Here is a 228866-nt window from a genome sequence, read left to right as displayed (position 1 = left end):
GAATGCCGGCACACTGGTGCCAGAGGCAGATTTCTCATCGGGCGAGTTAGTCCCCGGCGCAGTCCCCGCACGATGCGACGAGCGCGGCTTGCTGCTCATTGGCGATCCGCCTGAGATGGGGAACTATGTTCTCCCGGGTAACAATTATCACGTCTATGATATTCCGCTGTTCTGGCAGAACGTCCAATATGATGTAGAGCGCCGGGTCGCAGCATGGAACACAGCGCCCTGATTACTGATAGCGCCGCTGATCTGCGCGAGGCCTTGCCCGATGGCGGAGCATTGCTGGCGCTCGACCTCGGCACCAAGACGATCGGTACCGCAACCTGTGATGCCGGATGGCAATTTGCAACTGCAGGCAAGACACTGGAACGCGGCAAGTTTGGCCGCGATAAGGAACGGCTGGCCGAGATCATCCGCGAACGCTCTGTCCGCGCTATCGTAATCGGCCTCCCGCGCAATATGGACGGCAGCGAGGGATCGCGTGCGCAGGCCAGCCGCGCCTATGCCCGCAATCTTTCTACCGCGTTTGAACTGCCGGTCCTGCTGTGGGATGAACGCTGGTCCACCACCTCGGCCGAGCGCGATATGATCGGGCAGGATATGAGCCGCCGCAAACGCTCCGAACGGATCGACAGCCACGCAGCCGCAGTGTTCCTGCAAGGCGCGATTGATGCGCTGGCAGGCGGTATACTCTAAAAGCTGCGCCTCACCACGCCGCCTGTTAAATTAAAAGATTGAAATGGGTTGGGAGACCTTACAGAGCAATTCCATGGCCAAAGAGCTTCCCCCGTTTGATCCGGCAAAGACCGCACAATTCCTGATGCGACATGGCCATTCGGCCAAGCTGGGCTTGATATTCCGCGATCACGGAACCGATTGGGTGGAGCTGGAATTGCCTTGGCGCGAGGATCTGGTCGGTGAAGTGGAGCGAAAGATACTCGCCTCAGGTCCGATCATAAGCATGCTCGATATGGCATCAGGTCTTTCGATCTGGACCAGACATGGCACGTTCGCTCCGGTTGCGACGCTCGACCTTCGCGTCGATTACCAGCGTCCGGCCCGTGAACGCAGTTCGGTTTTTGGTAGGGTAGAATGCTATAAGCTGTCCAAATCCGCAGCATTTGTGCGCGGCGTCGCCCATGACGGCGATCCGGATGATACGGTGGCAACCATGGCTGGTATCTTCATGACGATCGGTCAGGATTCGCGCAATGCCTGAGATTCCTCTGACACCCTATGCCCGTTCTCTGGGAATTTTCGTGCATGGTGAAGAGGACGGAGCGCCCGTTCTCGGCTTTGAATTCAGCAGCGATGTGGAGGGGCGCCCACAGCATCTTCATGGCGGCGCGACAAGCGGTTTGCTGGAAACCGCTGGCTATGCCCTGCTCCGCAAGGAACTGGAGCAGCTTGGCCGCGCGCATCGGCTCAAACCGATCAATATCACCGCACAGTTCCTATCGGCGGGCAAGCAAAAGACAACATACGCCAAAGCGCGGATCGTCAAGCTGGGGCGCCGCAACGCGAACATCTCGGTCGAGGCATGGCAAGATAATCGCGAGCGGCCGATTGCAACCGCGATTATGAATATTCTGATGGCAGAGCCGGACGCCTGACGCCTGCTAATCGGGCGTATCGATGTTCAGCCCGTCCTCGTCCAGCCGGATATCGATCGGCACTCCCTCAATCTCTGTTTCGAGCGTCACCCCCTCCCCGTCACGAATGCGCAGACGCGTGCCATTCTCACCGATCGGAATATCTTCCAGATCGGGTACATCCTGCGGTTGAACAGGACCCGAAGGATTGGCTTTGGGTGTTGGACGAGTGCGCTCGGGCGCGCCCAAAGCCTGCCGCATAAAGTCGCGCCAGATACGCGCAGGCAGCCCGCCACCGGTTACGCCATCTAATGGTGTATTGTCGTCATTTCCGACCCACACACCGACTACCAATTCATTCTCGCCTTCTCCGGCATATCCGACGAATAACGCATCTCGGTTGTTCTGAGTTGTCCCGGTTTTCCCGTAGTTTGGTCCGCTGAGCATCGCCGCACGTCCTGTACCATTATTCACTGCCGCACGAAGCATCTGCTCGAGATCGTCATGAACCGAACCCGGCAGGCTACCGGAGGAACTCCATAACCAATCGAACCAGCCTTCCTCCTCCGCTTCGAATGCACGCGGTTCGACCGGGAAACTGTTGGCTGCGATCCCGGCGTAGGCGGCAGTTAGTTCCAATAGCGTCACCGTCGAGGATCCCAATGCCACGCTTGGATCGCCAGCGGGCAACGCCGAATCCAGGCCCAGATCGCGCGCGGTATTTCTTACCGCCTCATCGCCCAGTTGGTTGAACAAGCGGACAGCGGCAACATTGCTGGATTGCGCAAATGCTTGCTCGAGAGTCAGCGTGTCGGAGTAGTTACCGCGATAGTTCTGCGGCCGATAACTTCCGGCCGTGATTTCTGTATTATCAACCGGATCATCAGGTTGCATCCCGGCTTCCAGCGCCGCCAGATAGACAAAGAGCTTGAATGTCGATCCCGGTTGACGCTTCGCCTGTGTTGCCCGGTTGAACGGCGATTTTGCATAATCCTTGCCGCCGATCATAGCGACAACTTCACCATCCGGGCGCATAGCAACCAAAGCAACCTGCGCATTACCCAACTTGGCGCTCCCGGTTACGCGCCGCGCAATACTCTGAAGGCGTGAATCCAGCGTCGTCGTGTATGTCTGACTCGCATAGCCGGAGTCCGATAATTTGCGCACTTCCGGCAGGGCCCAGTCAGCAAAGTATGTTCCTGTCGGGACATCATTCTTGGCCCGTGCATCGATCACAGGGTTGGGCATAGCGTCGGCTTCAGCCTGTGTCAGATATCCTGCCGCGACCATCGATTTGACGACCAACTGCATGCGCTTTTCAGCGCGATCATAATGCCGCGTCGGCGCATAGCGGGAGGGAGCCTGCACCAGGCCCGCCAACATGGCCGCTTGCTCGGGCTTGAGATTTTCTGGCTTGCGATAGAAATAATGCAGCGATGCAGCGCGCAGACCGTAGACGTTGTCTCCGAAATAGACGTTGGACAGATACCGTTCGAGGATCTCTTCCTTGGTCAACCAAGTCTCCAGCCAAAACGCGATCAGCATCTCTCGTGCTTTACGGCTCAGGCTGCGCTCGGGTGTAAGGAAGCTGTTCTTGGCGAGTTGCTGTGTAATCGTGCTGCCTCCGCCGACGCCGGTCCACATAGCCCGCGCAATTCCGCGCGGATCAACACCCCAATGGGTGAAGAACCGCCTGTCTTCGATGGCGATGAAGGATTCTACCACATGATCGGGTAATGCCTTCAGATCGATCGGTTCGTCGGTGATCGCGCCATTGCGTGCAATCGGTGTTCCGTCAGCCGCGAGCAGTGTGATTTGCGGCGCAGCAATCGGCTCTAGCGACTTTGACAGCGGCGCGGTTATCGCCAACCATGCAACAATCGCAATGAGCAGCGCGAAGATCGCCGCCAGGGTCCGCACTGCCCACCAACGCTTGCGGCGTTGCTTCCAGTAACGCGGCTGCCACCAGCTCTGCTTGCGGCGCTCTAAATCGGCGGCTTTGCGATCAACCTGATCGAGCCGTGAGTCCCAGGCATCATAGTCCGGAGTGGGTGTGCCCGAGCGATAGACGACATCATCATCGCCCTCATCGTCCCAATCGGCACCATAGGGTTCCTGCAACGCGAAATAGCGATTGTCCGATGGATCAACCTCTTCACGAGACTTTCCTCCAAAGGGCCAGAATCTGGAAAACCGCGAAGCCATCGGCGACTGTATTACATAAACAACACAGCCTTGGCGAGAGGATTCGTCACTGCAGCTTCGTGCGCAAAGTGAATGTCGTGATTTTACAAGGTTCCGAGCAGTTTGCTATCTATCCTCGACCTAGTCGAGATTTGCTGGAGGGCATCACATGGAATATCGTTCGCTCAAAGCCGCATCGCTGGCGATAGGGCTACTGGCTAGCTGCGGCGCTATCGGCCTTGCCCTGACAAGCGCTGCTACAGCGCAAGACGCAGCGACCGATCAACACCCGATAAACGAGATTACCGGCCATTACGCGGGCACTTTCATTTGCGGTTTCGGTGAAGTCGGGATGACATTAACAATCAACGATGCCGGGCCCGCTCCCGAAGACGCGCTGCCCGGGCAATGCCGCTCCGGTGCTGGCCCCTGCAATGATGCGCGTGCGTTTCGGCTAGCCAGCCTACGTTCGATTGACGGCGTATTGAACTTCTTTCCCACCGCGGCAAACCCGGACGCGAAGGCCGGTTCGTTCAAAGTTAGCGGGCTTGCCGAGATAGCGAATGCACCCGCGTACCAGATCGAACTCAAACCGGGCGAATGGATCGAAAAACCCGAACGCTTCGGAGCATCCGCGATGGAAGCAACCATTGTCGATGGGGAGATGGTGGGCAAACCCACCGCGCCGGGTTGCTATACCTTGCGGCTGCGCAAACTGAGCGGAGTTTGAAATGATGAAACACATTACGCAAACCATAATGGCAGGTATCGTTGCCGTTTCGCTGGGCTTAACGGCGCTTTCTGCTGCTCCAGCCCATGCGGAAACGGAAGCAGACGCGTTGGCCGAAGGTATCGAGGCCTACGATACATTCAAATATGACGAGGCTGCGGCCATCCTGAAACCGCTTGCCGATGCCGGTAATGCCGAAGCGCAATATCGGATCGCCTATCTTCATTTGCTGGGCAAAGGCGGAATGCCGGAATCACCGGAGCGTCTTTTCTCTTATGCTGAGAAAGCTGAAAAACAGGGTCACTTGGGCGCGCGTCTGATGGTAGCGGAAGCCTATCTCGAGGGAAGCGGGACTAAACAAAATATCGCCAAGGGTATCGAACTGACCCGGTCGGTGATCGCGGCGAAAACTGCCTCGAATGCCAACATCGCAGATGCTCACCTGACCATGGCATTCTTATATGAAGAAGGGATGGGCGTTGCCAAATCCCCCAAAAAGGCGGTCGAGCACTACAAGAAATCGCAGACAGCCAATTCTGACAAATTTACGCTGATTTATCTCGTCGATCTGCTCGATGACGGTCACGGCGGTAGCTTCGAGCAGGAAGTCGATTGGTATAGGCAACTCGCCGCATTCGGTAACGCGAGAGCCTTCGCAAAAATCAAAGCCCACGCAGATCAAGGCGATGCGCATTCACAATATATTGTCGGCAACGTTTATTACGGGGACCAGACTTTCGGCCTGCGCAACGCCACCAATATTGGCGATATTGAACGAAACGGTCAGCGCAATTGGGAATATTGGGAAAGAGCGGCCAAAGGCGGAATAGGCGAAGCGGCAGTTAAGTCCGTCGGTGCGTTTACCCGGGGAATGCCCGATAATGAACAACTGGCGAAAGCTGCCTATTGGCTCAAAAAAGCACCAACGATGAAGTTTCTGGACGAAAGCAATCGCGCCCAAGCCTTTATCGCTTTGGGGGACGCATATTTTTCCGGTCGACGAAGCGCAAGCATTCCCAAGGATCTAACGAAAGCTGAAGAACATTATCGTAAAGCCAAACACGGCGACGGTCTAAACGAAGTCGCCAAGGCGCACTTATATGCCAAGGACACAGCGAAAAATGTGCCAAAGGGTTTCGCACTGCTTCAGGAATGCGCAGCGCTGGATAACGCGAAATGCCAGTTTAACCTTGGCCTGAACTACGTTTTCGGATTGGGAACAGAGCGGTCATACGAGCAGGCTTTGAAATGGTTCGATTTGTCGGCCACCAATGGATATGCGCGTGGCAAGTCGTTCGCAGATGACCTGAGGCGCCGTGGGAAATTGCCCGACGTCAAACCCGACCAGTGAATTACATAATTGCGAGTTTTTCAACTTCTGCCTTCTCACGAGTCCATTATGACGTACTCTACCGCGGCCACAATAATCGCAGCGGCATTCGTGCTGACCCAACCCGTCAGCGCGCAGGAACTGCCGCCCTGCCCCTCTGGCAAAATCGGCGAGTGGGAATGGAACGCCACCGCAGAGCGCACCCGTATCTATTACAAGCAAGGCGAATGGAACCTTGGCCCGGATGTCGAGCTTACCGAGCTACCAGCGCAGAAAACTCCTGAGATCGAGCTCACGAAGATCGCGAAAACCGGTGAAGCGGCGGAACGCGCCTTCATCAATATCAGATACTTCCCTGCCGGTCTGACCGTGCGCGCACAGGGGCGCAATTTTCCGCTATTTGACAGCGAAGCCCACAAATACCGCGTGGGCATTGCGTCACAGGGAGGGAATGTAGACTTGGAGGTTACGACAGGATGGCGAGCACTTAGCCGTTACTCGTTCGGGGTTTTTGGCGGCTCAGCGACATTTGAAAGCCAAGACGCGCCGGCAAAGCTGGAAAAGCAGGTCAAAGGAAAAGGCATGCTGGGCTTGTTCCTCTTCCCGTCTTTCGAAAAGCTGAAAAACCCTGAGCCGGTCGCCATGCTGATTATGCCAGAAAACGGACGGATGGCAGCATGGCAGGCGGCTACCACCGCGCATCAAGCGCTTGCTGCGGCGCACGAGAAAGGGCCCGGCTGCTAGACTGTGCTACACAAGAATAACTGAGCCGGATCGATTGGGTTAAGCCGACCCGACAACGCTCTCAGGCAATTCCGTACCAAACACGCGCTGGTAATATTCAGCGACCAGCATCCGTTCTGCCTCGTCACATTTGTTGAGGAAGCTGAGGCGGAAGGCGAAACCGACATCGTTGAAAATCGCGGCGTTTTGCGCCCAGGTGATAACTGTACGCGGGCTCATCACGGTCGAGATATCGCCGTTCATAAAGCCTTGGCGCGTCAAATCCGCGACCTTGATCATGTCGGCAATCTGCTTCGGATCGCCCTTGGGATTTTTAGCCGTGACGATATCCTGCTCAACCTCTGCTGGCAGATAGTTCAGCGCGGTTACGATATTCCAACGGTCCATCTGGCCTTGGTTGATCGCTTGCGTACCATGATAGAGGCCGCTGGTGTCCCCCAGACCGACCGTGTTGGCTGTCGCGAACAGGCGGAAGCCCGCATCGGGACGGATTACGCGGTTTTGGTCAAGCAGGGTCAGCTTGCCTTCCGCTTCCAGAACGCGCTGGATCACGAACATCACATCAGGGCGGCCTGCGTCATATTCGTCGAATACAAGAGCAACGGGATGTTGGAGCGCCCAAGGCAGCAAGCCTTCGCGGAATTCGGTGACTTGCAAACCATCGCGCAGCACAATCGCGTCACGCCCGACCAGATCGATCCGGCTGATATGCGCGTCGAGGTTGATACGGATACATGGCCATTTCAGCCGCGCAGCGACTTGCTCGATATGCGTACTTTTACCCGTGCCGTGATAGCCCTGCACCATCACCCGGCGGTTATGCGCAAAGCCTGCCAGGATCGCCAATGTCGTGTCCGCATCGAAAACGTAGTTGGGATCGAGATCAGGCACGCGCTCATCCGCTTCGCTGAAAGCGGGCACTTGCCAATCGATGTCGACACCGAATGTGTCGCGCACATCGACGTTTGTGTCAGGCGCGGCGAGTGATGTCTTGGAGGTCGGGTCGAAGGTCTTGTCTGTCATATTGCGTGAACGCCTAGACGCGCATCGGGGTCCCTGCAAGCGCGGAAAGCGCAGTTGCACGCAGGAATTCTTGCAGGTGATTCAGCCGCAGAATTAGGGTGCCGTAACGTCAGTCAGGTGGCCGGTCTTGATCCACACCTTCGCACCATTTTTTCCGGCTTGGGCATCGAGCATATCGCCGGGCGGGATTCGCAGCCAACTATGCTTGCCCAGTTCCTCGCAATCGACGATCACTAGCCCGTCCAACACGAGCAATTCCGCACCGCCCGGAGCATCGAACGATCGCTGCGCATCAAACGCCCATTTCTCCACGAACACCGCCTCGCTCTCATCCTGATGGATAGTCGATGCCGATATACCTTTCTGCCCTTCGACTGGCGCAAGGTTCTCGGCGTCCAAATCGAGCGAAAACTGGTTCCGGCCATCGGGATCAAACTGCCATAGTTTCACGAAGATTGTGCAGCCCGGTTCCGATCTCGGCACATGATGTGTGCTCGGCGGATTGCGGACATAGGTTCCCACAGGATAGTCGCCATGCTCGTCCTGAAACACGCCTTCCAGCACGATGAATTCTTCACCGCCGTCATGTGTGTGTTCGGGAAAACTGCTGCCCGGCGTGTAACGGACGATGGAAGTGGCCCGCGCCACCTCCCCGCCGATCCGGTCGAGCATCCGGCGATCGACGCCCGCCATAGGGGACGGCACCCAATCGATCTGATCGCTGTGGACGACCACTCGTTTGTCGAAATCGGCATTGATCTTCATCAAATGGCTCCTTTGCCCTTCAACCCGAATTGGCGCCTGGGACTCATGAATTCAACTTGGTAGATTTTGGTTAGTACCCCATATTGGTCAGGTGTCCCGCCCGAGCCCATCCGAATTCCTCCGCAGCCGTTTGGTTGGCCGCGTCCGTGCGGTGTTCAACGACGTCGAGAAGGGGCAACAGCCAGTTCCGCCATCAGACGATGCTTTTTTCGTGAAGGACTCGCCAATCCGCTTGGTGCATGCGGATGCGGTATCGATGATGGTCGGCGGCATTCGCAGCCTGCTGTTGCAGATGCTGCACCCGCCTGCGCTGCAGGGCGTGCTCGATCATTCGAATTTTCGCGAAGATATGCATGGGCGTCTGCGGCGCACCGCCCGTTTTATTGCTATTACGACTTTCGGCCACCGGGATGAGGCTGACAAAATCATCGGGCGCGTAAATCGTATTCACGCCCAAGTCGGTGGCAAATTGCCAGGTGGCACTGCCTATTCGGCGCAGGATCCACGCACCCTTGCGTGGGTTCATGTGGCTGAAGCGCTTAGTTTTCTGGAAGCCTATCTGCACTATGTAAATCCGGCGATGCCTTCCGCCGATCAGGATGAGTATTTCCGGCAATTTGCAGTAATTGCACGGAAGTTGGGCGCCGATCCTGTGCCTGAAACCAAGGCTGACGCGGAAGCGCTGTTCAACGAATTTCGTGATCAACTCAAGAGCTCCGCTGAAGCACGTGCAGTGGCCGATCTTGTGCTCAACCAACGACCGAAAGGAACACCGCCCGGCGTTCAAACTATCCTCGGGACTGCTGCGGTCGACCTACTGCCATCTTTTGCGCGCCCGATGCTGGGGCTCAAACAGCCCGGCCTGTCCCTGCTCCCAACAAAAATCGCCACGCATACCGTCGGGCGAACGCTGAGGTGGGCCTTCAAACAATAGCCACATTCATGGAGCATCCTGCACCCTGGACCAGATGAGAGACGAACTATGGCAGATTACACATTTTTCACCAATCCGATGTCGCGCGGGCAGATCGTGCGTTGGGCACTGCATGAGGCAAATGCGGATTACGAGACCGAGCTGGTTGATTGGACGAATAAGCCGCAGGGGCTGCTCGATGCCAACCCGATGGGCAAAGTGCCGACGCTGGTGCACCACCATGGCGACCACACCCATGTGATTACCGAAGCCGCGGCGATTTGTGCCTATATCGCCGAGGTCAGTGCGCCGGATTTGCTCCCCAGCGACGAGGAGCGCGCATCCTATCTGCGCTGGATGTTCTTTGCTGCCGGACCGCTGGAGCAAGCGATCATCGCCAAATCGATGGGCTGGGATGTTCCAGATGGCAAAGAGGCTATGGCAGGTTTCGGCACCTATGAACGGACGGTCGAAACGCTCATCTCGGTGCTATCGGGTCGCGATTTTATCTGCGGAGACCGTTTCACGATGGCAGATGTCTATGTCGGTAGCCAAGTCGATTGGGGCTTGATGTTCCAGTCCCTGCCCGACGATCCTGTGTTCAAAGCCTACGCCGAACGCCTGCGCCAACGGCCGAAATACAAAGAAGCAAAAGGCATCGATATGGCTCTGATCGCAGAGGCTGAGAGCAATGGCTGACTAGCTAAACGCCACGCTTTTCCGCAAAAGCTGATACGCTTCGACTACCCTTCCTAGTCGTGCCTCGTGGCTTCGGTCGCCGCCATTGCGGTCGGGATGATATTGGCGAACAAGTTGCGAATAGCGGCGGCGCAGCCCCGCACGGTCGGTGTCGGTCTCTAGGCCCATTTCGGTGAGCGCTTCCTGCTCTCGCGGTGTGAAACGGCCATAGTCGGCCATACTACCAGCGGCACGTTTCTTGATACTGGCGGCGCGCCCGCTGATCGCTTCGAGCGGATCGTCAAAGTCAGCCCAGCGCGGCATGCCATCAACACCCGCATCGGCGCGGAATGCGCGGTTCTCGGTGCGCCAGTCGGCCAAGGGCGATTGCGCGGCGAAAATCTCGTCAGCATTCATCCCTTCGAACCAGTCATATCCGGCATTAAACTCGCGCACATGATCCAGGCAAAACCACAGATACTCGCCCGGCCCGTCAAATCCCGACCCGCGCGGTCCCGGAGCGCGAAACTCGCCAGGTTCGGTGCAACCATGTGCACGGCATTCTTGCCCCGCACTCTCAAACCGACCATGGAACCTGTCACCGCGCATAGCGTCCTAGAATGGGGACGCCCGCGAAAATTGCAAATCAGGAGAGACTGCCCGTGAGTGTTGCTGCAGAGATGGAAAGCCTTCTGACCGAGGCATTTGCGCCGACAAGGTTAGAGATCATCAACGATAGCGCGTCGCATTCCGGGCACTCGGGCGATGATGGTAGCGGGGAATCGCATTTTACTATTGTGATCGAAAGCGCAGCGTTTGACGGCGTATCACGCTTGCAGCGGCAGCGGATGATCAATGCTGCGCTCGGCGATATTCCGGGGCAGCGCGTTCATGCGTTGGCGCTCACAGTATCTGCGCCGGGAGACAAGGTTTGATCGAACAGACGCTCACTCCCACAACGCATGACCTCGGTGCTTTCGAAGTAAGGCGAGTATTGCCCGCAAAAACCAGAGCGATGGTCGGTCCGTTCATTTTCGTCGATGAGTTTGGTCCTGGCTCGCTCGATATCGGTAAGGGTATGGACGTGCGCCCTCATCCGCACATCAACCTTTCCACCGTCACCTGGCTATTCCAGGGCGCGATTGATCACCGCGACTCTCTTGGCAGCTTTTCAACAATCAAGCCAGGCCAAGTAAACTTGATGACTGCTGGCAAAGGGATCGTCCATTCGGAACGAAGCCCGCAAAGTGAACGAGACATCGAAGCAGCAATCTACGGAATGCAGACGTGGCTTGCTTTGCCTGACGGGAAAGAAGAAATCGCACCGGCATTCGAGGCGATCAGCGATTTGCCCGTGATCGAAGACAAAGCCGCGAAGTCCATTGTCATTATGGGAGAATTGTGGGGTCGGCGGGCGGGCACAACCACCCATGCGGACACGATCTACGCCGAAATAATTCTAGGACCATCGGGCTCTGTCCCGATCGATTGCCGCGCGGACGAGCGCGCCGTCATGCTGGTGGGCGGCGAAGCAATGCTTGACGGGGTCAAGCTGGGTTTGTTTGAACTCGCCGTACTCAAACCGGGTGTGGCGATGGCCCTGCGGTCGCACAAAGGCGGTCGAATAATGCTGCTTGGAGGCGAGGCGTTTTCGACAAAGCGGCACGTCTGGTGGAATTTCGTGAGTTCCAGCCGCGAACGGATTAATCAGGCAAAGGATGATTGGTCGGCGGGACGTTTCCCGTCCATTCCGGGCGACGACAAAGAATTGATCGAACTTCCCTCCCAACCAAAGACAGTGAGTTACCCATGAACGCTTCAGAAAACATAATATGGATCACTGGTGCATCATCGGGCATTGGTGCAGCGCTCTCAGCGGAATGGGCTGGACGCGGTGCGAAGATCATTCTTTCGGGACGTGACGAGAAGCGATTGGCAGAAGTTGCCGATAGCCTCGATACAGAAACTCTAATCCTGCCATTCGATGTCCGCGATGATGCGGCTCTTGCCGAAGCAACGAGCAAAGCGATTGCGTGGACTGGCAATGTCGATGTGTTCGTCGCCAATGCGGGCGTTTCGCAGCGCAGCCGTGCAGTCAAGACCGATATGCAGGTCTATCGCGACATTATCGATATCGATCTGACTGCTCAGATCGCCGCCACGCAAGCCTTGCTGCCGCATATGACCGAGCGCGGATCGGGCAAGCTGGTGTTTATCTCCTCCATTGCGGGAAAAGTCGGTGTGCCCATGCGCACCGCCTATTGCGCCGCGAAATTTGGCCTGATCGGATATGCCGACGCTTTGCGCGCAGAAATGTCAGTCAGCGGTATAGATGTGCATGTGATTGCACCCGGGTCAGTCGCAACGAATGTCTCGCGCAATGCACTTTCCGCCGACGGAACCAGACGGGGCAAAAGTGACGACGTCATCGACAATGGCATCCCGCCAGACGAAGCCGCCAAGACGATGGTCGATGCCATCGTAGCAGGTCAACGCGAGATCATCGTTGCGCGCGGCATGGAGGAAGCGATGGGCGAAATCCGCCGAACACCCGATCAATTGCTCGACCAAGTCGCCGCGATGGTCGCCGCCGGATATATGGACAAGATGGAAGCGGACGGCTGAGGCGATGGCGGAGCAAAAGCGTGTAACACTGGCCAATGGCATAGAACTGGATGTGGTCGATGAAGGGCCACGCGATGGTGAGGTGCTGCTATTCTTACATGGCTTCCCGGAATCGCATCGTACATGGCGGCACCAGATACCAGCGTTTTCGGATCGCTACCGTTGCATTGCGCCCGACCAGCGCGGGTATCGCGGATCCTCCAATCCGCAGGCTGTCGAAAGCTACACTCCAGACCAATTGATCGGTGACATCTTCTTGCTTGCCGATGCGCTGGGAGTGGGGAAATTCACTGTCGTCGGTCACGATTGGGGCGGCGCGATTGCTTGGGGTGTTGCCATCGGGGGACAAGTCCAGCGGGTTGAGCGCGCGATTATCGCAAATGCACCGCATCCGGGGATCTTTCAGCGGCTGCTCTACACCAACCGCGTGCAACGCGAGGCGAGCCAATATATCCGCGCATTCCGCGACACCGCGCATGACGACTTCATCCGCGATGCAGGACTGGCAGTATTCCTGAGCCGTGAAGCCGAGTGGGAAAGCGCCTCGGTGATGACAACGGAGGATCGGGCAGCCCAGCTTGAAGATTGGGCAGATCCCGACACGCGGATCGCAATGCTCAATTGGTACCGCGCTAGTCAAATGACCGTGCCGGATATGGATGCGCCGTTTGAATTGCCAGCCGGATTTGAAGGACCAACGCTTCCGAATTTGACTATCCCCACTCTCGTTATCTGGGCGATGGACGACATGGCTTTACCGCCGGAAAATCTCGACGGGATGGACGAGTTGGTCGAGGATTTAACACTGGTGCGCGTGCCCGATTGTGGTCACTTCGTGCCGTGGGAAGCGCCCAAGCAATTCAATGCCGCTATGGAAGAGTTCTTGACAGCCCATTGACCGCGTCATTGCGAGCGAAGCGCGGCAATCCAGAGTATTTCGCGCTTGCACTGGATTGCCGCGTCGGCTTTGCCTCCTCGCAATGACGAAAATACTAAACCCCAAACCACTCTGCCCAAGCGCCGTGGGGATGGCCGCAGCCTAGTAACACCTCATCCTCACCACCCGGCCAATAGCGAACTTTTAGCTCATGGCGGAATGTCGCACGATTGGTTTCAAGCGCAATCCATGCAAGCGGCTTTTCTTTGGTTGCCTGAGCACCAGCCTCTTCCATCGCTGCTTCAATGCCTGTGCGTGTTGCTTCCGGAATATATTGCCAGACAATCGAGTGGCTGAGTACACGGGTTACGCCCTGTTCTTGTGGGCGCTCCATCATCTCCGCAACGAAATCACCGGCGTCTTGCTTTACCAATTCTGGGGCCCGCTCGCTGGCCAATTGGATCGCTGCTTCGATCCGGCCCATCCGCGTGGTGGCTTCGGGCCAAACATATGATTTCAAGCGCAACGCCGCCTCGGGATCCGACAAATCGACCGGAGCCTGATCGCATCCGCGAATGGCCACAATCTCGACAGGAGCATCAGGTGGCGGCGATCCGCGCCATTCGGGCTTAATCTGCATCGGCGAGGTGGCCGGTCCCGCCACCACGCCTCCCAGATCGAAGTGATAGCGATCCATCATTGTATTGACGCCGGCGCTTGCGCCCAATTCGTTGATCTCGAATTTCGGCCCCAACCGCTCCGACAGCCACATCAGCGCGCTCATAAAGCCCCATGATCGCCCCGCTTCGTTGGTTTGCGGCGGACCATCGAGCCACGGCAGCAGCCGCGTATCGAAAGTCTCCACTAACTCCACCACAATCGCATCGATGGCAGCCTGATCGGTGGTTAGCCCAGCATAGACAGGTCCCAGCCGCCGATCCGCTCCGGTCAGCAATAAATTGTGCAAACCGCCATTGATCCGCAGCGGCATGGCGTCTTCAAGGCTTAGCCCTTCCCAAGAAGCCATCCGGCGGCCGACCGCAGTATCGGTCTCCAGAACCCTAAGCAACGCCCGAACAACACGGCCGGTATTCGGTGCCCCCGCTTCTTCCGCATGGGTCGCCTGCCATTCGATGGCTTCAGGCACATTGACGATATTCATAATTCCATTTGCTGCCATACGTTCTCTTTCTCTGCCTCCATTTCGATTGCCCTTTCGGACCCCAGTGCCTATTTGGCGCGCAAGATGCCAAACGCCATGACAAATCCGCTAACTTTCGCCGTGCCCAAAGGGCGCATTCTGGATGAGGCCCTGCCCGTTATGGCGCGCGCCGGAGTGGTTCCGGCGGATGCATTCCATGACAAGAAGGATCGCTCGCTCAGTTTCGCGACGACGCGTGAGGACATGCGGCTTATCCGTGTGCGTGCTTTCGATGTCGCGACCTTCGTAGCACATGGCGCGGCACAAGTGGGAATCGTAGGCAGCGATGTAATCGAAGAATTTGACTATTCGGACCTCTACGCCCCCGTCGATCTGGACATTGGCCACTGTCACTTGTCGGTTGCTGAACCGAAAGAAGGAGCGGAAAGCATCGATGGCGCGAGCCATATTCGCGTTGCGACCAAATACCCCAACATCACGCGCCGCCACTTCGAGGCGCAAGGCATTCAGGCCGAATGCGTTAAGCTGAACGGTGCAATGGAACTTGCACCCAGCCTTGGTCTTGCCGGCCGGATTGTCGACCTTGTTTCCACTGGCGCGACATTGAAACAGAACGGCTTGGTCGAGAAAGACAAGATCGTGGAGATTACTGCGCGGCTGATCGTAAACCGGGCTGCGCTGAAGACTGATGCACGTGTGGCCGCTTTGGTTGAAGCATTCCGCGCGAATGCCGCACGGGACGCCGTCTGATGCAACGCCTTTCGATCAACGATGCCGATTTCGATCTAAAGTTCCGTAGGATTGTCGAAGACCGTCGCGAGAGTGATGGCGATGTTGCTGGCCAAGTAAGCTCGATACTCCGCGATGTGCGTTCGCGCGGCGATGCTGCCTTGGTCGATATGACCCAGCGCTTCGACCAGCATTCACTGAGCGGCGATGATGATTGGTCAGTTTCTGCCGAGCAATGCAAAGCTGCATTTGACGATTTGGAAGCAAGCCTGCGCGACGCCCTGCAACTCGCCGCAGACCGCATCCGGACGTATCACGAGGCACAGCTACCCGAGGACCGCGATTACACCGACGAAGTGGGTGTCCGCTTGGGCGCACGCTGGCAGGCAGTTGATGCCGCAGGGCTATACGTTCCCGGTGGACGCGCCGCCTATCCGTCCTCGTTGCTAATGAATGCAATCCCGGCAAAGGTTGCAGGAGTTGAACGACTGGCGGTTGCGACTCCGACACCGAAAGGTACGGTCAATCCCTTGGTGCTCGCCGCAGCGCATCTCGCAGGTGTGGATGAGATATGGCGCGTCGGCGGAGCGCAGGCGGTGGGCGCGCTCGCCTACGGCACCGACCGCATCAAGCGCGTCGATGTCATCACCGGCCCGGGCAATGCCTACGTCGCCGAAGCGAAGCGTCAGCTATTCGGTGTTGTCGGCATCGATATGGTCGCCGGACCAAGCGAAATTCTGGTGATCGCCGACGGACAGAACAACCCCGATTGGATCGCGGCTGATCTGCTCAGCCAGGCCGAGCATGACCCCAATGCGCAGTCGATACTGATTACCGATGATGAAGGCTTTTCGCGCCAAGTCGCCGATCGGATCGATGTGCAAGCAGCCATGCTCTCGACCAGCGCTGTAGCCCAACAAAGCTGGCAGGATCACGGCGTCATCGTTGTGGTCGACACGCTTGAACAATCCATCGCCTTGGCAAATGAACTGGCCGCCGAACATGTCGAACTGGCCGTCGAAAATCCCACCCCTTTGTTCGACGGCATACGTCATGCAGGCAGCATTTTTATTGGCCGTTATGCGCCGGAAGCGATCGGAGACTACGTCGCAGGTCCAAACCATGTCCTCCCGACAGGCCGACGTGCTCGGTTCTCTAGCGGGTTGTCCGTGCTCGACTTTATGAAGCGGTCCAGCTTTATCGAGCTGGACGAGACCGCACTAAACGCTATTGGCCCCGCAGCGATGGCGCTTGCCGAGGCAGAAGGTCTGCCCGCGCACGCCAAATCAATCGAAAGCCGCCTGAAATGAGCCAAGACGCATGAGTAAGCATTCCTCTCAAGCACGTTCTGCAGCGCGCCTTGCCGCCGTGCAGGCGCTGTATCAGCAGCATATGGAACAGACTAAGCTGGCCAAACTGCTCAATGAATTCCACCAGCACCGCCTCGGCCGTGAAATCGAAGACGACCAGTATGCCGATGCCGATGTCGATTTCTTCGATGATGTGGTCAGCGGCGTCGATGCCCGGCGTGACGAAATCGATGGGAAACTGACAGAAAAGCTCAACGAAAGCTGGACCATCGCGCGTCTCGACAAGACGATGTTGCAGATATTGCGGGCTGGTTCTTACGAGCTGATGGCGCGCAAAGACGTGAAAGTTGGCGTTGTTATCAACGAATATGTCGATGTGGCCAAAGCCTTCTTTGACGACAGAGAGGCCAAGTTCGTGAACGGCGTCTTGGACGCGGTGGCGAAGGCTGTGCGGGCATAAAACCAAAACCGTTCGGGCTGAGCCAGTCGAAGCCCTGCCCTTTTCTTCAAGAAGTGCAACCCTTCGACAAGGCGAGGGCGGGCGGATAGTGAGGTTTGCGTGAACGAGTCAGACTTCATCGCCGCATTGCGCAAACTGCCGCTTCATGATGGTGCGCGCAATCTGGAGGATGACGCCGCCATCCTCGAAGTCGGCAGCGAAACGCTGGTTCTGACCCACGACACCATTGTCAGCGGCGTTCACTTTCTGCCGTTTCAGGATATGGCGGACGTCGCGTGGAAACTGGTCACAACCAACCTTTCCGATCTTGCCGCCAAAGGCGCAGAGCCGGTTGGAATACTCCTCAGCCATATGCTGTCCACTAACGATGACCGCTTTGTCCAAGGACTGACCGAAGTTTTGGAAACCTATGGCTGTCCGCTGCTCGGTGGCGACACAGTTTCAAGCGATGGGCCGCCTACTTACGGTGTTACTGCAGTGGGGCGTGCGACGCATTCGCCCGTACCGTCACGCGGCGGCGCGCAGGCCGGCGATTCAGTCTATATCACCGGTCCGGTCGGAGCCGCAATGTTAGGGTTCGAGGCACTGCGCGATGACACCAGTGCCGGCGGTTCGGCCTATACACGTCCCATCCCGCTTCTTGCCGAGGGTCAAGCGCTAGCGCCTGTCGTGACGGCAATCATGGACGTTTCAGATGGCGTGCTGCTGGATGCCAGCCGGATAGCCAAGGCGAGCAAAGTCACACTGGACATTGATCCCGCATCCGTTCCAATTGCAACGCCAGAAGCCCGCCGCGACGAAGCGCTCCGTTGGGGTGACGACTACCAGCTGCTTTTCACTTTGCCGGACACAGCCACACTACCCGTCAGCGCAACGCGCATCGGCAGAGTCCTTGAACCAACCGATTCGCCAATTCTGCTCGAAGGAACCGCGCCGGATCGCGACTCTCCGCTCGGATATAGCCACTAACCACATGGAATCCGGTTCGACTCGTTGATTTCTGCCGCTTTGGGCTTGCGCCACCGCGCGGCGTCCCTATAGCCACCCCACCTTTATTGGACCCGCAACAGCGGGCCTTTTTCTATGTCATCCGCAGGGGGATACTCGTGGAACTCGTATTTATCTCAATCGGACTGGGATTGCTGGCCATTATCTATGGCTTTGTCACCAGTCGCCAAGTGCTCGGCGCCAGCGCCGGGAATGAAAAAATGCAGGAAATTGCCGGCGCTATTCAGGAAGGCGCACAGGCCTATCTGAACCGTCAATACACTGCCATTGGTATCGTCGGCGTTGTCGTCGCTATCTTGGTCGGCGTATTCCTTGGCATGATCCCGGCAGTCGGTTTCGTCATCGGCGCGGTGCTTTCGGGCATCGCTGGCTACATCGGCATGAACATCTCCGTCCGTGCGAATGTACGGACTGCAGCTGCTTGCGAAACCGGCCTGCAGCAAGGTCTTACAATCGCGTTCCGCGCGGGTGCGATCACCGGTATGCTCGTTGCTGGCCTCGCTCTGCTGGCGATTGCTGTGTTCTTCTATGTGCTCGTCGGTCCGATGGCTCTCGAAGCGAACAGCCGCACCGTCATCGACGGTCTAGTCGGCCTCGCTTTCGGTGCGTCGTTGATTTCGATCTTCGCGCGTCTCGGCGGCGGTATCTTCACCAAAGCTGCTGACGTCGGCGCCGACCTTGTCGGTAAAGTCGAAGCAGGTATTCCTGAAGACGATCCACGTAACCCAGCAACCATCGCCGATAACGTTGGCGACAATGTCGGTGACTGTGCTGGCATGGCCGCTGACTTGTTCGAAACATATGTTGTTACCGTTGGTGCGACCATGGTTCTTACCGCGCTGCTGCTGACCCAGCTGGGCGATCTGCTGATGCCATTGATGGCATTGCCACTTCTAATCGGCGGTGCGTGTATCGTTACTTCGATCATCGGTACGTATTTCGTTCGCCTAGGCGGCGGAACCAACGTGATGGGCGCGATGTATAAGGGCTTTCTTGTCACCGCTGTTCTGTCCGTTCCGCTGATCTGGTTTGTGACGCAATATGCTCTGGGCAGTGTCGGAACCGACATGAACACCGTTCTCAATGCTGGGACCGGCATGGTCGAGTTCACCGGGCGCGACCTGTTTTATTGTTCGTTGATCGGCCTCATTCTAACTGGTGCGATCATTTGGATCACAGAGTATTACACAGGCACGAACTATCGTCCGGTCCGCTCGATTGCGAAGGCTTCGGAAACTGGCCACGGCACCAACGTGATCCAAGGTCTGGCTATCAGCCTTGAATCGACCGCGTTGCCAACCATCGTCATTATCGCAGCGATTATCGGTGCGTATGAGCTGGCTGGCCTGATCGGTCTCGCTTACGGTGCAACCGCAATGCTGGCGCTGGCCGGTATGGTTGTTGCTCTCGACGCCTACGGTCCTGTCACTGACAATGCCGGCGGCATCGCCGAAATGGCTGGTCTGGACGAGAGCGTTCGTGAGAAGACCGACCTGCTCGACGCAGTTGGCAACACCACAAAGGCTGTGACTAAGGGCTATGCAATCGGTTCGGCAGGTCTTGCTGCGCTGGTGCTGTTCTCTGCCTACACCGCTGACCTTAATGCCTTTGCCGAAAAGCTCGGCCTGGACGTGGTTGACGGACGTGCGGCTGTGAACTTCAGCCTCGAGAACCCGTATGTAATCGTTGGCTTGCTTCTCGGTGCTCTGCTCCCGTATCTGTTTGGTGCGATGGGCATGACCGCTGTGGGCCGCGCTGCCGGTGACGTTGTGAAAGACGTTCGCGCGCAGTTCAAAGAGAAGCCTGGCATCATGGATTACTCCGAGAAGCCTGATTATGCCCGCACAGTGGACCTCGTGACCAAAGCGGCGATCAAGGAAATGATTGTTCCTTCGCTGCTGCCGGTTCTTGCCCCAATCGTGGTGTTCTTCGTGATCCGCGCAATTGACGGACCAGCCAGTGCCTTTGCGGCTCTGGGTGCTCTGCTGCTCGGCGTGATCGTCGGCGGTCTCTTCGTCGCGCTTTCCATGACCGCAGGTGGCGGCGCATGGGATAATGCGAAGAAATACATCGAAGATGGAAATCACGGCGGTAAAGGTTCGGAAGCACACAAAGCTGCCGTAACCGGTGATACCGTTGGCGATCCTTACAAGGATACTGCGGGTCCAGCCGTGAACCCGATGATCAAGATCACCAACATTGTTGCTCTTCTGCTTCTCGCAGCTCTGGCACACTGATCTGGATTCAATGGCCTCGGCCCCAAAAGCCTAAGCAAACTGAGCCCCGCCGGAAGCAATTCCGGCGGGGCTTTTGTTTGCCTATACCTCACAAAAGAAGGCAGCATCGTTAAAAGCTTGTCAGCATTCACCTGCTATCCGCACTGTGCGGCGCACTTTGCCGCCTGATGTGAAGGTTAATGCGTGGAGAGCATCTCGCTCAGCAAAGGCGGTCTTGACGGTGCAGCTGCGGCAGCGCCCGAGGGCGTTTGTGCGGGGCAAATCCGGTCGGCAAGCTGGCGGCAGATCCTCGACGACAGTTTCGTCGAGGAGTGGAACGCCCTCACCCAAATCGCGGTTGAACCCAATCCTTTTTTCGAAAGCTGGAACCTTTGCCCGGCGTTGACGGCATTCGATCCCAAAGGTGCCGTCGAACTCGTCACATTTCGTCAGAACGGCGTATTGTGCGGATTGCTCCCTATTGAGCGCGCCAAGGTCTATTACGGCTACCTGATCCCGCATATTTCGGCATGGCTGCATGACAATGCATTCTGCGGTGTCCCCCTGGTCGCACGGGGCGCCGAGCGGGCCTTTTGGCAGGCACTCCTTCGCTGGGCATCTGATTCAACACGGTCTGCTCTGCTTCTGCACCTCATGCACTTGCCCGAGGACAGCCCGCTTGTCGAAGCCCTTTCGTCTTCCCTCGAAGCGAATCAACCCGCTGCCATCGTTCACCGCGAAGAGCGGGCTATGCTGCGTTCCGGTCAATCGTCAGAGGACTATTTCACTGCCTCTATGAGCGGCAAGAAGCGCAAGGAACTGCGCCGGCAATTTAACCGCCTTTCGGACTTGGGCACCGTAGCGATTGAACGCGAGAAAGGCTCAACCCAAATCACGCGTTGGATCGACACTTTCCTCGCTCTCGAAGCAGCCGGATGGAAGGGCAAAGAAGGCTCCGCCCTCGCCTCCAACACCGATACCGAGCAGCTCTTCCGCCAGTCGCTGGCCGGTGCGGCAAAGGCTGGACGGCTGGAACGCCTGTCTCTGACGCTGTCAGGCAGACCGATTGCGCTGCTGGCCAATTTTGTCAGCGCACCCGGCGTGTTCTCTTTCAAGACCACATTCGATGAAGACTATGCCCGCTTCTCTCCCGGCGTTCTTCTCCAACGCGAGAATCTGAAACTGCTCGACAACTCGGCAATCGAATGGGCGGATAGCTGCGCCGCTGCCGACCACCCGATGATAGAACGCATCTGGCGCGAAAAACGCTCGATTGTTCGGATTAACGTCGGACTTGGCGGTGCGCTGAGACAAACCGCTTTCAAGCACATGATCCGCGCAGAAAACGGTTCGGAAGACTTTGGACAATGATGATGGATGGCCCACACGACTTTCACGATCACGCATTTGATTTGGACGAGGTTAGCGATGGCACCGAACCGACCGTGTTCGGCCAAGCAGCCCGCATTCACTTCGCAGCGAACTATCCCGAAACCCCGCATATTCTCGACCATCAAATGTCAGACCATTCATCCCTGACGCTTGATGCACTGGCCAATCTGGCCGGCGAGCTTCCCGAAGGCTCAATCGAGTTCAACAGTGGCGATTTGCCAATTGGTGTGGATGGTAAGCCCGAAGCCACCGGCCTTTCCATCCGAGACACAATCCGCCACATCGCCACCAGCAATAGCTGGGCGGTGCTTAAGAACATCGAGCAATCACCAACCTACAAGACTTTGCTGCTGTCGTTGCTCGACGAAATCAAACCGGAGATCGAAGCCAAAACCGGCGCGATGCTGCGCCCGCAAGGGTTTATATTCATATCGTCACCGAATGCTGTCACGCCTTATCATTTCGATCCGGAGCATAACATTCTGCTTCAACTCAAGGGCTCGAAAGTAATGACCCAGTTTCCGGCAGGTGACGCCCGTTTTGCTCCGGATCAGGTCCACGAAGGCTATCACTCCGGCGGCGCACGTGAACTTACATGGCAGGACCAATTCGCCGAGTACGGAACCGAGCTCGCGATCAAAGCGGGGCAAGCTCTATTCGTCCCGGTGATGGCACCACATTTCGTTCGTAACGGCGCGACCAGCTCGATCTCTCTGTCTATCACATGGCGCAGCGATTGGAGTTTTGAAGAGGCCGATGCGCGCGGGTTCAATCGCGTTCTTCGCAAAGCTGGGCTGAACCCGAGAGCACCTTTGCGCTGGCCAGGATCGAACAAGCAGAAAGCCTATACCTATCGTGCTCTCAGAAAGCTTGGGCTAGTCGGCTAAGCATCGTTGACCTGCGCTGCAGTGCAACGCAGAACCGTTTCATGAGCGAACCTAAATCCCCGCAAGAGCTTGTCGATGGCCTCGTGCGCTTGCTGACAGTCACTAAGAACAGCGACGACAATTATACCGGCAACCCGCAACAAGGCGGGGTTGGGCGCGTGTTTGGCGGGCAAGTTATCGCGCAGGCGCTGATGGCCGCGCAAGATACCGTGCCTGAGGAAAAGGGCGCGCATTCGCTCCACGCCTATTTCCTGCGCGGCGGCAAAGAAGGCCCGCCGATCGACTATCAGATCGCGCGCGATTTTGACGGGCGCAGTTTCTCCAACCGCCGGGTTGTGGCCAGCCAGGCCGAGGAAGACGGACAACTCCGACCGATCCTGAACCTGACAGCCAGCTTCCAGAAGGCGGAAGACGGGCTGGAGCATGGCGACTACGTGATGCCCGACGTCGCACCGCCAGAGGATTTGAAGTCTGACATGGAAATGCGGCGTGAGATGATTGCCAAGCAGCCCAATATGCCCGAGGCCGCGAAAAAGATGATGCTGCGTCCGCGCCCTATCGAAATGCGTACTATCGACCGGCTGCACTGGATGAACAGCGAGAAGAAAGAACCCAGAGCGCATAGCTGGCTCAGAGCCGCCGCGCCTTTGCCCGAAGATCCGGCGCTGCACCGCGCGATCATCGCCTATGCCAGCGACTTCACTCTGCTTGGCACAAGTGCGCTGCCCCACGGCCTCAGCTGGATGCGCGGTGAACTTAACGGCGCAAGCCTCGACCACACGATCTGGTTCCATCGTCCGGCAAGGGCGGATGAGTGGTTGCTTTACGCAACCGATAGCCCGTGGAGCGGCAGTGGGCGCGGTTTCAACCGTGGCTGTATTTTTAACCGCGACGGCGAATTGATCGCCAGCGTCGCCCAGGAAGGCGTGATCCGCCGCCGCACGCCCAAAGCCTTAGATTAGTGGGCAAGCACTAAAGGTATTGGCGGGTCTTTCAGCATCCGCAGCGTGACGCCGCCAAATACCAGCTCGAACAATCGCGCATGGCCATAGGCACCTAGCACGATGTAACCGGCATCGCGGCTTTCCGCAGCTTCGAGCAGCACTTCCGCCGGATGCCGTCCCAGACATGGCAGTTCGACAATCTCGCACGAAATACCATGCCGCGATAGGTAGGCCGCGCCATCAACAGGTGGCAACGCGGACCGCTTTCGATCATTCTCACCGGTCACTGTCACCAAATAGACAGACTTTGAGTGCTTGAGCATGGGCAGTGCCTCTCGCAACGCATGTGAGGCCTCTCGCGAACCGTTCCACGCAACCAACGCAGGTTTCGTCGGGTCGAAGCCTTTCGCATCCTTTGGGGCTACCATCACCGGGCTTCGGCCTTCAATCGCCAAGGTCCCTGCCAGCCGCGATGGCTGCGTTTCCGACCCTTGCGGTGCAACGCAGCCCACCAGTACTAGATCATTGAGCGCTGCATGGCTCATCAGCATGTCATCGGCCATGCCAGCTTCCTGAACCCAGTCCCAGCGGACGTCTTCATCGGCCAATCGGGCTTCGATCACTTTGCGCAGCTCGTCTGCCTGTTCCTGGACAACCGGCATCATCTGTGCGGTGATTGTGCCAGTGTAATCTCCGGGTAGAACGATAGGTTGCTGCACCACCTGCAAAAAGGTCAAATGCGCATCGTAAGACCGCGCCATGTCCAGCGCGACTTGCAGCCGCGCCTCAATGCCGGGATCGTTATAAACATGAACTAAGATAGATCGCATAATCGTGACTCCTTCCAGTCAGAGGGAGCGTCATGAAATCGGGGGCTGCGCTCCCTTGCGAGTCTTTTGCGCCCCATCGCAATGCCGCGCATTGATCTGGATCAAGATACCGGCAAAATTACTCACGATGCCGGAGCCGCTTGCGTCGTGACTGCCATTCGCTACTCTCACCACCGAGAGGAACACGCGAATGCAGATTACCAAGCAACCGCCGGTCAAAACCACACTCGAGCCGAGCAATCATCCATATCTCAGCGGTCCTTGGGCTCCCCTGCATGAGGAGGTGGACGTTGCCGAACTGGAAGTGATCGAAGGCGAAGTTCCGGCCGATATTGATGGCATCTATCTGCGCAACACTGAAAACCCGGTGCACCAGCCGCTGGGCCGCCATCATCCGTTTGACGGCGATGCGATGGTCCATCAGGTCAGCATTTCTCGCGGCAAAGTCAGCTACCGCAACCGCTTCATTCGCACCCATTGTTTTACGCAGGAGCAGATTGCGGATGGCTCGCTGTGGGGCGGATTGATGGACCCGCCGGGCACATCCAAACGCCCTGGCTTCGGCGCGCATGGCGGGCTGAAAGACACCGGCAGCACCGACATAATCGTCCATGCAGGCGTGGCCTATGCCACTTTCTACCAATGCGGCGAAGCGTGGATGATGGATCCTGAAACGCTCGATAATCTGGGCAAGGCACCGTGGGGACCAATCGACGGCGTCTCAGCGCATCCGAAGGTCGATGAAGAGACCGGCGAGCTGATGTTCTTCAACTATTCAAAGCACGCGCCCTACATGCATTATGGCGTGGTCGACCGTGCAGGCAAGCTGGTGCACTATGTCCCAATCCCTCTGCCCGGACCGCGCCTTCCGCACGATATGGCGATCACCAAGAACTGGTCGATCCTCAACGATATGCCGCTGTTCTGGGACGCGGAATTGCTCAAGCGCGACCTCCACGCCGCGCGCATTCACGAAGGATTGCCAACCCGTTTCGCACTGATCCCGCGTCACGGCCAGCCCGAAGAAATCCGCTGGTTTGAGGCTGACCCGACCTACGTGCTCCACTGGACCAATGCGTATGAGGTCAAGGGGGAAGAAGGCGATGAAGTTGTCCTCGAAGGCTATCATCAGTCAAAGCCGATGCCCGATCCGCTGGAAGAAGCAGGGCAATACAGCCACATGATGGCTTATGTCGACGAGCACAGCTTCCAAAGCCGCCTTCACCGCTGGCGCTTCAATCTGACGACCGGCGAGACCACTGAAGAACGCTTGTCCGACCGCATTGTCGAATTCGGAATGATCAATCCGGACTATCTAATGAAACCCTCGCGCTACCTATGGTCCACCACCACGCGCCCCGGCTGGTTCCTGTTCAACGGCTACGTCAAGCACGACACCGAAACGGGCGAGGAGCAAGTCTTCGAGCTGCCCGAGGGCGTATATGCAAGCGAAAGCCCGATGGTGCCGCGCAAAGGCGCGGCTTCAGAGGATGACGGATATCTCGTAACATTCCTGATCGACGAGAACACCGGAACGAGCGAGCTGGCGATTTTAGATGCTGGCGATGTGACCAAGGGCCCGATTTGTCGGCTAAAGCTGCCGCACAAGATTAGCAGCGGCGTGCATTCATGCTGGGTTGAAAGGGGGATGTTGGGTTCAAAGTAGCTTGTTTGCCTTGAGAATTCGATAGGTAGTCTGTCCATCTATCGTACAGTACTTTTTGGCTCTCCCGGGCGTCACCGTAAGCTGCCGAAGCGTGCTCCGCACCGCCTCTCCAATCTGATGTGAGTGCTGGACTACAGATATATCTGCACCACTCTCAGTTAACCGAAGAACCTGATCGGCTCTCTTCCCGCACATATCGAGGGTCATTTCTCGGAAATTAGTCGGCCCCTTCAACAAAAATGCGGCAGTCCGGCGTCCGCCGAGAACATGCATCTGAGCTGTGAATAAATCATTCCTCTCCCCACCCCAGTCTTTCTTCGTTGGTTCGGCAAACAATGTTGCGATTTTCTGCTTAACGTCTTCTTCAGAGAGATCGCGCATGACGCTCATCCACTCGTCCGCCGACGTGACCTTGACGTCAGTTAGGTTAGAAAATTCATCTATATCTTCAGCAAGAATTTCACCAAAGTCGCGACCTAACCACATCAAATCTCCGCTGTGCTTCCCGTTACGCGGATGATCAAGCCACGGGGCTCCCATTACCAGTGGTTCGATTTCCCAACGACCATCTTTATCGTGAACAAGGCCAACAATTGACTCAAGATAATTGTCATCCGAACCCTGAGCGAGCATCATCTTGCCCGTCGAACTGACAATATGCTCGGTGTGATAGGAAAGTCTAAGCGGCTTATCGAGCTCGATATCTGTCAGGACCTGCTGTGTTACCCGCTCGGCAGTGTAGACCTCTGGGCAAGGAGCTAACGCATGAGTACTCCGAAACAGATACTTCGGTTTTCCCTTGCCAACTGCCTCGATGAGTGTGGGCGCTCCGACAGAATCGCAGCGGTCAAGTAACAATGTAACCAACAAATGGTCATTGGAAAGTCGAGTCAAATGATCATGTCCGACGCGAGCGTTTTGAGCGTAAAACGCCCGACCGTCTTGCATGAGCGCCGACATACAAAGTCGACGGTTCAGAAACCCCATGTCTATATGGTGAAAATAATCCGCTGCTCTTTGTTCAGCCGTAAGGTCTCTTGCTGTCATCCCTCACCCACCCGCATGATAATAGTCATACACCGTCTGCGCGACGCCGGCGCTGACACCCGGTGCGCGCTGCAGGTCTTCTAGGCTCGCGGCCCTCACCTTGCTTGCGGTACCAAAATGCAGCAGCAAAGCGCGCTTTCGTGCCGGGCCGACGCCCGGAATTTCATCTAGCGGACTCGCAGTGATGGCGCGGCTGCGTTTGGCGCGGTGGGCGCCGATGGCGTAGCGGTGGACTTCGTCGCGCCATAGCTGGAGTTGGAACAGAACCGGCGAATTGGTCGGCAGCATCTTCTCGCGGCCATCGGGGAAGTGGAACACTTCGCGGCCTTCGCGGCCATGGCCCGGTCCTTTGGCGATAGCGATCAACGGGACATCCTCGATGCCCAATTCCTCCAGCGTATCGCGCACAGAGCTCATCTGCCCCTTCCCGCCATCGATCAGAACAAGATCGGGCCACACGGCCTTATCTCCGCTGGTTTCGCGATCGGGATCATCCTTCATCGCGCGGGCAAAGCGGCGCTGCATAACTTCGCGCATCATCCCGAAATCATCATCGGTTTGCGCGCTCTTGATATTGAACTTGCGGTACTGGTTTTTGATGAAGCCCTCCGGCCCGGCAACAATCATCCCGCCGACCGCTTTCGATCCCTGAATGTGCGAGTTGTCATAGACTTCCACCCGCTGCGGGACTTCGGGCAGTTCGAGAAACTCGGCCAATTCGCGCAACGTCTTGGCCTTCGTGCCGCGTTCAGCCAGCCGCCGGTCGAGGGCTTCCTTGGCATTGCGCTGCGCCTGTTTCATCAGGCTGCGCCGGTCACCGCGCTGCGGGATCGAGATATCGACTTTATGCTCCGCAGCTGCCGCAAAGGCCTCTTCGATCAGCGCCTGCTCGGGCAGTTTGCGATCGACCAGAATGGTACGCGGCGGCGGCACTTCCTCGTAAAATTGTGCGAGAACGTTGGCGAGCACCTGATCCTCCTCCACGTCCTTGGTGTGGCTCGGGAAGAACGCGCGGTGCCCCCAATTCTGTCCACCGCGAATGAAGAAGGCTTGTACCGCAATCTGGCCGCCTTTGCTGGCGAGCGCGAACACGTCAGCATCGCCCACACCGCTGGCATTGATGGCTTGGCTGCCCTGAATGAAGGTCGCGGCGCGCAGCCGGTCGCGCAGAATGGCGGCGGTCTCAAAATCGAGATCCTCCGCCGCCTTAGCCATTTGCTTTTCCAGATCAGCCTGCACCGCGCCAGATTTTCCGCCAAGGAAATCCTTCGCCTGCCTGGTCAGCTCAGCATAATCATCCTTGCTGATCCGGTCGACACATGGGGCTGAACAGCGCTTGATTTGATACAACAGACACGGCCGGTCGCGGCGGCTGAAAAAGCTGTCGGTGCAGGACCGCAGCAGGAACAGCTTTTGCAGCGCGTTGATGGTTGTATTGACCGAGCCGGCACTAGCGAATGGTCCGTAATAATTGCCCTTCGCCCGCCTTGCGCCGCGATGTTTCATGATCCGCGGGAAGTCATGTTCTGTGCGCAGCAGGATAAACGGGAAGCTCTTGTCATCGCGCAGCAGCACATTGAATGGCGGCCGGAAGCGTTTGATTAGTTGCGCTTCCAGCAGCAGTGCCTCAGCCTCGCTATTGGTGGTAACGATTTCCATTCGACGCGTCTGGCTGATCATCCGGAGGAGGCGCTGCGGCTGCCCCTTCGGCTGGGTGTAGTTGGCGACACGGTTTTTCAGCACCCGCGCCTTGCCGACATACAGCACGTCACCGCGCGTATCGAGCATCCGGTACACGCCTGGAACTGGCTTCAAGGTTTTCACGGTGTCGCGGATCGCTTGTAGTCCCGTATCCAGATCGGGCGTGGCCGAAGCGACGGTGTATGTAGCGTTCTCCTCGTTGAACCTTTCAGCGCTTCCGGGCCCGTTTGGGGCGGCAAGCTTGCTACCAGCTTTGGAGGGTTCGCGCGGTTTGGACATGCTCTGGCAAATAAGCCTTTGCGCCGACAGGTCAAACACAGGCTGGGGGTGGAAAAGTCGCGGCGACAGGTTAGAGTCGCCTCATGGCTACGCCCCGCACGCTTCGACTCGCGAAAATCCGCTGGACCCACTCGCAGCTGTTCTTCGAATATACGCTGGACGGACTGACCTTCACGAATGCGATCTGGTACGAAGGCGTTGATTTCGACGGTCTGTCAGAACGGTTTGGTGCCGCGTTCATACGAGCTATGATATTCCACATCGCTGCGTTCGAAATGAACAAGATTGTCAGCCTGAAACCCGACACGCTCGATTGGGGCGACTATAGCGATCTGGTCACTGCCGAGTTCAAGGAGATATGGCTGACGATTTATCGCAATGTCTGGGCGCAATGGCGCTTTGAAAATGACGAGCCCGACTATCTCGGCCCGGACTTTGCCATTACCGCCACAGACGCGCCGCCAGCGATTGGTGAGCGCGATCTCTCGGGCGGATTCCTCTCATTCTGCGGTGGCGGTAAAGACAGTCTCGTCTCGCTCGATCTGCTGAAGTCTCTCGGGCAGGAGCACGGCACACTTGCCTATTCGGCGAGCTTTTATGGCCGGGCTGCGCCGCAACATGCACTGATCGGGAAATTGCTGGATAGCTACGGCGTGACAAACCAGCACCGCCAGTGGATCTATGACGATTTCCTCGACAGTCCGGTTCTGGAGCTGCGCAAGGATTTAAACGTCGACGCAGTAACTGCTGCGGAAACCCCCAGCTCCATCTTTGGCGCGCTGCCTTACGTGCTGCATCACAATTACCGCTATGTCTGTCTGGCGCATGAGCGCAGCGCCGACGCACCGCAGGTCGTATGGGAGAAGACCGGCGAGCCGGTAAATCACCAATGGGGCAAGTCTTACGAGGCCGAGAAGCTTCTCAACGACTATGTCCGGGCGCATTTGGTATCGGAGTTTGACTATTTCAGCATCTTGAAACCAATCTACGACGTCTCGATTTTCGGCGCACTGCGCGGCGTCACCGAGTCCATCCCTCACACGCACAGCTGTAACATTGAAAAACCATGGTGCCGTCGCTGCGCCAAATGCCTGTATGTGTGGCTAGGCTACACCGCGTTTCTTGATCGCGAAATTGTCGAGGCAACGTTCGGTCCGGAGAATCTGTACGACGTTCCGGAGAACACATTCCTATTCCGCCAGCTGGTCGGGCTCGAATCCCAATTGCCGTTCGAATGTATCGGCGAAGCGCAGGAAGCTGCATTGTTCATGCTGATGGCGCGTACCAAGGGCTATCGGGGTCAAGCATTGGATGCCTGCAGTGACGCTTTGGACAAGGTCGATGTCGCCAATACGCTGGATCGATATCTCGATGTCGTAACGGGCGATGCCAACATCCCGGAAACGATCAAAGACAGGCTTGAGCAAACTCTCCTGGCAAAAGCTGCCGATACGCGAAAATTTGTCGAGGAACTTCTGAGTTAATGAGTATAGTTGGGGGTTGAGTGATGGCGCAAAATAGTCGGCAGGTGGTGTTCAACGCACCGCTGCACACGGGTATTTATCTCGACTCCCGGCGCGCGGCGCTCGATAGTTTCGGTGCGGTCCAGCAGGCCGTCACCGATGCCAGTATGCCGGTCGGTGCATGGGATATTGCCCGATCCAAAGTGCGCCAAAGCGGTTTGCAAATTGATGTCGATGACCGGCGCGGGGTGACAATATTGCCGCGCTATATCGCCGAGCGCCGCCTGACCGGTGAAGATCTATCAGCGGCTCTGGTGGCGCTTTCGTTGCCGGCCACGCTGAAGGATGAGAGCGGAACTGCGGCATTTCATGTCGAGCAGATCATCATCCGCCAGCTGGAGTTCGGTTACGCAACAATGTTGGCCTATGGCCGGTTGGAATGTCCGAATTGCAGCGCGATCAAGGAGTTCCGCGGCCTTGTGGAAGGCATAAGTTCGCAAGTTCCCATCTGGACGCCTTTGGCACAGGAAACCGCTGATGCGCTGATCGACGCGATCCCAGCGGAATTTCTGCTACAGGCCGGGCCGCAATCCAACATCCCTGCCCCGATCATGCGCCAGCGCGAGAATGACGATATCCGGATGCTATGGGTGCACCGGATCTTTCGGTTCGAACGCAGCGACCCTCTTGTCGACGAGGCCAAGGAAGTCGAAGCGCTGGTTTTCCGGCATGAGCCCGACGATGTTCGCAATCTGGCCATTGATGACGATTACGATTTCTACGTTGGTGTCGGAAACTCGCTCGTGATAGCGGACAAGGAAGCTTTCGAAGCCGATCTCGATCTGGTCCCGCGCGTGGTGTCGATGCAAAATGCCTATTGGGCGCGGATCGAAAGCTTCGATGTCGAATTGTTCCACTACATCAACGCGCTCAGTAGCGAGGTCGACCAGCGCAACATTTCCGGTTTCGACAAGATTCAGGCTCTCGAAGAGAAGTCGCAGGAAATCGTTGACCTGCTTGAATATGCGGAGCTGTTCCGGTCAGCCTATAATGACTATTCCTACCATCTCGATCCACAGTCGCGCGTATTGTGGCAGGAAATCATTTCGTGCTGGGGCACCAATAACCGGTTCGAAGCCATCAATGACAAGCTCGCTACGCTTGAAAAAATGTATGATCGCGTGCGCGGATCGTTGCGCAGCCTGTATGACAGCCAGCTCAACACATTTGTGATCATCTTTACTCTGTTCGGCCTGCTGTCGGTGATGGTTGATGTGGTCGACTTTGTGCAGGAATCGAGCTTCCGCGGGATTGATATTCTGCGGCTCGGAATTCTTGGGACCATGGCGCTGATACTGGTCGTTTTCGGCTACACGGTGCTTCGCCGGAAAACACCACTTTAGAGCGGTAGCACAAGCCGCGAGCGGCTATTCTTATGGGTGAGAGCGGTTAGCAATAGAGCTACCCAACTGATTCAAAAGACTGAATCTTTGAAGATGCGCCATGTCTCAAAACGAGAATCGAATTTACTTGTGGATAAGCTGTGAATTAGCGACACTTACAGTCGAAACCCGAGTCGCGCGTGGATCAGCGTTGACCAAGAATAGATGCGGTTTTGGGGCTGTTGGGGAACACGCATGAGCTTAGAGAATGCCGGACGCGTTTGTGATGGCGAGCACCCTTCGGTGGTTCTCGCAGATATTCGCAATCGTCCGGAAATTTCAGCTCGCGTTATTGTGTTCGCCAATGAGAAGGGCGGCGTCGGCAAGTCCACTCTTGCGTTTCATACGTCGATTGCATTGGCCCGAGCCGGGCACAAAATTCTCGCTATCGACCTCGACAAACGCCAGCGCTCATTTGATCGCGCGCTGGAGAACCGTGAGGCGACGGCGCGCAGCCTCGGGATAACCCTACCCACGCCTAGGCATTTGGTCCTGTCGCATCAAAGCGGTGCGATGCTAATGCAGGAGATCGCGCGCAGCGGCCAAGGTTGTGACACGATCATCATTGACGTCGCTGGCCATGACTCGCCGATAGCGCGCCGTGCGATTGCTCTGGCCGATAAGCTGATCACGCCGGTGAATCCCAACTTTGTGGATCTGGATTCGGTCGCCAAATTCAATGTCGGCACCATGACAATGACTGGCCCCGGTAGCTTTGCCGATCTGGTGATGCAGCTTCGTGAGGAGCGGGTAGCAAGCGGATACCAGCCAACAGACTGGATGTTGATCAAGAATCGCGTTCGCCGCGCCGAGAAAGTTCAACTGGAGCGATTTAACGCCGCAATTGAACAACTGCCTGAGAAACTGGGTCTTCGCGTCACGAGCGGACTGGCAGAGCGGGTTGCCTACCGCGAACTCTTCCTGTTCGGTCTGACCCATGGCGATTGCCGTGATCTACCGGGAATGGCGGGTATGAGCGTGCGCGATTGCCACGAGATAGCTCGCTTGATCGAGGAAATGTACTTGATGGAACCGGTGGCAGAGAACGTCCCGCCATTGGTCCAGTCACGCAAGCCAGCCCGTTCCATGAAGCGATACCGCCAGTCGCTGCGAACCTATATCGGCGCAACCAAAAAAGTTCCAACACACGCATAGGAACGTGCATAGGCCTTGCGGCTTTCCTACATGGCTCTACCGGGGTGCGCATACATATGCATTGACGACGCGCCCGCGTGTGTTACGTCTATGTGACGCTTCGGACCTGACAAAGATCGGGCCGGGTAGAGAGGAAGTCAGAAATTGCGCCAACTCCAAGGTATGGATGCGTCCTTCGTCGCGCTGGAAACGCGCAATTCGCCGATGCATATCGGCTCGATACTGATTTATAATCCAGAAACAGCACCAGGCGGATTTGTCCGCTACAAAGATATTCTGGGCTTTTTTAAAAGCCGAATGCAGCTTTCGCGGACAATCCGGCAGCGACTGGTTAAAGTGCCGTTTGATCTCGACTATCCATACTGGGTAGAGGATCCGGACTTTGATCTGGAATATCATGTGCGCCATATCGCATTGCCAAAGCCCGGTGACTGGCGGCAGCTATGCATTCAGGCTGCGCGTATTTTCGCCCGCCCGCTCGACTTGAAACGGCCGCCATGGGAATTCACGATTGTCGAGGGGCTCGACAACGTCCCCGGCGTTGCACCCGGCAGCTTTGCAATGGTGACGAAAGTCCACCACGCAGCGATCGACGGCATGAGCGGTGTCGATTTGCTGGAGGCGATGCATACGATCACACCCGATGCGCCGCCGCCGGACACGCCTGACACTTGGAAGCCGGAGAAGATACCAAATCCCGCGGAACTGCTCGGCAAATCCTATATCAGTGCGCTGACCAATCCACTGAAGCAGTTGGAAGTAGCGGCCAAAGCTGCACCGGGTATTGCTAATGCAATCAAAGGTTTGGCAACAAAAGATTTCAAAGTCAGCGCCGATATGGTCGCGCCTAAATGCCGGTTCAACCGGACGATTTCACCGGCTCGTGTGGTTGAAGGCCGCAGCGTTCCGCTCGCCGATATCAAGGCGATCCGCGCATTGTCGCCGGGATGCAAGATCAATGATGTGTTTCTTGCGATCGTCGGAGGCGCATTGCGCCGGTATCTGCTGAGCAAGAACGATCTGCCGGGCCGCACGCTTACCGCAATGGCACCCATCTCAGTCCGGTCCAAAGACGAGAAAGGCGATATGGGCAACCAAGTCGCCGCCATGGTCGCGCCGCTCGGGACGCAGCTGGAAGACCCCGTCGAACGCCTCGATTTCGTCCACGACAAGACCGCCAATAGCAAGGCTATGACTGAAGCAATGGGCGCGCGCAATATGACTGAAATGAGCAAGGTCAGCCCTGCTCTATTTATGGCGCTTGGCGCACAGCTCTACACCCGCCTTGGCCTTGCCGACCGGGTGAGCGCACCGTTTTCTACCGTTGTAACCAACGTCCCCGGTCCGCCGGTGCCGATTTATTCCAGCGGCGCGCGGCTTGAAAGCCAGATGGGGCTGGTTTGCCTGACCGACGGTATGGGGCTGGGCCACGTTGTTCAGTCCTATGTCAACGAGGCGACCATATCCTTCACCGCCTGCCGCGATCTGCTGCCCGATCCGGAATATTATGCCGAGTGCATTCAGGAGAGCTTCGAAGAATATCGCGATCTCGCGGCAAAGGCTGACGCACCTCCGAAAACACCAACAGCCAAGCAAGCGGCACCTAAAAAAAGACCGGTCAAGAAGGCAGCAGCGAAGAAAAAGGCGCCAACCCAAAATGCGGCACCTAAAAAGACCACTGCCAAACGCGCCACTACAGGAAAGTCTACAACCAAAACAAAAGGCGGCAACAAGACAGCCGCAAAAGCAAAAACAACACGTCGCAGGGCGGGAGGGAAAGCCAACAAATGACTTCAACCACAATAGGAGCGGCACCCGCCGCCATAGCAGCTCGTCCGCCGCACCGGTTTCTGACACTCTCGGAGCCTGGCCGTGCAATGGCCGAATTCGCCAGCTTCCTCGCTCTGCGCCCCGCAATGGGCATGGGCGCTCTACCAAAAGGCGATGGGCACGGTGTACTGGTTTTGCCGGGCTTTATGGCCTCCGACAGCTCGACGCGCCCGATGCGCTCGCTTCTGAAGCGGCTCGGCTATGATGTTGTAGGCTGGAATCTAGGTCGTAATATCAAAGTCGACAACGCCCGCGTCGAAGCAATGGCGCGCTGCGTAGAGGAACTGCACGATCGCACTGGCGGGAAGATTTCTATTGTCGGCTGGAGCCTCGGAGGAGTGTTTGCGCGTGAACTTGCAAAAATGTTGCCTGAAAAAGTCCGCATGGTCATTTCACTTGGCAGCCCGATCAGCGATGACCGCGATCACAGCAATGCGCGGCGCCTGTTCGAATATCTCAATGGGAAAGAGCCTGAGCCATTGAAAGAAGGCAAGTTCACCGGTTTGGACGAGGCACCGCCTGTTCCAACAACATCCGTGCTGACCAAAGGCGATGGTGTGGTTCATTGGCGTGGTTCGGTGCAACATCCTCACCCCGATACAGAAGGTCAAACGGAGAATATCGAAGTGATCGCCAGCCATATTGGCCTTGGCGTGAATCCCACTGTTATGGTCGCCATTGCAGATCGTCTGGCGCAGCCTGAAGGTGAATGGAGACCGTTTCAGGCCAAAGGGTTTTCAGCCCTGATGTTCCCCAAAACGCGGCTTCACTAAGCGCGCTTAGAACAGCTTTCTGATATCGACACCCAGATAGCGTCCCGTCGGGTCGACCAATAGCGGCTGAAAACTCAACGGAATATCGCCGTTGCTGTCACGCACAACGCGGCGGCCATCGAAGATGTTATCGAAACGGACTGACAGGCGCATACCTTTAAACACGCCCTTATCCTTCTTGAGAACTCGGCCGAGATCAGCGAACAGACGAAGGTCAAAAGTCGCCAGATCGTCCACGAACAATGCGGTACTGTTTGGCGCGCCCGCTCCATCGATCCGCGCCGTGCCAGTATAACGCACTGAAAAGCGTGTTCCCCAGCCGTTTCGGAATGCGCCAGCTTCTATCCGGGTGTTGTGCCGCGGCGTACCGCTACTGCTGAGACTGTCACCATCGAGCAAATCAAGCAGCGGCCCGCCCGGCGCTATCAAAACTTCACGGTTCAGTTCGACCGAATGATTGAGATTGAAAAAGTACCGGCCACGCCCGTCACCGCTTCGGCCGAAACGGCCGCCACCGCGCCCGCCACCTCGTGCGCCAGCCGGAGGTCCGCCGCCCTGACCAGCAGCTTGAGCAGATCTGCCGGGGCCACTGCACATCCGCGAACGGAACCGGCTAAGCCTACCGGTATTTATCGTGCCATCATCATCGCGCAGTCGTTCAAGCATATTTTGAGCCTGCTGCAGATCAAATCCAGCCAGTTCTTCGGGCAGATCACCATCTTTGATGGCTTCGACCATTCGGGTCAGGAACGCTTCGCCATCATCGGCACATGAGCGTTGGCGAAATTGCATGAAGGCACCCCGCGTCTCTTCGCTCATATTGGCGAAGTCTGGACGTCCGCCACGATCGCCGCCTGCCGCGCGCGCCACGGATGGGCCGTTACTGATACAGATTCGCGCTCGGAATTGCTTTAGCCGTTCTGGATCAATCGAGCCGTCCTCGCTTCGCAATTGGCTGAGAATCCGCTCGGCTTGCGCGGGATCGAACTCCGGAAAATCTTCCAGCCGCTCTCCCCGGTTGGCCGCCGCAACCAAACGTGAAAGAAAGTCTGCTCCGTCATCCGCGCAAACGCGCTCGCGAAGCTTCATGAACGCCTCGCGGCGGCCTTGTCTTTTGGGTTCTCCGTTATCACCCCCAGACTGACCGCTCCGGGCGGTTTCACCGGCGGATGGGCTCTGCCTGCTATCCTGACTCGAATTTGAACGTTCTGGCCCGGCTCCGCCAGGTTGCGCCGGTGGCTGCGATTGCCGCTGGCCAAAGCTGCCCCGCAAATTGAGACCAAAAGTCAGCCGCTCCGTATGCGTCTCGAAATAGTCCACGGGCCTGCGGTCCAAAGCCACCAAAGTACCACCCACATCACGTGTCACGCGCCCGGGAAAAGCCGCTTCTATCTCGGGCGTCAGAAACGGGAATGACGACGACACATCGCTCGACGTGTTGCGCGAATAATCGATGCGGAACCGTGCGTTGTCGGCAAATTCCCAACTGCCCGAAAAACTCCAGTCGGATTGCGTTTCAGCCTCAAGCAGCGGATTGCCGCCTGATGTTACAGACACAAGCGCCGTGTCGCCTGTTGCGAAATCAAACGTCGGCACATTCAGCGTAGTGATTTGCGGGCTGCCAAGCTGACTCAGTGACGGCGGCACTTCGCGCCAGACATATGTAGCTTGCAAATTGAGACTGTCGATTGGGAACCATGTGACACCGCCGCTAAGCCTGTATAGTGTACCGAAGTCCGAGTAATGATTGAAGCTCGCCTGTCCGTTCACGCTGATTGTGCCGACCGTATCCCAGACCTCATCCCGAACACTCGTGATCGGGATGCCGACCGTGAAACCGCCAGACAAATCCCCACGGGTCAGCGAAACGGTGGAACCTGCTCTAGAGTCTTCGCTGTTTATACGGGTCCAGTCATAGCCAAGGTCCAGCGTTGTCGAGAGTTCACCCGCGGGCAGCAGAAGTGGTGAACCACGCAGCGTGACCTTGCTGGTACCGGAGTAGCTTGCACTGTTCGCCTGATCAAAGCCTGCATCAGCTTGGGCGGGAATTATGCTATTGATTGCTATGTTATCGGCAGCAGCATCGTCAATCAGCGCTGTGACATCAGCGCGGCGATCAATTTGCGTCTGCGCATCGGTAATACTCCCATCCGCAGTGGCCGTCAGTTGGAACGGCCCTAATCTGTTGTTGTAGCTCGCAGACGAAGAAAAAACGTTGGTCTGTCTACGAGTCTCAAGCGGATTGTCCGGGTCGAACGTTCGGATCGCCGAATTGCCAGCCCCATCAACAAGAGTGACCGTATTGACACCGGACAGGCTCAAACTGTCTGACCGGTTGAAAGTCGCATTGAGGCCAAGCGAGCTCCCGTTTTCGAGCGAAGCTTTCGCGAAATTTGCGGTTGCTTCGATCTGGCGGGAATCGGCGATCAGCGTACGAAACTCTGCCGGATCAGGATCGGTCGCGACATCCGGTTCGCTCGCTGCCGTCTGAATAATGTCCCGATCACTTTCAGTGAGCGGTGAGACATCGTTCAGCTCAACGTTCAGATTGATCCGGCCGGCTTTCGTAATCTTGAGAAGCGTCGCTTCCTGCTCGGTCCGTGAATAGCCGCCAATCGATGGCTGTTCGTATTCAAGTTCGCCCGTGATTGCGGTGAAATTATCTTTCAGGATAAAATTTACCACCCGCCGGTCAGGCGGAAACCCGAATTTTTGCGCAGTCTCTTCAGGCAGAACCTCGACTTTGCGGATTGCCTCGGTCGGGTAGGAGCGGAATTCACGAAAGCTGCCTACGCGGACGCCGTTGATCAGGAATACGGGCCTCCCTCCGCCACGCCCACGCGTAGAACTGGTTTGCGGTTCGATAGCCGCCAGCAAGTCGGTGATCGAATTGGCACCGAAGGCCGCAATATCCTCCTCTTCCAGTTCCAGCACCGGGGGCTGATCAGTCTCGACCTGGCCGCGCAGCCGTTGCCCGACAACCACGATCTCACCGCTTTGGTTGACCGACGATTGTTCTGCACTCGCCGGTTGCGCTTCAACTTCTTGCGCTGCCCCATTGGTTGGCAGTGCGAATGCAACCGCAGCTGTCGAGCAAAGAAGTATCGGTAAGCGCATTGGAAAACCTCTTCGCGAGACTGAAGCCCGGCGCAAGCACCAATCGGTATCAAAGTGTCGCTATTTTATGACGTAACCGTGAAGACCCAACCCTATACGCCTTAGGCTTCCCTTTTGTTCCGGCTGCTTGTATGGGCGCGCAACAGCAATCGATGAACGACATAGGTAACGGAATTTTATGGCAAAAGAAGAACTCCTCGAAATGCGCGGGAAAGTGGTTGAACTGCTTCCAAACGCGATGTTCCGGGTAGAGCTCGAAAACGGGCACGAAGTGCTTGGCCATACCGCTGGTAAAATGCGCAAAAACCGTATCCGCGTGCTCGTGGGTGACGAAGTTCTGTGCGAACTGACCCCCTATGATCTGACCAAAGCGCGGATCACGTACCGCTTCATGCCCGGCCGCGGTGGTCCTGGCCCCGGGGGCCAAGGCGGTCCCGGCTCCCCTAGCGCTTAAGTGCAGCGTGCGGCCATGACCGCGCCCACTCTTATTTTGGCATCTGCCAGCCCGAGGCGGCGCGAGCTGCTCGCTCGGCTTGGTGTTGTACCTGCTCGGATTGCTCCAGCCGATATCGATGAGAACCCGTTGGAGCATGAACTTCCTCGCGTTTACGCGCGCCGGATGAGCCAAGAGAAAGCAAAGGCGGCTGCGTCTCGGGATAATCACGTGCTCGCTGGGGATACGGTCGTGGCCGCCGGTCGCCGTATTCTTCCGAAAGCTGACGACGAAGATACCGCACGCAAGTGCCTCGAGCTACTCTCGGGCCGCCGCCACCGCGTGTTGAGCTCGATTGCTCTGCTTGCACCCGATGGGACACTGCGCGAGAAGCTCAATGAAACCGTTGTAAAGTTCAAACGGCTCTCCGATCAGGAGATCGCAGGATATCTCGCCAGCGGAGAATGGAAAGGTAAAGCCGGTGGTTATGCCATCCAAGGCGCTGCCGAGGGGCTGATCGTGAGTATTCAGGGTAGCCACTCGTCCGTCATGGGCTTGCCGTTGTTCGAAACACGAGCGCTGCTGAAATCGGCAGGTTTTCGCCTTGGCTGAATGGCTCATTGAAGAAGGCATCGGTGAACACCGCGCCCTGCTGATCGATGAGGGGCAGGTAATCGCTGCCCGGATAGATTGGCCCGGATCAGCCGGTATCGGTTTGATCGAAGACGCCATTTTGACCTCCCGAACTAAAGCCAGCACGCGCGGCACCGCGCGTCTTGCCACCGGAGAGGAAGTTCTGGTCAGCAAACTTTCAGCAGCCGCGCAGGAAGGCGGACCGATCCGGATCGAGATCACCCGCAGCCAAATGGGCGAAAAGTCGCGCGTCAAGCGTGCACAGGGTCGCCCTACCGTTCAGGCTCTGCAGCCCCCGCTCAGCTTGGCAGAGGCTATCGTAACTAGAGGTGAAAAGGCCAAGGTCGTGCGGAAACTACCAGTCGGTCATTGGGATGAAATCTGGGACGACGCGTGGACTGGGATTTGCGATTTTGCTGGTGGCTCTCTGCACTTCTCTCCCGCGCCGGCAATGGTCTTGGTCGACATCGACGGTCGAGGATCGCCGCGCGAGTTGGCGCTGGCAGCAACTGAGCCTATCGCCAAAGCTATCAGGCGGTTTGATCTGGGCGGCTCCATCGGAATCGACTTTCCAACGCTGGCGGTGAAGGCTGATCGTAAGGCAGTGGATGAGGCGCTAACCGCTGCACTCGGGGATTGGCCGCATGAGAAAACTGCAATGAACGGATTCGGCTTCGTCCAGATCGTCGCGCGGTTGGAAAGGCCATCTTTGTTGCACCGTCTGACATACTCCAAAGCCGACGCTGCGGCGCGTCGGTTGTTGCGACGTGCCGAAGAGACTACCGATGCGGGCGCCATCCAGCTTATCTGCCACCCAACAATACAAGCGAAGCTGTCCAAGGAATGGCTGGCTGAGCTGAGCAAACGCACGGGCAGGAAGATCAGGATAGAGGCTGACCCTACGCTTGCTCTCGAAGCCGGTTTCGCGCAGGCCGTGCCATTATGAGTGCGAAACGCAAGCTCTGCCCGATCTGCAAGAAACCCCGCACAGACGAGTTCCATCCGTTCTGTTCGCGCGGGTGCCGCGACCGCGATTTGAACCAGTGGTTCGGCGATGGATATGCCGTTCCGGGTCGTCCTGCGTCACTCGATGAGATCGCAAAACAGGATTGGGAAAAACAGGACTAAAATTCGGCGCGAATACCCCTTGCCAAGTACGCCCAGCTTCGCCATACGCGCGCTTCCAACCCGCACTGGACAATTTGATTCAGCGCCGATGTGCCCGGATAGCTCAGTTGGTAGAGCACACGATTGAAAATCGTGGTGTCGGCAGTTCGAATCTGCCTCTGGGCACCATCACCCCCCCAATAGATGCTGTGAATGGTGCGATTATGTCGCACGGTCGGCTTTGTCTTTGGCGTTGGTGCCTTTGATCATATCGCGCATTTGCTGCCACTCCGTATCGCCCAAGGGCGCTAAGGCCTGATAGAAATTACCGCCTGTGGCCTGGTAACCTGCGCCGTCGATAGCGATGGTCTGGCCGTTCACCCATTCTGCGCCCGGTCCCATCAGGAATACTGCCAAGTTTGCGAGTTCATGCATCTCGCCATGACGTCCCATCGGATTCATCCGGTCGTTCGAATTATCCCCGCGTCCGCCCGGTGAAAGTCGCGCGCTCATGCCGTCGGTTGGGAACAGGCCGGGAGCAATCGCATTGAAGCGCAGCCCATAGCGGCCCCACTCAACCGCAAGGCTCTGTGTCATCGTATTGATTGCTGATTTGGACATCGCAGAGGGAACCACAAATGGCCCGCCGTTCCATACCCAAGTCGTCAGAATCGAGAGGAAATTCGCAGACCTCTTCTCTTCAATCAGCCGCTTGCCGACATTATGCGTCAGATAGAACGTTCCGCGAAAGACAATATCGGAAATCGCGTTGAAGCCGTTGATCGATAAATCTTCCGTCCGGCTGATGAAGTTGCCCGCCGCATTGTTGACCACGCCGGTCAGCGCGCCGCCATCCGCCCAGATCGCATCAACCATGGCATCAATCGCCTCTGCATCGCGGATGTCGCAGGCCTGCCCGATCACAGTACCGCCATGCTCTGCCATCAATTCCTGCGCGGTTTCATCCAGCTTGTTCTGGCGTCGTCCGCAGATATAGACTGTCGCGCCCAGCTTCAAAAACGCCTCGGTCATTTCGCGGCCAAGGCCAGTGCCGCCGCCCGTCACCAAAATGCGCTGACCGTCCATCAGACCATCGCGATACATCAGCTTTGATACGTCCATGGGTCTCTCCTAGCCAGTGAATTTGGGTTTGCGCTTCTCAATAAATGCTGCGGTGCCTTCGGCGAAATCGTCGCTTTCGAAAGCAGCCGCGAACATATCGCGCGTCGCGAGATCTTCTTCTATCTGCCCACCGAGAATCCGCCGGGTCATCTGCTTCATTATCCGGTTAGACACGCTTGAATTCGCGGCCATAGTTTCGGCAATATGATCGGGGCTATCGGCGATGATCTCCACCAACCCGATCCGCTCCGCCTCCTTCGCGCCGATTAAATCGCCAGTGTAGAGCAAACGCTTCGCTTGCCCCGGCCCAACTAGATCAGTCAGCAGTTTTACGTCATGAAAGGGATAGACCAGCCCCAGTTTCGCAGGCGTAATTCCAAAACGGGCCGCAGGCGTTGCAATGCGAATGTCGCACGCCAGTGCAATAGCGCAGCCTCCGCCAATGCAATCGCCCTCAACAAAAGCAATGGTCGGAATCGGGCATTGCGCGAGCCTATGCTGCGCTTCCGAAATAGCAGCTTGGTTGTCCGCCAACCAAGGCGCATCGTCTTTGCTCGCCACCATTTCGGCGATATCTGCGCCAACGCTGAATGCACCGCCTTCCGCAGACTTAACAATAAGAACACGAAGACCTGGCTCGGCTTCCACTTTATCGAGCAGTGCCGGGATCGTCTGCCACATCCCCAAAGTAATGGCATTGCGGCGGTCCGCACGGTCAATCAGCAAGGAGCCGATTGCTCCATCGCGTTCAAATCGAATTGTCATCGCATTGCAATGGCGCGCATCCAGCATTGCGGCAACCCATTCGCAGCGGTGGAAGACGCATTCCGCTCATTTGCTGACTGATTGCACACGGCGCAATTCGCTTGTAAGACGAAGCCCTCGCCCCGGCACTAACGCAGTCCGCCGGGGCGCTCCTATTTTGAAGGAACCCGCATGTCGCGTCGTCGCCAAATCTACGAAGGCAAAGCCAAAATCCTTTATGAAGGTCCGGAACCGGGCACGATCATCCAATATTTCAAGGATGATGCGACTGCTTTCAATGCCGAGAAAAAGGGAACGATCAACGGCAAAGGCGTGATCAACAATCGCATTAGCGAGTATGTTTTTACCCGCCTCTCGCATATCGGGATTCCGACTCACTTTATCCGCCGCCTGAACATGCGCGAACAGTTGGTCCGCCAGGTTGAAATCGTTCCGATCGAGGTCATCGTGCGCAATGTAGCTGCGGGCTCGATCTGCAAACGGCTGGGCCTGGCAGAAGGCGATCCGTTGCCGCACACGCTGATTGAGTATTGCTACAAGGATGATGCTTTGGGCGATCCTCTGGTCGCGGAAGAGCATATCGCCTGCTTTAACTGGGCAAGTCAGGAAGAGATGCAGGATATCGCCAGCATGGCTATTCGCGTGAATGACTTTCTATCCGGGATGTTTGCGGCAATCGACATCCGTCTGGTCGACTTCAAGCTAGAGTTTGGCCGCCTGTATGATGGCGATTTTAGCCGGGTCATTTTGGCCGACGAAATCAGCCCTGACGGCTGCCGACTGTGGGACATGAACACCAACGAGAAGATGGACAAAGACCGTTTCCGGCAGGATCTCGGCGGAATCGAAGATGCCTATCAGGAAGTCGCGCGCCGTCTCGGCATTCTTAACAATGACGACAACAGCCCTGGCGAAGTTCTCGACATGAGTGCCCATCGCGGCAAAATGCGAGGAAAACCAGCCAAGAAATAGCCGACATTCTCGCACCGTCCTGATAAATTACGCGCATTATTTCGGTTGTTTAGCAGCAATTTACGGCGTAACTTGGGCCTCGTTCTCACATGACGGGATTGCACATGAAAAATTTGGGTTTGGTTCGCATTCTTCGCGCAGGTTCGTCCGCGCTCGCTTTGGCAGCACTTACGGTAAGCATTCCGGCATCAGCACAGGCTGATGACGCAGTAGTCGAAACGAAAGAAGAGATTGTAAATCCTGGGCCGGTGGAGGCTTGGGGATTGGAACCGACAGACGTCCAGCCCGATCCAGCAATCCGTTACGGCAGGCTGGGTAACGGCATGCGCTATGCCATCCGCCCGAACAGTACTCCCGACGGCGCGGTTTCCATGCGCCTCCATGTCGATTTCGGCTCGCTCTATGAAGCAGAGAACGAGCGCGGGCTGGCCCACTTTATCGAGCATATGGCGTTCAATGGCAGCACCAATGTGCCGGAAGGTGAGATGCTACCAATGCTGGAGCGACTTGGGTTTGCATTCGGTCCTGACACAAACGCTCTGACCGATTTCGACAAGACGATTTACCAGTTGGACATTTCAACTGCGAATGAGGAGCGGATCGATAGCGCGCTGTTCCTGCTGCGTGAGACAGCCAGCGAGCTGACATTTGCGCCGGAAGCGGTAGATCGTGAACGCGGCGTGATCACCAGCGAACGCCGAACACGCGATACCGTTGGCCTGCGCAATGCGATCCACCAAATTGACTTCCTGATGCCCGATGCACTCTATGCGGACCGACTACCGATCGGGGTAGAGGAGGTCTTGAACACGGCCCCGGCAGACCGGCTCAAAGAACTTTATCACCGATATTATAGGCCCGAGAATACAACGTTGGTGGTTGTCGGCGACATGGATATCGACGCCATCGAAGCAAAGATCAAAGGTCGATTTGGCGACTGGCAACCAACCGGATCCGCAGGTGAGAAGCCTGACGTTGGAAAAGTCGATTTGGAGCGGCCCATGTCGTTCGGAGCATTCGTCGATCCGGCTGTGGCGAGCACCGTTCAGATTGCCGTCCACCGGCCCTATGACGACCCGATGGATACAATAGCCCAGCGTTTTAAAAGCCAGCTGGAAGAAATTGCCATGGGCATGCTGAGCTCGCGAATCCAACGCATCGCCCAGCAACCTGACTCAGTTTTGCTCGGCGGTCAGGCGCTCGATGGCGAGTTCAAATGGGCTTCCGACTATGCATTGGTTGCGATCACTACGAAGGACGGCGAATGGGAGCGCGGACTGACCGTTGCGGAACAGGAAGTCCGCCGCGCAATCGAGCATGGCTTCACACAAGCCGAACTCGAACGGAGCATCGCTAATTTTGACACGACTTACCGTCAAAGCGTAGATCAGGCCGAAGCGCGTGCCACACGTTCACTGGCCGAAGCGATCGTCAGCAATGCCGCTGACAATGATCTTAACACTCACCCGGCGTGGCGATATTCGCTGTGGCAAAGCTACAAAAACCAGATCACTCTGGATCGAGTGAATGAAGCATTTCGTGCATTGTGGAATGGTTCGAAACCGCTGATTCACGTCGCAACCAAAGAACTCGAAGGTGGCGAGCAGGCCATCGCCGATGCGTTCAAAGCGAGCGTGCAAATGGCTGTCGCTCCGCCGCAGGATGTGGCCGTGGCCGAGTTTGCCTATGACAGCTTCGGCGATGCCCCCGGTAAAGTCGTTTCGGACACGATGATCGAAGACCTTGGCATCCGAACCATTACTTTCGACAACAATGTCAGATTGAATATCAAGAGAACCGATTTCGAACCGGGCCGGATTCGCTTCAACATCGCCATGGATGGGGGTGTATTCGCGCTGCCGGGAAGCGATTTTGGCAATATCGTATTCTTCCAGGTGGCGGGTGCAACCATGGGAACAGTTCAACATTCTGCACAGGAATTTAATGACATACTCGCCGGAAAATCGGCCGTTATTGGGCTGACGTCTGCGGAAGACAGTTTTGTTGTTTCGGGTGCCACCAATGCTGAATTTCTGGACCTGCAAATGAAAGTCAGTGCGGCCTATCTCACTGACAATGGCTTCCGCGGCGAAGCGCAGGCACAGTGGAATGCGGTACTGGATGTGATTTATAACCAATTGCTGTCTAATCCGGCACTCGTATTCCAATTGAAGGGCGTTGGTGCCATCACACAGGATGATCCGCGCTTTACTCTTCCATCCAAGGAAGTGCTCGGCGGCGTGTCGCAAGAAGCCTTCCGCGAGGCATTTCACACCAACGCCAGCGACGCGGCCGTAGAAATCGCTATCGTTGGCGATGTTGACGAAGATGCGGCAATAGCTGCCATTGCGAATACATTCGGCGCTCTTCCGGCGAGGAAGCTGGAATTCGTACCGCATAGTGAAGAACGCGAAGTGAAAGTGAAAGACACGCTTGAACCACTAACGCTCTATCATACGGGACCAGCCGATCAGGCGTTAGCCGCAGCCGTATGGCGCACTGCAGATGATGGCGATCACCGCACAGAAGTCGCGATGGATCTGCTGAAAGAGGTTGTGGCGATCAAGGCGCTTGAAGTGCTGCGCGAGGAATTGGGCACGACCTATACGCCAAGCGTTAGCTCGGACATGTCGGATACGTTCGAAGATTACGGTACACTGTCGGTTTCCGCAGTTGTAGCTCCAGACGATATCGACCGTAGTATCGCTGCGATCCCGGCAATTATGGGCGATATTCGTGACAACGGGATTGATGCCGATCTTCTGACCCGGGCGCGGCAACCGTTGATCGAGCAGCACGAAGCAGCCAAGCGTGGCAATGGCTTCTGGCTTGGTGTAACCGCAAGTGCCCAGCGCAAAGCGGAGCGGCTCGATCGCGCACGCCAGCGCGGCGCTATTCTGGCGGAGGTAACCGCTGATGAATTGCAGGCGCTTGCCAAGCAGTACATCACTCCCGAACGTCGACTCGATGTGCGCGTACTCAGCGACAAGGCCGCCCAGACAGCTGAGTAATCGCGTTGTTGCGGGTTCAGCCACGCTGCGGCATGAAGCGGGAATGATCTCCCGCTTCTCCGCGCGTGCCGCGCTTTCGCTTCTTCTGACCTCTGCTATCGCTGCTCCGCTTGGTGCCCAAGACATGGCCGCGCCGAAGCAAGCCGATGATGTACAAGAGAAAGCCGCCGCCGATCCGGTCAAACTGATTTTTGCCGAAGCCAAGTCCGATTGGGACCCGACGGTTTGGGACTTGGAGGACAGTGAATTCGTTCCGGAAGATGGCTGGCAGTTCGGCAAGCTCGAAAATGGCATGCGCTACATCATCCGGCGCAATGACCGGCCGGAGAATACAGCATTGGTCCGCATGGAAGTGGACACGGGCTCAATCAACGAGCGCGAAGAGGAGCGCGGCTTCGCCCATTACGTCGAACATATGGCGTTCAACGGATCGACCAATGTACCTGAAGGGGAAATGGTCAAGCTGCTCGAACGCAAAGGTTTGGCGTTCGGCGCGGATACCAATGCGAGCACCGGTTTCGAACGGACGCAGTACAAGCTCAATCTGCCCAAAGCCGATCCTGACCTGCTCGATACGGCGCTGATGCTGATGCGCGAAACCGCGAGCGAACTGACCATTGCCGAGGAAGCAGTAGAACGAGAGCGCGGTGTTATTCTGTCGGAACGCCGGGTGCGCAACAATTACAGCCTGAAGAATGTCGTCGACAGTTTGGAGTTCGGCTTTCCCGGATCGCATCTTTCGCAAAGGCTTCCCATCGGCACTTTGGAAACGCTTGAGGCTGCTGACGCAAAAGGTTTGCGCGCATTTTGGGAGCGCGAATATGTGCCAGCCAATACGGTTCTGGTTGTCGTGGGCGACTTCGAGCCATCCATGGTGGAAGGGAAGATTCGCGAACGCTTTGAAGATTGGAAAGCTGTACCAATTCCGGAACAAATCGGCCCCGGTCCGGTGGATACTACGCGGACGGGCGAAACCGACATCTATCTTGATCCTGCACTGACCGAGTCCATCTCGATTTTCCGCCATGTCCCGTTCGTGGATGAGCCTGATACTCTCGAAAACCGCCAAAAAGCCATGCTGTTGCGCGTGGGTCGAGGCGCCTTGTCACGCCGTTTCCAGCGGCTCAATCGCAGTGAAGATCCACCATTCCGCAGTGTGAGCTTTGGTGCAAATGAGTTCTTTGACGAGGCTGAAACTATCCAGCTTTCGGTGAGCACCGAAGAAGGCGGCTGGAAACGCGGTCTGGACACAGCAATCGACGAATTCCGCCGCGCTCTGCAATTTGGTTTCAGTGAAGCGGAAGTCGCTGAACAGGTCACCAATATGCGTACCGGTTATGAAGACAGCGCAGCAAATGCTGGCACGCGCAGCAACGGCCTCTTCGTAAACAGTGCCTTTGCTATGGCGCGCGGCGATCGTGTGGTCTCCGGCCCCTCTGCAACGCTAGAACGATTCAATGCATTCGCCGACAAAATTACGCCCGAGGCAGTGCTCAAGCTAATGCGCGCAGAATATAACGAACTTGGCGACCCGCTGATCCGTTTCAGCGGCAAAACCGCGCCCGAGGGTGGTGCCGCAGCGCTGCGTTCGGCGGTCGAAGCAGCCTATGCCCGCGAACTTGCTGCGCCTGAATTCAAAGACAGTGTCGAATTTGCCTACACCGAGTTTGGCACGCCCGGAGCCGTCGTGTCCGACACGACATCGGACGATCTTGGCATTCGCACCCTTCGCTTCGCCAACGGAGTGATGCTCAATCTCAAGCAAACCGATTTGCAAGACAATGCGGTCAACATCAGTCTCTATCTCGATGGCGGTCGGATGCTACGGACTCGCGACGATCCGCTTGCAGTCGAGCTTGCCGGTCTGCTCAGTAGTGGAGGCCTCGGCAAGCACAGTACTGATGAACTGCAGTCGATCCTGGCAGGCCGCTCGGTGTCTGGTAGCTTTGGTTTGGGCAGCGACACATTTGTCAGCCGCGCGCGCACCACGCCCCGCGATTTCGAATTGCAGATGCAGCTTCTGGCGGCTTTCGTGACTGATCCCGGCTACCGCACTGAAGGCTTGGGCCCATGGAAAAAGAGCCTGGATGATTTCTTCGCGCGCCTCGGCAAAACGCCGGGCTCGGCATATTCAGAAGGCTCTCGTGCGATCCTGTCCGATAGTGATCCGCGATTTACTCGCCAGCCAGTCGAGAGCTATCGCGCGCTTGACTACGACAAATTGTCGGAAACAATCAGCGACAGATTGGCCACCGGCGCCATCGAAATCGCAATCGTTGGCGATATCGATGAGCAAGAAGCCGTCAATCTGGTCAGCAAGACCTTCGGCGCTCTTCCAACTCGAGAAGATGCGTTCAGGCCGTATGATGATAAGCGCCGTATGCGTCCCTTTACGAGCCAGCGCGGGCTTTACACGATCACGCATGGCGGTGAGGCCGATCAGGCGATGATCAGACTGATCTGGCCAACCACCGACGACTCTGACTGGGAATTGACGTCGCAACTCAGCCTGTTGGCGCGTGTGGCGCGTCTGAAACTAACCGAGAAACTGCGCGAAGAACTGGGGCAGACATACTCGCCGAGCGTCAGCAGTAGCCAGTCTGACACTTATGTCGCTTACGGCACATTCTCGATGGGCGCATCGGTCGATGTGACTCAGTTGGATGCGACCAAAGCGGCGCTGATGGAAGTGATCGAGGATCTGATTGCAAACACTCCTGATGAAGATCTCATGCAGCGCGCCCGGCAGCCGGTTCTCGAAGCTCTCGAAAACCGGCTAAAGAGCAATAGCGGATGGATGAGTCTGGTCGACCGCGCGCAGAGCGATCCCGATGACATCAAGCGGTTCCAGACCGCTAAAGAGCGCTATTCATCCATGACCGGCGACCAATTGCAGGCTCTTGCCGCACAATATCTGCAGCCGGATGATGCTATCGAGTTCCGTGTAGTCCCGCAGGAACCGGCCCCGAATAGCGAATGAGCCGATTTTCCGACAGCTATTCGCGCCTCATGTCTTGCCCCGACCGCGGCTGCGCGGCATAGGCTGCGCGGATAGTCAACGCAGCGCCATCCCAAGCAAAGGGCACCGCCATGAAAGTCCATATCCACGTTTCGCTGAAATCCGGAGTGCTCGACCCGCAGGGCCGTGCGATCCATCATGAACTTGAAGCGCTTGGCTTTTCCGGTGTAAACGACGTGCGCGCGGGCAAACTGATCGAACTGGACGTTGCCGATGATACGTCGGATGACGATTTAGACCAGATGTGCCGCAAGTTGCTGGCCAATATGGTGATCGAGAACTACCGGATTGAAAAACTGGAAACAGCGTGATGGGCTTCCGTTCCGCAGTCATCACGTTTCCCGGCTCCAACTGCGACCGCGATATGGCGGTGGCGCTGGAGCAGGTATCGGGCACAGCGCCTGTCCGTGTATGGCATGGCGACCCTGACCTACCTGACAGGCTCGACTTCATCGCACTGCCCGGTGGCTTTTCCTATGGCGATTATCTTCGCTCAGGCGCGATGGCGGCGCGCAGCCCGATCATGAAGGCGGTGATCAATGCCGCTGACAAAGGCGTGCCGGTTCTGGGCGTGTGCAACGGCTTTCAGGTTCTGACCGAAAGCGGCCTTCTGCCTGGCGCGCTGATGCGCAATGCCAGCCAGAACTTCGTTTGCCGTGATGTCCCGCTCAAGGTCGAGAATAATCAATCGCTGTTTACCGCAGGCTATGAAGCGGGTGAGACAATTCACATTCCGGTCGCTCATCACGACGGCAATTTCTTTGCAGACGAGGAAACGCTTGACCGGATTGAAGGCGATGGTCGCGTGGCATTCCGCTATCGCGATGTAGTCAACGGATCACGCCGTGACATTGCTGGCATTCTGAATGAAGCTGGTAATGTACTCGGAATGATGCCCCATCCCGAGCGCGCCATCGAAGAATCCCATGGTGGCAGCGATGGTCGCGCGCTGTTCGAAAATGCAGTGAAAGGTCTCGTTCGGGCCTAAGCGCCGCGACCCATTACGCACGGCGTAAGCCTTCGCGGACAAATATCTGACGCGCGTCATGGGCCGGCATCGGCCGCCCGAAGTAATAGCCCTGAATCTTCTTACAGCCGAGCTTACGGATGAATTCCGCTTCTTCGGCATTTTCCACGCCTTCAGCCGTGGTCGACATTTCGAGGCTCTCGGCCATAGCGACAACCGCATTGATAATGGCAAGGCTTTCCGCGCTGCCCTGCACTGCGCCTTGCACAAAGCTGCGGTCCACTTTGATGGTCGAGAAGCTCAGTTTGCGCAAATAGCCGAGCGACGAATACCCGGTGCCAAAGTCATCCAAAGCCACTGTACAACCGAGCGCGATAACCTGCTCCAACGCGGCACGGGCAACATTCGCATCACGCAAGAATATGCTCTCGGTGACCTCGATCTCAAGCCGGTTTGCTTCCAGCCCGCTTTTGGACAGAGCGCCGATCACGGTGGACGCGAAATCGGGTTCGATCAGTTGCTCGCCCGAAACGTTGACCGCCACGCGTACATGTGAAGGCCAGTTGCAGGCTTCGATACAGGCCTGCTCCATAACCCAAGTGCCGATCGGAATGATCAGACGGGTATCTTCGGCCAAGGGAATAAACTTATCCGGACCGACAAAACCGTGCTCTTCGCTGTTCCACCGGACTAGCGCCTCGAAGCTGACAACAGTTTCATCATTGGCGTCGACAACCGGTTGGAAATTGAGTGACATTTCGTCGCGCTCAAGCGCGTGACGCAATGAGGCCTCCAGCTTACGGCGTTCTTCCGCATGCACGTGCAAAGTCGGCTCATATTGGCAATGTTCGCTGCCGCCCTCATCCTTGGCACGGTACAAAGCAAGATCCGAGTTTCGCAGCAATTCCTCGACCGTCTTCCCGTCGCGCGGGCCGACAGCTGAGCCTACGCTCGCGCCCACATAAAGCGTATTGCCGTCGATATCATAAGGTTGGGAAAGGCTTTCAATGATCCGCCGCGCCAGCGCATCCACGCTGCCCTTAGCCGATGCGTCGCGAATTACGATCCCGAACTCATCTCCGCCAAGCCGTCCGCAAATAGCGTTTTCGCCCATCAGCTCTTTCAAACGCTCGGATACCTTCGCCAACATCTTGTCACCGACTTGGTGGCCGAGTGAATCGTTTACCGCCTTGAAGCGGTCGAGGTCGAGCATCAGGAATGCGCAGCGCGTCCTCCATTGCTTCGCATACAGCATCGCATCGCGCAGCGCTTCGTTCAGCATAAGGCGGTTGGGCAGCCCTGTCAGCGTATCATACCTCGCGAGGTAAGCGATCTTCTCGCTGGACTCGCGTTGTTCGGTTACATCGGAGCCAACGCCGCGAAAGCCGACATAGACATCGCGCTCATCGATGATGGGGGTTCCTGAAAGCTCCCACCAACAGCTTCTACCATTGATTGTTACTTGGATCATCAAATTCGAGAAATTCTCGCGATTCTTTAGCTTTTCGGCAAGTTCGTGCAAGCTAGGCGAGAACTGACCGCTTTCCCATGAATCGCCAGCGAGCAATTGAAGAAACGAGTTCCCTTCGATCTCTTCGAGCGGCTTCCCAAGTGCGAAGGCAAAACGCGGCGATACCGAGCGTATCCGCTTCTTGGTATCGACTTGCCAGAGCCAGTCGGCTTGGTTTTCTTCAAATTCCCGCAGCAGCAGCGACACAACTTCGCTTTTCTCAGCCATACCCGCTTCGGCGATACGCGCAGTCATATATGTCCGGGCGGACTCTATTGTGCCAGTAGTGACGACCAGAATAAAGAACACGATCATCGCGGCGGCCGGGTACTCGCCGAGAAACAAACAGGTAGCAGCGGCTGAAATACCCGTGAGCGAGGTAAATATCAGCGTGCCGAGCGGAGCCGAAGCTACGATCAAGACTAATCCAACGATCAGCGCCGAGATTGCTGTCCACAGAGTCAGCAGGTCTGCAAGAGTGCCATATAGGGCAAAGATTGACGTCGGTACGCACCAGACCAGACTGACGACCGTAACAGCGGTCGTACGCCGGTAAAATTCCTCTTGGGTTAGCCGCGTGTTTTCAGCCCCTGCCAATTTTCGATCGCAATGCCCGATGAAAGAGATGGCACCGACAAGGCAGAAAAGCCAAACGCCTAGAAGAACGGGACTGACAAGGTTCCAATACACCCACCCGACCACCAAAGCTGCAATTGCGTGAGCGATCATTCTTGTGAGAATGTTGTTTCTGTTCGCCAGCTTCGCAAATTGCAGGCCTCGCAGGCGCGCCCAATCGTCTTGCTTCGGGGCTTTAATCCCAAGCACGGCCAGCGCAGGTAGGCGCTCCGGCAATGCCGGTGGATCTTGCAGATTCTTACTCACGCGATTGTCGGTAACCAAAAAAGGTTATCGCAGGGTAAAGTGTGCCGATGAAATTTACCCGTGCAGCGCCGGGATCGTTGGTGCGATATTGTTTAATTACAAAAAGTTGGCAAGCAGCCCAACCACAATCCGCGCTACCTCAGCCGATTACTCTACCGTCACCGACTTCGCCAAGTTGCGCGGTTGGTCGACATCGGTCCCTTTCACGCAGGCGACATGATACGCCAGCAACTGCACCGGTACTGCATATACTAGCGGCGCAATGAGCGGGTGGACTTTGGGCATTTCGATAGTTGCGATACAACCTTCACCCGCCTCCTCCAGACCTTCGCGGTCAGAAATCAAAACGACCTGACCGCCCCGCGCACGAACTTCATGCATGTTGGAAACAGTCTTTTCGAAAAGCGGGCCGGATGGTGCCAGTACGATAACGGGCACTTCCTCATCAATCAGTGCGATGGGTCCGTGCTTCATCTCTCCCGAAGCATAACCCTCGGCGTGGATGTAGCTGATTTCCTTAAGTTTCAGTGCCCCCTCCAATGCTAAGGGAAAGTCCGGCCCACGGCCCAGATACAGCACGTCGCGCGCTGGAGCGATCAGATGCGCCATGCTGGCAATATCTTCATCATGATCCAGCGCGGCATTGAGGGCAGCCGGCGCTTCAAGCAGATGGTGGACTACCTCCTGTTCTTCCGCGCGATCCATCTTGCCCTTCTTGACGGCCAGATGCGCCGCCAAAGCCGCGAGAACAGCAAGCTGGCATGTGAAGGCTTTGGTCGACGCAACCCCAATCTCGGGTCCGGCATGGGTAGGCAGTAGCAAGTCCGCCTCTCGCGCCATCGAACTGGTCGGCACATTCACAACAACGCCAATGGTCTGTCCGTTTGCCTTGCAGTGGCGCAGAGCAGCAAGAGTATCGGCTGTTTCGCCAGACTGAGAGATAAACAGCGCTAGGCCGCCTTCCTCCAGAACTGGATTGCGATATCTGAACTCGCTCGCGAAATCCAAATCTACCGGGACCCTGGCAAATTGCTCAAACCAGTATTTGGCGACCATCGCTGCGTAATAGGAAGTGCCGCAGGCTACGATGGTGATACGGTTTATCTTTGATAAATCGAAATCAATCTGCGGCAATGCGACGGTCTCGTCAGCTTGGCGAATGTAGCTGCTGAGAGTTTGTGCGACTACGGTTGGCTGCTCGAATATCTCTTTTTGCATGTAGTGGCGGTAATTGCCTTTTTCGATAGCCGCGGCCGATGCGCCAGAAGTGGTAACTTCGCGCTCTACTACATTGTTTTCCTGATCATAAATTACCGCATTGTCGCGCGTGATAACAACCCAATCGCCTTCTTCAAGATAAGCGATTTTCTGCGTTAATGGCGCCAAGGCAAGCGCATCGGAGCCAAGGAACATTTCACCGTCCCCATAACCAACGACCAGTGGTGACCCCAGTCGAGCGCCGATCAGCATGTCGGGGTTTTGACGAAACGCGATTGCCAATGCGAACGCGCCGCGCAATTGCGGTAGCACCGTCTTCACCGCATCTTCGGGGCTAGCACCATTCTCGACTTCTTCCGAAATCATATGGGCAACCGCTTCGGTATCGGTCTCGCTTTCGAGCTTCCGTCCCTTCGCTTGTAGCGCGTCGCGGAGCGGCTTGAAATTCTCGATAATGCCATTGTGCACCAGAGCGACTTCCCCCGTCGCATGCGGATGCGCATTGTGTGCAGTTGGCGCTCCATGGGTGGCCCAGCGCGTGTGGGCGATGCCGATATTGCCGGGAGCAGGATTGCCGTTCAACTCAGTCACAAGATTGCCCAGTTTGCCCTCAGCGCGGCGGCGGACGAGCTTACCATTCTGGATCGTGCACACTCCGGCGCTATCATAACCGCGATATTCCATACGTTTCAGCCCATCGACAAGACGGTCCGCAACGGGTTTTGTGCTGACGATGCCAATAATTCCGCACATTTGGATGATGCCTTCGCTTTAAAAATTGGTTGGATTTCGAGCGCCCTGTGCACATGAAACCTTTGTATTTCGTGTAGCGCGTATCGCCTATGTTTCAATCGCTGATTGATCTCCGCGACCGCTTTAGCGTGCCCCGATAGCGATCCGGGCTCCGTACTTGACCAAAATCTTTCCGGACGTGGTTTACACTTCCTTAAAGCCTTGGCTGCCAAATCATTCTCAGGCGCGGGTTACCGCGTACATGCGGGGGCTCGAGAATAAGACGATGACGAAACTGATTGTCCAGATACCGTGCTATAATGAGGCGGAAGATCTGCCCGTCACGCTCGCAGCGATCCCGCGCCGGATCGAAGGCGTCGATATTGTCGAAATTCTCGTAATCGACGATGGCAGCCATGATGGAACGTCCGAAGTCGCCAAAAGGTGGGGTGTGCATCACATTGTCCGACATCGCCGCAATCGCGGATTGGCCGCCGCTTTTCGTACAGGTATTCGCACAGCGCTGGATGCGGGCGCGGATATCATCGTCAACACGGATGCCGATGGCCAGTACGTGGGGGAGGATATCGCTAGAATCGTCGAGCCTATCGTAGCGAGAGAAGCAGACGTAGTCATTGGTGACCGCGGCGTCGCCAACAATGCCTATTTTGGTCCGTTCAAACGCTTGTTGCAACGGTTGGGTAGCACAGTCGTTCGGCGTCTATCCCGCACCGATATCACCGACGCCGTCAGCGGATTTCGCGCGATCACGAGAGCCGCTGCGCAACAAATCAATATCACCACGGATTTCAGCTACACCACCGATATGCTGATCCAGTCGGGTCGAAAGCGCTTCGCGATCAAGAGCGTACCGATCCGGACCAATGAAACTATGCGCCCTTCCCGGCTATTCACATCAATCCCGCGTTTTATTACCAATACCGGCATCACCATTGCCCGCGCCTACACCACACATAATCCGCTGCGCGTATTCGTTGGCAGCGGTGCTCTGATCGCGCTTATCGGACTTGCGCCCATTATGCGGTTTGTATGGTTCTACGCGACCGGTGACGGCGATGGTCATATCCAATCCCTGGTTATCGGCGGCGCACTTCTGGTGCTTGGTGCGCTGGTGGCGACTATGGGCGTACTCGCCGACCTTGTGGCTTCCAATCGCAAGCTGATTGAAACCAGTCTGTACGAGATTCGTGAACTTCGCGATCAGATAAAGCAGCAGAAGGCTTCGGAATCTGTCGCAGATGGCCCCAAGCAGGACATCCGCGAGGCTGGCTGAGCATGGCAAGTCACGCCCCAACATTCGATACATTGGCAAAGCCACCAGTAACGGCTTTGAGCGGAAAGCTAACACTGTTTGCAGCAGCTTTGCTCGTGGCACTTCAGATCGAACTCCTATTCGCCAAAAGCGTAAACTGGGACGAATTTTTCCACTTCAGCCAGATCCACGCGAGCCTGCGCGGCGAACCAGTACAATGGTTGCAAACGCCCCATGTCTACCTGTTTAGCTTGGTGCCTTCCCTGCCCGGATCACCGATAGATCACATCCTACTCACACGGATCCTGATCCTGCCATTCGCTGTGGTCACCTGCCTCGCCATTTACGACATCGCGCGCCGTTTTGCTGATGAACAATCGGCAGCCTTGGCGGCTTTGGCCTTTGCTGGTGGCGGCAATGTGTTTATGCATGCCTTTGCTCTACGCGCCGACATGATAGCAGCAGCGCTGCTTACCGGGGCATTGTGGATTCTGATAACCCGATCACGTTCCATTATCTGGGTCGGTGCGGCAGCCGCGCTTTGCGGCATTGCGGCAATCGCGACTATCAAGAGTGTGCTTTATGCACCCGCTCTGATTGCGGCGGCGGCGTGGCGGTGGCGGGGCAAGATCGGGATTAGAGCGGTAACAGGTATGCTGCTTTTGGGCTTGGCAGTGGCAATGGCGGCATTTGCGCTCGCGCCGGCAGAAATCACTCAATCGATCAAAGGCTTGGCCAGATCATCGGCAAATCGTATGTTCAGCGCAGGAGTCTTTCCGCAAGGCCACCATTTTATCACGCAACTGGCAATCGCACCGATATTGACAGGCTTCGTGGTCTTAGCGTTCATCAAAACTACGACAGGTAATTGCCGCATGCCTTTCTGGCTGGTGCTTGGCCTTGTACTGCCGCTCGCCTCAATCATCATCTATCGCAACGCCTATCCGTATTATTATGCGTTTATCCTGCCTCCTGTCGCGATTGTGGCGGCGCTCGGCGTGCAGCCGATTGTCGAACGATACGGCGCAAGGATTGTACTGGGGGGAATTGTCCTAAATGCGCTGATACTAAGTGTTGCAGAGGAGCGCGATATGCTCGACCGCCAACGCATCGTGCAATCGGGTATTTCTGAAATCTTTCCCGAGCCGGTGCGGTACATCGACGACATAGCCTTCCGTCCTGATTTTCCTCGCGCGGTTCCGCATTTTGCCTCTGGTTGGGCGCTAGAAAATTATCATCGTCGCGGCGAACTGGTTTACACCGAAGCCATGAAGAGCGCGCCCACGCCGTTTCTGTTTCGGCAAGGTTACGCGCTGGAGGTTCTCGAGCCTGTTCCCGGCGATGAAGCGGCATTGCTTCCTGAAGATGCAGCCGCCTTGCAAGGAAACTACATTCAGCATTGGGGCCGCGTGTTTGTGGCTGGAAAGCACATTGAGCCATCCGATACAGTGCGAAGCATCGTTCTGGCGGTTCCAGGACGCTATACCGTAGAAGGGGGCGACATAACGCTTGACGGCGTTAAACATGCCGCAGGCTCGGTCGTTGTTCTGGGGCGGGATGCAATCGAAATCGGCCCCAATACTAAGACATCCACATTACGGTGGGGTGATGCTTTGCCTATACCGGCAACGCCCTTCCCGACCGGCCAATTGTTCACGAATTACTGACATGTCAGCTCACGATCCCGCCTTTCGTACGCCATCGCACAACGAGACTTCCTCGGCGGACCGGGCAGCAGACTTTCTGTTTGTCACGCGCAAATGGGCGCCAGCGATGGGCGGGATGGAAACATGGTCACACAAGCTGGCCGAACATCTCGAGGCAATACAGCCGATTGATTTGGTCGCATTGCCTGGCCGCGACAATGGTATGCCGCCATCGGTCACCAGTTTGCTGTTTTTCCCGTTTTTAGTGCTCAAGCGCTATCTTGCACGAACAGCTGCACCCAAGACTCTTTTGCTTGGCGATATGGCCATATGGCCCCTTGCGTTAATCAGCATATTGAGAAAGGGCAGCCCAAAAATCATGATTGCAGCCCATGGGACGGACGTTGCATACCATCGGCGCGGAACTATCAAAGCCAAGCTTTATGGTGCCTATCTAAAGATCGGATCACGCGTGCTGAGCCACGCGACGATTGTTGCCAATTCCCGGGCCACAGCGGAGGTAGCAAGCGAAACAGGGTGGAAAACCGCAAAGCTTGTTCCCCTGGGGACAGACCACACAGAAATCGAGGTTAGCGGAAAACACAACGGTCACATCCTGTTCGCGGGCCGGTTGGTCAATCGCAAAGGCTGTGGTTGGTTCGCTCGGGAAGTGTTGCCAAATTTGCCCGCCAGTATTCGACTGCAGATCGCGGGCACGGGCTGGGATGCGAGCGAAGCATTCGTGTTGGACGATCAGCGCGTCGACATGCTCGGCGTTCTGTCTCCAGATGAACTGAGAGCAGCCTACCGCGATGCATTATGCGTCATTATGCCGAATATCGAGCCAACCAATGGCGAATATGAAGGCTTCGGGCTAGTAGCCCCTGAGGCAGCCTCAGCGGGGGGAATCGTGTTGGCCGCCGATCACGGAGGAATCCGCGATGCAGTCATCCATGGAGAAACGGGTTATTTGCTTGCTGTAGGTGACGCAAAGGCGTGGGTTGCAGCGATTTCGCAGACGGCAAAGCTAACCACTGAGCAACGGCGCGCATTTTGCTACAAAGCCCAGAGCAAGGCCCGTGCTTTCTTCACCTGGGACCGTGTCGCTCGCGATATTCTATCCCTAGCCGGAGCGGGCCAATGAACGCGGCCATCCGGAACTTTACACGTCAAGGAGCAGCGCTGGTCTCCGGCCCGATTGCGCGCGGATCAATTACCAGTGTTTTCATACAAGTCACCGGCCTCGTGCTCTCCTTCGCGCAAGCAGTACTGGTCGCTCGCCTGCTGGGTACAGAAGGCTATGGGTTGGTCGCCGTCGCTCTTTCGGTCGCGCAAATTTGCGCCATCATCGCGGTGTTTGGTTACAGCACTCTTGCAACACGCGAAATCGCAGGGTGGCTGTCCAGCGGCAAGCAGTATTTGCTACCTTCCTTCACTCGGCATGCATTGGGCGCAGTCATTTTTCTGTCGGTGGCTTTGGGGACAATAATCGCCGCAATCAGCAATTTCTTGGGCGATTATCGCTCTGTCATTTTGATTAGTACTTTGATCATTCCAGCAGTAGCTCTGCTCAAATTGTTTCGAGGTATGACGCAAGGCTTTGGCGATGTTGCTGCAGCGCAGTGGCCAGGGGAAATTCTGCGCCCGGCCCTAACGATCGGCATAGTGGGTATTTCTGTACTGGCGGCACACGAACTGACGGCACAATCATTCTTGCTTATGCTTGCACTTGCAGGCCTTTGCGCAGTGATCGCCGCAGCAATCTTGGTGAAGCGATATCTTGGTCAGCATGGCGCAAGCTCTCCCGGAACCACCAGTTCACATTCAAAATGGTTGGCCAAAGCGACACCGTTTTTTGGCCTTTCGCTCTTGGCGGTTCTTCAGGCACAGTTCGCGACTGTAATGTTAGCCGTTTTTGCTACGCCAGAGCAGGCTGGCCTTTATCAACCGATTGCGCGGTTAGCCCCGATTATGGCGTTACCCGCTACAGCAGCGGCGATGCGATACGCGCCGCGCGTGTCCGAACTATGGAAGTCTGATCAATTGCCGCGACTGATATCGGTGACACGCACATATACCCTCACGACCTCTGTACTCACCATAGGCGCGACGTTGGTTTTCGCAGGCTTCGGTCCGTGGATATTGAGGGTGTTTGGTACAGAGTTTGCTTCTGTGGCGCCTTTGCTTTGGATTGTAGGCGCGGCGCAGATTTTCAACACGGGTTGCGGCCCCGTTGGGTATTTAATGACCATGACCGGTCACACACGAATTGCAACAGTTGCCAAAATTGCCGGATTGGCTGTAGCGCTCGCTACCGGTTTTGCTTTCATACCTAGCCAAGGCTCCATGGGCGCTGCGATAGCGGTAGCGACCGGCATGATCGTGTGGAACGTTGTTTCGCTTGTTGCCGTGAAGCGCCTACTTGGTTTTGATCCGTCACTCCTGCAATTTGTAGCTCGCATCACTCCCTCCGGGCGGAACAACGCATGACCGGCCGATATCCAAACCTGTTTCTCGCTGGCGCGCCCAAATGCGGCACGACTTCGCTGTATGACTGGCTTGCCCAGCATCCAGCAATCTTTGGGTCTGAAGTGAAGGAACCAATCTTTTTCCGTAAGGGTCTGAGTATGGGGGGCGAACTGCCAGAGCGCGACTATCTGTCGTTTTATGATGGTTGGAAGAGCGAAAAATACGCGCTCGATGGCTCCACCCACCATTTCTACAGCCCCAGCGCCGCTGCGGAGATCAAGGCTGCCGCGCCAGACGCCAAGATTATCATCGCCCTGCGTAACCCGGCAGAAGCAACGCATTCAATGTATCATCAACTGCGCTACACAGGCGTAGAAACGGTGCTCACTTTGGAAGAGTCGCTGGCGGCAGAAAACGCGCGCTTCCAAACCCTGGAACCTCGGCGGAGGGGCATTCCAGAGAATCTCTTATATTCACGCGTTTACGCTTTTGAACATAACGTATCACGTTACATCGAAGCGTTCGGCCGCGAGAATGTTCATATAATTTTGCTAGATGACCTGAAGGATCACCCGATGCAAAGCCTTCGTGACATCTATGACTGGCTCGGGATCGATAGTTCTTGCGCCGAAAATACCGACTTTCAGGCAAAGAACGGTCCAAAAGCGGTAAGATCGCGTTTCATCCTTAATCTTGCATACTATCCACCCGCATGGCTCGGCCGCTTCACCAAACCGCTGTTTAGCGCCGCAACACGGCGGCGCATACGCGGCTATCTCAAGAAAATGAGCACTACCAGTTCGAAAAACGCACCGCTTGACCGCGAAACAAGGCAGTTACTTTTGAACAGGCATCGCAGTGATATCGAATGGGTAGAACGCTTGCTCGAACGGGACCTCAGTCATTGGAAACAGCCGGCTCCGGATAAGCCGGCCAACTGTCTTCAGGGCCATCCAGAAATCCAATATGGCCAAGCCGATGCCTGATCTTCCTTCGATATCGATTGTCATACCCGCTTATGGACCAACGCCCTTTTTGCGCGCGGTGCTTGATGGCCTTCGCGCTGGTACACAACAGCCTGAAGCAATCTATGTAAGCCATAGCGGCTCCGAAGATCCAACAGACTGGCTCAAGGAAGAGTTTCCGGAAGTCACCGCGCTCCATTCCGAAGAGCGGTTATTTGCCGGTGCAGCGCGCAATCGGGCCGCCAAGCTGGTCCGGACCGATGCGATCGCCTTTTGTGACTGTGATACTGTTCCCGCTACCGATTGGGTCGAACAGGCGGCAATCAGCCTCTCGGCAAACGACAACGCATTCATTGTCGGATCAATTGGCATTGCCCAACCGGGCGGCTACTGGGGAATGTCGGTTTGGCATTGCGAGTTTTCCGAGCAAGCACCCTGGAGGCCGTTCGGGGAGCAACGCGGCGGAGCATCCTGTAACTTGGCAGTACGGACTCGTGATCTTGAAACGGTAGGCTATTTCCCAGAAAACTTTCGGGCAGGTCAGGATACAATGCTGTTTCATTTGCTCCGCGGCTCCGGAAAGAGGCAAATATTCCAACCCAAGATGCAGGTTGGCCATTTCAACCTTGACGGTTTCCCGCATTTCTCCAAGCATCTTTTGAATCAAGGTCGCCATTTCGCCAAAGTACGTATGACTGCCGATATGCCCGGCCATAGAGCTGTTAGGTTCTGGCCGCTTTCGCCTCTGCTCGGCGTCGCAAAATGCGGCCTCATCCTAAAGCGCATCCTTAGCGGCGGCCAATTTATGACTGCAATTCGCTATTTGCCCGGCATTGTTGCCGGAACAGCAATTTGGACCGCCGGATGTACCTATGCAGCGGCAACTGGCCGTTTCACCGGGCGCTATTAAAATGGCGAGCCCCACAATTTCGATCATTATTGCCAGCAAAGATGGTGCGGACACACTCCCGCCGGTCTTTGAAAAGCTCACAGAGGTTGCTGCCAGTTATGACGACATTGAATTCATTTTCGCCGACAACGCCAGCACTGACAAAACCCCCGACCTTATGCAGGACTTTTCCAAAGGGCGAAACGCAACGGTTGTCCATGAGCCCCGGCCCGGCAAGTCCTACGCACTTAACACCGCGATGGAGCGTGCCAACGGTTCCTTGCTGGTCTTCATCGACGACGATATTCTTCCGGCTAACGGCTGGTTAGAAGCCTATCGCGATGCGGCCGCTCACAATCCTGACACCGGCGCTTTCCTCGGGCAAATTCGCCCGGAATTTCTGGCTAGCGCACCCGATTGGCTGGTTCATTTAACGAATATCGGCAAATGCTGCGGTTGTACGCCACTGTCGCTCGCAGAAGGCCCCTGCCCTCCCCGGTTTGCCAAGGGCGGCAATTGGGCGATCAGGCGGACAGCACTCGAAGGATTACGGTTTGATGAGGAACGGACAAATCTTAGAGCAGGCGTAAAACCTACCGGCGGACAGGACACTGAAATGGCGCACCGGCTTGAACGAAAGGGTGCCGGGGTTCGTTTCGTGCCCAGTGCGCTCGTTCATCACCAGATCCAGCCACAGGAAATGACCAAAGAGTTCATTTTCAAACGCTACCAGAGGCTGGGCCGCGGCGCGGCGGCGCAGGGAAATCGCAGCTTTGCGCGCAATCTGCTTTTGCCCGTTGAGATCCCTGTTCTTGCCATAATCAGCGGGTTGGGCTGGCTATTTGGCGCAGACCGGCTTGCTGCCGTCAACATGACCCGGCTTGCTGCCTGTTTGGGACGTGCAGAATATATTCTGGGCCGCGCTGGCAGCTAACCGCAAAAACACTTCCGAACCTTTAGAGAAAAATAAGGTTTCTAACCTATTCACCATTTCTGATGACAAACGCTTGGGTATCTACGCCCAGCAGTGATTAATGTTTTTGGTGATGCTCCGTAACCGGGAAGTCACAAATAGGGGACGCCACGATGAGCGCTTTCGGACGTAAGAATGGACCCAGCGGGATGAAATCCGGCGCACGTCCCTCTTTCGGCGTAGCACGCCCGATGAAGGGCGGCGATAAAGCAGCCCCCAAAAGGGACGATGTTCCTCCTCCCGGCGGTGAGCAATTCCCTCCTTTGCCGGGTGAGGATCCTACCGCGCCCGCCGAAGCGGTATCCAGCGCGCAACCCAGCAAAAACGATGCGATGACTCGTCTGGCCGACCGCGCCAATGCGGTCATGGAAGGCAATGCAGAAGTTGGCGGTTTTGAAGCCAGCGTTCACAAAATCAAGGAGCAAGTGCTTCCACGCCTGCTCGAACGAGTTGACCCCGAAGCGGCGGCAACGCTGACCAAGGAAGAACTCTCCGAAGAATTCCGCCCGATCATCATGGAAGTGCTGGCCGAACTCAAAGTCACGCTCAACCGCCGTGAACAGTTCGCTCTCGAGAAGGTTCTGATTGACGAATTGCTCGGTTTTGGGCCGCTGGAAGAACTGCTGAACGACCCTGACATCTCGGATATCATGGTCAATGGCCCTGAGCAGACCTACATCGAAAAAGGCGGTAAACTGGTGCAGGCACCAATCCGTTTCCGCGATGAAAACCACCTGTTCCAGATCGCTCAGCGCATCGTGAACCAAGTCGGCCGCCGCGTCGACCAAACCACACCGCTCGCCGATGCCCGATTGAAAGACGGTTCGCGTGTGAACGTCATCGTTCCGCCGTTGTCACTCAAAGGCACCGCGTTATCCATTCGTAAATTCTCCGAGAAGCCGATTACGATCGATATGCTCAAAGAATTTGGCTCGATGAGCGACAAGATGGCCACCGCGCTGAAAATCGCGGGTGCGTGCCGGATGAATGTCGTTATCTCGGGCGGTACGGGCTCTGGTAAAACAACCATGCTCAACGCCTTGTCGAAGATGATTGATCCCGGCGAGCGTGTTCTGACGATTGAGGATGCCGCCGAACTTCGTCTGCAACAGCCGCACTGGCTGCCGCTGGAAACTCGCCCGCCGAACCTTGAAGGCCAAGGCGCGATTACCATTGGCGACCTCGTTAAGAACGCCCTGCGTATGCGTCCTGACCGCATTATCCTGGGTGAGATTCGCGGGGCGGAGTGTTTTGACCTTCTCGCTGCAATGAACACCGGCCACGATGGCTCCATGTGTACGCTGCACGCCAACTCTCCGCGCGAATGTCTTGGACGTATGGAAAATATGATCCTGATGGGTGACATCAAAATCCCGAAAGAAGCCATTTCGCGCCAGATTGCGGAGTCGGTCGATATTATTGTGCAGGTGAAACGTCTGCGCGACGGTTCGCGCCGTACCACCAACATTACCGAGGTAATCGGTATGGAAGGCGACGTGATCGTGACGCAGGAATTGTTCAAGTTCGAATATCTGGACGAGGACGATGACGGCAAGATCATCGGCGAGTATCGGGCGTCGGGCCTACGCCCTTATACGCTCGAGAAATCGCGTCAGTTTGGTTTCGACCAAGCGTATTTGGAAGCGTGTCTCTAATTCAGCAGCAAGGCTATTAGAGCCTATTCACCACTAAAGATGCCTTTGACGGCCAGAGCAATTAACCCTGCGCCAATCATGGCGCTGAACATAAATACGCCAGTCCATGGGACCCAGCCGATCCGATCTATTCTGGCGACCTTGTTCCGACGTTTCTCGGCAAATAATGCAAATATTGCGACGCCGATCAGCATCAACCCCCACAGCCCGACGATCTTCGCCTCACTGGCGAAGGTCCAAAACCGTTCGATCTGATCTGCCCATGACATAGCTCGCGCCATATGGGAGCGTGCGCTTTGCTTCTCAATAGGAGAAGTGCGGTTGATCGGCACTCTACTTACCCTATGGCCGCGCCATGGACGGTTCCGTTGCTTCTCCGCGCCCGATGCTTGCTTTGGGTGTGCGCTTTTTGACAGCGCTAACGCTTGCGACGATGGGCGCATTGCTGAAGCTGGCCGAGCAACGCGGGGCGCATCTGCTTGAATTGATCTTTTGGCGGCAGGCTCTGACTGTCGTGCTGGTCGGCAGCTTTCTGGTGCTGATCGGCAAGATCGCCACTGTTAAAACACGGCGACTATCTGCGCATATCCGCCGCGCGGTTTACGGAATAACCGGCATGGTTTTTGTCTATGGCGCAGTTGTCTTGCTGCCCTTGGCAGAAGCCACAACGCTGAGCTTCACCACACCAATGTGGGCGGTGGTGCTGTCGATGGTCCTGTTTCGTGAGAAGATCGGCTTTTATCGCGGGGCTGCGATTGCTCTGGGCTTCGCAGGAGTGCTGATCGTGATGCAGCCTGGCGGCGATATGCTTAATCCAGCGGGCACGCTAGTGGGTTTGATTGCGGCCTTTCTGGTCGCGCTCATTTCCATCCAAATCCAGGATTTGAACACGACCGAGAGCCCGTGGGCCATTGTGTTCTGGTTTACTGCACTCACCGCTCCGTTGGCGGCGCTGGCCATGCCGTTCGTGGCAAGTGCGCATGACCCGACCACGTGGCTCATTATCCTTGCCATGGCCTTATGCGGCGCGACGGCGCAGATGCTGCTCACCACCAGCCTGCGTTTTGGATCGGCGGCAACTATCATCATTATGGACTACACATCGCTGATCTGGGCGACATTATTTGGCTATTTCATTTTCGGGCGTGTTCCGCCTGCGACGCTGGCAATCGGCGCTCCGCTCATCATAGCCTCAGGGCTACTCGTCGCATGGCGGCAGAGGGTATTGTCGAAGCAGGCGCCAGCCCAGACCGAGACCTAGGGAACCGCAATCTGTTTTTCGCGTTTTCGCTTCATACCAGTGCGCATTTTGCGCGAAGAAATTGGAGAAAAGCTCATGACACGTAAGATATTTCTTGCCATCGGCATCACCGCTATGTCGCTCACAGCGACAGCATGCAACACAGTCAAAGGTCTGGGCGAAGACATCCAATCGGTCGGTCAAAGCGGTGAAGACGCAATCGACTGAGTGATAATACCCTAAGGGTCGCAGGGTTTCGCCCGTTCGTTTTTTTGAACGGGCGTTGCTCTATTTGCGATATGCCAGCAGTAAATTGTTTGCAGGCATGGAGTGGCGTGCGGTTCGCTTGAGCCCGTGCTTCTCGGCCAGTTCGTCCAGGTCAGCAATCCGCCGCAACCCCCAGCCCGGACAGCGCGCTTTTAAACTCCCATCGAAGTCGAGATTGGATTGCGCTGTCGGCACATCTTCCTCGATATAGGGCCCGTATGTAATCAGAGCGCCGCCTTTGGACAGGATCGATCCGGCATTGCGAAACAGACCAACTGTCGCCGCCCACTGGCTGATATGGATCATGTTGCAGCATAGAATTGCCACGCAACTCGCTATTGTCCAATTCGATGCAGCATCGATTTGAATTGGAGGAAGAATGTTGGTCAGTTGAGCTTCGTCAGACCATGCCGAGATCGAAGCCAAGGCTTCGTCTTCATAATCACTCGGTTGCCAGACCAAATCGGGAAATTGTTGTGCGAAATACACGGCGTGTTCGCCCGAACCACTGGCAACCTCCAAAACTGTTCCAGCTTCAGGAAGTTCGCCAGCAAGCACAGCGGCAATCGCCTCCCGATTGCGCAAAGTTGCTGGGGCGTGGCGTTTCATCGCGTGGCGCAATCAAACATTGATGCGATTGCGTTTCCAACCGAATGTCCGCGCCCTGCCTTCGCGGATAATCAGCCACATAAACAACCCAATCGGGCCAAGCATGAACGTGAAAAGCAGGACCGGTGCCTGCAAAACCCGCGAGAAGTACTTCGCATCGGCATCACGCGCTATCCAAAGGCCGACGAACAAATCAAACGCGAGATAGTGTACCCAGCCCACTGTCAATCCTCCGTCAGAGGCAAACAATGCGCGAACACCTTCGATGCTGGTGAAACTACCGGCTCCACCTTCACCCGAAGCGCCGGAGTCTACAAAACCGCCGATTAGCGAGACCATTCCTACAGTATAAACCAAACAGAGCAGAGCGACGCCGAGATACATCACGGCGCTCAAGATAAACGGCTTGCGCGGCAGCAGGATCAGAGCAAACCACGCGGCCATCGCCAGATAGTTCGCTGATTTGAATACGAGATCCCACATGGTTTTTTCCTGCCCTAGTCTTGCAATTGCGGCAGGCTGTGTGCCGCGCGCAAAATTGCATCATTATCATGTTTGAACTTGCCCGCTGCCTTGCGCATCGACAGCGCCAATGCCGCATCGGCAACATCCTCGGCCGATATTGACCGGTATTTACGATATTTGCCGTGCATCAACAGGTCAGTCAGCGGACTGAGAGTGATGCCCAGCCTCTCACCCGCACGGCGATCATTGCTACGTGCGCCGCGGAGCAATCCGGGCCGGAAGATATCGACGCGGTCGAAACCGATCTTCAGCAGATCGCGCTCGACTTCCCCTTTGACGCGCAGATAGAAGTTTTTCGAACCGGCATCCGCTCCGGTCGAACTGACTGCGATAATCCTCTCGACGCCGTGCTCATGCGCCGCCTTCGCAGTATCCAGAACCAAGTCCTGATCGACTGCACGAAAAGCTTCCTCGCTCTTGCCCGATTTGTTCCATGTGGTGCCAAGCGCACTGACCAAGACATCCGGCTTGATTTGACCGATCACCTTGCCCCACTGATCAGGCTCGGCAAGCATCATCTCCATCCGCGCACCTTCAGGCAGCTTCATCTCACGCCGGGCGATACCGAAGACGCGTATATCTTCGCGGCCAACCGCCCGTTCGATGATCGTGCGCCCGATCAAGCCGGTCGCACCAACGATTGCAATCTTGACCAAGTCAGACATTGCTCAACCCAGCTGGCGCAGAGCCATAAATCCTGGCGCATTGGTCAATAGCGTAGCGGTCCGTCATGCCCGCGATATAATCCGCAACATGGCGGCTGCGGGCGGGTTCGCTCTCGGGCAAGGTCGCGTGCCAATCGTGAGGAAGAAGCGAGGCATCCTGTTCATAGGCAGCGTATATCCGCGACACGACATCGCGCGCTTTCTCCGCAGTGGAAAGCTGCTCGGGGTGGTAATAGAGCTTCTCATACATGAAGTTCTTCAGCTTCCTTTCGGACTGCGCGAAGCCGGGCGAGAACGTCGCGAGCATTTTGCCTGCGCCATGAACATCATCCAGCGTTTCAATCCCGCTTACCGCCTTGCGCGTATGTTCGATCACATCATTGACCATCAGGCCGATCTGCCCGCGGACCAATTCGCGTAGCTGACGCTCTCTTTGCGCGCCGGGAAAGCGCTTTTCGACCATGCGCCACTGGTCGGCGACGAAATCGAGCGTGAGCAACTCGTCCAGATCGATAAAGCCTGCGCGCAAACCGTCATCAATGTCGTGATTGTCGTAGGCAATATCATCGGCAATCGCCGCGACTTGCGCTTCCAGCGAGGGATGTTTCCGGAGTGCAAGCGGATAATCTGCATCCAGTTCGGCCAATGCCCAGCTTGGTTCCTCGACCGGCCCGTTGTGCTTGGCCAAGCCTTCCAGAAGCTCCCACGTCAGGTTCAGCCCCTCATGGTCGCAATAGGGGCTTTCCAGCCGCATCAGCGTGCGCAGCGACTGCGCATTGTGATCAAACCCGCCATGCTTTTCCATCGCCAGCGACAGAGCTTTCTCCCCGGCATGGCCGAAAGGTGGATGACCGATATCATGTGCCAGACAAAGCGCCTCGGTGAGATCTTCGTCCAGACCCAACGTTCGCGCGATGACGCGGCCGATCTGCGCGACTTCCAAGCTGTGCGTCAGCCGTGTGCGGTAATGATCGCCGTCGGGCGCAATGAACACCTGCGTCTTGCTACGCAAGCGGCGGAAGGAAATCGAGTGAATGATCCGGTCACGGTCTCGCTGGAACTCGCTGCGCGGACCGCGCGTGCTATCTCTGTTTTCGAGGAATTCACGGCCACGAGAAGCGGTCGGATCAGCGGCGTAAGGGGCACGTGTCATAGGTGCGCGCGGCTTAGAGAATGCGGTGCCAGCCGACAACGGGAACAATCTGGCAACAGATCAATCGCCCCTGTGGTTCTCACCGAATATCCAGTCGACTGCAGCCTCGCAGTGAATGCTGGCGGAATCGAAGATCGGCAGGACATTGGCGTTGATATCGACTACCAATTCCAGCTCGGTGCACGCCAAGATGATAGCCGTCGCGCCCCTTTGTTGCTTTTGCGTGATGATCGTCTTGAACAACCGTTCCGCATCACGGCTGGCTTTGCCTGCCATCAGTTCTTCGTAAATAATCCTATCGATCAGATCGACGTTACCCATGTCGGGTGACATCAGATCGACACCATGCGCAACAATCCGCTGGCGGAAGAAGCTTTCGGTCATCACATTGCGGCGTCCGATAAGCGCCACATTGGTTTTGCCGGCTTCTGCGACTTTTGCGCCAATGCAATCACCTGCGTGAAGAATGGGAATATCGACCGCGTCTGAGATCGCAGCAAAGTCCTTGTGCATCGAGTTCGCGCAGATCACGAGGCCTTCAGCGCCCGCTTGTTCCATCCGTTTGGCAGAGCCAACCAGATGCTGCGTTGCCGCGTCCCAATCGGCATCATCCTTTAGCGCATGCAGCGACGCAAAATCCAAACTCTCGATCAGCAGTGGCGCGGTAGTGCGCGTAGTCGTCCGCCGTTGGACCAGCCGGTTGATCTGCTCAAAATACGTCCGGGTGGAGACCCAGCTCATCCCCCCGATCAATCCCAATTTACGCACTGCTTTTGATCTCCGCTCAAATATTCGCGAATATCCTCGCGCTGTAGCAATCTATCAGGTGTTCGCCCTGCGTCTATAGGTCAGTGGAAAGCCTTACTCTGCCCCAGTTTCAATCGTTTCCGGCAGGTTTGCCATAAAGCTACGAACTGTTGCTGCAGTTTCATTCGGCGCCTCTTCCATGGGCAAATGCCCGATATTCGGCAGTACCAGTAGTTCGCTATTTGGCAGATGAGTATTGAGCCATTCCCCTGCGGATAGAGGAATAATAGCGTCTTCCTCTCCCCAGATGATCAGCGAGGGAATATCAAGCGACGCCATTTGTTCTTCAGTGAACGGCACTCTGGTCTGGCTGAAACGGAAGATTGTCGCCGCGCGGTTGCCGGGATAGCGCAGCATTTCCCAATAGCGATCTACGGCTTCGTCAGTCACGATGTCCTGGTTTGTTACGCTCTGACGCAGGCTCTGCTCGACCATGCTGCGCGGCGTAACGTGCTTCATCAGCTCGCGAACACCCGGTGTCTGCGCGATAGTAAATCCGATATTGCCGCCACTTCCTTTCGTGCCGTCCTCGTCGTTTTTCTGTCGCGGCGGACCGCCGGCATCGACCAGGATCATCGCTTCCAGCCGTTCCGGATGTTGCAGGGCATATGCAAGAGTATGACCGCCCCCCATGGAATTGCCGCCAAGTGTAAACCGCGTCAGCTTTAGCTTGCCGGCAACCCGGTCAATCGTATCCACATAGGTCTGGATAGTGTAATCTTCATCAGGTGTCGCGCCGGTCAAGCCGTGTCCCGGCTGGTCAAACCGAATGATCCGGTAAGTGTCCGACAACCGCTCAACCCATGGATTCCACGTGAGCAAATCGGCGTTCGATCCGTGGAGAAGCACAATCGCAGGAGCATCTCTAGGACCTTCATCGCGAAGGTGAACAACCAGCCCGCTGTCCAGCTCGACAAATTGCGAAGGCTCGCCGCCATATTTGGCGCGCATCTCTGCCGGATCGGTATCGGGCGTGCGCAGAAACAGGAACGCGATGACCAACAGCGCGACGACAACACCGATAATTCTCAGCAGCCATTTCATGTCAAATTTCCTTCCGATTTACGGATAAAACCCAACACGATGGAACACATGGAACAGGGTCCAAGAGAAGGAATCGGGAGGGGGTAAAGAGGGATGGTTGTCATGCGATATGAGTAGCGTTTGTTGGACGGGTAGGACAGCGCTTCGTGTGAACCGCTACCTCAAAACGTCTTCTCCGGCATCGCATCAATCCAGCGGGTTATCACATCGACACCGTCCTTATCGACAGTTGTTTTGCCAAGCTCTGGCATCGCCACCCCGGGATTATCGCTGCCCATCCGGTGCACCATGATCGAGCGCGTGGAATCGCCGGGCACAATCGAGAAGTTCAGTCCGCCCGATCCGCGTCCAGCAGCGACCGGTCGCTTGCGAATACCGACGGCGGTCGGGTCATCCTGCTCCCACCGAAGATCGAGGCCCGAATTCGAGGCCTTTCCTTGCGGCTGATGGCAATGCGCGCAATTCACGTCGAGATAAGCGCGCGCCGTAGCGTTCACATCAGCTTTCTGGCGATGCTCCCACACCGGCAGTGTATTTGTGCCATCAGGCACTGCATCGACATGCCCCGCCTTAACCATATCCGCCATCCAGTCGCCCGAAAGATTGCGCGCTTTGGGGCCAATCGGCACGACCGCATCATCGATACTGTGGCATTGTTTGCACTGGTTCTTATTGGGCACACGGTAGCTGATCGTGCCATGTTCAGGCGTATCCACTTCCAGCCGCGCACCGACCAATGCGAGCTTCGCCTCAGTCTGCTCCTCATTCCACTTATAGGGCAACGCGAGCCAGCCATCAGCCCGATGCAGCAGAACGCGCGTTTCAATCAGACGCCTATCCTCACCTTCGCCATAGGCAAAGGTCTTGATCAAAGCGCTACCAACCGGGAATTGCAGCAACCCCTCGCCATCGGCAACTGCCTGCTTGCCCGCCGGCACATAGGCAAAGCGCAGCTTGATCGCGCTATCGGTATAGAGCGGTGTGTTGAGCCGGTAGGGGATGACACCCGCACTCGGGATCTGTGCAGTCGCATCAGCGAAGAAGCCATAATCCGATAGCGAGCGTGGCAGTTTAGTTTCCAGAACTGCCGTATCATTGACAGCTGTTACTGCGACCACCGTCGCCTGCACAGCAATTGCGCAGCCCGCAGAAAGCGCGGCAGCGCCCAAAATGGAGAGACTCAGCCGCTTCATTGCTTGACGGCCGCCTCCATCGCCTCTGGCAGCACAATTGGCTTCAGCACCAGCGGCTTGTCTGCGTCACCCGAAAGATCGACCACGCTCGGCTTGGCTTCGGTGAATGGCTGCGCGGGCTTGGTAAAGCCGAGCGACAACACGGGCACATCATCCTGCACCACAATGTCGCTGCCATTGCCATCATGCGTCACTGGCGGGATCGTGCCGCCAAATGCAGCTGCAAGCATCTCGCCGCCGCGCATTGCCGGTTTATATCCGGCGCGGCCCTGAACATTATCCTTCACCAGAATATTGACCGGCAGCGGATTGTAATCCGCGTCCTCGGTCTGATTGGGATAGGCGGTAATCAGCACATTACCGGTCGCATTTTCAGCAAACACATTGCCGAACACTTCCACATTGAAGTGGCTCATCACCATCACACCCATGCCCGATGGGACACTGGCCACGATATTGCCCTCGGGCGCGAAATTGCGCGTATTGTTGTCGACGACGATATTGTTGAACACACGCACATCGCGGCCGCCTTGCTGCGGAATATCGGGCAAGTCGAATACCAGAATACCGCCGGTGTTGTTCACCGCGAGATTGTTATAAACATCCGCTCCATAGCTGTTTTCGATCTCGATTCCGGCCACATTGTATTTGGCGACCGAATTGCGCACGATGATGTTTTTCGATTGGCCGACATAGATACCTGCATCAGACGCAGCGATGGTGGTCACACTATCGACCAGCACATTCTCGCTCTCGACCGGATAGATCGCATAGGCACCGTTTTCTTCATGCGGGCCGCGCGTCCATTCGACGCGGAGTTTGTAATAGACGATATTGTCGGCGCCTTTGGATTTGATCCCGTCGCCTTTGGAATTCTCCATTCCAAACTCGCGCAGCACAACATTGTCGCTGGTCACCAGCAGCCCCTCGCCTGCGCCCAACTGGTTCGAGAAATCGAGCACAGTCTGATCCATCCCCGCACCGCGCAATGTCACGCCATCGACATCCAGACTAAGCCCGTCGGTCAATGCGAAGCGGCCTGCCGCAAGGACGATCTCGTCACCTGGTTCGGCCAGAATAAGCGCTTCCTGCAATCGTTCCTGCGCGCCCTCGCCAGGAGCAACCGTGATTGTGTCGGCCCATGCAGGTGTTGCCGCCATCAGCAAAGCACCGGCGGCAAGACAGATGCGGTTCAGCTTATTCATTCTACGTCTCCCTTTGAAACTCACTCTGCGCCAAAATCAATGTGAAACCAAGTCGCAGTTTTGGGCGTATCTATAATTAGAACGATAAATGAGGATACCGAACATGACACTTGCCCGTTCTCTGCTGCCCGCGATTGCCGCTTTCGCGTTCGCAACGCCTGCACAAGCAGCGCCCGCCTCAATCGCAGGCAATTGGAAGACCGATGACGGCAAATCGGTAATCCAGTTTTACAAATGCGGCAGCTCCATGTGCGGCAAAATTTCCAAGTTTCTTGTGGCAGAACCCAAAGGCGGCGCGCGCGATACAGAAAATCCCGACAAGGCGAAGCGCGATCGAAAACTGCTTGGTTTGCCCATCTTCTGGAGCCTGAAACCCGGCGGCGAACGTTTCAAAGGCCAAGGCTACAGCCCCGAAGATGGCCGTTACTTTAACGCACAGGTCTGGCGCAGCGGCAGCATTCTGAAAGTCAGAGGGTGCGTCGCAGTGTTCTGCAAAACAGTGAATTTCACCAGAGCGTGAGGCTGCTCAGCCAATACCGATGGCGCAGAGCCCTGCGCTGGAAGTGACGACCGTGACGGTTTCTGTGTCGGTCCCGCGCCGCAAGCGCTTGATTAGATCGCCGAGCCCATCGGGCTTGTCGGTCTCTCCGTCACGCGGTGCCATTCCTTGCCGCAGCTCGTAAAGCTGCTGAATGCTCAGCCGGTCAACCATGCGGGCCGCCATACAACTGGCCCGCTTTTCCGACATGCCCGATTCCAGCAATGCGGACTCGACGCGCCACTGCACAACCGGCTTCGCGAGGCCTGTTTGAAGCGCAATCCCCACGAGCAGAACCAGCACAATGATGGCAAAGAGCAGCTTGCGCATCAATCGATGCTCTTCACGATCTCTTCGACCATCTTTTTCGCATCGGACAGCAGCATCATGGTCTGGTCCATATAAAACACATCATTGTCGACGCCGGCATAACCGACCCCGCCCATGCTGCGCTTGATGAAAAAGACCTGCTTGGCCTTGTCCACATCGAACACCGGCATACCGTAGATTGGCGATGATTTGTCGGTCTTCGCCGCCGGGTTCACAACGTCATTCGCGCCGATGATGAAAGCGACATCCGCCTGCGCAAATTCGCTGTTGATGTCTTCCAGCTCGAACACTTTGTCGTAATCGACGCTGGCTTCGGCGAGCAGCACATTCATGTGCCCCGGCATCCGTCCCGCAACCGGGTGGATGGCAAATTTTACGCTGACGCCCTTTTCTTCCAGCAGATCGCACATTTCGCGCAGAGCATGCTGCGCCTGCGCCACCGCCATACCGTAACCCGGGATGATGATGACGTTCTCGGCCTGCTCCAGCATGAAGGCCGCGTCGGCCGCACTGCCTTGTTTATACGGGCGCTGCTCGCGCGGTTCACCATCGCCGCTGCCGCTATCATCCGCACCAAATCCGCCCGCGATAACGCTGATGAAACTGCGGTTCATGGCCTTGCACATGATGTAGCTGAGGATCGCCCCCGATGAACCGACCAGCGCGCCGGTAATAATCATTGCAGTGTTACCCAGCGTGAAGCCCATCGCCGCTGCCGCCCAGCCGGAGTAACTGTTCAGCATCGACACCACGACCGGCATATCTGCCCCGCCAATCGGAATGATCAACAGGAAGCCGATAATAAACGCCGCGACCGTAATCCAGATAATGAGCTGACCTTCGCCCGCTCCCGCCGCACCGGACACTGCATAGGCAGCAATCATCCCGAGAATGGCGAGAAGCGTTCCCAGATTGATGAAATGCCGCATAGGCAGCAGGATCGGATTGCCGCTCATCCGCCCCGACAGCTTCAGGAAAGCTATGACCGAGCCGGAGAAGGTGATCGCACCGATCGCGATACCGAGGCCGAGTTCGATCCGGCTGACCGTCAGGATTTGCCCCGCGCTATCGGTAATCCCGAACGATGCGGGGTCCAGCCAAGCGGCCAAACCCACAACAACTGCCGCGAGACCAACCAGAGAGTGAAAGCCTGCGACCAGTTCCGGCATCGCTGTCATCGCGATCTTGCGCGCTACAGTGACTCCGATAACCCCGCCCAAGAACATTGCGATGCCGATTTCCGGCAGTGTAGCAACATCATGCGTGACCAGCGTGGTCACGACAGCGATCAACATACCGATCATGCCATAACGGTTGCCCGCGCGGCTCGTTTGCGGCGAACTCAGTCCGCGCAGAGCAAGAATGAAGAGCACTCCCGCTGCGAGATAGGCGAGCATCGCCCAGGCCGGTGTGCCAGCGCCTACAGCGCCCGATGCCAGGACGGAGAGCATCATTTGCCCTCCTTCTTCTTATACATCGCCAGCATTCGCTCGGTAACAGCGAAACCGCCAAAAATATTGACGCTCGCCAGCACGACCCCGAACAGCCCCAGCCACTTTGCGGCGGGACTGCCCGCTTCAGCCGCCGCGATCAACGCGCCGACTATAATCACGGACGAAATCGCATTGGTCACCGCCATCAGCGGCGTATGCAGCGCGGGTGTCACCGACCACACGACGTAGTAGCCGACAAAGCAGGCCATTACGAAAATCGAAAGTATCGAGATAAAGTCCACAGGAGGCCTTTCGTCAGGTCAGTGAATTACAAATATTCAGCGCGATGATCAGATCATTCCCGCCATTTTTTCGAGCGCCGCTAGACGCCGGTTCAAATCTTCCAGCTCGGCATTGAAAGCGGCCATGCTCTCTTCGTTATCGGTCGGGCCGCATTCTGCGGTGTTGACGCTCCAAAAGTGATTGAAGCGCCCCTCGACAATCGCGAGATCGACTGCGAACGGCGTATCCGCGACCCAATCGCGCAATTTCTGGAAGCGCTCCGCAGGCTCGGCATAACGCGCCAGTTGGTCGGTATTCGCTGTATAAGGGCAGACCGGATTGAGCTTGGCATAGGTTTCAAATGCCTCGGCCCGGAATGCTGCTCCGGCAATCGCTTCATCGCGGCCATAGTCTGGTCCGCTGCCACTCAACTGCGAACAGCCAGCTAGAGCGAACAGGAAAAGCGGAGCTAACGGCTTCATCCGAGCAGCCTTTCATTCACAATTTTACCGCCTTGCGTCAGCCGCACGGCATCACCGATTTCCTCGTCGAGCACAGGCTTGCCTTGCTCTGCGTCCCAGAACGCGGAGAGGAAATTGTAGAGATTGCGTGCAAACAGCGCCGATGCATCTGCCGCCAGATGGCTGGGTGTGTTGGAGAAACCCATGATCTTGACGCCATGCTTCACCACTATCTTGTCAGGCTCGCTGCCTTCGACATTGCCGCCCTGCGCAACCGCCAGATCGAAAATCACGCTGCCTTGCTTCATCGTAGCGATCTGCGCGTCGGAAATCAGGCGCGGTGCAGCGCGACCCGGGATCAGCGCGGTCGTGATCACGATATCCTGTTTGGCAATATGACTGGATACCAGTTCGGCCTGCGCCTTCTGGTATTCTTCACTCATTTCGGTGGCGTAGCCGCCGCTGCCCTCGCCTTCGATACCCGCGACGTTCTCCACGAAGATCGGCTTGGCACCGAGCGACTGAATCTGCTCCTTGGTGGCACTGCGAACATCAGTCGCGCTGACCTGCGCGCCAAGACGCTTGGCGGTCGCGATGGCTTGCAAGCCCGCAACGCCGACACCCATGACAAAGCAACGCGCCGCCTGAACCGTCCCGGCAGCCGTCATCATCATCGGAAAAGCGCGGCCATATTCATTGGCTGCAGAAATCACCGCCTTGTAGCCTGACAGGTTGGACTGGCTGGACAGAACATCCATGCTTTGCGCCCGTGTAATGCGCGGCATGAATTCCATTGATAACGCTTCGAAGCCCGCCTTGGCATAGGCCTCGACCCGACCCTTGTCGCCGACCGGATCGAAAGTCGCGGCAACCCACGCGCCCTTTGCAGCGCCTTTCAGCGCCGCAACATCGGGAGCCTGCACGCTGAGAATAATCTCTGCCCCCTCAGCCGCTTTTGCTGCCGTCGCGATGGTAGCGCCCGCATCTTCAAAAGCAGCATCGGAAATCGACGCAGTTTCGCCAGCGCCTTTTTCGACAGTCACTTCGGCACCGAGCGCAATGAACTTCTTCACCGTTTCGGGAGTGATCGAAACGCGCGCTTCACCGGCGGCGCGTTCTTTCAGGGCTGCGATTTGCAAAGTGGCGATCTTAGTTGGAGATCAGAATGACGACGATGGCGGTAATGACCGCAATCACGGGTACCGTCCATTTCAAATTAGCGATGAAGGCGCTGTAGGTTTTCTCCGCCGCTTTCATGTCGTTTGCCGATGCCATTATACGTATTCCCCATTTGAAAAGTGTTGAACGAGACGTTCGGTAGCGGTCTATCGCGCGCTTTGCTGTGCATCAAGGGCCTGAAACTTCTTCTTAGCCTTAATTAGACCTTTACCGGTTCGCTCTAAACGGAGGGTCTGTACCGCAACGGGACGGTTTTGGAGACTATGGCAGAGAGCGAATCGCGCCTTTTGATGCTGATCGATGATGAGCCGGCGCAAAGCCGGTTGATCACTGCACTCGCCGCGCGCGAGGGTTGGCGCACGCTTGTCGTCGAGGATTCAGAGACCGCGATTGCGATGCTCGGAACACGCCAAGGCATGCAATGCTCAGCGATTATTCTCGATCAATGGGTTCCAGGCGATGATGCCTGTACTTTGATCGAAGAACTTAAAGCACGCCGTCCGGCCATGCCGATCCTGATGCTGACCACCAGCGCTAGTCCGCTGCTCGCGGTCGAAGCAATGCGTTCGGGTGCGACAGATTACCTTATCAAGCCGGTCTCGCCTGATCGGCTGATGCAGGCACTGCGCAGTTCTACCAAGCAAGAGGCGCCTAAAGACGAGCTGCAGCCGCTGACCGAGAAAATGAATACCGTGCTCGATTTCGACGCGATGATCGGCAATGCCCCGGAATTTCGCTCGGCATTGGCCAAAGCTGCCAAGGCTGCACGCGGGCACGGGCCGGTTCTGATCGAGGGCGAAAGTGGAACCGGCAAGGAAATGTTGCTGCGCGCAATGCATGGGGCCAGCCCGCGCGCCAAAGCACCGATGCGCCTGATCAATGTCCGCAGCGTGGCGGCCAATTCCATCGAATCTGTCCTGTTCGGGCATGAGCAGAACGCTTTTCCGGGCGCATTTGACCGCCAGATCGGCGCTTTGCAACAATGCGATGGCGGCACGCTGATCCTCGACGAGATCGACCGTTTGGATGCAGATTTGCAGGCCAAATTGGCAGAGACAATGTCGTCCGGCATCGTGCGGCCCATTGGTGCCAAGCACGGTTTCAAGATCGACGTCCGTTTGCTCTGCGCGAGCAATCTGCCGCTCACCGATCTAATCGACGAGAAAAACAATATCGGGCACTTCCATCCGGATCTGCTGGACGAGATCTCGCAAACCAAAATATCGTTGCCGCCCCTGCGCGACCGCCAGGGTGACATCACGGCGTTGTCGCGTCATTTCCTCGCCCGCTTTGGCGATCAACCTGGAATGGTGCAAAAGTCGATCAGCGATGGCGCGCTGACTTTGCTGGCCGCCTATGATTGGCCGGGCAACGTGCGCCAATTACAGGCTGTTTTGTTCCGTGCCGCCGTGTTCTGCGACAAGGAAACTCTCACCGCTGAATCCTTCCCGCAATTGTCCGAAATCCTTGGTGAACTCGACGATGCAATTAATCCGCTTCAGGAAGGTGTCGGCGTTATGCTCTACACGCCTGACGGGAATTTGCGTCCGCTGGAAGAGATCGAAGCTGATGTGATCCGCCTCGCCATCGGCCACTATCGCGGACGCATGACAGAGGTCGCACGCCGCCTCGGCATTGGCCGCTCGACGCTCTACCGCAAGCTCGGCGATCTCGGGATTGGCGACGCAGCCTAAATCGGCCTAGGCCCCGGCATGTCTTACTGCTAGGCGCCGCTCCATGAAAAACGAACTCGATTTTAGCGGGCGTTCTGCGCTTATCACTGGTGCTGCCTCGGGCATTGGCGCGGCGAGCGCGAAGTGGCTCGACCAGAGCGGTATCGGAAAGCTGATCTTGATCGACAAGGATGCAGACGGCCTCGCAGCGATGGAGCTGTCCTGCGACACAGAGCTCCACACCGCCGATGTCAGTGATGAGGGTTTCTGGAACGGACTTGATGTCACTCTCGACAGTCTCGATCATGCGATCGTCAATGCGGGTATTGGAGCGTTTGCCCCGATAGCGGACCACACATTCAGCGATTGGCGCAAAGTGATGAGCGTCAATCTGGATGGCGCATTTTTGACCCTGCGCACGGCACTACGCGCGATGAAAAAATCGGGCGGAGGGAGCGCGGTTCTGGTCGCCTCTATCACTGGCCACAAAGCTGTACCCGCCATCGGCGCCTATGGTGTCGCCAAAGCCGGCGTTTCGCACATGGCACGCCTCGCAGCGGCTGAAGGCGCAGCGGATAAGATCCGCGTCAACGCTATTGCCCCGGGCGGGGTCGACACGGCGATCTGGGACGCTGGTGAAGCCTTTCAGAAGATGGTCGAAGAGCAAGGCCGCGAAGCCGCCTTACAAGCGCTCGCCGTTGGAACACCGCGCGGCAAACTTGCAACATCAGACGAGATCGCCGGAAATATCGGCTACCTGCTGAGCGATGCCGCCGCCAATATCACCGGAACGGTGCAAATAAGCGACGGCGGTTTTTCGCTCTAGGGTCAGGAACGGGAACGGACGCCTACGAGCAGGCTCGCTGCGTCCTAACCGCCACCAGCATCAACGCTGCCCGCAGCGCTGAACGGTGCGAGGTAGCATGCGATAGTTCTCGATTTTGACGCGATATTAAGGCTTATCGCGCTAGTCTAGCAGCCGATGATCGTGCCAGTTGGGGCAGATCCAACGCGAGGACCACACATGGCACAGGACGAATTCCAACAGGTTTGCGACCAGTTTTCAAGCGTGGTCGACGACGAGCAATTCGAGCGGTTCCGCTGGGACCGGGACGAAGCCCCGAAACTCGCGCGGTTGGTCGAGCTGGTGAAGGAATCTTTTGAAGGCCGCCGTGATTTTGAACTTGCCGAAGAAGGCGCGACATCCGACTTCAAACAATATGTCATCAAGGTGCACAGCAAGCGTACCGTGGCCGTTTCGGTGAAGCTGCAGGATGGCAAGGCCGTGCTGGGTTGCGATACCGTGGACAGAAGCGCCTACACGCTGGCTTCCAAAGAGCCTGTCACCACCGACTATGACAACGTCGACGAACAATGGATCGCCGATGCTCTCAAAACGCTGATCAGCCGGGTACGCGCACCGTAATCTGCCAACGGTTGCGAAGTTACCTCGCCGGAAGATCAGCCGCAATATCCCCGAAGTCAGTAAGCGCCGCATCGCGCATCCCGCGCCACACATTGCGCGCCTGAACCGCCGGTGCAACATCGTGAACACGGTGCAGTTGTACCCCCGCATTCATTCCCGCAATTGTCAGCGCGATACTACCGCCCAAGCGCTGCTCGGCCGGTGCCTCATTCGATAGCGCACCAATCATCCGCTTACGACTGGCGCCCAGCAGCAACGGCTGCCCCAGCGCATGAAACAACGGCAGAGCGTTCATCAGCGCAAGGTTCTCAGCCAGCGATTTGCCAAAACCGATGCCCGGATCGAGGATGATATTTGCTCGATCAATACCCGCAGCGATCGCTGCATCACGCCGCGCTTGGAGCCAGTCAAACACATCGAACACAACGTTCAAATAGTTCGCGTTGCGGTGAAGGTCCTCTCCTTCCCCCGGTGCATGCATCAGCACCACCGGGCATCCGCGCGCAGCCATCAGCTCCAGACTACGCGGATCATGCCTCAAAGCCGACACGTCATTGATGATATGCGCGCCCGCGTCGAGCGCAGCCTCCATAACCGCCGGACGCCGCGTATCGACACTGATCGCCGCGCCCATTGCAGAACAATATTCGACCGCTGGCAACACCCGCTCCAGCTCGTCGCCTTCCCATGTCGCTGGCGCACCAGGACGTGTGCTTTCGCCGCCAATATCGACCATCGCCGCGCCTGCTTCGAGCATCGCCGCGGCATGCGCGCGGCCTGCCTCGACGTCATCCAGAAACTCGCCGCCGTCCGAGAAACTGTCGGGCGTCACGTTGAGAATGCCCATGATCTGCGGCTGATCGAGCACGATTGTCCGGTCGCCAAGGTGTAACGGTTGATGCGTAGCGCCCAGTGCCGTCCATTGCGCCTGCGCTGCACTCGCCAGATCATCGGGCAGCGCGGACAGCACATCGTCCATACCAGAAGGCGCCACCAGCCACCGCTGAACTGTCTTGCCACCGCTCCGATGCAACACCGCAAACCGGTGCGCATAGACCATCCCGCCCGCAAGCCGGACCGTATCGCCTTCCTCACTTTGCGGGCTTTCAGACGGCCCGATGGGCCGGATGTATATCTTATCGGTCATTTGGCTCTCAACATCCTCTTCACGTCAATTCCGCGAAAGCGGGAACCGCGGGGGTGGCTAGGCGCTCGATTACTCCGGGTTCCCGCTTTCGCGGGAATGACGGGCGGTTAAGATCTGTCATGCGCAGTTCTCCCCTCGGTAAATCCAACACGATGGAACACATGGAACAGGGTCCAAGAGAAGGAATCGGAACAGATTGGATTTGTAATGATCATCCTGCGATTCTAGCGGTGCAGAAGCCCGTAGGACAGAGACGATATCGCCTTATTATCATCGTGATGTCGATTTCCCGACTACCGCCGAAACCTGCTTCCATTTTTGAGGGTTTAATCAGCGTTTAGCGCTGACAAGTGTAAGCCTGCCTTACAATCATTGCCCAGCGTCCCCATATCTATTCTACGTCGTTGCGGCATGTTGGCCGGAACGCTGTCTGACGGTGTCTCCTTACGATCAGATTTTAACTGATCGGCTTTCCTGAGACAGATTTAGCAATCGCCACGTACGGATGTTCGACAGACCGAAACGAGCGATCCTGCAGGACTGCCAACAAACAGTTCCGTATGAATAAAGATCAAGGAAAGCCCAATCAATGGCCAAGTCACAAAGAAAATCGAAGCGTGAGATCCGCAAGCCGAAAGCAGAGAAGGTCAAAACCAACGCCTCGAATCCATCACAAAAAGCTGGTGTAATTCCAGGCCTGGAACACATGAAAACCGGACGCGGCAAGTAACACCCCGGTGCGCCTGACCGCAGAAAAGTGCCGCGCCGAACAGGCACGTCAACTGGACTTGTCCCTAAGCGATCCCCTGCTCAATCGCCGCCGGATTGCGGCCACGGCAGCCGAGGCGTGGGGCAAAGAGGCGTTACGAGCAGAAGAGTATGAAGCTGACGCGACGGCTCCGCTCAGCCAAGAAGATACCGAAATTGCGCAAGAATTTGCCGAAGAAGCCAAAGGCGAGCAGGGCACGCATGCAGATTAGACACTTTGTGATCTACGGGCTGGTGGCGCTGCTCGTCGTGATGCTCATTGCCTTGGCCGTTGGGCTTTACCGCCACTTCACGTCGGGGCCGAGAGATAGCAGTAATTAGCGCGTGACAGAATGTAGAGCAGGTAAAGCCGCTCTCTCGCAACCTACCAACTGAGCGCAGGGATTTCTACAAGCTGTCGATAGCTCCTCTAAAATCAGCGACAACGCGCTTTGAATCCAGGACCGGACGTTTGGACAATGTGTTCTCCCTGTCGATTTCCAACAGGTAAGGCGCGACAAATCCGGCGTAATGATCCTTGCGCCGCTGTGGTAAGTCTTTCCAGCCAGTGATAGTCTCGCGACAACCTACCGTTCCGCAAGAGCACGGATAGGGGAAATGCTCTATACGAAAATTGCGCATCGCATAATCATACGTCGCTTCCTCCTCCACGCCGATATCTCTGATCGCAACGATATCATGGCCTCCGGATTCGTTCAGGATGATACCGCAATTCGGGTCGCAAGAATGATTGAAGATCGAGCTGAAACCTTTGTGAAAGCCGAATTTTGTCTTGCTCAATTGCGATGCATGAGAGTGATTTTGGACGGGGATGTCGTCGAGCACACCTACGTAGAGAGTTTCACCCCGTGTGAATGGCTCTAGGGCGAAGACACCCTGACCACGGCCACGGGTGAATCGGCGTTCAATATTGGCAGTCATGACAGAGTCCTCTTGCGCACGGGACGGTACTGCCGTCCGCGGTCGAATTTCGTGGAGTTTGCGGGATATTGTGTGACGCCTAGATGTCCACGCGCTGAGCGCAGACGCTTTTCACAAAGATCAACAGCGTCGTGTTCGCCTGAAACAGGTTCGTCCCATGCGAAATTCATCAACGCTATTTGGTGGTCATAGAGAAGTCTATTGAGGTCCAATGCGCTTTACTCCCTGATGCGGGAGCGCAATTGTCTCTCAGTCGAAGAGGGGCATTAAAAATGGTCTCTCGATGACTTTTATATGGTAACCCTTCTATCGCTTTACAAGCTCATGGGGAGAGTATCTGTTCGGTATCCGGTCGCGCTTTTTCGCCTGTTCGCGCGCCCAAATTGCTACCGGACCGTCAATCCTCAACCGCCAACAAGTAATCCTGCCGCGCTGCATCGATCGGCTTCACGTCGCCATCGACCTCATAGTGCCAGAACGTCCAGCCGTTGCAGCTTGGGGCATCTTGCAACTCTTTGCCGAGCCCGTGGATTGAACCGGCTTGCTTGCCATGCGTTACAGAACCGTCGGCGCGGACTTCTGCGATCCAGCGGCGCTTCTTGTCGAAGATTTTGGTACCCGGTTTGATATAGCCGTTCTCGACCAGCGCGCCGAAAGCGACTTTGGGGGCATTGCGGCCCGCTTGCATAGTTTGCAGCGCGCTTTCGTCTAGCGGAAGCTCTTTCTCGATCCGCTTGAGAGCGGCTTCGGTATAGATGCTTTCACGCTCGCAGCCGATCCATTCGCGGCCCAAACGTTTCGCAACCGCGCCGGTCGTGCCGGTGCCGAAGAACGGGTCGAGCACAACGTCGCCTTTCTCGGTTGTCGCCAGCATCACGCGGTAGAGCAGTGCCTCTGGCTTTTGTGTTGGGTGGACCTTTGTGCCGCCTTCTTTCAAACGCTCACCGCCGCCGCAGATGGGCAGCACCCAATCGCTGCGCATTTGCAGTTCATCGTTCAGCGTTTTCATTGCGCGGTAATTGAAGTGGTATTTCGCTTTTTCACCCTGCGAACACCAGATCAGCGTCTCATGCGCATTGGTGAATCGGGTGCCGCGGAAATTGGGCATCGGATTGCTCTTGCGCCACACGACATCGTTGAGAATCCAGAAGCCTAAATCCTGCAGAATCGCGCCGACGCGGAAGATATTGTGATAGCTGCCGATGACCCACAGCGCGCCATCGGGTTTGAGAATGCGTTTGGCTTCTGTCAGCCAAGCCTTGGTGAAATCGTCATAGATTTTGAAGCTATCGAACTGGTCCCAATCATCGGTAACCGCATCGACTGCGCTGCCATCGGGACGGTTGAGATCGCCGCCGAGCTGAAGGTTGTAGGGTGGGTCTGCGAACACCAGATCGATGCTGGCATCGGGGATGCTCCGCATCGCCTCCACACAGTCGCCAGACAGGATCTGACCCAAGGGTAATTTGGACGGCAGATCGGCCTTCTGGACTTCGGTCTTCTTGGCGCGAGCCTTGGTTGGTGCGCGCTTTAGTAAGGTCTCTTGGACCCCCATACTCATTCCCCCGATTGAAGTTATCCACAGGGTGAGTCCTAGCGGACTCCACGTCAAGGAAAGAGTTTTCGCAGAACATGGTTAACAGGCCGCTAACCATGGCGGAACCAAGAGTGAACGAAAAGAGTCCCCCACAACATATTGAGTCTGCTGAGAATTGCAGACTCGATATGGTGGGGTGTTGCGCGAAAGACTCTCCCGCTGATTTAAGTGTCGATTTAGATGAGCAGCATCACGTTGAACGCCGCAAAGCCGAGCAAGAGCGCTCCACCAAGCCAGCGATTGATGCGGTTTGCGAACCAGCACAGCAGCAGCAGCATGAGCGCCGAGCCGACCACCAGTGGCAGTTCCACATCGACCAATTCAGCCGGGATCGGGAATGGCGCGATGGTCATCGTAACTCCGCCGATCAGCAACAGATTGTAAATGTTCGATCCGACTACATTACCCAGTGCCAGACCGGACTTTCCGCGAAGCGCAGCTGCAACTGACGCCGCCAGTTCCGGCAGCGATGTGCCGATAGCGACCACGGTCAAACCAATCACGGTCTCGCTCAGACCGGCGAAGCGCGCGATATCCACCGCGCCATCGACCAGCAACTTACCCCCGACAACTAGCGCCGCCACACCGATAATGAAGAACAGGATCGCCTTCCACAGGATCGGCGGGTCTTCGTCTTCTTCCTCATCATCAGGACGCGGGTGGCGGTAGCGCCACACAATATAAACCACGAGCAGAACCAGTAGGCCCATGCCAAGCAGCGGCGAAGCAATGCCTTGCCACGTCAGCAGCCAGATCAACACCGATGCGGCCAAGGCGACAACCGCGTCGCGCCGCCCCGCCCCGGTCAAGACAATCGGCGCAACCAGCGCGGCCGCACCCAGGATCAGCAGCGTATTGGCGATATTGGACCCGGCGATATTACCCCAGGCAATACCCGGCGATCCGATCATCGCCGCCTGAATACTGGCGACCATTTCCGGCATTGAGGTGGCAGCGCCGACAATCACCAATCCCGTGACGAGATTGGATATGCCCATCCGTTGCGCAATTCCCACGGAACCGCGCACCAGCCATTCGCCGCCAAACCCAAGTCCGATCAGGCCCGCAAGGACCAGCAGTGCCGCTGTTGTCATGCAGCAGGCTTACTCGCTGCGCGGAGAATAAACACCCCGCCCAGTGCAGCAACCAGCGATCCGCTCAGCACGCCCAGTTTCACCGCAGCAATCTGTTCCGGCGAAACAAAGGCAAGGTTACCGATAAACAGGCTCATGGTGAAACCGATACCGGCGATCAGCGACAGACCCCAGATCTGCATCCAGCTGATACCTTCTGGCAGGGTGGCGATACCGGTCTTCTCTGCAATCCATGCGAAACCAACGATACCAATTTGCTTGCCGACAACCAGGCCCATTGCGATGCCCAGCGGCAGCGGTGCAAGCAGAGATGAAACTTCGATATCGAGCAAGCCGACACCTGCGTTAGCGAAGGCGAAAATCGGCACAACGAGGAATGCGACCCATGGGTGCAGTCCGTGCTCCATATGCTCGAGAACCTTCTCCCCATTGCGGTCATGCAGCGGAATAGTCATCGCCAAGGCAACACCTGCCAGCGTCGCGTGGACGCCCGATTTAAGGACGAAATACCACAGGATCACACCGAGAATGACATAGGGAATGCGCGATCCGATCTTCACACGGCCGACCAGCAGCAACGCGACAAATACTACCGCAGCTGACAGCAGCATGTCGGTCTGTACACCCGGCGTGTAGAACAATGCGATAATCGCAATCGCGCCGATATCATCGATAACCGCAATTGCAAGGAGCAGCGCCTTCAGCGCAACCGGAACGCGGCTGCCAAGCAGCGCAAGGATACCCAGAGCAAAGGCAATGTCAGTCGCTGCGGGGATTGCCCAGCCCGCGAGATTCTCCGGCTCATTCCAGTTGATGCCCAGAAATACCAATGCCGGCAACGCCATACCGCCAATTGCGGCAAAGAGTGGAAGAGAGGCTTGCTTCCAGCTCGATAGCTGGCCGGTCAAGACTTCGCGCTTCACTTCCAGTCCAACGAGGAAGAAGAACAGCGCCATCAGGCCATCATTGATCCAGAGCAGGGCGGATTTTTCGATCCCGGTGCCGCCAACCGTGAACACGACCGGCGTCGCCAGAGTATTCAGATACCAGTCGGACAGGCTGCTATTCGCGACCACCAACGCCAAAAACGCCGCGACCATCAAGACGATGCCGCCGGCGCTCTCCGCTTTCAAAAAGTCCCGCAAATACTTGCCGGTGGTCTCTACCGCATTCTGAACGACCATAATCCTTTGCCCCTTGCATAAGCCCGTTTGCAGGCCCCTATAGCAAACGGCGCCGCGGAATACACCGCCACGCCGTTACTGTTTGTCTATAATGTGTGAGGCGACGCCTGGTTCCTCGGGAGGAGGGGATGAGAGAACCAGACGCCGCCCTTACCGATTATTGCGGTGCTGGCCTATTACTGGCCTGCACCTCGGCAATTCGATCTTTGAGCTGCAAGCGGATACGCTTGAGGACCTTTACATCGTCCTGCTTGCCATATGACTTGCTGGTATCGATCAGGCGATCAATCCGGCGATGTCTCTGGCGCAATTTCTTGAGATAGTTCTTCATCGAAATCTCCTGTTGCTGCCCTGTTGAACACTATATTGCAGCGATCGTTCGATAATTCCAATTGTATGTATTCGCAGTTTTTGATAGAATTCACCTATCATGCCAACATTACGTCAATTGCAATATCTGGTCGCTATCGAAGACACCGAGCATTTCGGGCGCGCTGCCGATAGCGTCAATGTCACCCAGCCGACGCTCAGCCAACAGCTCAAGGAGTTGGAACTGCGCCTAGGGACCAAGCTGGTAGAGCGCGGCAGGCCGGTACGCCTGACACCGATAGGCCGCGAGATTTCCAGCCGAGCGCGCAAAGTCATGCGTGATATGGAGGAAATCCGCGCGATTGCCGATCGCGGGCAGAACGGCATGGCGGGTACAATCCGGCTCGGCGTATCGCCGACCATTGGCCCCTATTTGATGCCGCATGTGGTTGTCCGACTGCACAAGGACTTCCCCGATCTGAAGCTCTATATTCGTGAGGGAATTCCCGCCGATCAGTTTGCCGAATTGCGCAATGGCCGCTTGGATATGATGCTTGCGCCGCTACCTGTCCTGGGTTCTGAACTGCATAGCGAGCCGCTTTTCCGCGAACCGCTGCAATTGGTGGGCGCGCCCGACCACCCGCTGGTCAGCAAGCCTGCTCTCACGATGGAGGATTTCGCCGGACAGCCTGTGCTAAGTCTCGACCGGCGGCATCCTTCGCACCAGCAAGCCGAACGGATCTGCGAGGAAATGGGTGCCGAACTGCTCCGCGACTATGAAGGCACTAGCCTCGACAGTTTGCGCCAGATGGCGGGATCCGGCCTTGGCCTCGCAATCCTCCCGGAACTCTACCTCCGCTCCGAAACGGGCGGTGAAGACATGGTACGCCGATTTGAGATTAAAGGTTGGTCGCAGCAACGCTCCATCGCGGCGATCTGGCGCGAAGGAGCAGCCTTCGCCGACAGCTATGCTGCCATTGCAGAAGTGGTCGCCGCCGAAGCGCGCGAGATATTGGCATAGACGACTTTAAGTTAGATTTTTCTCTTAGGCGGAGGAGAATAACTAAGGCCGTATCGATCAAAAATCTCGGCTCCTTTGGCCAAGGCTGAAAGATTATCCCCCGAACGGACAATTGGCTCTAATTCGAGGAGGAAATCTCTGAGGGCCTCAAGAGAGCTGCCAACGAATTCCGCAGACATGTCGAGCGGACGGGTAAGAGCGACGAGATCCTTGCGAGGTTTATCGTGCCCTTTAGCCTTCCTCTCAAAAAAGTGACGAACTTGCCAAGCTAACATGTCCGCAGCCTGCAACGGCAATGCATCTCGCTTGTCGACAAATTCGTGCCCACCATATCGAACAGCATCAGTCCAATCGGCACCATGTAGGGAGATGGCATCAAAGTATCTGTTTGCTTCTGCTGCGCTCTCATGCCCTGCCTCAAACAGACAGCGGATTTGTCCGTCAAAATTGTTCGCCCTCACAAATCGACTGATTTGATGGAATAGAGTCATGAGACACTGCGTATAAGGACTCGGTGCGCCCGGGACATCTGCCATGACTTCTAGATAGCGCGATGGCTCAATTGTTACCGAGAAACCAAACCTGGTTCGGCGCTTAATGTTCTCGATCAACAAGCTGCCAGACTTAATGCGATCTTCCAGTGACATGTTTTTGTACTGGCCAAAACCTAGCGCACAATCCGTCATGTGCGCGTACTGGAGTCCAAACCGATCTAATATTTTTTCCCAATCACGGGCGAACCTGACTGCTTGGGCAGACTCGAACCAAAACCCAGCAACCGTCAAGTATCGCGAACCTTGGTGCGAGCCGCTTTCATCAAAATACAACTCGGCTACTCTCATGTGGGCTCCAATGCTTGCCAATCATGCACCGAACAAATTCAACTGCGCTACCGGTGCAAAACTGCGTCGGTGCAGCGGCGTTGGACCATGCTCTCGCAGAGCAATCATATGATCCTTGGTCCCATAGCCTTTGTTCCGCTCCCACCCGTATTGCGGATATTCTATTGCCGCTGCGCACATCAGCCGGTCGCGCCATTCCTTTGCGACAATTGAGGCGGCGGAGATTGCAGGCTCCAAGGCATCGCCGCCGATAATCGGCTTCCCCTCCCCCCAGAAACCAGTCCGCCATTCGTCGCAACGCCCCGATGGCGAGAGATTGCCATCAATCAAGATCGCCTTCGGAATACCGCCGACAATCTGCGTAAGCCGCTCGACCGCCTGGGTCATCGCCAGCATGGTCGCACCAAGGATGTTAAGCTCGTCAATCTGGTCGACACCGACCACTCCAACCGCCCAAGCGCATTTAGCGCGCACCGCCAAATCCAGTTCTGCGCGTCGTTTGGCGGATAGTTTCTTCGAGTCGTCGAGCCCTGCTGGATGCGGCTTGCAAAGCGCGACCGCGCCCGCCACAACGGGCCCCGCAAGCGGGCCCCTTCCCGCCTCATCTAAGCCTATGACATAACCCTTGGCACCAAATCCGTTTTCGGGAGTTGCAGCTAACATGATGATCTCAAAAAAATCCTTTATCGCTATTTCCCTATCACCGCTCGCGCTGGCGCTCACAAGCTGCGGAGCCGCCGCATCGGTGGACAGCGCAGAGCAAGCGCCCGCGGTCGTCGCGACGGCGGAAGCGGAATCGGTCGGCCCGTTCACGATCACCACGCATGGAGAATATAACGAGCCATGGGCCGCTGCGATTGAGCCGGGAACAGGCAACGTTTTCATTACCGAGAAATCGGGCGCAATTAAATTCTTCCAGCCCGCGAATGGCAAAATCGGCTTCGTAACCGGAGAGCCGGAAGTGGACTATGGCGGCCAAGGCGGCCTTGGTGATATAGCCTTTGCCCCGGACTACCAAACCAGCAAGATGGTCTATCTCAGCTGGGCAGAAGCCGGGGATGGCGACACGCGAGGGGCAGTTGTTGGGCGCGGCACATTAGCCTGTGAAGATCATGATAGCTGCGAGATCCAAGGCTTGACAGTCATCTGGCGGCAGGCCCCGAAAACCACCGGTCGCGGACATTACGGACACCGCATTCTTTTCTCGCCTGATGGCAAGTTGATGTATGTTGCTTCGAGCGACCGTCAGAAGATGACCCCGGCGCAGGACAATACCAACAATATCGGCACGATTGTGCGCCTCAATCTCGACGGCACGCCTGCCAAGGACAATCCGATGGCCGACAAAGGCGGCGTGACTGCTGAAATCTGGTCCTACGGCCACCGCAACATCCTTGGCATGGATTTCGATGCCGAAGGCCGTTTGTGGGAAGTAGAACACGGCCCCAAAGGCGGCGATGAGTTTAACCTCGTGAAGCCCGGAGCCAATTACGGCTGGCCTGTGGTTTCCAACGGCGTGCATTACGATAATGATCCGATTCCTGATAACGACACGCGTCCGGACCTTGCACAATCGGCCATTACCTGGACGCCGGTTATCGCGCCTGGCGGTATGACCTTCCTTAGCGGCGATATGTTCGCCGAATGGAAAGGCACTGCGCTGATCGCGGGCCTCTCGAGCAACGCTTTGATCCATATTAAGGTAGACGGTGAAAATGCGACCGAAGCCGCGCGGTACGATTTTGGCACCCGCTTGCGCGGTGTGCTCGAAGCGCCCGACGGTGCAATCTGGGTGATCGAAGACGGCGAAGGCGGACGCTTGCTACGCCTAACGCCTGCTAGCTGATCCACACTGTACAATAGCGGAAATTGATCGACAGCATTGCGGACGGGGCCTATCGGCTCGCCCGCAATGCCAACGATTATTCCCCTTGCTAATGTCGATACCGATCTGATCGAGCGATTGCTTGATCGTGCTTTCGGCGAAGGACGTCAGGCGCGGACAGCGTATCGTATCCGCGAAGGTGTGGATTGGCTGGAAGCCTTGAGTTTCGCAGCGTTGGATGATGATGAGTATCTGGCTGGCACAATCCAGTTGTGGCCGGTGGCATTGACCGACCCCGACGGCCGCAATCACCCGCTGATTATGGTCGGCCCTGTCGCAGTGCTACCCGAGAAGCAAAGCGAAGGGTACGGCAAAGCGCTGATGCTGGCGGCATTGGGCGCAATCGATGCAGGCGCTGCGCTCCCGCAAGTAATGATCGGTGACCCCGATTATTATGGCCGGTTCTTCGGCTTTAGCGCCGATGCAACGCAGAACTGGCACTGCCCTGGCCCGTTTGACCACGACCGCCTGCTGGTCCGCTGCGAGAATACTGTGATCCTCCCTGACGAAGGAATGCTCGGCCCATGGCCATCGGCGTTGAAGGAATAGTTCAAGTCTGGCATCGCAGGATCAACAATGCCTTACACAGCCCCACCCGAACTCGCTGACCTTTCGCTCGCTCAAATCGCCGAGCAGGTCGAGCAGCGCAAGCTTCCCCCAGTCGAACAATGGGATCCGCAAAATACCGGCGACAGCATGATGCGTATCGCCGCCGATGGGACATGGTTTCACAATGGCGGTGAAATCACTCGCCCCGCGATGGTACGCGCTTTTGCCAGCCTGCTGATACGCGACGATAGCGGCGCCTATTGGCTGGTAACGCCATTCCAGAAACTCTCGATCGAAGTCGAGGATGCAGCCTTTATCGCCACCGATGTCGCCGAACGCGACGGCGGACTCGGCTTTCGCCTGAACACGGATGAGCTGGTTGTAGCCGGTCCGGACAACCCTTTGATAGCCCGCGGCGATACGAATACGCCTTCGCTCTATCTCACCGTCCGGCGGGGCTGTGAAGCACGGCTCAATCGTAGCACCTACCAGCAACTCGCCGAAATTGCGCTGGCATCGGGTGATGATTGGACAGTTGAGAGCGAAGGCGTACAATTTTCTTTGCTACCTGTATGAGCGCGCTGTTCGACCGGCTGTCTGCTTTGTTCGAGCGTGGCCACCAAACCGACATCCCCGACTTGCTTAGCGATCAGCGATTCGCAATTGCCGAGCGCACAGCCGATGCCGCTGTCTTGATCGCTGTTACCGACCGTCCTGAACCCGGACTAATCTTGACCCAGCGGCCCACCACAATGCGCGACCATCCCGGCCAAGTCGCGTTCCCAGGCGGAAAAGTCGACGATGGCGAAACCTCTGTCGAAGCGGCTTTGCGAGAGGCCGAAGAAGAATTGGCGCTAGACCGCAAGCATGTTCGCCTGATCGGTACAACCGACCGCTATCAAACCGGCACCGGTTTCGACATCACTCCGGTTCTGGGTGTGGTTCCCCCCGATCTGTCACTCACCCCTCACCCGCGCGAAGTTGAAGCGTGGTTTGAAGTTCCCGTGGCGCAAGTGTTCAATCTTTCGAATTGGACCGAGAACGAGGTGTTCTGGCGCGGCGAAATGCGGCATTATCTCGAAATGGACTGGCAGGGCTTTAGAATTTGGGGCGTGACGGCGGCGATTATTGCCAATCTTTCCCGGCGGATTGCAGTGGAGGAGTTGCTTGGTGGCTAGTCTCTTGCCCGCTGCAGAATGGACCAGGCGCGATGATCTGGCACGGCTTGTCGCGACGCTGGACGCAGACAATATCCGCTGGGTCGGCGGCGCGGTACGTGACACGCTGCTCGGTTCTCCGGTTGAGGATATCGACGCGGCAACCATCTTGATCCCGGACGAAGTCATCGCACGGCTGGAAGCAGCCGGTATCACCACCGTCCCAACCGGCATTGACCACGGCACCATCACCGCCGTTCTGCCGAGCGGGCATGTGGAGATCACTACACTCAGAAAGGATGTCTCGACCGACGGACGCCGCGCGACAATCGCCTTTGCAAGCGATTGGCGCGACGACGCCGCCAGAAGAGACTTCACAATCAACGCGTTATACGCGCATCCGGAGACTCGGGTAATCTCCGACTTTTTCGGCGGGATGGAGGACCTTAGTGACCGCCGAATTCGCTTTATCGGCGACGCGCGTGAAAGAATTCGGGAGGACCACCTACGTATCCTCCGCTATTACCGGTTTCAGGCGCGATTTGGGGCGGATCTGGACCGAGAGGCAGAAGAAGCCTGCGCCGAATTGGCAGACACGCTGACGAAGCTGAGCCGCGAGCGGATTGCTAAGGAACTGCTATCGTTGCTGGCATTGCCCAACCCGCTCGCAACTGTCGTAAGGATGCGCGAATGCGGTGTTCTGCCAGTAGTATTGCCAGAAACGGGCAAGCACGAGGTCGAGGTTCTTGCGGCACTGATTAGGACTGAGGAGGGGCAACGTGTTTCGCCCGATCCTCTACGCCGGCTTGCCGCGCTCCTGCCGGCGCTACCGCCGGTTGCGGAGACGGTGGCAGCGAGGTTGCGGCTGTCTCGCGAGCAGCGGGAGCGGCTTTTCTGCGTTGCCGCGCGGTTGCCACAAGACCAATATGCATCGCGCGCCCTGGCCTATCGCAACGGGCGCGATTGTGCGGTTGATCGGGTATTGCTGGCCGGTGGATCGCTGAGCAAGTTGGCGGGTTGGGACATTCCTGAGCTTCCTCTGAAAGGCGGCGAGATCGTCGCAAAAGGCGTGGAGGCCGGGCCGGAGATTGCGCGGATAATGAAAGCCGTCGAGGATCGCTGGATCAACGAACAATTCCCGGATCGTTCCCGCGTCATGGCCATGCTGGAAGAAGAGCTCGCAGGACGGCGCGCGCCGAACGGCTAGTTTCTGTCAGCTTATTTCATTGCTATCTTAACACCCTGCCCCTACATGCTGCTCAACGTCCGGCGCAGAAATCGTCTGCGAAATTGGCTGCGAGCGTGAACTTCTCCTTACAAACAAGGATTTAGTCCCGCACCCAATGCACGGAATTTGCGTTAATCGCATGCTTCCCTTTTCACGCTTGGGTCGCCGTAAGGACCTACTTGCGCGCGGATTCCTGATGCTTTGGGAGTCCGTTCGGCGCACATTTGAAAGTTATTATGTCTTATTTTGAAAAACTCGGCCTGGCCGAGCCTATCCTCCGTGCATTGAACACGAAGGGCTACACTGAACCCACACCTATCCAACGGGATTCTATTCCCGCATTGCTTGATGGCCGAGATCTAATTGGCGTCGCGCAAACGGGTACCGGCAAGACCGCCGCGTTCTCGCTGCCGTCATTGCACCGGCTCGCACAAAATCCGGAAGAACGGAAACCAGCGTCGTGCCGGATGCTGATCCTGTCGCCGACGCGCGAGCTTGCGGCACAGATCGCCGACAATATGCGCGACTATGCGCGCTTCCTCGATCTGAATGTCCAGGTCGTGTTCGGCGGTCTTCCGGTCCGCCAGCAGGCCCGCAAGCTGGTTCCCGGCTGTGACGTTCTGGTGGCGACACCGGGCCGCCTGATCGATCTGTGCGAGCAGCGTGCTCTATCGCTTAGCAATGTCGAGATTTTTGTGCTCGACGAGGCTGACCAGATGATGGATCTCGGCTTCATCAAGCCGCTTATCCGCATCGCCAATATGTTGCCCAAACAACGTCAAAGCCTGTTCTTCTCCGCCACAATGCCGAAGAGCATTGTCGAGTTGGGCAAGCGCTTCATCAACAATCCGGTCCGCGTGGAGGTTGCTCCGCAATCGACCACTGCAGAGCGGGTTGACCAGTTTAGCACCTTTATCGACCAAAAAGAAAAGCAGGCACTGCTGACCATCAGTTTGCGCAAGGGCATCGAGAACGGCGACATTGAAACCGCGCTCGTATTTACGCGGACAAAGCATGGTGCAGACCGCGTTGTACGTCATCTGGTTGCGGCTGGAATCAATGCAGGCGCAATCCACGGCAACAAATCACAGGCGCAGCGCACCCGCGCGCTAGACGGATTTCGTCGTGGCAGCGTGCCAGTGCTCGTCGCAACCGACATTGCCGCGCGCGGAATCGACGTCCCCGGCGTAAGTGCCGTGTTCAACTTCGAAATCCCCAATGTCGCCGAGCAATATGTCCACCGCATCGGCCGGACAGCACGCGCCGGTCGCAGCGGCCTTGCGGTTAGCTACATTGCCCCTGATGAGCGGCCCTATATCCGCGATATCGAGCGGCTTACGGGTGTTAAACTGACGCCCGCTCCGATCCCGGAAGACTTTATCGCCCAAGCCAAGGCACTGCCCGCTCCAGCCCGCAAAGGTTCCGGTGCAGAGCGCAATCCCGATGATCGCAATGCACGCTTCCGCAAAGGTGGCGGTAGTGGCGGTGGCGGTGGCGGTCGCGGCAAGCCAAAGAACAAGAAACCGCAACAACAGCCTCGTGACCGTAACTGGCGCGACGCGGAGGGCCGCAGCCCCGATCAAGGCAATTACCGAAGCCGTGAAGATCGCGACCAACGCAATCGCGGCAATGAAGCACGTGACGAGCCGACCTATGGCCGCGCGAAAAATGTCAGCCATAAGAAAGGCCCAGTTACCAAGCCGGTCGTCTCTGCCAAACGGCGCGATGATCGCGGTGGCGGGCAAGTTGGCGGTTCTGGCGGCGGACAGGGCAGCAAACCCGGCCATCGCAAAGGTCCGTCACGCGCGGGCCAAGCCGGTGGCAACCGTCCTCAAAGCCGCAGGCAATCGTGAACAAATGTAACGAATTACTGATGCATTATTACTTCAGCTTAGCTTAATGTTATTGCCCTTAACGTAAACGTCAATTGACCAACAAAGGTTAGAAGTTGCCGTCTGCCCGCCCTCCCTCATTGGGCGGCGGCGACTTCTCCCGACTGAAGAGTTCCTGCAGCTGTACCATCATGCAGTTGCAGAGGCCTTCGGGTCGCAGGGAGGGTCAGGCACGAGCAATCGCGCTTGGCCCTCTTTTTTTCAAACTGTTGTCAGAATCTGTTGTCTCTGGGGAAACCTTGTGGCGGCAACCGTCCAGCCGCACCGCGTGCGACTTTCCATTGCCAGATTTCAGTCTCGGTGCGCGTCCGGTCGCCCTTCCCGCCCATCGCCCAGCTTAACCCGTCCTCAAGCTTGAACGTCGTGGCATCGGACAATCCGCCATCGCGGTATCGTTGCAGCATGACACCCTGGCCGCGTCCGAGAATTGGTAGCTCCTCAAGGCTGAATACCACCAGCTTCCGATTGTCGCCAACTACGGCGATATGGTCATGCTCCTTGGCGATCTCTCGCATCACGGCAAATTTCGCATCGCCTTTAAGATTGACGACCTGACGCCCCTTTTTGGTCTCTGCCAGCATCTCGTCCATTTCGGCCGCGAAGCCTTTGCCGTTAGACGCCGCGAGCAACAACTGGCCCTTGGGTTTATATACCACGATCCCGACAATTTGCGTCTCGGCATCGATATCCAGCGTATTGCGGATCGGCTCGCCAAAGCCGCGTGCACCAGGTAATTTGTCGCAGCCGAGCGTGAAGAACCGGCCATTGTCGACCGCGATCAGCAGCTTGTCGGTCGTCTGCGCGTGCAGCGCATAAGCCGCCGCGTCGCCTTCCTTATATTTGAAATCGCCCTTGCCGTCTTCTGCACTGGCCAGATCGACATGCCCTTTCGCGCCGCGAACCCAACCCTTTTGCGAGAGTACGACTGTGACCGGTTCCTTCTCGATCATCGCGTCCATGCTAAACTCGACAGTCGGTGCCACCTCGGCAATCGTTGTACGGCGACGACCGATATCGGTGTCTTCGCTATATTCTTTGCGAAGGGCCGCAAGATCGCGCTTCAGGCGCGTGCGCTGACGAGCCGGTGAACCGAGCAGCTTCTCGAGCTCGTCCTGCTCTTTCAGCAACGCGTCTTTCTCCTCACGCAGCTGCATTTCTTCCAATTTGCGCAGGCTGCGCAGCCGCATGTTGAGAATCGCTTCGGCCTGACGGTCAGTGAGCTTGAACTCCTCCATCATCACCGGCTTGGGCTCGTCTTCCGTCCGGATAATCTCGATCACGCGGTCAAGATTGAGGAAGGCAATGATATAGCCTTCGAGCAGCTCCAGCCGCGATGCGATCTTGTCCAGGCGGTGCTGCGTACGGCGGCGCAGGATTTCGATCTGCGCTGTCGTCCAGTTCTGGAGTAGTTCCTTCAGTCCCATCACCAACGGCGTGCGCGTCGCATCGAGCACGTTCAGGTTGAGGCCAAACCGCGTTTCCAGATCGGTCAGCTTGTAGAGCGACTCCTTAAGCAATTCGGGATCGACATTGCGGTTCTTGGGAACCAGCACCAGCCGGATATTTTCGTCGCTTTCATCACGCACGTCTTCGAGAATCGGTAGTTTTTTGTCGGCGATCAACTGCGCGATTTGCTCGATCAGCTTGCCCTTCTGAACCTGATACGGGATCTCGCTGATAACGAGCTGATATTGCCCGCCACCAAGTCGTTCGATACCCGCATCTTTGTCTTCCGCTTTCTCGGCTTCCTCCGCATAAAAGCGCCCGCGAATACGGAAGCTACCGCGTCCTGTTGCATAGGCTTTGGAGATGATTTCGGGACTATCGACGATCAGCCCGCCAGTCGGCAGATCGGGTCCATGGAAGAGTTCCATCAGCCGCTCATGCTCGACATGCGGATTGTCGATCAGTTCAAGAGTCGCATCGATTATCTCGGCGACATTGTGGCTCGGTACATTGGTCGCCATGCCCACAGCGATCCCGCTGGTGCCGTTGGCGAGCAAATTGGGGAACAGCCCCGGCATCAGCTCGGGCTCTTCTTCCTCACCATTATAGGTCGGGATGAAGTCGACGGTGCCCTCATCCAATCCCGCCATCAGATGCATCGCAGTCTTGGTCAGGCGGGCCTCGGTATACCGGTAAGCAGCGGCATTATCGCCATCGATATTGCCGAAATTGCCCTGCCCCTCGACCAACGGGTAACGCAGCGAGAAATCCTGCGCGAGCCGGACCATCGCATCATAGGCGGCAGTGTCACCATGCGGGTGATATTTACCGATAACTTCGCCCACAACGCGAGCGGATTTTTTGAACGTATTGCTCGGATCCAGCTTGAGCTGACGCATCGTCCACAGCAGGCGCCGGTGAACCGGCTTCAACCCATCGCGCAGATCGGGAAGTGAGCGCGCCGTAATCGTCGACAACGCATAAACTAAATAGCGTTCCGACAAGGCAGAATCGAATGGAGCATCGACAATCGCGTCGAACGGATCAGAATCGGGGATGTCGTTGTCGTCGGAACTCATCGCTGCCGTCTAGCAAGGCGTTGCCGAGTAAGGGAGTGCGCTATCCCTGTTTCCCCAGCTTTGCGACATCCTCGCGTAGCGCCTTGAGCTGCAGCAGGATCTCCTCACGCTCGCTATGCGCTTCTTCGCCCGTTGCCTCTGCCATTGCGTTGACGATCACACCAATGAAGAGATTGAGCACAATGAAGCTGGTAAGCAGGATGAACGGCACAAAAAACGCCCACGCATAGGGATAGACTTCCATCACCGGGCGCACGATGCCCATGGACCAGCTTTCGAGGGTCATAATCTGGAACAGCGAATAGAGCGATAAGCCAAGGTTGCCGAACCAGTCCGGAAACGCCTCGCCAAACAGCTTCGTGGCCATCACCGCGCTGATGTAAAATAGCAGCAGCAGCATTACGATCACCGTGCCAATACTGGGGATCGCTTTGAACAGGCCGACGATGACCTTGCGCATGCTCGGCACCACCGAAATCAGCCGCAGCGCGCGCAATATCCGCAGCGCACGCAACACGCTGAATTGCTGGCTTGCCGGGACCAGGGCAGCGCCAACTATGATCAGGTCGAACACATTCCAGCCATTGGCGAAAAATTTGAAACGATATACAAACAGCTTCAGCAGAAGCTCGATCACAAAAATCGCAATCGCGATCTGGTCGAGCCACAACAGTAGACCGCCATAATCGCGCATGATCGACGGCACGGTTTCCAGCCCCAGCACAATTGCATTGGCGACGATGACCGCCGTGATGGTCCATTCGAACCGGCTCGACTCGATAAAATTGCGAAGTCTCTCGCGCATGGGATGCCTTAAAAAATCGTGATTACGCGTCCGCGTTACCGCCGTGCGGGCAATCATGCAATTGATCGCAGCCCAGCCACGTCTGACAAAGATTCTCGGAACGATTTAAGGCCATAAGCCGTTGAAACGTCAGACACTAACAATGGAGTATGTAATGACTAGCGTAATGATCCTCGCCACTGATGGTTTTGAACAAAGCGAATTGTTCGAACCGAAAGCAGCGCTTGAGGACGCAGGAATCAAGACTACAGTCGTCAGCATCGACAAAGGCGAAATTCGCGGCTGGAAAGACGGTGACTGGGGCGACAGTATCAAAGTGGATGAAACGATCGGCAATGTCTCGGTCGATGACTTCGATGCACTGCTACTACCGGGCGGTCAGATGAATCCCGACATTCTGCGCGGCAACATACACGCGGTTGATATTGTACGCAGTTTCGATATGCGCAAAAAGCCGATTGCAGCAATTTGCCACGCACCGTGGATGCTTGTCGAAGCCGATATCGTAAGAGGCCGCACGGTGACCAGCTGGCCATCTATCCGGACCGATCTACGCAATGCAGGCGCGAATGTGGTCGATCAGGAAGTTGCAGAAGACGGCAATCTGATCACCAGCCGCAATCCAGACGATATTCCGGCGTTTTCCAATGCCTTGATTGGATATGTCCAAATGGAAACCGATAAAGCCGCGTAATATAACGCCTTTTCGTTACAGATCGAGCCACGTCGCACACATTGCGGCGTGGCTTTTTTCATGTTCGGCTTGACAATGTGACCTTCCGAAGTCCAATTGTGGCGAAATTATGGCAAAAAGGAGGCCAAAATGAGGCAGAGGTTTTCAAGTAAGCTTTTCATTGGAGCAATCGTGCCATTGGTACTGCTCGCAGGGTGCTCTCAAGCGGACGATCAATCCGCCAATGATGCCGCGCCAATGTCTGAAAGCTACGAGTCTGCAGCGATCGAGGCCGAAGCAGCGGCAGATTCGGTCGCTCTGTTCGAAACGAATGACGACAGCGCCTCTTCGCCTATCCCCAACCTGTCAGATGTGGCGATAAATCTACCGAAGCTGGCCTACGTCTACGACTTCTCGTGGCGACTGGCCGGTGATGATATCGGCAAGTTGCAACGTCGCCACGCGGACCTTTGCGATCAGCAGGGACCTGCATCTTGCCAGATTATGGGCATGAGCAAGAATGGCGAAGTGGGTGATGAGGTCACTGGCGAACTCCAACTTGCCGTCGCCACTCGCCATGCCCGCGCATTCGGTGCTTTGCTGGAAAAAGAAGCAACCGAAACCGGAGCTGAGCAAATCTCTGCGAATATTCAGGCAGAGGAGATGTCCAAAGCCATCGTTGATACCGAAGCCCGGCTGGAGGCTCGCATTGCTTTACGTGATCGTCTCCAAGAAGTGCTCCGCACGCGCAAGGGTAGTGTAGGCGAACTGGTTAAGGCCGAGCGCGGTGTGGCACAGGTCAACGAAGAGATCGATCAAGCACGCGGCTGGCTCAATGAAATGAAGGGCCGTATTGCCTATAGCCGCGTCAATATCCGTTACGAAACCGGAGCGATTGTCAGCAATGACTTTCTTGCGCCAATTCAGGCTGCGATAGGCTCCGTAGGGTCGATTCTAGGCTTTATCATTGCTGGTTTGATGTTGCTGGCTGTGATCCTTCTGCCAATCGGCGGAATTGCCTGGGCTGGCCGTGCGGCCAAGCGCCGTTTCGGCAAAGTAAGTGTAGCACCTTTGGCGGATGGATAACCCCGCCTCCCGCTCGGTATGTCAAGGCAAAGGGCGGCCATCTTCCCACTCGCGGATGGCCGCCCTTTCTATGTCAGCCAGACATATCACGGCTTTCGGACGGAATGCGTACTGCCAATCCATCCAACTCCGCAGTGACATCAATCTGGCAGGAGAGGCGGCTGGTCCGCTCGACGCCAAATGCCAAATCGAGCATATCCTCCTCTTCATCGCTTGCTTCGGGAAGCCGGTCAAACCAGCCTTTCGCCACAATCACATGGCAGGTGGAGCACGCCATCTGCCCTTCGCAAGTTCCTTCGAGCGGCATTCCAGCAGCTTGACCGACTTCGAGCAGAGATACTCCCTCTTCGGCTTCGCATTGGACTTCGGCACCGTCAGCATCGGTGAAAGCGACTGTGACCATCAGACACCCTGCTCTTTCGCGGCGGACAGTATTTCGCTGACGCCCTTTTCCAGATCTGCCATCGTAGTGTAGCGCCCGAAACCCAGCCGGATAGAGCTTTTCGCCTGTTCTTTCGACAGACCCAGCGCGGCCAGCACATGGCTCGGCTTGCCCGATCCGCTCGCACAGGCCGACCCCGCCGAGAAACATACATCGCGCGCATCGGACATCAACCGCGCGACATCCACGCCGTCCTTACGAATGTTGAGATTGCCGAAATAGCGCGCCTGCGCGCTGCCATTAAGCTCCCACCCGTCGAACATATCGCGGGCGCGGCTCCAAAGCGCGGCGACATGTTCAGCATCGCGCTGCATCCGTTCTTTGGCGACTTGCGCAGCCGCTCCAAAACCGGCACATAGGGCAGGACTGAGCGTGCCTGCCCGAATGCCCTGCTCCTGCCCGCCGCCGGTTTGCACCGTATCGAGTTCGACACCGTCGCGAACCCACAAAGCGCCGATGCCCTTTGGGCCGTGCATCTTGTGACCTGCAACCGCGATCAAATCCGCGCTGGCGACGTCCATTTTCCCTGCGGATTGCACGGCGTCGCACAGGAATAATGCGCCCGCTTCTTTTGCCTTGCGCGCAATCTCGAGAGTGGGCTGGACGGTGCCAATCTCGTTATTGACCTGCATCACCGCGACCATGCGTGTCGATTTGGTGAAATGGTCGGGCAGTTCGGCGATGCCCTCTTGGTCAACCGCAATCTCTTCCACCGGGCAATTGAGCGAGCGCACCGTATCACCGACGGCTAGATGCTCTATAGTCGACACGGCAATGCGATCTTTGCGTTCGCTGCGCCTGGTTCCGCGAATTGCCAGATTAAGCGCTTCGGTCGCGCCGCCGGTGAAGATCACTTTACCGCCCGGTGGCAGCAGCGCCGCCACCCGATCCCGCGCCAGCTCTATTGCCGCAGCCGCCTGCCGACCCATCCGGTGCGGACTGTTGGGATTGCCGAAGCCGGAACCATCGGGCCCGTCCAGCCATCGAAACATCGCGTCGCGCGCTTCGGGGGCAAGCGGGGTTGTTGCTTGGTAGTCGAAATAAATCATTACGCAGCCTCACCTTGCCGGACTGGAAATGCGGACAAAGGTGACAGCGTGTCACTTTCGATAAAGAGGCTTAAGAGTTTGATTTCAGGTTCCTAAATTACAATTCTGACAGCCGGACGAACAGGGTATCGGCACCCTATTTCCCATTCCCACGCGGTTTTGCAAATCTTCTAGTGCGTTAGCCCGATCCCGCCGATGTAGGAAAGTTGCAAGTGGTTCCGCCATCCCGGACTTGATCCGGGATGGCGAACAGAGACTAGGAGAGGCTGCGCCAAGCCTCGGCAAATTGCTGCATCTCATCATAGGTAGAGTTCCAACCCATACTAACCCGGATAGTTCGCGCAGCCACCTCATCAGAAACGCCAAACGCATCCAGCACACGGCTTTTCTTAAGTGTTCCAGACGAACACGCGCTACCCGCAGATACAGCAAAGCCCATTGCATCAAGGCGAATTAGCTGTGCCTGGGCACTCATTGTCGGATGGCTGATAGCCAAGATCGAGTAGTCGTGCTCAATCCAGTCGGAATTTGGCGGCTGAAATTGGCCATTGGCACTATTGATCGAGTGTTCGATATCGACAAAAGTAAGCCCGGCGACTGTGACCCAATCAGCTTGCCCCGCAATTGCGCTTGTATCTACGCCCGTACCAACCGTCTTCTTGCTGATCGCGCGCGCTTCCAAAGCGCTCACGAACCCCAGCACAGCCGGAAGATTTTCCGTACCTTGTCGGTACCCCCGCTCATGACCTCCTGTTGGCTCGAGCAGATTGTAATCACTAACCAGAAGAGCACCGATTCCAATTGGTCCACCTAGTTTGTGTGCAGAAAGCACAATCATGTCTGCATCAGGCAACGTGTACTTACCCGCAGATTGCGAGCAGTCAGAGATCAGCAGGCTACCAGCTTCTGTCACTTTCTGGGCTAGACTGCTAACCGGTTGCCGGACACCGGTCTCAGAGTTGACATGTTGAACCGCGACAATTGATCGGCCAGCTCGCGCAAGCATATCATTCAATTGATCTTGGTCGACACAGGCCCCATCACCAATCGGAACCACCTCCGCATCCGGCGCTGCGCGGAACACCGCATCATGCTCTACCGCACTCACAATCCTGCGGTCCACTTTCGCTCGATTAAGCGCAATCCACAGCGCCTCGCTAGCCCCGCTGGTGAAAATCACTTCCCCATCCCAGCCAAGCGCTTTCTTCACCCGTTCGCGGGCATCCTCGAGCGCTTGCTTGGCTTTGCGGCCTTCTGCATGCGGGCTGCTGGGATTGGCCCAAATGGCGAAACCTTGCTGCATCGCAGCCAGCGCTTCGGGCCGGATCGGGGTGGTCGCAGCGTGGTCGAGATAAATACGTTCGGGAATCGATGCCTCTGATATGGTTATCGCAATTGCGAATTGTGCATTGATCACTATATAGGCGGCGAAATACAGCGCGCTACCCGCGTGTTTGAACCATCTGACAGGTACAGCCCATGCCATCCGTAATTTTTCCTGGCCCAGAAGGCCGTCTCGAAGGTCGTTACACTCCAGCTCCTCGCCCGCGCGCGCCGGTGGCGATGATCCTGCATCCGCACCCGCAAGGCGGCGGTACGATGAACGAACAGATGACGCAAAAACTGTTCAAGACCTTCACCGATCGCGGCTTTGCGACGTTGCGCTTTAACTTCCGCGGTGTCGGACGCAGCCAGGGCAGCTTTGACAACGGCATTGGTGAGCTGAGCGATGCAGCGGCAGCGCTTGATTGGGTCCAGTCAATCCATGCAGAGGCGCAAACCACTTGGGTTGCCGGTGTGTCATTCGGCGCGCTGATCGGTATGCAATTGCTGATGCGCCGCCCCGAAGTGCGCGGCTTTATCTCGATTGCACCGCCTGCGAACATGTATGATTTCAGCTTCCTTGCGCCTTGCCCCGCATCGGGTATCTTCATTCAGGGTACGGCCGACACCGTCGTTCAGCCGAGCGCAGTGCAGAAGCTGGTCGACAAGCTGCGCACGCAGAAGCACATCACCATCCACCATGAAGAAATCCCGCGCGCGAACCACTTCTTCGAAAACGAGCAGAAAGAGCTGATGGCGTCGGTCGACAATTATCTCGACTTCCGCCTCGATCCGGCCTGTCCAATTAAGTAAGGCCCGATCGAGTGACGCAAGCGCTTAGGCCCTTGCGCCATCCCCGCATATGCGGGGATCTCCCTCCGTTGAGCGCTTAGCTGACTTGTAAAGCCGCTACTGAGCGGCTGGCATGTCATCACGCATCACCCTCTGGAGACTTCCTTGCACAAGAGGTCCGTGGCAAAACGGCACGCGATCCCTTCTGTCCAACCCTTGCTTTCTTAATGTAATGTTGTAACATACCTGATAGAGTGCGGTAATCGCAACGTGAGGAGAGGAGACAAACATGGCTTATGTCGATCAGGGAGGACAAGCGAACAGAAAAACAGCTATCGCAGGGGTTGCGGTAATTCATGGTGTAATTGGCACCGTGCTGGTGCTCGGCCTGGCGAACACGGTATTCGTACCGAAAGAAGATGTCCCTTTCGAGGGGACCAATATCGAAGTTGAACTGCCCAAACCCCCGCCACCGGAACCGAAACCCGACAAAAAGGACCGGACACCGCCGCGGGATGACCGGATTTTCATTCCGCAGCCGATCAACGATATTCCCACAGATTCGCCGGTCATTGACGCAACTGACGATCCGTCGGCAAGCGACACCATTCTGGATGATCTACTGCCGCCTGCGGGGTCAGGTTCCAATGCCGGGACAGGCCTCACTCCGTTGCCGCCCATCTTCGATCCGGTCGCGGCCAAACCCAGCAACAATTCCGGTTTATGGGTCACCAATGATGATTATCGCGACAGCTGGATCAATCGCGGGTTTGAAGGCAAGGCGCGCTTCCGAGTCACAATTGGCACCGATGGCCGTGTAAAAGATTGTCAAATCACAACATCAACTGGCCACCGTGCCTTGGACAGGGCAACCTGTCAGCTGGTAAAAAGGAGGGCCCGGTTCGAGCCTGCGCTCAACAGCAATGGTGAAAAGGTGACCGACACATACAGCAAGTCGATCCTTTGGCAGTTGCCGGAATAGCGTTTGCTACTCGGCAGCCGATTCTTCGGCTTGTTCGATCTGGTCGAGGGGCGTCGTCCCCTCGGCATCGGGGACCGTCCAGATCGCGACATTGGCCATCGCGATAAGCGCGAGCAGCACCATCAAGAACACCTGCTTGGGTTCCCCGCCGCGCTTCCACAAGGCGAACGCGCCCAGCAACAAGCCGAACGACGCCAGAACCACCAGTGACAGCACCAAATTCATGCGCTGTCCCTAACCGCTCATTCGCCCGAAAGGAACCGCTTTTCAGCGGAACAATACCGCCCTATGACCGTTGTATTATTTGCAAGTCGGGAATTTCTGACCGGCAATAATTTCAACATAATTGGAGCGAAAGCTATGGGTATTTTCAGTTCGATCAAAAATGCGATCTTTGGCGGTGACGAAGAACAAGCGAAAACGGAAGCAGCGCCAGCACCCGCAGCCGCACCTGCTGCTCCGGCCGCTATTGGCGAGGTTGATGTCGCTGCCAGGCTTGACGCTATGCCCGGCGCGGACAAGCTCAACTGGCGTACATCGATTGTCGACCTGCTGAAGCTGATCGGCGTAGATGCAAGCTTTTCTAACCGCAAAGAACTCGCGGGCGAACTGGGTGACATCAACTATTCCGGCTCCGCTGAAGAGAACATCTGGCTGCACAAGAAAACGATGCAGGAACTCGCCAAGAATGGCGGCACGGTGCCGGCCGAATTTCTCGATTAAGCTCCGATGACAGTGGCTGGGTCGGTTTGACACCTGCACCTGGCCGCGTCAGACAATCGGGATGGCACATCCTGACACATTTTCGATCACCCGCCGCCAAGCCCTGTACGGGATTGGGGCGGGTGTTTCTTTGGCCGTCCTGCCGGCCTGCAAACCCGCTTCAACGACGCTATCGGGCACGCCGGAAGAACAACTGGACGCTATCGCTTATCGTCTGCTCGCTCATGAACCCGAGCGGGCCACAGGCCTAGGCGTAGACACCGGTGAGTTTTCGGCCCTGCGCGGCAAGCTGGAAGATCAATCGCAAGCTGGCCAAGATGCCTACGCCGCAACATTACGCGAAGATCTGGAGCGTATTCGCGGCCTCGACATGTCGGGTTTCGACTCCGATACGCGCACCAATTTCGAAGTTGTCGCAAGCGGATACGAGACCGCGCTCGCTGGTTTCGCTCTCCCTTATGGCGATACACCGGTGGGCAGTTGGCGCACCGCGCCCTATGTCGTCATCCAGAATGTCGGGGCCTATCTGGGCGTGCCGCGCTTTATGCAGCTCGATCACCCTATCAGGAGTGACGACGATGCCGATGCATTTCTCGCCCGCATAGAGCAGTTTCCTACCGTCCTAGATGGCGAGCTGTCGCGGATGCAAGAAGCGCGCGCGATGGGCGTTATTCCGCCCGACTTCCTGATCGATAAAGCCATTCCGCAGCTCGAACTGACAATTGCCAGTGCCCGGAAAGGCGAATTGTTCTCCTCAGCATTGAGCGAGAGAGCGGCAGAGGCTGAGCTGAAACGGCCGCCTGTCGAAGCTGTGCTGGAGGTCGAAGGCGGGCCTGTTGTCGAGGCGCTTCAACGCCAGCTTGACGAGTTGAAATCACAGCGCGCTGAAGCCAGAAGCGCGCCGGGTATGCGCGAACAGCCCGGTGGCGAGGAGTGGTACCAATGGGCGCTTCGTTCCAGCACCACCACCAACCTTTCCGCCGACGAGATCCACCAGCAGGGTCTGGAAGAACTTGAAGTGCTCCACGCGCAGATGGACCCGATCCTGCGCGACATCGGCTACACCAGCGGCTCTGTCGGCGAAAGAATGCAGGGGTTGAGCGCGGATCCGCGCTACAAATTCGCTGAAGGCGATAAGGGCCGCGACGAGATTTTCGCATTTATCGACGAGCGTATCGAGTGGATCAGAGCGCAGATGCCGCGCGCGTTCAACACTCTGGTCGATCCCAACTTAGAAGTCGTGCGCATCCCCATCGCCGAAGAAGCTGGCGCGCCCGGCGCCTATGGCGGCGCGGGGAGCAAGGACGGTACGATACCGGGCCGGTTCCTGATAAATCTGCGCACCACCGATCTGCACCGCAAATATGACCTCGCCGATTTGACCTATCACGAGACGATCCCGGGACATGTATGGGAAGGCGAATACTCCAACCGCCTGCCGCTCATCCGCAGCATTCTTGCCTTCAATCCGTTTTCCGAAGGCTGGGCGCTGTATGGCGAGCAATTGGCGGACGAGTTGGGCGCTTATGACGATTTCAAAGTTGGCCGCCTTGGCTATCTGCAATCGCTCGCCTTCCGGGCTTGCAGGATGGTGGTCGATACCGGCCTGCATGCGAAGGGCTGGAGCCGGGAAAAAGCCGTCGATTTTTTTGTCACCCGCAACGGATCCAAAGCGCAGGAAGTCGCCAGCGAAGTTGACCGCTATTGCAGCTGGCCCGGCCAAGCCACCGGCTATAAACTAGGGCACAGCCGCATCACCGATTTGCGCAGCAAAGCACAGAAAAAACTCGGCGCGGCGTATGATATGAAGGCATTCAACGATGCGGTCATTCTGGGCGGCAATGCCCCGATGGATGTGCTGGCGAACAATGTTGAGCGGTATATTGCGAAAATTGGTTGATCCAATGGACGATGCTGCAAATGGCAAGCTGCCATCGACACCAAGCCGTTGGCGTTGTTCACGCCTCAAAGAAGCCGCTGCTCAAGCTGTAACGGCCGAGGCACGATCAAGAGCCTGAAAGGACAGGACCTGACCCGTATGTCATGCAAGGAAGCAGGGCATCGCACACTGATACCAATTGTTCAGCACGCGAAATTTGCAGGATTTTCTGCCGTGGTTCTATTGGTAGTCGCACGATGCAGCAGTCGGATATAGCTCTACGAAATAAGCAATTATTCGGCTCTACTAATTGATTCGTCCGCTATTTCTCGCAATAGTCGAATCGCTCAAGCTTGGGAGTTGCTGTGAAGTATTTAATCGTTTTTCTTGTCGTCATCGGTTTGGCTTCACCAGCACACGCAAAGTGGCATGAGGCGCAAAGCGATCACTTCGTCATTTATGCGGACGATAGCGAGAAAGATGTGCGGCGCTTTGCCGAAATGCTGGAGCAATACCACGCATCAATGGAGTTTATTACCGGCCGGAAAGTAGAAAAACCCAGTCCGTCCAACAGAGTTGTGATTTTCGCGGTCGGCAGTCAACGTGACATTCGCAAACTGGCTGGCACGAAAAGCAAGTATATTGCAGGCTTCTATGTTCCGCGCGCAGGTGGTTCCAAAGCATTCGTGCAGGACGTACGACTCACCAACGGATATCCGGATTTTTCCACTGTCGTATTGCTGCATGAATATGCGCACCACTTCCTCATCTCAACCTCGCGCTTCGCAATGCCGCGCTGGATGAGCGAGGGCGCTGCGGAGTTTTTTGCAGCGTCATCGTTCAACAAAGATGGCAGCGTGCAAGTGGGCCGCCCCGCCCTCCACCGCGCGAACGAGCTGGCCTTTGCCGATGATGTCTCAATTTACGAACTGCTCGATTCAGAGCTCTACGAGAAGAACAAAGGCAACAAATATGATGCCTTCTATGGGCGTAGCTGGTTGCTCTATCATTTCTTGACATTCGATGATGCGCGCAAAGGGCAATTATCTGCCTATTGGCAGCAAGTCGCAAGTGGCTCATCTTCAATGGATGCGGCCGAAGCTGTTTTCGGCGATCTCGATGAACTTGAAAAAGAGCTGACGCGCTATCTGAAACAGCGGCGCATGTTCAATTACCGGCTAAAGCCCGAATGGCTCAAATTCGGTGAAGTTTCCGTTCGCAAACTGTCCGAAGGTGAAGCGAAAATGATGCCGATCCGCATGCGATCACAGCGAGGCGTTAATCAGGAGCAAGCGGCAGAAGTGGTCGTCGATGCGCGGGAAGTCGCGGAGAAATATCCCGGTGATGCAGGAGTCCTCACTGCACTGGCCGAAGCCGAGTATGATTCAGGAAATGATGCTGCGGCAATTGCTGCCGCTGATGCAGCGATCGCAATCGATCCCACGAAAGGCAATGCCTATGTCCAGAAAGGCTATGCACTATTCCGCATGGCAGAGGATGCGGATGATCTGGAAGCGGCTTATAAAGAAGCTATGAAGCCATTCAGTGCGCTCAACAAAATCGAAAACAATCACCCTCTTCCGCTGATCTATTACTATCGTAGCTATGTGCAGCGCGGCGAGGCGCCACCCGAGCAAGCCAAACTGGCGCTTGAAAAAGCGGCGATGCTCGCTCCTTTCGATCATTCTTTATGGATGAATGTCGGGCTGATGCAGGCAAGCGAAGGCAAGATCGCAATAGCTCAACAGAGCCTCGCTCCATTGGCTGGAAATCCACATGGCGGTCCGCAGGCCGCAGCTGCCAAGAAATTGATCGAATTGTTAGGACAAGCCGAAGAGGGTACGCCATTCGGTAGCGATTCTGCCCCGGAAACTATTAAAAATGACCCGCTGACAGATGACGACGAAACTGTTGAGCCGACCGAAATGGGTTAGATAAAAAAACGGCGGTAGGATCGCTCCCGCCGCCGTTTCGAATGTTGATTGCGGATCGCGCTTAGCGTGACATCATGCCGGTCACGATTGACCCGAGGATGCCGCCCAGAGCGCCACCCCCCGCGCCGCCTCCAGCGCCACCTTGGCCGCCGCCGGTAGCGTTTTTCGCCATATAACCGGCTGCTGCCATGGCCAGGATCGGGAGCATCTTTTTCAGGACACCTTCGTCAATTCCTGTCAGCGCCGCGACTTCACCCGCCACTCCGCGGCTGACATCTTTGCTGCCAAAGATATTGCCGAGTATGTCATTGCCCTGCTGGGTGGGCGTGGGTTTCTGGCCGAGAACAGCGTCGAGCATGCCGCCGCCTCCGCCACCCATGATTGCACCCGCCAGTCCGCCAAGGCCGCCTAATGCGCCGCCTCCGCCTGAACCGGTGGCACTGCGGCCCATGCCGGCGACAATTGCCGGAAGCAAAGCGCCTGCGCCGACCTTGGCTGTCTGCGGGTCGATGCCCAATTCGCCAGCCATACTTTCGATGACGCCGCTTTGCTGCAGCATTGTTGCAAGGCTCATAATTCTCTCCTGAAAAGTGTCGTTATCTTATTTCTTGCCGAACAGGCCCGATGCCATATCCGCAATATCGTCGAGCGGATTGCCGTCACCATCCTTATCCAGCATCGAAGCGAACTTGCCAAGCGACCCTTCGCCGCCGATGTGATCCTTGATCTGGCCCAAAATATCGGTGCTCATGCCGGTTTTGGCTGCGGCACCTTCAACGGTGTCGCCTTCCTCACCGTGTGCTTCGCCTAGAGCAGCAACCGCCTTGGCCGCTTCAGCCGGATCGATACCAAGCTTTTCCGCCATGTTCTTGACCGTTGGATTGTCGGTCACCTGACCGAGGATGCTGTCGAATAGTCCCATGAGTTATCTCCTGTGTGATTTTCGGCTCCGATGGAAGGTTCACGCCGTCGATGTACCAACGAAAAAGCCCCCTCCCCGTTCCGGGAAGAGGGCCTCCTCTCTAGGTAAAACCGTGTGAAGCCTGCTCAGGCAGCGGTTGGTGCTGCTTGCCGCACACCCTCGTCGACATGCGCCTCGAACTCGGCGAAATTATCGACGAACAGCTGCACCAGCTTCTGCGCAGTCCGGTCATATTCATCGGCATCCGCCCAGGTCGAACGCGGATCGAGAATGGCGCCGTCGACGCCCGCAACAGTGACAGGAACGTCGAAACCGAAATTCGGATCCTTGCGGAATTCGGCATTGTTGAGCGAACCATCGAGCGCAGCATTGAGCAGCGCGCGGGTCGCCTTGATCGGCATCCGGTTGCCAACGCCATATTTGCCGCCGGTCCAGCCGGTATTGACCAGCCAGCAGGTAACGCCGCCCTTGGCGATACGTTCTTTCAGAAGATTGCCGTAAACGCTCGGATGGCGCGGCATGAATGGCGCGCCGAAGCATGTGCTGAATGTTGCTTCGGGTTCTGTCACGCCGATCTCTGTGCCAGCAACCTTGGCGGTATAACCCGACAGGAAGTGATACATCGCCTGATCAGGCGTCAGACGCGCAATCGGAGGCAGCACGCCGAATGCATCGGCGGTGAGCATAATCACATTCGTAGGAACCGGGCCAAGATTGTCGGCAGACGTATTGGGGATAGATTCAATCGGATAGGCACCGCGAGTGTTTTCAGCGAGCGAATTGTCGTCGAAATCGAGCTCGCGCGTATCCGCATCCATCACAACATTTTCCAACACAGTGCCGAATTTGCGCGTGGTGGCGTAAATCTCTGGCTCGGCGTCTTCCGAAAGACGGATCATTTTCGCATAGCAACCGCCTTCAAAGTTGAAGACGGATTCGTCCGACCAGCCATGTTCGTCATCGCCAATCAGCGTGCGGCTGGCATCGGCGGACAAAGTCGTCTTACCTGTGCCCGAAAGGCCGAAGAACACGGCGGTTTCGCCTTCCGGAGAGATATTGGCGCTGCAATGCATCGGCATCACGCCCTTGGCCGGTAGGAGATAGTTGAGAATGCCGAAGACGCTCTTCTTCATCTCACCGGCATATTTGGTGCCGCCAATCAGGATCAATTTTTCGGTCAGATTGACCGCAATCACGGTCTCGCTGCGCGTACCGTGACGCTCCGGATCCGCGCGGAAACTTGGCAAGTCGATAATTGTGTACTCCGGCGTGAAACCGTCGAGCTCTTCCGCCGTAGGTCGCACCAGCAGAGTACGGATAAACAGATTGTGCCACGCCAGTTCATTAATCACGCGGACATTGACGCGGTGCTCTGCTTGCGAGCCGCCGAACAGGTCAGCCACATAGAGCGTTTCTTTCGCGGCAACCGCTTCCAGGAAGTCTTCTTTCAGATTGGCGAAATGCTCGGGCGTCATCGACGCGTTGACTTTACCCCACCATACGGTGTCTTCGGTTGTTGCGTCGCGGACGATAAACTTGTCTTTCGCCGAGCGGCCGGTGTGCTGGCCGGTCTCCACCACCAGCGGGCCGTGTTTGGCAAGCCGTCCCTCGCCATTGGATAGTGCCTGCTCGACCAACTGGGCGGTGCCCAAATTGGGATGGATCGTGGCATTGGTGGCAATGCCCTGGTCGGAAAGCGGATAGGAAAGGGGGGTCGTCACTGAAATCTCCTTACCAAGCCACTTTGCGATGACCGTCTGGGCCATCAGAAAAGGCTCGGATGGGTGTTGTCCGATTCGCCTGCATACGAATGCACGGGCGCGCGTTGCAGCGCATAATGACGCAGCGCAGCTACGTCAAACCGAGTCTGCGTGCTGCAGCGCTTGCTGTGTACAATAGCCGGATGCGCTGGCGATTGAAATATCCTTCAAACAGGTAAGTTGCATCGCCGCGTTGTCTGATCGTCATGAACGGGCTAGTTCTGTTTCACATTACACGATGTGGAGACGAGCAAGTCCGTGGCAGAGTCGCAGCAATCATTACAGGCAGAAAACAGCGCGGGTCAGCAAGTGATCGCGCTGGTCGATGATGACCGCAATATTCTGACCACGGTGTCTATCGCATTGCAGGCGGAAGGGTTTGCAACACGCGTCTATTCGGATGGCGAAGCAGCGCTAAAGGCCTTGTTGGAAAACCCGCCAGATCTGGCGGTTTTCGATATCAAGATGCCGCGGATGGACGGGATGGAACTGCTCCGCCATTTACGCGAAGAATCATCGCTCCCTGTGATTTTCCTGACCAGTAAGGATGACGAGCAGGACGAAGAGGCCGGCCTTGCGCAGGGTGCGGACGACTACATCGCAAAACCCTTCAGCATCCGCCTGCTGCTTGCCAGGATTCGTGCAATTTTGCGGCGTAGCGATGCACGTGCAGGCGCGATGACAAGCAGTCCAGTCTCCAGTTCCGAGCCACCAGTGGAAACACTATCGCGCGGCCGTCTTACCATGGACCCTGCGCGGCATCATGTGACATGGGACGGCAAGCAAGTCTCCCTCACTGTGACCGAGTTTCTGATTCTGGAAGCGCTGGCGATTCGCCCCGGCGTGATCAAATCGCGCAACCAGTTGATGGATGCGGCCTATCCTGATGATATGTTCGTGGATGATCGCACGGTCGACAGCCATATCAAGCGGATGCGGCGCAAGTTCCGCGTTGCAGATTCCAGCTTCAATGCCATCGAAACGCTGTATGGCGCAGGGTACAGCTTCACCGATGGCTGAACGCACCATTGGCGACCGGCTCGATGCCGGGATCGAGCGGATGAGCTGGTTCCACTGGGTTTCGCTCACCTCGCGCATTCTGGCCGTGAATATCCTGCCTCTTGCGCTGCTGGGCGGCGGCATTTTCTACCTCGATACCTACCGCAAACAATTGCTGGATGAGCGCTACAAGCTGGCGCGAATCGAAGCCCAGATTACCGCCGAAGCGCTAGCGGGTGCGACCCGTGAGCGGCAGGAGGCCCTGCTGATCCAGATCGGCAAGGAACAAAGCATGCGGCTGCGTATGTTCGATGCCGAAGGAAATCTGTGGGCGGACAGTTTCGAGCTCGATGAACCTGCTTTCACGTTTGACGACCCTACGACTGACGATTGGCAGGAAGATTTCGCGCAGATCCTCGACCGGGCTGTTGATACTATTGTCGGCGCGGAACCGATCCCCGATTACATCGAACCGGAGGAAGCCAGAGCCGACTCATGGCCGGAACTCGCCCGGGCACGCGAAGAAGGCCTGTCCCAGATTCAGCTGCGTGATGCGCCAGACGGAACTCCGGTCATTAACGCTGCCGCGCCTGTCGGGCTGGTGGGATCAACGCTGCTGACGACCCGCAATGCAGTCGACATTACCGAAACCGTCCGCGCCGCACGCTCCAGTCTGGTCAGTGCAGTATTCCTGACGCTGCTTATTTCGATTGCCCTGTCGCTCTATCTGGCGCGGACGATTGTACTTCCGCTCCGTTCACTCGCCAAAGCGGCAATTCGTGTGCGTCTGGGGCGCGATCGCGGGGTAGAAGTCCCTCGCCTGCCGGACCGTCATGATGAGATCGGACTGCTCGCGCGGGCGGTTTCCGACATGACGATTACACTGCGCGAGCGTATCGATGGAGTCGAACATTTCGCCGCCGACGTTGCGCATGAAATCAAAAATCCGCTCGCCAGCCTGCGCAGCGCGATTGAATCGATGGGCCGAGTAGAGGACCCGGAACTGCGCCAGCAATTAACCGATATCGCCTCGCATGATGTCAGGCGAATTGACCGACTAATCACGGAGATATCCGACGCGAGCCGCATCGATGCCGAACTGTCGCGCGCGACTTTTGAACTGGTCGATCTGGCAGTGCTCGCCGAAGGCATAATCGAGCGCCGCGAATACCGTGCCGAGAACGGCGAGAAGCGGGTCGAGCTTAAACGGCCGATGGGCGGCGCAGTGGTCAATGGCGTCCCGATGCGTCTTGAACGCGTGATCGAGAACTTGCTTGACAACGCGGTTTCATTCTCGCCTCCAGAGGGTGTGATCGGCGTCCAGATCACCATGGAACGCGACAAAGTGTCCATGGTAGTCTGCGATCAGGGTCCGGGCATTCCCGAAAACGCCAGAGAAAAAGTGTTCCACCGCTTCCACTCGGTCCGGCCTGACGAGGAAGATTTCGGCAATCACAGCGGTCTGGGCCTCGCGATTGCGCGCACGATTGCCGAAGCCCATGATGGCACAGTGACCGCGCATGACCGGCCCGACGGCACGTGTGGAGCGTGCCTGAAGCTGGTGTTACCGGCGGCGGGCCCCAGCCTGCCATGACCACTGCCGAAATCCGGCAGGCGGCTGCTGTTGCAATCGGAGGAAAGGCTCTCTTGATCGAGGGACCACCCGGTTGCGGAAAAACCACTCTGGCATTGTCATTGCTTGATCGGGGAGCAAGCCTGATTGGTGACGATGGAGTGGCACTGACTACCAATGACGGCGCCCTGATCGCTTCGCCCCCGCCCAATACCTCCGGCTTGATCGAAGTTCGCGGTGTTGGCTTGATCGAGCGCCCAAGCATCATTGCCCCGGTCTCGCTCATACTCGCGATAACACCGGATGCACCGCGCTACATCGAACGGGCGGACACAATCGCCATATTGGGCCACGATATTCCGATCATCCAATTCGCCCGCTATAATGAGGCCGACCCGATCCGCGCCGAAGCCGCTCTGGACCTGCATGGCCTAGCGGCAACGGCACACAAGGGTAACTAGGCCTTTTCACGCACCGGATTTAGGCTCACACCCCGCAACCCATGACCGACGATTCGCAATCAGCTCCCTTCGACGAACGGCAAAGGATTTTGCTGGTTACTGGCCTATCCGGTGCTGGCAAGACGACCGCTTTGCGCGTGCTGGAAGATCTGGGGTGGGAAGCGATCGACAATTTCCCGATCCGCATGCTCGGCGGGCTGGTTGAACAGGCTGACAATATCGGCGAGCGCACTCCGCTTGCTATCGGCTTTGACTCGCGCACACGCGGATTCGTGCCGCAGGACATTATCGAGAGCGTGAAGCAGCTCTCGGAACGCGACGACCTGCTCATCACTACCTTGTTTCTTGATTGCGCGAGCGGCGAGTTAGAGCGGCGCTACAACGAAACGCGCCGCCGCCATCCGATGGCGCAGGAGCGCCCGGTGCGCGTGGGTATTCAGGCAGAGCGCGAGCTGCTGGAACCGCTGCGCCGTTGGGCTGATGCGGTAATCGATACCAGCGCCTTTGCCAGCAACCAGTTGCAGCAATCGATCCGCGAACAATTCGCGAGCAGCGCGCCGCAGAATATGTCGGTCATCATCTCCAGCTTTGGCTTTGCCCGCGGAACTCCGCCACTGGCCGATCTGGTGTTTGATATGCGGTTCCTCGACAATCCGCACTGGATCGACGAATTGCGCGAGCAGACCGGACTGGACGAGCCGGTTGGCGTGCATATCCGCAAGGACCCCGCATTTGACGCCGCCTTCATCCAGATCCGCGATCTGCTTTTGACACTGCTTCCCCGCTACCAAGCGCAGGGCAAAAGCTATGTGAATATCGCCTTCGGATGCACGGGCGGGCGACACCGTTCGGTATTTACCGCGGCACAGATGGCGCATGCACTGCAAAACGAGGGGTTCTCCCCCACAGTGCTGCATCGCAATCTCGGCTCGCGCGCAGCTGACGAGATTGAGGGGCGCCAAGGGTGATAATGCTCTTATCACTCTCCCCCCTTGCACCGCGCGCAAAATACAGACACATGGCAGCGCTATGATCGGCTTGATCCTGGTAACCCACGGCCAATTGGCAGACGAATTCGTCAATGCGATGGAGCATGTCGTCGGCAAACAAGATGCCGTCGCAACCGTGTGCATCGGGCCGAATGACGACATGGAACAACGCCGCGTCGATATTGCGAGCGCTGTCACAGAAGTCGATAATGGCAAAGGTGTCGTGATCCTCACCGATCTGTTTGGCGGCACTCCGTCCAATCTGGCGATCTCACTGCTCGAAGCGGGCAAGGTTGAAGTCATCGCTGGGATCAACCTGCCCATGTTGATCCGCCTCGCCGGAATTCGCGGGAAGCGCGATATGGATGCAACCGTTAAGGCGGCGCGCGATGCAGGACGCAATTACATCACTATCGCATCGGAATTCCTCGGTGAGGAAACACAACAGGCCGGGAGAGCATCATGAGCGAAGTTCGCCGTACTCTCGAAATCGTCAACCAGCGCGGGTTGCATGCGCGGGCCAGCGCCAAGTTCGTTGGTGCAGTCGCCGAGCTTCCCGAAAGCGTGAGCGTTAAAATTGCCAAGGATGGCAATGAAGCAGCCGGTGGTTCGATTCTCGGCCTCATGATGCTGGGCGCGGCCAAAGGCGACTCGGTCGACCTGATCGTTTCCGGCGACGGTAGCGAAGCGGTGCTCGAAGACCTAAGCGCGCTGATCAGCGACGGATTTGGCGAGGAATAATGTCCTCTTTCGAGCGGCGTGAAATAACCGGCTTTTCCAATCCCACAGTCAAATATCTGCGCAGTCTGCGCGAGAAAAAGCACCGCAAACGTGAAGGCAAATTCCTCGCTGAGGGACTTCGGCTGCTGACCGATGCGCGCGAATGCGGCAAGCTGCCGGAAACGCTGGTGATGGCCGCAAAGCGCGATGCCCATCCATTGCTCGATGAGCTGGAAGCAGCGGTCGCGGGCGCTGGCGGCGAGATTATCGAAACCACGCCCGACATCCTGACCAAGATCACGGGCAAGGATAATCCGCAGACAGTCGCAGGCGTGTTTGCCGAATTCGACACGTCGTTATCGTCGTTGGACCGCTCGCAGGGCCCGATCTGGATGGTCGCACAGGCGCTGCGCGATCCGGGCAATCTCGGCACGATGCTGCGGACCTGCGATGCTGTCGGCGCAGGCGGCTTGATCCTGATCGACGATTGCGCCGATCCATTCTCAGTGGAGGCCGTGCGCGCCAGCATGGGTGCAGTCTTCACCCAGCAAATCGGCCGCGCGACTTGGGACGAATTTGTACCGTGGCTGCGCGGCGGAGCAGGTCAATTGGTCGCCGCGAGCCTGCGCGACGCGGTCGATTACCGCGGTGCGCCCTACTCTGCCCCGTGCTTTGTGTTTGTGGGCAATGAATCGCGCGGTCTGCCCGAGGCGTATGAAGACGAATGCGATCTCCGTGTGACCATGCCGATGAAAGGCCGCGCTGACAGCTTGAATGCTGCGGTGGCAGGTGCTGTGCTGGCTTACGAAGTTCTAGCATCACAATAGCATAGCCAGCGTTCGGGCACCGTTCAGTTCGACGTATTTAGGCCATCATCGATGCCATCTAACAAAACATCTCTATTGCTTCTGCCGGTCGCGCTGACTTTAGGGGGCTGCCCCCAACCCGGACCGGTTCATTCGATTCCCAAAGCCCCAGACGGTAAGCCGGGATCGATCACAGCATTCGGGAGCGGTCCGGACTGGCAAATGACAATCAATCCAGAAAGCTACTCGATCTCGATTGCATCGCTCGGAATCGACAAGACCGGAAAGGTTCCGGCGGGACAAGCATTTGATTCGGACCGGCAAGTCTACCGGATGGACGGTCTGACAATTGAATTTCTCGGCGGTCATTGCACTGACTCCATGAGCGGGGACCGCTATTTTCACAGCATTCGTGTAGATGTGAACGGCCGTAAGCTTATTGGCTGCGGCGGCGTGAAGCTCCCCCCAGCGGATTTGGAAGGCAGCGCTTGGCGCGGACAAAAACAACTGCCTGCATTCCGCGATATGATCCCGCGTCAATTCGATGGAACGCTGCGCTTTGCCAATGGCACGGTCTCGGGAACAACAGGCTGCAACCGCTTCTCGGCCGAATACCGTGTCGAGGGAAGTTTATTGTATGTCGGACCGCTGGCGATGACGAAGATGCGCTGTCAGGGCCTGACTGGCAAGTTTGAGCAACGTTTCCTTGAGCTGTTTAGCCAGCCGACAAACATTGTTTTTTCACCGTCCGGCGCACTCATTATCGACCGACCGGACATTCTTGGGCTAAGTTTCGACCCAGCCAATTAACAAAACGACAAAAGCGACACCGTGTCGCCTTCGCAATTTCCATATTTTCTTAATACTATCAGTAGCTTACCATTCAATTGGCGAAGGCGACACCAAACGAACAAGGCCCCCTCTGCCCGCTATTGCTTCGCGGAACTGCCATTTTCAAAGAACAGAGCCGCGCTTAGCAAACCAAATGCGTGTAGGAAAATTACGCTCTAATCCGCCGCGTTCGATTTATCCGCCAGCGCAGCGTGTTCATCCGCTTCGACATCTGCGGAAGTATAGCGGGGCGCGCCTTCAACCAGCGGGACTTCCTCGATTTCACGCTTGCCCACTTCAATGCCCTTTTCCGCAAGGCGTTTGCCCGAGGACAAGACATTACGCTCGAAGCTTCCGACGAACTTGTTGTAATTGCCGACAGCGGTTTCGAGGCCCGATCCCATCCGCTTCAAATGCTGTGAAGCGACGGCCAAACGTTCGTATAATTCAGCCCCCGCCTTACCGATTTCGCGCGCTTCATCAGCAAGCTGATCCTGCCGCCAGACCTGCGCGATGGTCCGCGCTATCGCAACGAGGTTGGTCGGCGAAGCCAGCAATACGCCGTTCTGGAAAGCGAAGTCCCATAGATCGGGGTCAGCTTCCAGCGCTGCCGCGATAAAATGCTCACCGGGCACAAACATCACTACATAATCGGGCGCTTCATCAAATTGGCTTTGGTAGCTCTTCGCACCCAATTGCTGCACATGATTGCGCATCGATTTGGCGTGGGCAGCAAGCGACACTTTGCGGTCATCATCATCATCCGCTTCGAATGCTTCCTGATACGCATTGAGTGAAACCTTGGCGTCAATAATCAGCTTTTTTTGCCCAGGCACATTGACGATCGCATCGGGCCGCAAGCGGCCTTCGGACGTATCAACCGACTGCTCGAGATTGAAATCGGTATGTTGTGATAGTCCGCATTGTTCGAGGACATTTTGCAACGCCCGCTCCCCCCAACGCCCGCGTGCTTTGGGGGCATTGGTCAGCGAGTTGCCAAGCCGCTGCGCCTCGCGCCGGACCTCTTCCTGGCCCTTTTGCATATTGTCGATCAGGCCGGTGAGCTGGCCAAACGCATCGACCCGCTTGGCTTCCAAAGTGGCGACCTGCTCTTCGTAATTCTTGAGGCGCTGTCCGACCGGTTCCAGCAGTGCCTTGATCTTCTGCTCGCCGGTTTCTTCGGATTGTTTGAACCGCTCGTCTGCACGGCGTAGAAACGCTTCCTGAGCCTTTCCAAGCACCTGCGCGCCGGTGTTCTCGAATTCTTTAAGCAGCTTCTCGCGCGATTCTTCAAGCAAGCGTTTCTGTTCCGCAAACCCGGCCGCTTGTGCTTTCAATCCGGTCAATTCCTCGCGCGTCTGGTCGAGTTGCGCAGCCAGCCCGTCCGCCCTCGCCGCACGGTCGCTCATAGTCGCCAATTCGGGCGCCATCCGGCTGACTTTCTCGGCCGCATCCTTCGCCTCGGTGTCACGCTCGGCAAAGCGCTCGCGCCATTCGGCCACGGGCCGCGAACCGAAAAACCAGCCCGCACCGCCGCCGATCAGTAACGCTAGGAATATTGATACAAGGGTCAGCGTGTCCATTGCCGGAACATAGCTGGAACGCTCCGGCTAGCCAAGCACGATTTGGAACCAATCCCCCATGTCAAACGCTGGAGTTACTGAAGGAGAAAACACTATGTCGATCAAAGAGATGATTCAGGACCACCCGCAAGTAGGCGACGATTACACGGACGAACTGGGCGAAGCTGTAAAGCATGCAATGTATTGCGCCGCGATTGCCAATAGCTGCGTCGATGCGTGTTCATCACACGAAATGGATATGCGCGAATGCATTCGCCTTTGTTCCGACACGTCTGATATTTGCACAGCGGTATATCGCGTCGCCAGCCGCCGGACATCGGGCAATGTGGCTGTGATCAAATCACTTCTGGAAACTGCGATCGTCGCATGTGAAGCAAGCGCAGAGCATTGCGGTACGCATGACAATCCGCATTGCCAGCGCTGCTCAAAGATGTGCCGTGAATGCGTGGAAGACTTCCGCAAAGCCTTGTCCACGATGAACTAGGACCAGGCCGGATGAAAAGAAAAAGCCCTCGGTTTCGAGGGCTTTTTTATTGGATGGAAGTGGCGACTACGCCGCCTTGCGCAGCTTGTTCAGCTTTTTCAGCGCCATTTGCTTTTTCAGCCGGCTGAGGTGGTCGATGAACAATATGCCTTCGAGGTGATCCATCTCATGCTGGATGCAGGTTGCCATCAGCCCATCGAGCTTTTCCTCATGCGTGTTGCCGTCCAAATCCTGATAGCGGACTTTGCACGTCTCGGGACGGTCAACGTCGGCGTAAATCTCGGGGACTGACAGGCAGCCTTCCTGATAGGTCGCCAGTTGCTCGGCCGGATCGAGAATTTCCGGATTGATGAACACACGCGGGTCTTTTTTGGGCGGATAGTGCTTGTGCGCACCTTCGCCGTCGCCATGGTCGTGACCGCACTCTTCGGGCTCTGCGTCCATGTCGGGCTCTTGCAGATCGATCACCAGCACCCGCTTGGGCACGCCAACCTGGATCGCGGCGAGGCCAATGCCCGGCGCGTCATACATCGTCTCGAACATATCTTCGACGAGCACTTTCAACTCATCGTCAAAGGTGGTGACGGGAGTGGACACGGTTTTCAGCCGGGGATCCGGCACTTCAAGGATTTCACGGATAGCCATGCGGGCTATTTAGGGAGGGTTGTCCGATCCCGCAAGCGTCGAACACCCACCCCAAACCCTCCATCAAGGGAGGGGCGGTGAGACTTACCGGGCGCCGCACGGTTAGTCGCAGCGGGATGGGTTTACGGCAGTTGCGGCTAATCCACCGGCCTGCGCGCCCGAAGCGCCTGCGCCAGTGTGCCCTCGTCGAGATAATCCAGCTCGCCGCCGACCGGCAGGCCGTGCGCCAATTGCGTAATCCGCACCGGAAAATTTTCCAAACGATCGGCGATGTAATGCGCAGTGGTTTGCCCTTCCAACGTGGCATTCATCGCCAGAACGACCTCATCAATCCCGCCAGCTTGCACACGCTCCAGCAATGCTCCGATATTCAAGTCCTCGGGCCGCACACCATCCATTGCTGAGAGCTTCCCGCCTAGAACATGATAGCGACCGGTGAACAGTTTAGCGCGGTCGAGCGCCCACAGGTCGGACACATCCTCCACCACGCAGATCGACCTCTGATCGCGGCGCGGATCGGCGCAAATGCCGCAGGGGTTCTGGGTATCGACATTGCTGCACAAGTCGCATTCGACCAGCTTGTCGCGCACCGCCTCCAGCGCATCGAGCAGCGGGCCGAGCGAATTTTCCCGCCGTTTCACCAGCCACAACACCGCCCGCCGCGCAGAGCGTGGCCCCAATCCGGGAAGACGCGCCAATGCCGCGGCCAATGTCTCGATCTCTTGCGAAGCCATGGAAGCCTAGTTAGGGCGAAACGAATAGGAATTGAACCACAATCTCCTCTCCCTTGAGGGGGAGGTCGGGAGGGGGTGTACGGCGGCCCTTGCGAAAGCGGTACACCCACCCCCAACCCCTCCCTCAAGGGAGGGGGGAAAGAAACAAAATGCGCATCATCTTCATGGGAACACCGGACTTTGCCGTGCCGACTTTGGCCGCGCTGCACGAAGCCGCGCACGATATCGTTGGCGTCTATACCCAGCCGCCCCGCCCCGCTGGCCGCGGCAAGAAATTACAACCCTCACCGGTTCAGCTGAAAGCAGAAGAGCTCGGCATCGAAGTATGCTGCCCCACTTCGCTAAAGACCGAGGAAGCGCAGCGCCAATTTGCCGCACTGGAACCCGATATCGCCGTGGTCGCAGCCTATGGAATGATCCTGCCACAGGCGGTGCTCGACATTCCCGAACATGGCTGCCTGAATGTTCACGCCTCGATCCTTCCGCGCTGGAGAGGCGCCGCTCCGATCCACCGCGCGATTATGGCAGGCGATCCGGGCACCGGCGTCACGATTATGCAGATGAAAGCAGGGCTTGATACCGGACCGATGCTGGCCACTATACGCACACCTATCGAGGACAAAACCACCGGTGAACTGACTGAGGAACTGGCCGAACTCGGCGCGCAACTGATGGTTGGCACGATCCGCAATCTCAGCTTCCACCAGCCGGTCGAACAGGACGATAGCGAAGCAACACACGCGCCAAAAATCGATAAGGCAGAGGCCAAGATCGACTGGAACGAACCCGCCAAAATGATCGAGCGCAAGATCCGCGGGCTAGCCCCGTTTCCCGGCGCATGGTTCGAACTGAACGGCGAGCGGGTGAAAGTTCTGAAAGCCGAGCTGATCGATGCCTCGGGCGAAGCCGCGACTACCATCGACGACAATCTCACCATCGCATGCGGCGAAAAAGCGCTGCGCCCCTTGCGCATCCAGCGCGCCGGAAAACCGAAAATGGACGCAGCGGAATTTCTGCGCGGTTCGCCGGTTCCATCGGGAACGCAGATCGGCTAACTTCCGCGCGAGGGAGATTCGATTATGCGTTCCAAATTCTGCGCCGCATCCGTCCTTTCTACTGCAATGCTGTTATCGGCATGTGATGGAACAGACACCCCGCCAGAAGGCGCGCCGACAGAGGCTGCGCAAGCGGAATGGACGCCCAGTGCATTCGCTATTCCGGAAGGGGCGGAGCCGGTCGCAGATATGTTCATCGACTGCGCCTTCCCCAACTATGACGGCCAGTTGGGCATTACCATCACACAGAATTTTCTCGTCCTAGATGGGCAAACCAAACGCTATGACGCGCGGACCCGTCAGGCGCGCGATATGTGTTACCCGGGAATGGTGGGCTGCTCGCTGGAGGCAGGCGACGGGCGGATCGCATCCGATTATACCGCGCCCAACGGAACGCGCACAGAAACCAAGATCGATGCCGAGACACTCGAGGTAACCAAAATACTCACCGAGCCGGGCAAGGAGCCGCGCGAAGTGGCTTTCGATGGCGGCTGTGAAGCGAAGCCGATGCCGACCCTCGCGGGATAAGCAGGCTTCACTAAATCCGCATTGTCTGGTTTAGGCAGCGGCGATGACCCGCTTCGCGCTCACTCTCGAATTTGACGGCACGCCTTTTATGGGGCTGCAGCGGCAAAAGCATGGGCCGAGCGTGCAGCAAGCGGTCGAGGAGGCAGTGCTGGCGTTTTCCGGCCAAGAGGTGCGGATGCAATCGGCAGGGCGCACCGATGCGGGCGTGCACGCCTACGGAATGCGCAGCCATGTCGATATCGAGACCGAACTGACACCGTTTCGCGTGATGGAAGCGATCAATGCGCAGCTTCGCCCGCATCCGGTAGCCGTGACGCATATCGAAGTCAGACCCGATGGCTGGCATGCGCGGTTCGACTGCATTGGCCGCAGCTACATCTACCGCATCTGCAACCGCCGCGCGCCGCTGACGATAGAACGCAACCGGGCGTGGCAATTGCCGCAGGATCTCGATCAATCTGCGATGCATGATGCGGCACAGGTGCTTGTCGGCCTGCATGATTTCACCACGTTTCGCTCGGTCAATTGTCAGTCGAAAAGCCCGATCAAAACGCTCGACCGGCTGGATGTAAGGCGAGAGGGCGAGTGGGTTTTGGTTGAGGCGGAAGCGCTCAGCTTCCTGCATCATCAGGTTCGATCGATGGTCGGCTGCCTCGCCTATGTCGGCATGGGCCGCTGGTCGAAGCAGCGTTTGCAGGAGGCGCTCGAAGCCAAAGACAGGCAGGCGCTCGGGCGCAACGCGCCACCTCAAGGGCTATATTTCGTCGCAGCTCGGTATCCGGAATGAGCCGGGTTAGTCTGCCATCATCGCCGCCGTACACCCACCCCTAACCCCTCCCTCAAGGGAGGGGCAACAAGACTTTGCGTCGCGGAGCGGCGCTTAGTCGCAGTGGGGGGTGGGTTTACTGCGGTTGTAAGTCTTCCTGTGCTTCCCTACGGATAAGTTTCAAAGGAGAACCAACACATGACCACGACCAGCAAGCAGATTTTCTCAACTCTCGATGCGGACGGAACGCTCACGGTTGAAGTCGGGGAAGCCACTATTGCTGACCCGAAAGGCACACAGGTGCTGGTCAAAATGGAAGCTGCTCCGATTAATCCATCCGATCTTGCCTTGCTGTTCAGCGCCGCTGATCTGGAGAATGCCGAATATTCGACCGGCAAGATCGTCGCGCAAATGCCCGAGCCGTTCCTGTCGGGCGCAAAAGGTCGTCACGGCCAGAAAGCGGTCGTAGGCAATGAAGGCGCAGGCACCGTTGTCGCGACCGGCGACGATCCGATGGCGCAGGCCCTGATGGGGCAGCGCGTGGCATGCGTACCCGGCAATGCGTTCGGTGAGTATTGCATCGCGGACGCGCCGATGTGTTTGCCACTGGGTGACATTTCTTCGGTCGAGGGCGCGTCGGCATTCGTCAACCCGATGACTGCGCTGGGTTTCGTAGAGACCGCGAAGATGGAAGGTCACAATGCGATCATCCACCTCGCCGCGGCTTCGAATCTCGGGCAAATGCTCAACCGCATCTGTCAGGAAGACGACATGAAGCTGGTCAATATCGTGCGCAAGCAGGAGCAAGTCGATCTGCTCAAGAGTCAGGGCGCGGAATACGTCGTAAACTCGTCCGACGATGATTTCATGGCGCAATTGCGCAGCGCGATTGACGCGACCGACGCCTATCTCGGTTTTGATCCGATTGGCGGCGGCAAAATGGTTGATGCCTGCTTGAAAGCAATGGAGCAGGTCGCCTCATCAAAAATGACCGAGTTCAGCCGTTACGGTTCGAACCAGGACAAGAAGATGTACCAATATGGCCGCCTTGACCTGGGCCCTACCATTCTGACGCCTTCATACGGCCTGCAATGGCATGTTGCCGGTTGGTTGCTGACACCGTTCCTCGCCAAGGCTGGCATGGAAACCGTCATCCGCATGCGCACCCGTGTGTTGCAGAATATGAAGACGACTTTCGCCAGCAATTACAAAGCGCATGTCAATCTTGAGCAAATGCTCGAGAAAGACGCCGCGATTGATTACCGCGCGATGCGGACGGGCGAGAAATATCTGGTTACGCCGCATTCGTAAAATCAAAGAACACCGTTCATCCTGAACCTGTCGAAAGATCGGCTTTCTTTCTTGCTCGGCCTCAAAATCAAGTACGGCCCTTCGACAGGCTCAGGGCGAACGGAGTTTTTACCGCCGCCCGAACTCTTCCTGAATCCGGGCGGGGTCAGTGATCCCGTTCGCAAGCAGCAATTGAAGCAATATCCGTGCCCGCGCCGGACCAAGTGCCCTCGCAGCGATAAAATTGCTGGTGTCATCCTCCGGCTCACGATCAACCAACCCTTCATCGACACGTGACGCGCGCACCACAGGCACACCGCCCTTCACCGCCTCGGCCAGCGCATCGCGGATAGCGCGCGGGGCATTACCGTGGCCGAATCCTGCAAGGACAATGCCCTTTGCGCCGCCCTGCACCGCCTGTGCGACATTATCAGCCGACATTCCCGCATAGGCATAGAGGATCGACACTTTCGGCATGTCGAGGTGGAAATCATATCGCGCCGCTTCACCCACGCGCCACGCCGGGCCGAACCATTCGAGAGACGTCGGCGTCGCATGGCCGATCGGCCCGCGCGGGAAGCCTTTGAACGCATCGGTCATCTCGGTATGCGCCTTGCGGGCATCGCGCGCGGCAAACACCCGGTCGCTCATCACCAGCATAACGCCGCGCCCTGCCGCGTCACGATCGCTCGCAACACGCACCGCATTGGCGAAATTGCGCAAGCCATCGCTGCCCACCGCATCGGCAGGCCGCATCGCGCCAACCAGCACCACCGGTTTGGTCGTCGGCAATGTCTGGTCGAGCAGAAACGCGGTCTCCTCCGCCGTGTCGGTGCCGTGCGTGATGACAATGCCCTGACAGGCGGCATCATCCATCGCCGCCAGCGCTGCCTCGTGCAGCCGCTGCCACAATTCAGGACCGATATCCTCCGACCCGATATTCGCAAATTGCTCACCGCGCAGTTCAACACCAAGGTCGAGCTCGGCCAGCGAATCGAGGAACTCGGCGACACCGATCTGCCCGGGTAAATAATCTCGCCGCGTGGCTGAACCCGCAATTCCGGCAATTGTGCCGCCTGTCGCGAAGATGGAAATATGGCCACTTGTCATGCTGCGCCCTTAGCGCCAGTTTGAAAAACGCACAAAGAAATCCACATTGGTAATTGCTTTTGCACTTTTGGGCGCTATGAGAGCGCTTCCGATTACGGATCGGGCGATTAGCTCAGTTGGTAGAGCATCTCGTTTACACCGAGAGGGTCGGCAGTTCGAGCCTGTCATCGCCCACCAGCATTTTGTGACGCGAATTCATCCTGGGGATGAATTTGGCCAAAATGCTCACAAGCGATAGCGCGGGAGGAACCACTTTCGAACGGTTTTCGCTCGAAAATCCCAAGCGAAGCGCCGGGTACGCCAACATCAATTGCCTAGCACGGCCGCAATCGCTTCCTGCGTTTCTGCGCTCGACCAATCATAGTCACCAACCACGCGCCACACTTCGACACCCGCCTCATCGTAAAGGATAGTCGTCGGCAGCACGCTTGACCCGACAGCAACCGCAACTTTCCCGTCAGGATCAAGCCAAGGCTCAAGCTGGTCGAGCTCGTTCTCGTCCAGAAAGGCCGGCACTTTTTCCAGGCCAGAAAAATCCTGACTGACGGTCAGCACTTTCAACGCTTCATTCTCTTTCGCCAGATCATTCAGCATCGGCATCTCCACCTTGCACGGCGCGCACCATGTCGCCCACAGATTGAGCAGCACTAGCCGCCCCTGCAAGGCCCCCAGATTAAGCTGTTTGCCATCCGGATCAGTCACATTGATCGCGGGCATCAGCTCACCTGCATAGCTTGGGTCTATTTCGCCCAACAAGTTCGCCTTCTCGCCGCCCAAACCGGCCTGTTCTTGCCCCGGAGCCTCCGCCCCACTATCGCAGGCGCCCAGCGCCAGAGAGAATCCGGCGAGCATCAAGGCAGTGCGCGTGAGCGAAGACGGTAATAACAAGACGGGCTCCAATCAGATGTGGGGCGGCAGGTTCGCTGAAGGGCCTAGCGCGATCATGCGCGAAATCAACGCTTCGATTCCGTTCGACAAAGCGCTGTGGCGGCAGGATATCGCCGCCAGCAAAGCACATGTCGCGATGCTGGGCGCGCAAGGTATCGTCAGTGCGCGGGATGCCAAAACGATTTCCGATGGTTTGGACACAGTCGCCGCAGAATATGAAGCGGATGGCGTTCCCGAGGATTGGGATCTCGAAGACATCCACATGACCACCGAAGGCCGGCTTGCCGAATTGATCGGCCCGGTTGCCGGACGGCTTCACACCGCCCGCAGCCGCAACGATCAGGTCGCGACCGATTTCAAGCTGTGGGTTCGCGATATGCTGGAGCAAACCGATGCGGGGTTGCAAGCTTTGCAGGCTGCCTTGGTCAAACAAGCTGGCGTCCATGCGGACAGTATCATGCCCGGCTTCACCCACCTTCAGACCGCGCAACCGGTGACGTTGGGGCATCATCTAATGGCCTATTACGAAATGCTGCGTCGTGACCGGTCGCGGCTTTCCGATGCGCGGGCGCGAATGAACGAAAGTCCGCTCGGTTCAGCAGCACTGGCAGGAACAGGATTTCCGATTGACCGCGATGCGACATCCGGTGCGCTTGGCTTCGACCGGCCCACCGCGAATAGTCTCGACGCAGTTTCGGATCGCGATTTTGCGCTCGATTATCTGATGGCGGCGAGCCAGATTGCGCTGCATCTTTCGCGTTTGGCCGAAGAATTCATCATCTGGGCGAGTCAGCCGTTCGGCTTTGTGCGGATGGCCGATAGCCTCTCCACCGGCAGTTCGATCATGCCGCAGAAGAAAAACCCCGATGCGGCGGAACTGGTGCGCGGGCATGCAGGGCGCGTGATCGGCGCGACCACCGCATTGATGGTCACAATGAAGGGCCTACCGCTCGCCTATTCCAAGGATATGCAGGACGACAAACCGCCTGTATTCGAGGCTGCGAGCCTGCTGGCCCTCTCCATCGCAGCGATGACCGGCATGGTAGCAGACAGCGCATTCAAAACAGACCGAATGCGGCAGGCGGCAGAACTTGGCTATGCAACCGCGACCGATCTGGCCGACTGGCTTGTAACAGAGGCGGACATCCCGTTTCGCGAAGCCCATCATATTACCGGCGCTGCGGTCAAACTGGCTGAGCAAAAGGGCGTTGCCTTGGACGAACTGTCGCTCGACGAACTTCAGGCCATCGACAGCCGCGTCGACGAACGCGTTTACTCGGCTCTTTCGGTCGAGGCATCAGTGGCCGCGCGATCATCCTATGGCGGAACTGCCCCGGAGCAGGTAAAACGCCAAGTCGCCATCGCGCGCACAGCGCTGGGCATGACAAAGGAAAGTGAAACATGAAACGCGCGCTGGTCGGTATAATTGCTCTGGGTGCTTTGAGTGGCTGCGCGCAAAAGGGCGATCTTGAGCCGCTTGAAGGCGCGACATTGCCGGTTGCCCCGACTGGCGCAGAAGCTCCGCCAAACGCTGAAGAATTGCTAACGCCCGTGCCGCAGGCCGCGCCCGAACGCAGCGTTGAATTGCGCCGCCGCAGTGAAGAACGCGAAGACGATCCGTTCGATCTACCTCCCCCGGAATAATAGCCCCGAGCAAACCTTATGGACCATTTCCAACTTCGTGACGGCGTATTGCACGCCGAGGATATCCCGCTGACCCGCATCGCGGAGGAAGTCGGCACACCCGTCTATGTCTATTCGCGCGCAACGCTGGTGCGCCATGCCCGCGTATTCCGCGAGGCGCTAAGCGGCGTCAAAGATCCGCATATCGCCTTTGCTGTGAAGTCCAATCCCAACCTCGCCGTGCTGAAAGTGCTCAGCCGCGAAGGCTACGGCGCTGATGTGGTTTCAGGCGGCGAGCTGGTGCGCGCGCTTGAGGCCGATATGGCGCCGAAAAACATCGTGTTTTCAGGCGTTGGAAAAACCGATGCAGAACTGCTGCAAGGGCTTGAGGCCGATATCGGGCAGTTCAACATCGAGTCTCAGGAGGAAGGCCGTGAACTGGCTGCTATTGCGGCGGCGCATGGCAAAATCGCGCGCTGCGCTCTGCGGGTCAATCCCGATGTCGATGCCCGCACGCATGAGAAGATCTCTACCGGCAAGGCGGAGAACAAGTTCGGCGTGCCAATCCACCGCGCTGTCGAGATTTACGCTACGTTGGCCGCCCTACCCGGCCTCGATATGCGCGGCATTGCGGTGCATATCGGCAGCCAGCTTTCGACGCTGGAACCGCTCGAAACAGCGTTTGGCAAAGTCGGTGAACTTATCGCGGAACTCAGGGCGCAAGGTGAGACAGTCACGCATGCCGATCTCGGCGGCGGATTGGGTGTGCCGTACAAAGCGGGTGAAGTCCTGCCCTCACCTGCTGAATATGGCGCGATGGTCGCGCGGGTGACGAAGGATTGGGACGTTGCGTTGTCTTTCGAACCGGGCCGGGTGATCGCAGGCAATGCGGGCATTCTTTTGACACGGGTTATCCGCGTGAAACGCAGTTCCAACGCCAGTCCTTTTGTCGTGGTCGATGCGGCGATGAACGATCTCGCGCGCCCGGCAATGTACGGCGCATGGCACGATATCGAAGCTGTTAAACCGAGCGGCGCGAAAAGCGTTTCGCACATCGTCGGCCCGATCTGTGAAACCGGCGATACCTTCGCCATGAACCGCGAAATGGACACATTGGAATCGGGCGACCTAGCCGTATTCCGCACCGCTGGTGCGTATGGCGCAACGATGGCCTCCAGCTACAACAGCCGCGGCTTTGTCGCTGAAGTTCTGGTAGATGGCGACAAATATGCCGTCGTCGCCGACCGTCTCGCCGCCGCCGCGATTATGGACGCAGAGCGCGTTCCCGACTGGCTATGATCCGCTCTTTGCCTCTGCTCCACCGCATCGCTGGCAAGAAAGTAGTCGTGATCGGCGACGGCGAGATGGGCGAAGCCAAGACACGTCTGGTCGAACGCGCTGGCGGTATTCCCTGCGGAGAGCCCGAAGCACATCAGGCGAAACTCGCATTTATCGCATTGGAAGATGAGAAAGCCGCGCGGGCGGCGGCCAAGCGGCTCGGTGACAAAGGCCTGCTGGTCAATGTCGCCGACATGCCCGAACTGTGCGAATTCACCACACCCAGCATTCTCGACCGTGATCCGGTGCTGGTGGCGATGGGAACGTCCGGCGCATCGGCAGGCCTCGCCAAGCAACTGCGCCTGCGGTTCGAGAAACTGCTTCCGCAATCACTAGGCACGCTCGCTGCAAAGCTTGAACAAAGCCGCGATGCAATGCGGGCGCGCTTTCCCAATGGATCGGACCGGCGCAATGCTTTGGATGCTGCATTGGCTGAAGGCGGTTTGCTTGACCCGCTTGATCCCCAGGCGGCCGAACGCGTGGACGATTGGCTGACCGGCTCGGAGCAAGCCGTTGCATCACAAACAATCGAAATTCAGCTCGCCAGCGATGATCCCGACGATCTCACTCTCAAGCAGGCGCGGTTGCTCGGGACTGTCGATACATTGCTGCATGACCCAAAGGTACCTGCTGCCATTCTGGATCGCTCTCGCGCGGACGCTCTGCGCCGCGAGCTGCCGTTTGATGGTGATACTCCGGAAGGCCTCACGATCATCTTGCGGATGGCGTGAAAAGGATCAAACCGAATAGCTCGCCTCTTTCCCGACCTCGGCGAAATAGCGGGCCATCGCGTCCGCAGCCCTGTCGCTCAGCGCGATGAAAGCGCGGCGCTTATCAGTCTCATCCTCGACCCGGTCGAGCAGCCCCGCATCGACCATCTGGCTGATCCAGCGCAGCGCCGTTGTGGGCGGAACACCGGAGGCGATGCACAGCGACGTGACCGAAACGCGCATATGCTCTGCGCGGGCCGCCGTCAGGTCAAGCAGGATATCCCACGCCGGATCAGCGAACAAATCCTTGTCAAAAAACCGCGCGCGCAATTGCCGCTGGCGGATTATCCGGCGCACTAGACGCGGGTCGGGCATCGCCGGGCGTGGTTTACGCACGAGCCGGTCCGATCCGTCTTCCGCCTCCTCGCCACCATATTCATTCAATGGGGATTCAAAGCGAAACGCGCCGCCAACTTCCGATTGTCCTTTCACGCCGAGCCTTTCCAGCCGCTCGGCAATCTGGCCAACCTGTTCGGTCAGCCGGATCAAAGACAGCCGGTCTTCATCGGAAAGGTCGCGCAACCGCATATTCGGCATTTTGGCCAGAACGCGGCCCAGTGCAATTACGCGCTCCCCCCTACCCGGATCGACCAGCAATTGCGGATTGGACTGATCGAGACAGCCAAACACATCATCCAGCGCATCAACCGACGTCGAGACAATCAAATGCGCACCGCTATTCGCCGCTCGTGCATCAAGCCGCGCAATCGCAGCAAGCCGGCGTCCATTGATCACCGGACAATCCAGCACCACAACTTCGCCTAATGGCCGCGCTGCTCCGCCAAGCAAATCCGCAACATCGCCCACCTGTCCAAGACGCAATCCGGCCGCGCAGGCATCATCGGCAATCGTATCGCGAATATGCGCGCGGTCGGCAAAGATTGAAACCGCCACCGGCACACCGGCTGCATCATTAGCGGCATCGCGCACGACCTCGGTGGGGTGATACTGAAAATCTGCCTGTGCCATGTTCCGACTCCTGAAGGATTAGAACATATTGGGAACAAACTATCGCCGGGTCAAGGGCGTTTCTCTATGGGCATGCCATTCGGAACCGCATCCCACAGTTCTTTGATATCTTCATGGAAGACCGCGATACAGCCATCGGTCCAGTCCCGCTGAGTTTGCCCCTTGGCCATCCTCTTCGTTTGGAACAAGACCGTCTGGCATTGAGGTCGGCTGGCAAGCTGCGAGCGGCACAAGCGCCGCCAGAACCAAAGCACCTCGCATAGCCATCAATCAACAAACGGGGCCATCAATCGACGAACGGATCTTTCATCAGGATCGTATCGTCACGCTCGGGGCTAGTCGAAACCAGCGCAACGGGCGTTTCGATCAATTCCTGTACCCGCTGGATATATTTGATCGCGTTGGCAGGAAGATCGGCATAGCTGCGTGCGCCAGCGGTGCTTTCGCTCCAGCCTTCCATTTCCTCGTAGATCGGCTCGACCTCGGCCTGATCGGCGGCATGTGACGGGAAATAATCCATGATCTTCCCACGCAGCCGGTATCCGGTGCAGATTTTGACTGTTTCAAACCCGTCGAGCACATCCACTTTGGTAAGCGCAATACCCGTGACACCGCTGATCGCGCAGCTTTGGCGGACGAGTACCGCATCGAACCAGCCGCAGCGCCGCTGCCGGCCTGTGACAGTGCCAAATTCATGGCCGCGCTCGCCCAAGCGCTGTCCGTCCGCATCGTCCAGCTCGGTCGGAAACGGACCGCTTCCGACGCGTGTGGTGTATGCTTTCACGATACCCAGCACAAAGCCAGTCGAGTTCGGACCGAGGCCCGATCCGCTCGCGGCAGTACCGCTGACCGTGTTGGAGCTGGTGACGAAGGGATAGGTGCCGTGATCGACATCGAGCAGCACACCCTGCGCACCTTCGAACAGGATCTTCGCCCCGGCTTTGCGAACTTTCTTCAAGCGCTTCCAAACCGGCTGAGCATATTGCAGAACGAAATCGGCAATTTCGGTCAGATCCTTGAGCAGACGATCGCGGTCAACCGGCGGCTCATCAAAACCAGCTCGCAGCGCATCATGATGCGCGCACAGACGGTCCAATTGCGGTCCCATCTTGTCCAGATGCGCCAGATCGCACACACGGATTGCGCGGCGGCCGACTTTGTCTTCATAGGCTGGGCCGATTCCGCGACCGGTGGTACCGATTTTGCCAGTGCCAGCGGCCGTTTCACGCAGACCGTCCAGATCGCGGTGGATCGGAAGGATCAGCGGACAATTGTCGGCAATCGCGAAATTGTCGTCCGTAATGGTGACACCTTGCGATTCCAGCTTCTCGATCTCACTCTTGAGTGCCCAGGGGTCGAGCACAACGCCATTGCCGATAATGGACAGCGTCCCCGAGACGATACCGCTCGGCAGCAGGCTCAGCTTGAACACATTGCCGTCAATGACCAGCGTATGCCCGGCATTGTGGCCACCCTGAAAACGGACGACAGCATCGGCACGGCTGGCGAGCCAATCGACAATCTTGCCTTTGCCTTCATCGCCCCATTGGGCACCAATCACAGTTACGTTAGCCAATCCGACTATCCTTCAAAAAAACCGGCCCAAAAACCCGATGCGCCGTAGACTACGCCCGGAAAGCGGGCAACAGCCTGAATGTTCGATAATGTGCAAGTTGATGAAACACATCCTGTAGAGCACTCGACAAAACAATCCATAGGCGGCCAAAACAACAAAAGGCCGCACACGGAGTGCCGCCTTTAGATGAATAATGAAATAGCGCGTTAGCTGCGTGTAGGAAAGCGGGTTCACACCCGTCATCGCGACACTACGCGACAATCTGCGACTGGACTTTTTGGCGTATGGTAAGGCACCATATTGCCGCGTCACATCAGGAGGGCACATATGCGCGGAATCTGGATTAGCGGAGCAGTGCTGGCAGGCATGCTTGTGGCAGGCGTAGCCCACGCACAACAGCGGCTGCCGCGCGAGTGCAGGCAGGAAATAGTCCAGCTTTGCGGTTCCGATCGCAGCAAGATACGCAGTTGCCTCCGTGAAAAACGCAGTGAACTCAGCGAAACATGCGCCAGCGAACTGCGCGAGCGGATGCAGCAGCGGCGTGCTGGCAATCGTGCTGTGCCGACACGTATGGCGCCGCAAAAGTTCGATCTTGTGACGTTTGGCGATGATCCGCGGCAAGCTATCGATTTCTACCGGCCCATGGCATCGGCGGGCACCACAGACGCGCCTCCTGCGCTTATCCTGTTCGTCCATGGCGGCGGATGGCAGATGGGCGACCGCGCGCGTGCCAACCATGCCAAGCCTTCGCATTTCCAGCAGACGGGATATGCCTATGCGTCGACCGGATACCGGTTGGTACCTAATGTTAAAGTAGAGGATCAGGCCGCAGATATCGCAGCAGCCGTCGCTAAGCTGCGCGCTGATGCGCCGGAACTTGGCTTCGACCCGAACCGGATCATCCTGATGGGCCATAGTGCAGGCGCGCACCTGGCCGCGCTGGTTGCGACCGACCCGACCTATCTCGGCGATGATCTGGCCGCTATCAAAGGCGTAATCCTGCTCGATGGGGCTGGCTACGATGCTGTGAGCACTTTGGAGACCGCCGGACCACTAACGAAGCGGATTTACGAGCCAGCCTTCAGCGCCGACCCCGCGCGACAGGCTGCCCTGTCGCCAGCGACCTATGTGGGCGCTCCCGATGTCTCGGACTGGCTGATCCTGCACGTAGCGGATCGTGCCAGAGCGAAGGCACAATCGGAAATGTTCGCGGCGAAACTGCGCAAGGCCGGAGCCAATGCCGAGGCGGTGGCGATCCCAAATACCGATCACCGCCGGATGAATACCGAACTTGGCACCGACAATTTGGCAACGGAAAAGGTGGACGCGTTTATTGCGCAGTTGACCGAGTAGTCAGCCGAGCTTCGTCGGCTCCACGCCGTCAAGCGTATGGGTACAGCCGATTGCCACCGGATCACCATCGGTTTCGCCAAGCGCGGCAACAGTCCGCCATCCCTCGGCGCGCAGCTTGGTGGCGGCCACTGTGTCGTGGCCAAAGGGAAGGAACAACGTGTGGCGTTCCCCGCCTTCATCCAATGCATCGATCAAGCGGTCGATATAGAGCGAAAAACCGGTCGCAGCTTCGTCGCTGCCACAGATTGTGTAGGTCCCCCCCCGGCCCAACGCCCCTCGAACGCCTTCGGCGTAGATCGTGAAACCGAACCAGCTTTGATATTCGAAGCCGTGGCGTTCGGTTGGGTCGAGAGTAATTCGAGCCTTGTCAGATACACGTGCAGCGATAGCTTTGAGACCGTCTATCCGTGATGTGAGCGCCCCGCCTGCATCGATGGCAGCGAGCTGTTCGATAGCCTTTTCGAAATCGCCGGTCGCATAAAGCAGCGGCAAATAGGATTCACCGCCAGCCTGCTTGAGGCCGCCCGCATCTTTGGTGTCGAGTTCGCGGCGTACCGCAGCCATTTGACTGTCATTGAGCGGCATCGCCTTCACAGCCAGAACGTCGACGAGATCGGGCAGCGTGAAATCGACCGAGATGCCGGTTGCTCCGGCGGCTTCAAGCGCTTCAATCGCCAACGCGACCAATTCGCCCGCTGCCGCAACGCTATCATTACCGATCAGCTCGGCGCCTAACTGCAAGCGCTGGCGCGCGGGATCGAGTTGATCGGAGGTAATCGTGGCGACTTCACCCGCATAACACAGCCGCAATGGACGCGCAGCGCCCGCGAGCGATGTCGCGGCAATGCGCCCGACCTGCACCGTCATATCAGACCGCAATGCCATTGTGCGGAGGCTGACCGGATCGACAAAGCGGAACATCTTGCGCGGCTGAATCCCGTCCATCCGCTCCGCCATCGATTTCTCGAACTCGACCAGCGGCGGACGCACACGATCATAGCCATGACTGTCCATCGCCCCCAACACTGCGCGCATTGCATGGGTCGCAATCGCGGCTTCGCGCGGGAGGCGGTCGGATAGCCCTACGGGCAGCAGATCATCGGTGTTCGTGGTCATGGTAACGCCCCTTACCTACTTCGTCATTCCCGCGAAAGCGGGAACCCAGTGTGGCTGCGCCGGTCAGATTTATTCTGGGTCCCCGCTTTCGCGGGGATGACGACGATTTGCAACTTGGTCTTAAAACGCCAGCGGTGTCACAACCTTCACACCCTCGAGCGCGCAGGCTTGATCGACGACTTCTTGCGGGATCGGCTGATCGACAGACAGCAGCAACACCGCCTCACCCCCGCCTTCCCGGCGACCAAGGTTGAAGTTACCGATATTGATGCCGTTCTCACCCAGAAGCGAACCGATCCGGCCAATGAAGCCCGGCGCATCCTCGTTGACGATGTAGAGCATGTGGCCCTGCAAATCGGCTTCGATGCCTATGCCGAAAATATTGACAAGACGCGGCGCTTCGCTGCCGAACAAAGTACCCGCGACGGAGCGATTGCCCTGCTCGGTTTCCACCGTCACCCGCAACAGGGTATTGTAATACCCTTCCTTCTCGTTGCGGATTTCGCGCACTTCCATGCCGCGTTCCTTGGCGAGATAAGGCGCGTTCACCATGTTCACGCTGTCCGAATAGCGGCGCATGAAACCGGCCAGAACGGCACCAGTGATCGGTTTGCCATTGAGGTCAGCAGCTGCGCCTTCGCGTTCGATACTGATTTTGGTCAGATTGCCATGCGCAAGTTGCCCGACCAGCGAACCCAGGTTCTCTGCCAGTGCCATATATGGCCTCAACTTGGGCGCTTCTTCCGCGCTGAGGCTGGGCATATTGAGCGCATTGGTGACGCCGCCATTGACGAGATAGTCTGACAATTGCTCGGCCACTTGCAGCGCGACATTGACCTGCGCTTCGGTGGTCGATGCGCCGAGGTGCGGCGTGCAAATGAAGTTGGCTTTGCCGAAAAGCGGGCTTTCGGTGGCAGGCTCGGTCTCGAACACGTCGAGCGCTGCGCCAGCAACATGACCGCTTTCCAGCAGATCAGCGAGAGCCGCCTCATCGATCAAACCGCCGCGCGCGCAATTGACAATGCGCACGCCCGGTTTTGTCTTTTCCAGGTTCTCACGGCTCAGAATATTCCGCGTCTGGTCGGTCAGCGGGGTGTGCAATGTGATAAAGTCCGCCCGGGCCAGCAAACCGTCCAAATCAACCTTCTCGACGCCGATTTCAATCGCGCGATCCTCGGTCAGGAATGGATCGAAAGCGATCACTTTCATCTTCAAGCCCAGCGCACGGCTGGCAACGATTGAACCGATATTACCGGCACCGATCAAGCCCAGCGTTTTGCCGGTGATCTCGATGCCCATGAAGTCCTTCTTGGGCCATTCACCCGCTTGCGTGCGCGTATTTGCTTGCGGAATTTGACGGGCAAGCGCCATCACCATTGCAATGGCATGCTCTGCGGTCGTGATCGAATTACCGAATGGCGTGTTCATCACGACCACGCCCTTCCCGCTGGCATAGGGGATATCGACATTGTCGACCCCGATGCCTGCGCGGCCGATCACTTTCAGATTGGTCGCGGCGTCGAGCACTTCCTGCGTGACTTTGGTCGAAGAGCGGATGGCGAGGCCATCATACTCGCCGATACGGGCAATCAGTTCTTCAGGCGTTTCGCCGGTGATTACGTCTACATCGCAGCCGCGCTCTTCAAAAATACGCGCGGCATTCGGGTCCATCTTGTCGGAGATGAGAACTTTGGGTTTGGTCATTTGAAAATACCTCAAACATCGTCATCCCCGCGGAAGCGGGAACCCAGGGCGGTAAAGTATGAGCTCTATACTCTGGGTCCCCGCTTCCGCGGGTATGACGGGAAATTTATTGGGATTGAAGCTCTGCGTAAGCCCATTCGATCCACGGAAGAAGGCGGCGCAAATCCTCTTCCTCAATTGTACCGCCGCACCAGATGCGCAGGCTTGGCGGCGCATCGCGGTAGCCGTTGAAGTCGTAGCCTACGTCCAGTTCATCGAGCTTCGCTGCGATTTTCTTAGGAACCGCCGCCTGATCTTCCGGCGACAAGCTGTCGTAATATTCGCCCTGGAGAACGAAACACACGCCAGTATTGGTGCGCTGTTCCGGATCGGAAACCATATTGCGAAGCCATGGCGTCGCTTCGATCCAGTCAGTCACGATCTTCGCATTGGCATCGGCGCGGTCGAACATCGCCTGACGTCCGCCGAGCGATTTCGCCCATTCGAGAGCAAGGATGTAATCCTCAGTCGCCAGCAGGCTGGGCGTGTTGATCGTCGCACCTTCAAAAATTGCGCGATTGATTTTGTCGCCTTTTTTGAGGCGAAACAGCTTCGGCAGAGGCCATTCGGGATCGTAGCTTTCGATCCGCGCAACCGCCTTGGGGCTGAGGATCAGCATCCCGTGCTGCGCCTCCGAGCCCATCACTTTCTGCCAGCTAAAAGTCGTGGCATCGAGCTTCGCCCAATCCATCTCCTGAGCAAAAATCGCGCTGGTCGCATCGTTGATGGTGATGCCTTCGCGGTCATCCGCGAGCCAGTCGGTGTTCTTGATCTTCGCGCCTGATGTTGTGCCATTCCATGTGAAGACAACATCATTGTCCTGCGGAATGCTCGCCAGATCGGGGATTTCGCCGTAATCGGCGTCGAGGACTGTCAGGTCTTTCAGCTTCAGTTGCTTGACTGCGTCCTGAATCCACACATTGCCGAAGCTTTCCCACGCCGCGACGGTCGCGGGGCGGGCGCCCAGCATCGTCCACATCGCGCATTCGAGAGCGCCGGTATCCGAACCCGGCATGATGCCGACGAGGTAATCATCGGGCACGCCCAATAATTCGCGAGTCAGGTCGATGGCATATTTCAGCCGCGCCTTGCCGACGGCAGAACGGTGCGAACGCCCGAGAGCTTTGGTTTCAAGATTGCTCGCCGACCAGCCTTTGAATTTGGCAGTTGGTCCAGACGAAAAGAAAGGACGCTCTGGCTTCAGCGCCGGCATAGACGGGCGCGCAGGCGCGCCCTGGTGGGTTACGTCAGTCATGTATTCTCTCCTTACAGAGAGCTCGCGCGGCGTTGGGACCGCGTGGCCCAAGTGGCGCAGTAATGTTGCGTCGCACCATGTCAAGCGGTTACTGTTTGTTTTAGCCCCTCAGTCGCCGGAGTCTTTTGTTTGTTTAGCCTCAAGCGCCGGCGGTCGCATCCGCTCACTTGGCTATCCTCGCTTTCGCTCCCGGACGGTCGCTCCGCTGCGGGCGGGCCGCTTGGCCCTATGGCTGCCGCGACCAAAAACACGTACGAGAGATAGCTGGCTTGGAATGGTCCGGTTCGCGACCAGCGGACCGCAAGGCCACCTGCACGGCAGCCCGAGCTTATGCGAGGAAGCAAGCGAGGCGGATGCCTCGCGCCCGCAGGACCAAACAAACAAAACACTCCACTCTCGCCAAACGCACCGCAGGCCTATAAAGCGCTCCCGATGCAGACGTCAGACCTTCGTATCGCCCTGTTTAGCGGCAATTATAACTATGTCCGTGATGGCGCGAATCAGGCCCTGAACCGGCTGGTCGAGTATTTGCTGCGGCAAGGCGCGAAAGTGCGCGTTTATGCGCCTACCATCGACGAACCGGCCTTTGAACCACAAGGCGATCTGGTCAGCCTGCCATCGGTCGCGATTCCCGGACGGAGCGAGTTCCGCTTCCCGCTTGGCCTGCCTGATGCGGTCAAGAACGATATCGAAGCGTTCAATCCAAACATCCTGCATGTGTCTTCGCCCGACGTCTCGGCGCACCGCGCCGTTAGTTGGGCACGCGACAAACACTTGCCAATCCTAGCGTCGGTCCACACGCGGTTTGAAACCTATCCGCGCTATTACGGGCTCGGCTTTACCGAACCATGGCTGGAGGCGATGCTCCGCCGCTTTTACCAACGCTGCGACGGGTTGGTCGCGCCGTCGGAAAGCCAGATCGAAACTTTGCGCGAACAGGAAATGCATCACGATATCAGCATCTGGTCACGCGGCGTGGACCGGACGATATTCGCGTCCGAGAAACGCGACCTTGCATGGCGCCGTTCGCTCGGTATCGAAGACGACGATGTCGCGATCGTGTTCCTTGGCCGGTTGGTGATGGAGAAAGGGCTCGACATTTTTGCCGAGACCATTGTTCAACTGCGCAAACGCCAGATCCCGCACAAGGTGCTGGTCATCGGCGAAGGCCCGGCGCAGAAATGGTTCGAAAAGGCTCTACCAGGCGGTATCTTTGCAGGGTTCCAGACGGGCCCTGATCTAGGCCGCGCGCTGGCCAGTGGTGATATCTTTTTCAACCCGTCGATCACCGAAACGTTCGGCAATGTGACATTGGAAGCGATGGCGTGTGGCCTACCCGTGGTGGCAGCCGGCGCGACCGGCGCGGCAAGTCTGGTTCTGGATGGGGAAACCGGCACGCTGGTCCCGCCAACAGGCGCTGAAGCCTTTGCAGAAGCGCTTGCCCGCTATTGCACCGACGACGGCCTACGCGCGCAGCAAGGCGCCGCGGGTGAAAAACGCAGCCTCGAATATAGCTGGGACGCGATCAACCAAGCGGTGGCCGATACCTATATCCGCCTGATCGAAGCTCGTCAGAAATAAGCGTTAGCGAAGAACGCCCGCTGCCGACATTCGGCGAGCGTAATATGCCAGCCCCAGCGTTACAATCCAGATTATTGCTGCGAAAACCATCTGGCCTGGTCCGGCCAATTGTTCAGGCATGGCTCCGCCAAACTGGTATATCGTAGTGAACAGCAGGCCTACCAACGCGATTGCATAGGCATAAAAAGCAAACCGGCTCCGCAACAAAAGCAGCAGCGATCCAGCCACAGCGCCCCATACACCCAATGCCCAGCTAGCGCTGGCCCAAGCAGGGAAACTGTCAATATAGGCGAGCATCTGATCGACTGTGATGTCGTAGCCGCCAATCATCGATTCAATATAATCGCGATTGCGAAGTTGGGATTGCAGATAGTCGTTCGCGCCAAACCCGTTGAACAAAAGTGTGATCCCGCCAATGATCCAAAGGTGCCACGGCGCTTTGCCGGTGTTTTCCGCTGAACTTCCCATAGTGATGTTCCCCTCCACCAATTCGATGGAGGGGAAATAGCACCAGATCGCAGTTGCGCCAAATGCGACTCGGTGAGTGGCTAACTAAAGCCGTTCGATCCGCTTGGCGGCATCGTCTATAATATCGACCATCTCTTCGATATCGGCTGCATCAAATCCGCCGGTGCGATATTTGTTTTTGAGCACACCAGCGAGGTTGCCCATCGCCCGGAACAGTTCAGGCGCGCGGTTGCGTTCTTCATTGCCCGACATTGCGGTCAGCTTCTCGACGATTTTGGCGACTTCATTCTCACGGTCGGCCAGCTCTTCCTTGCCCGATTGCGTGATCTCGAAGGCTTTCTTGGCCTCGTCACCCTTTTTCGGCTTCGCTTCTGTGATCACACCTTCATCCGCCAGCATTTGCAGCGTTGGATAGACTGCACCCGGGCTGGGCTCGTAGGCCCCGCCGGTCATTTCGCCGATGGCCTTGATCAGCTCATACCCATGGCGCGGTTCGGCGCCGATCAGCATTAAAAGTGTCAGGCGAAGCTCGCCAGTACCGAACATCCGGCGTTTGCGGCGATGGCCGCGACCACCGCCACCGAACTGGCCTCCGCTTCCAAAGGCTCGGCCGAAATCGCCACCCCAATTGCCCCAACTGCCGGAAGCGAACATGGCCTCAATCGGGAACCCGCGGCGACGCATCTTTCTCATCTTGTGAACTCTCATATCAGCATTCCTCTCAATATAGCTAAGATAGCTCTAAGATATATCTTAATGACAATCTGACAAGTGGCTGATGCAATCCTTCGGCAAAGCGCCTATCTGATCCGACGAATGACTGACCTGTTTGCCGATGACATCCCGCCACTGCCTGCGCGCGACCAGCCGAGAGAGGATTCGCCGTTGGCTGATCGGCTACGCCCGCGCGCATTGGATGAAGTTGTCGGGCAGGATCATCTGACCGGCGCAGACGGCGCAATCGGCCGGATGGTCGCAGCGGGCAAACTATCCTCGATGATCTTGTGGGGTCCGCCGGGCACCGGAAAGACCACTACGGCACGCCTGCTGGCCGATGCAGTGGGTATGCGGTTTGAAGCGATCAGCGCAGTATTCTCTGGCGTCGCTGACCTCAAGAAAGCCTTCACCGCAGCCGACAAAGCCGCCGATGCGGGACAACGCACACTGCTATTCGTGGACGAAATTCACCGCTTCAACCGGGCACAGCAAGATGGCTTTCTGCCCTTTGTCGAGCGCGGCACAGTGACGCTGGTTGGCGCGACAACCGAGAACCCCAGCTTTGCGCTGAACGCCGCGCTCCTTAGCCGCGCACAAGTCCTCATCCTGCAACGGCTCGATCAGGATGCACTGTTTACACTTCTGTCCCGCGCAGAGGAACTAGAGGGCACCCTCCCTCTCACAGGCGAAGCCAAAGACGCATTGGTCGCATCAGCCGATGGTGACGGGCGCTTCCTGCTCAACCAGGCGGAAACGTTATACGCCGCCAATATTCGCGAGCCGCTTGATCCGGCTGGCCTTGGCAAATTCCTCCAGCGCCGCGTTGCCGTCTATGACAAGGATCGTGACGGACATTACAATCTTATCAGCGCGCTGCACAAAAGCCTGCGCGGATCAGACCCGCAGGCCGCGCTTTACTACATGGCGCGGATGCTGACGGCAGGCGAAGAGCCGCTTTACGTCCTGCGCCGACTGGTGCGCTTTGCCAGCGAGGATATCGGCCTCGCCGATCCGCAGGCACTCACCCAATGTCTTGCAGCCAAAGATGCCTATGAATTTCTGGGGAGTCCGGAGGGCGAGCTGGCGATTGTGCAGGCCTGCCTCTATCTAGCGACCGCGCCGAAATCGAACGCCGCCTACGCCGCGCAAAAGGCTTCGTTCAAAGCCGCCAAGGAAACCGGCAGTCTGATGCCGCCACAAAACATCCTCAACGCGCCGACCAAATTGATGAAGGATATCGGCTACGGCAAGGATTACGCGTACGATCACAACGCCGAAGACGGCTTCTCCGGGGACAATTACTGGCCGGAGGAAATGGAACCGCAGACCTATTACGAACCGGTCGAGCGCGGCTTTGAACGTAAAGTGCGCGAGCGGATGGAATGGTGGGACCGCAAGCGGCAGGAACTGCGCGGCGAATGAAGCCGCGGCGTTTCGACTATTTCTGTGCGATAGACTGGTCGGGTGCCACCGGGCCGCGGCAAAAGGGCATTGCCGTTGCCCTTTGCGCAATCGACGGCGGCGCGCCCGCTTTGGTACAGCGCGACACGGCGTGGTCGCGCGAAGAAGTGCTCGGCATCCTCCGCGATGATCTTCCTGCCGATACGCTGGTGGGAATGGATCTGGGCATATCTTTGCCCTGGGCCGACTGCGGCGCGTTCTTTCCCGGCTGGGTCGATAGTCCCGATAACGCAAAGGAACTTTGGGCTTTGATTGACCACATCTGTACCGATGACCCGAATCTCGAAGCGAGCAGTTTCGTCGATCATCCGGAGTTATCGCACTTCTTCCGCCGCCATGGTGGCCGCGAAGGCGACCGCTTCCACACGCCTGACGCGCCCGACAAACGCGGCCGTCTCCGCGTGACCGAACGTGCGCAACAGGCGATGGGCTGCAAGCCCTACTCCAACTTCAACCTTGTCGGCGCGGCACAGGTGGGCAAATCCAGCCTCACCGGGATGCGGATGCTGCACAAATTGAACGGCGCACTCCCCGTCTGGCCAATCGATCCGCTGCCGGGGACCGGCTCGGTCATCGTCGAAATCTACACCGGCCTTGCAGCTATAGCTGCAGGTCGCTCGGCCAGTCGCAGCAAGATACGCGACTGTGGTGAACTCAACGCAGCATTGGCAGCGCTCGATTCGCCATCAACTGCATCGCATGGCCCGATTGATGACCACAGTTCGGACGCGATCCTCACCGCAGCGTGGCTCCGTAAAGTAGCCGAAAACCGCGATTTGTGGTCACCGAAGGGCCTCTCATCTGAAATTGCTGCAACTGAGGGCTGGACCTTCGGCGCATTTTAAGTCAAAGGGCGCGCCGCACGTCACATGATCGTGCAGATGATGGGCCGGTTTAGCTCAGTTGGTAGAGCAGTTGATTTGTAATCATCAGGCCGCGCGTTCGAATCGTGCAACCGGCACCATCCATTTTTCCTGTTTGTTTTGCCTCAAGCGCCGGCGGTCGCATCCACTCCCTTAGGCGTCCGCACTAACCGCGCGTCGCGCGGTCGCGCTCTGGCTGCCGCAACGAAGGTTCGGGGCCTCTCTTGCAAGAATGTTGCTTTTCGGACATCCCAGCGGCTCGGTGAATCGGAGCGTGTGATGTCAGATTTCAAAGTGAGCTTCGGCTTTACCCAGACGGACAAAACGCCCGAACCGGGACCTCCGCCGGAACCAACCGGCCCTGCTCCAGACGACACAATCGAGTTTCTGTGTGATCCTGAATTGCTTGGCAAAATTCCGGCGCCGGAGCGCTCGATCCGGTCCGCGCCCGAATGGTTCAAGCGGCTCGACCGCGAAATGGGAATGAAAGATGCGAACGGGCTGCCCGGTTTGACCGTGAAGGCCTGTCTACCCGTCACCGACACATTCTCGCTTGGCTATATGATCCCGCTGCCGTTCGATGTGCAGCTGCATATTCCCGAGGACCGTGTGTCGATCCAGATGGGTTGGGCACCCGACGTACCGTTCCAGCCGATTGAACAGCATCACCCCGCCCAGATCGGTGCACCAGAGCCTCCGTTTGAAAGCACGATGCCGCTGAAATTTATCAATCCGTGGCGGATCAAGGTGCCTGACGGGTATTCAGTGCTATTCGCGCAGCCGCTGAGCCGTCCCGATCTACCCTTCACCTGTTTCACTGGGATGGTCGATTGTGACCGCTTCGATACGACAGTGAACATCCCCTTCGTGTGGACCGGCCCGACTGGCGAGCATCTCCTGCCCGCAGGCACGCCGATTGCGCAGTGTATACCGATCAAGCGCGATGCTCTGCTCAAGCAAACCACCGCGCGCGCCTCAACTCCGGAAGAACTGGCTGAACAGGCTGCGGCGAAGCAGCGCAAATATCACGAAGAGTCTACCTATGCCCGCGATTGGCGGGTTAAAAAGTGACCTTGCCCGCGGATCAGCCCCGTCCGCGATACCCCTGCACACCCTGATCGGGCACCCACAGTCCTTCCGGCGGCGCGCCGGTTTGCCAGAATACGTCAATCGGGATTCCGCCGCGCGGATACCAATAGCCACCGATGCGCAACCAGCGCGGCTTCATTTCCTCCGCCAGCCGCTGGCCAATGCCAACCGTTACATCCTCATGGAACCCGTTGTGATTGCGGAAACTGCCGAGGAACAGCTTAAGGCTCTTTGATTCCACAATCGTCTCGCCCGGCGCATAATCCAGCACCAGATGCGCAAAATCGGGCTGCCCGGTCACGGGGCATAAAGACGTAAATTCGGGTGCAGCGAACCGTGTCAAATATAGCGCTCCCGGACGCGGATTGGGCACGTAATCGAGCACCGCCTCCTCAGGTGATGCAGGAAGCGGCGTTTGCTGGCCTAGAAATTGCGGGCTGGAATCATTTGAAACTGTGTCACTCATGCCGCGCTGATGCCGTGATCGACGCTTTCGCACAAGTCACCTGTGGTATATCGCGAATTCAGTGACTATTCAGCGCCGCCCCCAATGAGTCTCCAATAAGTCCGGGGCTGGACAGCCTTAATCCGAACATGAAATTTAGAACTGCCGCCTCTCTGACAGCAATCGCGATTGCTATGCCCGTATCAGGTGCACCTGCTTCGGTGCCCGATTTCCGGCTGCCTACGCCTACCCCGACACCGACCGCGCAAGTCCAAGGTCCGGTCGATACCGAGGGTCCAGTTCCCATCGGGCCGCGGGTCATTCCGACGGCAACGCCCGCTCCTGCACCGACAGCAACACGGCCCGCTCCAAGTCCCGCTCCCAGATCGACGCCAACACCTGCACCAACGCGGCAGCCTACTGCGCGACCAGCACAAGCAGCAACACCGGCGGCGCAGCGCACCACAAGCGTGCCTGCCGCGACCTTGCCGACACCAGTGGCATCAGCCCCCTCACCTACCGCTACTCCAGCCAGCTCGGCACCGAGCGCCGCTGACCAATTGCAATTCGATCCTACGGCCGCTCTGCCGACCCCACCCGCGCCAGCCGAAGCCCAAAGCGCTCCCGGAGACGAAACAGCCACGAGCGGTATCGCCTTGTGGATGGCTGCTTTGGCAGCGTTGCTCATCGCTATCGGCGGATTGTTCGTATTCTGGCGTCAGCGCCAACCGGCAACGGCTGGCGTACCGGAAATCGAGCCGCCATCCAAATGGATCAGAACGACGACCGAGTCTGCCAATTTGCCTCCTCTTCCGCACTCACAACCGCCAGAACCGGAACCAGTAAGGAAACAGGCCGAACCCGCCGAAGCTCCGCTGGTTGCAGGTCTCGACACACCGGCAAGCACCAAGTCGACTTTGCAAATCAAGGCGCAGGCGCTGACCCTCAGCCGCAGTCTGATGAATGCCACGATTTCGTACCGGCTGGAGCTGATGAATCTCCAGAACCAGCCGTTGAGCGAGATTTCAATCAAGGCGGATATGGTCACAGCGCATGGCCGTGCCCCGGTGAGCGAGCAAGTTGCCGATACCCAAACCGAATTGGCCGAAACGGCATTTATCGCCGCGATTGAAGGCCGCGGGACGCATGAAGTCAAAGGCAGCTTCAGCCTGCCTGTCAACGCGATCCGTCCAATTACCCAGCGCGGTGCGACGCTCTATGTCCCGCTGCTACGCCTTCGCGTCGAGGCGCCCGAGGTCGAACCGATAATCTGCACTTTCGTTGTCGGCATCAAACCTCCCGAGCGCGGTGCCAAACTGCAACCTTTCCGGCTTGACGAAATGGCGCAGACCTACCGCAATATCGGGTTGCGCCTACTCGACTGATCGCAGCGACACCGCTAGTCAGACGGTATGGATATTCTGGTTTCAAGCGAATGGTTGTCCGATGCGTTCGGTGCAACCGACCTGGTCATTCTGGACGCGTCTGCGCATTTACCCGCAGCAGAACGCGATCCGGAGGCGGAATTCGCGCACGAGCATATCAAGAACGCCCGCTATCTCGGCCTGCCGACGCTGAAGGACCCGGACTCGCCCGTCCCAGCAGCACTGCCCACTGCAAAGCAGTTTTCAAAGCGCCTTAGCGAATTAGGCGTGGTCGCGACCGACCGCGTGGTGCTGTATGATGATAGCGCTCTGCGCACAGCCTGCCGCGCTTATTTCATTTTCAAGATCTTCGGGTTCGAAAATGTCGCGGTGCTCGATGGCGGCCTCGCCAAGTGGAAAGCCGAAGGCCTACCAACTCAAAGCGGCGCTGCGAAAATATCCTCTTCCGCCTATTCCGCAGCGCAGGATGACCGCACCAATGTGCGCAGCAAAGCCGATATGCTCGCCAATTGCGAAACTTGCGCAGAACAAGTGGTCGATGCGCGCGATGCAGGCCGCTTTACTGCAGAGATCGAGGATGCCGTCCACGGTCTTGCCGGTGGTCACATCCCTGGCGCACGCAATCTGCACTTTGCTCAATTGCTGCGCGATGACGGGACATTCAAAGACCCGGAAGAACTGCGAGCAGTGGTCGATGCATCAGGTCTCGATTGGGACCGCCCGATCACCGCAAGCTGCGGCAGCGGCGTGACCGCCTCTGTTGTGTTGTTCGCACTGGAATTGCTCGGCCACCCCGATACCGCGCTATATGATGGCAGCTGGGGCGAATGGGGCACCGACCCTGATACACCCAAGGAAACAGGGCCTGCGCAATGAGCGACAGCGATAACGACAAAGGCCTCGGCACACGCCTCGTTGGTGCTGGTCGCCGCCGCGAATGGACAGGCCCCGTTGTAAATCCGCCGGTTTGGCGCGCCAGCACGCATTTCTACGAAGATTGCGCAGATTTGAAAGCCGGTCATCCCAATGAGGACGGCCAATTTCACTACGGTACACGCGGAGCGCCGACCCAATGGGCTTTGGCCGATGCGCTGACCGAGTTGGAGCCCGGCGCATTCGGGACGATGCTGTATCCTAGCGGACTGGCTGCATTGTCACATTCGCTGCTGGCGGTCCTGAAGCATGGCGATGTCCTGTTGATGACCGACAACGCCTATGATCCCAGCCGCGCACTCGCAAATACGGTTCTGAAGAATATGGGCGTAGAGACGCGCTTCTTCGATCCGCTCGATCTGGACGGCTATGCGGAACTGTTTTGTGAGCGGACCAAGGCAGTGCTGCTCGAAAGCCCCGGCAGCCTGACTATAGAAGTGTGCGACATCCCTGCGCTGGCAGAGATTGCCCGCACAAATGGCGCAGTCAGCCTGATCGACAACACTTGGGCGAGCTCGCTTGGTTTTCCCGCGCTGGAGCATGGCTGCGATATATCGATTACTGCACTGACAAAACACGCCGGCGGTCATGCCGATGTGCTGATGGGCAGCGCCTCTGCGGGCGAGAAGCTGTATCGTAAACTGCGTATTTCCGCGCAGCGGCTTGGCACGGTCGTGTCACCCGATGATACGGCGCTGGTTTTGCGCGGTGTACGAACGATGGAGCTGCGGCTGCAACGGACCACCGAAAGTGCTCTTGTAATCGCAAAGTGGCTGCAAACCCGCACCGAAGTGTCGCGCGTTCTGTGCCCGATGCTGCCCGGAGCACCCGGTCACGATTTATGGAAGCGCGATTTCTCCGGCGGATGCGGATTGTTCAGCTTTACCCTCGCCAATGCCGACGCTGAAGCCCGCGCGCGATTGGTCGATTCGCTAAAACTGTTCGATATCGGCTATAGCTGGGGTGGGTATGAAAGCCTCGCCATTCCGTTCGATCCAGCCAAGAACCGGTCGGCATCCGCATGGCCACCCGCCGAATGGGGCACTGGCGAACATCTCGGCGTTCGGCTAGCGATTGGGCTGGAAGACCCCAAAGACCTGATTGCCGATCTGGAACTGGGCTTTGCCGTGATGGAGAATTCATGACGACCGCTACTGCAAACCTTCAGCCGACACCGGCAGCAACAGGCAGCGCAGACGCCCAGCCAACGCCTGTCCCACTGCGCGATCCTGAAACTGGCGAGCCGCTACTGAACGCAGATGGCGAACAATTGATGGGTATTCCCGCGCCGCAACCTGCACAAATGCTCGACCCCGAAACCGGTGAACCTCTGATTGATCCTGAAACCGGTGAACCCTTAAGCGCAGTACCTGACGTAGTAGCAGCGCCTGAACCGGAACCGACCGAGGCGGTAGGCGCGGCAGAGGATATCAAGGACACGGTCAGCGAACAGAGCGAAACGCTAGGCAGCATGGTCGACACGCTTGACGCCATGGCGGTCAGCGTCGGCAATATGCGGATCTCGCTGTGGGACGGGCTGGTCGTGATCGGGGTTATTTTCCTCGTCATTGCGCTGGCTTGGGGTGCGACCAGGCTTTGCGGCTCTTTGCTCAGGCGATTGACCAAGCTCGACAATACACAGAGGCTTTTGGCAGAAAAGCTCACCACCATTGCAATTTGGGGCGCGGCGTTTTTTCTCGGTATCGATCTACTTGGTATCGACCTGACGGCCCTGGCAGTATTCTCCGGCGCATTCGGCCTGGCAATCGGTTTCGGCCTGCAGAAAACTTTCGGTAATTTGATCGCGGGTATTATCCTGTTGATGGACAAGTCGATCAAACCTGGTGACGTTATCGCGGTCGCCGATCAGGCCGGCGCCACGACTTTCGGGCAGATCCGCAAAATCGGTATTCGCGCTGTGTCGATTACCACGCGCGATCAAAAGGAATATCTCATTCCAAACGAGAACCTGATGGTCAATCAGGTTGAGAACTGGTCATATTCGTCCAAAAACGTGCGCATGCAAATTCCCGTCGGGGTATCGTACCAATGCGATATCAAGCTGGCAGAGAAGTTGATGCTGGAAGCAGCCAAGGACTGCGACCGGGTGCTCAAATCGCCCCCACCCACATGCTGGCTGGACGGGTATGGTGACAGCTCGGTAGATTTCGTCATCCAGGTCTGGATTACCGACCCCGAGGGCGGCATCGGCAATATCAAATCGGAAGTTCTCAAACGGTTGTGGGACTTGTTTCAGGAAAGCGGTATCGAAATCCCCTTCCCGCAGCGCGACCTCAACATTCGCGGCAGCGCACAGATGGACCAGCTGGTTGCAGCCATTGCGCAGCGCGTAGATGACGGCGACAAGAAATAGTCCACGCGACGGCGCACAAAAGCTGAACTTCCTGATTGGTTACATCCGCTTTCAATAAGTTTCCTTCCTGCACTGACATCCATTCTAGCTGGCGATAGCCTAATGGTGGGTCCATTTCGGGCTGATGGAAAAAACAGGTACAGTCTATCTCGTCGGCGCGGGTCCGGGCGATCCGGAGCTGCTGACGCTGCGCGCGGCTCGGCTGCTGCAATCGGCATCGCTGATCGTTCATGACGGTCTGGTCGATCCGGCAATCCTCGCCATGGCGCGGCCCGATGCGACGCTTATTTCGGTTGCGAAAAAGCGCTCCAAACACACTCTTCCGCAGGATCAGATCAACGGTTTGCTGGTTCGTGAAGCCCGGGCTGGCCGTGATGTTGTTCGCCTCAAAGGCGGCGACCCGTTCGTGTTCGGGCGCGGCGGTGAGGAAATGGAAGATTGCTACGCCGCCGGTGTCCCGGTCGAAGTGGTACCCGGTATCAGCGCGGCCAATGGTGCAGCAGCAGCTGCACAGATTGCCCTTACCCATCGCGACAGCGCGAGCATCGTCAGTTTCGTTGCTGGACAGTGCAAAGGGCTGAAGGATCAGAACTGGGTTGGTCTAGCCGGTCCGAACCGTACGCTGGTGATCTATATGGGCGTCAAAACCGCTCCCCAGATCGCCGAGAAGCTGATGGAAGACGGGCTCACGCCCGACATGCCCGTGGCCATTATCGAGAACGCAGCGCGCCCTGAAATGCGGGTCCTGCGCGGACCGCTTGCTGCACTGCCCGATCTGGTCGAGCGCGAGGAGATCGTGAGCCCTGCGTTGATTGTAATCGGCGAAGTGACAGCGCGCGCCAATGAAGCCGTGGCTTACGTGGCGATGGAGGCCGCACGATGATTATCTTGACAGGCAATGACCTCAAAACAGGCGCGGTCGTGTGGTGGGATGGCGTCAGCTGGTCCGCGCATGTCGACAATGCCGTCGATGTCGGTGATCAAGCTGCCGAAATCATGGCGCGCGAAGAATCCGCCCGCCGCGTCAATGTTCCCTATTCCATCGAGGCAACCCAAGACGATAACGGTGTGCGCCCTGCGCACATAAAGGACCGCGTCCGCGCACTCGGCCCGACCGTCCGACCCGACCTGACCCTCAAACCGGCCGATCCCGATATCGGCGAGTGGGTAATTTAGCATGTATAAATATGACCGATACGACCAAGCGATGGTCGATGCCCGCGTTGCCGAATTTCGCGATCAGGCGCAGCGACGCCTCGAAGGCAAATTGAGCGAGGACCAGTTCAAGCCGCTGCGGCTGATGAACGGGCTCTATCTGCAGCTGCACGCTTATATGTTGCGTGTCGCGATCCCCTATGGGACGCTCAACAGCACGCAGATGCACGCGCTAGCCGATATTGCGGACAAATATGACCGCGGTTACGGGCACTTTACCACGCGGCAGAACATCCAGTACAACTGGATCAAACTGGAAGATGCAGGCGATATTCTTGCCGATCTGGCCAAGGTCGAAATGCATGCGATCCAGACCAGCGGGAACTGCATCCGCAATATCTCGTCCGATCACTTCGCGGGCGCTGCGCAGGATGAGCTGGTCGATCCAAGGCCTTACGCCGAGTTGCTCAGACAATGGTCGAGCTTCCACCCTGAATTCATGTATCTGCCGCGCAAATTCAAAATCGCGGTGATCGCCAGCGATACCGACCGCGCGGCGATGCGCCTGCACGATATCGGCATCCAGATTGTCGAGCGTGGCGGCGAGATCGGTGCGAGCTTCTATGTCGGCGGCGGTATGGGCCGCACTCCGATGATCGCGCCCAATATCCGCGAATTTGTTCCGCTCGATCAGCTGATCACATATTCCGAAGCCTGCCTGCGTGTGTACAACCGCTATGGCCGGCGCGACAATAAGTACAAAGCGCGGATCAAGATCCTCGTCCATGAATTGGGCGCAGAAGAATACACGCGTCAGGTCGAGGAAGAGTTCGCACATTTGCTCGAGCAAGGCATCGAACCGCCGATTGCCGAACTTGAACGGATCAAGCCCTACTTCGCCGATCCGGCATTTGAAGACGGCGTGAAAACCGTTGATCGCAGCGATCCCGATTTCGCGCTCTGGATCGACCGCAATACGCATCGCCACAAGCATGACAGCTATGTCAGTGCAGTGATCAGCCTGAAACCCGTCGGCGGCATTCCGGGCGATGCCAGCGCTGAGCAAATGCATTTGATGGCGGACCTCGCCAAAGAATACAGCTTTGACGAACTGCGCGTGATGCACACGCAAAACATCGTCCTGCCGCATGTGAAAATCGCCGATCTGCATGCGCTTTGGACCAAGCTGGATGCCGCAGACCTCGGCACCCCCAATCTCGACCAGATTGGAGACATTATCGCGTGTCCCGGTCTCGACTATTGCAGCCTTGCCAATGCCCGCTCGATCCCGCTGGCGCAGAAGATTTCCGAGCGCTTTGCCGAGAGCGGCAAACAGGACAAATTGGGCGAGTTGAAGCTCAAGATTTCCGGCTGCATCAACGCCTGCGGGCATCATCACGCGGGCCATATCGGCATACTCGGCGTCGATAAGAAAGGCGTCGAGAATTACCAATTGTCGCTCGGCGGCAGCGAGGCGGAGGACACCGCGCTCGGCAAAATCACCGGACGCGGGTTCGATGAAGAAGGTGTTATTAACGCGGTCGAGACCGTGACCGACGTTTACCTTGCGCAAAAGGAGGACGGGGAGCGCTTCCTCGATACTTATAATCGCATCGGCATGGCCCCTTTCAAGGAGGCTCTCTATGACTGATTTGGGAACAAGCCCTGATGGCGTTCAATTCCGCTTCCGCGATGATGAAATGGTCGATCATGCGAGCGTGACGGTCGACTCATTCCTAGAGCAATCCAACTCATCCGCTGTTCGCATTGAGCCGGGCGATGATGCGCGCGATTTGCTGCCACATCTGGACCGTATTGCGCTCGTCGAAGTGAACTTCCCCGTTTACGGCGATGGTCGCGGCTATTCGGCTGCGCGCATCCTGCGCGAGGCGGGCTACGCGGGCGAAATCCGCGCGGTCGGCGATGTTCTCGTCGATCAACTGAACAATATGCGCCGCTGCGGTTTTGATGCGTTCCAGCCCGATGTGCCGATGAACGAGGCGGACGCACAGGCCGCTCTCGACACATGGCCCGAGGTCTATCAAGCGACCACCGATGGGCGGAACCCGATCTGGAACATCCGTCACGGAACCAGGCACCATGAATGATATGCGCGCCATCGCCAGAGACATAGATCGCATCGATACGGGGCCACGCTTTTCCGATGATGATGCTGTTCGCCTGAACCGGATGTTCCGCGGGCAGGATACGCACGAAATGCTGCGCAATATGATCGAAGACGATATGGTCGGCGATCTTGCGACAGTTTCCAGCTTCGGCGCGGAAAGCGCTGTTTTACTGCATCTTATCAGCGAAGTCGCGCCCGATCTTCCGGTGCTGTTTCTCGATACGGGCAAGCATTTTGACGCCACATTGGCTTATCGCGACGAGATCGTCAGCAAGTTCGGCCTGACCAATCTGCGCAATCTGACACCGGACGAGCAAACGCTCGCCGCAAAGGACGAAACCGGACTGCGTTGGTCTTATGATCCGGACGGCTGCTGCGAAATTCGCAAGGTTATTCCGCTTGCGGGCGCGCTGGCCGATTTTGATGCGACGCTGACAGGCAGGAAGGCTTTTCAGTCCGCCACGCGCGCCAATTTGCCGCGATTTGAAGTGGATATATCCGACTCTCAAGGCCGCCTCAAGATCAACCCGCTGATCGATTGGACTGCTGACGATATCCAAGCCTATTTCGAAGAACACGACCTGCCGCGTCACCCGCTGGTGGAACAGGGCTATCCGTCAATCGGCTGCGGACCCTGCACCAACAAAGTCGCGCCGGGCGAGGACCCGCGCTCTGGCCGTTGGAAAGGTTGGGACAAAACCGAATGCGGTATCCACACCCCAGTCGGCGAGGATGGCGAGCTGCCGCCCGGTTTCGATCCGGCGTTCTAAAACCAACCCTGCTTGCGATACCAATCAGCGGTCGATTTCAGCCCTTCGCGTGACGGAATCGTGGGCATCCACACGTCGCGCGGAACGGCCTTATCTGTCCGCGCAACCCAGTTGGGATGACACATATAGCCAACCCGATCCGCGGTTAGCTTAGCCTTATCGCCGCGCAGCAATCGATCCGCTTTCGCGGCGCTCGACAGGACAAATTTCGGAAAATGCGGCGTAAACACTTTTCGCCCCATCGCTTCACCAATAGCCTGCGCCATTTCCTTGTGCGACCAACCGCCGACGCGGCCATCATCTGGCTCGAACATTTTCCGCCGGACCTTGGATGACGAGGGGACCAGAGCAAGTAACAGCTTCGCCAGATCATCGACGTGGATTAGCGATGTCGCCCCGCCCGGAGGCAAGGGAACCACCCCAAACCGCGCGCTGTTGAACAGTTCGAACATATCATTGTCGCGCGGCCCATACACAGCGGGCGGGCGGACAATGGTCCAGTCCAAGCCGCTCGCTTCAACCAGTTTCTCGGCGGCGAGCTTCGACGCGCCATAGTGCGACAGCTCAGGCTTTCGCGCGGACAGTGACGATACAAACACGAGCCTGCTAACCTTCGCCGCTTTGCACGCATCGATCACGGCCTGTGTACCGGTGACATTGGCAGCTTCAAATTCGACCGGGTCGGGCGTGTTAGTCAGACCGGCAATATGGATCATCGCTTCCGCGCAGTTTGCCAGTTTTCCAAGCGCAGCATGGTCGGCAAGATTGCCTTCTACCCAATCGACGGTGGGTCGATCCGCGGGCACCTTTCGGGCCAACGCTCGCACGCTAGTATCTTGACGCGCCACCGCATCAAGCACCGCCTGCCCGACAAAGCCGGTTCCACCCGTGATTGCGATGGTTCTGGTCACAGGTGCACCATATGGTCGCGATGGACCACGGCGGCGCGCGGCGTATAGCCCAGCTTCGCCGCCTGATCACCTTCGCGCAAGCCAAGGATCGCACGGCATTCATCGGCGGAATATTCGACAAGCCCCTGCCCCAACCGCTCTCCTTTCGAGCCATGGATGCTGACAAGGGCACCGCGTTCAAATTCCCCTTCTACTTCGGTCAGACCCGCAGCAAGCAAGCTTGCACCGTTCCCCAGCGCTTCGACACATCCCCCATCTACGGTCAGTACGCCTTCGGGGGCCAACCTTCCGCCAAGCCAAGCTTTGCGCGCCGTATCACTGCGTTGCGGTAGAAACAGCGTTCCGCGGTCCGCCTTAATCGCTGCGGCGATCGGTCTGTCTTGCGTACCATTGATGATTGCCAGTGTGATCCCCGCACGCTCCGCAATACGAGCAGCCTGCAATTTCGCCAGCATCCCTCCGGAACCCATGCCAGACGACGATTCCACGGTCGCCATCGCGATGATCTCTGGCGACACGCCCTCTACCGTTGCGATCAATTTCGCTTCAGCTTCATCCGGGTCGCGATCATACAGACCATCAACATCTGAGAGCAGCAGAACAGCATCCGCACCCGCTGCCTGCCCAATCCGTGCAGCCAACCGATCATTGTCACCAAAACGGATTTCTTCGGTCGCGACGCTGTCATTCTCGTTTACCACGGCCACTACCCCCGCCTCACGCAAGCGCGACAATGTCGAGGAAGCGTTCAGATAGCGTTTTCGTTCTTCGAGATCGTCGAGCGTCACCAGCATCTGTGCCGCAGGAATATCGTGCCCTTCGAGCACGTCGGACCAAAGCCTGGCGAGTGCAATTTGGCCCACCGAAGCCGAAGCCTGTGCATCCGACAGGCTAGCCCGGCCGCCCTTCGGCATTTTCAACCGGGCCGCGCCAAGCGCAATCGCGCCCGAGCTAACGACAATGACATTCTGCCCGCGCGCGCGCATTTCTGCGATTTCACTAACCAACCCGTCAAGCCACGCGCGGCGCGGGTCGCCATCAGCATTGACCAGTAACGCCGATCCGATTTTCAGGACCAGCGTGCTGCACTGATCCGAATTGGTTAATCCGCCAAGAGTGTCGATTGTCATGGCAAGCAGCGTAACGTGCGTCAGATGTTTTTAGAAGCGCGCCGGTGATTAGAAATCAAATGGGCGACCAAGGCTTCTCTTCGTCAACCGTTTCTTCTTCAGCTGCATTGGTCTCTGTCGAAGTGCGATCAGGCAGGTAGGACAGGACTGCGTTCAGTAATTCCTCCATCCCATCACCTGTAGCGCCGGACACAGCGAACACGCGCTCTGCACCCGCTTGTGCGAGTTCTTCTGCGAACCCCGCAACCAGCTCGCCATCGGCCAGATCGGTCTTGTTGAGGGCAATGAGCTGTGGTTTGTCGACCAAGCCTTCGCCATGCGCGGCAAGTTCGTCTTGGACCGTTTTCATCGCTTCTGCCGGATCTGGTCCGGCGATATCGACCAGATGGATCAACACGCGGCAGCGTTCAATATGGCCGAGGAACCGGTCGCCGATCCCCGCCCCATCGGATGCGCCCTCGATCAGACCAGGAATATCCGCGATCACAAACTCGCGGCCCTTGTGATGTACCACGCCGAGCTTGGGAACCAGCGTGGTAAAGGCGTATGCGCCGACTTTGGCCTTGGCATTGGTGATCTGGTTGATGAAAGTCGATTTACCCGCATTGGGCAGGCCCAATAGGCCGACATCGGCAAGCAGTTTCAGCCGCAGCCAGACCCACATTTCCTCGGCAGGCTCCCCAGGCTGATGCTGGCGAGGCGCACGATTTGTCGAGCTTTTGTAACTCGCATTGCCGCGACCACCTTTGCCGCCTTCAAGAAACACAACCTGCTGCCCTACTTCGGTGAAGTCAGCGAGAATCTCTTCCTTGTCTTCCGACAGAACCTGCGTGCCGACCGGTACTTTGATGACCAGATCATCCGCACCGCCACCTGTGCGGTCGCGGCCCATACCATGGCCGCCGCGTTTGGCTTTGAAATGCTGCGCATAGCGGAAATCAATCAGCGTATTCAGGCCTTGCTCGGCCTCGAAAATGATATCGCCGCCTTTGCCGCCATTGCCGCCATCCGGGCCGCCATATTCGACATATTTCTCACGCCGAAAGCTAACAGCCCCCGGGCCGCCTTGGCCGGACTGCAGGTATATCTTGGCTTGGTCGAGAAAGTGCATGGACGCGCCTTTAGGACCATTGGCCGTGATTGGCTAGCAGTCACACATCTCGATCAGATCACTCGATACCTTTACCGACATCATCGCCACCACCCGATTCCTCTTCGTCAGGTGTTGGCTGAACAACAGGATTGCTCACAAAGACCGGTTGGGTCGAAGGCGCCGGAGCAGGCACTGTCACATCGGTGCTCGCGGGATCCTGCGACAGCGTGAAGCCGGGCGTTATACCCGCGCTATCCGGTGCCAAAATCGCAACGGGTTCGCTTGGTGATGGCAGAGTGATCGACGGATCGGCAGCACTCGGCTCGACCGAGCTGACTGCGGGATAGGCGATATTCGGTGTCGCCATCGTGCCAACTGTACCAGCGGGCGGCGACGTGGCCGGCGCTGGCGTGATGGCCGATGCGGTCGAAGCAGAAGGCGGAACATCGACCGTGTAAATCGTCGCATCCGGCGCGGTGGACGGGCCGACTGGCGATGGGCCCATTGTCTGGGTTGCACCCATCCCGGTTGCTTGGTCAACATCCTGCGCCGGAACGAGTTGGCCCACGCTGCTCGCGACAACGGGGACAGGCTTGGGCGCATATTCGGCGTCCCATTCGGTCACATCAATTTGATACTTTTCATATGATGAATAAAAATTGTCGAACACCTGCTCGATACGGGGCAAATTGATGCTCGCAAACAGCTCCAGTTGACCGACTTCCACCGCTAGCGAGTCGTTGGCTATCTGCGTAGCTGTTCGACAGAACTGTCCCTTTGCTGGCGGTAGCGCGTAGTAATTATATACCTGCGTCATATAGCCATCATATTCCGCACGATAGGATCTGCCGTAGTCCTCACGATACTGCGCAAGGATCGAGTCACTAGTACGGCGCAGCTTGTTCCGGTGCCGTTCCAACAAAGTACGGTAAGCTGGCAGGATTGAAGCATATTGCGGATCAAGGCAATTGAGCGCGGCAACGTTGAGCGCAGAACGCAAATTCCACAGCGTTTGCGGCTTTGTCAGTCCGTAATTAACAGTCCGGCGCAAACCGTCGCTGCCGCGCGGCGGGATATACATGCCGAGTGCCGCGCTTCCTGGTGGCACCGGACGCGGCGGTATCACTTTAACAACCGGTGGAGGTGGCGGAGGCGGCGGTGGTGGAGGTGGCGGAGGCGGCGGTGTCACACAGCCAGCCAGCATTGTTAAGCCGATTACCGCCGATACAAGGCGGATTTTAGATTTGTTCGTCGCGAACATTCAGGGCCCTCCAAAGCCGATAATCCGTATCCGTTCGATACGTTCCCACACCCTGCCTTACGCTGGTATGAAGAGGAACCCTAACCTTTGCTTGGCGCAAAGAAAATGCCCGGAATGCAATTGGCATCCCGGGCACGTTCATGTGAGTCAAATATGCGACAGTTCGTTATTCGCGGCTTCCCAGAAAGCGCAGCAGGAACATAAACATATTGATAAAGTCGAGATACAGGCTCAGCGCGCCGAGAATGATCGACTTCTGCGCCCATTCGGTGCCGCGGAAGTGGAAATATTCAGCTTTCAAGCGCTGTGTATCATAAGCTGTGAGACCCGCGAAAATCAGCACTCCAATCGCCGCGATCGCCAGTTCCAGACCGGGCGAACCAATCAGGAATGCGTTAAGCAGCGATGCAATAATCAGGCCGACGACACCCATAATCAGGAAGCTGCCGAAGCCGGACAGGTCTTTCTTCGTGGTGTATCCCCACAGGCTGAGACCCGCAAACGCACCCGCTGTTGCGAAGAATGTCACCGCAATGGAATCAGCGCTGAATTGTAGAAAGATGGTGGACATCGACACGCCCATCACTGTCGCAAACGACCAGAACATCACTTGCAAGGCACCGGCGCTAAACTTGTTTGCACCAAAACTCATGAACAGGACAAAAGCCAGTGGAGAAAGCGCGACCACAAACCAGAGGCCAGTCCCAAAGATCGCCTGAGTTACGCCCGTCGCAACAGCAGCGAGCGCGACAATACCTGTCAGCAGCACGCCTGATGCCATGTAATTATAGATCGAGAGCATATGCTTGCGCAGGCCCTGATCCATTACGGTGTTATCGGCGACTTCGCCATAACTACCCGGCGTCGTACCGAAGTCGGTGCGATCGCCCCGAGGTTCGTTCCAATTAGCCATTTCGATCCAAACTCCTTATTCCGAAACCCCGATAGGCTCCGGCTCTGACATCAATATCGGTGTTTATTCGCCATTTTTCAAGGGAAACCGGACTCTCACTGCCGCTGAAAATTAACCATTTTTCCGATTTTCGCCGCGTGCAGCCTCGGCCATCTCGGCTCCGCGGTCTCTTGCGGCGCGTAAAGTCTCGGTCATGAGAGCATTCAAAGCGCCGCTCTTATCGAGCACATCAAGGCCTTTTTGCGTCATTCCGCCAGGGCTGGCGACACGCTGGGCAAGCTCTTTCGGGGAATATTCCGATGCGGCCGAAAGTGCCCCGGCCCCCTCCACCATAGCAACAGCGAGGCGGGCCGCCTGATCTTCCGGCAGGCCGAGGCTGGCTGCTCCCGACGCAAGTGCATCGGTGAACCGATAAACAAAGCCCGGACCCGATCCGGCAAGTGCAGTGACCAGATCAAAATGCGCCTCATTCCCAAGCCACTCCGCTGTGCCGATATCGCTGGCGAGCTGAGTGACAGCATCCCGATGCTCGTCTGACAGGCCGGCAGCGATCAGCGCATTGGGCGATTTACGCAGCGCCGCCGCCAGATTGGGCATAAAGCGGACAATTCCGGCTGCGCGCGGGAACCGCAATGTGTAGCTCTCCAATTCATTACCAGCGAGAACTGAAATCAGAACAGTATCTGGTCCCAAAATGGGCTCTAGGCCCTCTGCGACATCATCGACCATATGTGGCTTCACACCCAGCAGCACAGCATCGAAATGTCCTGTCGGCCATTTATTATGAACCTTCAGCCCGTGCGCAACTTCACCTGTTCGCGGATGGTAGACCTCGAAGCGCGAAGGATCGCTGCCGGCGGCAAGCCACCCCTCCACCATCGCACCAGTCATGGTGCCGAACCCAACGATCAAAATTTTGTCGAATGCCATAGCACGCCTTTTTATGAGGCTATCAGCTAAGCCTCGCCCGAGGTATCTACAAGAGCGCTTTCGAGAGCATCATCGGGTGATTTGTCGCCCCACAGTACGAATTGAAATGCAGGATAGAACCGGTCGCATTCCTCGACTGCCGTTTCAACCAGCGCCTGTGCCTGATCGAGGCTGAGCATCCCGTCTGACCCCAGCATCGCGCCATTGCGATATACCAACACGCCGCCTTTTGACCAAACATCGAAATGACCGAGCCATATCTGCTCATTGACCAGTGCCAGAAGTTCAACCGCCGCGCTGCGCTTTTCCTTGGCAACCCGCACATCGGGCAGACAAAGCAGTTGTAGGACGTTGTCTTCCGCGCGCCAAATTGCCCGCAGCTGATACTTTGCCCAGCTGCCTTGGATCTCACCGGCAATTTCTTCCTTGGATTCTGCCTTGAACGGCCACCCACGCGCCTCGAACAATGCCGCCAACATATCTACCGGCGCAGCGTCATCATTGGCTGACAAAGTGTGCGTTGTCGCTCTCATCTGGGGGTGCCGTTCCGCATAAGTGCCGAGATGCAGGTCCCACGCGGCAAGCGCAATCTGTTGCCCGTCTAGCGCTGGGGAGAAGTCATCTTGCCTGTTCAAAGCTTGTGCAAAAGCATTCTTGCGGTGCTCAGATTGATCGACAAGCTCGATCAGAGCGTATCGATTTCCTGCCCTTCAGGGCTGGTAAACGTAAAGCTGTCTACGCCACCTTCTTTCAGCGAATTCATCGCATTACGTGCGGCTTTCGCACTGGGATACGGACCCGCAAGCAAACGATTCGACTCTCCCCATGACGTTACGAAGGGCGAAAGATCGCCCAATATGTCGGGCGCCTTCCCGCTGATCCGCCGCCAGTCGAATTTGAGCGCACTGCGGTCCCGGCCAGTGGCAATTTGCACCCAGAAGCGGCGCGGATGCTCGGGCGCCTTGGGTTCGGCTTTGGGCTCCGGCTTCTTCTCAACTTCGCGCGGCGGTTTGATCTTGGTGATATCAACGCCGCCGGTGGGTGTCGCACGCCTTTGTGGGGCCTCCGCGAAGCTTGCGAACGCGTCGGCGACGCTCTTGGCCTCTGCCTCTTCTTCGGCATCGACCGCGCCTACCGGCGTGCCAGCGAGCGCATCGGACGTCACCACACGATTCTCCGCGACTTTTGCCAGATCAAAGCCCGGCGAAGGCAGCGACGCAGCAGGTGATGGCCCGGCAGACGAAGGCGCGGTATCAACTCGCTCTATCGGCGTTGGTGCGACGCCAGAGACCGAAGCGATCCTAGCTGATTGAGCAACCGTTGCTGCGGGCAGTGTCGTTACTACTTCTCTCGGCGTCAATTCACCCGATTTGCTGCCGGCTGGATCGGCTGCCTGTAACGGCGGACTCGATGCGGGCGTCTCCGTAGCGACCTCAGGAACTCCAATCGAGGCACGCGAATCGTCAGCAGGCGTGTCGCGGCGCGCCATTACGCGGCGCGGGGGCACTGTCCGGGATGATGGATCGGACGCTGCTGTCCGGTTCGCACGCGTAATCCGCGCTGCTCGGGCCTCGCTCCCTCGCGGTTGAGCGGTGTCCTTTAACGCGCTGCGTCCACGATCCGGGCGGCGGCGCGGGCTCGTTGTGTCAACGCGCGGACCGAGAGGCTCACCTTGTGGGGCCAGGCGCGCATCAGTATTGCGCGCAGCGGCATTGTTCCCCGTATATTGCGCAATTTGCGGTGTATCTCGGCCAATCTGTGCGGCACGCGGGAACGCGCCAAAATTGGCCGCTGCAGCCTGCTGGGCCTTGGTCAGACGCGGCATGTAGCGCAGATATGGCGAAATCCGGGCAGAGAGATTCTGCGGCATCACGGCCTCGGCAATGGCAATCGCCTCCTCCTCGTCGCCCAGGATTGCCAGGCCGAACGCACGGGTTCGATAGGAGGAGAAATCTTGCTTCTCGATCAGAGGGGCCAGCACCGCTTCGAATGCCCTGCGGTCCCCCGCGATCGCATGGCTCAGCGCAAAGCGTCTGCGCGTTTCGGCATCGTCATTCTGGCTCAGGGCCTGCCGATAAAAACCCATCGCTGCGCTATTGTCGCCAACCAAATCGTAAGCCAGCGCTCTATCACCCGCGAGAGATCCGGTGGATGCGCCGGCTGCTTGCGCCGCGTCGAACAATGCGAGCGCTTCTATCGGTCGTTGCTGCCGGACATAGGCGCCTGCCAGACCCACCTTTATCCGCGGATTGTCGGGAGAAAGCTCTTCTGCCCGGCCGAAAAAGCCGATGGCCGCGTCGATATCGCCGACCGCAAGCGACGCTTCACCCGCCTCGATCAGCGCATTCACATTTTGCGAATTGCGCGACAGGCTCCTGAGCGCGGTGTTGAGACGGATAACATCCGGGGACGGCAAGGGCTGAACCACCGGCTGCGAGACCGTGTTCACGGATTGTTGCGCATGAAGCGGCGCCGCAACCAAGCCAGCGGCCAGCGCCAATGCAGATAGCTGAAGACACCGCGCTATGCGGCGATATCCGGTTTTCGTCGATAAAGTTTCGACCGAGACTGGCATAATGTCCGTTCCAACACTGCGCCAGTTACGCGCAGTTCCAAATGATACGCTTTGGATATGGGCGCATCCGGCTGAACCGCAACCGAACTGACCGTCAACCGGCCCGATTATGCGATTACTGGTTGTTCTGACGCCCTAGGAAACGCGGAATATTAAGCGCCCCGCCATCCTTGTCGTCCTCGTCCTCATCTTCATCCCCGTCTTCATCCGAAGAATGTGAGCCACGTGAGAGATTGGCCATGCGTTCGAACAATGTGCTTCCGGCACCGGCACCGCCGCCAGTGCCATCTCCGCCAGAGACCAGACCGCGACGCTTGCCAGTTGGAGACTGCACGGGCTCGTCTTCTTCGGCCAGCTTATCTGCGTTCAAAAGAAGCTCATCCTGTGCGGACGAACCTTCCGCTGCTTCTGCAGGCGCAGCGTCAGCATCGCCGCCTGCCTCTGCATTCAAATCCAGCGGTTCATCATCAGCCGCCACTTCAGGGTCATCGCCCCAGTCGGGCTCTTCCTGTTGCCCTTCAGATTCCGGGTCGCTCGCAAATCCGCCACCATCAGCGGGATTGGCATGCGCGCTGTCATCAGCAGGATCGGCAATTTGTGTTTCCTCTGGCTCATAGGGTTCCGGAATATCCTGCCGCAAACCAGCGAGCGGATCTACGATACCATCGACATCGCCGTCGTCTTCCTCAACATCTTCATGGACTTCGTCGCTCAAATCCAAACCGGCAAAGGCTGCTGGCTGTGTCGCAGGTTTTTCCCCTTCAATTTCCTCATCTTCGGGAAGCTCGAGAACCGGACGCTTGGGCGCACGCGATGCGCCGAGCGACAACGAATGTGTTTCGCCGCTGGCATCAACCACGCCAGAACCTGCCTCGATACCCGTCGCGACGACCGAAACGCGGATTTTGCCGTCAAGGTCAGGATTGAATGCCGACCCCCAAATAATGTTGGCATCTTCGTCCACCAGCTCGCGGATATGATTGGCAGCCTCGTCGACTTCGAGAAGCTTCATATCCTCGCCGCCAATGATCGAGATGATGACCCCCTTCGCGCCCTGCATCGACACGCCATCAAGCAGCGGGTTGGCAATAGCGCGCTCGGCAGCTTCGAGTGCGCGGTTCTCGCCCTCTCCTTCGCCGGTGCCCATCATTGCCTTGCCCATTTCCTCCATCACCGATTTCACATCGGCAAAGTCGAGATTGATGAGGCCGGGCATGACCATCAGATCGGTGATTGAGCGAACGCCCTGCTGCAAAACTTCGTCAGCCAGCTCGAAGGCCTGCTTGAAAGTCGTGTCGGCTTTCGCGACCAGGAACAGGTTCTGGTTAGGAATAACAATCAGCGTATCGACGTGCTTCTGCAACTCTTCGATACCGGCTTCCGCCGCGCGCATCCGGCGCGTGCCTTCGAACAAGAATGGCTTAGTGACGACGCCCACGGTCAAAACACCCTTGCGACGCGCCGCTTCGGCAATCACCGCGGCTGCACCGGTGCCTGTACCCCCGCCCATACCGGCAGCAATGAACAGCATATTCACGCCATCCAGCGCGTCTTCAATTTCAGATACCGTTTCTTCTGCGGCTGCCTTGCCGACTTCAGGACGCGCACCTGCGCCAAGGCCGCCCGTGATATCGGGGCCAAGCTGGATGCGTGCGTCGGTCGCCGCTGTGTTAAGCGCCTGCGCATCGGTGTTGGCGACGATGAAATCGACGCCTTCGATCTCCGCCGCGATCATGTTGGCGATGGCATTGCCGCCCGCGCCGCCAACACCGATTACGGTGATTTTAGGGCGAAGCTCGTCAGATGCTGCGGGGCCAATATTAATGCTCATGGGGTGTCCCTCCAAGGGATTGTGCGCAATTTAAAATACCGTGAACTGGCTTGGCACAAACCGATTCGGCGGTGAATCGGAAAATTCCGCTTATCCACAGTGGTTAATTTAGGGGATTTCACTTAGAAATACTCTTTCACGGCCCGGAATATGCGATTGACCATCGCCGATCCGCTGACCTTGACCGTTTCCTGGTGTGTCGGATCAATCGCGCGAATGTCCACCGGATCATCCGCTGCATACAGGCACAGACCCGAAAGCGTCGCAAAACCGGGCGTAGCATGCGCCTCTGGCAGCCCGCGCAATGTCGGTGCTTTGCCGATGCGAACGGGGCGGCCCAAGGCGCTTTGCGCGAACTCTGCGATGCCCGCCAATTCCGCGCCGCCTCCGGTAAGGACGACCTGATTACCGCGCGCGCCGGCAAAGCCCATCTCCTTGAGAGCTTTACCAATTTCATCGGTTAGCCGCGAGAGTTGCTCGGTAACAATCGAGACGAGTTCCGCTCTTGGGATACGATTTTTGTCGTCAGCGCCGCGCGCAGTAATTGTGACCGCCTCATCTCCCGGACCGCCAATCGGGATCATCTCGCGGTGATCGGTCGGGCTGGCGATAGCAGATCCGGCGACGCATTTGAGCCGCTCGGCCTGGAACCGCCGAATACCAAAGGCAGAAGCAATCGCGTCGGTAATGTCAGCTGCACCAAGCGGGATAGCCTTTAAGCCGAGCAACATGCCAGCGGCGTAGAGCGACACATTGGTAACTTCGCCGCCGATTTCGATCAAAGCAGTTCCAAGCTCGCGCTCTTCAGGACTGAGGCATGCATGGCCCGCTGCAATTGGGGCGGCGACAACGCTTTCGACGTCCAGATGCGCGTTCTGCACAGCTTCGATAAGGTTACGCACGGGCGCGCCATCAGCCAGCATGACGTGGACATCGACGCCTAAGCGTTCGGCATGGAGGCCTTTCGGATTGGCGACACCATGCGCGCCATCCAGTGTGTAATGCGCGGGCTGCGCATGCAGGACCATCCGGCCATCTGGCTGAATGCTGTCACGTGCATGAAGCAGCAATTGCTCGATATCTTCTTCTTCAATCCGGCGGCCGCCGATTTCGATTTCAACTTTGGCAATCTGGCTGGCCAGTCCCGCGCCTGCGCAGCCGATCCATACGCTCGACACGCTGGTGCCCGCATTCTTCTCGGCGCGCTCGACGGCATCGCGGATCGCGTAGGTCGCGGCGGTCATATCGGTGATGTAGCCGCGTTTAATCCCTTGGCTAGCGCGGTGCCCTGAACCAAGCACAATCATCTCGCCCGTTTCGGACAAGCCCATAATCATCGCGGAGATGCGGAAAGACCCGACATTGACCGCGCCATAGACCTTACTGATGCGTGGCAGTGCCATTAGCTTCCACCATTCATATCGAGCGTTTGATCCGAGCGACCGGGGATGCGCATATAAATCCGCTCTGGCGCGCGCATGTCGAAGGTTGCGACCTTACCGCCAATCAAACGGCTTTTCCCGTCCAGCCGGGCAAACGCTACCAAAGCGCTAGATGCTTCCTTTTCGCCTTGCGGCAAAGCGAGCACTTGATCCGTCGCAAATGTAAGGTTCCAGCGGCGGTTGCCGATCCATTCAGCCTTACCGATCTGTGGCTTTAAGGCGGGAGCAGCATCGAGCAGATCGGTCAAAGCCGTAACCTGCTTTTTCGCGCCGGGACCGGTCACGATGAGCATTCCTTTGGCGTTGGCCTGCGAGATTGGTTCCAGCTCTTCACCTGTGGGATCGATTAACACCAACCGGTCGGCCTTCGCCAGCACGGCATGCGGTGTGCGTTCAACGATATCAATCACCAAGCGGTCAGGCAGTTGCCGCGATACCCGGGCATCTTTTACCCAATTCAGCTCAAGCAAATCCGCGCGAATGGCTTCAAGATCGACCAGCGGCATGGGTTGATCCTGCTCTCCCAAAACCCTGTTGTATATCTTGAGTTCATTCATCCGTTCGACGCCGGTAACACTCACATGTCGCACCTCAAAGCCTGCTTTCGATGCAAAACCGGCAATCTGCTGCTGCGCCATCGCCGGGACGCCCGCAAGGCTCGCCACAAACCAAGCCAGAGCGACTGCGCCGCCAATGATGATGGCCAAGAAAACGCGGTGCAATTGCTCTTCGGTGAAAGGCAATATCGCCATCGCCGAATCCATGACCGAACTTGTGTGCGCCCTCGCCTTGCGCGCGGTGTTGGCGCGGCCCTTGGCAGCTGCCGAACGGCGCACGCCTTTCGCTTTGCGTTTAACTGTCGCCATGGGCGTTTCCTTTGGTTTTCTTTTCTTCGGCCACCCGAAGCGCTTCGGCGACAATGGCTTCCACCAGATCGCCGTAATCCATCCCGCAATATTTGGCCTGCTCGGGCACAAGGCTAAGCGGCGTCATGCCGGGCTGGGTATTGGTTTCGAGGATAAACAGGCCCTGTTCGCCCTGTTCATCATCCCAGCGAAAATCAGTGCGGCTGGTGCCCTTACATCCGAGAACCTTATGCGCACCAACCGCATAATCGAGGCACAAGGCCATGATATTATCCGGAATATCGGCGGGACAAATATGGTCGGTCATCCCGTCAGTATATTTCGCCTCGAAATCGTAGAAGCCGGATTTGGGCACGAGTTCGGTCACGGTCAGCGCCCGGGGGCCATTTTCGCTGTCGATCACCGCAGTGGTCAGTTCGCGGCCCTTGATGAAGGGTTCGGCGAGCAGGCTGTCGAATTGCTGCCATGGGCCGACCGCATCACGCTGGATCGGCTTTCCATAGTTGCTTTCATCAGTGACTATGGCAACGCCAACCGATGATCCTTCATTGACCGGCTTCAGCACATAGGGGCGCGGCAGAGGATCGCCCTCATACAGATCTTCACTCCGCACGATACGCCCACCCGGCATGGGAATACCGGCAGGGACCAAGGCTTGCTTGGTCAGCTCTTTATCAATCGCGATTACCGAGGTCGCGAGACCCGAATGCGTGTAAGGAATACCCATCAGATCGAGCATACCCTGCACAGTACCGTCTTCACCGGGAACGCCATGCAGCGCATTGAACACGACATCGGGCGCAGCCTCAACGATGCGCGCGGCAACCTGCCGGTCCATATCGATCCGCGTAACTGTATGGCCGCGCTCTTCAAGAGCATCGGCAATTCCATTGCCCGACATGAGCGAAACCGAGCGTTCATTCGCCCAACCACCCATCAAGACTACGATATGGAGTTTAGCAAGAGTCATGCCCGGCCCACCCGCTGAATTTCCCATTCAAGCTCCACCCCACAATGCGCATAGACGCGGCGGCGAACTTCTTCACCGAGCCCTTCAATGTCAGCGCTGGTCGCGTCGCCGGTGTTGATCATAAAATTGGTATGTTTCTCGCTCACTTGCGCGCCGCCCATCATCAATCCGCGACAACCGGCTTCATCGACCAATTGCCAAGCCTTTTGGCCGTCCGGATTCTTGAACGTCGAGCCTCCGGTCTTGGTTCGCAGCGGCTGCGAGTTTTCGCGGGCTTCGGCAATCCGGTCCATTTCCGTGCCGATCTCTTTAGGGTCACCGGGTGTACCTTGGAAACGCGCCGATACGACTACCGCCCCATCGGGCAGAGCAGAGTGGCGATAGGTGTATTGCAGATCAGCAGCAGGCAGCGTGACCAACTCGCCGCCCGGCAGGATCACATCGCAATCGATCAGAATATCGGACACTTCGCGGCCATAGGCGCCGCCATTCATCCGCACGAACCCGCCGACCGTGCCGGGGATACCGCGCAGAAATTCCAGACCCGCCACACCCGCATCGCGCGCGGTGGACGACACTAAGATACCGCTCGCTCCGCCACCACATGACAGGATGCAATCGTCCAAAGCCTCTGCTTTGGAGAACGGTTTGCCGAGGCGGATCACTATGCCGGGCACGCCGCCATCGCGAACAATCATATTGGAGCCGAGGCCCAAGGCCATTACCGGCAGTTGACCATCCAAACGCGCGAGAAATTCCGTCAAATCATCCAGATCGGCAGGCTCGAACAGCCAATCCGCGTGGCCGCCAGCCTTGAACCAGACCAGCTTTGCCAAAGGCGCATCGGCCGTCAGTTTGCCGCGAATACCCTCGATCGGCACTGGCGCAGAAACAGCCCCTTCAACCTCCGAAGAAGGCGCGCCGCCGCGATCATTCATTGCCCAGTCGTTATGCTGCCGAAAGTTCATTGGCGCGCCGCCTCCACCGCGTCGGCCAGACCGGCTGCCCATTTGGTGATATCACCCGCGCCGAGGCAAACAACCAGATCGCCCGCACCCACTTCCGCAGCGAGGGTCTTGGCAAGTTCACCTTGGTCAGCAACGGTCGCAGCGGAACGATGCCCGAGCGATTTAAGCCCTTCTACAAGCGAGTTCGAATTCACGCCCTCAATAGGGTCTTCACCCGCTTCATAGACGGGCGTCACATAGACTTGATCCGCATCGTTAAAGCAGCTTTGGAAATCATCCATCAGATCGTTGAGACGTGTATAGCGGTGCGGCTGCATGACCGCGATGACTCGGCCTCCAGAGCCCGCAGTAACGCTTTCGCGCGCGGCACCGAGCACCGCTTTAATCTCAACCGGATGGTGCGCGTAATCATCAATGATCGTTGCACCCGCGACATTGCCGACTTTGGTGAAGCGGCGGCGGACCCCGCCAAATTCACTGAAGCCGCCAACGATCACATCATCGTCGCACCCCATCTCAATGGCGACTGCGATCGCGGCGAGCGCATTTTGGACATTGTGGCGGCCCGGCATCGGTAGTTTCACGCCTTCGATCCGGCGATCTTGCTCACCGCGTTGACGGACAACCACGTCGAACACATTGCCGCCGTCGACAGGCCGCACATTCACGCCGCAAATGTCAGCTTGGAGCGAGAAGCCGTAGGTAACCACACGCCGATCGCGGACTTTGCCGACCACTGCCTGAACTTCAGGGTGGTCGATGCACAGGATCGCTGCACCATAGAACGGAACGTTATGAATAAACTCGACAAATGCGTCCTTCACACCGTCGAAATCGCCATAATGATCGAGATGCTCGGGATCGATATTGGTGACGACGGCAAGCGTGCCATCCAGCCGTAGGAAGCTGCCATCGCTCTCATCGGCCTCGACAACCATCCAGTCGCTGTCGCCCAGCCGCGCATTTGAACCATATTGCTCGATAATCCCGCCATTGATCACGGTCGGATCGACATTCCCGCTATCGAGCAAGGCCGCAATCATGCTGGTAGTGGTGGTTTTGCCGTGCGTCCCGGCGACCGCAATCGTGCTTTTCAGCCGCATCAGCTCGGCAAGCATTTCCGCCCTGCGAACGACCGGAATCCGGTTTTCAAGAGCGTGCGCGACTTCAGGGTTCGTCCGCTTCACGGCGGTCGAAATCACGACTACCGCCGCACCTTCTACATGCTCTTTCTCATGCCCGATGGCGACCGCGATGCCGCGTTCGCGCAAGCGCAGAACGCTCGGCCCTTCCGCCATGTCGCTGCCCTGCACCGTGTAGCCAAGATTGTGCATCACCTCGGCGATGCCCGACATGCCAATGCCGCCAATGCCGACGAAATGGATCACGCCTATGTCAGTGCCAACGCCCTTCATTCTGCCACATCCTTGGTTGCGCCGGTAGGAACATGCGCTGTTTGCTTGGCACCGCTTGTCTTGTCCGCGCCAACGCGGATGACGTCCATCATATCCGCGCCGCCAAAGCTCTCCATCAAATCAGCGAGATCCTTCACAGCGTCGGGCCGCCCGCAATTCCATGCCGCGTGAGCAGCGGTTGCGAGCGTTTCCGGACGCTGGGCCAATGCTTGGATTTGCTTGCAGATATCTTTCGCGAGCCTCTGCAGTATATCCGCCTGGGCAACCCGGATCTTATTACCCTTGGTCTCGCCATAATCGTCGGGATTCTTGACCGTCATCATTGGTTGACGAATGGCCCGCGCTCCTCCTGACCTGGTCATCTCAAGGGTGTTAGCGGTTTGATGGTCATCCGTGGCGATAGGAAGCGGGAGCAGGATCGCGGGACGACCAGCCGCAGTAAGCTCTGCAATTGAAGACGCTCCGGCACGACCAATAAACAGATGCGCATCCGCGAGACGCGCCGCCATATCTTCAAAATATGTCCCCAGCTCGGCCGGGATATCATATTGCTTGTACTTTTCGCGTACCGCGTCGAGGTCTTCCGGGCGGCATTGCTGCGTAACCTGCAAGCGCGAGCGCAGCGCAGGCTGCAACATCGACAGCGCATCGGGAATGACTTCGGACAGGATACGCGCGCCCTGACTTCCGCCGATCACAAGAATGCGAAGCAGTCCGTCCTCGGTGAAGGCGGGGAATGGTTCATCGCGCAATTGCAAAACTTCGGGCCGCACGGGATTTCCGACCAGATGGACTTTGCCAGAGTACTTGTCCTTGAGGCGCTTGATTTCCGGATAGGCGGTAGCAATCGCTTGTACGCGGCCTGCGAGCAGACGGTTCACTCTGCCAAGCACGGCATTCTGCTCGTGCACCAGACTTGGAATTTCCGCCGAGGTGGATGCTAGCAAGGCCGGCAATGCAGGATAGCCGCCAAAGCCGATCACAGCGCTTGGCCCGAAACTTTCGAACAGCCGCAGCGCCATCTTGCGACCTTCCATGACTGCGCGAAAGCCCTTGATCCAATTGAGCGGGTTCTTGCCGAACCGGCCTGCTGGCAGGACATGCGCTGGCAAAAAGTCCGGCTTACCCGGAATATTCGCGCCGCGCTCATCCGTGATCAGCGCGACATGATGGCCTCGCCGCTCCAACTCGGTTGCGAGCGCAAAAGCGGGGATCAGATGCCCGCCTGTACCGCCTGCTGCCAAGACATAATGTTTGTTCGCGCCGCTCATGTGCGGGTTTCCTTTACCGGCAAAATCTTGCGCAGCCCCGGGGTCTCGCGGGTCAAGAACGGGTTTCTGCGCGTAATCGCCAACAATAGGCCGACTGTAAGACAGACCGCAATGGTCGACGAACCGCCGTAGGACACCAAGGGCAGCGTCATACCCTTGGACGGAAACAGCTGCAGATTGACCAAAATATTGATGAATGCCTGCCCGACGATCTGCGTGACCAACCCTGCCCCGGCTAGGAGCGCAAACAGGTTTTCCTCATCCGCAAGGCGCACCAGCACCCGCGCAATAATCGCGAGGTAGAGGATGACCACCAGCGCGCACACGATCAGGCCGAACTCTTCGCCGATGACAGAGAAGATATAATCCGTATGCGCCTCCGGCAGATTAAGTTTGCGCACACCGAGCCATAGCCCGCTGCCAGTCCAGCCGCCCGCTAGCAATGTCCGCTGCGCCAGATCGACCTGGTCAAACGCCGTCCCACCACCAAGAAATGCATCGATCCGGTTCCGGGCATTGTCGTAGAGAAAATAGGTCGCGGTAAAGGCCGCCACACCGGCGCCGATAAGGGCGCCAATGCGCTGGATTGAAACGCCTGAAAGCAGCACAAGCACAAACCACACTCCGCCGAACAGCAACGTAGCACCCAAATTCGGCTGCAGCATCAGCAGCACGCCGACGAAGCCCATCAGCCCGCTGACGATAGCGAGCACCGGCAGGTTCGGATCACGCAAGCGCCACGACAAAATCCACGCCAATGCAACCGCGAAACCCGGCTTCAAAAACTCGGATGGCTGGAAACGCATACCCAGGTTGATCCAGCGCTTGGCCCCGTTCACTTCGTAGCCGAGCACGGGAACCAAGATCAGCAAGAACAGCGCCCCCGCAGCCACCAGCACACCAAGCCGCCGCGCATTGTCACGAGACAACATCGACGCGCCGATCAGTGTCACAATGCCGAGGAACTGCCACTTCAAATGTGCCCAATAGAAATACAAATCGGGTAGCGTCACATCAATGGTTGATAGTCGCCGCGCACTCGCTGGCGATGCCGCCGCAACCGCAGCCGTCCCAAACGCCATCAATAAAAGGATCAGGAACAGCAGCACGCGATCAATCTCGCGCCACCAGATTTTGAGTTCTGCCCGCTTCGAACTTTGGAAACGCTCGGACGATGCCATTCGCTCTCCGATACGCGGGACATAGGGTTGAGTGGTATTCATGCCGCGGCATCTCCCCCGTCATCGGTCAGCATGTCGACGATCTGGCGGAAATGCTCGCCGCGTCGTTCGTAGTCGCGGAACTGGTCGAAACTGGCACAGGCAGGCGAGAGCAAAATGATGTCGCCCGGCTTGGCCGCTTCGACCGCGCGCCGTGTCGCGTCGCATAGCAATTCGCAATTGCGGACAGGAACTTTCCCCTGCAGCAATTCTTCGAAGCGCGGCCCGGCCTCACCGATGGTGTAGGCAGCTGCGACATTGCCCAATTGGTCAGCGCATTCGCCCAGGCCGTCTTCTTTCGCGAGACCGCCAACGATCCAATGAATGCGGGGATTGGCTGCAGGTGGAAAGGCAGCGAGGGCAGGCGCGGCCGACGCCTGATTGGTCGCCTTGCTATCATTGATAAACAGCACACCTCGATGCTCGCGGATGACTTCCATCCGGTGCGGCAAGCCCGTAAAGCTTTCGAGCGCCGCGTGCCACTGGTCCGATGTGACGCCAAGCTCTTCAACCAGCGCAACGGCAGCGGCAATATTCTCAAGATTATGCGGCCCTTGCAACGCCGGCGCGCGATCCTGAATGCCTTTCAGCGAAACCTTGTCGACGCATTTGACACGGCCATCTGCGCGGCGTGCGGCCTCGGCCGCTTTGACTGCGCTAGTCGGCGCATCAGCGCATCCGAATACTGCGAATTGTCCCGCACCTTGCATTGCGAACAATCGCCCTTTGGCGAAAGCATAGCTTTCGAAACCGTCATAGCGATCGAGATGATCTGGTGTGATATTGAGCAGTGCCGCCGCTTCACATGCCAGTGAGCGGGTCAGATCGATTTGATAGCTGGACAGTTCGAGGACATAGACACCGCCTTCCGGTAGCGGCTCCTCGCCCAGGATCGGCACACCGATATTCCCGCCCATGCGCGAAGGGATGCCGGCCTGTTCGAGAATATGAGTAACCAGAGCCGTCGTTGTCGATTTGCCATTGGTGCCGGTAATTCCGACAACCTTGTGCGACGGCAGATTGCCCCGCGCCAACGCGAACAGTTCAATATCGCCAATGATAGGTACGCCGAACTTCGCGGCATGCTCTGAAATAGGATGCGTGTTAAGCGGCACGCCGGGCGAAACGACCACACCGTCAAATCCGGTGAGGTCGATTTCCAGCGGATCAGCAATGTCTGCCCTGCCGGCAAGCTTGTCACGCGCCACATCCTGCCGGTCCCACGCGGTGATCTGCGCCCCGCTTGCAAGCAGCGCTTCTGCCGCCGCAAGGCCCGATCGCGCGAGGCCGAGAATGGCATAGCGCTTGCCGTTAAAGACGGGAGAAGTGATCATCTGATTTTCAGCGTAGCCAACCCTGCAAGTGCGAGAACGATGGAGATAATCCAGAAGCGGATAACCACGGTCGATTCCGCCCAGCCCTTCTGTTCGAAATGGTGGTGGATCGGCGCCATGCGGAAAATCCGCTTGCCGGTGCGCTTAAACCAGAAGACCTGGATGATAACCGAAGCGGTCTCTGCCACGAATAGTCCGCCGATAATCAGCAGAACGATTTCGTGATGGCTGGCAACGGCAATCGCGCCCAGCGCACCGCCTAAAGCCAAGCTGCCGGTGTCGCCCATAAAGACCGCCGCTGGCGGCGCGTTGAACCATAGGAAGGCAAGACCGCCGCCCATGATCGCCGCGCACAGAATCGCTAATTCACCGGCACCCGGAACATGCGGGATACCGAGATATTCTGAGAAGTCGGCGCGCCCGACCAGATAGGCAATTATGGCCAGAGTTCCTGCAGCGATAATAACCGGCATCGTTGCGAGGCCATCCAACCCGTCAGTCAGATTAACGGCATTACCGAAACCAACAATAACTGTTGCTGCAAACACATAGTAAAACGGGCCGAGCGGGATCGATACGTCGGACAAGAACGGGACGTAAAGATTGGTATTGATCTGGCTCACGATAAGCCATGAAGCAATGCCTGCTACGATGAATTCCATGAGCAGGCGCACTTTGCCCGAGACACCTTTGTGGCTGGCCTTGGTCACTTTGTCATAATCGTCGAGGAAACCAATCAGGCCGAAGCCAACCGTCACGCCCAAACAGGCCCATACAAACGGATTGCGCAAATCCATCCATAGCAGCATCGACAGCACCAACGCGATCAGGATCATCAGTCCGCCCATCGTTGGGGTACCTACTTTGGCCTGATGCGATTGCGGGCCGTCGGCACGGATCGGTTGGCCCTTGCCTTGGCGGACGCGTAGCATGTTGATGAAGCGTGGGCCGATAATCAGGCCAATAATTAGAGCGGTGATGAGTGTCGCACCGGACCGGAAGGTCTGGTAACGGATGAGGTTGAAAACCCCTTCAAAATTCAGCCACTCGGCGATCAAATAGAGCATTCAGGCTTTTCGCCCTCCCCAATTCAATTTCTGGCCGCGAAATGTGCGACCAGTCTGCCGAGGCCAACCGAATTAGACCCTTTGACAAGAATGGCGTCACCGGTTGTGATGCCGAACTCTTCCAAGGCGGAAATTGCCTCTGCAGGACCATCGCAATGCGCGAAGCTGAGTCCGCCCGCAAGCGCCCCGCCAGCGCCTTTCCCCAAGTCCTGAACAAGGGCTGTCATCTCTTCCCCAACCAGCACAGCGAAATCGACGTTGGCTTCGGCCAAAGGCTCTGCCAACTGCGCGTGGAAACGCGGCGCGAAGTCGCCCAGCTCTTTCATCGAACCGAGGACTGCAACGCGGCGCGTGGCGGGTGTTTGCCCGAGCTGCCGCAAAGTCGCGCGCATCGACGCGGGATTGGCGTTGTAACTTTCGTCTATCATCAGCGCTTTTCCGCTGATCGCAGCGATATCGAGGCGCGCACCGCGTCCCTTCAAACCGCCCATTTCGGCGAGTGCCAGACCCGCAGCTCCCAAATCACCGCGCGCGGCGCGCACCGTAGCCATGACGCACAGCGCGTTGCTGATCCAGTGCTCACCCGGTTCTGCGACCGAGAAGCACACGCGTTCCTCGCCCATATCGGCAGTGATGAGTGAACCGCCATTGGCGACAGGAATTGCGTCTAACAATCGCACGTCAGCCCGCTCGCTCGCGCCGAAGGAAACAATTTTGACGCCTTGCGCCTTGGCGGCATCGCGCAACTGTTCGAATTGCGGAATATCGGCGGGTATAACCGCCGTACCGCCGGGCATTACAGCCTCGAAAATCTCTGCCTTCGCCGCCGCGATTGCCTCGATACTACCCAAGTTCTCGATATGCGCAGGTGCAATGGTGGTGATAACCGCAACATGCGGTTTCACTTGAGCGGTTAGACCGGAAATCTCTCCCGCATGGTTCATTCCCATTTCGAACACGCCATAGTGGCTGCGAACCGGCATCCTCGCCAAGCTTAGCGGGACGCCGACATGGTTGTTATAGCTGCGGACCGAGCGATGCGTGGCGCCGCGACTGGCGCGGTCGAGCGCATTGAAAATCGCTTCCTTCACGCCCGTTTTGCCAACCGAGCCGGTTACACCAATGCGAATTGCAGTCGAACGATCACGCGATGCTGCGGCCAATGCTTCAAGCGCAGAGTTGGTATCCGCCACCAGAATATGCGGGTGGTCTACGGGACGGTCGACGACCGCAGCAGTCGCGCCATTGGCAAAGGCTTTGTCAAGGAACAGGTGCCCGTCCATCGCCTCGCCCTTGAGCGCAAAGAACAGATCACCCGAGCGGACATCGCGCGAGTCTATTTCGACACCAGATACCTGGAATTCTCCGCTGGCCGTCCCACCAATAGCATCTGCAATTTCGGCCGCGCTCCATAACGCCAATGGCAACGAGTCACGCTTATGCACCGGCCAGGAACGAAGAGCCTTCAAGGCATTCATGTTCCTGCTCCTTGACCCAGATTTTGCGGCGCTGCGCATTCTCGCGCGACAGTCACGTCATCAAACGGCAATACCCGCATGTTCTCTCCTGAACCGATAATCTGGCCTTGTTCATGCCCCTTACCCGCGATCAACACGATGTCGTCGCGGCCTGCCTCGGCAATCGCAGCAGCAATTGCTTCGCGGCGGTCGCCGATTTCGCGCATGCCTGCGCCGCCAGCCATCACTTCACTGCGGATCGCAGCGGCATTTTCACCGCGCGGGTTGTCGTCGGTCACAATCGCGAGATCGGCGTTCTCGGCGGCTACACGCCCCATTTCTGCGCGCTTGCCTTGATCCCGATCACCGCCCGCGCCGAACACTGCGATAAGGCGGCCTTTCACGTGCGGACGAAGCGCCTCGATGGCGGATTCAAGTGCGTCAGGCGTATGGGCGTAGTCGATATAGACTGGGGCGCCTGCCTGCGTAATCACCGCGCGCTCCAAACGTCCGCGAACGGGCTGCAAACGCGCGACTGCATCAAACACCGAGCTCGCGCTTCCACCGGTTGCCAGCGCAAGGCCAGCGGCTACCAGTGCGTTCGCGGATTGATAGGCCCCGATCAGTGGAAGATTGATGGTTCGCGTCTGACCATCATATTCAATCTCAAGCGTTTGCCCCAATTGTGTTGACGTATGAGTGAGAAGGCGAATAGTCTCGCCTTGCTCACCCACGGTGAACACGCGCAGGTTCCGTTTCCGCGCATGCTCCAGCGCCCGGCCCGTCCACTCGCTATTTCCGGTCCAGACTACAACAGTGGCATCATCATTCACGACTTCGTCAAACAGCCGCATTTTGGCCGCAAAGTAGTCCTCCATGTCCTTATGATAATCGAGGTGATCGCGGCTGAAATTGGTGAAGCCTGCGGCGGAAACCGACAGACCCTCATTACGGTATTGCGAGAGTCCGTGGCTCGATGCCTCGTAGGCAACATGTGTCACGCCTTCGCGCGCCAATCCGCTCATATTCGAATGGAACGTGACGATATCAGGAGTGGTCAATCCGGTAGACACACTCTCGTCTGGTGTAGTCACACCGAGCGTTCCGATAGATGCGGCCCGCTCGCCTGCCATACGCCAAATTTGGCGAGTCATTTCGACGGTGGAGGTTTTGCCATTGGTGCCAGTAACTGCGACGATGACTTCAGGCGCCGGTTTGAAAAACTGCGCAGCGAGCCGGGCAAATGCCTGACGCGGTTCGTCGGCGGCGATATGGATCGCGCCTTCAATCTTGGCAGTTGGCTTTGCGACAATTGCGGCAGCACCGGCAGAGATGGCTGCCGGGATAAAATCTTCACCGTTCACGCGCGCACCTTGAAATGCGCCGAAGACTGTTCCGGGGGCGACCTTGCGATTGTCGATCGCAAAGCCAGTGACGGAGACATTCTCAGCGCCAGCCACTTCAAGTCCCGCTGCCGATATAAGCGCTGCAAGATCCATTATTCCGCTCCCAAAAGCGGTTTGAGATCGCTGAGATCGATATCGCGCGACGTGTCGGGGCGAACGCCAAGTACGGGGCCGATGCGCGGAATCAGTTTACCAACGATTGGCGCAGCGTTCCACGCGGCTGTCCGCTGGTAAGAACTTGCAGTGGTGCCCTTTGGCTCGTCGAGCATGGCCACCACCACGTAGCGCGGCTTGTCCATCGGGAATGCTGCAGCAAAGGTCGAAACAAGTGTTGTTTCGCGGTAACCGCCCCGCCCAGGTTTTTCAGCCGAACCGGTCTTCCCGCCAACACGGAAACCGGGTGCATCGGCATTCTTGCCTGTGCCATAAACAGCAATCATACGGAGCAATTGCCGCATCCGTGAGGAGGTCGAAGCTTTGAACACGCGGCGACCTTTTGGCGCGGCACCCGGTGCAATCTTGTGTAAAGTCGCAGGACGCCAGACACCGCCATTGACCATCGCCGCATAGGCATTCGCGAGGTGTAGCGGCGTCACCGCAATACCGTGGCCATAGCCCACCGTCATATTGCGCAGCCGCGGCCAATTTTCGCCAGGCCAGATCGGATGGCCCTTGGCGGGAAGCTCGATATAAGGCCGTTCATTCATGCCCATATCGATCAGTGCCTGACGCAGCTTGGTCGGACCAAGTTCATCTGCGATGCGCGCAGTGGTTGTGTTGGACGAATGGATCAGCGTCTCGGCAACGTTCAAGTGATTGCCAATAAAATGGCTGTCCTTGATTTTGAAACGGCCAACTTCAACTGGCGACGCATCATACCGGCGGCCGAAATCGCGCACGGTGCCCGCATCTATGGCCGCAGCAACAGTCAATGGTTTGAACGTCGAGCCCAGCTCGTAAACCTGATTGGTCACACGGTTGAACATGAAGTTCACGCCTTCCGCATCGATCTTGTTCGGATCGAATTCGGGTAGCGAGGCGAGCGCCATCACTTCACCCGTATCGACATCCAAAACGATGCCCGCTGCACCCTTTGCATTGGTCGCTAGCATGCCGCGGCGCAGTTCATCTTCGAGAGCGCCCTGCGCGCGCATATCGATCGACAATGCCACCGGCTCGCCGCGCAATGCAGGATCGGTCAGGCGGTCGTTGAGCACTTGCTCCATGCCGACTTTACCCTGCCCCTCGGCATCGACATAGCCAAGCACGTGCGCCCCCATGGACCCTTGCGGATAGTGGCGATCGGTCTCGCGCGGCAGTTCCAGCGCAAGCTCACCGATGGCCATAACCTGATTGGCCTGTTCTGGCAGAACGCGGCGCTGCAAATAGCCGGGGCGACCAGCAGCAAGTTTCTCGGCCGTAACGTCAACGTCGAGCGCGGGGAAAATCGCTTTGAGCTCAATCGCGACATCGCGCGCATTTTTGACCAACGGGTCGCTCGGATCACCGAGTGCTTTCGGATTGTACCACAGGGCGTAGGCCGGGAACGCGCGCGCGAGCGGAACGCCATTGCGATCCGTCAGTTCGCCGCGCGGTGGCAGCAGAGCGTCAGCCAGCGATGTTGTCCGGACCGTGTTGTCGCTGACACCGAGATAGCCGATGCGGGCAACGGCCGCAGAGGCAACACAGGCAAAAATAATCGCCACCCACAACACGCGCAGGCGAGCAACTGTCAAAGCCGTTTGCCGCACCGACGATGCACCCACGCGTCCGCAGGAAAACGTCGTGTTGACGGTAATCGTGTTCATTCGCTGACCTCCGCCATCGACCCGCTCAACGGATTATCGATTGCCAGACGTTCGGACAGCGAGCGCGGTGCAGACATCGAGTTGCGGCCCTCATCGCTATTCTTTTCGAACCGGGTGTCGGCCTGTGGTTTATCCGCGACTTCGGTCACATTGGCAGGCTGGCCGGTCAGCGGCGAGACAAAAGCAGGAAAGCCGCCATCCTCGGCCTCCTTCGGCGCCATCGCAACGCGGATCGGATCGGGCGCACCAACGGCGCGCGGCATACCCAGTTGGGCAAGCTCGCGCTCATTCTCCAGATACTGATCGGCTGTAGGGGCTTGATAGCCAAACTCGACACGGTTCCAGTTGGCCAATTGCTGCTGATTGGCACGCGTTTGAAATTCTGTTTCAAGCAGCAGCTTCTCGCGCTCAAGCGCCACAATAGTGCGCTCGGCCAAGCGCACTTCGCTCTTCACTGCATTGACGCGGAATGTGAGTGCGACAAAGCCGGTAACGCAAATGCTAAGCGCAACAGCCCAGCCGATCTGACGAAGACGGCTACCGGCGCGCATCACGCTGCTTCTCTCGCTGGAGCGTCAGTGCGAATTGCATGCCGCAGCACCGCCGAACGAGCGCGCGGGTTATCATTGACCTCTGCATCGCCCGCTTTGATCGCTTTGGAGATTTCTCTGTAAATCGCAGGCGCCTGCTCGATCTCGGGCAAATAGCGCGAACCGCCAGTACTGCCCGATGCATCTTTCAGATACCGTTTGACGATCCGATCTTCGAGACTGTGGAAGCTTACTACGGCCAGCCGCCCGCCTTCACCCAACAATTGCTCGGCAGCTTCGAGGCCTTCTTTCAATTCTTCCAGTTCGGCATTCACATGGATACGAACCGCCTGGAAGCTGCGCGTTGCGGGATCTTTGGGAGCCCGCTTCGATTGGGCGTCGGCGCGGTAGCCGAGGGCTTTACGCACCACGCGCGCCAGATCGCCGGTCGTCGCCAGCGGACGCGCGGCTACGATTGCGCGGGCCACGCGGCGCGACTGACGCTCCTCGCCATATTGGTAAAGTACATCGGCGATGGTGCTCTCTTCAGCAGCGTTCAGGAAATCCGCCGCGCTTTCGCCATCTTGAGACATACGCATATCGAGCGGTCCGTCGGACGAAAACGCGAACCCGCGCTCAGCCCGATCGAGCTGCATCGAGGATACACCGATATCCATTGTGATACCGTCGATACGCGTCACGCCAGCTTCGGCCATCGCTGCGACCATTGCGGAAAAACGGCGTGCGTGCAGCACCAGACGCGGAGGCCGTTCCTGCGCTTCGGGCCACTTCGATCCGCTGGCGATTGCATCGGGATCACGGTCGAACGCATGAACCGTCGCACCGGCGTCGAGCAACGCGCGCGTATATCCGCCCGCGCCGAAGGTGGCATCAATAATGATGTCGCCCTCTTGTGGAGCGAGCGCTGCGATAACTTCTTTCAGCAGCACAGGGATATGCGGTGCACTAGCAGAAGCGGGGGTCATTTGCGCTTCCCCCTGTTCTGGCCCTTACCCTTGGCTTCGGCTTCTTTGACCAGACCGGCGCAGCTGGATTTTACCGGATTCCACTCACTGCCCTGCTGCTCGAGAACAGCAGGGTTCCATACCGTGAAAGACTGTCCTGCGCCGCGGAAGAACAGCGTGTCGTCAATCTGGCCATCGCTGCGGAGGTAGTCGGGCATCGTGAAGCGGCCGCTATCGTCGAACGGAATGCGTTCGAAACCGAACAACAGGTTGGAACGTAGCTCGCGGTCATAGTCACGGCCGAGACGCAGCGCAGCGTCCTCTTCGCGGTCCAGCTGCTCTTCAAGCTCTTCCTGGCGGGACAAGCCAAAACCGACGAGGCAGTCCCAACGGTCATGCTTGGCAAGGCAAAGGATGCGTTTATCATCGCTCGAGGCGCGGACGATCTTGCGAAATTCGGGAGGTATAACGAAACGGTCCTTGTCCCCCAGAAGGGTCAAGGCCTGTCCGCTGTAACTGTGACGCATTTCCGCCACTTCTTCCCCCAAAACCGTGTTTCAAACCCATTCCCCAGACACATCTTCCCCGCTTCCGCCCGCGCATAGGCACGGGCAGCTCGCTTCATGGAGATGAAACGCAGCAGAAGACTCAATGTCTGATGGAAAGTGGTGATAACCCGCGAAATCACGGGATGCTAGGGAAAATTAAGGGATATCTTGGGATTACTCATTAAAGTTCTGTTATTAAACAGATAATATACTTAACGTCACTCCCATTATCACCCCATTTACTCCTGAAAAAACCACGATATCCCGGATATTCCCCGTCAAATCCCCAAAAAAGGGAGCCTCGACTCCGATACAGAGTGTCTCACCCGTGAAATCCCCGGATCGATCGTAAGGCCACATCGTGGCCATTCATCGGGCTGGTTTGAACGCGCTTCGTAGCAACTTGTCCAGCGCTTCGCTAGAAATTGCTGGATCGGCTTCATGCTCCAGCACCGCCGCATCGGATACAATGAGAGCTGTGCCCTGCCCGATCACGCATGAGGCGATGACGCTTTCAGACACCAGCTCGCAGGTCACTGCATCGGTGGGCACAATCTCGATCTGACCGGTTTTATGGACCGGTATCGCAATGCTGTCATAGGAAATGAAGCGCAGCGCATCAGGCTGATCCTGATCATAGAATTGTCGCAACCCCCAGCGGGTCAGGATCGGTCCGAGCAAAGCGATGTCCTGCGGACGCCGGCGATCACCGAGGCCGAATTCAGAATGCTCGGTCAGCATCGGGTCTGCAAAAAGCAGCAGCATGCCGCCGCCTTTGACCCAATTGTCGAGCGCAACAAAATCGGCTGGTGCAAGAGCGCTTGGCTGCGCCAGCATCAGGAATTCCAAACCGGCTAGATCACTATTCGGCTCGAGCGAACCAGATGCAGAGAGAATATCCAGCGGGATCAGCTCAAAACGCCGTTCCAGCTGTTCTTTTACCCAATGCTGATGCTGGTCATCCGCCAGCATATCGCCGAATCCTTCACCTTCACCCCAATAGATTGGCAGAGAGGTCATCAGACCAAGCCGTTGTTTTGGTTGACCATCCTCAATTGGAGCTGGCACACGTGCAAAATTCCAAACGGCCATGCCGATCAGAAAAGCTACGGCAATGGCAAGAGATGCGAGCTTTCTTGCAGTCACGCTTTATTGCGCATCGGGCACCAGAATATCCTGGCGCAAAACGCTCGCCGTCGGCGTCGGGTCCGGCTCAGCGGGCAATTCAGGCACTACACCGGCTTCTGCCAGTGGATCGCTTTGCGGTGCTTCGGTAGATTCCGGCTCTACGGTCGCGACAGCCTCGGGCACGCTAGCTGCATCGGTTTGCTCGGCACGTTCGCTAACCACGTCCGCCAAAGCGACGAGGATGATCATCAGACCAATGCCCGACAAGCCCACCTGAAGCCGCTGGATCGCTTCAGCCCGCGTCCCACCGAGCGGGGCATCCGCTTGCTCAGCAGGTCCGTGCAAAATCCGGCGTATGAAACGATTGGCCATGGGCAGAATCTAGCCGAGTGGCCGGTTTAGTCAAAGAGAAATGGCTCAGCGCTCGAGCCAGCCGAACACCGGCAGGCCTTTCGATGCCAGCCACTCCGCATTATAAAGCGTTGAAAGGTAACGGAAGCCGGTGTCACACAGGATCGTCACTACACGCGCATCTTCACGCCCGTTGGCGACCAATTGCTTACCCAGTGCGACCGCTCCGGCAACGTTGATGCCGGATGACAGGCCAAGGCACATGCCCTCTTCGCGCAGCAGGCGCTCGACCCATTGCAGGCCTTCTTCATCAGAAATACGGAACTGCGTATCGATCGGTGCGCCTTCGAGATTGCCGGTTATCCGGCCCTGCCCGATGCCCTCCGCGACAGATGTGCCTTCGGACTTAAGCTCCCCTTCTGCGTAATAGCTGTAGAGCGCCGCGCCATGTGGATCCGTCAGTGCAATCTGCACATTTTCGTCGCGTTCCTTCAAGCCAAGCCCGACGCCGGCAATTGTGCCCCCGGTTCCGGCAGCGCAAGTGAAGCCATCCACCCTGCCCTCCAGCTGATCCCATATCTCAGCCGCCGTGGTTTCGATATGGACCTTGCGGTTGGCCGTATTGTCGAACTGGTTTGCCCAAATGGCGCCTACGGTTTCGTCCGCCAATCGGCGCGAAGTATGTACGAAGTGATTGCAGTCGGAGAACTTGGTTGGCGGAACCAGCACCAGCTCTGCGCCGAGCGCGCGCAGCGTATCCATTTTCTCTTTGGACTGGTTGTCCGGCATCACGATCATGGTTTTGTAGCCAAGCGCATTGGCCACCAGCGCAATTCCGATCCCGGTATTACCCGCAGTGCCTTCGACAATCGTGCCGCCGGGTGTCAATTCGCCGCTAGCCTCTGCATCACGGATAATACCCAGCGCCGCGCGGTCTTTAACCGACGCGCCAGGATTGGCGAATTCGCATTTGCCGTAAATTTCGCAGCCTGCCGCTTCGCTCGCCGCTTGCAGAAGCACCAGCGGCGTATTGCCGATCAGTTCAATCGCGTCTTTCCGCGGAATATTGGTAATCATAAGCGTGAACTAGGTGCTAGGGCGCACCAGTTCAACGCAGTTCCGCTACGCGCGGAAACACTCAATCTTCAGGAGCGATGGTGACTTTCAGACCATCGAGCTCAGGCGTAAACGGCACCTGACAGCTGAGGCGCGAGTTTTCAGCGCGGTGATCGGAGCTTTCCAGCAGATCATCTTCATCTTCGCTGATTTCAGGCAGCTTGTCTGCAAAAGCCGGATCGACATGCACGTGGCACGTCGCGCACGAACAACAGCCGCCGCACAGCGCCAGCAATTCATCAAAACCATTGTCGCGGATAGCTTCCATCACGGTCAGGCCCTCGCCGACGTCTACGGTTGATTCTTCACCATCACGGTTGACGACGATCAGCTTGGGCATGATGAGCAGGCTCCGAATAATAGGCGACCGGAAATGGCCAATTTGCGCGGCTGCTAAAAGACGGGGCCGCGTATTGCAAGCGATAGGAACACCAGATGGGTCTAACCAAAGAGCAGATCAAGCAAGGCATCGACCATGTCGCAGCTATGGAACCTGCCTTCGGTATTGCCCTGATACGCTGCGGATACCCCGAACCGCGCATCCGTCCGACCGGCTACCGGACTTTGCTGCGCACCATTGTCGGTCAGCAGGTTAGCGTGGCTGCGGCGGCATCAGTTTGGAACAAGCTGGAGATCGAATTGGGCGAGGACATTGCGCCCGATGAATTGCTCTCACGCGATTTCGACGCATTGCGCGCCTGCGGACTGTCGCGGCAGAAGCAAGGCTATGCGCGGTCTCTGTGCGAGTTGGTGGTGAGCGAGGAACTGAAGCTCGACGATTTGCCGGACCACGATGAGGAAGCCATCGCCGAACTTACCAAGATCAAAGGCATCGGGCGCTGGTCGGCGGAGATATATCTGCTGTTCGCCGAAGGACGCCCCGACATCTGGCCCGCAGGCGATCTGGCAGTGCAAGCGGCGATGCATAAATTACTGGGTCTGGATGAACGCCCATCAGAAAAAGAAGCGCGCGCGTTGGCCGAAAAATTCAGCCCGCATCGCGGCGCGCTCGCTATCTTTTCATGGCATTGTTACGATAATCCGGCGCTTTAGGCAGCGGTTTCGGATTAAGATGGCGAATAAAAAGCCATCTCGACACCTCTGGTAAGGATGATCGAGGCACCGCGTGTCTGGCGCACAGGTGTAATCGCAACCACTTCGGGTTTCTTCCAACGCTTGGTTTCAGCGCCCGGCCGTTTCACAGTCTTTGTCATGATGTCCCCTTTGTGTCGACGACAGCCTAGTTAAGCGGCCAAGCAAGCGCAACATGGTTTGCTGCGTTCGAGCTTTTCACCACAGTGCGGTGTTCACTATTCTATCTGGCGTCCTATTTGAGACACAAGACCCACAGCAGAAAGCCCCGTCCCCCATGACCATTCCCGCCGACACGACTCCACTGATCCCGCGCGAGCACCTGTTCGGCAATCCGACCAAGGCAGGCGGGCAAATCAGTCCCGACGGCAAATGGCTGAGTTGGCTGGCGCCTCTCGACGGTGTGCTGAATGTGTGGATGGCACCGGTAGGTGATCCCACCGCTGGCAAAGCAATGACGGCAGCGACCGAACGCCCGATCCAGCAATATTTCTGGGCACCCGATGCACAGAGTCTGCTCTACATCCAGGACAAAGGCGGCGACGAGAATTTCCTGCTTTACGGCATCGACATCGTCACTGGCAAAGAGCGCACACTGACCGATTTTGAAAACACGCGCGTCGATATGATTGGATCGTCCGAGACCATCCGCGACAAAATCCTGATCGGCCTCAACAACCGCGATGCGCGGCTCCATGATGCCTATTTGCTTGATCTCAATTCGGGCGAACTGACGCTGGTTCAACAGAATGACGCCTATGCCGGGTTTATGGCTGACGATAATCTGGAGTTGCGGCTGGCGGTCGCGCCCAATGCGGCGGGCGGGATGGACTTCTTCCCAATCATTGACGGCGAAATTGCCGAAGAGCCAAGCGACAGCACCGGGCTGGAAGACTCGCTGACCACCCAGCCCGCTGGCTTCACGACGGACGGCTCGATCATGTACTGGATCGATAGCCGCGATCGCAACACGGCGGCGCTCTTTGCGCAGAATGTCGAGACCGGCGAACGCACGCTGATCGCCGAGAATGACAAGGCCGATATTGGCGGCGTGATGGGCCATCCGAAAACCGGCGAAGTGCAGGCCTATTCCTTCACTTACCTGACAACCGAGTGGACCGCGATTGATCCGGACATCGGCGCATCGCTCGACTGGCTTGGTAAGCAATTGGATGGTGATTTCGGCGTCTCCAGCCGGACCGAAGATGACACCAAATGGATCGTCTGGAACGATCCGCTTACCGCGCCAGCGCAGACCTATATCTATGATCGTGAGGCGCAGACGCTAACCGATTTCTATACCGGACGGCCAGAATTGGTCGGCGCGCCATTGCAGCCGATGCAGACGCTGGAAATCAAAGCGCGCGATGGTCTCACCCTGCCCTCTTATCTCACCGTCCCGGCAGGCGCAGATAGTCCTGTTCCGATGGTGCTGCTGGTTCATGGCGGCCCATGGGCGCGCGATGATTACGGGTTTAATTCCTATCACCAATGGCTCGCCAATCGCGGTTATGCGGTGCTGAGCGTGAACTTCCGCGGCTCCACCGGCTTCGGCAAGGATTTCATCTCTGCCGCAGACCTCGAATGGGGCAAAAGAATGCATGATGATCTGATCGATGCAGTCAAATGGGCAGTCGATGAAGGTATCGCGCAGGCAGACAAAGTCGCGATCATGGGCGGGTCCTATGGCGGCTATGCGACGCTCGCCGGATTGACCTTCACACCCGATGTCTTTGCCTGCGGTGTGGACATCGTCGGCCCGTCAAACCTCGAAACATTGCTTGCGACTATCCCGCCATATTGGGAGCCGATGATCGCACAGTTCCACGAGCGGATGGGCAATCCGAATACGCCCGAAGGCCTTGCAATGCTGAAAGAGCGCAGCCCGCTCAATTCCGCAGGCAATATCGTGAAACCGCTGCTGATCGGCCAGGGCGCAAACGATCCCCGCGTCAATCAGGCAGAGAGCGATCAAATTGTCGGCGCGATGAAGGAAAAAGGCATTCCGGTGACCTATGTCCTCTACCCTGATGAAGGCCACGGCTTCGCCAATCCCGCCAACAATATCGCCTTCAATGCAGTGACCGAAAACTTTCTTGCCGAGTGGCTCGGCGGCAGGTCGGAGCCAATCGGGTATACGGTATCCGGCTCGACTGCCGAGTTGGTCGAAGGCGCAGAGCATGTGAAAGGCTTGAGCGAAGCATTGCGTGATTGATGTTCGCCACGTCATTGCGAGCGAAGCGCGGCAATCCAGAGTGTAAAGCGCTAGCTCTGGATTGCCGCGTCGCTTCGCTCCTCGCAATGACGGTAGAGTTTGGCTGACAAGCTAGTCTCCAACCGCTACGCCCTCCAAGAATCAGGAGATTATGCGTGAGCGATCATCAGGCGATTTTCATTACGGGCGGTGGGTCAGGGATTGGCCGTGCGGTTGCGCAATATTTCGGCGCACGCGGCTGGTTTGTCGGCCTTGGCGATATTGATAGCGAGGGCATGAAAGGCACCGCAGCACTCATTCCCGATGGCGCTTCGTTCAGCCACAAATTTGATGTGCGTGATCGCGCTGCTTGGGACACGGCGCTGGAGGCATTCGTTGACGCATCTGGCGGCCGTGTGGACGTGTTGTTCAACAATGCCGGTATCCCCATCGGCGGATCGCTCAGCGAGAACTCGGTCGACGAGATCGAGCGCTGCCTCGATATCAATCTGAAAGGCGTGCTGTTCGGCGCGCAGGCCGCCCTGCCCTATCTGCAAAAGACCGCGCCGGGTTCGTGCCTGCTCAACACCGCCAGCGCGGCGGGCATATACGGAACTGGCGGCGCGTCGGTTTACTCAGCGACCAAGTTCGGCGTGCGCGCGATTACGGAGTCGCTTGATGCGGAGTGGGATGAATTCGGGATCAAAGTTCGTTCGCTGATGCCTAGCTTCATCGACACTCCGCTGCTCGAACACGCGCCAAATGCGGGCACTAACGAAGCGATCCGCGAGACGGTCAAGCAGGCCGGTCTAGAAATCACGCCGGTTGAAGAAGTCGCCGAAGCAGCTTGGGAAGCTGTGCATGGCGAAAAGCTGCACACGCTGGTCGGCAAGTCAGCCAAACGCATCGGCTTTGCCGCGCGTTGGATGCCGGGCCGCTTGCGCAAAATGGTGCGGCAAACCACCCAGCCTCTGGGCCGCTAGAAGAGGCGCTGGTCGGCGCTAAACGAACGCGTCAATCGCTTTCGCCAGTTTCACATCGCGCGCTGACAGACCATTGCCGTCGCCCGGAACGTCATGCGTGGTGAGAGTGATTTCGACGCGGTTATAAACGTTGAACCATTCTGGGTGGTGATCGTGCTTTTCGGCAAGAATCGCGATGCTGGTCATAACGCCGAATGCCTCAACAAAATCGTCGAATTTCAAATGCCGCTCAATCGCGGTGCCATCGCGCGCTGGAGCCCATTCGGGCAGGTCGGCTAATGCTGCCTCTATCTCGGCTTGGGTTAGTCTCTCGACGCTCATGGCATACTCCTTAACTTGTTAGGGAGCGACCTTTCCCCTATCGCGCACCGCCATGCAAGCCTGCAGCCTTTCCGCCACCAATCTCGCCTGCCGAAGAGGCGACCGCGTGCTGTTTCGCGGCCTGGGATTGGAATTGAAAGCAAGCGAAGCACTCCACATTACAGGCAATAACGGCATCGGCAAAACGAGCCTGATGCGGATATTGGCCGGGCTGCTGCGTCAGTTTGATGGCAGTGTTGAACACAGCGGGACACTTGGTTTGGTCGACGAGAAGCCAGCGCTTGATCCGCAATTGCGTTTGGAAAGCGCATTGCATTTCTGGGGGGGGTTAGACGGCTGCACCAACATTCAGCAGAATTGCGCGGTGATGGGGATGGACACCCTACTCGACGTCCCTTTCCGCTATCTTTCGACTGGTCAGTGTAAGCGCGCGGCCTTCGTTCGGCTACTCAATCAGGGAACCGACATCTGGTTGCTCGACGAGCCTCTCAACGGCCTCGACGCGGACGGAATCGCGAAGGTCGAAGCACTCATCGCGCTTCATTGTGGCGGAGGCGGGATATGCGTTGCAGCGTCCCACCAGTCCATAAATTTGCAAAACGCCAAGACGCTTGCCTTGAAAGACTACGCTGCATGATCGGCAAGCTCCTCCTGCGCGATTTGCAGATGCTTCTGCCCGGCGGGAACCGGGGTGGTACGATGTTACCGCTGCTGTTCTTTGTGGCGGTAGCGATACTGTATCCCTTTGCTGTTGGCCCCGACGCACCGCTGCTCGCACGAACTGGCGGAGGGGTGATTTGGATCGCTGCCTTGCTCGCTGCAATCCTCCCGCTGGACCGGCTGATCGCGCCCGATCTGGAACTGGGTGTGTTCGACCAATTGGCACTGCGCGGCATTTCTGAAGAGATGGTCGTGGCCATCCGCGTTCTCGCCCATTGGCTCAGTTTCGCACCGCTCCTGTTGATCGCAACATTGCCGGCCGCGGCATTGCTCGGGTTGGAAGGCGAAACGGTCCGTTTGATTCTGCTAGGCCTGCTCGCTGGCACCCCCGGCCTGGCCGCTATCGGAGTGATGATCGCCGCGCTTACCGCTGGCTTGCGCGGAGGCGCCGCGCTGTCAGGCCTAATGCTCATCCCACTCGCCGTGCCCATCCTGATCTTCGGCGCAGGCAGCCTCGCCCGCGCAGACATGAGCGGAATCGCCTACGCCGGTGCGTTTAGCCTGTTGCTGGTGGCAATAGCGCCATTTGCCGGCGGTGCCGCGATCAGGGCAGCTCGGGAGGGGTGAACATGGAGATTTCAGAAGAGCAGAAAAAAGCTGCGTTGATAATCGTCGGTGTTACTTGCGTTATGGCGGTGACGTTTTTTGTCGAGAGCATGTTCGATGAGGCGCCAGAACCGAATTTAGCCTGCGAAATGACCGCGTTAGACAACCAACAAAGCCCGCTCATTTCCTCAGTTCCTTCACCTGTCCGCGAGATCCGGGTCAGTGGATTTATCGACGATCCATTTGAGGGTACTTTGTTTGATTTTGGTGGCAAGGCCGTCGTACAATCGGATAGTGCTTCAGCGCACCGTCGCGCCAGGGGATCGGTTTTTCTGGATGAGAATAAGACCGTAGAGTCGATGACTATAACACTGAAAACTGAATTGTATTCACAGAAGGGGCTTAGCCTCGCCACCTTGAACAGCGAGGGTACTCTGGACAGCAGCAAAGACACAGTTTTTGCCTTTGAGCAAAAGGAGTTTAAGCTGTCCTACCCGATGGATTACCGATGCGCAGTTGATCAAGAGCGGTTAGGACTGACGGCACGTGAACAGAGAAAGCGGGACTTGCTATCCGAATACCTGCCTTGGTTCACGCCAACGGATTAGAGCGTTGACCTAAGAATAAGGCGGCTGATGCAGTCCCTTGGGACTGGTCGTAAATATCTCGTTCCCGGTTTCAGTAATCGCCAGGGAGTGTTCGAACTGTGCGGATAGCGATTTATCGCGTGTCACTGCGGTCCAACCATCCGCGAGCATTTTGCCCCATGGTTTACCGATATTGATCATCGGTTCGATGGTGAAGAACATGCCCGGCTTTAGCTCCGGGCCAGTGCCTGCTTTAGCCGCATGAACGACTTCAGGCGCATCATGGAACAGACGGCCCAGCCCATGTCCGCAAAATTCGCGGACCACGCCGTAGCGGTGCTTTTGCGCGTGCTCCAGAATTGCTGCGCCGATATCACCTAAGCGATTACCCGGCCGTGCTTGCTCGATGCCCAGCATCAGGCACTCATAGGTGACATCGACCAGTTTGCGCGCTTTCAACGGCACATCACCGACATAATACATACGGCTTGTATCGCCGTGCCAGCCATCAAGCAGCGGCGTCACATCGATATTGACGATATCGCCATCCTTGAGCTTCTTGTCGCTCGGAATACCGTGACAGATCACATGGTTGATCGAGATGCAGCAGCTATGCGTATAGCCGCGATAGCCAAGCGTCGCAGGGACCGAACCACCGTCCAGCATCAGTTGCCGAATCTTGTCGTCAATCGCCGCTGTGGTCACACCCGGCTGCACCATTGGCGCGATCTCGTCGAGAATGCTCGCGGCCAATTGACCAGCCTTGCGCATGCCTTCAAAACCGGCGGGTCCATGCAGCTTGATTGTGCCGTCGCGAACGACGGTCTCTGTGCCTTCGATCATCTGATATTCTGTCATGCCGCCCACATAGCGATAGCGCCGCGAAATTGCGAGTATTGAGTCAGCCCTTGGCACGTCGCGCGCAATCGCTACATAGCGGCGATGAGCAAAAAAGAAGATCTGATCCAGGCCGACCGCGGGCAAGATGCGGTTGCCATCCATCTCACCAACAAAGACGGCTTCGATGCCTTTGCGAAAGAGCTGAAAGCGGGCCAACGCGCGGCCCTCAAAGCGCAAAAATTCGATGGAAGCGGATATCAGGTCGGGATAGTTCCCGATGGCGAAAGCTGGTTTGCCGTGGGCGGCGTGACCGATCCGGAGGAACTGTCCAGCTATTGCCTCGCCAAGCTGGCCGAGACGTTGCCGGAGGGTACGTACCGCTTGGCATCGGGCGACCCGAAAGCCGCGATGCATGGCTGGGTCACTGCGCAGCATACATTTGTACGCTACAAGAAGAATGATGACGCCCCCGGCCCGCGCATTCTGCTGAGCAAGCAAGCCAAGCATATCGACGCCGCAATTGCCGAAGCCGAAGCGGTCAATCTGGTCTGCGATATGGTCAACACGCCTGCCGAAGATATGGGGCCAGCCGCGATTGAAGCCGAAGCAGAACGCGTCGCCAAGAAATACAATGCCGAAATCAAAGTCACCAAGGGTGACACGTTGGAAAACGATTATCCGATGATTCACGCGGTCGGCCGCGCGGCATCCCGGGCGCACGCTCCGCGCCTGATCCAGATGGAATGGGGCGATGAGAAGCACCCGCGCGTCGCCATTGTCGGCAAAGGCGTCAGCTTCGATTCGGGCGGCCTTGATATCAAGTCTGCTGTCGGTATGAAACTGATGAAGAAGGATATGGGCGGCGCGGCACATGCCATTGCGCTGGCTGATCTGATTATGGGCGCAGGCCTGAAAGTGCGGCTGCACCTGCTGGTTCCCACTGTCGAAAACGCCATTTCCAGCAATGCCTTCCGGCCCGGGGATGTGCTGCAAACGCGCAAGGGCCTTACGGTCGAGATCGGCAACACCGATGCCGAAGGGCGCCTGATTCTCGGTGATGCACTCACTCGCGCGAGCGAAGACGATCCGGAACTCATTATCGACTTTGCGACTCTCACCGGCGCTGCGCGCGTCGCGCTCGGTCCCGATCTTCCGGCGCTGATGACGCGTCAGGATAAGACGGCGGACGAGTTGATCGCTGCTGGCCGCGCGCATGATGACGAACTCTGGCGGCTGCCGCTTCCGGCTGGCTATGCCGAGTGGCTCAATTCGGAAATCGCCGATCTGAGCAACGCGCACGCCAATCCCTATGCGGGGGCCAGCGTCGCGGGCTTGTTCCTCGACAAGTTTGTCGGTGACGACATCGAATGGGCGCATTTCGACACTTTTGCATGGCGCCCCTTCCCCAAGCCAGGCCGCCCGAAAGGCGGCGCTGCATACGGCCTGCGCGCAGCATTCCACATGCTCAGCGCGCGCTATGGCGGGTAAACCAACGCGCTGGCGTTCACATAAGCGGATACTCCCCGAAACTTGCCTGTAGTGTTTTGGCGAGTATAAGCGCGCCAATCCGCTTGAAGACGGCGAGAAACAGGGACAAGCAAAGACTGTGAGCAAAGCAGCGCAATACCGACTGCCAAAGGGTATCCTTGGCTTGAAAGGGCCAATGGTGCGCCCCGCGCCCGGAACGTTGCCACTGCGCGGTGATCTCGCGCATATCGCGCTGGCAGACCGCTATCTGGTGCCGCATTATGTGATCCCGCAATTTCATACAGTTGGAAGTGACGCAGTGGAGCTGAAGCTGGGCGCCGATGCCACGTCCGACACTCTGGCCACACTCGATGCAGGATCGACTTTCGAGGTGCTTGATGTTGCCGGTGACTGGTGCTGGGGCTGCGTGAGCGCGGATGGCCCGACCGGCTATATCCCGAAAGATTCTGTCACGCCGCAATCGGCATGACCACTTCTGTATTTATCGACGGCGCGGCCGGAACAACCGGGCTGGAAATCCGCGAGCGGCTGTCAGGCCGAAGCGAGTTTTCGCTCGTCGCCCTGCCCGATGATCTGCGCAAAGATACCGAAGTCCGGCGCGAGGCACTCAATGATTGCGACGTCGCAATTCTGTGCCTGCCCGATGCTGCGGCGCGCGAATCCGTGTCGCTGATCGACAACGACCGCACCAAAGTGATCGATGCCTCCACCGCGCACCGCTTGGCTGATGGCTGGACGTACGGATTCCCGGAACTAATTGGTGCTGAAGAAGTCGCGAATGCCAAACGCGTCAGCAATCCCGGCTGCTACCCGACCGGATTTCTCGCACTTGTTGCGCCGCTGGTCAGATCAAAAAACCTGCCCGCCGACTGGCCCTATTCCGTCAATGCGGTGTCGGGCTTCTCCGGCGGCGGCAACGCCCTGATCGACCGGTTTGCGGATGACCGGACGATTGCTTGGCGGGGATACGGTCTCTCGATGGGCCACAAGCATTTGGGCGAGATGCAGCGTTATTCGGGGCTTAAACATGCCCCGCTGTTCTCACCCGCCGTGGTCGATGCGCATCGCGGGATGTTTGTCGAAGTCCCGATCCCGCTCGCGGCGATGGGTTCGGGCACCGGCCCTGTTCGGATGCACAAAGCATTGAGCGAGTTCTACGACGGCTCACCCATTGTCACAGTCGGACCGCTCGCGGCAGACCAAAGCGAGCTCCTCCTCCGAAAAGACGCTGCTCCATGGGACGGCATGAAATTGCACGTATTCTTCGATGGCATGGGGGAACAGGTCCGCCTGATCGCCAAGCTCGACAATCTCGGCAAAGGCGCAAGCGGCGCAGCGGTTCAGTCGCTCAATCTAATGGCCGGATTGGATGCAGAGACCGGGCTCAGTCTGACTGCCTAATTATTGGGCATTTACTGCCCTTGAAACGAGCAGAGCAGTAGCTTTCACGCAGCGCAACTGAACCTCTTCTGCATAGCAATTCGCGATATTGTGCTGGACTCTGATGGGGTTGCACGCCCTACTCCCAAAATTCTTGGAACAAGCCGGTTCTGGCACGGTTCTTGGATAGTATTCCATCGGAATTCCGATGGACCGGCCCGCCTGATGCGGAGTCGGTCAATTGCGCAGGGGCCGTAATGAATTTGGCCCTCGAAACGAGGTATGTGTGAAAAAGATCGAAGCGATCATCAAGCCCTTCAAATTGGACGAAGTGAAGGAAGCGCTGCACGAAGTGGGCGTATCGGGAATCACGGTTACCGAAGCCAAGGGCTTCGGGCGTCAGAAAGGGCATACCGAACTCTATCGCGGCGCCGAATATGTCGTCGATTTCCTGCCCAAGGTTAAGCTCGAAGTCGTAGTACCCGATGCCACTGCAGAGCGCGTGGTCGAGGCCATCGCGGCGGCTGCCCAAACCGGGCGCATTGGTGATGGCAAAATTTTTGTGTCTCCTATCGAAAGCGCGCTGCGCATCCGGACCGGCGAAAAGGACGACGACGCAATCTAGGTTTCAGGATGCTGCCGCACGGGGCGGGCCGCATCTCCACAATTTCACTGCCCTCCCACTCAATCCGCCAAAGGGAACATTATGGCTACCGCAAAAGACATCCTCAAAGTTATCGAAGAGAAAGACATCGAATGGGTCGATCTTCGATTCACTGATCCAAAGGGCAAGTGGCAGCACTTGACCATCGTTTCATCCGTATTGGGCGAAGACGAGTTGGAAGACGGCCTGATGTTCGATGGTTCATCGATCGAAGGTTGGAAAGTCATCAATGAATCCGACATGATCCTGCGCCCCGATCTGGACCGTCACTATATTGATCCGTTCAGCGCAACGCCGATGATGATCCTGTTTTGCGACATTGTTGAGCCATCAACCGGCGAACTTTACTCCCGCGATCCGCGCTCGACCGCAAAGCGCGCGCAGGATTACGTGAAAGCTGCTGGCCTCGGTGACACGATCTTCGTGGGTACCGAAGCCGAGTTCTTCATGTTCGACGATGTGCGTTTTGAAGACGGCTATGCCGGTTCGGGTTACATGATCGACGATGTCGAGCTGCCAACGAACTCTGGCCGCGAGTATGACAGCGGCAATATGGCCCACCGTCCGCGCGCCAAGGGTGGTTATTTCCCCGTTGCTCCAGTCGATAGCGCCGTCGACATCCGTAGCGAAATGGTCGCTACGATGCTCGAAATGGGTCTGCCATGCGACAAGCATCACCACGAAGTTGCTGCCGCTCAGCACGAACTAGGCGTGACTTTCGCAACGCTCCTCGAATCTGCCGATAACATGCAGATTTATAAATATGTCGTGCAACAGGTTGCCCATGCCTATGGCAAAACCGCGACTTTCATGCCGAAGCCGATCAAGGACGATAACGGCTCCGGCATGCACACCCACATGTCGATCTGGAACGACGGCAAGAACACTTTCGCAGGCAATGGCTATGCCGGTCTGTCGGACACGTGCCTTTATTACATCGGCGGGGTTATCAAACACGCGAAAGCCCTGAACGCCTTCACCAACCCGACCACCAACAGCTACAAGCGTCTGGTTCCGGGCTTCGAAGCGCCAGTGCTGCTCGCTTACTCTGCCCGTAACCGTTCGGCATCGTGCCGCATTCCATACGGTGCTGGCGAGAAAGCCAAGCGCGTCGAGTTCCGTTTCCCCGATGCGATGGCCAACCCGTATCTCTCATCGGCCGCGCTGATGATGGCGGGCATCGACGGCATCGTGAACAAGATTCATCCCGGCGAGGCGATGGACAAGAACCTCTACGATCTGCCGCCAGCCGAACTGGCCGACGTGCCGACAGTCTGCGGTTCGCTGCGTGAAGCGCTGGAGGCCCTCGAAGCCGATCATGACTTCCTGCTCAAGGGTGACGTATTCAGTAAGGACCAGATCATGGCTTATACCGAACTCAAATGGGATGAAGTCAGCCGCTTGGAAACAACTCCGGCAGCAGTCGAATTCGACATGTATTACAGCGCGTAATTCGCGTCACATACGACAACAGAAAAGGCGTCCGGAGCAATCCGGGCGCCTTTTTTGCATACTCAATACCGTTTCCTCTTGTAGAATATATCCGCACGATTACATTGATCGACAGCCTCCGGGCCCCTCTGGCAGATACACCGGTATATCTGCGATGTCGGCAGGCACATTCTCGGTTTTCCGGTTGGGTTTGTGCGGATGGAATTGCATCTCGAAGCAGCACTTGATTTGCTGACAGTCTGTATTGCTTTGCTGGCCTGCGCCCTGTGGCTGAGAGCCAGCAGACGCAAAGTTAGGCGGATCAGCAAACACGAAACGCTGGATTACGCCGATTTCAACCGGCTGGTGACTGCGGTCAACCGCACACAGATTCTCAATGCTCAGGCCGCCTTGGCAACCGGCGCTGCCACTGCGCTTGCCTGTGTCAGCCTGATGGTAGATTTTCTATTAGCACATCTGTCCTGGTGATCGGGGGTCTGATCCTTCTGGCGATTGGCGGAGAGCTGCTGGTCCGGGGCGCTTTAGGGGTGTCCCGCCTGCTCAAGATATCGCCGATGCTGGCGGGCCTGACGATTGTCGGATTCGGTACGTCTATGCCTGAGCTCGCAACCAGCGTGCAGGCAGCCTTGGCCGGCTCCCCGGGCATCGCATTGGGCAATATTATCGGATCAAACATTGCCAATATCCTGCTGATTTTGGGTGTGTCGGCTTTGATCCTGCCGCTAGCCGTCAACCGGCAGGCTTTCTTGCGCGATTCCGTCGCGCTCGGCGGAGCGACTATGCTGTGTGTTGCGGCTGTCTTGGTCGGCACAATCGGCTGGATGATTGGAGTGATATTCGCTTTGGCCCTGTGCGCCTATCTGGTGTGGGCCTATCGGTCTGAAAAGGACAGCGGCGATGCCGAGGAAACACGCCATGCGCAGGAAGCTGGAGATGCCGCGCCCGCTACCACCAATATTACAGTGCCGTTTGCCATGGTCATCGGCGGCCTTGCAGCTGCAGTGTATGGCGCCGGAATGCTGGTTGAAGGCGCAACCGTGTTGGCGGTGGCAGCAGGCGTGTCGGAGACTGTAATCGGCCTCACGGTCGTTGCCATCGGTACATCCTTGCCAGAACTGGTCGCCTGCCTTGTTGCGGTAATGAAGCGCCACCCGGATGTGGCAATCGGCAATGTCGTAGGCTCGAATATCTACAATCTGCTGGGAATTTTGGGTCTGACCGCGATGATCCATCCGCTATCGGTACCCGCCGAAATCGCCCGATTTGATATATGGGTGATGGCCGGTGTGACCGCGCTCATGCTTGTCCAGCTCCGTTCCGGATGGAAGGTCGCGCGAGCAGAGGGCGGGCTGTTGGTGTGTCTTTTTGCCGCCTACACCACATTTCTGGTTATGCGCTAAACAACTCGCACGGCACTAGCCGTAATTCCAGTCGAGCAGATCGACGCGATCGAGCGACTGCGAAACATCGGGATGCGCGTGCCGCACGGCCTTCACCGCTTTGCGCAAATCCTTTTGCAGATAGGGTTTGAGGGCTGCCTGTGCGGCGGACAAATCATGGCCATGCAGGTCGGCAAAGAGTGCGGTCGCTGTCACCCGAGCCTGTTCCGAAAGATAGCCCGTAGTCGATGCCCGCCAGCCGGACCACTCGCCATCATTGAACTGGGCAAACTCACGCGCACCGTTGGCAAGGAATACCCCGAAACCGATATAGGCAGCCGCGCAATCGGTGGAATGCTCCATCAGATCCGGCCCTCCTGGTGGATCACCGGCATTGCACAGAAGATAATGACATAACTCATGCGCGAAAGTGGCCGTCAGGGCATCGGGCTTCTGCAGCATGCTGTCGCTGTACCGGATTACGGCCTCACCACCTTCGACCGAAAATGTCCCGCACGCGCTGCTCCCTTCCGGTTGGATACGGATATCGCCCGGATCGAAATCATCGGCGACTTTCTCAAGCCGGCACGGCCACTGCTCCATTCCCGCGAGAACTTTGACCGCCTCGAAAAGCTCATTGGCAGTCCTCGACTCTGCCAACATCGGATGCCCTGGCAAAACGAATTCAGGTGTAATTCCGCGATCATCCAACACTGCCCGCAGCCATGCAAAGCAGGCGATCAACCAGTCGAATTCATCCTTGGTAATCGGTGGCTTAGGCGTGAAGAAAGGCATGGTCGATGTGTGCCGAGCGATGCGCCATTGGTCAATGAAGACAAACGCTGCGGTTGCGTATGGCCTCATAAACCATTTTCCTACTCGGCGTTTTCCTGACTAATTGTCCGGTCTCATTCCCGAATCGAAGAGGCAAGCAATGTCACAAACACTCGACCGCACCCCCATCTTTAGCGCCGTTCGCCAGATGCTTGGCAGAGGCTTTAAACAGAGCGAGGTCGATCTGCTCGATCGAGCAGTGGACCAAGCAGCGGGCGAGGCGGAGATTTCCGATCAGGACCCTGTTCCATGTGTTCCATCCTGTAGGATTGGCGAGCGCGGCATCGCGCTCATCAAGCTATTTGAGGGCTGCGCGCGGCTGCGCGGTGACGGGATGGTGGAAGCCTATCCCGATCCCGGAACCGGCGGCGATCCGTGGACCATCGGTTGGGGCGCGACTGGCCCAGGACTAGAGGGACAGGGCCGCATAGGCCCCGGCACCGTGTGGACACGAGAAGAATGCGATGAACGGTTGGAGCGCGATCTGGTCCGCTATGCCGGTGACGTTGCGCGGGCACTGGACGGTGCGCCGACAACACAAAACCAGTTCGATGCGCTGGTCAGCTTCCACTACAACACCGGTGCGATTGCACGCGCAACTTTAACCAAGTGCCACAAAGCGGGTGAATATGCCGCAGCCTTGCACGAATTTGCCCGCTGGAACCGCGCAGGCGGCCGTGTGATGAGAGGGCTGACACGACGCCGCAAGGCAGAGGCCAAGCTTTACGGAAATGCTGCATGAACGCTCCGCTTTCACCCGATGCAGCGGCAATACTCGACGCGCTGAAACCGGAGCGCGTCGGGCTAAGCGCGAAAGTTCAGGCCGATTTGTGGGTCAAGCTAGGTATCGCCGCTTTCAGCTTTCTTATCATTGGCGGCTTTTCGTTCATTATGTTGCAAATCTCGCAGGCCGCCTCCACCGCGAACACGAATAGCGAGAAGATCGATAAGTTGACCGAGAACATAACGATGCTGGTTGTGGCCTCGCAAAACATGCAGAACGAGCTGACCCAGCGCGGCGGGTGGATGGACGGGCAGGATCTATATTCCGAGCAATCGCGGCTGAAGGACCAAGAGCACGACCAACGCCTCGACGCGTTGGAGGCCCGCAGCGGTCAATAATCGCGGCTGATTTCGGCGACCACGCTCTCGCGCCCAATGGTTGAGACACTGGCCAGTAGCGATAGCCAACTGGTGATCCTGAACTCGGCCTCGGTCGCGCTGTATCCGCGCCCGTCGGTGATCAGTTCGACATAAAAACGCCGCCCGATATTCTTGCCGATCGCGATGCCTGTACCTCTGTTCAACGCCGGATCGGCACTGACAATGCGAAGGCGGTCGAGCCCGATGGCCGTGCGCAGCGCATTGATCGGATCAAGCCCCGCCCCGCCGCGCAGACTGGCCAGCGCGGTGCCCAGTTGCAGTGCGTCCGTTGCAGAAAGTTCGGTAATAGAGCCGCCAAACAGCAAGCGGGAAAGGATCTCTTCCTCGGGCAATGCAGGGGTCGAGCTGAATGTGATTTCTGGTGTCAGCGCATTGCCCCGCACCCTGACTTCCACGCTCAGCCCGGTACGGTCCGTTTCGGCGACGATGTCGAGGCGCGGATCGATCGGTTCGTTCTCGTTAAAGTCGATCCGTCCGCGTGTGAGTTCGAAGCGGGTTCCGGCAAAACTATAAAAGCCGCGCACAACCCGCGCCGCGCCGCCCATGCGGGGATCATCGGTAGTGCCGCGCAGGCGGATGTCCGCGCTCCATTCGCTGTCGAGACCGAGCCCGTCGACATCGACACGGCTGTCCGCTTTGGCGTCAATCAAATAGCGCCATGGGCGGTATCGCGCTCTGGCGGGGGCGATATCGGCGGGAATGTTGATCTCGCGTGTGTTGATCTGCGGCAGGCCAGCTTGCTCTGCAGCGCTACCCAATGCCCACGCCGCCCTGTCGACCTTTACCCGGCCGGCTATGGTGCCGCCGATGCCGTTCGATATCAGCCGTAACGGACCGGTAATCGTGGCGTCGATACCATTGGCGTTGAGCAAGCGTGCATTCTTCGCCGCAACCTTGATATCCAGCGCCGGGCCGCGTTCGCCCAGATCGACCAGATCAATCGTGCCGCTGCCCGACACGCTACCGCCATTGTCGGTCTCGCCGGAGAAACGTGACAGACGGAGACGCGAGCCGGAAAAACTGCCGCGTACCGACATATTGCGAATGTCCGTCCCGGAGAGCGCGCTTTGCACACGCAGATCATCGCTCCGTATAGAGCCACGCACAAGCGGATCTGCGAGCGTACCTGTGACATTGGCGGTCGCAGACAGCGGACCGGTCAGATCGAAGGCTTCGATCGCTGCCAGACGCCATACGGACTCCGCTGGCCCATTATAGCGCAATTGGCCAAACAGGTTTCCGCGCCGCAGCCGTGACACCAGACCGCCCGATTGTGCCAATCCGCCGATCCGCGCTTGAATTCGGCCGCGACGCGTGTTGCCTTCATCAGCCACCGCACGCAGTTCCAATTCACTCGCAGACAGATTTGAAACCAACGCCAAGTCAATCGGCTTGGAAGACAGGACCAGACCAGACCGTGTCAGATTATCGACTTGCACACGGGCACTACCTGTTGGCACCCCACCAGCCTTAGCACGGAAATCCACCAGGCCGGAGATTGTCCCACCCAACCCCATATCGGCGATCGCCAGATCAACCAGCGAAAGCGGCATGTCTTGCAGCGCCAGATCGACGGCTGTCATTCCGCCGCCGAATTCGCCCGATGCAATCAACCCGCCGCCGCCATAGGTAATTTGCGTTCTGGCGAGTTGCCAGCCGCCATCCCTTTGCTTCGACAGCACTGCACGGCGCGGCATGGCGATACGCTTGCCCGCGAAGTCTCCACGCCCGGCTATGGCGATACGCTCTGGCTCAATCCCAGCGTTGAGCTGTACATTAAACCGGCTCCCCCGCCGTCCAGCAATCGACGCCGTGGCAACTCCGCTGCCATTCTCGAGTTCGGCGCTCGCTGCCATACGTCCGATGAACAATGTGCCATAGCTAAAGCCCTGACCAACTGCAGAGGCTTCAATCGTCGAGTTGCCTTCTTTCAGATAGCCACGGCCTTCCAGATCGGCGCTGGCAATCGAAATCGGCGTGTCGCCGCCAAATTGCGCGCGGTTGGCATCGATATCGAACGCGAAACCTTGGCCCCCGTCGCGCGTCGCCAAGCCGATCCGTCCCTCCAGACCGCCACCACTTAGCGTAAGCCGCCCATCCGCGCCGCCATCCGCCAGCGTCAAATTGCCTTCAACCGCCGTCTTCCAGATGTTCAACTCGCGAATAGCCAATTGTGTGGGACCGATGGCCGGAGAGACCAGGCCTATTTCCCCGCTAAAGGCGCCGAGCAGCGATTGACCATCGGTCGAGATATCGAAGCCCTCTTCGCTGGGCGCAATTGCCACACGGACATCTTCGAGACCGGCTGCTGGGAGCGGGCTTGCAAACACCAAAGTCGCGGTTGGGCCAGTATCCGCGAAGGCAGCTTCAACGGTGAAATCGCCATAAGCCTGATGCGTCCCGCTGCCCGCGATACTGGTGCTGCCCTCGCGAACTCTCCCATCCATAATGAGCGATAATTTTTCGGCTGAAAGGCGCACGTTGCGAAAGTCGATTGGCGTAGCCGAGCCCAGCGAAATTCCGCCGCTCAAGCGGATGACGGGACCAGCCAAATTCGCCAGCGTGTCATTGGTGACGCGGGGTATCCGGCCGTCGAAATCGGCACGCAGCACCCACGGTGCAGTGCTGCCGATCAGGAAATCGATATCAGCCCTACCATTCAATATTCCAACATTGTCGAGCGGCAGTCCATTCGCCGTCACAGGACCGCGCAGGGCATATGTGCCAGCCAAAGTGTCTCCCAATAGCGAGAGACGAGCGTTGGCATCGGGAAAAGCAATCGCCAGATTATCCGACAAGACCTGCCGTCCTGTATAGATCACCGTCCCGCCAATCGTGCCGCCAACAAGACGCGGATCGGCGAGCGCATTCCCCGTCTCAATCCGGCCAATATTAGCGTTCAGCGGAAGCGTCCAGCGTGCACCGTCATAGGTTACAATTCCTTGCTGGCGGATATCCTCGATACGGGTGTCGCCCGCCTGAAACGAGCCGACGGACAGCAAGTGCTCGATATCCAGATCACGAAACGCGCCGTCCACGGTTGCCGTTATAGCGCCGTCCTCGACGCGCATACCGCTGCCGAAAAGGCCAGGATCGGTTAGCCGCGCCGACAGTTCGAAAACATCAAAACTGTTCCCGGCGAGATCAACCGCGCCTTCGCCATTCGCCGCAAAAGCCTGCGCTGCAACACGCAGCGAACCATCGAGCACGCTATCGACCAGCGTGCCCTTGGCATCAAACGATACAGCACTTCCGAGGGCGCTAGCGGTGAGGCCGGAGACCAAGTCCGACGGATAGGCTTGACCAAGAATGCGGTATTGCCCGCTTGCATTGGTGATCCGGAAAGCCGCAACTGCATCTTCCTCGCGCCGGGCCACAAAATTGCCGGTCCAGTCGCTCCATGTACCGTCACCAACCAGCTTTGCGGAATATCCGGCATCCGCACCGAGCATTCCGGCCAGCACACCGCCAATCGGCGCGTCGTAATCGAATTTCAGATCGAATTTATCGCCATCGGGCTCAGCGTCGATCAACGCGTAAAGCTTGTCCTCGGTGCCTAAATCGCCGTCGATCTCAGCAAACACGCGGCCATCGCGAATATCTGCTTTGGCCAGCATATCGACACGCTGCGCGTCATCGCCGACCACGCCGGGTGCAAGCGTCAGATTGTCGATCTCGAAACGGTCGATGCGGATATCGAAATCGGGAAGTATGGGCGCATCGGGATCACCGGGAAGCAATTCCGGCATACGCAGCAACGTCCCGCGTCGCGCGGTCAGATTACGAATATCGAGCCCGCTTGTGACCCAGCTAAGTGGCCGCCAATCGAGTTCAACCACCGGTATTGTCAGGAATTCGCCGTGTTGATCGGACACCGCCACATCGTGGAGAATGGCATTTTCGAATATATCGCCTTCAATCCGGCCCACATCAAACCGCAAGCCAGATGCAGGTGCAACTTGCGCGATCTGGTCAGAAATAAGGCGCTTGCCGAATGAGCTGTTGAGGAATGCCACTCCAGCAACCATCACCAGCAGCAGGCCGAGTAAAATTCCCGCAATCCATTTGAACAGCCGCGACCGCTTCGAAGCCCTGGCCACCGGTGCTTCGCTTTCAGACATTTCTTCGCCCATCAGAAGGCCTGCCCCAAAGAGACGTAAACCGCGACCGGATTATCATTTGGTCCCGGATTGAGCGGCACACCGACATCCACGCGGATCGGCCCGAAGCCGGTGTCGTAGCGCACACCCATGCCGACCCCAATTTTGATATCATCAAAGCCGGGCGTTGTACTGGTACTAACCGAGCCCGCATCGACAAACGGCACAACCGAAACCGCACCATCAAGGAAGCCAGTCTTGATCCGCGCTTCGAGCGAGAATTCCACCAGCGAGCGCCCGCCGCTCGGATCGCCCAGCGCATCGGTCGGGCCGATTTGCTGGAAACCATAACCGCGTACCGAGCTGCCGCCACCGGCATAGAGCCGCCGCGACGGTGCAATATTGTCAAGATCTGTGCCCAGAATCGCGCCGAAGCGCGCGCGGCCTGCCATCACCACACGATCGTTGATCGCCTGGTAATAGCTCGCATCAACTTGCCCGCGCAGATAGAAACTCTGCACGCCATTATTACTCGAAATCTCCGGCGAAAGCCGCCCTCCAAACCGGAACCCTTCGGTCGGATCGAGCAGATCATCCGTCGTGTCGAGCAAGGCACTGACCGGTAATGCGCCGACAAAGAAGGTCTCGCGAGGCGGGACAACGCCGTTCACCGTGGGTGGACGCTCGCCGGTTGCGATCGCCTCAAAGCCGACGCTCCAGCTTAGCGGCTTCTGGAACAGCAAATTGGATGTCCGTTCGTAATTAGCAACAAAAGCCACAGTGCGCGCATCAAACGCGTCGCTGTCGATGGTGCTGGCAAAGGCATCCAGCGTCAGGATCTTGTCGCGCCCGCCAAAATTGTTCTTGCGGAAAGTAATCCCGGCTAGCTGTTCCTGCGTCCCCAGAATGCCGCGAAATTTCAGCGCGCCTTCAGGCGGGAAGAAATTGCGATGCTCCCAACTTGCTTGGAGGCGGAAGCCCTCCTCCGAACCATAACCGATGGCACCGGCAATCGTGCGTAACGGGGCCTTGGTCATCTTCACATCCATCGCGACAACGCCCGGTTCAGTCTCTGTTGGCGGCGTTACTTCACGCGGCGTCACCGAGACTGACGAGACCAGCCCAGTTGCTGTCACGGCACGGCGCAGGTCCAGTTCGAGACTGCGCTGATAGATGTCCCCCTGTTCGAACCGGGCAATCGATCCGATATGCTTGCCGGAAAGGAAATCGGGGTCGGAGCTAACTACTTCGCCGAATGCGTATTTGCCGTTTGGCCTGACCGGCAGCGTCAGATCGCCGCGCGTTTCGCGGTGGTCGATCAGCAGATCGGGTTCGTCTATTTCCGCAAATGGATAGCCGCCCTCGCCCAATGCTGTGTCCAGATCGAGCTGCTCCTCGACAATTGCGTCACTCGACAGCGGATCACCCGTCTGGATTTCGAAGATGCCGCGAAGGCTTTCTGCATCAGGAGCGGTGCCGAGATCGCCCAGATCAATTGCTCCGAAACGATAGCGCTGACCGGGAACAATATCGAAGCGGACCACCGGATTTTGATCGGCCTGCTCTTCTCCGGGACTCAATCCGCCGACGGTTCGGACAACTTGTGCGTCATAATAGCCATAGATCCGCAGCAATTCGGAAAGCAGATCTTGGTCGGCGCGCGCTCTGGCCGCCAATTGCGCGATATTCTCGTCACCGTTAGACAGGTCGGCAATGGTCGATAGAGTCCTGAATCGGCTTACAAATTCTTCCCGCTGCGCAAATCCGGTTTCGTCGCCTGCAAATGCAAGAACCAAATTATCGCCAATCGTTTCAAGCGCTGCGTCGGGAATTTCCGGCAATAGTGGTAAGTTGCTGTCCGCGAAACGGATGTCATCATCAGGTTCAAGTGTTTCGATCGGTGGAAGGTCCAAATCATCGGGCCATTCCACGCTGAGCTGGGGCAGCTCCGCCATCGGCTCATCGGGCTGGACCGCATCTTCTTCCGCCGCGTCTGGCGCTGGTGGAGCGCTGTCGGTCGCCCAGGCTTCGGCATTCTCCACCGCAGAATCAGGGATCAGATCATCCAGACTTTGTGAATTGGGTTCTTGGCCAACACTCGGCGAGCCAGCGAGCATTAGTGCGCCCGCTGCCATCCAAGCGGTCCGTTGCAAGTGCGATTTAGTCGACCGCGCTGCTGCTTTCGGGTGCATATTGATCGCTGTTGCCCTCTTTGGAGCCGCTTCCCTCGTCAGTGCGCGGCTTGTCTGCTGTATTAGCAATGAGAGCGTCTTGCTGTTCACGGGAAAGACGTTGCCATCCGCTGCGGGTGAGTCTTTCAAGCGGGCGATAGCGGACTTTGTACCGCATTCGGTCAGACCCTTCGACCCAGTAACCGAGATAGGCATAGGGCAGGCCTTGCTCTGCAGCACGCCGGATGTGTTCGAGGATAATGTAATTGCCAAGACCTGATCGCGACTCATGTTCCGGGTCGTAGAAGCTGTAGATCATCGACAACCCGTCGCCCTGCCGATCAGTGAGACAGGCACCTACTAATCGGCCTGGCTCGTTCCCGTCGGAAGGTTCCCTATATTCAGTGACATAGCTGGATACTGGCGTATGCTCAACCATGTCGGCGTAATCCGTTTCATCCATGGCAGCCATGCCGCCGCCAGGATGCCGAACGGCGAGATAGCGTTGCAATAGCTCAAATTGTTCCTCGGTCGCCCAAGGGCGGCATTCGGTCACCACCAGATCACTGTTCCGGCGCAAATTGCGGCGCTGGGTTGAACTGGGCGTGAACTCTTCAGACACAACACGAACGGAGACACAGGCGTTACAATCTGCGCAGCTTGGCCGATACGCCACCGTTTGACTGCGGCGGAAACCGATCCGGCCCAACGCTTCGTTCAGCTGGTCAGCATGATCGCCTTTGAGCTCGGTAAATACCTTGCGCTCGCTCTTACCCGGCAAATACGGGCAGGGTGCGGGCGTCGTCACAAAGAAACGGGGGAAGCGAACGGGGGCCGTCACGGCTTGCTGTGTGTCCTCTAAAGCAAGAATCGGTCTGAAGTCGGTGGCCTATTCTTATGCATGGCACAGCCCGCCGGTAAAAGGTCCTTAACCAAATAACACGGTTAATGATTGATTATTTTGCACAATTTCTCTGCGCGTAACAAAGGTGTGCCGGAATGCGTCAGTTCAGTTCGACTTGGCTAACATCATAGCCGCTTTCTCTAAGCGACTCGACCAGCGCGTTAAGCTGTGCACGATCACGCGCTTCGCATTCGATATCGGTAATCAGTCCCTTTGCAGGCAGTGTCGTAAAAATACGCTGATGGTAGATTTCGATAATGTTGACGTTGTGCGTATTAAATGCGGTCATGACCTTGTAAAGCGCGCCGGGACGATCCTGTAAAGTAATCCGCAGCCGTGCGAGGCGGCCGGACCGGGCGAGATCACGCAACAGAACATTGGCCAGCAGGCGCGTATCGATATTGCCACCGCACAGCACCAAGCCGATTTTGCGGCCCGCAAACTTGTCAGGATTGGCAAGAACCGCAGCTAGGCCGGCAGCACCAGCGCCTTCCACAACCGTCTTCTCGATTTGCAGCAAAAGTGACACAGCCTTCTCGAGCTGTGACTCGCTCACCAAGACGATATCATCAACGCGGTCTTTAATAATCTCGGCTGTGAATTCGCCTGGAGCTTTTACGGAAATACCTTCCGCCAGCGAGTCACCGCCACAGGGAAGATCTTTGCCCTTCATCCGCGCGTACATTGATGGATAGAGTTCGGCCTGCACTCCAATCACTTCCATCTCAGGCTTCAAAGCTCTTGCTACAGTCGCCATGCCGGACATCAACCCGCCACCGCCGATTGGAGTTACGATGCAATCCAGATCGGGTACGTCTTGGAACATTTCCAAGGCCACGGTGCCCTGTCCCGCCGCGACATTGGGCTCATCGAAAGGATGAACGAATGTCAGATTGCGTTCTTTCTCCAGCTGACGGGCATAGGCATAGGCATCGTCAAATGTCTCACCTTCCAGCACAACGTTGCCGCCGACGCTCTCTGTCTGCATAACCTTCACGGTCGGGGTTGTGCGCGGCATCACAATCGTGACGGGTACCCCCAGTCGGCGGCCATGATAGCTGAGACCTTGCGAATGATTGCCAGCAGATGCCGCGATGACGCCGCGCTCGCGCTGTTCGTCATCCAAATGCAGGAGCGCGTTTAGCGCGCCGCGCTCCTTATAAGCAGCGGTGAATTGCAGGTTTTCAAACTTCAGCCAAATCTGCGCCCCGGTAATCTCAGACAGCGTAATGCTGTGCATTGTGGGCGTACGCACTACGGCACCCTTGATACGGTCGGCAGCGGCCCGAATGGTTTCGAGCGTCAGAAGATCGGTAGCTTTCCCTGTCATGACGCGGCGAGTAGGCGAAAATAGATCATTGGGGAATACAAGATTGATTTGTACCGCATAGGCATTTGCTTTGCTGGTCAAACGCCGTAATTCCCCCGGCATGACAGACCAATTGACCATCGCATTTATAGGGCTCGGCGTAATGGGCGGTCCGATGGCAGGACATCTTGCCGCCACCGGACACCGTGTAATTGCTTACAACCGTACCGCTGCACGCGCCGAGAAATGGCAGCATTCTCAAACAGAGGCAGGTCGAAGCACCGATATCGCAGCCACGCCTGCACAAGCCGCATCCGGAGTCGATATTGTGATCAGCTGCGTCGGCAACGATCAGGATGTAGCCCAGGTTCTGATGGGTGATGATGGCGCGCTCAGTACAATGGCTGAAGGCACGCTGCTAATCGACCACACGACCGTTTCTGCCAAGATGGCGCGCAGTATCGATGCGGCCTGCGCCGAGCGCGGCATTGCAGCGATCGACGCGCCAGTCTCTGGCGGGCAAGCCGGTGCCGAAAATGGCGCGCTTGCTGTAATGTGTGGAGGCACAAAAGATGCCTTCACTCGCGCCGAGCCAATTATGCAAGCCTATGGCAAACGGATCGTCCATGTCGGTGATGCGGGCGCAGGACAGACTGCCAAAATGGCTAACCAGATGTGCATTGCGGGCGTGCTGGGCGGACTGAGCGAAGCAATTCGGTTGACGCAAGCCTCAGGGATAGACGCTGACAAAGTGTTCGAAGCCATTTCCGGCGGCGCGGCGCAAAGCTGGCAGATGGAAAACCGCTGGCACACAATGGTCAAGGACGAGTTTGACTTCGGCTTCGCGGTGGACTGGATGCGCAAGGATCTGGCCTATGCGCTTGAGGAAGCGAGGCGTTTGGGGCTCGAAAGCCCAATCACCAGACAGGTCGATGGCTTCTATGAAGACATCCAAAATATGGATGGCGGGCGACAAGATACCAGCTCGCTGATACGCAGATTGCCACGATAATGCTCACGGGATTGAATGCATGATTACACGCTTACTGACTTCTCTGGCCGCCTCAATTGCCTTCTTCGCCAGCCCTGCGCTTGCGGATACTTTGGTCGACAATGTCCAAGGCATCACGATCAATGCGGACGGCAAAGTTGAGCGCTTTGTTGCCCTTTGGGTGGATGACGATGGACGCATTGCTCAAGTACTCAAGCGCGGTGACGAGAAGCCTGTCACCGATTACCGCTATGATGGTCAGGGGCGTTACCTCATTCCCGGCCTGATCGACTCGCATCTGCACGTTATGGGAATTGGCTTCGGTGCGTTGACGTTAGACCTTTCAGACACAAACTCGCTCGAAGAAGCCCAGGCGAAAATCGCAGAATATGCCGCGGCGAACCCCGGCAGGCGCTGGATTCTGGGGCGCGGCTGGAACCAGGAAAAATGGGGTCTGGGCCGATTCCCGACCGCCGAAGAGTTGGATGCCGTGGTCGCAGATAGACCCGTTTGGCTGGAACGCGTCGATAGCCATGCAGGCTGGGCCAATAGCGCAGCAATGCGGCTTGCTGGCGTAAATTCATCATCCGTATCGCCCACTGGCGGACGTATCGAGCGCGTTGCAGGAGGCAATGCGCCTTCTGGTATCTTCGTCGATAACGCCGCGCAGCTTGTCCAAGCCGCTGTCCCTGCCCCGCGTCCCGAAGACCGCGATTTGGCGTTGTCCAAAGCGCAGGACATCTTGCTGTCATTCGGCATAACTGCAGCTGCCGATATGGGGACCACCATTGAAGACTGGCAGTCCTTCCGCCGAGCGGGCGATGGTGGCTGGTTGAAAATGCGCATCATGTCTTACGCTGCGGGGGTCGAGGCGATGGAATTGATCGGCGGTCCGGGCCCAAGCCCGTGGCTGTATGATGACAAGCTGCGGCTCAACGGTGTAAAGCTCTATCTCGATGGCGCGCTCGGTTCACGCGGGGCTTGGCTGAAGGAACCCTATGCGGACGATCCGGGCAACACCGGCTTACCACTGCAAACCAGCACGCAACTGCGCAATCTCATGAGCCGCGCTGCACTGGATAAGTTCCAGCTCGCAATTCACGCGATTGGTGACGCCGCCAACGGAGAAGTGCTCAACGCTATCAACGATATGTCCGATACATATGACGGAGATCGGCGTTGGCGGATTGAGCATGCGCAAGTCGTCGATATGGTAGATATCGGTAAATTCGCCGATCACGGCATTATTGCGTCGATGCAACCGGTCCACCAGATTTCGGACCGTGTAATGGCCGAGGCCCGGCTCGACCCTGCACGGTTGGAAGGTGCCTACGCTTGGCGGACGATTCTTGAAATCGGCGCGCCATTGGCCTTCGGGTCAGACGCGCCGGTCGAATCGCCTGACCCGTTTGCTAATATCGCCGCCGCAATTTCGCGCACAGGACCAGACGGTCAGCCGTTCGGAGGATGGCGTCCCAAGGACGCTGTGAGCAGAGAGCAGGCATTGGCCGGATTTACGTCCGCCGGGGCCTATGCCGGGTTCGCCGAGGGCCGATTCGGAAGGCTGGCAAAAGGCGAGCGCGCTGATTTCGTATTCATTGATCGCGACCCGATGCTCTCCTCACCCGAATCGATTCGCGAAACGCAGGTGTTAGGGACGTGGGTCGGCGGGATAGAAGTCTACTCCGCCGATTGATCTATGTTGCGGTGCAACTCAAACCGCCGGTGCTGAAGAACGGTTCGCCGGAAAATTTGAACGTTTCTGGAACTTTAATAGAATTGAGACGATCATTGTGTATGCCATACTAGAGAAGTGAGCGGGTGACCGTCATCTCTCCGGAATACGCGACAAAATACAGATTTCTGACCACGATTCTGGTCATCAACAATTAGGATAAGTGTTACAATTCGGTAACATATTGAACAATCTGATACGAACTTTGGGGTTGCCTCACTGTAGCAAATCCCTTAGTAAGCCAGAGAGTTTGAACAAGTTAGAGCTCTGAGGAGACGATTGAAATGAAGTTCCGTAACCTACTTGCTGCTACAGCGGCTGTTTCGCTGGCTGCATCGCCAGCCATCGCACAAAGTGCTGATGCCGATCGTGCTGCTGCACCAGTTACTGAAGAGAGCAATCTCGGTGGTGACTCCGGCGGCGCGGGCGTCATTCTCGCTATTCTTGCTGCTGCAGCGATTATCGCTGGTATTATTATTGCCGGTGGTAATGAAGACGACGACGCGCCTACAAGCCCGTAACGCCAGTTTAGGCTGAACAATTAGAGCGGGGCCTGCGGGTCCCGCTTTTTTGTGCGTGCTTGAGATTTGATGGCTGAAGATCAGTGGGCGTTGAACCGCACTGCCGGTAGATTTTTAGAAGTTCGTAAGCTGTGATTTTTGCGCAAGCCATCGTTTCTTGATCGACAGGTCGCCTATGCCTCCGCGTCAATTGCAGGCAGGTCGCCCGCATCATCGCCAGCCCCGTCTTGGTCTCCGCCGCTTTCGTCTGCGGTTTCTTTCGACTTATTCTTACGCTCAGTGATCCGCATGATCAGCAAAGATCCTTCGAACAGCAGCAATAGCGGCACTGCCAGAATGAGCTGTGATCCCGGATCAGGTGGCGTCACAATGGCCGCGAGCGCAATTACCCCGACAATGATATAACGACGCGCGCCCGCCAATTGTTCGCGCGATACAATCCCCGCACGGTGCAGCAGCAGCAATAAGACAGGCAGAAGGAAACAAATTCCGAATGCCAGAATAAACTGCATGACGAGGCCCAGATACTCATTCGCAGTAGGCAGCGCCTCAATCTCAAGCCCGCCAACCGCACCTTCAAAACCGAGGAACCACGTGAACGCTGTCGGCATGACCACATAATAGGCAAGCGCCGCACCAGAGATAAACAATAGCGGAGTAGCGAGCAGAAACGGCAGGAAGGCTTTCTTCTCATTGGCGTAAAGACCTGGTGCCACAAACGCCCATAATTGGTTGGCAATAAACGGAAAACTCACGCAGAATCCGGCAAACAAAGCGACCTTCAACTCGACGAAGAACACCTCATAGAGCTTGGTGAAGATCAACTGCCCTTGCCCGTCTGCGAAGGCGCCTTTAAGCGGCTGGATTAGAAACCCAAGGATAGGGTCGGCAAAATAAAGGCACACGCCAAACGCAAGCAGCAAGGCCAACACACAGCGCACCAAGCGTGCCCGCAATTCAACGAGATGATCCAGCAGCGGAGCCTGCGTCTCGTCGATATCGTTGATGCCAAAAGCCATGACTTACGACTTCTCGCCCGATTCAAGCGGTAACATAGGCTCATCGCGTGGCGCTTTCTCGGGTGGCTCAGGCGCCACATTGATGCTTGCTTCCGCGTTTGCATCCATCGTCAGATCAACCGGCTTGCCACTAGGCTTCTCTTCCACAGGCATCGCCACATCCGCCTCACTCTCGGGAAGCGGACCCATCTCACCTGACGGCGTTTCAGCCATGATCTTGGCGTTCTGCTCTTTCCACTTCTTCTCCATGTCCTCCATCTCGGCTTCGCGCACGATGGAGTCGAAACCGCTGCGGAATTGTGCAGAAGCACGGCGCAGCTTGCCGATCCAGCGGCCGGCCACGCGCAAAGCCGCAGGCATATCTTTGGGGCCGATGACGATGATCGCGACGACCACGATCATCAGCAATTCAAGGGCACCAATGTCGAACATGTGTAAGCGGTGCCTTAGTCGGTTTTAGGAGTTGTCGGTGGGCTTGCTGGCCTGAACTTCGGACTTGGCTTTCACATCAGCAGTTGGCGCTTCAATCTGGCCAGCGGGCTTAGCCGGAGCCGATTCGGATTTCTCATCCTCATTCATGCCCTTTTTGAAGCTGTTGATACCCTTACCAAAATCACCCATCATTTCCGATATACGCCCGCGCCCGAACAGGACGAGAATGACGATTGCAATGATAATGAGCTGCCAAGGGCCAAGCGACATGATAGTGTTCCGTTCTGGTATGAGCCAAAGGTTCCAACCCAATATAGGGATTAAGAGGGGGTAGCGCCAGCGTGACCCGATAAATCCGTTTCTGCGCCGTGCTCGGCGTCCGTTTCGGTCCGTGACGGCTCAGCATCTGCCCCTGATGGATTATCTTCTTCGTCCGGGGTCATAAGTGCATCATATGCATCATCGACCGGATCAAGCAGACCTGCTGCACGCAGTTCGTCGATGCCGGGCAAGTCGCGCCGCGAAGCAAGGCCGAAGTGCTGTAAGAATTCAGGAGTCGTAGCGTAAATCACTGGCCTGCCGGGCACTTCGCGGCGCCCCGCGATGCGTACCCAGCCCGCTTCCATGAGAACGTCCAAGGTGCCTTTGGCAGTTTGTACGCCGCGTACCGATTCGATTTCGGCACGGCTGACGGGTTCATGATACGCGATGATCGCCAGAACTTCGGTGGCAGCACGCGAGAGACGGCGCACCTGTTCGCGCTCCCGGCGGAGCAGATGCGCCAGATCGGCAGCGGTTTGGAAGTGCCATTTCTTGGAGCGCTCAACCAAATGAATACCGCGCTCTTCATAATGCGCTGCCAAGCGTTGCACCGCGGCACGAACAGAAGGAACATCAGCGCCGCCAAGGTGCCCCGCCAATGCCTCGATAGACATTGGTTCTTCCGTGGCGAACAAAGTCGCCTCTACCGCCCGTTCGAGATCATCGACTATGTTCTCAGGCATGTCCGGGCTCATGCGCGCATCCGCCTTAGTCGCATCGGGCCAAAGATTTCATCCTGCGCTATTTCCGCCTTGCCCATACGCGCCAATTCCAAAGCGGCGACAAAACTGGATGCCAGTGCAGATCGACGCAAACGCGGCTCGGCGTGCGGCGGCAAAAACTCTTCCAACCGCATCCATTCGAGTGTTACGCCGAGCATATTGGACACCCGGTCGAGCGCGCTTTCCAGCGTCATTACAGGGCGTTCGCGGACCATATGGATCGCGGGAGCCGTCCGTGCTTTAACCTGACCATAGGCCTGGATTAGTCCATACATCTCACAGCGCCACTGCGTTGTGCGGTCAATCCGCAGGCCTTCCGGCGCACCGCGTAAAAACACGTCGCGGCCAATCCGGTCGCCCGCCATCAGACGCGCCGCCGACTCGCGCATTGCGCCGAGGCGTTGCAGGCGCAGCTGCAGTTTCAGCGCCAATTCTTCGGGGCTTGGATCTTCCTGCTCTTCCTTCGGTAGAAGCATCGAGGATTTCAGATAGGCAAGCCACGCTGCCATCACCAGATAATCCGCCGCCAACTCCAGCTTCAGAGCCTCTGCCTTTTCGATATAGTCGAGATATTGATCAACCAGCGACAGGATCGAAATCGCGCGCAGATCGACCTTTTGACGCCGCGCTAGATCAAGCAGCAGATCAAGCGGCCCTTCCCACCCGTCGAGCTCGAGATAAAGCGCGACGTCTTTGGTCTCGGCAGTAGTAGGTGCAATCCAGTCCGAATCGGACCCGGTCGCAGCATCGGTAAACATCAGGCTGCGCTGATCTTGGCCTTCAGATTGCTTTTGTTCTTCAGTCGTCTCGCTCATGCGGCAACTCCTGTGATGGCAAGCAACGCATCGCGATTGGCGTGAAGTTCAGCTTTATCGCCGCCCTCCTCCCAACTATCTGCGACTTTCAGCGCATTTTCCAGCCGCTCAGACGTTGTCGCAGACATCGCCGGAAGCCGCTTCACAGTTTCTGTCATGTCGTCGATCTTGGCCCAACAATTGAGCACTACATCGCAGCCAGCGGCGATCGCTTTCACGGACCTCTCAGGTACGGTACCATCCAGCGCCTGCATATCGATATCATCGGTCAGCAGCAGGCCGTCAAAGCCGATCCGCTTCCTGATGATTTCTTCGATAATGTAGGGCGATAGCGTCGCCGGTTGCACTACGTCCCATGCCGTGAACAACAAGTGTCCGGTCATTCCGATGGGCGCGTGCGACAGCGTCCGGAACGGGGCTATATCCCATTCCAACTCTTCATCAGTGACTGTGACTGTCGGCATTTCCTTATGCGTATCGCACATGCTGCGACCATGTCCGGGCATATGCTTGATACAGCCCGCCACACCAGCCTTCGCCAGCCCGTCGAGGATAGCCCGACCAATTGCAGCGACCTGCATCGGTTCACTGCCCAAAGCGCGGTCACCGATCACATCATGTGCTCCCGCCTGCCGGACGTCCAGCGGCGGGTGATAATCAACCGAAATACCCATTTCGGCCAATTCCAGCCCCATCGCGTGGGCATTGAGCCGCGCCGCTTCAATCGCACTGGCGGGCGCAATCTGGTACAATGTATCGAATGCTTCACCTGCGGGGAATGGTGACCATAATGGCGGCCGCAAACGCGCCACTCTGCCACCCTCTTGGTCAATCGAAACTAGCAAGCGGTCGCGCCCGTGAATTTCGCGTAAAGAGTCAGTCAGCGCGCGCAATTGTTCCGGCGTTTCGCAGTTCCGGCCAAACAGAATATAGCCCGCTGGATCCACCTCCTGAAAGAAGGCGCGCTCGTTGTCGGTCAAGGTTGCTCCGGCGATGCCGAAAATTGCGGGTGTCATAGAAAGAAAGTCGCAGCCTCGCGCCCTATAGGCAAGCACGATAACGCTAAGCAGTGTGGAAAATCAGGGCTGTGTCACGGCGAAACAGCCCCAAACCGAATAGCTTTGCCTAGTTCTTCACCTGACAGGCGATCCCATCGGCTTTTAAGGCGTTGCAGAGCTGCCGTGCAGCGGCAGCATCACCCGCGACAGCCTGTAAGCGGAACACTGTCCCGCCATCGACTTGCCCCTCGACAACGCGGTATTTGAAGTCTTTCAAAGCCTGCGTTTGCCCGGTTAATGTGCTCCAAGCCTGCGTTGCGCCTGCTTTGGTGCCAAATGCGCCGACCTGGACACCAACTGAGCCATCCGATCCTTCGCTCGAAGCTGCCTGATTTTCGGGCGTTGCTGCATCGATGCTAGGCTTGGGAGCGTTGCCCTGCGCCAAACGCGCTTCGCGCGACAGACCCTCGCCGACTTGCGGCGCAACATTGCCGGTCCCGGCGAAAGTTTTTCCGCCAGCATCTTCGGGGCGTTCTTTAGTCGGGCCTTCTGGCGCTTCAATAGTGCTGCCGTCAGCAACCAGTTCAGGATCGGGACCGCGATTACTGAAGAACCATACGGCGCCAATCAGCAGCGCGAGCACCGCCACAGATAGCAGCACAAACCCGATAAATCGGGTCGAATCAAAGCCTTCATCTTCCTCGTCATAATCGGATTCGAGCCACGGTAGCGACTCTTCCTCCTCAACCAGAGAGAGTTCCTCTGTCTCGACCGCGTCGTCGTGGTCGTTCTCGTGGCCATTCTGTGGGACCATCATCATTACATCTCCTCGACGGCTTCAACCCCAAGCAAAGCCAATCCATTTCGAATAACTTGCCCGATCTGCGCAGCAAGGAAAAGCCTTGCCCCGCTCAATTCAGCTTCCTGTGCCACGATGAACCGCTTTTCAGGCTTGTCATTGCCCAAATTCCAATACGCATGAAACGCCCCAGCAAGATCGTAGAGGAAGAATGCAATCCGGTGCGGCTCGCGCGCTTGAGCAGCGGCCTCCACGATCCGCGGGAACTGTGCCGCCTGCTTAACGAGGCCGAGTTCTTCCTCACCCAGCAGCGCAATGCCGTCGGCTGATGGGGCAAATCCTTCCGCTGCCCCCTTGCGAAGAATCGAACTGATCCGCGCATGCGCATATTGCACATAGAAGACCGGATTATCCTTCGACGCTTCGACAACTTTGGCGAAGTCAAATTCCATCTGCGCTTCGGGCTTACGGGTCAGCATGGTAAAGCGGACGACGTCCTTACCAACCTCATCGACCATTTCAGCCAGGGTAATGAAATTGCCTGAGCGTTTGGACATTTTTAGCGGTTCACCGTCGCGCATCAGCGCGACCATCTGAACCAGCTTAACGTCGAACGGGATCGTCTTGCCTTCGCCTTCAGCCAGAGCGGCAACAGCAGCTTTGATCCGCTTGACGGTACCCGCGTGATCCGCGCCCCAAATATCGATAAGCGCATCGGCCTTCTCAGCCTTCTGCATATGATAAGCGAGATCGGCCCCGAAATAGGTCCATTTGCCGTCCGATTTCTTAATCGGCCGGTCCTGATCATCACCGAATTTGGTTGAGCGGAATAGCGGTAGCTCAACCGGCTCCCAATCTTCGGGCGGTGCTTTGCCTTTAGGTGCTTCGAGCACACCGTCATAAACCAGATCATGCGACCGCAGCCATGCTTCCGCTGCCTCTGGTTTGCCTTCCGCCTGAAGAGTCGCTTCGGACGCAAACAGATCGTGATGGATGCCCATCAGAGCAAGGTCGGATTTGATCATTTCGATCATCGCCGCCACAGCTTTTTCGCGGAACAGGACCAACCACTCGCTCTCAGGCGCATCCTTGAACCGGTCGCCGAGCTCGTCCGCCAGCGCCTTGCCGACCGGGACCAGATAGTCACCGGGATAGAGTCCTTGGGGGATCGCTCCGATATCGTCGCCAAGTGCCTCACGGTAGCGCAGATGCGCCGAGCGCGCGAGCGTGTCGACCTGGCTGCCGGCATCGTTGACATAATATTCGCGGACAACCTTGTGCCCGGCAAATTCGAGCAGCGAGGCCAAAGCGTCACCAACAACGGCACCCCGGCAATGACCCATATGCATAGGGCCGGTCGGGTTGGCGGAGACATATTCGACATTCACTGTCGTGTCCCTACCCATGTCCGACTTGCCGTAATCGTCAGCCAAATCGCCGATGGCCACCAGCTCGTTTTGCCAAGCGAGATCGGACAGCCGCAAATTGATGAAGCCTGGGCCAGCAATTGTCGCTTCGACAATGTCAGGGTCGGCAGAGAGTTTCTCGACAATCTGCTCAGCCAGCGCGCGCGGATTGGTCTTGGCATGCTTTGCCAGAACCATCGCAGCGTTGGTCGCCAAATCGCCATGGCTGGGATCGCGGGGCGGCTCGACGGTGACATTGGCGCGCGGTGTTTGCGGCGGCAATGCGCCTTCCGCTTCCAGTGCGCTCAAGACAGCGTCGACTTTAGCCGCGAATGCGGCATGGAGAGTGTTCATTGTGGACATCGCTTCAGACATGCCGCGCGCCTAGCCGAATTGGCCAGAATCGCAAGGGCGAGCGAGCCTGTAACAGGCCACGCCACAAGCAGGTTTCACGCGGGAATTAACGGGTGACGTTATACGCCAATTGGTTCTCGCTTAGCTGGAAACCGACCAGCAATTCGAATGTCGCACGGTTCAATGCTGCGCGGACGACCGGATCAGCCAGCGGATCGAGCGCCGCATCAGGGTCGCCCGCTTTTCGCCTGCGCGTGATGCGTTCTTTAATGTCGTCCGGCAATGTTGCGGCTGCGCGGTTTACAAAAGCACCGGCTGTACCGGTCGCTTGCGCGCGTTCCTGTCCATCGGCGAAGTTGAGCGTAATGGTGCCCACCCGCTTGGCCTGCACTGCCGAACCACCCTGCAGAACGGTAGAGAAATAAGGCAACTGAACCTGCCGCGCACCGCGGGTATCGGTGCGGCGAGCCAGCACATCAAACTTCGCTTCCGAATACACATTCTCGCCGGTCTCGTTGCAACTGCTGCGCAGATTTGTAATCGCGGCTACTACGTCAATCTGGTCGGCTGTGACGGCATTAGCGGTCCGAAATGTCGTAACGTCGCCCGTATAGTCTGGAATACCGACAGCGGGGCATGCGGTCCGCACTGCGGTAACTCCGACACCTTGGCTAACGACCAACTCACCCTCGCGCGTGCACCCAGCAAGCGCTGCGGCCAGAACGACAACAGAAATAATCGGACGACGGAGTTTCATGCGGAATAAATCCTTCAAATTCACATTGGCTAGGCGTCATTGCCATTTTCGCCGGTTGCGGCCCTAGCGGCCCGTGCAGCAAAGCGCTAGAGGGCGGGATATGAATGCTCCCTTGCAACCTTCACATTCTGCGGCAGAGAAGCCGCCAATAACGCTGTTGATCGCGGCCCCGAGGGGTTTTTGCGCAGGCGTTGACCGGGCAATCGAGATCGTCGAGCGCGCACTCGAACGCTATGGCGCTCCAGTCTATGTCCGGCACGAGATCGTCCACAACAAATATGTCGTCGATGGGCTGCGCCAGAAAGGCGCGATCTTTGTGGAGGAGCTGGATGAAGTACCCGACAATGCGCCGGTTGTATTCAGCGCGCACGGCGTGCCTAAAGCGGTCCCGGAAGAAGCCGACAGGCGCGGGCTAGACTATCTTGATGCGACGTGCCCTCTGGTCAGCAAAGTTCATCGTCAGGCCGAACGCCAATTGGAAGCGGATCGACACATCGTATTCGTCGGCCATAAGGGCCACCCGGAAGTGATCGGAACCATGGGTCAAGTGCCCGAAGGTACAATGACGCTGGTCGAAACCGTTGAAGACGTCGAGGCTTTGGATTTTGCCGAGGACGACGCGCTTGCATTTTTGACGCAAACTACGCTTTCGGTCGATGACACTGCCGAGATTGTCGATGCACTGAGAACGAAATTTCCTCATATCGTCGGGCCCAAGGCCGAAGACATTTGCTATGCAACCTCGAACCGTCAGGCCGCGGTCAAGCAGATCGCACCGGGCAGCGATCTGGTTCTGGTGATCGGTGCAGGCAACAGTTCAAACTCGCTGCGGCTGGTCGAAGTGTCGGAAAAATGCGGGACTAACGCCAAACTGATCCGGCGCGCAGCGGATATTGATCCGACCTGGCTCGAGGGTGTGGGTACACTCGGCCTAACCGCAGGTGCTTCCGCGCCCGAAGAACTGGTTCGCGAAGTGGTTGATAAGATCGCCGAATGGCGCGAGGTCGAAGAGCATACTTTGGTCACGACCGAAGAAAAAATGGTCTTCAAACTCCCGCGCCAACTCACCCAGTAAGGCCTTACCCAGCATGGCCGTCTACACCCATCTCAGCGCCGAAACGCTCGAGGAGCTGATTGCCGAATATGATGTTGGCAAGCTGGTTTCCGCGAAAGGCATTGCCGAAGGGATTTCCAACAGCAACTGGCTCATCGAAACGACCGGTAAAGATGGAGAGGGCGCGCGGTTTATTCTGACGATGTACGAATACCGCATCGACATCGAACAATTGCCATTCTTCCTTAATCTGCTGGATCATCTTGCCGCGAGAGGCTGTCCAGTTCCAGCGACGATCCACGACCGCCAAGGCAACGCTTATCGCGATCTCGACGGCAAGGCGGTTGCCCTGATTGAATTTCTGCAGGGTGTGTCGATCGGCCATCCGACTGCCGAACAAGCGTTCGAGGTGGGCGCAGCGCTGGCGCAGATCCAGCTCGCAGCAGACGACTTCACAATGACCCGGACCAACGATTTGCGCCCACCCGATTGGAGGGACCTGTTTGATAAATGTGGGATGGAGGCGATCGCTGGAATCAGCGAGAAATTGGCTGACAGCATTGGTGCCCACCTTCCCGCGCTGCTTCAGCGTTGGCCAGAGGACCTGCCAATCGGCACAATCCATGCCGATCTGTTTCCTGACAACGTGCTGGTGCTCGGCAATACGGTAAGCGGGCTGATCGATTTCTACTTCGCCTGCACCGATTTTCTCGCTTATGATTTGGCGGTCGCACATACCGCATGGTGCTTCTCTGCCGATGGCAGCGAATTCCGGCCCGATATTTCGGCAGCATTGCTAAAGGGATATGCATCGAAGCGAACACTCAACGACGAAGAAAGAGCCGCGCTACCTTTGCTCGCCAAAGGCGCGGCGATGCGGTTTATTGCCACGCGTAGCTATGACTGGATCAACACACCGGCAGAGGCGCTGGTGATGCGCAAAAACCCGATGGATTACGTCAGACGATTGCGTCACTACGACGCACTGGGCGCACAAGCCTTTGCACCGCTGACATAGACAGGCAAGCAGCACAGAATGAAACGCGTCGAAATCTTCACTGATGGTGCCTGCAAAGGCAATCCCGGCCCGGGCGGCTGGGGCGTTTTATTACGGCTGGGTGAGCACGAGAAAGAGCTGTCAGGCTCCGATCCGGAAACAACCAATAACCGAATGGAACTGACAGCCGCGATCAGGGCGCTGGAAGCGCTCACCGAACCCTGCGAAGTCGATCTGCATTCGGACAGTAAATATGTGCTCGATGGGATCACCAAATGGGTCCACGGCTGGAAGAAACGCGGCTGGAAGAACGCCAGCAAGAAACCCGTTCGCAACGAAGATTTGTGGCACGAGCTGATCGCTGCCTCAGAACCGCACACAATGCATTGGCATTGGGTAAAGGGGCATTCGGGCCATCCGGACAATGAGCGCGTGGATAAGTTGGCGAGCGATCAGGCGGATTCGGTTCGCTGATACAAAAAGGGCGCAGCCAATAGCCGCGCCCTTGTTCGATCTTCGCTTTCGCCGATTTACGAATTATCGACCACATCAGCCCCGGGACCGTTCTTCTTGATCGAGTCGATCGCGTTCTGAGCGCTCGACTTGGACGAATAGCCCTCGGTCGAGAACATGATTTCCGAGTTGTATTTGAAACGAACGCGGAATTCTCCGGCTTTGTCCTTGTAGATTTCGAAATGGTGACCCATCGAGCATTCTCCTTACGTGTTATCGTGGGGGCTACCCTAAAGGCTCGGGCAGGAAAATCTACCCACCGCGCTACCCGAAACGCGCAGGTGAATATCTTGTTACATCTATCGCAGCCAGCGTCGCTGGGATTGGCCGTTCGAGCAGCATCGACGCGGCAAGCTTGGCTGCGGCTGGTGCGGTTTGTATCCCGAACCCGCCCTGCCCAGCGAACCAGAAGAAATCCGTATTGCGCGCGTCGACGCCATAGACCGGCAGACGATCAGCCGCGAAGCTGCGCAGCCCTGCCCATTTGGTTTCGACCCGCTCAACTTCAATATCTACGACCTTCTGCAGCCGGTCGATTGCAGCAGCGACGGCGAGTTCTTCCGGCGCTGCATCACAGGCTGGGGATGGCTCCTCATCATGTGGGCTGAGCCAGAGGCGGCCGGATTCCGGCTTGAAGTAGAAATGTCCCGAGATATCCAGCACCAGAGGCTGTTTCGGCGAAGGAACCGGATTGGTCCGCAATTGCACGACTGTGCGGCGATAAGGGGTGATCCCCAATTTGTCACAGCCAGCCATATCAGCAAGTTCATCGGCCCAGGCGCCCGCCGCATTAATGAGTTTGGCTGCGCGGAATTCACGACCATCGGCAGATAGCAGGTACCACCCATCGCCTTGTTGATTGGCTTTTATGACCCTGCGACTGACGGCAAGATCGGCACCGGTTTTCTTCGCCCGCGTCAAATAAAGCGCATGCAGCGCACCAACATCAATATCGCTGCAAGCCGGTTCCCACACTGCATCGACCCACTCCGCACGAATGCCCGGCAATTTCTCGATCATCCGATCGCGGCCCAGACGCTCGATCGTCGCGCCGGTATCGGCAAATTCAGCAAAGAACTGGTCAACTTTGGGCTTGTCTTCACGCCGGGCAATATGGAGTGCGCCGCGCTGCGTCAGCAAATCATGCTCTCGAAGAAACGCGCCGGATGCCAGCGTCAGGGGAACAATATCGGGGCCGCCATAACATTCATCCCAAAAAGCCGCTGAACGCCCGGTCGCATGATAGCCCGGCTGGTCCTCGGCCTCGAGCATCACAACGCTGGCATACGGCGCAAGCTCGGCAGCAAGGCTGGCCCCTGCCATCCCTGCCCCGACAATCGCAAAATCGTAACGCGTCTCGCTCACGTCTTGGGCGCAGTCCTGTCCAAAAACTCGGCAATGCCGTTCATGGCGCGATCACGAACCGCATCAACCTCGCGCAGAATTTCGTGGTGCGCTTCTTTACCGAAGGCGAGCAATTCGCCGTTTGGTAGCCGCTCCGCTGCTTCTTTAATCGCTTTCATATCGACCAGCTTGTCATTCGACGTGCCGATAAGCAGCACCGGTGTTTCGACCGCTTCCAAGACGCCAGGCGCAAACAATGCTCCCATCGAGGCGTAACCGCGTTCGACCCAGCCCCAGCTACCCGGTCCCATCACCAACTCAGGGCGATTTTCGCGCCACCACAATTCGTCTTCGTAGCGTTCCTTGTCGTGAGTCAGCAGGTTGATCCGACCTACCGGTATCTCACCGGGCTTCTCGCTCCATTTCCACGCTTGCGTCGTGTCACCGCGCAGCCGCTTGATCAGTTTGGTTGCCCCGTGCATGAATGACCGCGGCAGGATATTCCCGAAGAAACCGAGCATCGGTGCGGAAAGGAACATCGCATCGGGTGCCACTCGCTTCTCTACCAAACCGCGCAACACCAGATGGCCGCCCATCGAGTGGCCGGACAATATATGCGGCCCGGGTGTGGAGGCAGTCCAATCATTCCAGAACGCTGCCAGATCATCGATCCAGACCGAATAATCTTCGATATGGCCAGTGATCGCATCGCCTCCCAAGCGGCCCGACCCCGCTTGCCCGCGCCAATCGGCGGCGGTCACTTTCCAGCCCGCCTCATGCCATTGATGAAGCGCTTCCAGATATTTCTCGTAATTGTCACCGCGCCCCGGGAAGAACAGGATTGATCCACGTGAGGCTTCACTAACGCCTGTGCCCGCTCCGGGCCAATCGATCCGGCGTATCTCATGGCCATCGCTCGCCGACCACGTGGTCTCGACAGCTACGGCGGGAATGGCGCGCCGGTTGAACGCATCCTCTGGTGGATCAGGGTTCACGCCGGCTGTTTGTGGTTGGCTAATACCATCCTCCTGGGTTTGGTTACTATTTGGTAAGCACTCGTCTGTAGCACCGGTGCCCGAAGGTTACCTTTGGGGGCAATATGCTGGGCGAATATTTCCAATACGGACTGCTGGTTGCATTGGCAATCGCGCTGCTCATCGCGGCATTTACTGATATCCGTCATCGCCAAATCGACAATTGGCTGAACGCCGGTATCGCGCTGGGCGCCCCTCTTTTCTGGTGGGCGAGTGGATTATCGCTGTGGCCGGGCGTCGCCATTCAGTTGGGCGTCGCGCTCGCCGCCTTCGTTGTTCTTGCCGGATTATTCGCGTTGCGCGCAATGGGCGGCGGTGACGTAAAACTTATCACAGCGCTCGCGCTGTGGATCCAGCCAAGCTGGTTTCTCGAATTGCTCGTTATCATGGCACTGGTCGGCGGCCTGCTGACCATCGTGATGGGCGGCTGGCATGTGATGCGCCGCCAAAAAGAACGGCTGGCTATCCCATATGGAGTGGCGATCTCCACCGCCGGTCTGTGGATCCTTTCAGTACATTATTATCCGAGCGCCTCTCAGGCAATCGGCGTCGGGTGAACCTGATTTTAACCATTCAGGCCGTAACGACGACTTTCAACGAATGCCCGCAATCCCGTCGGGCGAAATAGGGGGCTAGATTAGCCATGGACAGGAAAAAGCTGGTTCTGTTGCTCGGAGCACTGATCATTGCGATCGGTACTGCACTCGCAGCACGGAGCATGTTCGCGGGAGCGTCGGCTCCTGAAGCACAGGCCGCGCCGGAGCCGCAAGGACCAAAGGTTCTGGTCGCGCAACGCGGGCTCGCAGTCGGTACGATCATCACTGCTGACTCGATCAGCTATCAGATGTGGCCCGAAGAGCTTCTGCAAGATGCCTATTTCATCGACGGTGAATCGGACGTCACCCAATTGCTGGGTACGGTTGTCCGCCACCAGATCACTGCGGGTGAGCCCGTCACACAAGGTTCGTTGGTCAAGCCCGGTGATCGCGGCTTCCTTGCTGCGGCCCTCGGCCCTGGCATGCGCGCTGTGACCGTTCCAGTGTCGGCAAAAACCGGCGTTGGCGGCTTTGTCTTCCCGGGTGACCGTGTTGACCTTGTCCTGACCCAAACCGTTAAAGGCGGTGAAGGCGAGCCATTGCAGGCTTCGGAAACCATTCTTCGCAACCTGCGCGTTCTTGCGACCGACCAATCGACCACGCAGGAAACAACCGAATCCGGTAAGACAGTGGTTCGGGCATTCCGTACCGTTACTCTGGAAGTTACTCCGCGGATCGCAGAAAAAGTAGCTGTGTCGCAAACAATCGGTACGCTCAGCCTGTCGCTGCGTTCGATTGCCGACAACCAGGGCGAGCTTGAGCAAGCTATTGCTTCGGGTGACGTCAAGGTGCCGGACGATGCAACGCCGGAAGAGGAAGAAGCTCTTCTGCGCAAGGCCATGGCCCGTCCAAACGACAAAGCCACTACTTTCGTAACCGGCGGTGATGTCTCGCGCTTCCAGCGCTCCAGCGTACCGAAGAAAGCAGACAACACTCCGCCTGCACCACCCCGTATGGGTGTGCCAGCCGGTGCCAATACCGGTCCGGTAAATCGTGGTCCGTCAGTGCGCGTCACCCGCGGCAAGAACACTACCGAAGTTCCAGTGGGCAATGGCCGCGCTGTCAGCAGCAACGCAGGTGCCATGGTCGAACAGACCCAACAAAGCATATCCAGCAATGCATCGGGCATCCCCGTTGCAGGCGGCATGGTGCAGTGAGGTCCGACATGAAAAGCACAACCACTATTCTCGACACTCAACCTAGGGGCAAGCCAATGAAACGCCGCCTTACTGCAACATTGCTGATGGCTGGAATGGCCTTGGCGCCCTTAGTCGGTATTCCGGCTGATACGGCGAATGCACAGTCAGTCGCACGTCCGTCGCAGGACATCGTCCTGTCGATCGGTAGCGGCAAGCTGGTCACCGTACCGGGCTCCATGGCTGATGTTTTCATCGCCAATGACGGCATCGCCGATGTCCAGATCAAGTCGCAACGTCAGCTGTACGTATTCGGCAAAGCTGGCGGCGAAACGACAATTTACGCCAGCAACGCTGGTGGCGATATCGTATGGTCGGCCAATATCCGCGTGGGTTCGAACATCGGCACGGTCGATCAAATGCTCACGCTGGCTATGCCTGACGCGAAGATCAATGTGGCAACGATGGGCACCAACACC

The 228866-nt window shown here is 57.5% G+C and carries 229 protein-coding genes and 3 tRNA genes (2 of these 232 only partly in view); 124 read left to right on the top strand and 108 right to left on the bottom strand.

From position 1 onward, the window contains the following. The 4 genes from GRI35_RS07215 to GRI35_RS07200 all read left to right on the top strand — a co-directional run. Positions 1-232 carry the 3' portion of a DUF3089 domain-containing protein gene (locus tag GRI35_RS07215; protein WP_160613540.1) on the top strand. The gene continues 905 nt to the left of window position 1, outside the view, so 232 of the gene's 1137 nt are visible here — the last part of the coding sequence; the start codon falls outside the window, past its left edge; its stop codon occupies positions 230-232. Continuing rightward, the gene (gene ruvX / locus GRI35_RS07210; RefSeq protein ID WP_160613539.1) at positions 214-699 is read left to right on the top strand and encodes a Holliday junction resolvase RuvX; all 486 of its coding nucleotides are present in this window, start codon (positions 214-216) and stop codon (positions 697-699) included. Before GRI35_RS07215 ends, ruvX begins: the two co-directional genes overlap by 19 nt. Positions 700-772: 73 nt before the next feature. Further along, complete coding sequence (locus GRI35_RS07205) at positions 773-1222, top strand: PaaI family thioesterase (RefSeq protein WP_160613538.1); 450 nt, start codon at positions 773-775, stop codon at positions 1220-1222. After that, positions 1215-1616 carry a PaaI family thioesterase gene (locus GRI35_RS07200; protein WP_160613537.1) on the top strand — a complete coding sequence of 134 codons (402 nt, stop codon included), beginning with the start codon at positions 1215-1217 and terminating at the stop codon, positions 1614-1616. Before GRI35_RS07205 ends, GRI35_RS07200 begins: the two co-directional genes overlap by 8 nt. Before the next feature lie 6 nt (positions 1617-1622). On the opposite strand, the gene GRI35_RS07195 is transcribed toward GRI35_RS07200, so the two are convergent. Beyond that, positions 1623-3800, bottom strand: coding sequence for a transglycosylase domain-containing protein (locus tag GRI35_RS07195; RefSeq protein WP_160613536.1), 2178 nt, complete (start codon positions 3798-3800; stop codon positions 1623-1625). A gap of 148 nt (positions 3801-3948) precedes the next feature. Between GRI35_RS07195 and GRI35_RS07190 the strand changes: the two genes are divergently transcribed. Genes GRI35_RS07190 through GRI35_RS07180 form a run of 3 tightly spaced genes read left to right on the top strand, consistent with a single transcriptional unit; the run spans position 3949 to position 6583 of the window. Then, positions 3949-4509, top strand: a complete 561-nt coding sequence (locus GRI35_RS07190) for a hypothetical protein (RefSeq protein WP_160613535.1) — start codon at positions 3949-3951, stop codon at positions 4507-4509. 1 nt (position 4510) lies between these two features. After that, complete coding sequence (locus GRI35_RS07185; protein WP_160613534.1) at positions 4511-5860, top strand: tetratricopeptide repeat protein; 1350 nt, start codon at positions 4511-4513, stop codon at positions 5858-5860. Between the two features lie 48 nt (positions 5861-5908). After that, positions 5909-6583 (top strand): hypothetical protein, encoded by a 675-nt coding sequence (locus GRI35_RS07180; protein ID WP_160613533.1) that lies wholly within the window; start codon positions 5909-5911, stop codon positions 6581-6583. Between the two features lie 39 nt (positions 6584-6622). Here the strand turns inward: GRI35_RS07180 and cobS are convergent, their stop codons facing one another. Beyond that, a complete protein-coding gene (gene cobS / locus GRI35_RS07175) occupies positions 6623-7606 on the bottom strand; it encodes a cobaltochelatase subunit CobS (RefSeq protein ID WP_160613532.1) in 984 nt (327 codons plus the stop codon). Between the two features lie 93 nt (positions 7607-7699). After that, positions 7700-8371: a cupin domain-containing protein gene (locus tag GRI35_RS07170; RefSeq protein WP_160613531.1), complete on the bottom strand. Its 672-nt coding sequence runs from the start codon at positions 8369-8371 to the stop codon at positions 7700-7702. A 91-nt stretch (positions 8372-8462) separates the two neighbouring features. Between GRI35_RS07170 and GRI35_RS07165 the strand changes: the two genes are divergently transcribed. Both GRI35_RS07165 and GRI35_RS07160 read left to right on the top strand, forming a co-directional pair. Next, a complete protein-coding gene (locus GRI35_RS07165) occupies positions 8463-9305 on the top strand; it encodes an oxygenase MpaB family protein (RefSeq protein WP_160613530.1) in 843 nt (280 codons plus the stop codon). A 48-nt stretch (positions 9306-9353) separates the two neighbouring features. Beyond that, complete coding sequence (locus GRI35_RS07160) at positions 9354-9983, top strand: glutathione S-transferase family protein (protein WP_160613529.1); 630 nt, start codon at positions 9354-9356, stop codon at positions 9981-9983. Here the strand turns inward: GRI35_RS07160 and GRI35_RS07155 are convergent, their stop codons facing one another. Beyond that, positions 9984-10571, bottom strand: a complete 588-nt coding sequence (locus GRI35_RS07155; protein WP_160613528.1) for a J domain-containing protein — start codon at positions 10569-10571, stop codon at positions 9984-9986. Between the two features lie 71 nt (positions 10572-10642). On the opposite strand from GRI35_RS07155, the gene GRI35_RS07150 reads away from it, so the two are divergent. From GRI35_RS07150 to GRI35_RS07135, 4 genes are read left to right on the top strand one after another with little or no spacing between them, the layout of a single operon-like run. Further along, positions 10643-10897, top strand: coding sequence for a BolA family protein (locus GRI35_RS07150; protein WP_202390619.1), 255 nt, complete (start codon positions 10643-10645; stop codon positions 10895-10897). Next, positions 10894-11775: a pirin family protein gene (locus GRI35_RS07145; RefSeq protein ID WP_160613526.1), complete on the top strand. Its 882-nt coding sequence runs from the start codon at positions 10894-10896 to the stop codon at positions 11773-11775. The genes GRI35_RS07150 and GRI35_RS07145 overlap by 4 nt, the downstream gene beginning before the upstream one ends. Then, positions 11772-12587 carry an SDR family NAD(P)-dependent oxidoreductase gene (locus GRI35_RS07140; protein ID WP_160613525.1) on the top strand — a complete coding sequence of 272 codons (816 nt, stop codon included), beginning with the start codon at positions 11772-11774 and terminating at the stop codon, positions 12585-12587. The genes GRI35_RS07145 and GRI35_RS07140 overlap by 4 nt, the downstream gene beginning before the upstream one ends. A gap of 4 nt (positions 12588-12591) precedes the next feature. Then, positions 12592-13485 carry an alpha/beta fold hydrolase gene (locus tag GRI35_RS07135; RefSeq protein ID WP_160613524.1) on the top strand — a complete coding sequence of 298 codons (894 nt, stop codon included), beginning with the start codon at positions 12592-12594 and terminating at the stop codon, positions 13483-13485. 94 nt (positions 13486-13579) lie between these two features. On the opposite strand, the gene GRI35_RS07130 is transcribed toward GRI35_RS07135, so the two are convergent. Next, entirely contained in the window at positions 13580-14644 is a 1065-nt protein-coding gene (locus tag GRI35_RS07130; protein WP_160613523.1) for a DUF2332 domain-containing protein, read from the bottom strand. 78 nt (positions 14645-14722) lie between these two features. On the opposite strand from GRI35_RS07130, the gene hisG reads away from it, so the two are divergent. The 8 genes from hisG to GRI35_RS07090 all read left to right on the top strand — a co-directional run bounded on the left by hisG (position 14723) and on the right by GRI35_RS07090 (position 23590). After that, positions 14723-15376 (top strand): ATP phosphoribosyltransferase, encoded by a 654-nt coding sequence (hisG, locus tag GRI35_RS07125; RefSeq protein ID WP_160613522.1) that lies wholly within the window; start codon positions 14723-14725, stop codon positions 15374-15376. Then, positions 15376-16665 (top strand): histidinol dehydrogenase, encoded by a 1290-nt coding sequence (gene hisD, locus GRI35_RS07120; RefSeq protein WP_160613521.1) that lies wholly within the window; start codon positions 15376-15378, stop codon positions 16663-16665. The genes hisG and hisD overlap by 1 nt, the downstream gene beginning before the upstream one ends. Before the next feature lie 10 nt (positions 16666-16675). Next, the gene (gene nusB / locus GRI35_RS07115; protein WP_160613520.1) at positions 16676-17125 is read left to right on the top strand and encodes a transcription antitermination factor NusB; all 450 of its coding nucleotides are present in this window, start codon (positions 16676-16678) and stop codon (positions 17123-17125) included. A gap of 99 nt (positions 17126-17224) precedes the next feature. Next, a complete protein-coding gene (gene thiL / locus GRI35_RS07110) occupies positions 17225-18094 on the top strand; it encodes a thiamine-phosphate kinase (RefSeq protein ID WP_160613519.1) in 870 nt (289 codons plus the stop codon). Positions 18095-18231: 137 nt separating this feature from the next. Further along, complete coding sequence (locus tag GRI35_RS07105; protein WP_160613518.1) at positions 18232-20370, top strand: sodium-translocating pyrophosphatase; 2139 nt, start codon at positions 18232-18234, stop codon at positions 20368-20370. Between the two features lie 183 nt (positions 20371-20553). Beyond that, positions 20554-21720, top strand: a complete 1167-nt coding sequence (locus GRI35_RS13985) for a GNAT family N-acetyltransferase (RefSeq protein WP_290258811.1) — start codon at positions 20554-20556, stop codon at positions 21718-21720. Further along, positions 21717-22628, top strand: a complete 912-nt coding sequence (locus GRI35_RS07095; protein ID WP_235900156.1) for a cupin-like domain-containing protein — start codon at positions 21717-21719, stop codon at positions 22626-22628. Before GRI35_RS13985 ends, GRI35_RS07095 begins: the two co-directional genes overlap by 4 nt. 41 nt (positions 22629-22669) lie before the next feature. Further along, positions 22670-23590, top strand: a complete 921-nt coding sequence (locus tag GRI35_RS07090) for an acyl-CoA thioesterase (protein WP_160613517.1) — start codon at positions 22670-22672, stop codon at positions 23588-23590. Here the strand turns inward: GRI35_RS07090 and GRI35_RS07085 are convergent. Continuing rightward, positions 23587-24402 carry a universal stress protein gene (locus GRI35_RS07085; RefSeq protein WP_160613516.1) on the bottom strand — a complete coding sequence of 272 codons (816 nt, stop codon included), beginning with the start codon at positions 24400-24402 and terminating at the stop codon, positions 23587-23589. The two genes, GRI35_RS07090 and GRI35_RS07085, sit on opposite strands and share 4 nt — an antisense overlap. A gap of 190 nt (positions 24403-24592) precedes the next feature. Here GRI35_RS07085 and GRI35_RS07080 point away from each other — a divergent pair, with 190 nt between their 5' ends. Beyond that, positions 24593-26068, top strand: coding sequence for a carotenoid oxygenase family protein (locus tag GRI35_RS07080; protein WP_160613515.1), 1476 nt, complete (start codon positions 24593-24595; stop codon positions 26066-26068). On the opposite strand, the gene GRI35_RS07075 is transcribed toward GRI35_RS07080, so the two are convergent. Further along, positions 26060-27115, bottom strand: a complete 1056-nt coding sequence (locus tag GRI35_RS07075; RefSeq protein ID WP_160613514.1) for a hypothetical protein — start codon at positions 27113-27115, stop codon at positions 26060-26062. The genes GRI35_RS07080 and GRI35_RS07075 overlap by 9 nt on opposite strands. A 3-nt stretch (positions 27116-27118) precedes the next feature. Beyond that, complete coding sequence (gene uvrC / locus GRI35_RS07070) at positions 27119-29095, bottom strand: excinuclease ABC subunit UvrC (RefSeq protein WP_160613513.1); 1977 nt, start codon at positions 29093-29095, stop codon at positions 27119-27121. Positions 29096-29178: 83 nt separating this feature from the next. Between uvrC and GRI35_RS07065 the strand changes: the two genes are divergently transcribed. From GRI35_RS07065 to GRI35_RS07045, 5 genes are all read left to right on the top strand, one after another. Next, on the top strand, positions 29179-30579 hold the full coding sequence (locus GRI35_RS07065) for a hypothetical protein (protein ID WP_160613512.1): 1401 nt from the start codon (positions 29179-29181) through the stop codon (positions 30577-30579). A gap of 23 nt (positions 30580-30602) precedes the next feature. Then, positions 30603-31961 (top strand): hypothetical protein, encoded by a 1359-nt coding sequence (locus tag GRI35_RS07060; protein ID WP_160613511.1) that lies wholly within the window; start codon positions 30603-30605, stop codon positions 31959-31961. A gap of 234 nt (positions 31962-32195) precedes the next feature. Then, the gene (locus GRI35_RS07055) at positions 32196-33155 is read left to right on the top strand and encodes a division plane positioning ATPase MipZ (protein ID WP_160613510.1); all 960 of its coding nucleotides are present in this window, start codon (positions 32196-32198) and stop codon (positions 33153-33155) included. 162 nt (positions 33156-33317) lie between these two features. Beyond that, positions 33318-34946, top strand: coding sequence for a WS/DGAT/MGAT family O-acyltransferase (locus GRI35_RS07050; protein WP_160613509.1), 1629 nt, complete (start codon positions 33318-33320; stop codon positions 34944-34946). Continuing rightward, a complete protein-coding gene (locus GRI35_RS07045) occupies positions 34943-35758 on the top strand; it encodes an esterase/lipase family protein (RefSeq protein ID WP_160613508.1) in 816 nt (271 codons plus the stop codon). The genes GRI35_RS07050 and GRI35_RS07045 overlap by 4 nt, the downstream gene beginning before the upstream one ends. A 6-nt stretch (positions 35759-35764) precedes the next feature. On the opposite strand, the gene GRI35_RS07040 is transcribed toward GRI35_RS07045, so the two are convergent. Beyond that, positions 35765-38875, bottom strand: a complete 3111-nt coding sequence (locus GRI35_RS07040; RefSeq protein ID WP_160613507.1) for a TonB-dependent receptor — start codon at positions 38873-38875, stop codon at positions 35765-35767. Positions 38876-39053: 178 nt separating this feature from the next. Here GRI35_RS07040 and infA point away from each other — a divergent pair, with 178 nt between their 5' ends. From infA to GRI35_RS07015, 5 genes are all read left to right on the top strand, one after another. Beyond that, entirely contained in the window at positions 39054-39329 is a 276-nt protein-coding gene (infA, locus tag GRI35_RS07035; protein WP_160613506.1) for a translation initiation factor IF-1, read from the top strand. A 15-nt stretch (positions 39330-39344) separates the two neighbouring features. Further along, positions 39345-39920: a Maf family protein gene (locus GRI35_RS07030; protein WP_160613505.1), complete on the top strand. Its 576-nt coding sequence runs from the start codon at positions 39345-39347 to the stop codon at positions 39918-39920. After that, positions 39913-40887: an Rne/Rng family ribonuclease gene (locus GRI35_RS07025; RefSeq protein ID WP_160613504.1), complete on the top strand. Its 975-nt coding sequence runs from the start codon at positions 39913-39915 to the stop codon at positions 40885-40887. The genes GRI35_RS07030 and GRI35_RS07025 overlap by 8 nt, the downstream gene beginning before the upstream one ends. Beyond that, complete coding sequence (yacG, locus tag GRI35_RS07020; RefSeq protein WP_160613503.1) at positions 40884-41069, top strand: DNA gyrase inhibitor YacG; 186 nt, start codon at positions 40884-40886, stop codon at positions 41067-41069. The genes GRI35_RS07025 and yacG overlap by 4 nt, the downstream gene beginning before the upstream one ends. Positions 41070-41161: 92 nt before the next feature. Beyond that, positions 41162-41237, top strand: a tRNA-Phe gene (locus GRI35_RS07015). 33 nt (positions 41238-41270) lie between these two features. Here GRI35_RS07015 and GRI35_RS07010 read toward each other — a convergent pair. Beyond that, positions 41271-42170: an SDR family oxidoreductase gene (locus GRI35_RS07010; RefSeq protein WP_160613502.1), complete on the bottom strand. Its 900-nt coding sequence runs from the start codon at positions 42168-42170 to the stop codon at positions 41271-41273. Between the two features lie 9 nt (positions 42171-42179). Continuing rightward, the gene (locus tag GRI35_RS07005; RefSeq protein ID WP_160613501.1) at positions 42180-42935 is read right to left on the bottom strand and encodes an enoyl-CoA hydratase/isomerase family protein; all 756 of its coding nucleotides are present in this window, start codon (positions 42933-42935) and stop codon (positions 42180-42182) included. A gap of 171 nt (positions 42936-43106) precedes the next feature. Between GRI35_RS07005 and purC the strand changes: the two genes are divergently transcribed. The 5 genes from purC (at position 43107) to purQ (ending at position 50925) form a co-directional block, all read left to right on the top strand. Continuing rightward, positions 43107-43907: a phosphoribosylaminoimidazolesuccinocarboxamide synthase gene (gene purC, locus GRI35_RS07000; protein WP_160613500.1), complete on the top strand. Its 801-nt coding sequence runs from the start codon at positions 43107-43109 to the stop codon at positions 43905-43907. Positions 43908-44011: 104 nt separating this feature from the next. After that, positions 44012-46918, top strand: a complete 2907-nt coding sequence (locus tag GRI35_RS06995) for a M16 family metallopeptidase (protein WP_160613499.1) — start codon at positions 44012-44014, stop codon at positions 46916-46918. A 43-nt stretch (positions 46919-46961) separates the two neighbouring features. Beyond that, complete coding sequence (locus GRI35_RS06990; protein ID WP_160613498.1) at positions 46962-49898, top strand: M16 family metallopeptidase; 2937 nt, start codon at positions 46962-46964, stop codon at positions 49896-49898. A gap of 110 nt (positions 49899-50008) precedes the next feature. Continuing rightward, positions 50009-50248, top strand: coding sequence for a phosphoribosylformylglycinamidine synthase subunit PurS (purS, locus tag GRI35_RS06985; RefSeq protein ID WP_160613497.1), 240 nt, complete (start codon positions 50009-50011; stop codon positions 50246-50248). Further along, complete coding sequence (gene purQ, locus GRI35_RS06980) at positions 50248-50925, top strand: phosphoribosylformylglycinamidine synthase subunit PurQ (protein ID WP_160613496.1); 678 nt, start codon at positions 50248-50250, stop codon at positions 50923-50925. The genes purS and purQ overlap by 1 nt, the downstream gene beginning before the upstream one ends. A 13-nt stretch (positions 50926-50938) precedes the next feature. On the opposite strand, the gene GRI35_RS06975 is transcribed toward purQ, so the two are convergent. Together GRI35_RS06975 and glmS are read right to left on the bottom strand one after the other, a co-directional pair. Beyond that, entirely contained in the window at positions 50939-53143 is a 2205-nt protein-coding gene (locus GRI35_RS06975) for a putative bifunctional diguanylate cyclase/phosphodiesterase (protein ID WP_235900155.1), read from the bottom strand. 300 nt (positions 53144-53443) lie between these two features. Continuing rightward, positions 53444-55267, bottom strand: a complete 1824-nt coding sequence (gene glmS, locus GRI35_RS06970) for a glutamine--fructose-6-phosphate transaminase (isomerizing) (RefSeq protein ID WP_160613495.1) — start codon at positions 55265-55267, stop codon at positions 53444-53446. Positions 55268-55532: 265 nt separating this feature from the next. On the opposite strand from glmS, the gene GRI35_RS06965 reads away from it, so the two are divergent. The 8 genes from GRI35_RS06965 to GRI35_RS06930 all read left to right on the top strand — a co-directional run bounded on the left by GRI35_RS06965 (position 55533) and on the right by GRI35_RS06930 (position 65116). Beyond that, on the top strand, positions 55533-56540 hold the full coding sequence (locus tag GRI35_RS06965) for a glycosyltransferase family 2 protein (protein ID WP_160613494.1): 1008 nt from the start codon (positions 55533-55535) through the stop codon (positions 56538-56540). A 2-nt stretch (positions 56541-56542) separates the two neighbouring features. Next, positions 56543-58186 (top strand): hypothetical protein, encoded by a 1644-nt coding sequence (locus tag GRI35_RS06960; RefSeq protein WP_160613493.1) that lies wholly within the window; start codon positions 56543-56545, stop codon positions 58184-58186. 1 nt (position 58187) lies between these two features. Then, complete coding sequence (locus GRI35_RS06955; RefSeq protein WP_160613492.1) at positions 58188-59309, top strand: glycosyltransferase family 4 protein; 1122 nt, start codon at positions 58188-58190, stop codon at positions 59307-59309. Next, positions 59306-60655, top strand: coding sequence for an oligosaccharide flippase family protein (locus GRI35_RS06950; RefSeq protein ID WP_160613491.1), 1350 nt, complete (start codon positions 59306-59308; stop codon positions 60653-60655). Before GRI35_RS06955 ends, GRI35_RS06950 begins: the two co-directional genes overlap by 4 nt. Further along, entirely contained in the window at positions 60652-61620 is a 969-nt protein-coding gene (locus tag GRI35_RS06945; protein WP_160613490.1) for a sulfotransferase family protein, read from the top strand. Before GRI35_RS06950 ends, GRI35_RS06945 begins: the two co-directional genes overlap by 4 nt. Next, positions 61613-62509 (top strand): glycosyltransferase family 2 protein, encoded by an 897-nt coding sequence (locus GRI35_RS06940; protein WP_160613489.1) that lies wholly within the window; start codon positions 61613-61615, stop codon positions 62507-62509. Before GRI35_RS06945 ends, GRI35_RS06940 begins: the two co-directional genes overlap by 8 nt. Before the next feature lies 1 nt (position 62510). Next, on the top strand, positions 62511-63422 hold the full coding sequence (locus GRI35_RS06935; RefSeq protein WP_160613488.1) for a glycosyltransferase: 912 nt from the start codon (positions 62511-62513) through the stop codon (positions 63420-63422). A gap of 152 nt (positions 63423-63574) precedes the next feature. Next, positions 63575-65116 (top strand): CpaF family protein, encoded by a 1542-nt coding sequence (locus GRI35_RS06930; protein ID WP_160613487.1) that lies wholly within the window; start codon positions 63575-63577, stop codon positions 65114-65116. 23 nt (positions 65117-65139) lie between these two features. Here GRI35_RS06930 and GRI35_RS06925 read toward each other — a convergent pair whose 3' ends face one another. Continuing rightward, complete coding sequence (locus tag GRI35_RS06925; protein ID WP_160613486.1) at positions 65140-65385, bottom strand: hypothetical protein; 246 nt, start codon at positions 65383-65385, stop codon at positions 65140-65142. 86 nt (positions 65386-65471) lie between these two features. Here GRI35_RS06925 and GRI35_RS06920 point away from each other — a divergent pair, with 86 nt between their 5' ends. Next, entirely contained in the window at positions 65472-66377 is a 906-nt protein-coding gene (locus tag GRI35_RS06920) for a DMT family transporter (RefSeq protein ID WP_160613485.1), read from the top strand. Between the two features lie 75 nt (positions 66378-66452). After that, positions 66453-66584 carry an entericidin A/B family lipoprotein gene (locus tag GRI35_RS06915; protein ID WP_160613484.1) on the top strand — a complete coding sequence of 44 codons (132 nt, stop codon included), beginning with the start codon at positions 66453-66455 and terminating at the stop codon, positions 66582-66584. Between the two features lie 60 nt (positions 66585-66644). On the opposite strand, the gene GRI35_RS06910 is transcribed toward GRI35_RS06915, so the two are convergent. From GRI35_RS06910 to GRI35_RS06875, 8 genes are all read right to left on the bottom strand, one after another. Continuing rightward, positions 66645-67232, bottom strand: a complete 588-nt coding sequence (locus tag GRI35_RS06910) for a DUF938 domain-containing protein (protein WP_160613483.1) — start codon at positions 67230-67232, stop codon at positions 66645-66647. Positions 67233-67244: 12 nt separating this feature from the next. Further along, complete coding sequence (locus tag GRI35_RS06905; RefSeq protein ID WP_160613482.1) at positions 67245-67715, bottom strand: ABA4-like family protein; 471 nt, start codon at positions 67713-67715, stop codon at positions 67245-67247. A 14-nt stretch (positions 67716-67729) separates the two neighbouring features. Then, positions 67730-68422, bottom strand: a complete 693-nt coding sequence (locus GRI35_RS06900) for an NAD(P)H-binding protein (RefSeq protein ID WP_160613481.1) — start codon at positions 68420-68422, stop codon at positions 67730-67732. Then, positions 68415-69575: a deoxyguanosinetriphosphate triphosphohydrolase gene (locus tag GRI35_RS06895; RefSeq protein ID WP_160613480.1), complete on the bottom strand. Its 1161-nt coding sequence runs from the start codon at positions 69573-69575 to the stop codon at positions 68415-68417. Before GRI35_RS06895 ends, GRI35_RS06900 begins: the two co-directional genes overlap by 8 nt. Positions 69576-69635: 60 nt before the next feature. Next, on the bottom strand, positions 69636-70343 hold the full coding sequence (locus GRI35_RS06890) for an aspartate/glutamate racemase family protein (RefSeq protein ID WP_160613479.1): 708 nt from the start codon (positions 70341-70343) through the stop codon (positions 69636-69638). A gap of 93 nt (positions 70344-70436) precedes the next feature. Next, entirely contained in the window at positions 70437-71426 is a 990-nt protein-coding gene (locus GRI35_RS06885; protein WP_160613478.1) for an alpha/beta fold hydrolase, read from the bottom strand. Between the two features lie 161 nt (positions 71427-71587). Further along, positions 71588-72619, bottom strand: a complete 1032-nt coding sequence (locus tag GRI35_RS06880) for an SO2930 family diheme c-type cytochrome (protein WP_160613477.1) — start codon at positions 72617-72619, stop codon at positions 71588-71590. Continuing rightward, entirely contained in the window at positions 72616-73824 is a 1209-nt protein-coding gene (locus GRI35_RS06875; RefSeq protein ID WP_160613476.1) for a parallel beta-helix domain-containing protein, read from the bottom strand. The genes GRI35_RS06880 and GRI35_RS06875 overlap by 4 nt, the downstream gene beginning before the upstream one ends. 103 nt (positions 73825-73927) lie before the next feature. Here GRI35_RS06875 and GRI35_RS06870 point away from each other — a divergent pair, with 103 nt between their 5' ends. After that, a complete protein-coding gene (locus GRI35_RS06870) occupies positions 73928-74344 on the top strand; it encodes a DUF2147 domain-containing protein (RefSeq protein ID WP_160613475.1) in 417 nt (138 codons plus the stop codon). A gap of 6 nt (positions 74345-74350) precedes the next feature. Here the strand turns inward: GRI35_RS06870 and GRI35_RS06865 are convergent, their stop codons facing one another. From GRI35_RS06865 to GRI35_RS06840, 6 genes are read right to left on the bottom strand one after another with little or no spacing between them, the layout of a single operon-like run. After that, on the bottom strand, positions 74351-74692 hold the full coding sequence (locus GRI35_RS06865) for a hypothetical protein (protein ID WP_160613474.1): 342 nt from the start codon (positions 74690-74692) through the stop codon (positions 74351-74353). Next, complete coding sequence (locus tag GRI35_RS06860; RefSeq protein ID WP_160613473.1) at positions 74692-76146, bottom strand: NAD(P)(+) transhydrogenase (Re/Si-specific) subunit beta; 1455 nt, start codon at positions 76144-76146, stop codon at positions 74692-74694. Before GRI35_RS06860 ends, GRI35_RS06865 begins: the two co-directional genes overlap by 1 nt. Then, positions 76143-76427: an NAD(P) transhydrogenase subunit alpha gene (locus GRI35_RS06855; RefSeq protein WP_160613472.1), complete on the bottom strand. Its 285-nt coding sequence runs from the start codon at positions 76425-76427 to the stop codon at positions 76143-76145. Before GRI35_RS06855 ends, GRI35_RS06860 begins: the two co-directional genes overlap by 4 nt. Before the next feature lie 48 nt (positions 76428-76475). Next, the gene (locus GRI35_RS06850) at positions 76476-76889 is read right to left on the bottom strand and encodes a hypothetical protein (RefSeq protein WP_160613471.1); all 414 of its coding nucleotides are present in this window, start codon (positions 76887-76889) and stop codon (positions 76476-76478) included. Beyond that, on the bottom strand, positions 76886-78007 hold the full coding sequence (locus tag GRI35_RS06845) for an NAD(P) transhydrogenase subunit alpha (protein WP_160613470.1): 1122 nt from the start codon (positions 78005-78007) through the stop codon (positions 76886-76888). Before GRI35_RS06845 ends, GRI35_RS06850 begins: the two co-directional genes overlap by 4 nt. A gap of 10 nt (positions 78008-78017) precedes the next feature. Beyond that, entirely contained in the window at positions 78018-78143 is a 126-nt protein-coding gene (locus GRI35_RS06840) for an aa3-type cytochrome c oxidase subunit IV (RefSeq protein ID WP_160613469.1), read from the bottom strand. A 167-nt stretch (positions 78144-78310) separates the two neighbouring features. On the opposite strand from GRI35_RS06840, the gene GRI35_RS06835 reads away from it, so the two are divergent. The 3 genes from GRI35_RS06835 to GRI35_RS06825 all read left to right on the top strand — a co-directional run bounded on the left by GRI35_RS06835 (position 78311) and on the right by GRI35_RS06825 (position 81146). Beyond that, entirely contained in the window at positions 78311-79741 is a 1431-nt protein-coding gene (locus GRI35_RS06835) for a sigma-54-dependent transcriptional regulator (protein WP_160613468.1), read from the top strand. A gap of 43 nt (positions 79742-79784) precedes the next feature. After that, on the top strand, positions 79785-80546 hold the full coding sequence (locus tag GRI35_RS06830; RefSeq protein ID WP_160613467.1) for an SDR family NAD(P)-dependent oxidoreductase: 762 nt from the start codon (positions 79785-79787) through the stop codon (positions 80544-80546). Positions 80547-80744: 198 nt separating this feature from the next. Next, entirely contained in the window at positions 80745-81146 is a 402-nt protein-coding gene (locus GRI35_RS06825; protein ID WP_160613466.1) for a hypothetical protein, read from the top strand. A gap of 19 nt (positions 81147-81165) precedes the next feature. Here GRI35_RS06825 and folP read toward each other — a convergent pair whose 3' ends face one another. Beyond that, positions 81166-82293 (bottom strand): dihydropteroate synthase, encoded by a 1128-nt coding sequence (folP, locus tag GRI35_RS06820; RefSeq protein WP_160613465.1) that lies wholly within the window; start codon positions 82291-82293, stop codon positions 81166-81168. A 589-nt stretch (positions 82294-82882) separates the two neighbouring features. Here folP and GRI35_RS13705 point away from each other — a divergent pair. Together GRI35_RS13705 and GRI35_RS06815 are read left to right on the top strand one after the other, a co-directional pair. After that, a complete protein-coding gene (locus GRI35_RS13705) occupies positions 82883-83023 on the top strand; it encodes a hypothetical protein (RefSeq protein ID WP_202390526.1) in 141 nt (46 codons plus the stop codon). A 7-nt stretch (positions 83024-83030) separates the two neighbouring features. After that, positions 83031-83273 (top strand): hypothetical protein, encoded by a 243-nt coding sequence (locus GRI35_RS06815; protein WP_160613464.1) that lies wholly within the window; start codon positions 83031-83033, stop codon positions 83271-83273. Between the two features lie 175 nt (positions 83274-83448). On the opposite strand, the gene GRI35_RS06810 is transcribed toward GRI35_RS06815, so the two are convergent. The 5 genes from GRI35_RS06810 to GRI35_RS06790 all read right to left on the bottom strand — a co-directional run bounded on the left by GRI35_RS06810 (position 83449) and on the right by GRI35_RS06790 (position 88188). Beyond that, complete coding sequence (locus tag GRI35_RS06810) at positions 83449-83982, bottom strand: SET domain-containing protein-lysine N-methyltransferase (protein ID WP_160613463.1); 534 nt, start codon at positions 83980-83982, stop codon at positions 83449-83451. A gap of 397 nt (positions 83983-84379) precedes the next feature. Then, on the bottom strand, positions 84380-85537 hold the full coding sequence (locus GRI35_RS06805) for a site-specific DNA-methyltransferase (RefSeq protein WP_407985156.1): 1158 nt from the start codon (positions 85535-85537) through the stop codon (positions 84380-84382). Positions 85538-85755: 218 nt separating this feature from the next. Next, positions 85756-86673, bottom strand: coding sequence for a calcium/sodium antiporter (locus GRI35_RS06800; protein WP_160613461.1), 918 nt, complete (start codon positions 86671-86673; stop codon positions 85756-85758). Then, a complete protein-coding gene (gene nhaA / locus GRI35_RS06795; protein WP_160613460.1) occupies positions 86670-87857 on the bottom strand; it encodes a Na+/H+ antiporter NhaA in 1188 nt (395 codons plus the stop codon). The genes GRI35_RS06800 and nhaA overlap by 4 nt, the downstream gene beginning before the upstream one ends. A gap of 157 nt (positions 87858-88014) precedes the next feature. Next, complete coding sequence (locus GRI35_RS06790) at positions 88015-88188, bottom strand: YdcH family protein (protein ID WP_160613459.1); 174 nt, start codon at positions 88186-88188, stop codon at positions 88015-88017. Positions 88189-88287: 99 nt separating this feature from the next. Here GRI35_RS06790 and GRI35_RS06785 point away from each other — a divergent pair, with 99 nt between their 5' ends. Then, positions 88288-89187 carry a hydrogen peroxide-inducible genes activator gene (locus GRI35_RS06785; RefSeq protein ID WP_160613458.1) on the top strand — a complete coding sequence of 300 codons (900 nt, stop codon included), beginning with the start codon at positions 88288-88290 and terminating at the stop codon, positions 89185-89187. An 11-nt stretch (positions 89188-89198) separates the two neighbouring features. On the opposite strand, the gene GRI35_RS06780 is transcribed toward GRI35_RS06785, so the two are convergent. Both GRI35_RS06780 and GRI35_RS06775 read right to left on the bottom strand, forming a co-directional pair. Continuing rightward, a complete protein-coding gene (locus GRI35_RS06780; RefSeq protein ID WP_160613457.1) occupies positions 89199-90029 on the bottom strand; it encodes a DUF3800 domain-containing protein in 831 nt (276 codons plus the stop codon). A gap of 21 nt (positions 90030-90050) precedes the next feature. Next, positions 90051-90692 carry a ribonuclease HII gene (locus GRI35_RS06775; protein WP_160613456.1) on the bottom strand — a complete coding sequence of 214 codons (642 nt, stop codon included), beginning with the start codon at positions 90690-90692 and terminating at the stop codon, positions 90051-90053. Between GRI35_RS06775 and GRI35_RS06770 the strand changes: the two genes are divergently transcribed. The 6 genes from GRI35_RS06770 to GRI35_RS06745 all read left to right on the top strand — a co-directional run bounded on the left by GRI35_RS06770 (position 90691) and on the right by GRI35_RS06745 (position 96701). Continuing rightward, complete coding sequence (locus tag GRI35_RS06770; RefSeq protein ID WP_328598426.1) at positions 90691-91875, top strand: PQQ-dependent sugar dehydrogenase; 1185 nt, start codon at positions 90691-90693, stop codon at positions 91873-91875. The two genes, GRI35_RS06775 and GRI35_RS06770, sit on opposite strands and share 2 nt — an antisense overlap. Positions 91876-91941: 66 nt before the next feature. Further along, positions 91942-92463: a GNAT family N-acetyltransferase gene (locus tag GRI35_RS06765; protein WP_160613455.1), complete on the top strand. Its 522-nt coding sequence runs from the start codon at positions 91942-91944 to the stop codon at positions 92461-92463. A 27-nt stretch (positions 92464-92490) separates the two neighbouring features. Then, positions 92491-93039 carry a DUF1285 domain-containing protein gene (locus GRI35_RS06760; RefSeq protein WP_160613454.1) on the top strand — a complete coding sequence of 183 codons (549 nt, stop codon included), beginning with the start codon at positions 92491-92493 and terminating at the stop codon, positions 93037-93039. After that, on the top strand, positions 93036-93641 hold the full coding sequence (locus GRI35_RS06755) for a CoA pyrophosphatase (protein WP_160613453.1): 606 nt from the start codon (positions 93036-93038) through the stop codon (positions 93639-93641). Before GRI35_RS06760 ends, GRI35_RS06755 begins: the two co-directional genes overlap by 4 nt. Beyond that, positions 93634-94827: a CCA tRNA nucleotidyltransferase gene (locus GRI35_RS06750; RefSeq protein ID WP_160613452.1), complete on the top strand. Its 1194-nt coding sequence runs from the start codon at positions 93634-93636 to the stop codon at positions 94825-94827. The genes GRI35_RS06755 and GRI35_RS06750 overlap by 8 nt, the downstream gene beginning before the upstream one ends. Before the next feature lie 257 nt (positions 94828-95084). Further along, on the top strand, positions 95085-96701 hold the full coding sequence (locus GRI35_RS06745; protein ID WP_160613451.1) for a DEAD/DEAH box helicase: 1617 nt from the start codon (positions 95085-95087) through the stop codon (positions 96699-96701). A gap of 251 nt (positions 96702-96952) precedes the next feature. Here the strand turns inward: GRI35_RS06745 and parC are convergent, their stop codons facing one another. Together parC and GRI35_RS06735 are read right to left on the bottom strand one after the other, a co-directional pair. After that, positions 96953-99265 carry a DNA topoisomerase IV subunit A gene (gene parC / locus GRI35_RS06740; RefSeq protein WP_160613450.1) on the bottom strand — a complete coding sequence of 771 codons (2313 nt, stop codon included), beginning with the start codon at positions 99263-99265 and terminating at the stop codon, positions 96953-96955. Between the two features lie 40 nt (positions 99266-99305). Then, positions 99306-100070: an ion transporter gene (locus tag GRI35_RS06735; RefSeq protein ID WP_160613449.1), complete on the bottom strand. Its 765-nt coding sequence runs from the start codon at positions 100068-100070 to the stop codon at positions 99306-99308. 154 nt (positions 100071-100224) lie between these two features. Here GRI35_RS06735 and GRI35_RS06730 point away from each other — a divergent pair, with 154 nt between their 5' ends. Together GRI35_RS06730 and GRI35_RS06725 are read left to right on the top strand one after the other, a co-directional pair. Further along, on the top strand, positions 100225-100764 hold the full coding sequence (locus GRI35_RS06730) for a type 1 glutamine amidotransferase domain-containing protein (protein ID WP_160613448.1): 540 nt from the start codon (positions 100225-100227) through the stop codon (positions 100762-100764). Positions 100765-100893: 129 nt separating this feature from the next. Further along, positions 100894-101829, top strand: a complete 936-nt coding sequence (locus GRI35_RS06725; RefSeq protein ID WP_160613447.1) for a DUF4349 domain-containing protein — start codon at positions 100894-100896, stop codon at positions 101827-101829. Positions 101830-101902: 73 nt separating this feature from the next. Here GRI35_RS06725 and GRI35_RS06720 read toward each other — a convergent pair whose 3' ends face one another. The 3 genes from GRI35_RS06720 to GRI35_RS06710 form a co-directional block, all read right to left on the bottom strand. Then, positions 101903-102232, bottom strand: a complete 330-nt coding sequence (locus tag GRI35_RS06720) for a 2Fe-2S iron-sulfur cluster-binding protein (protein ID WP_160613446.1) — start codon at positions 102230-102232, stop codon at positions 101903-101905. Further along, entirely contained in the window at positions 102232-103320 is a 1089-nt protein-coding gene (locus GRI35_RS06715) for a cysteine desulfurase family protein (protein ID WP_160613445.1), read from the bottom strand. Before GRI35_RS06715 ends, GRI35_RS06720 begins: the two co-directional genes overlap by 1 nt. A 256-nt stretch (positions 103321-103576) precedes the next feature. After that, positions 103577-104623, bottom strand: coding sequence for a cysteine desulfurase family protein (locus GRI35_RS06710; protein ID WP_235900277.1), 1047 nt, complete (start codon positions 104621-104623; stop codon positions 103577-103579). A 176-nt stretch (positions 104624-104799) separates the two neighbouring features. Here GRI35_RS06710 and GRI35_RS06705 point away from each other — a divergent pair, with 176 nt between their 5' ends. Both GRI35_RS06705 and GRI35_RS06700 read left to right on the top strand, forming a co-directional pair. Further along, on the top strand, positions 104800-105456 hold the full coding sequence (locus tag GRI35_RS06705; protein ID WP_160613443.1) for an alpha/beta hydrolase: 657 nt from the start codon (positions 104800-104802) through the stop codon (positions 105454-105456). Between the two features lie 268 nt (positions 105457-105724). Next, positions 105725-106417: an energy transducer TonB gene (locus tag GRI35_RS06700; RefSeq protein ID WP_160613442.1), complete on the top strand. Its 693-nt coding sequence runs from the start codon at positions 105725-105727 to the stop codon at positions 106415-106417. Between the two features lie 6 nt (positions 106418-106423). On the opposite strand, the gene GRI35_RS06695 is transcribed toward GRI35_RS06700, so the two are convergent. After that, positions 106424-106642: a hypothetical protein gene (locus GRI35_RS06695; protein ID WP_160613441.1), complete on the bottom strand. Its 219-nt coding sequence runs from the start codon at positions 106640-106642 to the stop codon at positions 106424-106426. Between the two features lie 135 nt (positions 106643-106777). On the opposite strand from GRI35_RS06695, the gene GRI35_RS06690 reads away from it, so the two are divergent. From GRI35_RS06690 to GRI35_RS06680, 3 genes are all read left to right on the top strand, one after another. Beyond that, positions 106778-107140: a DUF3597 domain-containing protein gene (locus GRI35_RS06690; protein WP_160613440.1), complete on the top strand. Its 363-nt coding sequence runs from the start codon at positions 106778-106780 to the stop codon at positions 107138-107140. A gap of 61 nt (positions 107141-107201) precedes the next feature. Continuing rightward, positions 107202-109040 carry a DUF885 domain-containing protein gene (locus GRI35_RS06685; protein WP_160613439.1) on the top strand — a complete coding sequence of 613 codons (1839 nt, stop codon included), beginning with the start codon at positions 107202-107204 and terminating at the stop codon, positions 109038-109040. 344 nt (positions 109041-109384) lie between these two features. Next, positions 109385-110953 carry a DUF1570 domain-containing protein gene (locus GRI35_RS06680; protein ID WP_290258875.1) on the top strand — a complete coding sequence of 523 codons (1569 nt, stop codon included), beginning with the start codon at positions 109385-109387 and terminating at the stop codon, positions 110951-110953. A 61-nt stretch (positions 110954-111014) separates the two neighbouring features. On the opposite strand, the gene GRI35_RS06675 is transcribed toward GRI35_RS06680, so the two are convergent. The 3 genes from GRI35_RS06675 to GRI35_RS06665 all read right to left on the bottom strand — a co-directional run bounded on the left by GRI35_RS06675 (position 111015) and on the right by GRI35_RS06665 (position 113641). Beyond that, a complete protein-coding gene (locus GRI35_RS06675; protein ID WP_160613437.1) occupies positions 111015-111527 on the bottom strand; it encodes a DUF937 domain-containing protein in 513 nt (170 codons plus the stop codon). 27 nt (positions 111528-111554) lie between these two features. Further along, entirely contained in the window at positions 111555-111875 is a 321-nt protein-coding gene (locus GRI35_RS06670) for a hypothetical protein (RefSeq protein ID WP_160613436.1), read from the bottom strand. Between the two features lie 125 nt (positions 111876-112000). Beyond that, positions 112001-113641: a phosphoenolpyruvate carboxykinase gene (locus tag GRI35_RS06665; RefSeq protein ID WP_202390525.1), complete on the bottom strand. Its 1641-nt coding sequence runs from the start codon at positions 113639-113641 to the stop codon at positions 112001-112003. A 252-nt stretch (positions 113642-113893) separates the two neighbouring features. On the opposite strand from GRI35_RS06665, the gene GRI35_RS06660 reads away from it, so the two are divergent. The 8 genes from GRI35_RS06660 (at position 113894) to GRI35_RS06625 (ending at position 119993) form a co-directional block, all read left to right on the top strand. Beyond that, complete coding sequence (locus GRI35_RS06660) at positions 113894-114655, top strand: response regulator transcription factor (RefSeq protein WP_160613434.1); 762 nt, start codon at positions 113894-113896, stop codon at positions 114653-114655. Beyond that, entirely contained in the window at positions 114648-116228 is a 1581-nt protein-coding gene (locus GRI35_RS06655) for a stimulus-sensing domain-containing protein (RefSeq protein ID WP_202390615.1), read from the top strand. The genes GRI35_RS06660 and GRI35_RS06655 overlap by 8 nt, the downstream gene beginning before the upstream one ends. Continuing rightward, the gene (locus GRI35_RS06650) at positions 116225-116668 is read left to right on the top strand and encodes an HPr kinase/phosphorylase (protein WP_160613432.1); all 444 of its coding nucleotides are present in this window, start codon (positions 116225-116227) and stop codon (positions 116666-116668) included. Before GRI35_RS06655 ends, GRI35_RS06650 begins: the two co-directional genes overlap by 4 nt. 41 nt (positions 116669-116709) lie before the next feature. Further along, complete coding sequence (rapZ, locus tag GRI35_RS06645) at positions 116710-117636, top strand: RNase adapter RapZ (protein WP_160613431.1); 927 nt, start codon at positions 116710-116712, stop codon at positions 117634-117636. 61 nt (positions 117637-117697) lie between these two features. Next, positions 117698-118123: a PTS sugar transporter subunit IIA gene (locus tag GRI35_RS06640; RefSeq protein ID WP_160613430.1), complete on the top strand. Its 426-nt coding sequence runs from the start codon at positions 117698-117700 to the stop codon at positions 118121-118123. Next, complete coding sequence (locus tag GRI35_RS06635; RefSeq protein ID WP_160613429.1) at positions 118120-118398, top strand: HPr family phosphocarrier protein; 279 nt, start codon at positions 118120-118122, stop codon at positions 118396-118398. The genes GRI35_RS06640 and GRI35_RS06635 overlap by 4 nt, the downstream gene beginning before the upstream one ends. Then, positions 118398-119204 carry a TrmH family RNA methyltransferase gene (locus tag GRI35_RS06630; protein WP_160613428.1) on the top strand — a complete coding sequence of 269 codons (807 nt, stop codon included), beginning with the start codon at positions 118398-118400 and terminating at the stop codon, positions 119202-119204. Before GRI35_RS06635 ends, GRI35_RS06630 begins: the two co-directional genes overlap by 1 nt. A 201-nt stretch (positions 119205-119405) precedes the next feature. After that, positions 119406-119993, top strand: coding sequence for an META domain-containing protein (locus GRI35_RS06625; RefSeq protein ID WP_160613427.1), 588 nt, complete (start codon positions 119406-119408; stop codon positions 119991-119993). A 197-nt stretch (positions 119994-120190) separates the two neighbouring features. Here the strand turns inward: GRI35_RS06625 and rmuC are convergent, their stop codons facing one another. Further along, positions 120191-121597, bottom strand: coding sequence for a DNA recombination protein RmuC (rmuC, locus tag GRI35_RS06620; RefSeq protein WP_160613426.1), 1407 nt, complete (start codon positions 121595-121597; stop codon positions 120191-120193). A 94-nt stretch (positions 121598-121691) separates the two neighbouring features. Here rmuC and GRI35_RS06615 point away from each other — a divergent pair, with 94 nt between their 5' ends. Further along, positions 121692-122081: a four-helix bundle copper-binding protein gene (locus GRI35_RS06615; protein ID WP_160613425.1), complete on the top strand. Its 390-nt coding sequence runs from the start codon at positions 121692-121694 to the stop codon at positions 122079-122081. 66 nt (positions 122082-122147) lie between these two features. On the opposite strand, the gene def is transcribed toward GRI35_RS06615, so the two are convergent. Together def and recR are read right to left on the bottom strand one after the other, a co-directional pair. Continuing rightward, positions 122148-122726, bottom strand: a complete 579-nt coding sequence (gene def / locus GRI35_RS06610; protein ID WP_160613424.1) for a peptide deformylase — start codon at positions 122724-122726, stop codon at positions 122148-122150. Positions 122727-122863: 137 nt separating this feature from the next. Further along, positions 122864-123460: a recombination mediator RecR gene (gene recR, locus GRI35_RS06605; RefSeq protein WP_160613423.1), complete on the bottom strand. Its 597-nt coding sequence runs from the start codon at positions 123458-123460 to the stop codon at positions 122864-122866. Positions 123461-123609: 149 nt separating this feature from the next. Between recR and fmt the strand changes: the two genes are divergently transcribed. The 4 genes from fmt (at position 123610) to GRI35_RS06585 (ending at position 127120) form a co-directional block, all read left to right on the top strand. Beyond that, a complete protein-coding gene (gene fmt, locus GRI35_RS06600; protein WP_160613422.1) occupies positions 123610-124515 on the top strand; it encodes a methionyl-tRNA formyltransferase in 906 nt (301 codons plus the stop codon). Positions 124516-124539: 24 nt separating this feature from the next. Then, entirely contained in the window at positions 124540-125043 is a 504-nt protein-coding gene (locus tag GRI35_RS06595; protein ID WP_160613421.1) for a hypothetical protein, read from the top strand. Positions 125044-125086: 43 nt separating this feature from the next. After that, a complete protein-coding gene (gene truA / locus GRI35_RS06590) occupies positions 125087-125830 on the top strand; it encodes a tRNA pseudouridine(38-40) synthase TruA (protein ID WP_160613420.1) in 744 nt (247 codons plus the stop codon). 177 nt (positions 125831-126007) lie between these two features. Then, complete coding sequence (locus tag GRI35_RS06585; protein WP_160613419.1) at positions 126008-127120, top strand: zinc-binding dehydrogenase; 1113 nt, start codon at positions 126008-126010, stop codon at positions 127118-127120. Positions 127121-127228: 108 nt separating this feature from the next. Here the strand turns inward: GRI35_RS06585 and GRI35_RS06580 are convergent, their stop codons facing one another. After that, on the bottom strand, positions 127229-128209 hold the full coding sequence (locus GRI35_RS06580) for an asparaginase (protein WP_160613418.1): 981 nt from the start codon (positions 128207-128209) through the stop codon (positions 127229-127231). Positions 128210-128310: 101 nt separating this feature from the next. On the opposite strand from GRI35_RS06580, the gene GRI35_RS06575 reads away from it, so the two are divergent. Beyond that, positions 128311-128386, top strand: a tRNA-Val gene (locus GRI35_RS06575). 129 nt (positions 128387-128515) lie between these two features. Here the strand turns inward: GRI35_RS06575 and GRI35_RS06570 are convergent. Beyond that, positions 128516-129097, bottom strand: coding sequence for a TlpA family protein disulfide reductase (locus GRI35_RS06570; protein ID WP_235900154.1), 582 nt, complete (start codon positions 129095-129097; stop codon positions 128516-128518). A 16-nt stretch (positions 129098-129113) separates the two neighbouring features. Between GRI35_RS06570 and argH the strand changes: the two genes are divergently transcribed. From argH to GRI35_RS06550, 4 genes are read left to right on the top strand one after another with little or no spacing between them, the layout of a single operon-like run. Beyond that, positions 129114-130502, top strand: a complete 1389-nt coding sequence (gene argH / locus GRI35_RS06565; protein ID WP_160614794.1) for an argininosuccinate lyase — start codon at positions 129114-129116, stop codon at positions 130500-130502. Continuing rightward, positions 130499-130741: a hypothetical protein gene (locus GRI35_RS06560; protein ID WP_160613417.1), complete on the top strand. Its 243-nt coding sequence runs from the start codon at positions 130499-130501 to the stop codon at positions 130739-130741. The genes argH and GRI35_RS06560 overlap by 4 nt, the downstream gene beginning before the upstream one ends. Before the next feature lie 18 nt (positions 130742-130759). Beyond that, positions 130760-132019 (top strand): diaminopimelate decarboxylase, encoded by a 1260-nt coding sequence (gene lysA, locus GRI35_RS06555; protein WP_160613416.1) that lies wholly within the window; start codon positions 130760-130762, stop codon positions 132017-132019. Further along, the gene (locus GRI35_RS06550; RefSeq protein ID WP_160613415.1) at positions 132016-132789 is read left to right on the top strand and encodes a precorrin-2 dehydrogenase/sirohydrochlorin ferrochelatase family protein; all 774 of its coding nucleotides are present in this window, start codon (positions 132016-132018) and stop codon (positions 132787-132789) included. The genes lysA and GRI35_RS06550 overlap by 4 nt, the downstream gene beginning before the upstream one ends. A 6-nt stretch (positions 132790-132795) precedes the next feature. On the opposite strand, the gene GRI35_RS06545 is transcribed toward GRI35_RS06550, so the two are convergent. The 3 genes from GRI35_RS06545 to GRI35_RS06535 form a co-directional block, all read right to left on the bottom strand. Further along, positions 132796-133797 carry a helix-turn-helix domain-containing protein gene (locus tag GRI35_RS06545; RefSeq protein ID WP_160613414.1) on the bottom strand — a complete coding sequence of 334 codons (1002 nt, stop codon included), beginning with the start codon at positions 133795-133797 and terminating at the stop codon, positions 132796-132798. 50 nt (positions 133798-133847) lie between these two features. Continuing rightward, complete coding sequence (locus GRI35_RS06540) at positions 133848-133967, bottom strand: L,D-transpeptidase family protein (protein ID WP_160613413.1); 120 nt, start codon at positions 133965-133967, stop codon at positions 133848-133850. Positions 133968-134083: 116 nt separating this feature from the next. Then, a complete protein-coding gene (locus GRI35_RS06535) occupies positions 134084-135373 on the bottom strand; it encodes an adenylosuccinate synthase (protein ID WP_160613412.1) in 1290 nt (429 codons plus the stop codon). Between the two features lie 327 nt (positions 135374-135700). On the opposite strand from GRI35_RS06535, the gene GRI35_RS06530 reads away from it, so the two are divergent. After that, complete coding sequence (locus GRI35_RS06530; RefSeq protein ID WP_160613411.1) at positions 135701-136726, top strand: alpha/beta hydrolase; 1026 nt, start codon at positions 135701-135703, stop codon at positions 136724-136726. Here the strand turns inward: GRI35_RS06530 and GRI35_RS06525 are convergent, their stop codons facing one another. The 3 genes from GRI35_RS06525 to GRI35_RS06515 form a co-directional block, all read right to left on the bottom strand. After that, a complete protein-coding gene (locus GRI35_RS06525) occupies positions 136727-137842 on the bottom strand; it encodes an ATP phosphoribosyltransferase regulatory subunit (protein ID WP_160613410.1) in 1116 nt (371 codons plus the stop codon). It lies immediately after the preceding gene. A gap of 120 nt (positions 137843-137962) precedes the next feature. After that, positions 137963-139546: a phosphoglycerate dehydrogenase gene (gene serA, locus GRI35_RS06520; RefSeq protein ID WP_160613409.1), complete on the bottom strand. Its 1584-nt coding sequence runs from the start codon at positions 139544-139546 to the stop codon at positions 137963-137965. A 106-nt stretch (positions 139547-139652) separates the two neighbouring features. Beyond that, entirely contained in the window at positions 139653-140840 is a 1188-nt protein-coding gene (locus GRI35_RS06515) for a phosphoserine transaminase (protein WP_202390524.1), read from the bottom strand. Positions 140841-141272: 432 nt separating this feature from the next. On the opposite strand from GRI35_RS06515, the gene GRI35_RS06510 reads away from it, so the two are divergent. Next, positions 141273-142421, top strand: a complete 1149-nt coding sequence (locus GRI35_RS06510) for a glycosyltransferase family 4 protein (protein WP_160613408.1) — start codon at positions 141273-141275, stop codon at positions 142419-142421. A 3-nt stretch (positions 142422-142424) separates the two neighbouring features. Here the strand turns inward: GRI35_RS06510 and GRI35_RS06505 are convergent, their stop codons facing one another. Together GRI35_RS06505 and GRI35_RS06500 are read right to left on the bottom strand one after the other, a co-directional pair. Beyond that, a complete protein-coding gene (locus GRI35_RS06505) occupies positions 142425-142889 on the bottom strand; it encodes a hypothetical protein (RefSeq protein ID WP_160613407.1) in 465 nt (154 codons plus the stop codon). Positions 142890-142973: 84 nt separating this feature from the next. Then, the gene (locus tag GRI35_RS06500) at positions 142974-143582 is read right to left on the bottom strand and encodes a PadR family transcriptional regulator (RefSeq protein WP_235900153.1); all 609 of its coding nucleotides are present in this window, start codon (positions 143580-143582) and stop codon (positions 142974-142976) included. 123 nt (positions 143583-143705) lie between these two features. On the opposite strand from GRI35_RS06500, the gene GRI35_RS06495 reads away from it, so the two are divergent. From GRI35_RS06495 to GRI35_RS06480, 4 genes are all read left to right on the top strand, one after another. Then, entirely contained in the window at positions 143706-145028 is a 1323-nt protein-coding gene (locus GRI35_RS06495) for a replication-associated recombination protein A (protein WP_160614791.1), read from the top strand. Beyond that, the gene (locus GRI35_RS06490) at positions 145025-145912 is read left to right on the top strand and encodes a hypothetical protein (protein ID WP_160613406.1); all 888 of its coding nucleotides are present in this window, start codon (positions 145025-145027) and stop codon (positions 145910-145912) included. Before GRI35_RS06495 ends, GRI35_RS06490 begins: the two co-directional genes overlap by 4 nt. A 43-nt stretch (positions 145913-145955) precedes the next feature. Then, positions 145956-146031 (top strand) — tRNA-Thr (locus tag GRI35_RS06485). Positions 146032-146209: 178 nt separating this feature from the next. After that, positions 146210-147001 carry a hypothetical protein gene (locus GRI35_RS06480; RefSeq protein ID WP_160613405.1) on the top strand — a complete coding sequence of 264 codons (792 nt, stop codon included), beginning with the start codon at positions 146210-146212 and terminating at the stop codon, positions 146999-147001. Between the two features lie 13 nt (positions 147002-147014). Here the strand turns inward: GRI35_RS06480 and queF are convergent, their stop codons facing one another. Together queF and GRI35_RS13925 are read right to left on the bottom strand one after the other, a co-directional pair. After that, positions 147015-147485, bottom strand: coding sequence for a preQ(1) synthase (gene queF / locus GRI35_RS06475; RefSeq protein WP_160613404.1), 471 nt, complete (start codon positions 147483-147485; stop codon positions 147015-147017). A gap of 58 nt (positions 147486-147543) precedes the next feature. Next, the gene (locus GRI35_RS13925) at positions 147544-148107 is read right to left on the bottom strand and encodes a hypothetical protein (protein WP_268894021.1); all 564 of its coding nucleotides are present in this window, start codon (positions 148105-148107) and stop codon (positions 147544-147546) included. A gap of 19 nt (positions 148108-148126) precedes the next feature. Between GRI35_RS13925 and GRI35_RS06465 the strand changes: the two genes are divergently transcribed. The 9 genes from GRI35_RS06465 (at position 148127) to GRI35_RS06425 (ending at position 156209) form a co-directional block, all read left to right on the top strand. Next, positions 148127-148849, top strand: coding sequence for a hypothetical protein (locus GRI35_RS06465; RefSeq protein ID WP_235900347.1), 723 nt, complete (start codon positions 148127-148129; stop codon positions 148847-148849). A 27-nt stretch (positions 148850-148876) separates the two neighbouring features. Continuing rightward, a complete protein-coding gene (locus GRI35_RS06460; protein WP_160613401.1) occupies positions 148877-149725 on the top strand; it encodes a sulfurtransferase in 849 nt (282 codons plus the stop codon). Then, positions 149722-150927 (top strand): cystathionine beta-lyase, encoded by a 1206-nt coding sequence (gene metC / locus GRI35_RS06455; RefSeq protein ID WP_160613400.1) that lies wholly within the window; start codon positions 149722-149724, stop codon positions 150925-150927. The genes GRI35_RS06460 and metC overlap by 4 nt, the downstream gene beginning before the upstream one ends. Continuing rightward, the gene (locus GRI35_RS06450; protein WP_235900152.1) at positions 150924-152156 is read left to right on the top strand and encodes a mechanosensitive ion channel family protein; all 1233 of its coding nucleotides are present in this window, start codon (positions 150924-150926) and stop codon (positions 152154-152156) included. Before metC ends, GRI35_RS06450 begins: the two co-directional genes overlap by 4 nt. 124 nt (positions 152157-152280) lie before the next feature. Next, positions 152281-153039: a uroporphyrinogen-III C-methyltransferase gene (gene cobA, locus GRI35_RS06445; RefSeq protein ID WP_160613399.1), complete on the top strand. Its 759-nt coding sequence runs from the start codon at positions 152281-152283 to the stop codon at positions 153037-153039. Continuing rightward, on the top strand, positions 153036-153332 hold the full coding sequence (locus GRI35_RS06440) for a DUF2849 domain-containing protein (protein WP_160613398.1): 297 nt from the start codon (positions 153036-153038) through the stop codon (positions 153330-153332). Before cobA ends, GRI35_RS06440 begins: the two co-directional genes overlap by 4 nt. Before the next feature lies 1 nt (position 153333). Next, the gene (locus GRI35_RS06435; RefSeq protein WP_160613397.1) at positions 153334-154962 is read left to right on the top strand and encodes a nitrite/sulfite reductase; all 1629 of its coding nucleotides are present in this window, start codon (positions 153334-153336) and stop codon (positions 154960-154962) included. After that, on the top strand, positions 154955-155419 hold the full coding sequence (locus tag GRI35_RS06430) for a DUF934 domain-containing protein (protein ID WP_160613396.1): 465 nt from the start codon (positions 154955-154957) through the stop codon (positions 155417-155419). The genes GRI35_RS06435 and GRI35_RS06430 overlap by 8 nt, the downstream gene beginning before the upstream one ends. A gap of 1 nt (position 155420) precedes the next feature. Beyond that, positions 155421-156209, top strand: coding sequence for a phosphoadenylyl-sulfate reductase (locus GRI35_RS06425; RefSeq protein ID WP_407985155.1), 789 nt, complete (start codon positions 155421-155423; stop codon positions 156207-156209). On the opposite strand, the gene GRI35_RS06420 is transcribed toward GRI35_RS06425, so the two are convergent. The 28 genes from GRI35_RS06420 to GRI35_RS06290 form a co-directional block, all read right to left on the bottom strand. Further along, entirely contained in the window at positions 156206-157120 is a 915-nt protein-coding gene (locus GRI35_RS06420) for an NAD-dependent epimerase/dehydratase family protein (RefSeq protein WP_160613394.1), read from the bottom strand. The two genes, GRI35_RS06425 and GRI35_RS06420, sit on opposite strands and share 4 nt — an antisense overlap. Further along, positions 157117-158250: a glutamate 5-kinase gene (gene proB / locus GRI35_RS06415; RefSeq protein WP_160613393.1), complete on the bottom strand. Its 1134-nt coding sequence runs from the start codon at positions 158248-158250 to the stop codon at positions 157117-157119. Before proB ends, GRI35_RS06420 begins: the two co-directional genes overlap by 4 nt. 55 nt (positions 158251-158305) lie before the next feature. Then, on the bottom strand, positions 158306-159361 hold the full coding sequence (gene obgE / locus GRI35_RS06410; RefSeq protein WP_160613392.1) for a GTPase ObgE: 1056 nt from the start codon (positions 159359-159361) through the stop codon (positions 158306-158308). Positions 159362-159419: 58 nt separating this feature from the next. After that, positions 159420-160604 (bottom strand): hypothetical protein, encoded by a 1185-nt coding sequence (locus GRI35_RS13700; protein WP_202390523.1) that lies wholly within the window; start codon positions 160602-160604, stop codon positions 159420-159422. A gap of 166 nt (positions 160605-160770) precedes the next feature. Further along, entirely contained in the window at positions 160771-161517 is a 747-nt protein-coding gene (locus tag GRI35_RS06405) for a Bax inhibitor-1/YccA family protein (protein ID WP_160613391.1), read from the bottom strand. A 111-nt stretch (positions 161518-161628) separates the two neighbouring features. Next, positions 161629-162447, bottom strand: a complete 819-nt coding sequence (locus tag GRI35_RS06400) for a pyrroline-5-carboxylate reductase family protein (RefSeq protein ID WP_160613390.1) — start codon at positions 162445-162447, stop codon at positions 161629-161631. 26 nt (positions 162448-162473) lie between these two features. Further along, positions 162474-162980, bottom strand: a complete 507-nt coding sequence (locus tag GRI35_RS06395; RefSeq protein ID WP_160614789.1) for a type III secretion system chaperone family protein — start codon at positions 162978-162980, stop codon at positions 162474-162476. Positions 162981-163132: 152 nt separating this feature from the next. Next, the gene (locus GRI35_RS06390; RefSeq protein ID WP_328598425.1) at positions 163133-164896 is read right to left on the bottom strand and encodes an SPOR domain-containing protein; all 1764 of its coding nucleotides are present in this window, start codon (positions 164894-164896) and stop codon (positions 163133-163135) included. A 241-nt stretch (positions 164897-165137) separates the two neighbouring features. Next, positions 165138-166853, bottom strand: coding sequence for a cell division protein FtsZ (ftsZ, locus tag GRI35_RS06385; RefSeq protein ID WP_160613388.1), 1716 nt, complete (start codon positions 166851-166853; stop codon positions 165138-165140). 122 nt (positions 166854-166975) lie between these two features. Then, positions 166976-168256: a cell division protein FtsA gene (gene ftsA / locus GRI35_RS06380; RefSeq protein WP_160613387.1), complete on the bottom strand. Its 1281-nt coding sequence runs from the start codon at positions 168254-168256 to the stop codon at positions 166976-166978. Further along, positions 168256-169161, bottom strand: a complete 906-nt coding sequence (locus tag GRI35_RS06375; RefSeq protein ID WP_160613386.1) for a cell division protein FtsQ/DivIB — start codon at positions 169159-169161, stop codon at positions 168256-168258. Before GRI35_RS06375 ends, ftsA begins: the two co-directional genes overlap by 1 nt. Then, a complete protein-coding gene (locus tag GRI35_RS06370) occupies positions 169148-170131 on the bottom strand; it encodes a D-alanine--D-alanine ligase (RefSeq protein ID WP_160613385.1) in 984 nt (327 codons plus the stop codon). The genes GRI35_RS06375 and GRI35_RS06370 overlap by 14 nt, the downstream gene beginning before the upstream one ends. Further along, positions 170128-171099, bottom strand: coding sequence for a UDP-N-acetylmuramate dehydrogenase (gene murB, locus GRI35_RS06365; RefSeq protein WP_160613384.1), 972 nt, complete (start codon positions 171097-171099; stop codon positions 170128-170130). Before murB ends, GRI35_RS06370 begins: the two co-directional genes overlap by 4 nt. After that, positions 171096-172514, bottom strand: a complete 1419-nt coding sequence (gene murC, locus GRI35_RS06360) for a UDP-N-acetylmuramate--L-alanine ligase (protein WP_160613383.1) — start codon at positions 172512-172514, stop codon at positions 171096-171098. The genes murB and murC overlap by 4 nt, the downstream gene beginning before the upstream one ends. Further along, complete coding sequence (locus GRI35_RS06355) at positions 172511-173785, bottom strand: UDP-N-acetylglucosamine--N-acetylmuramyl-(pentapeptide) pyrophosphoryl-undecaprenol N-acetylglucosamine transferase (RefSeq protein WP_160613382.1); 1275 nt, start codon at positions 173783-173785, stop codon at positions 172511-172513. Before GRI35_RS06355 ends, murC begins: the two co-directional genes overlap by 4 nt. Then, entirely contained in the window at positions 173782-175008 is a 1227-nt protein-coding gene (locus tag GRI35_RS06350) for an FtsW/RodA/SpoVE family cell cycle protein (RefSeq protein ID WP_160613381.1), read from the bottom strand. The genes GRI35_RS06355 and GRI35_RS06350 overlap by 4 nt, the downstream gene beginning before the upstream one ends. Further along, positions 175005-176339 (bottom strand): UDP-N-acetylmuramoyl-L-alanine--D-glutamate ligase, encoded by a 1335-nt coding sequence (gene murD, locus GRI35_RS06345; protein ID WP_160613380.1) that lies wholly within the window; start codon positions 176337-176339, stop codon positions 175005-175007. Before murD ends, GRI35_RS06350 begins: the two co-directional genes overlap by 4 nt. Next, on the bottom strand, positions 176336-177406 hold the full coding sequence (gene mraY / locus GRI35_RS06340; protein WP_160613379.1) for a phospho-N-acetylmuramoyl-pentapeptide-transferase: 1071 nt from the start codon (positions 177404-177406) through the stop codon (positions 176336-176338). Before mraY ends, murD begins: the two co-directional genes overlap by 4 nt. Positions 177407-177429: 23 nt before the next feature. After that, the gene (locus GRI35_RS06335; protein WP_160613378.1) at positions 177430-178884 is read right to left on the bottom strand and encodes a UDP-N-acetylmuramoyl-tripeptide--D-alanyl-D-alanine ligase; all 1455 of its coding nucleotides are present in this window, start codon (positions 178882-178884) and stop codon (positions 177430-177432) included. Next, the gene (locus tag GRI35_RS06330) at positions 178881-180362 is read right to left on the bottom strand and encodes a UDP-N-acetylmuramoyl-L-alanyl-D-glutamate--2,6-diaminopimelate ligase (RefSeq protein WP_160613377.1); all 1482 of its coding nucleotides are present in this window, start codon (positions 180360-180362) and stop codon (positions 178881-178883) included. Before GRI35_RS06330 ends, GRI35_RS06335 begins: the two co-directional genes overlap by 4 nt. Beyond that, positions 180362-182077 (bottom strand): peptidoglycan D,D-transpeptidase FtsI family protein, encoded by a 1716-nt coding sequence (locus GRI35_RS06325; protein WP_160613376.1) that lies wholly within the window; start codon positions 182075-182077, stop codon positions 180362-180364. The genes GRI35_RS06330 and GRI35_RS06325 overlap by 1 nt, the downstream gene beginning before the upstream one ends. Then, a complete protein-coding gene (locus tag GRI35_RS06320) occupies positions 182074-182628 on the bottom strand; it encodes a hypothetical protein (RefSeq protein WP_202390522.1) in 555 nt (184 codons plus the stop codon). The genes GRI35_RS06325 and GRI35_RS06320 overlap by 4 nt, the downstream gene beginning before the upstream one ends. Further along, positions 182628-183593 carry a 16S rRNA (cytosine(1402)-N(4))-methyltransferase RsmH gene (gene rsmH / locus GRI35_RS06315; protein WP_160613375.1) on the bottom strand — a complete coding sequence of 322 codons (966 nt, stop codon included), beginning with the start codon at positions 183591-183593 and terminating at the stop codon, positions 182628-182630. The genes GRI35_RS06320 and rsmH overlap by 1 nt, the downstream gene beginning before the upstream one ends. Beyond that, complete coding sequence (locus tag GRI35_RS06310; protein WP_235900151.1) at positions 183590-184072, bottom strand: division/cell wall cluster transcriptional repressor MraZ; 483 nt, start codon at positions 184070-184072, stop codon at positions 183590-183592. Before GRI35_RS06310 ends, rsmH begins: the two co-directional genes overlap by 4 nt. A 417-nt stretch (positions 184073-184489) precedes the next feature. Further along, complete coding sequence (locus GRI35_RS06305) at positions 184490-185266, bottom strand: motility-associated ABC transporter substrate-binding family protein (protein WP_160613373.1); 777 nt, start codon at positions 185264-185266, stop codon at positions 184490-184492. 3 nt (positions 185267-185269) lie between these two features. Further along, a complete protein-coding gene (locus tag GRI35_RS06300; protein WP_160613372.1) occupies positions 185270-185620 on the bottom strand; it encodes a hypothetical protein in 351 nt (116 codons plus the stop codon). 45 nt (positions 185621-185665) lie between these two features. Further along, complete coding sequence (locus GRI35_RS06295) at positions 185666-186676, bottom strand: cysteine synthase A (protein ID WP_160613371.1); 1011 nt, start codon at positions 186674-186676, stop codon at positions 185666-185668. Between the two features lie 61 nt (positions 186677-186737). Next, on the bottom strand, positions 186738-187055 hold the full coding sequence (locus GRI35_RS06290) for a 2Fe-2S iron-sulfur cluster-binding protein (protein WP_160613370.1): 318 nt from the start codon (positions 187053-187055) through the stop codon (positions 186738-186740). Between the two features lie 95 nt (positions 187056-187150). On the opposite strand from GRI35_RS06290, the gene GRI35_RS06285 reads away from it, so the two are divergent. After that, entirely contained in the window at positions 187151-187768 is a 618-nt protein-coding gene (locus tag GRI35_RS06285; RefSeq protein ID WP_160613369.1) for a DNA-3-methyladenine glycosylase family protein, read from the top strand. Between the two features lie 14 nt (positions 187769-187782). Here the strand turns inward: GRI35_RS06285 and GRI35_RS06280 are convergent, their stop codons facing one another. Next, the gene (locus GRI35_RS06280; protein ID WP_160613368.1) at positions 187783-187929 is read right to left on the bottom strand and encodes a hypothetical protein; all 147 of its coding nucleotides are present in this window, start codon (positions 187927-187929) and stop codon (positions 187783-187785) included. 155 nt (positions 187930-188084) lie between these two features. Here GRI35_RS06280 and GRI35_RS06275 point away from each other — a divergent pair, with 155 nt between their 5' ends. Together GRI35_RS06275 and GRI35_RS06270 are read left to right on the top strand one after the other, a co-directional pair. Then, on the top strand, positions 188085-190022 hold the full coding sequence (locus GRI35_RS06275) for a S9 family peptidase (protein WP_160613367.1): 1938 nt from the start codon (positions 188085-188087) through the stop codon (positions 190020-190022). A gap of 155 nt (positions 190023-190177) precedes the next feature. Then, complete coding sequence (locus tag GRI35_RS06270; RefSeq protein WP_160613366.1) at positions 190178-190984, top strand: SDR family oxidoreductase; 807 nt, start codon at positions 190178-190180, stop codon at positions 190982-190984. Between the two features lie 18 nt (positions 190985-191002). Here the strand turns inward: GRI35_RS06270 and GRI35_RS06265 are convergent, their stop codons facing one another. Further along, positions 191003-191305: a 4a-hydroxytetrahydrobiopterin dehydratase gene (locus GRI35_RS06265; RefSeq protein ID WP_160613365.1), complete on the bottom strand. Its 303-nt coding sequence runs from the start codon at positions 191303-191305 to the stop codon at positions 191003-191005. A 52-nt stretch (positions 191306-191357) separates the two neighbouring features. Between GRI35_RS06265 and ccmA the strand changes: the two genes are divergently transcribed. Genes ccmA through GRI35_RS06250 form a run of 3 tightly spaced genes read left to right on the top strand, consistent with a single transcriptional unit; the run spans position 191358 to position 193179 of the window. Beyond that, entirely contained in the window at positions 191358-191942 is a 585-nt protein-coding gene (gene ccmA / locus GRI35_RS06260; protein WP_160613364.1) for a heme ABC exporter ATP-binding protein CcmA, read from the top strand. Next, positions 191939-192592, top strand: coding sequence for a heme exporter protein CcmB (locus GRI35_RS06255; RefSeq protein ID WP_160613363.1), 654 nt, complete (start codon positions 191939-191941; stop codon positions 192590-192592). Before ccmA ends, GRI35_RS06255 begins: the two co-directional genes overlap by 4 nt. 2 nt (positions 192593-192594) lie before the next feature. Next, positions 192595-193179, top strand: a complete 585-nt coding sequence (locus GRI35_RS06250) for a hypothetical protein (protein WP_160613362.1) — start codon at positions 192595-192597, stop codon at positions 193177-193179. A gap of 9 nt (positions 193180-193188) precedes the next feature. Here GRI35_RS06250 and map read toward each other — a convergent pair whose 3' ends face one another. Next, entirely contained in the window at positions 193189-194016 is an 828-nt protein-coding gene (gene map, locus GRI35_RS06245) for a type I methionyl aminopeptidase (RefSeq protein WP_160613361.1), read from the bottom strand. A gap of 84 nt (positions 194017-194100) precedes the next feature. Here map and GRI35_RS06240 point away from each other — a divergent pair, with 84 nt between their 5' ends. The 7 genes from GRI35_RS06240 to GRI35_RS06210 all read left to right on the top strand — a co-directional run bounded on the left by GRI35_RS06240 (position 194101) and on the right by GRI35_RS06210 (position 200382). Next, entirely contained in the window at positions 194101-195486 is a 1386-nt protein-coding gene (locus tag GRI35_RS06240; protein WP_160613360.1) for a leucyl aminopeptidase family protein, read from the top strand. A 118-nt stretch (positions 195487-195604) separates the two neighbouring features. Continuing rightward, positions 195605-195955: an SH3 domain-containing protein gene (locus GRI35_RS06235; protein WP_160613359.1), complete on the top strand. Its 351-nt coding sequence runs from the start codon at positions 195605-195607 to the stop codon at positions 195953-195955. Further along, positions 195952-196887: an N-acetyl-gamma-glutamyl-phosphate reductase gene (argC, locus tag GRI35_RS06230; RefSeq protein ID WP_160613358.1), complete on the top strand. Its 936-nt coding sequence runs from the start codon at positions 195952-195954 to the stop codon at positions 196885-196887. Before GRI35_RS06235 ends, argC begins: the two co-directional genes overlap by 4 nt. A gap of 265 nt (positions 196888-197152) precedes the next feature. Next, the gene (locus GRI35_RS06225; RefSeq protein ID WP_160613357.1) at positions 197153-197491 is read left to right on the top strand and encodes a P-II family nitrogen regulator; all 339 of its coding nucleotides are present in this window, start codon (positions 197153-197155) and stop codon (positions 197489-197491) included. Between the two features lie 81 nt (positions 197492-197572). Further along, positions 197573-198982, top strand: a complete 1410-nt coding sequence (gene glnA / locus GRI35_RS06220) for a type I glutamate--ammonia ligase (protein ID WP_160613356.1) — start codon at positions 197573-197575, stop codon at positions 198980-198982. A gap of 198 nt (positions 198983-199180) precedes the next feature. After that, a complete protein-coding gene (locus GRI35_RS06215) occupies positions 199181-199450 on the top strand; it encodes a hypothetical protein (protein WP_160613355.1) in 270 nt (89 codons plus the stop codon). Further along, positions 199447-200382, top strand: a complete 936-nt coding sequence (locus tag GRI35_RS06210; protein WP_290258924.1) for a calcium/sodium antiporter — start codon at positions 199447-199449, stop codon at positions 200380-200382. Before GRI35_RS06215 ends, GRI35_RS06210 begins: the two co-directional genes overlap by 4 nt. Positions 200383-200397: 15 nt before the next feature. Here the strand turns inward: GRI35_RS06210 and GRI35_RS06205 are convergent, their stop codons facing one another. After that, entirely contained in the window at positions 200398-201225 is an 828-nt protein-coding gene (locus GRI35_RS06205; protein ID WP_160613354.1) for a hypothetical protein, read from the bottom strand. Positions 201226-201295: 70 nt separating this feature from the next. Here GRI35_RS06205 and GRI35_RS06200 point away from each other — a divergent pair, with 70 nt between their 5' ends. Both GRI35_RS06200 and GRI35_RS06195 read left to right on the top strand, forming a co-directional pair. Continuing rightward, the gene (locus GRI35_RS06200; RefSeq protein WP_160613353.1) at positions 201296-201937 is read left to right on the top strand and encodes a lysozyme; all 642 of its coding nucleotides are present in this window, start codon (positions 201296-201298) and stop codon (positions 201935-201937) included. Then, entirely contained in the window at positions 201934-202317 is a 384-nt protein-coding gene (locus tag GRI35_RS06195) for a hypothetical protein (protein WP_160613352.1), read from the top strand. Before GRI35_RS06200 ends, GRI35_RS06195 begins: the two co-directional genes overlap by 4 nt. On the opposite strand, the gene GRI35_RS06190 is transcribed toward GRI35_RS06195, so the two are convergent. The 4 genes from GRI35_RS06190 to GRI35_RS06175 all read right to left on the bottom strand — a co-directional run bounded on the left by GRI35_RS06190 (position 202311) and on the right by GRI35_RS06175 (position 210864). Continuing rightward, positions 202311-206480 (bottom strand): translocation/assembly module TamB domain-containing protein, encoded by a 4170-nt coding sequence (locus GRI35_RS06190; protein WP_235900150.1) that lies wholly within the window; start codon positions 206478-206480, stop codon positions 202311-202313. The two genes, GRI35_RS06195 and GRI35_RS06190, sit on opposite strands and share 7 nt — an antisense overlap. An 11-nt stretch (positions 206481-206491) precedes the next feature. Beyond that, positions 206492-208594 carry an autotransporter assembly complex protein TamA gene (locus tag GRI35_RS06185; protein WP_235900149.1) on the bottom strand — a complete coding sequence of 701 codons (2103 nt, stop codon included), beginning with the start codon at positions 208592-208594 and terminating at the stop codon, positions 206492-206494. Positions 208595-208619: 25 nt separating this feature from the next. Then, the gene (locus GRI35_RS06180) at positions 208620-209471 is read right to left on the bottom strand and encodes an arginyltransferase (RefSeq protein WP_160613350.1); all 852 of its coding nucleotides are present in this window, start codon (positions 209469-209471) and stop codon (positions 208620-208622) included. A gap of 163 nt (positions 209472-209634) precedes the next feature. After that, positions 209635-210864 (bottom strand): threonine ammonia-lyase, encoded by a 1230-nt coding sequence (locus GRI35_RS06175; protein WP_160613349.1) that lies wholly within the window; start codon positions 210862-210864, stop codon positions 209635-209637. A 100-nt stretch (positions 210865-210964) separates the two neighbouring features. Here GRI35_RS06175 and GRI35_RS06170 point away from each other — a divergent pair, with 100 nt between their 5' ends. From GRI35_RS06170 to GRI35_RS06160, 3 genes are all read left to right on the top strand, one after another. Beyond that, entirely contained in the window at positions 210965-211855 is an 891-nt protein-coding gene (locus GRI35_RS06170) for an NAD(P)-dependent oxidoreductase (RefSeq protein WP_160613348.1), read from the top strand. A 19-nt stretch (positions 211856-211874) separates the two neighbouring features. Next, complete coding sequence (locus GRI35_RS06165) at positions 211875-213530, top strand: amidohydrolase (protein ID WP_160613347.1); 1656 nt, start codon at positions 211875-211877, stop codon at positions 213528-213530. Positions 213531-213853: 323 nt separating this feature from the next. Continuing rightward, the gene (locus GRI35_RS06160) at positions 213854-214090 is read left to right on the top strand and encodes a hypothetical protein (protein ID WP_160613346.1); all 237 of its coding nucleotides are present in this window, start codon (positions 213854-213856) and stop codon (positions 214088-214090) included. Positions 214091-214263: 173 nt separating this feature from the next. Here the strand turns inward: GRI35_RS06160 and tatC are convergent, their stop codons facing one another. From tatC to GRI35_RS06115, 9 genes are all read right to left on the bottom strand, one after another. After that, entirely contained in the window at positions 214264-215109 is an 846-nt protein-coding gene (gene tatC, locus GRI35_RS06155) for a twin-arginine translocase subunit TatC (RefSeq protein WP_160613345.1), read from the bottom strand. Positions 215110-215112: 3 nt separating this feature from the next. Further along, the gene (gene tatB / locus GRI35_RS06150) at positions 215113-215541 is read right to left on the bottom strand and encodes a Sec-independent protein translocase protein TatB (protein WP_160613344.1); all 429 of its coding nucleotides are present in this window, start codon (positions 215539-215541) and stop codon (positions 215113-215115) included. Between the two features lie 24 nt (positions 215542-215565). Further along, complete coding sequence (gene tatA / locus GRI35_RS06145) at positions 215566-215811, bottom strand: twin-arginine translocase TatA/TatE family subunit (RefSeq protein ID WP_202390520.1); 246 nt, start codon at positions 215809-215811, stop codon at positions 215566-215568. A gap of 50 nt (positions 215812-215861) precedes the next feature. Beyond that, positions 215862-216545, bottom strand: a complete 684-nt coding sequence (gene scpB, locus GRI35_RS06140; RefSeq protein WP_160613343.1) for an SMC-Scp complex subunit ScpB — start codon at positions 216543-216545, stop codon at positions 215862-215864. An 8-nt stretch (positions 216546-216553) separates the two neighbouring features. Beyond that, positions 216554-217342, bottom strand: a complete 789-nt coding sequence (locus GRI35_RS06135; protein WP_160614785.1) for a segregation and condensation protein A — start codon at positions 217340-217342, stop codon at positions 216554-216556. A gap of 53 nt (positions 217343-217395) precedes the next feature. After that, positions 217396-218415: a beta-N-acetylhexosaminidase gene (gene nagZ, locus GRI35_RS06130; protein WP_160613342.1), complete on the bottom strand. Its 1020-nt coding sequence runs from the start codon at positions 218413-218415 to the stop codon at positions 217396-217398. Between the two features lie 109 nt (positions 218416-218524). Then, positions 218525-219217: an SPOR domain-containing protein gene (locus GRI35_RS06125; protein ID WP_235900147.1), complete on the bottom strand. Its 693-nt coding sequence runs from the start codon at positions 219215-219217 to the stop codon at positions 218525-218527. After that, a complete protein-coding gene (gene argS, locus GRI35_RS06120; protein ID WP_160614783.1) occupies positions 219217-220965 on the bottom strand; it encodes an arginine--tRNA ligase in 1749 nt (582 codons plus the stop codon). Before argS ends, GRI35_RS06125 begins: the two co-directional genes overlap by 1 nt. A gap of 97 nt (positions 220966-221062) precedes the next feature. After that, positions 221063-221713, bottom strand: a complete 651-nt coding sequence (locus GRI35_RS06115) for a hypothetical protein (protein WP_160613341.1) — start codon at positions 221711-221713, stop codon at positions 221063-221065. 100 nt (positions 221714-221813) lie between these two features. Between GRI35_RS06115 and ispH the strand changes: the two genes are divergently transcribed. From ispH to rnhA, 3 genes are read left to right on the top strand one after another with little or no spacing between them, the layout of a single operon-like run. After that, entirely contained in the window at positions 221814-222788 is a 975-nt protein-coding gene (gene ispH / locus GRI35_RS06110) for a 4-hydroxy-3-methylbut-2-enyl diphosphate reductase (RefSeq protein WP_160613340.1), read from the top strand. Positions 222789-222801: 13 nt separating this feature from the next. Beyond that, the gene (gene thrB, locus GRI35_RS06105; RefSeq protein WP_160613339.1) at positions 222802-223785 is read left to right on the top strand and encodes a homoserine kinase; all 984 of its coding nucleotides are present in this window, start codon (positions 222802-222804) and stop codon (positions 223783-223785) included. Positions 223786-223803: 18 nt separating this feature from the next. Next, a complete protein-coding gene (rnhA, locus tag GRI35_RS06100; RefSeq protein ID WP_160613338.1) occupies positions 223804-224238 on the top strand; it encodes a ribonuclease HI in 435 nt (144 codons plus the stop codon). 56 nt (positions 224239-224294) lie between these two features. Here rnhA and GRI35_RS06095 read toward each other — a convergent pair whose 3' ends face one another. From GRI35_RS06095 to GRI35_RS06085, 3 genes are all read right to left on the bottom strand, one after another. Beyond that, positions 224295-224471: a YegP family protein gene (locus tag GRI35_RS06095; RefSeq protein ID WP_160613337.1), complete on the bottom strand. Its 177-nt coding sequence runs from the start codon at positions 224469-224471 to the stop codon at positions 224295-224297. A 70-nt stretch (positions 224472-224541) separates the two neighbouring features. Beyond that, entirely contained in the window at positions 224542-225642 is a 1101-nt protein-coding gene (locus tag GRI35_RS06090; RefSeq protein ID WP_290258925.1) for an NAD(P)/FAD-dependent oxidoreductase, read from the bottom strand. Continuing rightward, on the bottom strand, positions 225639-226616 hold the full coding sequence (locus GRI35_RS06085; RefSeq protein ID WP_160613336.1) for an alpha/beta fold hydrolase: 978 nt from the start codon (positions 226614-226616) through the stop codon (positions 225639-225641). The genes GRI35_RS06090 and GRI35_RS06085 overlap by 4 nt, the downstream gene beginning before the upstream one ends. 104 nt (positions 226617-226720) lie before the next feature. Between GRI35_RS06085 and GRI35_RS06080 the strand changes: the two genes are divergently transcribed. From GRI35_RS06080 to GRI35_RS06070, 3 genes are all read left to right on the top strand, one after another. Beyond that, complete coding sequence (locus GRI35_RS06080; protein WP_160613335.1) at positions 226721-227212, top strand: A24 family peptidase; 492 nt, start codon at positions 226721-226723, stop codon at positions 227210-227212. A gap of 86 nt (positions 227213-227298) precedes the next feature. Then, a complete protein-coding gene (gene cpaB, locus GRI35_RS06075; protein WP_160613334.1) occupies positions 227299-228408 on the top strand; it encodes a Flp pilus assembly protein CpaB in 1110 nt (369 codons plus the stop codon). Positions 228409-228464: 56 nt separating this feature from the next. After that, positions 228465-228866 carry the start of a type II and III secretion system protein family protein gene (locus GRI35_RS06070; protein WP_235900146.1) on the top strand. 1218 nt of this gene lie beyond the right edge of the window, so 402 of the gene's 1620 nt are visible here — the first part of the coding sequence; the start codon lies at positions 228465-228467; its stop codon lies beyond the right edge, outside the window.

The organism is Pontixanthobacter aestiaquae (assembly GCF_009827455.1).
In the GTDB taxonomy this organism is placed as follows: domain Bacteria; phylum Pseudomonadota; class Alphaproteobacteria; order Sphingomonadales; family Sphingomonadaceae; genus Pontixanthobacter; species Pontixanthobacter aestiaquae.
The sequence above is the reverse complement of the archived record's forward strand: the minus strand, read 5'-3'. Positions and strand labels throughout refer to the sequence as shown.

Coding starts and splice junctions, on each gene's coding strand:
- ruvX (WP_160613539.1), top strand. CDS start 214: ATGGAACACAGCGCCCTGATTACTGATAGCGCCGCTGATCTGCGCGAG.
- GRI35_RS07205 (WP_160613538.1), top strand. CDS start 773: ATGGCCAAAGAGCTTCCCCCGTTTGATCCGGCAAAGACCGCACAATTC.
- GRI35_RS07200 (WP_160613537.1), top strand. CDS start 1,215: ATGCCTGAGATTCCTCTGACACCCTATGCCCGTTCTCTGGGAATTTTC.
- GRI35_RS07195 (WP_160613536.1), bottom strand. CDS start 3,800: ATGGCTTCGCGGTTTTCCAGATTCTGGCCCTTTGGAGGAAAGTCTCGT.
- GRI35_RS07190 (WP_160613535.1), top strand. CDS start 3,949: ATGGAATATCGTTCGCTCAAAGCCGCATCGCTGGCGATAGGGCTACTG.
- GRI35_RS07185 (WP_160613534.1), top strand. CDS start 4,511: ATGATGAAACACATTACGCAAACCATAATGGCAGGTATCGTTGCCGTT.
- GRI35_RS07180 (WP_160613533.1), top strand. CDS start 5,909: ATGACGTACTCTACCGCGGCCACAATAATCGCAGCGGCATTCGTGCTG.
- cobS (WP_160613532.1), bottom strand. CDS start 7,606: ATGACAGACAAGACCTTCGACCCGACCTCCAAGACATCACTCGCCGCG.
- GRI35_RS07170 (WP_160613531.1), bottom strand. CDS start 8,371: ATGAAGATCAATGCCGATTTCGACAAACGAGTGGTCGTCCACAGCGAT.
- GRI35_RS07160 (WP_160613529.1), top strand. CDS start 9,354: ATGGCAGATTACACATTTTTCACCAATCCGATGTCGCGCGGGCAGATC.
- GRI35_RS07155 (WP_160613528.1), bottom strand. CDS start 10,571: ATGCGCGGTGACAGGTTCCATGGTCGGTTTGAGAGTGCGGGGCAAGAA.
- GRI35_RS07150 (WP_202390619.1), top strand. CDS start 10,643: ATGGAAAGCCTTCTGACCGAGGCATTTGCGCCGACAAGGTTAGAGATC.
- GRI35_RS07140 (WP_160613525.1), top strand. CDS start 11,772: ATGAACGCTTCAGAAAACATAATATGGATCACTGGTGCATCATCGGGC.
- GRI35_RS07135 (WP_160613524.1), top strand. CDS start 12,592: ATGGCGGAGCAAAAGCGTGTAACACTGGCCAATGGCATAGAACTGGAT.
- GRI35_RS07130 (WP_160613523.1), bottom strand. CDS start 14,644: ATGGCAGCAAATGGAATTATGAATATCGTCAATGTGCCTGAAGCCATC.
- hisG (WP_160613522.1), top strand. CDS start 14,723: ATGACAAATCCGCTAACTTTCGCCGTGCCCAAAGGGCGCATTCTGGAT.
- hisD (WP_160613521.1), top strand. CDS start 15,376: ATGCAACGCCTTTCGATCAACGATGCCGATTTCGATCTAAAGTTCCGT.
- nusB (WP_160613520.1), top strand. CDS start 16,676: ATGAGTAAGCATTCCTCTCAAGCACGTTCTGCAGCGCGCCTTGCCGCC.
- GRI35_RS07095 (WP_235900156.1), top strand. CDS start 21,717: ATGATGATGGATGGCCCACACGACTTTCACGATCACGCATTTGATTTG.
- GRI35_RS07090 (WP_160613517.1), top strand. CDS start 22,670: ATGAGCGAACCTAAATCCCCGCAAGAGCTTGTCGATGGCCTCGTGCGC.
- GRI35_RS07085 (WP_160613516.1), bottom strand. CDS start 24,402: ATGCGATCTATCTTAGTTCATGTTTATAACGATCCCGGCATTGAGGCG.
- GRI35_RS07080 (WP_160613515.1), top strand. CDS start 24,593: ATGCAGATTACCAAGCAACCGCCGGTCAAAACCACACTCGAGCCGAGC.
- GRI35_RS07075 (WP_160613514.1), bottom strand. CDS start 27,115: ATGACAGCAAGAGACCTTACGGCTGAACAAAGAGCAGCGGATTATTTT.
- uvrC (WP_160613513.1), bottom strand. CDS start 29,095: ATGTCCAAACCGCGCGAACCCTCCAAAGCTGGTAGCAAGCTTGCCGCC.
- GRI35_RS07065 (WP_160613512.1), top strand. CDS start 29,179: ATGGCTACGCCCCGCACGCTTCGACTCGCGAAAATCCGCTGGACCCAC.
- GRI35_RS07060 (WP_160613511.1), top strand. CDS start 30,603: ATGGCGCAAAATAGTCGGCAGGTGGTGTTCAACGCACCGCTGCACACG.
- GRI35_RS07055 (WP_160613510.1), top strand. CDS start 32,196: ATGAGCTTAGAGAATGCCGGACGCGTTTGTGATGGCGAGCACCCTTCG.
- GRI35_RS07050 (WP_160613509.1), top strand. CDS start 33,318: ATGGATGCGTCCTTCGTCGCGCTGGAAACGCGCAATTCGCCGATGCAT.
- GRI35_RS07045 (WP_160613508.1), top strand. CDS start 34,943: ATGACTTCAACCACAATAGGAGCGGCACCCGCCGCCATAGCAGCTCGT.
- GRI35_RS07040 (WP_160613507.1), bottom strand. CDS start 38,875: ATGCGCTTACCGATACTTCTTTGCTCGACAGCTGCGGTTGCATTCGCA.
- infA (WP_160613506.1), top strand. CDS start 39,054: ATGGCAAAAGAAGAACTCCTCGAAATGCGCGGGAAAGTGGTTGAACTG.
- GRI35_RS07030 (WP_160613505.1), top strand. CDS start 39,345: ATGACCGCGCCCACTCTTATTTTGGCATCTGCCAGCCCGAGGCGGCGC.
- yacG (WP_160613503.1), top strand. CDS start 40,884: ATGAGTGCGAAACGCAAGCTCTGCCCGATCTGCAAGAAACCCCGCACA.
- GRI35_RS07010 (WP_160613502.1), bottom strand. CDS start 42,170: ATGGACGTATCAAAGCTGATGTATCGCGATGGTCTGATGGACGGTCAG.
- GRI35_RS07005 (WP_160613501.1), bottom strand. CDS start 42,935: ATGACAATTCGATTTGAACGCGATGGAGCAATCGGCTCCTTGCTGATT.
- purC (WP_160613500.1), top strand. CDS start 43,107: ATGTCGCGTCGTCGCCAAATCTACGAAGGCAAAGCCAAAATCCTTTAT.
- GRI35_RS06995 (WP_160613499.1), top strand. CDS start 44,012: ATGAAAAATTTGGGTTTGGTTCGCATTCTTCGCGCAGGTTCGTCCGCG.
- GRI35_RS06990 (WP_160613498.1), top strand. CDS start 46,962: ATGATCTCCCGCTTCTCCGCGCGTGCCGCGCTTTCGCTTCTTCTGACC.
- purS (WP_160613497.1), top strand. CDS start 50,009: ATGAAAGTCCATATCCACGTTTCGCTGAAATCCGGAGTGCTCGACCCG.
- purQ (WP_160613496.1), top strand. CDS start 50,248: ATGGGCTTCCGTTCCGCAGTCATCACGTTTCCCGGCTCCAACTGCGAC.
- GRI35_RS06975 (WP_235900155.1), bottom strand. CDS start 53,143: ATGATCGCTCACGCAATTGCAGCTTTGGTGGTCGGGTGGGTGTATTGG.
- glmS (WP_160613495.1), bottom strand. CDS start 55,267: ATGTGCGGAATTATTGGCATCGTCAGCACAAAACCCGTTGCGGACCGT.
- GRI35_RS06965 (WP_160613494.1), top strand. CDS start 55,533: ATGACGAAACTGATTGTCCAGATACCGTGCTATAATGAGGCGGAAGAT.
- GRI35_RS06960 (WP_160613493.1), top strand. CDS start 56,543: ATGGCAAGTCACGCCCCAACATTCGATACATTGGCAAAGCCACCAGTA.
- GRI35_RS06955 (WP_160613492.1), top strand. CDS start 58,188: ATGTCAGCTCACGATCCCGCCTTTCGTACGCCATCGCACAACGAGACT.
- GRI35_RS06950 (WP_160613491.1), top strand. CDS start 59,306: ATGAACGCGGCCATCCGGAACTTTACACGTCAAGGAGCAGCGCTGGTC.
- GRI35_RS06945 (WP_160613490.1), top strand. CDS start 60,652: ATGACCGGCCGATATCCAAACCTGTTTCTCGCTGGCGCGCCCAAATGC.
- GRI35_RS06940 (WP_160613489.1), top strand. CDS start 61,613: ATGCCTGATCTTCCTTCGATATCGATTGTCATACCCGCTTATGGACCA.
- GRI35_RS06935 (WP_160613488.1), top strand. CDS start 62,511: ATGGCGAGCCCCACAATTTCGATCATTATTGCCAGCAAAGATGGTGCG.
- GRI35_RS06930 (WP_160613487.1), top strand. CDS start 63,575: ATGAGCGCTTTCGGACGTAAGAATGGACCCAGCGGGATGAAATCCGGC.
- GRI35_RS06925 (WP_160613486.1), bottom strand. CDS start 65,385: ATGTCATGGGCAGATCAGATCGAACGGTTTTGGACCTTCGCCAGTGAG.
- GRI35_RS06920 (WP_160613485.1), top strand. CDS start 65,472: ATGGACGGTTCCGTTGCTTCTCCGCGCCCGATGCTTGCTTTGGGTGTG.
- GRI35_RS06915 (WP_160613484.1), top strand. CDS start 66,453: ATGACACGTAAGATATTTCTTGCCATCGGCATCACCGCTATGTCGCTC.
- GRI35_RS06910 (WP_160613483.1), bottom strand. CDS start 67,232: ATGAAACGCCACGCCCCAGCAACTTTGCGCAATCGGGAGGCGATTGCC.
- GRI35_RS06905 (WP_160613482.1), bottom strand. CDS start 67,715: ATGTGGGATCTCGTATTCAAATCAGCGAACTATCTGGCGATGGCCGCG.
- GRI35_RS06900 (WP_160613481.1), bottom strand. CDS start 68,422: ATGTCTGACTTGGTCAAGATTGCAATCGTTGGTGCGACCGGCTTGATC.
- GRI35_RS06895 (WP_160613480.1), bottom strand. CDS start 69,575: ATGACACGTGCCCCTTACGCCGCTGATCCGACCGCTTCTCGTGGCCGT.
- GRI35_RS06885 (WP_160613478.1), bottom strand. CDS start 71,426: ATGAAATGGCTGCTGAGAATTATCGGTGTTGTCGTCGCGCTGTTGGTC.
- GRI35_RS06880 (WP_160613477.1), bottom strand. CDS start 72,619: ATGAAGCGGCTGAGTCTCTCCATTTTGGGCGCTGCCGCGCTTTCTGCG.
- GRI35_RS06875 (WP_160613476.1), bottom strand. CDS start 73,824: ATGAATAAGCTGAACCGCATCTGTCTTGCCGCCGGTGCTTTGCTGATG.
- GRI35_RS06870 (WP_160613475.1), top strand. CDS start 73,928: ATGACACTTGCCCGTTCTCTGCTGCCCGCGATTGCCGCTTTCGCGTTC.
- GRI35_RS06865 (WP_160613474.1), bottom strand. CDS start 74,692: ATGCGCAAGCTGCTCTTTGCCATCATTGTGCTGGTTCTGCTCGTGGGG.
- GRI35_RS06860 (WP_160613473.1), bottom strand. CDS start 76,146: ATGATGCTCTCCGTCCTGGCATCGGGCGCTGTAGGCGCTGGCACACCG.
- GRI35_RS06850 (WP_160613471.1), bottom strand. CDS start 76,889: ATGAAGCCGTTAGCTCCGCTTTTCCTGTTCGCTCTAGCTGGCTGTTCG.
- GRI35_RS06840 (WP_160613469.1), bottom strand. CDS start 78,143: ATGGCATCGGCAAACGACATGAAAGCGGCGGAGAAAACCTACAGCGCC.
- GRI35_RS06835 (WP_160613468.1), top strand. CDS start 78,311: ATGGCAGAGAGCGAATCGCGCCTTTTGATGCTGATCGATGATGAGCCG.
- GRI35_RS06830 (WP_160613467.1), top strand. CDS start 79,785: ATGAAAAACGAACTCGATTTTAGCGGGCGTTCTGCGCTTATCACTGGT.
- GRI35_RS06825 (WP_160613466.1), top strand. CDS start 80,745: ATGGCACAGGACGAATTCCAACAGGTTTGCGACCAGTTTTCAAGCGTG.
- folP (WP_160613465.1), bottom strand. CDS start 82,293: ATGACCGATAAGATATACATCCGGCCCATCGGGCCGTCTGAAAGCCCG.
- GRI35_RS13705 (WP_202390526.1), top strand. CDS start 82,883: ATGGCCAAGTCACAAAGAAAATCGAAGCGTGAGATCCGCAAGCCGAAA.
- GRI35_RS06810 (WP_160613463.1), bottom strand. CDS start 83,982: ATGACTGCCAATATTGAACGCCGATTCACCCGTGGCCGTGGTCAGGGT.
- GRI35_RS06805 (WP_407985156.1), bottom strand. CDS start 85,537: ATGGGGGTCCAAGAGACCTTACTAAAGCGCGCACCAACCAAGGCTCGC.
- GRI35_RS06800 (WP_160613461.1), bottom strand. CDS start 86,673: ATGACAACAGCGGCACTGCTGGTCCTTGCGGGCCTGATCGGACTTGGG.
- nhaA (WP_160613460.1), bottom strand. CDS start 87,857: ATGGTCGTTCAGAATGCGGTAGAGACCACCGGCAAGTATTTGCGGGAC.
- GRI35_RS06790 (WP_160613459.1), bottom strand. CDS start 88,188: ATGAAGAACTATCTCAAGAAATTGCGCCAGAGACATCGCCGGATTGAT.
- GRI35_RS06785 (WP_160613458.1), top strand. CDS start 88,288: ATGCCAACATTACGTCAATTGCAATATCTGGTCGCTATCGAAGACACC.
- GRI35_RS06780 (WP_160613457.1), bottom strand. CDS start 90,029: ATGAGAGTAGCCGAGTTGTATTTTGATGAAAGCGGCTCGCACCAAGGT.
- GRI35_RS06770 (WP_328598426.1), top strand. CDS start 90,691: ATGATGATCTCAAAAAAATCCTTTATCGCTATTTCCCTATCACCGCTC.
- GRI35_RS06775 (WP_160613456.1), bottom strand. CDS start 90,692: ATGTTAGCTGCAACTCCCGAAAACGGATTTGGTGCCAAGGGTTATGTC.
- GRI35_RS06765 (WP_160613455.1), top strand. CDS start 91,942: ATGCCAACGATTATTCCCCTTGCTAATGTCGATACCGATCTGATCGAG.
- GRI35_RS06760 (WP_160613454.1), top strand. CDS start 92,491: ATGCCTTACACAGCCCCACCCGAACTCGCTGACCTTTCGCTCGCTCAA.
- GRI35_RS06755 (WP_160613453.1), top strand. CDS start 93,036: ATGAGCGCGCTGTTCGACCGGCTGTCTGCTTTGTTCGAGCGTGGCCAC.
- GRI35_RS06745 (WP_160613451.1), top strand. CDS start 95,085: ATGTCTTATTTTGAAAAACTCGGCCTGGCCGAGCCTATCCTCCGTGCA.
- parC (WP_160613450.1), bottom strand. CDS start 99,265: ATGAGTTCCGACGACAACGACATCCCCGATTCTGATCCGTTCGACGCG.
- GRI35_RS06735 (WP_160613449.1), bottom strand. CDS start 100,070: ATGCGCGAGAGACTTCGCAATTTTATCGAGTCGAGCCGGTTCGAATGG.
- GRI35_RS06730 (WP_160613448.1), top strand. CDS start 100,225: ATGACTAGCGTAATGATCCTCGCCACTGATGGTTTTGAACAAAGCGAA.
- GRI35_RS06725 (WP_160613447.1), top strand. CDS start 100,894: ATGAGGCAGAGGTTTTCAAGTAAGCTTTTCATTGGAGCAATCGTGCCA.
- GRI35_RS06720 (WP_160613446.1), bottom strand. CDS start 102,232: ATGGTCACAGTCGCTTTCACCGATGCTGACGGTGCCGAAGTCCAATGC.
- GRI35_RS06715 (WP_160613445.1), bottom strand. CDS start 103,320: ATGATTTATTTCGACTACCAAGCAACAACCCCGCTTGCCCCCGAAGCG.
- GRI35_RS06710 (WP_235900277.1), bottom strand. CDS start 104,623: ATGCAGCAAGGTTTCGCCATTTGGGCCAATCCCAGCAGCCCGCATGCA.
- GRI35_RS06705 (WP_160613443.1), top strand. CDS start 104,800: ATGCCATCCGTAATTTTTCCTGGCCCAGAAGGCCGTCTCGAAGGTCGT.
- GRI35_RS06700 (WP_160613442.1), top strand. CDS start 105,725: ATGGCTTATGTCGATCAGGGAGGACAAGCGAACAGAAAAACAGCTATC.
- GRI35_RS06695 (WP_160613441.1), bottom strand. CDS start 106,642: ATGAATTTGGTGCTGTCACTGGTGGTTCTGGCGTCGTTCGGCTTGTTG.
- GRI35_RS06690 (WP_160613440.1), top strand. CDS start 106,778: ATGGGTATTTTCAGTTCGATCAAAAATGCGATCTTTGGCGGTGACGAA.
- GRI35_RS06685 (WP_160613439.1), top strand. CDS start 107,202: ATGGCACATCCTGACACATTTTCGATCACCCGCCGCCAAGCCCTGTAC.
- GRI35_RS06675 (WP_160613437.1), bottom strand. CDS start 111,527: ATGAGCCTTGCAACAATGCTGCAGCAAAGCGGCGTCATCGAAAGTATG.
- GRI35_RS06670 (WP_160613436.1), bottom strand. CDS start 111,875: ATGGGACTATTCGACAGCATCCTCGGTCAGGTGACCGACAATCCAACG.
- GRI35_RS06665 (WP_202390525.1), bottom strand. CDS start 113,641: ATGGCCCAGACGGTCATCGCAAAGTGGCTTGGTAAGGAGATTTCAGTG.
- GRI35_RS06655 (WP_202390615.1), top strand. CDS start 114,648: ATGGCTGAACGCACCATTGGCGACCGGCTCGATGCCGGGATCGAGCGG.
- GRI35_RS06650 (WP_160613432.1), top strand. CDS start 116,225: ATGACCACTGCCGAAATCCGGCAGGCGGCTGCTGTTGCAATCGGAGGA.
- rapZ (WP_160613431.1), top strand. CDS start 116,710: ATGACCGACGATTCGCAATCAGCTCCCTTCGACGAACGGCAAAGGATT.
- GRI35_RS06640 (WP_160613430.1), top strand. CDS start 117,698: ATGATCGGCTTGATCCTGGTAACCCACGGCCAATTGGCAGACGAATTC.
- GRI35_RS06635 (WP_160613429.1), top strand. CDS start 118,120: ATGAGCGAAGTTCGCCGTACTCTCGAAATCGTCAACCAGCGCGGGTTG.
- GRI35_RS06630 (WP_160613428.1), top strand. CDS start 118,398: ATGTCCTCTTTCGAGCGGCGTGAAATAACCGGCTTTTCCAATCCCACA.
- GRI35_RS06625 (WP_160613427.1), top strand. CDS start 119,406: ATGACAATCAATCCAGAAAGCTACTCGATCTCGATTGCATCGCTCGGA.
- rmuC (WP_160613426.1), bottom strand. CDS start 121,597: ATGGACACGCTGACCCTTGTATCAATATTCCTAGCGTTACTGATCGGC.
- GRI35_RS06615 (WP_160613425.1), top strand. CDS start 121,692: ATGTCGATCAAAGAGATGATTCAGGACCACCCGCAAGTAGGCGACGAT.
- def (WP_160613424.1), bottom strand. CDS start 122,726: ATGGCTATCCGTGAAATCCTTGAAGTGCCGGATCCCCGGCTGAAAACC.
- recR (WP_160613423.1), bottom strand. CDS start 123,460: ATGGCTTCGCAAGAGATCGAGACATTGGCCGCGGCATTGGCGCGTCTT.
- fmt (WP_160613422.1), top strand. CDS start 123,610: ATGCGCATCATCTTCATGGGAACACCGGACTTTGCCGTGCCGACTTTG.
- GRI35_RS06595 (WP_160613421.1), top strand. CDS start 124,540: ATGCGTTCCAAATTCTGCGCCGCATCCGTCCTTTCTACTGCAATGCTG.
- truA (WP_160613420.1), top strand. CDS start 125,087: ATGACCCGCTTCGCGCTCACTCTCGAATTTGACGGCACGCCTTTTATG.
- GRI35_RS06585 (WP_160613419.1), top strand. CDS start 126,008: ATGACCACGACCAGCAAGCAGATTTTCTCAACTCTCGATGCGGACGGA.
- GRI35_RS06580 (WP_160613418.1), bottom strand. CDS start 128,209: ATGACAAGTGGCCATATTTCCATCTTCGCGACAGGCGGCACAATTGCC.
- argH (WP_160614794.1), top strand. CDS start 129,114: ATGTGGGGCGGCAGGTTCGCTGAAGGGCCTAGCGCGATCATGCGCGAA.
- GRI35_RS06560 (WP_160613417.1), top strand. CDS start 130,499: ATGAAACGCGCGCTGGTCGGTATAATTGCTCTGGGTGCTTTGAGTGGC.
- lysA (WP_160613416.1), top strand. CDS start 130,760: ATGGACCATTTCCAACTTCGTGACGGCGTATTGCACGCCGAGGATATC.
- GRI35_RS06550 (WP_160613415.1), top strand. CDS start 132,016: ATGATCCGCTCTTTGCCTCTGCTCCACCGCATCGCTGGCAAGAAAGTA.
- GRI35_RS06545 (WP_160613414.1), bottom strand. CDS start 133,797: ATGGCACAGGCAGATTTTCAGTATCACCCCACCGAGGTCGTGCGCGAT.
- GRI35_RS06540 (WP_160613413.1), bottom strand. CDS start 133,967: ATGGCCAAGGGGCAAACTCAGCGGGACTGGACCGATGGCTGTATCGCG.
- GRI35_RS06530 (WP_160613411.1), top strand. CDS start 135,701: ATGCGCGGAATCTGGATTAGCGGAGCAGTGCTGGCAGGCATGCTTGTG.
- GRI35_RS06525 (WP_160613410.1), bottom strand. CDS start 137,842: ATGACCACGAACACCGATGATCTGCTGCCCGTAGGGCTATCCGACCGC.
- serA (WP_160613409.1), bottom strand. CDS start 139,546: ATGACCAAACCCAAAGTTCTCATCTCCGACAAGATGGACCCGAATGCC.
- GRI35_RS06515 (WP_202390524.1), bottom strand. CDS start 140,840: ATGACTGACGTAACCCACCAGGGCGCGCCTGCGCGCCCGTCTATGCCG.
- GRI35_RS06510 (WP_160613408.1), top strand. CDS start 141,273: ATGCAGACGTCAGACCTTCGTATCGCCCTGTTTAGCGGCAATTATAAC.
- GRI35_RS06505 (WP_160613407.1), bottom strand. CDS start 142,889: ATGGGAAGTTCAGCGGAAAACACCGGCAAAGCGCCGTGGCACCTTTGG.
- GRI35_RS06500 (WP_235900153.1), bottom strand. CDS start 143,582: ATGAGAAAGATGCGTCGCCGCGGGTTCCCGATTGAGGCCATGTTCGCT.
- GRI35_RS06495 (WP_160614791.1), top strand. CDS start 143,706: ATGACTGACCTGTTTGCCGATGACATCCCGCCACTGCCTGCGCGCGAC.
- GRI35_RS06490 (WP_160613406.1), top strand. CDS start 145,025: ATGAAGCCGCGGCGTTTCGACTATTTCTGTGCGATAGACTGGTCGGGT.
- GRI35_RS06480 (WP_160613405.1), top strand. CDS start 146,210: ATGTCAGATTTCAAAGTGAGCTTCGGCTTTACCCAGACGGACAAAACG.
- queF (WP_160613404.1), bottom strand. CDS start 147,485: ATGAGTGACACAGTTTCAAATGATTCCAGCCCGCAATTTCTAGGCCAG.
- GRI35_RS06465 (WP_235900347.1), top strand. CDS start 148,127: ATGGCTGCTTTGGCAGCGTTGCTCATCGCTATCGGCGGATTGTTCGTA.
- GRI35_RS06460 (WP_160613401.1), top strand. CDS start 148,877: ATGGATATTCTGGTTTCAAGCGAATGGTTGTCCGATGCGTTCGGTGCA.
- metC (WP_160613400.1), top strand. CDS start 149,722: ATGAGCGACAGCGATAACGACAAAGGCCTCGGCACACGCCTCGTTGGT.
- GRI35_RS06450 (WP_235900152.1), top strand. CDS start 150,924: ATGACGACCGCTACTGCAAACCTTCAGCCGACACCGGCAGCAACAGGC.
- cobA (WP_160613399.1), top strand. CDS start 152,281: ATGGAAAAAACAGGTACAGTCTATCTCGTCGGCGCGGGTCCGGGCGAT.
- GRI35_RS06440 (WP_160613398.1), top strand. CDS start 153,036: ATGATTATCTTGACAGGCAATGACCTCAAAACAGGCGCGGTCGTGTGG.
- GRI35_RS06435 (WP_160613397.1), top strand. CDS start 153,334: ATGTATAAATATGACCGATACGACCAAGCGATGGTCGATGCCCGCGTT.
- GRI35_RS06430 (WP_160613396.1), top strand. CDS start 154,955: ATGACTGATTTGGGAACAAGCCCTGATGGCGTTCAATTCCGCTTCCGC.
- GRI35_RS06425 (WP_407985155.1), top strand. CDS start 155,421: ATGCGCGCCATCGCCAGAGACATAGATCGCATCGATACGGGGCCACGC.
- proB (WP_160613393.1), bottom strand. CDS start 158,250: ATGACAATCGACACTCTTGGCGGATTAACCAATTCGGATCAGTGCAGC.
- obgE (WP_160613392.1), bottom strand. CDS start 159,361: ATGCACTTTCTCGACCAAGCCAAGATATACCTGCAGTCCGGCCAAGGC.
- GRI35_RS13700 (WP_202390523.1), bottom strand. CDS start 160,604: ATGTTCGCGACGAACAAATCTAAAATCCGCCTTGTATCGGCGGTAATC.
- GRI35_RS06405 (WP_160613391.1), bottom strand. CDS start 161,517: ATGGCTAATTGGAACGAACCTCGGGGCGATCGCACCGACTTCGGTACG.
- GRI35_RS06400 (WP_160613390.1), bottom strand. CDS start 162,447: ATGGCATTCGACAAAATTTTGATCGTTGGGTTCGGCACCATGACTGGT.
- GRI35_RS06395 (WP_160614789.1), bottom strand. CDS start 162,980: ATGAGAGCGACAACGCACACTTTGTCAGCCAATGATGACGCTGCGCCG.
- ftsZ (WP_160613388.1), bottom strand. CDS start 166,853: ATGAGCATTAATATTGGCCCCGCAGCATCTGACGAGCTTCGCCCTAAA.
- ftsA (WP_160613387.1), bottom strand. CDS start 168,256: ATGGCACTGCCACGCATCAGTAAGGTCTATGGCGCGGTCAATGTCGGG.
- GRI35_RS06375 (WP_160613386.1), bottom strand. CDS start 169,161: ATGGCGACAGTTAAACGCAAAGCGAAAGGCGTGCGCCGTTCGGCAGCT.
- GRI35_RS06370 (WP_160613385.1), bottom strand. CDS start 170,131: ATGACTCTTGCTAAACTCCATATCGTAGTCTTGATGGGTGGTTGGGCG.
- murB (WP_160613384.1), bottom strand. CDS start 171,099: ATGAACTTTCGGCAGCATAACGACTGGGCAATGAATGATCGCGGCGGC.
- murC (WP_160613383.1), bottom strand. CDS start 172,514: ATGAAGGGCGTTGGCACTGACATAGGCGTGATCCATTTCGTCGGCATT.
- GRI35_RS06355 (WP_160613382.1), bottom strand. CDS start 173,785: ATGAGCGGCGCGAACAAACATTATGTCTTGGCAGCAGGCGGTACAGGC.
- GRI35_RS06350 (WP_160613381.1), bottom strand. CDS start 175,008: ATGAATACCACTCAACCCTATGTCCCGCGTATCGGAGAGCGAATGGCA.
- murD (WP_160613380.1), bottom strand. CDS start 176,339: ATGATCACTTCTCCCGTCTTTAACGGCAAGCGCTATGCCATTCTCGGC.
- mraY (WP_160613379.1), bottom strand. CDS start 177,406: ATGCTCTATTTGATCGCCGAGTGGCTGAATTTTGAAGGGGTTTTCAAC.
- GRI35_RS06335 (WP_160613378.1), bottom strand. CDS start 178,884: ATGAATGCCTTGAAGGCTCTTCGTTCCTGGCCGGTGCATAAGCGTGAC.
- GRI35_RS06330 (WP_160613377.1), bottom strand. CDS start 180,362: ATGGATCTTGCAGCGCTTATATCGGCAGCGGGACTTGAAGTGGCTGGC.
- GRI35_RS06325 (WP_160613376.1), bottom strand. CDS start 182,077: ATGAACACGATTACCGTCAACACGACGTTTTCCTGCGGACGCGTGGGT.
- GRI35_RS06320 (WP_202390522.1), bottom strand. CDS start 182,628: ATGCGCGCCGGTAGCCGTCTTCGTCAGATCGGCTGGGCTGTTGCGCTT.
- rsmH (WP_160613375.1), bottom strand. CDS start 183,593: ATGACCCCCGCTTCTGCTAGTGCACCGCATATCCCTGTGCTGCTGAAA.
- GRI35_RS06300 (WP_160613372.1), bottom strand. CDS start 185,620: ATGGCCAATCGTTTCATACGCCGGATTTTGCACGGACCTGCTGAGCAA.
- GRI35_RS06295 (WP_160613371.1), bottom strand. CDS start 186,676: ATGATTACCAATATTCCGCGGAAAGACGCGATTGAACTGATCGGCAAT.
- GRI35_RS06290 (WP_160613370.1), bottom strand. CDS start 187,055: ATGCCCAAGCTGATCGTCGTCAACCGTGATGGTGAAGAATCAACCGTA.
- GRI35_RS06285 (WP_160613369.1), top strand. CDS start 187,151: ATGGGTCTAACCAAAGAGCAGATCAAGCAAGGCATCGACCATGTCGCA.
- GRI35_RS06280 (WP_160613368.1), bottom strand. CDS start 187,929: ATGACAAAGACTGTGAAACGGCCGGGCGCTGAAACCAAGCGTTGGAAG.
- GRI35_RS06275 (WP_160613367.1), top strand. CDS start 188,085: ATGACCATTCCCGCCGACACGACTCCACTGATCCCGCGCGAGCACCTG.
- GRI35_RS06265 (WP_160613365.1), bottom strand. CDS start 191,305: ATGAGCGTCGAGAGACTAACCCAAGCCGAGATAGAGGCAGCATTAGCC.
- ccmA (WP_160613364.1), top strand. CDS start 191,358: ATGCAAGCCTGCAGCCTTTCCGCCACCAATCTCGCCTGCCGAAGAGGC.
- GRI35_RS06255 (WP_160613363.1), top strand. CDS start 191,939: ATGATCGGCAAGCTCCTCCTGCGCGATTTGCAGATGCTTCTGCCCGGC.
- GRI35_RS06250 (WP_160613362.1), top strand. CDS start 192,595: ATGGAGATTTCAGAAGAGCAGAAAAAAGCTGCGTTGATAATCGTCGGT.
- map (WP_160613361.1), bottom strand. CDS start 194,016: ATGACAGAATATCAGATGATCGAAGGCACAGAGACCGTCGTTCGCGAC.
- GRI35_RS06240 (WP_160613360.1), top strand. CDS start 194,101: ATGAGCAAAAAAGAAGATCTGATCCAGGCCGACCGCGGGCAAGATGCG.
- argC (WP_160613358.1), top strand. CDS start 195,952: ATGACCACTTCTGTATTTATCGACGGCGCGGCCGGAACAACCGGGCTG.
- glnA (WP_160613356.1), top strand. CDS start 197,573: ATGGCTACCGCAAAAGACATCCTCAAAGTTATCGAAGAGAAAGACATC.
- GRI35_RS06215 (WP_160613355.1), top strand. CDS start 199,181: ATGGAATTGCATCTCGAAGCAGCACTTGATTTGCTGACAGTCTGTATT.
- GRI35_RS06205 (WP_160613354.1), bottom strand. CDS start 201,225: ATGAGGCCATACGCAACCGCAGCGTTTGTCTTCATTGACCAATGGCGC.
- GRI35_RS06200 (WP_160613353.1), top strand. CDS start 201,296: ATGTCACAAACACTCGACCGCACCCCCATCTTTAGCGCCGTTCGCCAG.
- GRI35_RS06195 (WP_160613352.1), top strand. CDS start 201,934: ATGAACGCTCCGCTTTCACCCGATGCAGCGGCAATACTCGACGCGCTG.
- GRI35_RS06190 (WP_235900150.1), bottom strand. CDS start 206,480: ATGTCTGAAAGCGAAGCACCGGTGGCCAGGGCTTCGAAGCGGTCGCGG.
- GRI35_RS06185 (WP_235900149.1), bottom strand. CDS start 208,594: ATGGCAGCGGGCGCACTAATGCTCGCTGGCTCGCCGAGTGTTGGCCAA.
- GRI35_RS06175 (WP_160613349.1), bottom strand. CDS start 210,864: ATGACAGGGAAAGCTACCGATCTTCTGACGCTCGAAACCATTCGGGCC.
- GRI35_RS06170 (WP_160613348.1), top strand. CDS start 210,965: ATGACAGACCAATTGACCATCGCATTTATAGGGCTCGGCGTAATGGGC.
- GRI35_RS06165 (WP_160613347.1), top strand. CDS start 211,875: ATGATTACACGCTTACTGACTTCTCTGGCCGCCTCAATTGCCTTCTTC.
- GRI35_RS06160 (WP_160613346.1), top strand. CDS start 213,854: ATGAAGTTCCGTAACCTACTTGCTGCTACAGCGGCTGTTTCGCTGGCT.
- tatC (WP_160613345.1), bottom strand. CDS start 215,109: ATGGCTTTTGGCATCAACGATATCGACGAGACGCAGGCTCCGCTGCTG.
- tatB (WP_160613344.1), bottom strand. CDS start 215,541: ATGTTCGACATTGGTGCCCTTGAATTGCTGATGATCGTGGTCGTCGCG.
- tatA (WP_202390520.1), bottom strand. CDS start 215,811: ATGTCGCTTGGCCCTTGGCAGCTCATTATCATTGCAATCGTCATTCTC.
- scpB (WP_160613343.1), bottom strand. CDS start 216,545: ATGCCTGAGAACATAGTCGATGATCTCGAACGGGCGGTAGAGGCGACT.
- GRI35_RS06135 (WP_160614785.1), bottom strand. CDS start 217,342: ATGTTTACCGATGCTGCGACCGGGTCCGATTCGGACTGGATTGCACCT.
- nagZ (WP_160613342.1), bottom strand. CDS start 218,415: ATGACACCCGCAATTTTCGGCATCGCCGGAGCAACCTTGACCGACAAC.
- GRI35_RS06125 (WP_235900147.1), bottom strand. CDS start 219,217: ATGATGATGGTCCCACAGAATGGCCACGAGAACGACCACGACGACGCG.
- argS (WP_160614783.1), bottom strand. CDS start 220,965: ATGTCCACAATGAACACTCTCCATGCCGCATTCGCGGCTAAAGTCGAC.
- GRI35_RS06115 (WP_160613341.1), bottom strand. CDS start 221,713: ATGAAACTCCGTCGTCCGATTATTTCTGTTGTCGTTCTGGCCGCAGCG.
- ispH (WP_160613340.1), top strand. CDS start 221,814: ATGAATGCTCCCTTGCAACCTTCACATTCTGCGGCAGAGAAGCCGCCA.
- thrB (WP_160613339.1), top strand. CDS start 222,802: ATGGCCGTCTACACCCATCTCAGCGCCGAAACGCTCGAGGAGCTGATT.
- rnhA (WP_160613338.1), top strand. CDS start 223,804: ATGAAACGCGTCGAAATCTTCACTGATGGTGCCTGCAAAGGCAATCCC.
- GRI35_RS06095 (WP_160613337.1), bottom strand. CDS start 224,471: ATGGGTCACCATTTCGAAATCTACAAGGACAAAGCCGGAGAATTCCGC.
- GRI35_RS06080 (WP_160613335.1), top strand. CDS start 226,721: ATGCTGGGCGAATATTTCCAATACGGACTGCTGGTTGCATTGGCAATC.
- cpaB (WP_160613334.1), top strand. CDS start 227,299: ATGGACAGGAAAAAGCTGGTTCTGTTGCTCGGAGCACTGATCATTGCG.